We start from the raw sequence: 225,256 nt of genomic DNA, 5'->3' as shown, positions 1-225,256 counted from the left end.
TCTCGCTCGGCCCGGTCACCCGGATGCCGGCCGGGGCGGACCGGGTCACCGTCCTGGTGTGCACCAAGCCGCCCGGCAGCCGGTGCGCGGAGAGCGAGTGGGTGCGCGGCACCGCCACCCCGGGCCCCGACCTGACCCTGCCCGCCGGGGTGACGGCAAGTCAGGTCACCGGTGTCCGCTTCGAGTTCACCAACTCGACCGGCAGCACCCTGCCGTACGACGCCATTGGCGGCACGGTGCCGATGCAGGTGAAGCTGCGCCGCACCGAGCGCACCAGCGGCGCCCCGATCAACCCGGCCACCCGCAAGACGGTGGCCAACTGCGCCGACTCGGCCGTCAAGGACGCCGGCAGCCGGTTCACCATCATCGGCGCGCCCGCGTGCGCGGACCACGACATCCTGCCCAACGTCGCCACGGTGGACCTGAACAAGAGCTTCTTCCCCGACAACCGGGGCGACTTCACCCAGAACGGCACCGCCGTGCGCGGCGAGAACTCCGGCGTCACCGCCCAGTTGGCCGGCACCAACAGCTCACCGTTCCCGGTCTCCACCCTGACCATCACCGAGCCCTCCGACTCCGCGGCCGCCGAGTTCGACAAGTTCGACGCGGACAAGCTGAAGGCCGAGTTCCCGGCCGGGGCCACCAGCGCCGTGCTGACCGTGGTCTGCCGGGACGGCAGCACCCCGGCCCCGGTCGACCTGGCCAATCCGCCCGCCAGTCAGGTGCTCGCCGCCACCGGCTGCCCGGCGGGCAGCCCGCCGAAGCGGATCTCGGTCACCTACCGGGGCGAGCAGGGCGGAGCCGGCACCATCCAGCCGGGCGCCACCGGCAAGTTGAGCGTGCACGGCACCCTGAACGCCAAGGTCACCGCCGAGGACACCAAGGACGGCGTCCGGGACTGTGCCGACGGTGCCGCCACCAACCCCGCCAACGGCTCCGGCTCCGCCGCCGTGACCGCCTGCGCCGACCTCAAGGTGCAGGAGCGCGACCCGTCCGGGAACGGCTTCAAGTCCTCCTCCTGGACCGAGATCCCGCCCGGCCAGAACCTCGACTTCAGCCTCGGGTACACCAACCACGGCAACGTCGCCCAGCCCAACGTGCAGATCACCGACCCGGCCGACCCGACCGCCGCGGGCAACCCGTTCGACCAGCTGGAGATCGTCGCGGTCGGCAGCGACGCCAGCCCCAGCACCCTGCACCCGGAGCTCCAGCTCTACGACCCCACGGTCAACGCCTGGGTGGCCTACGTCCCGCCGGACACCGCCCTGCTGGCCCGCGCCAAGGGCGTCCGGCTGACCGAACCGGACGGCGTCCCGCCGTCGGGCTTCATCCGGGCCACCATCACCGTCCGGCTCCGGCCCGGCATCACCTCGGGCACGCTGAAGAACTGTGCCACCGTCACCCTCAACGGCGCCTCGGGGGGTAGCCCGAGCTGCTCGCCGGACGTCGCGGTCAAGCCGGCCAAGGCGGCCGCCGCGCTGCAGAAGACGCTCTCGCCGGCCACCGTGCTGCGCCCGACCACCGGGGTCGCACCGCAGGACGTCACCCTGCGGCTGACCACCCTCAACACCGGGAACGTGGGCCTGAAGAGACTGCTCGTCACCGACGTGGACCAGGACTTCTTCGACGCCGTCACGGTGACCGGGATCGCCGGGGTGACCTTCCCGAACGGGGCGGACCGGGTCCAGGTCGACGTCTGCACCACCGGCTGCGCCAGTACGCCACCGGTCTTCGTCGCCGGCACGCCCACCGGCAGCACCACACCCGGCTTCCCGGCCGGGGTGGACCCGGCCGCGATCCAGGGCCTGCGGGTGACCTTCACCTCCTCCACCGGCGGGTACGGCATCCTGCCCGCCACCGCGCCGCCGACCTGGGGCGACTGCCCCGGCAGCAGCGTCTGCCTGGTGGTCCAGCCGCGCAGCGGACTGCGCTCCGCCCCGGCCACCCCGATCCCCGACCTGTTGCAGGACACCGCGACCGCAGCCGGGGAGAGCACCCTCCAGCCGCCGGGCGGCACCTTCCCGATCCCCGACAGCACCGCCTCGCTGAGGGTCACCGAGGGCACCAACCTGATCCGGGTGGAGAAGGAACCGGCCACCACCGTGCTCAGCCCCGGCTCGGTCGCGCCGTTCAACCTGCACGTCAGGAACACCGGCACCGCGCCGGTGCCCGACCTGGTGGTGGTCGACGAGATCCCGGCCGGGCTGCGCTTCGACGACACCTTCCAGGGCGACCAGGGCCGCCCGTACACCCTGCGCTACACGCTGCCGCCCGGGGCCACCGAACCGACCGGGGTCCGGTTCGAGCCGGTCCGGGACGCGGGCGGGCGGATCGTCAAACTGGTCTGGCGGTTCACGGGGTGGACGTTCTACCCCGGCAGCGAGGTCGTCGTCGGCTACCAGGTCAAGCTGAACGGCGGCGTCGGTGCGGGCACCACCATCACCAACGTGTTCGGCGCGGGTTCGGACACCGTGCCCAAGGTGAACTGCGACCCGGACTCGCCCCGGCTCGGTACCGTGGTGGACGACCCGCGCTACGGCACCGGGACCTTCTGCACCTCCTCCGCCCAGGTCACCTCGCGCTCCGGGGTCTCGTTCGACGCGGCGAAGTGGGTCACCGGGGATCCCTCGCTCGGCTACCAGGACGCCAACACCGGGACGCCGATCCCGGCCGGGGACCCGCGCTGCCCCGAACTGACCGTCAGCGGGACGGTGTTCACCCGCTACCCCTGCACCGCCCTGACCCGGCCCGGGCAGAACTTCTCCTTCCTGATCCGGATCGAGAACGTCGGCACCGAGCCCGCGAAGTCGCTCCAGCTGCTGGACGTCTTCCCGGCGCCCAAGGACACCGGCGTGCTGCTCGGTGACGAGCCCCGGGGCACCCAGTGGGACAGCATCCCGACCCTGAGCGGCCCGGTCGGGTACACCGGCGGCGGCACCGCGAACATCACCTACACCACCACGGGCAACCCGTGCGGGCGCAAGGTCGCCACTCCCAACCGGGCCTGCGCGGCGGCCTCCTGGGGGAGCGGACGGGACCGGGCCACCGCGTTCGAGGGGGACGTCACCTTCCCCGGCGGGATGGCACCCGGGGCCGCCGTGTTCTTCACCCTGCCGTTCCAGGCCCCGGCCGACCTGACCGTGCCCGGCTACGCCTCGGTGGCGTGGAACTCCTTCGCGCACACCGAGACCGTCACCGTCGGCGGCACCACCACGGTGCTGCCGGTGACCGAACCGCCCAAGGCGGGGATCGGCCTGGTCTTCGGCAACGTCCGGATCCTGAAGAAGGTGCTCGACCCGCCGGACGGCGTCAAGATCGGTCCGTTCCGGCTGGCCTACTCCTGCCTGCTGGGCACGGCCGCCGGGGAGAGCGTCGAAGTCCGCTCCGGCGAGGTGCAGTTCAGCAGCGACCGGCCGTTCGAGCTCGGCGGTGTACCGGCCGGTGCGGTCTGCCGGTTCTGGGAGACCGACGCGGCGGGTGCCCAGAGCGAGCACCTGGGCGAGGCCAACGCGATCGTGGTGACGGTCCGGCCGGCCGCCGGCGCCACGGTGTGGCAGGAGGGCGAGATCGGCAACCGGTACCCGCGCCGGGACCTGGTGATCGCCAAGCGGGTGACCGGCGAGGGTGCGGCGGCGTTCGGCCAGGGGCCGTTCAAGGTGAGGGTGAACTGCACCTTCAACGGGGCCGTGCTGCCGGGCTTCCCGCAGGAACTGATCTTCACCGGCGACGGCTCACAGGCCATCACGGACCTGCCGCAGGGCAGCCGGTGCCGGGCCCAGGAGACCGACCAGGGCGGGGCCACCCGGGCCCGCTACGAGCTCGTCCGTTCCGAGCGGGTCGACACCGAGCCCGTGCCTGACACCGACAGCGTGCCCGCCCCGGCCCCCGCGCCGAACGGGCAGGCGGCCGTCATCATCACCAACGAGTTCGCGGTCGGCTCCCTGGTCGTCACCAAGAAGCTCGCCGGTGCGGGTGCCGCGCTCGCCCGGGGACCGTTCCGGTTCCGGATCTCCTGCGACTTCAACGGGCGGCCCGCGCTGGTCACCAAGGAGCTCGAACTCAGCGCCCCCGACCGGCTCACCGGCCAGTTGGACGGCCTGCCGGTGGGCGCGCTCTGCACGGTGACCGAGACCGAGAGCGGTGGTGCCGACCAGCCCGCCGAACCGGTCCGCAGCGTGCTGGTCAAGGAGGGGGTGACCGACCTGGCCACCGCCGAGCTGGTGAACACCTTCCAGGCCGGCCGGATCACCCTGGCCAAGGTCCTCAGCGGCCCGCTCGCCCAGGCCGGTTACCTCAAGGACGCCGTCTTCGAGCTGCACGTGATCTGCCGCCGGGACGGCCACGACGTGCTCAACCGGACGGTGCCGGTCCGGGCCGGCGCCCCGGTCACGCTGCCCGACCTGCTGCTCACCGGCACCCGCTGCTGGGCCGGTGAACTGGCCGGCGGGGCGAGCACGGTGACGGTCTCGCACCCCGACGAGCAGCACGCCGCCGAGGTCACCGCCGGAGCCGTGGACCTGACCGTCACGGCGACCAACGAGTACCGCCCGGCCGCCCTCGCGCTGCTCAAGCGGACCACCGGGCCGGGTGCCGAGAGTGTGGCCGACCGGGAGTTCGCGGTCGAGCTCAGCTGCCGACTGGTCACCGCCCCGGGGGCCGAGCCGATCCTGCTGGTGGACCGGCGGCGCTACAAGCTCAAGCCCGGGCAGCCCAGGCCGGTGGACGACCTGCCGGAGCCCCTGCCGCACGGGGCCGAGTGCTGGCTGACCGAACCCGACTCCGGCGGCGCCGAATCCGCCACCGTCGACCACGGCGACCCGGCGCACGCCCTGGTGCTCGGTGTCGCCGCCGAGGACCGGATCACCGCCACCAACCACTTCGGCGCCCCGCCGGTGCCGCCGAAGCCGCCCGTCCCGCCTGTCCCGCCGCTGCCGTCGACCGGCAGCGACCAGCGCCCGTGGGCGCTCGGCTCGGTGGGCCTGCTGCTGCTCGGGCTGGCGTCCCGGGTGGTGAGCCGCCGACGCTGACCCCGGAGTCGTGGCCGACGGACCGTCCCTGACGGTCCGTCGGCCTTCGGCTGTCCGAAGGTAGTGGGCCGGCCAAGCGCCGGTAAAGGCTTTGGTGACGAACTATTAGGACTCTTGACAGACAGGTGGTCTAGTCCAACGATAAGCGTTGTCCATCCGACCGGGATGCGCTGTGGGGGTGTGAATCCGGCCGGCGGGGCTTGCCCTGCCCAACTCCCGACCACCCCCGACCCGTACGGCGACCGTGCTCCCCGCACCGCCGTTCCCGCCCCGGTACCCCTGGCGCGGGCGTTTCGCCACGGCCCCGGCCGTGGCTGCACACGTGGTACCAACCACCAACGTCCACCCGTCTGTTGGAGAACCCATGCGCCTACGTAGACCTGCCCAGGCCGTTGTGGCCGCCCTTGCGACGCTGGCCGCGTCGGCCGGCCTGATGACGGTGGGCACCGCCACCGCCCAGGCCGCGACCCCGCTGCCGACCCGGATCTTCGCCCCGTACTTCGAGGCCTGGACCGGTGCCAGCCCGGCCGCGCTGGCCGCGCAGTCCGGTGCCAAGAACCTGACCCTGGCCTTCCTGCAGACCGCCTCGAAGGGCTCCTGCACGCCGCTGTGGAACGGCGACGCCTCGATGCCGGTCTCCTCGGCGACCTTCGGCGCCGACATCGCCACCATCCGCGCCAACGGCGGGGACGTCATCCCCTCGTTCGGCGGCTACACGGCGGACAACACCGGCACCGAACTCGCCGACAGCTGCACCGACGTGAACCAGATCGCGGCGGCCTTCGAGAAGGTCATCACCACCTACGAGATCAGCCGGATCGACCTCGACATCGAGGACAACTCGCTGACCAACAGCGGTGGCATCGACCGCCGGAACAAGGCGATCAAGCTGGTCCAGGACTGGGCGGCGGCCAACGGCCGGTCGATCCAGTTCTCGTACACGCTGCCGACCACCACCCAGGGCCTGGCCGACAACGGGCTGAACGTCCTGCGGAACGCGATCGCCAACAACGCGCGGATCGACGTCGTGAACCAGATGACGTTCGACTACTACGACAACGCCGCGCACAACATGGCGACCGACACCCAGACCGCCACCACCGGCCTGTACAACCAGCTGGCCCAGCTCTACCCGACCCGGACCCCGGCGCAGCTGTGGGGCTCGATCGGCATCATCGAGATGATCGGCATCGACGACTTCGGTCCGGCCGAGACCTTCACCGTGGCGAACGCAACCACGGTCTACAACTGGGCGCTCTCCAAGGGTGTCAACACCCTCTCGTTCTGGGCGCTCCAGCGTGACAACGGCGGCTGCGTCGGCACGGCGGGCTCCGACAGCTGCTCCGGCATCAGCCAGGGCACCTGGGACTTCAGCCGGATCTTCGCGCCGTACACCAGCGGGACCACCACCCCGGTGAACGACTTCTCGCTCGCCGTCAGCCCGGCGGCCGGTTCGGTGGTGGCGGGCTCCGGCACCACCGCCGCCCTCTCGACCGCTGTGACCTCGGGGTCGGCGCAGAGTCTGGCGTTGACCGTGACGGGTGCTCCGGCGGGGGTCACGGCTTCGGTCAACCCCGGTACGGTGAACGCCGGTTCGGGTGCGACGTTGTCGGTCTCGACCACGGCGGCCACCGTGCCCGGCAGCTACCCGTTGACGGTGAAGGCCACCGGTGCCTCGGGCAGCCACACCGCCACCTACACCCTGACCGTGACCGGCACCCAGCCGGGCAACGACTTCTCGCTCGCCGTCAGCCCGGCGGCCGGTTCGGTGGTGGCGGGTTCGGCCACCACCGCGGCGCTCTCCACGGCTGTGACCTCGGGTTCGGCGCAGAGTCTGGCGTTGACCGTGACGGGTGCTCCGGCGGGGGTCACGGCTTCGGTCAACCCCGGTACGGTGAACGCCGGTTCGGGTGCGACGTTGTCGGTCTCGACCACGGCGGCCACCGTGCCCGGCAGCTACCCGTTGACGGTGAAGGCCACCGGTGCCTCGGGCAGCCACACCGCCACCTACACCCTGACCGTGACCGGCACCGGTAACCCGACCGGGCTGGTCAACGGCGGCCTGGAGGCCGGCAGCCTGGCCCCGTGGACCTGCCAGGCCGGCGGTGCCGTGGTGAGCACCCCGGCCCACGGCGGCACCCACGCCCTGCTGGCGGCCGCGACCGCCTCGCAGACCGGCCAGTGCGGCCAGACCGTGACGCTGGCCCCCAACACCAGCTACACGCTGTCCGCTTGGGTCCAGGGCAACTACTCCTACCTCGGCGTCAGCGGCGGCGCGACGGCCAGCACCTGGACCCCGGGCTCCAGCAGCTGGACCAAGCTCACCGTCCCGTTCACCACCGGCGCCTCGGGCACCGTCACGGTCTACCTGCACGGCTGGTACGGCCAGGGCAGCGTCTACGGCGACGACTTCTCGATCGCCTGATCCCCACCCGCACGACGGAGGCCCGGCCGTCAGCCCTCGCTGACGGCCGGGCCTCCGGTGCGTCAACTCCGGCGCGGTGGACGAGGGAAGAAGCCGCTGGTGCGGGCGGCGTACGCGGCCCAGCCCGGCTTGCCCGCGCTGCCGCGTTCGGCCATCGGCTTGCCGCTGCCGTACGCGAGCAACCAGTTCATCAGCAGCGGGCTCAGCACGGTCGCCCAGCCGAGCGGCCGGTCGGCCACCAGCAGGAAGAGGCCCCACCAGACGCAGGCGTCGCCGAAGTAGTTCGGGTGCCTGGTCCAGGACCAGAGGCCCTCGGTCATCAACCGGCCCCGGTTGGCGGGGTCCGCCTTGAACACGGCCAACTGCCGGTCGCCGACGGTCTCGAAGACCAGCCCGAGGGTCCAGAGCGCGACGGCCGCGACGGCGAGCGGGCCGAGCCGGTCCGGCAGGTACTGGGCGACCTGGACCGGCAGCGAGACGAACCACAGGAGGCCGGCCTGGAGCAGGTAGACCTTGCGCAGGGCGTACCAGGGGCCGGGCTTGCGGGCCAGCATCCGGGCGTACCTCGGGTCCTCCGGCGCGCCCCGGGAGCGCCATCCGATGTGACCGGACAGCCGCAGGCCCCAGACCGTCACCAAGGCCGTCGCCAACAGCCGCCGCCCGTCGTCCCCGTGGCCGGCCGAGAGCCCGTAACCGGTGAGGGCGACCGCGACGAACGCCAGGCCCCAGGCGACGTCCACGCCCCGGTGCCGACCGGTCCGGACCCCGATCGCGAAGGCGGCCAGCATCACCGCCAGCGCCGCGCCGGCGGTGGCGAGCAGGTTCGGCAGGAACGGGCTCACCGGTCGCCCTCCCGGGTCAGCAGCAGCTGGCGCACGTCCAGGTAGCCGGTGCGGAACCCGGCCTCGGAGTAGGCGAGGTAGAGCTCCCACATCCGTTGGAAGACCGGATCGAAGCCGAGGGCCGCCACCTCCTCGGCGCGGGCGGTGAAACGTTCCCGCCAGAGCCGCAGGGTCTCGGCGTAGTGCGCTCCGTAGCCCCGGTCCGCCGTCAGCCGCAGGCCGGAGTGGCGGGCGGCGGCCTGGGCGAGGCCCTCGGTGGAGGGGATCTGGCCACCGGGGAAGATGTACTTGAGGATCCAGGTGTAGGTGTCGGTGGTGGCCAGCATCCGCTGGTGCGGCATGGTGATCGACTGCAGTGCGACCCGGCCGCCGGGGGCGAGCACCCGGTCCAGGGTGGCGAAGTACGCGGGCCAGTACGGCCGGCCGACCGCCTCGACCATCTCGACGCTGACCACCGCGTCGTAACTGCCTTCCGCGGAGCGGTAGTCGCAGAGCCTGACCTCGGCCCGGTCGGCCAGGCCCGCCTCGGCGATCCGGCGGCGGGCCAGGTCGAGCTGCTCGGCGGAGAGGGTGAGACTGACCACCCGGGCGCCCCGCCGGGCCGCCCGCAGGGCCAGCTCGCCCCAGCCGGTGCCGATCTCCAGCACCGTCCGGCCGGGGCCGACCCGGGCCAGGTCGAGCAGCCGGTCGATCTTGCGGTGCTGGGCACCGGGCAGTCCGTCCCAGTCCGCCAGCGGGGCGCCGCTCGCCAGGTCGGTCGGGAACAGCGCGGAGGAGTAGCTCATGGTCCGGTCGAGGAAGAGCGCGAACAGCTCGTTGGAGAGGTCGTAGTGGCGCTGGATGTTGCGCCGGGTGTGCTGGGCGCCGCCGCGCTCGGTGGCGGGCGGCCGCTGGACGTACAGCCTGCGCAGCCAGGCGGTGCCGGGCGGCACCCAGGCGGCCGGGTCGACGGCCAGTGCCGTCAGCAGCGCGACCAGGTCGGGGGAGTCCCAGTCGCCCGCCTGGTAGGACTCGCCGAAGCCGATCAGGCCGGCTGCGCCGATCCGCCGGAGGAAGTCCTGCGGCCGGTGCAGCCGCAGCACCGGAGCGGTGGTCGGAGCGGCCACCAGCGGGTGCCCGCCCGGGAGTTCGACCCGGACGCCGAACCGGCGGGAGAGCCGGACGAGCAGCTTGGCGGCGACGGCGGCCCGCAGGGGCGCGACCGGCACCCGGGCCACGTCCGGCCAGCGGGCGGGGTCGACGCCCCGGAGGGGTGCGGTGGTCGGGTCGGCCACGGAAGTCACGACGGTGGTACCTCTCTGCGGTGGACGGGCAGGCCGCGCAGCAGCAGCCGGATGCCCTGGTAACGGATGTGCAGGCTGACGGCGAAGGTCATGAACGGGTGGCGCAGGACGGCCGAGAGCAGCGAACGCGTGGTCGCCGGGCGCCGTCGGCCGCGCACCGTGGCGGTGAACGCCCGGCCGCCGGGCCGGTCGAGGTGGATGGTCAGCTCCAGCCGGTCGGCCGGCTCGGGCAGCCGCATCCGGTAGTCCCCGTCGACCGGGAAGAACGGCGAGACGTAGAACTCCTTCGCCGTCCCGGCCTGACCCGGCCGCAGCAGGTAGCGGTGCTGCCCGCCGTAGGTGTTGTGCACCTCGGCCACGGTGCAGAGCGGCCGGCCCTCGGCGTCCCGGCACCAGTAGACCGTGAGCGGGTTGAAGACGTGGCCCAGCGAGCGGGCCTGGGTGAGCATCAGGACCCGGCCGTCGCCGAGCCGGACGCCCTCCCCGGCCAGGTACCGGTCGAGGTTCTGACGCAGGCTCAGCCCGGCGGTGCCGGGGTGGTCGGCGGCGCGGAACCGCGCCAGCGGGCGGAGCACGGCCGGCACCGGCGGCAGCCGGTCCAGGTCGACCAGCCAGAGGCAGGTCCGGTGCGCGAAGGCGTGCCGCAGCGGGGTGCGCCGGACATGGGTGATCCGGCTCTCGTACAGTGCCGCGCCCCAGGGGCCCGGCAGGGCGGTGGTCATACCGGCACCCCCAGCACGGAGCGGGCGGCCCGGACGCCGGAGCGGCAGCCGTCCTCGTGGAAGCCCCAGCCGTGGTACGCCCCGGCGAACGCCGTGCGGCCGACCGAGAGTTCGGGCAGCCGACGCTGGGCGGCGACGCTGGCGGCGGTGTAGACCGGGTGCTCGTAGACCGTCCGCGAGATCACGTGCTCGGCGGCCACCGGGCGGTGCCGGTCGTCGTTGAGGGTGACCAGGTAGTCCTCGGCGGTGTCCAGGCCGAGCAGCCGGTTCAGGTGGTAGCTGACCTGGACCTGGTCGGCGGCGCCGTGGCAGTCGGCCATCAGGTAGTTCCAGGAGCCCCGGGCCCAGGCGGCCTGCGGCAGCCGGGAGGCGTCCCGGTGCAGCACGGTGGGGTTGCGGGAGTAGCGGAAGGCGCCCAGCACCTCGGTCTCGGCGGGCGTCGGGTCGGCCAGCAGCCGCAGGGCCTGGTCGCCGTGGGTCGCCACCACCACGGCGTCGGCCGGGTGGCGGTGCCCGTCCTCGGTGGTGACGGTGACTCCGTCCGGGTGCCTGCTCACCGCGCGGACCGGTGCCGACCGGTGCACGGTGGGGAGCCGGTCCGCGATCCGGCGGACGTAGGTCTGCGAACCGCCGACCACGGTCCGCCAGGTGGGGGAGCCGGTGACGCCGAGCATGCCGTGGTTCTCCAGGAAGGCGAACAGGTAGCGCGCGGGGTAGTCGCCCGCCAGGTCCGGAGCGCAGGACCAGACGGCGGCCACCACCGGGGTCATGAAGTGGCTGACGAAGTACGCCGAGAAGTTCCCGTCGGCCAGGAACCGGCGCAGCGAGGGTTCGCCCGCGTCCGGGTCGGCGAGCAGCCGTCGGGCCCGCCGGTGGAAGCGCGGCACCTCGGCCAGCATCCGCAGGTAACGGCCGTGCAGGACGGAGTTCGGCCGGGCCAGCAGGCCGGCGGGTCCGCGCGCCCCGGCGTACTCCAGGCCGCAGCCCTCGCAGCGGACGGACATGCTCATCTCGCTGTCCCTGGTCTGCACGCCGAGTTCGCGGAACAGCCGGGTCAGCTCCGGGTAGGTGCGCTCGTTGTGCACCAGGAAGCCGGTGTCCAGGGCGAGCTCACGCCCGTCGAGGGCGGTGGCCCGCTGGGTGTGGGCGTGGCCGCCGAGCCGGGCGTCCGCCTCGAACAGCTCCACCTCGGCCCCGGCCCTGCGCAGCTCGTACGCAGCGGTCAGGCCGGCCACCCCGGCCCCGATCACCGCCACCCGGCGGCCGCCGGAGCCGAACTGGTGAGCGGTGCTGGTCGCGGTGGTTCCGGTGTCGGTCACTGGGGCCCTCCGAGGCTCCGAAGTACGGGTGTGCACCAGTACTTCGGAGCCATGAGCGGAGCGGATTGCTCCGAACGGGGAGCGGCCGGGCGGCTGTCAGGTGAAGGACAGCAGCAGCACGGGCGCCCCGCTCGGCCGACTCGACCCACCGGCCGGCTCGATCGTCACGCCGACCCCGCCGGCCCCGCCGATCGCGCCGTCCAGCAGCAGTGCACCGTCGGTGGCCGGCATCAGCCCGGCCGACCGCATGGTGCCCGCGTCGTCGAACCAGAGCTGGTAGGTGCTCCCGGCCGGCAGCGCCGGCATGCCGGCGGCCAGGAAGGCGGCCTGACCGCGGCTCTGCGACCAGACCACGGTGCCCACGCCGGAGCCGGCGGCAGCGGTGCTGGTACGGGCGTCCGGAGCGGTGAGCAGCGACTCGAAGCCGGTCTGCCGCTCCTGGAGCCGGCTCGCCTGGGCCGTGGCCTGCTCGGCCCGGTCGTGCTGCTGCGCGGCGACCCCGCCGAGCAGGACGGCGGCGGCCAACGAGGCGGCCAGGGCCAGTCGGGGCAGCACCCGCCCGAACCGGCCGGGGCGCCGACCGGCGTCCGCTCCCGGGGCGGCGTGCGGCGGATGCTGACGGACCGTGGGGAGCTGGGCCAGCACCCGCTGCTTCAGCGCCGGCGGCGGGACCACCGCCTCGGCCGCGCCCAGCCGGGCCAGCGTGGCGGCGAACTCGGCGACCTCCTGCGCGCAGGACGGGCAGGCCGCCAGATGCCGTTCGAACTCGGCGCGTTCGCGCTCGTCCAGTGCGTGCGCGGCGTACGCGCCGGTGAACGTGTGCAGATCGGGCGCGATGGTCATGTGCCCACCCCCAGGCAGTCACGCAGGCGGATGAGGCCGTCCCGCATCCGGGTCTTCACGGTACCCAGCGGCAGCGCGAGCAGCTCCGCCACCTCGGGGTAGCTGTACCCCCGGTAGTACGCCAGGGTGACCGACTCCCGCTGGAGTTCGGTCAGCGACCTGAGGCAGCGCCGGACCTGCTCGCGCTCCAGCCGGCCTTCGACCTGCTCGGCCACCTCGTCGAAGACCGGGGTGTGCGAGCGGGCGGCGACCTTCTGCTCGCGGTCGCTGGCGGCCTGTACGGAACGCACCCGGTCCACCGCCCGGCGGTGGGCCATGGTCAGCACCCAGGGCAGCACCTCGCCGCGCTCGGGCTGGTAGCGGGCGGCGTTCCGCCAGAGGTCGAGCATCACCTCCTGGGTCACCTCCTCGGACTGCGCCGGATCCCGCAGCACCCTGCGGACCAGTCCGAAGACCGGGCCGGCGACCGCGTCGTAGAGCCGGCCGAACGCGTCCTGGTCACCGAAGGCGGCCTTGGCGACCAGCTCCCGGAGATCGGGGCCGCGGCGCTGGGGACCGGAGAGCTGGACGACACTGCTCACCTGGCCACCTCCCGGCCGAGCTGCGGGCCGACGTGGGGCATGCGGTTACCTCCAGAGCTGCCGACGGGCCATCCCGTCGGTCGTGCGGGATCGACACCTGTGCTTCGGAGCCACCGTCCGATCGGATGGGTCCCCATGCGGGGGAGTTCCGAACCGATCCGGGGCGGGGAGCTCCGAACCCATCCGGCGGGCGAGCGGCTCCGAATACCTCCGCCCAGGAACGCCACCCGAAGGACCAGCACCGTGCCTGCCGACCAGCGCCCGTACCGCCTGCTCGACGTCCGCGAGATCCACGCCGAGCCCGAGGCGCTGGCCTCGCCGCGCGGCCGCCAGGTGGTGGAGCGCTTCCCCGCCGCCCGGATCGTCGAGGTGGCCTCGCACTGGGGCATCCCCGAGCTGCACGGCAACGAGGGCAACGTGGAGCGCTGGGCCAGGATCAAGAGCGAGGTGCTGGTGCTCGGCGTGAAGAAGTCGCTCGCCGCCCGCCCGAACGGCCGCTCCGCCGACTGGATCGCGCCGAGCTCGGCCAACGGCTGCGCCCTCGCCTGCGCGTACTGCTACGTGCCGCGCCGCAAGGGCTACGCCAACCCGATCACGGTCTTCACCAACATCGACCGGATCATCGGCTACCTCGGCCGCCACGTCGCCCGGCAGGGCCGCAAGCACGAGCCGAACCAGTGCGACCCGCGCGCCTGGGTCTACGACATCGGCGAGAACAACGACTGCTCGGTGGACGCCCTGGTGTGCGACAACACCGCCGACCTGATCCGGGCCTTCCGGAACTGGCCGAACGCCAAGGCCACGTTCGCCACCAAGTGGGTCAACCGCGACCTGCTCGACCTGGACCCGAGGGGGCGCACCAGGATCCGGTTCTCGCTGATGCCGCCGGCTGACGCCCGGCTGCTGGACGTCCGCGCGGCGTCCGTGCCGGACCGGCTGGCCGCCGCCGGGGACTTCCAAGCTGCCGGGTACGAAGTGCACTTCAACCTCTCGCCGGTGGTGATCAGACCGGGCTGGCAGGCGGACTGGGCCGAACTGCTGGAGCGGATGGACGGTCTGCTGCCGACCGCGGTGAAGCAGCAGGCCGCTGCCGAGATCATCATGCTGACGCACAACCAGGGGTTGCACGAGGTGAACCTCGGCTGGCATCCCAAGGCCGAGCAGGTGCTCTGGCAGCCCGGGCTCCAGGAGCCCAAGCGTTCGGAGAACGGTAGCTGGAACGTCCGCTACCGGGCGGGCCGGAAGGCCGAGGCGCTGGGCGAACTCCGTTCCCTGATCGACCGGTTCGCCCCGTGGCTGCAGGTCAGGTACGCCTTCTGACGTGGCGTCGGAAGCGTCCCGGAAAAGAGTTGCCGATCCGACCCGTCCGGCGGTGACACTGCGCCGAATGGGGAGTGTGAGCACACCGAAGCCCCGACGCAACCGCCTGGTCCGGATCGCCGCCGCAGCCGCGATCGGCCTGGCGGCCGCCGTGGCCGCGGTCGGAGCCGGAGAGCTGGTGGCGGTCCTCACCGGACCGGACACCGCCCCCGTGATCGCGGTCGGTTCGGCCGCGATCGACCTGACGCCCACTCCGCTCAAGGAGTTCGCCGTCCGGAACTTCGGGACCGACGACAAGCCGGTCCTGCTGGGCGGCATCCAGCTCACCATGGCGGGACTCGCCGTGCTGGCCGGACTGCTCGCGGTACGGCGGCGGCTGTTCGGGGCGGCCGTCTTCGTGCTGTTCGGCGGGCTCGGCGTCTGGGCGGCGCTGTCGCGGCCGGTGGCCGGTCCGGCCGACGCGCTGCCCGCACTGGCGGCGGGTGCGGTGGGCGCGGTGGTGGTGGCGTGGCTCGCCACCCGGCTGCGCCCGGCGCGGTTCGGGCCCGCCACGGCGGGTGGCCGGCCGGCCGGCCACCCGCCGGATCAGGACGCGGACGCGGACCCGGAGCCGGACCGGGCCGCGCCGAGCCGGCGCACCGTCCTGGCCGCCACCGGCGGCACGGTGCTGCTGGGCGGCCTCGCGGTGGCCGGTGGCCGCACCCTGAGCGACCGTCGCTACGACGTCTCCACCGCCCGGGAGGCCGTCCGCCTGCCGGCGCCCGCCCGGTCCGCCCCACCACTCCCGCCCGGGGTCCGCCCCGACACCCCCGGGCTGTCCTCCTTCGTCACCCCCAACCAGGAGTTCTACCGTGTCGACACCGCCCTGACGCTCCCTCGGATCGACCCGCGCCGTTGGGCGCTGCGTATCCACGGTCTGGTCGACCGTCCGCTGCTGATCTCCTACGACGAGCTGCTCCGGTACCCGCTGGAGGAGCTGGACCACACCCTGTCCTGCGTCTCCAACGAGATCGGCGGCCCCTACGTCGGCACCACCCGTTGGCTCGGGGTGTCGTTGCCCGCGCTGCTGCGCCGGGCCGGAGTCCGTTCCGGCGCCGACCAGTTGGTGGGCCGCTCGGAGGACGGGATGACCATCGGCACCCCGTTGGAGTCCGTGCTCGACGGCCGCCGCGCGCTGGTGGCGGTCGCCATGAACGGCGAGGTGCTGCCGGTGGCGCACGGCTTCCCCTGCCGCACCGTGGTGCCCGGCTTCTACGGCTACACCTCCGCCACCAAGTGGCTGGTCGACCTGGACGTGACCAGCTTCGCGGCGTACGACCCCTACTGGGTCGAGCGCGGCTGGGACCGGACCGGCGAGGTGCGGACCGCCTCCCGGATCGACGTCCCGGCGCCGTTCGCCCGGGTGGCGGCCGGTGACGTGGCGGTGGCCGGCACCGCCTGGGCCACCCACCGGGGCATCGCCGCAGTGGAGTTGAGGGTGGACGGCGGCCCCTGGGCCGAGGTCCGGCTCGCTGCGGACGCCGGCCCCGACGTCTGGCGGCAGTGGAGTCACACCTGGACCGGCGCCCGTCCGGGCACCCACCGACTGGAGGTCCGGGCCACCGACGGCACCGGCTCGGTGCAGACCGGCTCGCGCGCCACCCCGTTTCCCGCCGGAGCCACGGGCTGGCACAGCACCGTGGTGACGGTCTCCTGAACCACCTTCCCAGCAGCACACCGACCCGCCCGAAGGGTTCCGGTGGCGGTCCCGCCATGCCGGAACCGGAATGTCCCACCCACTCAAGGAGCAGTTCCCATGTCCCTGCACACCTCCCGCCGCACGTCCCTGGCCGCCCTGTTCGCCGCCGGAGCCCTGGTGCTCGGCCTGAGCGCCTGCAGCAGCGGCAGCAGCTCGGGCTCGGCCTCCTCCCCGGCCGCTTCGGCCGCCACTTCCGCCGCCGCCACCTCGGCCGCCCCGATGGTGGCCGGCCAGCCGTTCGGTGCGGCCTGTTCCGCCGTCCCCAAGGACGGGGCGGGCAGCTTCTCCGGCATGGCGATGGACCCCGTCGCGACGGCTGCCTCCAACAACCCGCTGCTCTCCACCCTGGTCACCGCGGTGAAGCAGGCGGGCCTGGTCGACACCCTCAACTCGGCGGCCGACATCACCGTGTTCGCGCCGACCAACGACGCCTTCGCCAAGCTGCCGAAGGCCGATCTGGACGCGGTGCTGGCCGACAAGGAGAAGCTCACCAAGATCCTCACCTACCACGTCACCCCGACCCGGCTGGCCCCGACCGCGCTGGCCGGCGGCCACAAGACCCTGCAGGGCGGAGACCTGGCGGTGAGCGGCTCCGGTCAGGACTTCACGGTCAACGCCAACGCCAAGGTGCTGTGCGGCAACGTGCAGACCGCCAACGCCACCGTCTACATCGTCGACACCGTGCTGATGCCGACCTCCTGACGCCGGATCAGCCCCGGAGGCGGACCGGTGTCCACCCGGTCCGCCTCCGCGCGCTCACTGCTCGGCGCCGTCCCTGCGGTCCACCCTGAGCTGTTCCAGCTCCTCGGTCATCCGCGCCAGGAACCTGACCACCACGTCCAGTTCGGCCGCGCTGAACTCGCGCCGCACCAGCTCGGTCCGCTCGGCCACCGGTCCGAACCAGCGCCCGGCCATCCGGGTCGCGCCCGGGTTGTGCTGCACCCGGACCTGGCGGCGGTCGTTCGCGTCCCTGGTCCGGGTGACGTGCCCGGCCCGCTCCAACCTGTCCAGCACGGCGGTGACCGCGCCGGAGGTGAGCGCCAGCTGCTCCCGCAGCTTCCCGGGCGTGACACCTCCGCCGTCGGCGGCCCGCAGGACCGCGAGCAGGGCCTGGACGTCGGTGCTGTGCAGGCCCTGGGCGGACGCGAAGTCGTGGCCGAGCAGGTTCATCTCGGAGGCGAGCCCTTGCAGCAGCAGGGCGAAGGCCCGACCGTCCGGTGAGGGGTGCTGCTCTGCCAAGGCGACCTTCCAGGAACGGGGGCCCTCAGCCTAGCCGCCCTTCGCCCTCGGCTTTTCTCTCACTCATCAAGTCTCTCAATGATTGAGATACTATCCTCCGGTCGACCTGCCCGTCCGGCCGAAGGAGCCCCCGTGCCCGCCCGACGACTACTTGTCCCCCTGGTCCTGTTGGCCCTCTGGCTCGGCCTCGGCGGCGCCTTCGGCTCGTACGCCGGCCGGTTGTCCGAGGTCTCCACCAACGACGGTGCCGCCTTCCTGCCGCGCAGCGCCGAGTCGACCGAAGTGGCCCGGCTCGCCGCCGAGTTCCAGTCGGGGGCCACGCTCCCGGTGGTGATCGTCTGGCAGGGCGCCGACGGTCCGATCGACGAGACCGCCCGCCAGGGTGCCGGTCGGGCCCTGGCGGCTGCGGCCACCGTCGCCGGGGCCACCGGCCCGGCCTCGCCGCTGCTCACCTCCGCCGACGGCGCGGCCGTGCAGGGCGTGGTCCAACTCCGGGCGGACCTGGGCAAGGGGACCGCCGACAGCGTCCGGGCCATCCGTGACCTGGCCTCCGCCGTGCCCGGCACGGTCGCGGGTGTGGCCGGCCCCGCCGCCGTCCAGGCCGACCTGGCCGGCGCGTTCGCGGGCATCGACGGACTGCTGCTCGGCGTCGCCCTCGGGGTGGTGCTGCTGATCCTGCTCGCGGTGTACCGGAGCCTGCTGCTGCCGCTGCTGGTGATCCTCGGTGCGGTGTTCGCGCTGGGGGTGGCCTGCGCCGTGGTGTACCTGCTGGCCGACCACGGCGTGGTGCGGGTCGACGGACAGGTGCAGGGACTGCTGTCGATCCTGGTGATCGGCGCCGCCACCGACTACGCGCTGCTGCTCTCGGCCCGGTTCCGCGAGGAGCTCGGCGTCCAGGAGGACCGGTTCGCTGCGATGCGGACGGCCTGGCGCCGGTCGGTCGAGCCGATCGGCGCCTCGGGTGCCACCGTAGCGCTCGGCCTGCTGGTGCTGCTGCTCTCCGACCTGACGAACAACCAGGCGCTCGGCCCGGTCGGCGCGATCGGCATCGTCTGCGCGGTGCTGTCCGCCCTCACCTTCCTGCCCGCCGCCCTGGTGCTGCTGGGCCGGGCCGCGTACTGGCCCGCCCGCCCGCCCGCCGAGGGCGCCGCGGCGCACGGTGTCTGGCAGCGGGTGGCCGCGCTGGTCGGCCGTCGTCCCCGGGCCACCTGGGCGGCCGCGTTGGTGGCCCTGCTGGCCTGCGCGGCGTTCGCCCCGCTGCTCGACTCGCGCGGAGTGCCGCAGAGCGAGCTGTTCGTCAAGGAGCAGCCCTCGGTCGCGGCGCAGCGGCTGCTCTCCGCCCACTTCCCCGGTGGCTCCGGCAACCCGGCCGTGGTGCTCGCCGAGGCGGGCCGGGCCGACCAGGTGGCCTCCGCCGCTTCCGCCGTCCCCGGAGTGGCCGGGGTCCGTCCCTACACCGGTGGTGCGCCGGGCGGCCCGGCCAGGCAGGTCGGCGGCCTGGTCCGGCTGGACGCCACGCTGGCCGACCCGGCCGACAGCGACGCCGCGGTCGCCACCGTCCAGCGCCTGCGCGCGGCGGTGCACGCGGTTCCCGGCGCGGACGCCCGGGTCGGCGGCTACACCGCGCAGCAGTACGACACCCGGGTGACCGCCCGGCACGACCGGTCGGTGATCGTACCGGCCGTCCTGCTCTGCATCCTGGCCGTCCTGGTCCTGCTGCTGCGCTCGGTGCTCGCCCCGCTGCTGCTGGCCGCCACCGTCGCCCTCTCCTACCTGGCCACGCTCGGGGTCGCCGCGCTGGTGTTCCCGCACGTCTTCGGCTTCAGTGCGACGGACCCCTCGGTACCGCTCTACGGCTACGTCTTCCTGGTCGCCCTGGGGGTCGACTACAACATCTTCCTGATGACCCGGGTGCGGGAGGAGTCACTGCGCCACGGTACCCGCGAGGGGGTCCTGCGTGGCCTGACCGCGACCGGGGGAGTGATCACCTCGGCGGGCGTGGTGCTCGCGGCCACCTTCGCCGCGCTCGGGGTGATCCCGCTGGCGTTCCTGGCCCAGATCGCCTTCATCGTGTCCTTCGGTGTGCTGCTCGACACCCTGGTGGTCCGCTCACTGCTGGTGCCCGCGCTGGTGCACGACCTCGGCGACCGGGTGTGGTGGCCGACACGTCCGGGCCGTCGGTAAAGGGGGGAATGGGGTCACAAGAGGACCTAGGGCACCAGAACTGCGGACCGTCGGCGGACGTGACCTTCTTCACCGTGCCGTCGCCGCACCTGCTGACGTGGCGTCAACCCTGCTTCCTGGAAGCAGGGTTGATGTCAAGTGTGGTGTGCGTCATGCCGATGGGGCTGTTTGCCCGCCCTCGTTCCGTCCCGCAGTCTCGAAAGTGCGCCCCGGAGTGCGGCGCCCACTTTCCCCCTCACCCGGAGGTACTGCGGCATGCGTGCGTTCACCATCCCGAAGGTCCGAATACGGTACGACCGGCTGCCCAACCAGGTGCTCGGCATCGGCGTGGCCGGCGCGATCGCGGTCACCGCGATCCTCCCGGTCAGCCAGGCGATGGCCGATCCCGCCGCCGCGCAGCCGGTCACCCCGGTGGCCGCCCCGGCCGCCGAGCCGGTGGCCCAGGCCGCCGCCGCTCCGGCTGCGGAGCCCGCCGCCGCCCCGGCCGCCGAGCCGGCTCCGGCCGCGACCGCCGCCCCCGTCTACGCCGACAACCTGGACGGCTGGATCCAGAAGGCCCGCGACGTGCTCGGGGCCGCCGGGAAGCCCGTCCCGTCCGCCAAGGCGATGCGCGCGACCGCGATGTCCGAGTCCACCGGCAACCCGAACGCGGTGAACGGCTGGGACTCCAACGCCAAGGCCGGCACCCCCTCGATCGGGCTGACCCAGATGATCCAGCCGACCTTCAGGACGTACGCGCTGTCCGGTCACACCGACATCCGCAACCCCGTCGACAACCTGGTCGCCAGCTCGCGCTACTGCGACGCGGTGTACGGCGGCATGGACAAGATGGCCTCGGCGCGCGGTTACGGCTCGCACTGGAAGGGCTACTAGGCCCTCCGACTGTAGGTTCCTACAGCGTCACGACTACGCCACCCGGGCGAGCTTGTGCGGATCATCAAGGATTCCGTGTGAACTGGCTTTCGACCGGGGTATCGGTGAACATTGACGGTTGGGTGCGGGGCGCCCGAGTGCGCCCGGCGGTCAGACCGCAACCGCACCCGAGGTCTACCTTCTCCCAGCCAGAGAGCCCTTTTCATGCGCTTCCTGAACGACATGTCGCCCGCTTACGACTTGACGTACGACGACGTCTTCATGGTCCCCAGCCGCTCCGCGGTGGGCTCCCGGCAGGGTGTCGACCTCTCCTCGAACGACGGCAGCGGGACCACCATCCCGCTCGTGGTGGCCAACATGACCGCCATCGCCGGCCGTCGGATGGCCGAGACCGTGGCCCGGCGCGGCGGCCTGGTGGCCATCCCGCAGGACATCCCCACCGAGGTCATCTCCGACGTCATCGGCTGGGTCAAGCAGCGCCACCTGGTGCACGACACCGCCGTCACGCTGGCCCCCGGCGACACCGTCGCGGACGCCCTGTCGCTGCTCCCCAAGCGCGCGCACAACGCGGTCGTGGTGGTCGAGGACGGCAAGCCGGTCGGCGTGGTCACCGAGTCCGACTGCCAGGGCGTGGACCGGTTCACCAGCCTCTCCGAGGTGATGTCCCGTGACCTGGTGCTGCTGGAGGAGGGCATCGACCCGCGTGCGGCGTTCGAGAAGCTGAACGAGGCGCACCGCAAGCTCGCCCCGGTGATCGACGCGGACGGCAGGCTGGTCGGTCTGCTGACCCGCAAGAACGCGCTGCGCGCCACCCTCTACACCCCGGCCACCGACGCGGCCGGCAAGCTCCGGATCGCCGCCACCGTCGGCATCAACGGCGACGTGGCCGGCAAGGCCAAGGCGCTGATCGAGGCCGGTGCGGACGTGCTCGTGGTGGACACCGCGCACGGCCACCAGGAGTCGATGATCAGCGCGCTGCGCGCGGTGCGCGGGCTCGACCCGCAGATCCCGATCGTGGCGGGCAACGTGGTCTCCGCCGTCGGTGTCCGCGACCTGGTCGAGGCCGGTGCGGACATCCTCAAGGTCGGTGTCGGCCCCGGCGCGATGTGCACCACCCGGATGATGACCGGGGTCGGCCGCCCGCAGTTCTCCGCCGTGCTGGAGTGCGCCGCCGAGGCGCGCCGGCTCGGCAAGCACGTCTGGGCCGACGGTGGCGTCCGCCACCCGCGCGACGTGGCGATGGCGCTGGCCGCCGGTGCCTCCAACGTGATGATCGGCTCCTGGTTCGCCGGCACCTACGAGTCGCCCGGCGACCTGCACACCGACGCGAACGGCCGCCAGTACAAGGAGAGCTTCGGGATGGCCTCGGCCCGCGCGGTGCGGAACCGGACCTCCGAGGAGTCGGCCTACGACCGCGCCCGCAAGGCGCTGTTCGAGGAGGGCATCTCCACCTCGCGGATGTTCATCGACCCGGCCCGCCCGGGCGTCGAGGACCTGATCGACTCGGTCATCGCGGGTGTCCGCAGCTCCTGCACCTACGCGGGTGCGCGCAGCCTGGAGGAGTTCCACGAGAAGGCGATCGTCGGCGTGCAGAGCGCCGCCGGGTACGCCGAGGGCAAGCCGCTGCACTCCAGCTGGGCCTGATCCCCGCTCGCTTTCCGGCCGTGGGCGGGGGGCCCCCCGCGCGGGGGGGGGGGGGCCGCCCCGGCGGGGGGGGGGGGGCCCCCCCCGGGGGCCGCCCCCCCCCCCCCGGGGCGGCGCGGGCCCCCCCCCCCCCGCGCGGGGGGCCCCCCGCCCACGGCCGTTCAGCGGGGTGAGCAGCGCCCGGCTGACCATGCCGACCGAGCTGTCCAGCGCGGCTCCGAACGCCGGGCCGACCAAGGGCAGTTCGCGCAGTTCCCAGAGGGCCAGCGCGCTGGCCCAGGCGGCGTCCCTGGCCCGGTCGACGCTCCAGACGCCGATCACGTGCAGCAGCGGGTCGGCCAGGTCCAACTGCTCAGGACCCGGCAGCAGTTCGTCCCTGACCCGGTCCTCGACCTGGGCCAGCAGCGCGTTGATCCGCAGGTAGTCCGTCTCGACCTGGGCCGGCTCCCGGCCGAGCTCCCGGCACAGGTCGACCACCGAGAGCGGCAGGTCGTGCTCGATGTGCGCGTTCATCCCGGCCAGGGCGAACTGCAGCGGGTGGATGCCCGGGTGGCCGCGCAGCTCGAACAGCGGCCGCCAGCAGGCGGTCGGGCGGCGGCCTGCGGCGACCGCGTCCACCGCCGCCAGCCAGCGTCCGGCGAACACCGCGTCCAGCCTGGCCATCGCCGCCGGAGCGTCGAAGTAGGTGGCCGCCAGCCGCTGTCGGACCAGCTCGGTGACGGTGAGGTACATCCCGTTGAAGACTCCCACGCCGTCGCCGGGCGGGAAGCCGTCCGTCAACCGCCGCATCCGCTCGATCACCTGATCGACGGTCAGTTGCTGATCGGTCGCCATCCGGCCCGTCCTCTCGGCGTTGTCCCGTGCCCGGCAGCGGGGACCTTCACCTTCGCAGCCGCCGCCTTCCGGTGGAAGCCGCCGCGCCACCGTTCCCGGCGGGAGCCGGGGCGGTGGCGCGGGCGGTCGGGGGTCCTGCGGCAAACCGGGTCAAGCGGTGGAACTCGGTCAGGCGGTGGCCGAGGCGGTGGTGACGGCGGCCGGGCGGCGGGCCAGCAGGGCGTCCAGGGCGAAGGCGCCCGGGCCGGTGGCGGCGATCAGCAGGAAGGACCAGCAGAACATCGCGGCCGCGTCGCCGCCGTTCTGGATCGGCCACAGCGCGTGCTCCTGGTGCACGCTGAAGTACGCGTACGCCATCGAGCCGGAGCAGATCAGCGCGGCGATCCGGGTGCCCAGGCCGAGCAGCACCAGCACGCCGCCGACCAGCTGGATCACGGCCGCGTACCAGCCGGGCCAGGCGAAGGCCGCCGGGGCGCCGCCCTTGGCGCCGCCCAGGACGTCGAACAGGGTGGCGGCGCCGTGGCAGGAGAAGAGCAGACCGATCGCGATCCGGGACAGGCCCACGACGTAGGGCCGGGCAGAGTCGACAGTGCTGTGGGGGATGACGGACATCGACGGACTCCATGGGGGACGGGGCCGTGGCGGCGGGAGCCGCGACGGGCGAAGGCAAGGCAAGGCTGGCCTTGTACAGGTCAAGTCGCAGCGGTTTCCATGGAGCCTTCACGAGTCCGTGACCGTTTGCTTATGGTTCCTTCGCGCACCGTAACGCGCGCGTCAACGCCCGTTCACATCAGCACAGTTGACGTGACGTCGGCTAGCGGAGGCGTGGCCTCGACGCGGCCCGGGGAACGTGACGGGACCCGGGAGCGTATCCAGCCCCCGGGCCCCTGAGATGCCACCCAATTGCGCACACCGGCACGTTGAAGGGTGCGGATCATTCTGAGATCGACGTGTTCTCCCGTTGAACTACCGTGCCACGGTCAGAGGCACAGGCGGGACTTGAACCCGCATCCGTCGATGATCGTCCGCGCCCGGTCGATCCGGTGATCGGCGGCGAATACTGAGACTGGAGCGAGAATCTGAGATTCATGGGACGTGCCTCTGCCGGCTTGGGCTACCCCGGCCTGTGGTGCCGGGGGAGGGATTCGAACCCCCACTGTCGTCCCGTGGTCAGCTTCAACATCAGTTTCAGCTTGCGCTCTTCAGCGCACCCCCGCTCGAACGGGGGTGATCGTGGGGCTACCCGAACAGGTAGCCGAACACCGCGTCGCCGACCCGACGGTCGCCGACCTCGGCGTTGTTGGCCTCCTCGCGGGCGAACTTGACGGCCTGCTGGAGCTTCTCCAGCCGCTCCGTCAGCTCGTTGACCCGCCGGGCCGGCAGCGCACCGGAGAACTTCACCGTCGTCCAGTACCCGACCGGGATGTCCTCGTAGTACACCTCGACCTGCGCCGGGTGCTTCTCGGTGGCCTCGGCCTTGACGTGGTTGCGCGGCACCTTCTTGGTGCGGATGGTGCGCACCGCGTCGGTCTTCCAGGAGTCCGTCGACGGGTCGAGGTTCCACGACTCGGCGGCGTCCAGCACCGGCAGCTTGCGGACGAAGGTGTACAGGTCGGTGAGCTGCTTCTCCAGGAAGAGCAGGTACGGCACCGGGACCTCGGCCAGCAGGACGGCACCGTCCACCACCACGTCCGCCGCGGCGGTCCGGTTCGCCCAGTCCTTGGTGGCGGTCACGTCGAACAGCCGGGTCAGTGTGGCGGCGGTGCTGCGCAGGATGTCCTCGGCCTTCACCTGCACCCGGGTCGACTCGGGCGGCAGCTGCTCGCCCTCCTCGTCCTTCGGCTGGTACGTCCGGGCGATACCGGCCAGCAGCGCGGGCTTCTGGAGGTCCTGGTGAGCCTGGGTCAGCTCCTGGAAGGACTTGGACTTGACGCCTTTTTCGACGGCGATGATCTGGTTCAGCTTCGGCACGTCACGGAAGCTACCAGCATTCGTGCCGATGTACCGTCCATTATTCGATCAGGCCGGTGCGGGCGATCACCGCCCGCACCGGCCCGCGGCACCGTGGAGCCGGAGTGTCCATCGTGTCGACATCCGGTTCCCGTGGGGGAGTTGGGGGCTCCCGCTGCGGTCGGTCCGGGGTGACCGCCGCGGCGCTCGTCACTGGCCGACGCGGCCGTCGACGCACTCGCGGAGCAGGTCGGCGTGCCCGCAGTGGCGGGCGTACTCCTCGATCCGGTGGACCAGGAGCTCGCGTACGGCGATGTTCTCCCGCCCCACCCGCTTGCCGAGGTCCTGGTACCGGGCCAGGGTGGCGTCGATGGCGGCCTGCTCGCGCTCCAGGTCGGCGTACGCGGCGTCGACCACGGCCTGGTCGGCGACGGCTCCGTCGAAGTCGGCGTCGCGCTTGCCGTACAGCTTCGGCAGCGGGTCGCCTTCGGTGATCCAGTTGTGCCAGTCCCGCTCCACCTCGGCGAGGTGGCGGATGAGGCCGAGCAGCGACATCGTCGAGGGCGGCACCGAACGGCGGGCCAGCTGCGCCGGGCTCAGGCCCTCGCACTTCATCCGCAGGGTGAGGCGGTAGTTCGTCAGGTAGTCCTGCAGCGTCGCCAACTCGCCCTCCGGACCGGGACCGTCGCTCTCGCGGGGGTCGTCGTCCGGATTCGCCCACATGTCGGGGTAGACGGTTGCCTGGGTCCATCGCTCGGGTTGATCGCTCATGCGCACCATAGTGTCCGCGTCGACCGGGGCCCGCTACCGAGTTCCCACGCCGAGGCGGTGGGTCGCCCGGGTCGGCGGGTCAGTAGGTTGGGAACTCCGAGGTCTCGATGTCGTACGGGCCGAGCTGGACGGTCTCGCCGAAGCGGAACTCGCGGCGGGTGCTGTAGCGGCGGCCCTCGGGGGTGGTGTGCGGCGCCGAGAGGACGAGGCCGGTGCCGGTGCGGGGGTCGACGATCAGGTAGTGCGGGATACCCATGGTGGGGTAGTCGCGCATCTTGCCCTCGTAGTCGTTCTCCGGGTTGGACTTGGAGACGACCTCCACCACCCCCGTGACGTCACGGGGGTGGACGGCTTCGCCGGACTCCAGGGCGTTCTCGGGGAGGACCATCACGTCGGGGCGCCGCTTGATGCCCGACTCGGGATCCTCGACGTCGGCGCCGCCGTGGGCGATCAATCCGGTAGCAGCGTGGTCCAGTTGGCGGTCGAGCTGGTTGGCCAGGCGGCGGGCGAGGAGCTGGTGCGGGTTGGTGCGGCCCGTCAGGATCAGGATCTCGCTGCCGCTGATCCCGGTGGCCCAGATGTCGTCCGGGGCCCGGGTGGCGATCGCGTCGGCGATCGTGCGCAGTCTGGTGCAGCTCATCCGGCGCTCGCGGTGTGTCGGTGTTCCGGTCCGACGCCAGCCTAGTGAGACGGGTCCGGCGGCCGCCCGCGCCGCCGCCGGACGCGTGCTCAGGAGCTGATGACCTCCAGGAAGGGCTGCCGGGCCGGGGCCTCCCGGCTGTCGAGGTTGACGGCGAGGCCGGCGGTGCCGAGTGGTTCCCAGACGGTGAGGGTGGTGACGGGCCCGGTGAGGGCGGGGGTGACGTCGAGGGCGACCCAGTCGGGGGTGGTGGAGAGCGGGCCGGTGCCGAGGGGGGTGCCCGGGGTCGGGGCGTTGTTCCAGGTGAGGGTGGGTTCGGCCCAGGGGGTGGCGGGGGTGGTGAAGGCCTGGACGGTGGTCCGGGTGCCGCCGGAGTCGGCGACGGCGCCGTGCAGCCAGAGGACGGCGCGGCGGACGGTGCCCGGGACGGCGGAGGTGTCGAAGGTCAGCAGGGCACGCCGACTGAAGCCGCTGGCAGTGGAGTTGGTGTTCTTGACGGTCAGGACGGTGGCGGTGCCGTACGGGGTGTCCCCGTACGAGCCGTCCCGGACGTAGGCGTCCCGGACCGGCGCGAGGACGGTCGCGGTGGCGGCCGGGGCGCTGCCGGTCCGCCGGAGGGTGACGGTGCGGCTCGCGCCCTGGGTGCCGCCGGTCTCCACCAGCAGGGTGACCGCGCCGTCCAGGGAGAGGACGTTGACGCCGGGGGAGGGGTCGGCCGAGGTCCAGCCGACCCGGGCGAGGGTGACGGTCACGGTGGCGGTCAGCCGGGACGGGTCGGCGACGGTGACGGTGAGCACCCCGCCGGCCTCCCGGACCAGGACCGAGCAGGGCGCCGAGGCGGTGATCGGCCCGGCCGTCCCGGCGGCGAAGAAGTTGGCGGCGGTCAGACCGGATACGGAGTCCGAAACGGCCTGCACCGAAGCCGAGTTGGCGAGCACGATGGTGGTGGGCGCGGCGGCCCGGGCGGCGGCCGCAGCCGCGTCGGCCCCCGGCATCAGCAGGTACTCGTACCCGGCGCCGGACGGGTCGGTGCCGTGGTCGAACCAGAGGGTCAGGTACCGCCGGGTCAGCTGCTCGGTGGTCCCGCCGGTGTTGATGTCGTGCCAACTGCCGGTCCGCGCCTCCCGCTTGACGTGCAGGGTGCTGTCCGCCGGGAGGACGTACCCGCCGAAGCCGGCGATCGCGGCCGACCGGGCGCCGGTGAACTGCTGCGACCAGCCGAGGGTGGCGGGCTGGACGGTGCCGTCCACGGTCAGGGCGTGCGTCCCGGTGGGGCCGAGGTTGCGGTTCTCCACCACGGTCTCCACCGGGACGCCGTCGGCGCAGCTGATCCCGGCGCCCAGGCAGAGCACCGAATCGTCGAGCAGGAACCACGACTTCCGGCCGCTCAGGGTGGCGGACAGCCCCCGCACGTCCTGGCCGACGGCCGCGTAGGTGCCGTCGGTGGCGCCGCCGGCCCAGACGTTGTCCGGGCGGGCCGCGCCCCAGGCGCCGCCCGCCGCGTCGGCCAGCGGCTTGGTCGAGACGGTGGTGCCCGGCAGGCGGTACGGGTCGACGGTGGGCCAGAAGGCGTCGGAGTACTGGCCGTTGCCGTAGTCGGCGCCCCACCAGGAGAGCAGGCCGCTGTTGGTGTGCCAGCCCCGCAGGTGCTCGCCGTTGCCGGTCTCGTAGAAGGTGGTGCGGGCCGAGCAGAGGCTCAGCGAGGCGGCCCAGCCGGCCCGGCGGACCACCGCGCGGTCCATCGCGAACACCCGGGCACCGGCCGGTTCGGCGGTGGCGGTCACCAAGGCGTCGGCCAGCAGGGCCTGGGCCCGGGCGAGTTCGGGGACGTCCAGATAGGCGTTGGAGAGGTAGGGGCGGTAGCGGTCGCGGGTGATCCAGCCCTTCACGGCGGCCCGCCAGCCGGCCGACTGGGCGGCCGGGGCGGCACCGGAGTCGGCCAGCCGGAGCAGGTGGCCGAGGATGGTGTGACCCCGGGTGTGGTCGTCCTGCTGGAGCTGGAGCAGGTCGCCCGCCTGGCGGCCCCGGCTGACGGAGCGTCCGCCGACCGAGTCCATCACCAGGCCGTTGTAGAGGAACGGCGACCAGGCGTTGCCGACGGCGTCGAAGACGTTCTGCCGCTGCGGGTCGGAGACCTGCCAGGCCGAACCGGCCAGCAGGGCGAACAGCTTGCTCAGGCCGCCGATCAGCACCTCGCCGTACGAGCCGGTGTACGGCACCCAGGTGTGCTGGACGAACGAGCCGTCGGCGTACAGGCCGTCGCCGCTGAGCACGTACGGGAAGACCGGGGAGAGCGCGGTGGAGGCGGCGGCGAGCTTGGCGGAGCTGCGGCCGAGCACGCCGGACAGGGCGATCACCCGGCACAGGTCGACCCGGTTGGCGCCGGTGCTGGTGCCGGAGTAGGAGGTCAGCCGGGAGCCGGGGACGGCGTGGTCGACGGCGGTCAGGTAGCCGGTGAGCCGATCGGTGGTCAGGCGGTCGCGGACCAGGACGCAGACGTCCAGCAGGGCCTGGGGCGTACCGATCTGCCAGTCCCACCAGTTCCCGTAGGCGGTGGCGGTCGGGGTGTAGGCGTTCGCGTGCAGGTGGTCCAGGCCGGTGACGATCGCGGTGCCCAGGGCCGGGTCGGCGGTCAGCCCGGTGCCGGGTTGGGCCCAGGCCAGGGCCATGGTGCGCAGCCGTACGTAACTGCCGGTGATGTTGGCGGAGTTGGTGCCGAGCGGCAGGTCGGGCCAGAGTGATCCGGCGGTGGGGGTCATCGTGCCGTACTGCGCCCGGGCCCGGTCGCCGAGGGCGCGCAGGGTGGTCGCGTACGGGTCGATGGCGGGGTCGAAGCCGGTACCGGTGAGCAGGTCGCGCCAGCGCAGCCGGAGCGTGTCGTACGCGTCGGCGGCGGCCCCGGCCGGGCCGGCGGTGAGCAGGGCGGAGCCCAGCGCCACCGAGCCGATGGCGAGTTGGAGGATGCGGCGGCGGGAGAGCAGTGGGCTGGACGGCACGGCGTTCATGGGGCCTCCTGGCCGGACCGGGGTCCGGGCACGGCGAACTGGCCGCTGGGCGCCGTGGGGGTGGGCGCGGCGGAGCCCGGTCGGAGCCGCTCCGCTCCGGGCGGCACGACGGTAAGCGCTTTCCAGGCGAGGAGTCAACGGTCCGGACAGCACTGGGCCGTCAGCGCCGGGGCGGGCCGGTGGTCCCGCGCAGGACCACCTCGACCGGCAGCTCGACGGTCCGCGGCTCGGCCGGCCCGAGCGCCAGCCGGACCGCCTCGGCGCCCAGCCGGGCCAGCGGCAGCCGGACGGTGCTCAGCGGCCGGCTCAGGTCCTCCGCCAGCGGGATGTCGTCGAACCCGGCCACCGAGACCTGCTCCGGCACCCGGACCCCCCGGGCCCGCAGCTCGGCCAGCGCGCCCACCCCGCAGACGTCCGAGAGGGCGAGCACCGCGGTCGGCCGGGCGCCGCCGGGAAGCGGACCGTCCAGCAGCTCCGCCATCGCCCGGCGGCCGCCCTCGCGGCTGAACTCGGCGTTCAGCACCGCCTGTTCGGGCAGTGCCACCCCCGCCTCGGCCAGCGCGTCCCGGACCCCGGCGAGCCGCTCGCCGGGCACCAGGAGCCGGGCCGGTCCGCCGATCACGGCGAACTCCCGGTGCCCGAGCGCGAGCAGGGCCCGGGTCAGCTCGGCCGCGCCGGACCGGTTGGCCGGGCGGACGGTGTGGTACCCGGGGCCGTGGTCGGTGACGGCCGCCACCGAGCCGCCGGTGGCCCGGTACTCGGCCAGGGCCGCGTCCAGCCGGGCGGCGGCCGTCGGGTCGGTCCAGCCCGACCCGGCCAGGATGACGGCGCGGACCCGTTGGGAGTGCAGCAGCCGGACGCCGCGCAGTTCGGTGGCCGGATCGCCGTCGGTGTTGACCACCAGCGGCAGCAGCCCGGCAGCCACCGCCGCATCGCAGGCGCCCCGGGCCAGGGCGGCGAAGTAGGGGTCCGCGATGTCGTGCAGCAGCACCCCGACGGTGGCGGTGGTGGAACGGGCCAGCGCCTGCGCGGGGGCGTTCGGCAGATAGCCGAGGTCGGCCGCGCAGGCCCGGACCCGCTCCGCCAGCTCCGGGCGGACCGTCCGGGCCGAACCGTTCAGCGCCCGGGAGGCGGTGGCCAGCGACACCCCCGCCGCCCGGGCCACGTCGCCCAGTGTCACGCCCACGTCCGACCCCGTTCAGCAGTCCAGCAGCGGCCCGGACCGGGCGGTCCGGGCCGCCAGGCTACCCGTTCACCAGGCGGACGGCGCCGGGGGTGCGACCACCGGCGGGCGGTCGTCGCAGGTGATCGTGTTGGGCAGCTCCCAGGGCGCCAGCCAGGCGCCGGTGGTGCCGCCGCCGTCGTTGCCGCCCAGATCGGCGAGGGCGAACTCGGAGCCCGCCGGGGTGAAGTGGAAGGTGCCGCAGTTGTTCACCCCGACCGCGCCGACGTTGCGGGCGTCCACGTTCTCGAAGGTCGCCGATCCGGCTGCCCGGGCGCTCAGCACGGAGGTGCCGGTGCCGTCGATCCTGAGGTCCTTGAAGTGCAGGTTGGTGATGGAGTACTGGTCCTTCACCGGCCAGTCGGCGACCAGCATCAGCGCGTTGTAGGTGTTGTCGAGGAAGGCGTTGCCGGTCACCCGGGTGTCGGCGGCGATGTCCCGCTCCAGCGCGTAGAACCAGAGCGCGCCGAGGCCGATCTTCCAGTTCAGCTCGTAAGTGCCGGAGCGGACCGTGGTGTTGTCGGTGATCCAGAGGTGCCCGGTGAACGGCTCGGCGCCGAACCGGGAGCCGACCTGGATCGCGCTGCCCTCCCGGACCGGGTCGGCGACCAGGTTGTTCGAGACGGTGTTGTCGGTGCCGCCGTACAGCGCGATGCCGTTGGCCAGCACGGGGGACTGCACGGTGTTGTGGTCGAAGGTGTTGCGCGCGTTGCCGGTCCGCTCCGACCACATGGCCAGGCCGTCGTCGCCGGTGTTCCGGACGAAGTTGTCCGCGACCAGTGAATCGGTCACGCCGGTGTGGAAGTTGAGGCCGTCGGCGATCTGGTCGGCGATCACGTTCCCGGTGACCCTGAGGTTGGTCATCGGGCCGTCGAACCAGAGGCCGACCTTGGTGTGGTGCAGGTACAGGCCGGAGACCGTCGAGTCGCTCAGCGCGCCGCCGATCGCGTTCACCTGGTCGGTGTCGATCCGCTCGCGGACGTCGCCCTCGACCGCGAAGTCGGCCAGGTGGACGTCGTGGCTGCCCCCGGCCGAGGCGTCCTTGCCGTAGAAGCCGACGCCGGTGTGCACCGAGCCGTCGGGTGCCGGAGCGGCCAGGTCGGTCTGACGGCCCTTCACCACGGTGTACCAACTGCCCGCGCCGACGATCGTCACGTCGTCGACCAGGATGTGCCGGTTCACCTGGTAGCTGCCCGGCGGCAGGTAGACCTTGAGGCCGACCCGGCGGGCGAAGGCGATCGCCCGGTCGATCGCGTCGGCCGAGTCCCGCCGACCGGTCGGGTCGGCACCGAACAACAGCACGTTGGCGGCAGCGAGTTCGACCTTGGGGGCGGCGACCAGCTGGGAGTCCAGCAGGTCGATCACGGTCCAGGCGGCGGCGCTCCCGGCCGGTACGGTGAGCCGGACCTTGTCGCCGGCCCGGTACTGCTTGCCGAGCAGCAGACGCTGCTCGTCGTAGAAGTGGTTCGGGCGGAACGGCGTGGCGACGGTCGGGGCCGGCGTGGTCGCGGCGGGGACGCAGGAGCACTCGGTGATCCACCAGTCCGGGTGCAGCAGACCGGCGTTCGGGTCGTTGGAGAACGGGTACTGGTTGTACAGCCAGGAGTACTGCGAGGTCAGCGTCATGGCCCGGCGGTCGCGGCCGTTCACCGTGACGTCCAGCGGGGCGGTGATGCCGCCGCCGTTCGGCGCGTCCGGGATGCTGTAGCGGACGGTGATCGCGTTCGCCGCGCTCGGCAGGGTGAACTCCACGTACTGACCGGGCGTCAGCCTGACCGCCTGTCGGCCGGAGGCCTCGGCCGGGAGGGTGTACGCGGTCCGGTCCGGGCCCAGCACGGTGCCGTCGGTGACGGCGTGCTCCGCCTCCTGCTCGGCGAAGTCGACCCGGGCGCCGCGCCCGCTGACCAGCGCCGGATCGAGACCGGCCCTGGTCAGCACCGGCGCGGCGGCCGGACCGGGGGTGGCGAACGCCGTGCCGCCCAGCACGGGGCTCAGGCCGATGACGGCGGCGGTCAGCGAGGCGACTGTTCTGGTGATGTTCCGTGACATCAGGTGCCTGTCTCTGGTGGGAGGTTGCGCGCCGGGAGCGCTCCGGGCGGCGCGGACGCCAGGAGGGTGAGGCGACAGTAAAGCCCTCGCACCGTTCACCACAAGGTTCTTGCAAGTGAGTGATGGAAATATGCGTAGCTGAGTCGGAGATTTGCGGAGTGGGCTACTCCGCCGTGACCACCGGCAGCTCGGAGGGCAGGCCCCACTCGCTCCACGAGCCGTCGTACACCGCGAGGTCGCGGTAGCCCGCCAGCTCGGCCCCGAGGGTCAGCACGCAGGCCGTGACGCCGGAGCCGCAGCTGAACAGCAGCCGCTCCCGATCGCCGACCAACTCGTGGAAGCGGGAGCGCAGTTCGGCGGGCGGCAGCATCCGCCCGGCCCGCTGGAGCTCGCCGAACGGCAGGTTGACCGCGCCGGGCATGTGCCCGCCGCGCAGCCCTTCCCGGGGCTCCGGGGCGCTGCCCGCGAACCGTTCGGCGGTCCGGGCGTCGAGCACCGCCGAGGTCCCGTCGGCGAGTGCGGCCAGCACGGTGGCGCTGTCGACGATCAGCCCGGGCCGGGGTGCGGCGGTGAAGTCGCCGGCCGTCACCGGGGCCGAGCCGGCGGCGGCCCGTGGCAGTCCGGCGGCCGTCCAGGCGGGCAGGCCGCCGTCCAGCACGGCGACCCGGTCGAAGCCCATCGCCCGGAACATCCACCAGGCCCGGGCGCTGGAGTAGACGCCCGCGCCGTCGTAGACCACCACGGTGCTGCGGGTGTCGACCCCGAGCGCGCGGACCTCGGCGGTGAAGTGCGCGGCGTCCGGCATGGTGTGCGGGCGGGGGTCGGTGTGGTCGGAGAGCGCACCGTCCAGGTCGAGGACCCGGGCTCCGGCGATCGGCAGCGGCTCGCCCCGGTGGGCGCCCACTCCGGCGTCCAGCACCACCAGGTCCGGGTGGTCCAGTCGTTCGGCCAGCCAGTGGACGTCGACCAGGGGGCCGGGCAGGGCCAGCGGACTCATCACGTACTCCTTCGGGATCGACGCGACGTCAGCCGGTGGACGCCGCACCTCCCGATTGTGGATCATCCCCCGGCGAGGCCAGCGCTCCGGACGCCGAGGTGGGTCCGGTGGTGGGCCGGCCGGTCGATCTCGTCCAGCACCGCCACCGCCAGGTCGGGATAGGAGATCCGGTCCCCGGCAGCGGCCGGGGCGAAGACGTAGCCGCCGGTCCGGCCGCCCTGGTGGTCGAAGTCGCCGGAGGGGCTGAGCACCAGCCAGTCCAGCGGGTCGGGCGCGGTGCGCAGCACCTCGGTGCCGGTGGCGTGCGCGAGGTAGAACTCGCGGTACTCCTGCGGGTAGCCGGGAGCGTCCATCAGCAGGACGCCCGAGGCGGTCGGGAGGACCGAGGCCAGGCCGACCGAGAGCAGCCGGGGCACCCCGGCCAGGGTGAGCCCCTCGATCAGGGCGGCCGAAGCGGTGGCGAAGAAGTCGGGCACCGGGGCGTACGCCGCGACCACCGCCGCGTCGTGACCGGCGGCCAACCGGGCCACCACGGCCGGGTCGGTCACGTCCCCGGCGGTCAGGGCGCCGTCGGCGGCCGCCGACGGGTGGGCAGCGGGGTCGCGGACCACGGCGGTGACCCGGTGACCCCGCAGGCGCGCCTCGGCGGTGATCGCGCGCCCGGCCCGGCCGGCCGCGCCGAAGACGATGATGCTGCTCATGGGGGAGTCCTTCCGTCCGGGGCCGCCCGGTCGGCGACCCGTCGGGAACGCTAGCCCGGAGCCTGGTTACCTCCGGGGTACCAGGCGGGGGCAGGCCGTAGGCTCGGCCCGTGCGAGAGCCACTTGACCCAGAGATGTTCGACCCGGTCTGCCCGTCCGATCTGTCGCCGATCCGGTTCGGCGACAAATGGGGTGGCATGATCATCCGCTGTCTGGAGGACGGTCCGCGGCGGTTCTCCGAGCTGCGGGTGCCGCTGCGCGGGATCACCGCCAAGGTGCTGACCAGTTCGCTGCGGGTGCTGGAGCGCGACGGGTTGGTCGTCCGGACCGAGCGGCCCGGCCAACTGCGCTGGGTGGAGTACGAGCTGACGCCGGTCGGGCGCAGCCTGCTGGGTCCGATGGACGTCGCCTGCGCGTGGACCCGGGCGCACTGGGACGAACTGCTCGACGCCCGCGAGGCGGCCACCGGGGCGCTCTCCGAAGCGGGGTGAACCTGGTCGGGTCACGAACAACACGTTTGGAGTTCGTCAGCGGAGTGTTCGGTGCGCTGACCTCCGGAAACCTCCGGCTGAGCGCGCGTCGGGCCCGGCGGTGCGCAGCGGGAATCGGCCCGATCGGGCAGGCGGAACGATGGTCGGGGTGCCCTTGCGGGCATTCTTCCGGGGTGCCGAATCGGTGCTCACCAGGTGGGTTTTACCAGGTCAGTGGTACATCTGACGGGCCGTCGGGGACGGGGATCCGTCCCGATGGGGCGGTCACGAAGTGTCCTCCCGGGCACTCCTCGCGGACTCCCGACAAATTCGCTCTCCGGCTGCTTACGGTTCGTTGCAGACGGGCCGTGACCGCGGCCCGACCGATACCGGAGGTCTCAGTAATGCGACGTACCATCACCAAGTTCGCCAGCATCGCGGCCGTTTCGATGTTCGCGCTGACGCTCGCGCAGCCCGCCCAGGCGGTGCAGAACACGGGTGCCGGCACCACGGCCGCCTCGGCGTACTTCGAGTTCACCGACGGCACGGACACCTTCGTCTTCAAGCTCACCGACTCCGCGAAGATCCAGCAGGCCCGGAACATCCTGAGCGGCGTGGAGACCGAGACCGTGGGCGTGATGGGGAAGGTCGTCAAGACCCCGGCCTTCTACAACACGCCGTGGAAGTACCAGCTCGCCCCGAACTCGGTGTCGTTCTTCGGCATGGCGGTGGAGGTCTGTGACGCCAGCATCTCGTACGTCAACAACCACCTGAGCGAGGTCGGCGGCGCGCTGCTGCCCGGCTCGACCTGGTGCCCGTGGCAGTCCAAGCTGACCCGTGAGATCACCGCGCCGTAAGGCCCGCGTCCCGGCGGTGCGCGAGCGCTCCGCCAGGACGACCCGCCGGGGTCGGTGAGCGGACCCCCGGTCGCTCACCGGCCCTCCGGCTGTCGGTCGCCCGGGGCGACCAGGCGGCGGCGAGCGCGGCGTACTACGACGTCCGGCTGAAGCCCGGGGCGTACGTCCAGGCGTACGTCGACGCGGTCCGGGCGGCCGAACCCGGGCGCTACCCCGGGGTGGTGGACGACGGGAACCTGGCCGCCGACACGGTGGTGGGCTTCTCCTCGGTCTTCACCGTGCTGCTCACCGTGGTGGCCGCGCTGGGGGTGTTCAACACCGTGCTGCTGAACACCCGGGAGCGCCGCCGCGACCTGGGCATGCTCAAGTCGATCGGGATGACGCCGCGTCAGGTCACGGTGATGTTCGTGACCTCGATGGCGGTGCTCGGCCTGCTGGCCGGACTGGTCGGCATCCCGCTCGGGATGGTCGCGCACCGGGTGCTGGTGGACAACGTCGGGCGGTGGACTTCCCGGCCGCGATGGAGGAGGTCTGGCACCTGCCGGAACTCGCGCTGCTGGGCCTGGCGGGAGTGGTGATCGCGGTGCTCGGCGCGTACCTCCCGGCCCGGTCGGCGGGGCGGGTGACGATCGCGAAGGTGCTGCACACGGAGTAGCACCCGGCTCGGTGGAGCCCGGGCGGGGCGCGCGGTCAGTGACGCGCGCCCTGCCCGGACGGTCAGCGCCCGGGGATCCGGCGGCGGGGGCGGCGGAGCACCAGCAGCAGCGAGCCGACCACCAGCACGGCGTCCAGGGCGAGCAGCGCCACGTTCAACGGGCCCTCGAAGCCGTGGTCGTGGCCCGGGGTGGACTCGCTCTGGGCGAGCGGGGCGCTGTCGGGCGGCCCGACGCTGAAGGCGGTCACGCCGGACACCTCGCCGCCGCCGGTCAGGGTGAGGCGGTAGGTGGTCAGGTAGCTGCCGGGGCCGGTGATCCGGACCGGGGCCACCACCCGGCGGCCGTCCACCCGGGCCGGGCCCCGGTTGACCTCGGGGCCGCCCTCGGCGGCCACCCGGAGGAAGACCGACTCGATGCCCCGGTCACCGCCGAAGGTCAGGGCGACCTCACCCGGCGCCACCTGGACCGCCGTGCCGTCGCCGGGGCTGGCGGCGGTGAGCCGGACCGGCTCCGCCGAGCTCACCCAGGCCAGCGTGAGCAGCACCAGGAGGAGCGTTCCGAGGCCGGCCGCCATCCGGAACTGGAAGGCCCGCACCGGTCCGCCGGACCGGTGCGGGCCCCCCGGAACCACCGTCACGCGGCGACCGGCTCGCGCTCGGCGGGATGGCAGCTGCAGCTGGACTCGGCGGCCTCGGCGGCGTTCGGCCGCAGGTGCAGGTACATCGCGATCACCATCGGCAGGAACACCACGGTGTTGTAGAACAGGTGCAACTCGACTCGGGGGAAGACCAGTTGCAGCACGCTGGTGGCCACCGGCCTCCCGAACAGGAAGTGCCCGCTCTGCGCCTGGACGAACAGCAGCAGGTGCTCGATGTGGTGCCAGAACTGGATCACCAGCGCCGCCGTCCACCACCCCTTGGCCCGGCCGACGAAGCCCCGGCGGAGGGTGAACAGGCCGATCAGCATGATCAGGGCGTAGCCGTAGTGCATCCACTCGGAGGTGACCAGCCAGGGGTAGGCCAGCCCGAGCATGCCCTTGGACTTGGGCACCGGCCAGTCGAGCACCCAGATCTGGTACGCCTGGGTGAGGTGTTCGGCCCAGTGGGCGATCACGATGAACAGGAAGACGTTGAGCGAGGCGCGGTGGTGCGGCCCGTTCAACCGGTCCAGAAGTCCTCCGGTGCGGGCGGGGACGGCGGGTCTGAGCAGCTCGGTCATGGGACCTCCGGTGGAGCGGTGCGAGGGATGCTCCCGCGTCGGGGCACCAGACTGCCCAGGTCGGTCCACCGGAAACTTCTTCCAGAGTGCGCAAAGGTCCGTCGGACCCGCCATTGACAGGCCGAAGGTCCGTACCCGGAGGGGTACGGACCTTCGGTGCCACCGCGACGGGGGGTCAGGAACCCTGGCCGAGCCGGTCCCGAAGGGCCGTCAACTCCTGGGCCTGCTCGGTCAGTCCGGCCCGCTTGCAGCGCTGGATGCCGTCGGCCAGCCGGGCCAGCGCGGCGTCCGTACGGCCGAGTGCGCGCCCCTCGACCAGCGCGGCCAGCCGGACCGCCTCGGCGCCCGGTGCCTCACCGTCGACGCCGCCCGCCCGGTAGCCGGCGATCGCCAGCTGGGCCGCGGCCAGCGCCGGTTCGCCCTGGTCGGCCATCGCGTTCACCCGGGCCCGCTCGTAGTGCAGGGCGGCGTCCAGCTGCCAGTACGGCAGTTCCTCGCCGGCCGCACCGGCCTGCTCGCGGACCCGCTCGGCCTCGGCCAGCCGCGCCAGCGCGGCGGGCAGCCCGGCCAGGCCCTCGGCCGCCACCGTGAGCCGGGCGAACTCGCGCAGCACGGCCAGCACCTGTTCGGTCCGGGGCGCCTCCCGGTGCGAGGCGAGGGTGCGCTCCAGCGCGGTGCCGGCCGCCTCCCAGAGGCCGCCCTCGGCCAGCGCGACGGTCGCCTCGGCGGCGACCATGGTGTGGGTGTCCTGGTCCTCCCAGCCGACCACCGCGTCGGCCAGGCCGAGGTACTCCTCGGCCGACGCGCGGTACTCGCCCAGCCCGAACAGCCCACGGGCCAGGTCGAGTCGCACCTGCGCCCGCAGCCGCTCGTCCAGCTCGGCCGCGTCCGGCGCGAGCAGTACCGACTCCAGCACGGCGACCGCGTCCGGCACCCGGCCGCTCTCCCGGAGCGCCTCGGCCAGCTGGAGCCGGACCTGGGCGGCCTCGGCGCCGTCCTCGGCCCGGTCGAACCTGGCGGCGGCCTCGGAGAGCGCCCGGACGGCGCCGCCGGTGTCCCCGAGGTGCTTGCAGGCATGCCCGAGCAGCGCGTACGTCGGCCCGAACGGGAAGGAGGTCTCGCCCCAGCGGACCGCCTCGGCGAGCGCCCGGTGCAGCAGCGGGACGCCCTCGGCCGGCTCGCCGCGGAGGAAGTCCAACTGGGCCAGCTGGACCAGCATCCGCGGTGCCAGCCACGGGAGTTCGGCCTCCTCGATCAGCGCGAGGGCCTGCCGCAGCTCGGTCCCGGCGGCGTCGGTCAGCCCCTGCCGGGCCTGCGCGTCGCCGGCGTACTGGTGCGAGGTCGCCACCCGGCGGAGGTTGCCGTGCTCGGTGCTCTCCCGCCGGTAGCGGGCCACGGCGGTGTCGAACCGGCCGGTGAGCTCCGGGCCGGGTTCGGCCTGAGCGGTGGTCAACTCCCGGTGTGCGGCCAGCGCGTGGCACTGCAGGACGGTCAGGTGGTCCTCGGCCGGGGCGGTCGGGTCGGCGGCGCGCAGCGCCTCGCTGTCGGCGAGCACCGCATCCAGTGCGGCCCAGTCGGCCGACCAGTCGTCCTCGCTCAGACGCAGCACCAGCAGCCGGGCCCGGGTGGCCAGCACCGCGGCGGCCAGCCCGGCCGCCGCGAACCGGGCCTGGGCGGTGGTGATCTCGGCCTCCGCCAGTGCCAGGTCGTCCACCTCGGAGGCGTCGAAGGCGCGCTGCATCGCCACCTCGGCCGCCAGCCGGTCCGGGCTGCCGACCTCGGGGTCCTCGACGTGCAGGTAGCCGTCGGCGGTGATCAGCTCACCTACCCGGCGCCACAGCAGGTCGCAGTCGGGGTGCCCGGTGCGGCGCAGCGCCCGGGCCCGCAGCACCAGGCCGCGGAGGTCCTCGGGGATCGGCTCGGCCGCCGGCCGGTCGGCCGGGACGGCCCGCTCCGGGGCCCGCACGGCGGCGGCCCGGACGCCGAGGGCCAGCGGCTCGGCGAGCAGCGGGCGCCGGGCCAGCCGCTCCCGCCGCCGGGCGCCGACCGCGCCGGTGCCGTTGCGGGCGTCGAAGCGGCCGGCCAACTCCGTTGCCTCGGAACGGACCTGGGCCAGCAGAGTGGCCACCGTCCAGTTCGTCCCGGGCGGGCCGCTGACCGGGAGCTCCGGATGGCCGCGCTCGGCCAGCCCGGCCGTCAGCAGCTCGACCCCGGTCAGGAACTCCAGCCGGGCCAGCGGGTCGCCGTGGCCGGCGAACAGGTCGCGGTTCTCCGCCAGGATCTCCAGGCCGCGCGCCTCGTTGCCGGAGAGCGCGCAGAACTCCAGGTGCAGGCCGATCTGTTCGGCGGTGCTGGACTTCCCCCGGGCGAACCGGTAGCCGACCAGGTGGCCGGAGACCGCCTCCTCGGTGCGGCCCTGACGCAGCAGTGGCAGCAGCGCGTGCGCGTGACTGGTGTACGGCTCCTCGGCGCAGCTGCGGCGGCCGTCGAAGACCGGCTGCCAGACCTCCAGCGCCCGGGCGTCGTCCCCGCGGCGCACGTGGTGCCGCGCCTGGGCCCGGATCTCGCAGGCCGGGCAGTCGCTGAACGCGGTCCGGCCGCGCCCGGCCCACAGCTCGAAGTCCTCCGGGCGGTCCTCCCCGAGGTGCGCCGCGAGGTGGAACCGCTGGGCGTAGTACGGCTGGAGCTCGTGCCCGGCGGTCAGGTAGCGGTCGCGCAGCTCGGTGTGCCAGCGCCGGACGGCCGCCAACGGCACGTCGGGGACGCTCAGCAGGGCGGCGGCCACCCACTTGAAGCGCCAGAAGACCTGCCGGGTGGCCCACTCGTCGAAGTCCGCCGGGTTCTTGTCCCAGAGCTGCAGGATCCGGGCGAAGACCACCGGCGACTTGCGCTGCTCGCCGTCGTACTCGTACGCCTCCATCAGGTCGAGCAGCGCGGCGACCAGCAGCGGGGCGTCGTCGAACTGCTCGGCCGCCGCCACGAGTTCCTCGGCGGTGACGGTGCGGGGCCGCCCGTACGGCTGGGCGTCGTTGGCCCGCAGGGCCTCCAGCACGGCATCCTGGGTGTCCGGCATTACGACTCCTTCTGCGGCTCGGCCGACTCGTGGCCGAGCATGGCGTGGTCGAGCAGGCTGATGAACGACCGGTTGAGCAGCGCGCTCTCGCTGGCGCGCAGCGGGCGGCGGGTGAGCAGCACGGCCTGCCCGTACAGTGCCTCGACTGCGGTCACCACCAGGTCCCGGTGGCCGATCGAGGCGGCCCGCCGGACCAGCGGGTTGAGGTGGTTCAGCACCAGCTGGGCGCGGGGCACCTCGGCCCGCAGTGAGCCGAGGATGTCCGCCCACAACCCGTCGGCGTCGTCGGCCAGTTGGGCCCGGGTGCGCTCGTGCCTGGCCTCCCGGTTGTCCAGCAGCAGGGCCGGGGCGCTGGCCGGGTGGAAGCTGCGCAGCGCGACGTCGCAGTCGAACCGGCCGACCACCTCGCGGGCGATCGCCAGGAAGGCGGCGGCGGCCAGTTCGGCCTCCGGGGCGACGGTGTCCAGGTGCGCGGTCACCGTGCCCGGGTCCAGGTCGGCCACCGAGCTGCCGGGCCGGATCTCCGGCAGCCGGTGCACCAGGTCGCGGTCGTAGGTGTAGCCGCCGTTGACCACGCCGAGCCCGGCCGCACCGGCGATCGGGGCGACCTGGCGGAACTCCTCGACCGTGCGGGCCACCAGGATCACCGGGTGGGAGCGGGCGAACTCGTCCAGCGTGACGTTGCCGTCGGTGGTCTCGAACGGGAGCCAGGGCAGCAGCATCCGGAGCAGCTCGTCGTCGTGCCTGGCCAGCGACTTGACGGCCAGGTGGTGGACGCTGATGAAGCGGTGCAGCAGCGCGGGGTCACTGGCGGACAGGCCGGTCAGCCAGTCCCGGATCCGGGCACCGAGCGCGTCCCGGACGGCGGCCAGCGTCTCGTCGGCGTACAGGCCCTCGCGGGAGGCGGTCGGCCGCAGGCTGTCGGCGTCCACCACGCAGCGGACGAAGAAGGCCCAGTCCGGCAGCAGTTCGTCCGCCTGGTCGGAGACCAGCATGCCCTTGAGGTGCACCCGGTGGCCGGCCCGGCGGGACGGCGGCACGGCGTCCGGCAGCACGTACGCCACGCCGCGCAGGCCGACCAGCGGCAGGTCGAGCTCGATGGTGTCCAGCGGGGTGAAGTCGAAGGTGGCGCGGCAGTACGCGGTCAGCGCGTCCCGGCGGGCCGGCGGGGAGCCGTGCCGGTCGGCCCACGGCGCGGCGACGTTGACCACGGTGGCGGTGCCCCGGCCGTCGATCACGGTGACCTGACGGCGCAGCAGGCTGCCGTAGTGGCGGGCGAGTTCGAGCACCTTGCCGGATGCGGTCCACTCGGCGGTGTCCGCGCGCGGGACCAGCGTGACGGTGGTGCCCGGCTCCGGCTTGGCCGAGGAGGGCAGGGTGGTGATGGTGTACCGGCCGTCCGAGCTGCCGCGCCACTCGATCACCGGGGCGTCCGGGGCGGCGGCGGAGCGGGTCAGCACGGTGATCTCGTCGGCCACCACGAAGCAGGCCAGCAGGCCGATCCCGAACTGGCCGATGAAGTCCCCGCGGACGGAGGCCAGCCCGGCCCCGTCCAGCCGACCGTCGGCGTCCCGCTTGGAGCTGCGGCCGATGGTGGCCAGGAAGGTGTGCACGTCGGCTTCGGTCAGGCCGACCCCGGTGTCGGTGACCGAGAGACTGCCGTCGGCCACCACGGTGATGGTGGCGGGGGAGGCGGGGTCGAGCGCCTGGCGGGCGGAGATCGCGTCCACCGCGTTCTGCAGCAGCTCGCGCAGGTAGACCCGGGGGCTGGAGTAGAGGTGGTGCGAGAGCAGGTCCACCAGGCCGCGCAGGTCCACCTGGAAGGTGTGAGCGGCCGTGGGGCTTTCGGAAGGGGACACCGGTGCTGGCTCTTTCGGTCGGCTGGGCTGGTGTGCGGGGAGGTCGGGCCTACTTGGCGCAGCGCTCCCGGAGCGCGGTGAACGTCTTGGCGGGGTCGTCGCCGCTCAGGTAGTGCCAGGGTGACTCGGTGACCGTGGGGCCGATGGCCTCGAACAGCTGTCGGGCGGTCCACTTCTCGCCGACCAGGGCGAACACCATGGCGAAGGTGTTGTAGGCGGACTGCCAGCCGGCCGGCCGGACGTAGTCGGGGTGCAGGATCGAGCGGCCGAGTGCCTCGTGCAGCTCCGCCAGCACGTCGGGGCTGGTCAGGTAGGAGTGGTCGGCACCGGAGGGCAGGTCGAGCCAGCGCTCCAGGTGGCCGAGCACGACCAGCTCGCCGAGCGGGCTGCCGGGCGGCGCGGCCAGCATCGACTCCCGGGCGAACGCGTGCATCTGCTGGTGCGAGCCGCCCCACTTGGCGCAGAGCTGCTGGAGTCGCTGTCGGTGCGAGTCCAGGTGCCCGGGGCAGCGGCGGAGCGCCGCCTCGAAGCGGATCCGGCCGGCCTCCTTGTCCAGGGACGCGCCCCGGCCGCTGATCTGCAGGAAGTACCAGGGCGCCAGCCAGTCCGGCTCCCGCTCGGCCACCTCGAACAGCTGCTGCTCGGCGACCTCAAGCCGCTCGCCGAACACCCGCCACTGCTCCTGGGAGACGTGCTGGGACCGGGCGCGGGTCCTGGCCTCCCAGGCCCAGGAGATCTGCCGGGCGCCGGAGAGCAGCAGTGGCAGCGCCGAGTCGGGCCGGTCGGCGACCGCCTTGGCGAGCCCCTCCTCGGTACCGGCGACGTTCGACACCCCCGCCACCAGCCAGGTCAGCTCGGACGGGTCCTCGACCGCGGCGAGACCGGCGCACAGGGCGGGCCAGTCGCCGGCCTCGGCCTGGCGGAGCATCAGGGCCAGCGTCTCGTTGCCGCAGGCCGGATCGACCGCGGGCGGCACGCTCCGGTCGCGCGACCTCCGCCGGAAAAACGTCATGGTACGGCCCTCTCACCTGTGTTCGCGGACTCCACCGGGCAGCCCGGAGGACGCTCTCGCAAGGAGTGCCTATCGCCCCGGGTGCTGTGTGTTCAACGGATTATCACTGGTCGGGCCGACGGTCGGTCCGGCGGGAGCCGGTCCCGGGCGGGGTGGTCGCAACGATTGGTGCCGGTACGTCCCAGGATCGGACGTACCGGCACCAGTCGGCCGGGGAGCGGACTCAGCCGATCTTCGGCGAACCCCCGCGCAGCAGGCTCCGGGCCGGCAGCAGGACGGCCGCCGCGCCCGCCAGCCCGACCGCTCCGACGATCCCCGCGCAGAGCAGCGGGCTGACCGCGAGGCCGGCCATTCCGGTCACCGCCCCGCCGAAGGTCAGCAGGGTGGCCGCCGCGACCAGCGCCCCGACCACGGTGCCGGTGCCGACCACCACGGCGGTCTCCATCCGCAGCATCCGGAGCAGTTGACGGCGGGTCGCCCCGATCAGCCGGAGCAGCGAGAGCTCGCGGCGCCGGGAGGCGGTGGAGACGGCCAGCGTGGTGACCACGCCGATCATGATGAACCCGGCGATCGCCCCCGAGGCGATCAGGCCGACCAGGCCGCCCTGCCTGGCCCGCTCGGTGAGCGCGTCACCGTAGGCCGGGGTCGAAGTGGTGCGCACCCCGGGGAAGGCGTCGGTGACCGGCCGGAGGTCGGCGTGGCCGCCGACCAGCAGGTAGTCGTCCAGCCCGGCGTCGGTGCTGTGCGCGGCGACCTCGGCGCGCGGCAGCAGCACGCTGCCGAAGCCCAGGCTGCTGCCGTAGACGGCGACCACCTCGGGGTGGATCTCGGTGCCGTCGCCGAGCCAGAGCGAGGTGGTCCCGCCGACCTCGGTGCCCCCGGCCACGTCGGCGCCGAGCGCGACGGTGTTCGGCCGGGCCAGCCCGGCCAGCGATCCCGACCGCACCTCGGGGTCGACGGTGGCCGTACTGCCTTCGAGGCCCTGGGCGGGCAGCGACTGGAGCTGACCCCCCACCACCTTGACGACGGTGGTCCGCTTCACCGCCGTCACCTGGTCCTGACCCGCCGTCTGCAGGGCGGTCCGGTACGCCCGGTGCGGGATGCCGGGCCCGTCCGAGACCAGCACCTGGTCGGCGCGCAGCCCGGCGGTGGCCTGGATCCGGGTGGAGTTCACCACCGAGGTCTGGACGAACAGCTGGGTGGCGCCGAAGGAGACCGCCAGCGCGATCGGGGTGATCACCGCGGCCATCCGGACCGCCGCCGCCCTGGCCCCGTCCGAGGCCAGCCGGCCGGAGACCGGGGAGAGCCGCCGCAGCGGCAGACTGAGCAGCCGGATCCCGCCCCGGGCGATCCACGGCCCGAGCAGTGCGGTGGCCCAGATCAGCGACATCACCAGACCGCTCATCGCGGCCACCGCGGCCTGCCCGCCGATGGTGAACGCCGTCCCGGCCAGGGCCAGGCCCAGCACCAGGAACACCAGCCCGGTGACCATCCGCCAGCGCGGCAGGCGGGTCGGTTCGGTGGCGGCCTCGCCGAGCGCCTCGACCGGACGGATCCGGGAGACCCGTCGCGCCGCCAGCCAGGCCGCACCGACCGCGGCGAGCACCGTCACCAGCAGCGCGCCGAGCACCGGGAGCGGTCCCGGCGTCAGGGCCAGCTCCGGCGGCAGCCCGCCCTGACTCGTCATCAGCCGGTGCAGCAGCGCGCCGCTGCCCAGCGACAGTGCCCCGCCGACGGCGGCGGCGGGCAGCGCGACCTTCAGCGTGCCGCGGACGATCAGCCGGCGGACCTGACGGGGCGTCGCCCCGACGGCACGCAGCACGGCGAGCTCCCGGACCCGGTCCCGGACCGACATCTCCAGCAGCGAGGTCACCACCAGCAGCATCACCATCAGGGCGGTGCCGCCGATGGCGGCGCAGATCCCGATCAGGTCGGCCCGCGCGGCGGGCACGGCGGGGTGCTCCACGTCGCCCCGGGCCGTCCCGGTGGCCACCACCCGGTCGGGGGCGGCCTGCCGCAGCGCCGCCACCGAGGTGTCGGGACCGCCGAGCACCACCAGCGCGTCGGCGCCGGCGGGGTGTCCGCTGAGCGCGGCGGCGTACGGCTGGGCGAAGTAGACGTCCGTGCCGCCGGCCAGCAGGCCGGAGACGGTGAACGGCTGCGGGCCGCCGTCGGTCCGCAGCGGGACGACGGCGCCGACGGTGGCCCCGCTGGAGGCGGGCAGGACCACCTGGCGGTCGCCCACCGGTGCGCGTCCCGCGCCCAGCGGGGTGCCGGTCAGCGCGGCGGACTCCCAGCCGTGGCCGGTCAGTTGACGTCCCAGGCCGTCGACCACCGGCACCGAGACGTCCTTGACCACGGCGGTCACGCCGGGCACCGCCCGGAGCCTGGCCGCCTCGGCCGCGGCGTCGGGGATCCGGGCCCGCTCGGTCAGCGGGCGGCTCTCGGTCTGCTTCGACTCCCCGCTGCCGGTGGTGTGCGAGACGCTCTGCGACCGGGCCACCACGGCCACCGCCCCGGCGTACCGGTCGAGTTGGCCGTGCGCCCGGAGCCCGGACTCCAGCAGGACCCCGAACGAGCCGACCAGCATGGCCGCGAACATCAGCGCTGCCGCCACCCCGGCGGCGATCCCGCGCCTCACAGCGTGTCCCAGCGGTTCAGCACGGCCTCGGCGGTGGGGCTGACCATCTCGTCGACGATCCGGCCCCCGCCCAGGAAGACCACGCTGTCGGCCCAGGCCGCGGCGGCCGGGTCGTGGGTGACCAGCACGATGGTCTGCCCGGTCTGGTCGACCGCCTCGCGCAGCAGCCGCAGCACGTGCCCGGCCGAGCGGGGGTCGAGGGCGGCGGTGGGCTCGTCCGCGAAGATGATCTCCGGCCGGGTGACCAGTGCCCGGGCCACGGCCACCCGCTGCTGCTGCCCGCCGGACAGCTCGGACGGCTTGTGGCGCAACCGGTCCGCCATGCCGACCCGGTGCACCACCTCCTCCAGCCAGCGCTCGTCGGCCTTCCGGCCACCGAGGAAGAGCGGCAGGACGATGTTGCGCCGGACGTCCATCGACGGCACCAGGTTGTAGCCCTGGAAGACGAAGCCGATCCGCTCCCGGCGCACCCGGGTCAGCTCGGCCTCCTTCAGCCCCGCCAGGTCGATGTCACCCAGCCGGACGGTGCCCCTGGTCGGCCGGTCCAGGCCGGAGGCGCAGTGCAGGAAGGTGCTCTTCCCGGACCCGGACTGCCCCATGATCGCGGTGAAGCTGCCCCGGCGGAATCCCCAGCTCACCCCGTCCAGTGCGGAGACCTTGCCGTAGTCCTTGCCGACCTGGTCCATCGACACGGCGAACGGTGTCGCCTGGATCGTCGTCGTTTGCATTGCTGTCCAGCTCCTCGCAGTTCACCGCTCTTCGGCTCGCTACCGAACGTAGTCAGCGGCAGGGGGTCGGGGCAGCGGGACAGGCCCCCCGATCCGTGGTGTAGCGCGCTCCACCACGGGGGTGGGGACGACCCCCGTGACGTGCGGCTTTGTCCTGCCGTACGGTTACGGACCATGGAGCTGAAGGCAGCGGTACGTCGGACGCGGCAGGCGACGGTCTATCTGGCCGAGGGCCTGCTCACCGCGGTTCCCGCGCTGGGCGGCTACGTTCTGCTGCCGCTGGTGCTGCTCACCATGTTCGGCCTGCCGGTGCTGCCGGTCGCGGTCCGGCCGCTGCGGTGGCTGACCGGCCGGGAGCGGCGGCGGGCCGAGCGGGTGCTCGGGCGGCCGGTGCCGGGCGACTACCCGCCGCTCGACGGCGACCTGATGTACCGGGCCGGACGGCTGGTCCGGGAGTCCGGCACCTGGCGGGACGTCGCCTGGATGCTGGTGCACGGCCTGACCGGGATCGTGGCCGGCACGCTGGCCGTGGGGCTCTGCCTGAGCATCGTGGTCGCGGTCACCGTGCCGCTGTGGTGGTGGGCGGCCCCGCCCGGCGCCGTCGAGGTGCTCGGCGTCCCGGTCACCGACTGGCCGCGGGCGGTGGGGCTGACGGTGGCCCAGGTGCTGGTCTGCGGCGCGCTGCTGTACTGGCTGGCCCCGCTCGGCGCGCGCCTGCAGGCCGGGCTGGCCGCCGCCCTGCTGTCCACCTCGAAGGCCGACGCCGGCCGCCGGATCGAGGAGCTGACCGTCTCCCGAGCCGAGGCGCTGGAGGCGCACGGCGCCGAGCTGCGCCGGATCGAGCGGGACCTGCACGACGGGACGCAGGCCCAACTCGTCGCGGTGGCCCTCCGGTTGGGCCTGGCCGACCGGGTGTTCGAGCAGGACCCGGCCGCGTCCAGGAAGCTGTTCCTGGACGCCCGCACCGGTGTCGAGGAGGCGCTCACCCAGCTCCGTACGGTGATCCGGGGCATCCACCCGCCGATCCTGTCCGACCGGGGGCTGAACGGAGCGATCCGCTCGCTCGCGGCGGGCCGCCCGATCCCGGTCGCGCTGGACCTGCCCGACCTGCCCCGGCGCCCGCCCGCCGCGGTCGAGGCGGCCGCCTACTTCGTGGTCGCCGAGGCGCTCACCAACATCTCCCGGCACAGCGGCGCGACCCGGGCGGAGGTGTCGCTCCGTCAGGTCGGGCGCAGCCTGCACCTCACGGTCCGGGACGACGGGCGCGGCGGGGCCGACCCCGGCGCCGGCAGCGGCCTGGCCGGAGTGCGGCGGCGGGTCGCCGCGCTGGACGGCACGACCAGGATCGAGAGCCCCGTCGGGGCCGGAACGACACTTGAGGTGGTACTGCCGTGCGGATCGTGATGGCCGAGGACAACGTCCTGCTCCGGGAGGGGCTGATCCTGCTGCTCGAGACGGTCGGCCACCAGGTGGTCGCGGTGGTCGGCAGCGGCCCCGAGGTGCTGCCCGCGCTGCTGGAGCACCGGCCCGACGTGGCGGTGCTGGACGTCCGGCTGCCGCCCCGCTTCCGGGACGAGGGCCTGCGGGCGGCGATCGAGGCCCGCCGGGTGCTGCCCGGGCTGCCGGTGCTGGTGCTCTCCCAGTACGTCGAGGAGAGCTACGCCGCCGAGCTGCTGGCACAGGGCGTGGCGGGCGTCGGCTACCTGCTCAAGGACCGGGTGAGCCGGGTGGAGGAGTTCCGCGAGGCGCTGGAGCGGGTGGCGGCGGGCGGCACCGCGCTGGACCCCGAGGTGATCTCCCAGCTGATGAGCCGTCACGACCCGCTGGACACGCTGACCCAGCGCGAGCGCGAGGTGCTCGGCCTGATGGCGCAGGGCCTGGACAACCCGACCATCGCGGGCGCGCTGTTCATCACCGAACGCTCGGTCAGCAAGCACATCGGCAACATCTTCCTCAAGCTCGACCTGCCGCAGAGCGACAGCGGGCACCGCCGGGTGCTGGCGGTGCTGGCCTACCTCAAGGCCTGACCCCCGGGGCGGTCAGGGCAGGGTGGCGGCCCCCGCGCGCAGGAAGGCCATCGCGGTGTCGATGTTCGCCTCCTGCGGGTGGTGGCAGAGCTCGCTGACCATGGCCGCCGCCGCTGCGGCGGCCATCCGGGGGCCGAAGGCGTCGGGGGCGTCGCCCCGTTCCTCGGCGAGCATCCGGGCGCCCTCCTGGATGGTCTCGGCCAGCCGGAGGTTCCCGGTCGCGCCGAGTTGGGGGTTGGCGTCGAGCATCCGGTCGGTGAGGTCGTCGAGGTCGCTGCGGTCGGCCAGCTCGTGGCGCAGCCAGTGCTCCAGCGCGTCCAGGATGGTCCAGCCCTCGGGCCGCTCCCGCAGCGCGGCCGCCAAGCGGTCGGCGAAGGACTCGAACCGGGACAGCGCCAGCTCCAGCTTGGACGGGAAGTACAGCGTGACCGTCCGGGGCGACACCTCGGCCGCCTCGGCGATGTCGGCGATCGTGGTCGCCTCGAACCCCCGGTCGGCGAACAGCTCGTACGCCGCCCGGACGATCGCCTCCCGGCGCCGGGCCTTGCTGCGCTCCCGCAGGCCGTCAGTGGTCATGGCCACACTTTACCAGCGACCGCTAAATTACATCGGACTGTAAATATGCCTTAGAGTGCAGTGAGTGCGATGGTGGCCTGTGTGGGGCGCCCGCTGGGACGAGAGGGGCATCGACATGGCGTCACGCCTGTACGCATGGGCACGCTGGGTGATCCGGCGACGGGGCCGGGTGGTCGCCGTCTGGCTGCTGCTGCTCGCCGTGGTCGGCGGCCTCGGGGTCACCCTGCACGGCAAGCCGAGCACCGCGTTCTCGGTGCCCGGCATCGAGTCGCAGCAGGCCCAGGAACTGCTGGAGGCCCAGTTCCCGGCAGCGGCGGGCGGGGTGGCCCGGGTGGTGTTCGCGGCCCCCGAGGGCGGCGGCCTGAACGGGCCCGCGACCGGTCCTGCGATCGCCGCCGGACTGCGGACCGCCGGTCAACTGCCGGGCGTGGTGGCCGTGTCCGACCCGGCGCACGGCGGGGCGATATCGGCGGACGGGCGGATCGGCTACGCCGACGTCCGGTTCGGCGTGGCGGCCGACGAGGTGCCGCAGACCACCAAGGACGCCCTCGACCGAGCGATGGGCCCGGCCCGGGACGCCGGGCTCCAGGTCGAGTTCGGCGGATCGGCGATGCAGCCGAAGACCGAGGTCGGCGGTCCGGCCGAGGTGGTCGGCGTGGTGCTGGCCTTCGTCGTGCTGGCGCTCGCGCTCGGCTCGCTGGTGGCGGCCGGACTCCCGCTGCTGACCGCCGCCGTCGGTGTGCTGATCGGTGTGCTGGGCGTCCAGTTCGTCTCGCGCTTCGTGGAGATGACCAACACCGCCACCGTGCTCGCCCTGATGATCGGGCTGGCGGTGGGCATCGACTACGCGCTGTTCATCATCTCCCGCCACCGGGAGCAACTCGCCGACCCGGATGCCGACCTGGACGACTCGATCGCCCGGGCGGTGGCCACCGCGGGCAGTTCGGTGGTGTTCGCCGGCGCGACCGTGATCATCGCGCTGGCCGCGCTCGCGGTCACCGGCATCCCGTTCCTGACCGTGATGGGCCTGGCCGCCGCCGGCACCGTGCTGCTCGCGGTGCTGATCGCCGTCAGCCTGGTGCCCGCCGCGCTGAGTCTGCTCGGTGAACGGCTGCGGCCCCGCCCCCGGACCCGCCGGCCCCGGACTCCCCGCCCCTGGACCCGTCGGCCGGGACCCGGCCGGGCGGCCGGCACCTGGAGTCCGGCCTGGGCCAGGACCGTGACCAAGCGGCCGCTGGTGGTCCTGCTGGTCGGCGTGGTCGGCCTGCTCGCCCTCGCGCTGCCCGCCCGCGACCTGCGCCTCGGGCTGCCGAGCTACGCCTCCCAGCCCGCCGACAGCACCCAGCACCGCAGCTACGACCTGCTGACCGACGGTTTCGGCCCCGGCTTCAACGCCACGCTGGCCGCCGTGGTCGACACCGGCGGCCTCACCGCTGACCAACGGACCGCCACGCTCGGCGAGTTGGGCCGGATGCTGGCCGCCGACCCCGGGGTGGCCGCGGTCGCCCCGCCGGTCGCCAACCCGGCCGGCAACCTCGCCGTGATCGCGGTGGTGCCCAGGACCGGCCCCGACGCGCAGGCCACCACCGACCTGGTGCACCGCCTGCGGGAGAACGCGCCCGCCGTCGACCGGGCCGGCGGCACGCTCTACATCGCCGGTGCCACCGCCGCCGCCATCGACGTGTCCAACAAGCTCTCCGACGCGCTGCCGCTGTTCGTCGCCATCATCGTGATCCTGGCGCTGATCCTGCTGACGGTCGCGTTCCGTTCGCTGCTGGTCCCGGTCAAGGCCGCGCTCGGCTTCCTGCTCTCGATCGCCGCCTCCCTGGGCGTCACGGTCTGGGTATTCCAGCAGGGCCACCTGAACGGCCTGCTCGACATCCCCTCGGCCGGACCGGTCACCGCCTTCCTGCCTGTGCTGCTGATCGGCGTGCTGTTCGGGCTTGCGATGGACTACGAGGTCTTCCTGGTCAGCCGGATGCGCGAGCACCACGAGCACGCCGGGGACGCGGCGGCCGCCATCGTGCACGGTGTGGCCCGGAGCGGGCGGGTGGTCTCCGCCGCCGCCCTGATCATGGTCGCGGTCTTCGGCGGCTTCGTCTTCAACCACGACCCGATCATCAAGTCGATCGGCTTCGCACTCGCCTTCGGCGTGCTGATCGACGCCTTCGTGGTCCGGATGGCCCTGGTGCCCGCCGCGATGGCACTGCTCGGCCGCCGCGCCTGGTGGCTGCCGCGCCGGCTCGACCGGCTGGTGCCGGACGTCGACATCGAGGGCGCGCAGCTCCCGGCCGCACCCACGGCTCCGGGGCAGTCGAGGGACCGGATCCCGGTGAGCTGACCTGCGGGTTCCGGCTTCCGGCTCGGATATTCTGACCGGATGAGTGAGAACCTGCCCGCCTGCCCGACGTGCTCCGGGGAGTACACCTACGAGATGGACGGCCTGATGGTCTGTCCGGAGTGCGGCCACGAGTGGACCCCGGGCGGGGGCGCCGCCGAGGCGGCCGAGCGGGTGGTGAAGGACGCGGTCGGCAACGTCCTCGCCGACGGCGACACGGTGACCGTGGTCAAGGCGCTCAAGGTCAAGGGCAGCCCGTCGGGGATCAAGGCGGGCACCAAGGTCCGCAACATCCGCCTGGTCGACGGGGTGGACGGCCACGACATCGACTGCAAGGTGGACGGCTTCGGCGCGATGCAGCTGAAGTCGAGCGTGGTCAAGAAGATCTGACGGACCGTCAGTGGCGAGCACCGGCCGACCCGCCCCACAGCGGGTCGGCCGGTGACGCCGGTCAGGTGGCCTCGGGGCCCACGTCGGCCGGGGTGAGCGGGCGGCGGAGCGGGGCGAGGGTGCTGTACTCGTCGGCCCCGACGTCGCGGCTGCCGCCGCGCGGGTGGCCGTCCAGGTCCTGGGTGACCGCCGGGGTGGTCAGGGTCGCCGCGTTGATCGCGGGGCTGCCGGCCGACAGGCGGTACACCCCGTCCGGGTCGGCCCGCAGTCGCGGGTCCACCCGGCGGTAGCCGCCGGCGGGTGCGTTGCCGTCGGCCGCCGCGCCCCACAGGATGTTGCCCTGCCACCGGAAGCCGGTGGTCTCCGCCATCGCGACCAGGGTGCCGGTGCCGGCCGAGAGGATGTTGTCGGCGACCACCACGCCCCGGGGCGGGTGGCTCCTGGTCTCGCCGGAGAGCGTCCGGGCGTTGCCGACCAGGGTGTTGTACGCGATCACCGCGCGGTCGCAGGCGTCGTGGCCCCGCCGCTCCGCGGTGCTCTCGCCGTCGTGGTGGTCGCGGGTGGTGCCGCTGCCGATCACCAGGGCGCGGCCGGACAGACCGGCCAGCAGGTTGTTCAGCACCAGGTGGTCGTTGCCGTAGAGCCGCAGGCCGTCGACGCCGCCGAGCAGGTGGTTGCCCTCCACCGTGGTGCCGTTGCCGTGCCGCAGCACGATCCCGCCCCGGCTGTCCCGGACGGTGTTGTAGCGCACGGTGTTGCCCGAGGACTTCACCGAGACCGCCTCGGGATCCCCGTCGCAGCGCTCGAACAGGTTGTACTCCACCAGCGCGTCGGCGGCGGAGAGCGCCCGGTTGCTGACGCCGAGTCGGATGGACTCACCGCCGTTGGCGCCCGGGTAGCGGTGGTCGTGGAAGTGGTTCCGGATGATCTGGGTGCGCTGTGCGACGGCGGTCGAGCCGGGGCCGTCGACCACCAGGAAGATGCCCTCGGTGCTCCGGTCGTGGAACCGGTTCCGGTCGATCTTGACGTCGTCGCCCCGCACGATCACCCAGTCGAGCCCGCGGACGTCGGCTAGCCGGAAGTCGTTCCGGGTCAGCCGGATGCGCCGGCAGTCCGCCGGGATCTCCAGGGTGGTGCGCTGCCGGAAGGCGAAGCCGCTGACCGTGATGTCGGCACAGTCGCCGAACACGAAACTGCGCTCGCCCTGCAGCACCACCCCGCCCCGGGACTGCGCGAGGATGGTGATCGGCGCGTCGGCGGTGCCGTTCCGGCCGGTCACCCGGATGCCGCCCGACGGGACGGTGTACGTGCCGTCGGCCAGCACGATGCGGTCACCGGGGACCGCCCGGTCGATGGCCTGCTGGAGCGCGCTCAGCGAGCCGACCGGCGCCGGGTCCGCCGCCGAGGCGGTGAGCGGTACGGCGGTGGCCACCGCGCCGAGCAGCGTGCCGGTGATGAACGTACGTCGTCGCACAGCGCCTCCTGGGTCGATCCGGCCGGGACCGACGTCCGTCCGTCCACCGAGCATTCCAACAGAGCGGCCGACCACGCGGAAGGCGGTGCCGGGGCACCGTACGCTGCCCGATCGGGCAGCTGACCGGGGGTCAGGCCGTGCGGAGCGGGTTGAGGGGTGGGCGGACCGTACTGGGCTGCCGTTCCAGTCCGAGTGGATGCCTGGCCGTCCCTGTGCGGACCACCTTGTCCGGGGCCCGGCTGATGGCCGGGAGGCAGGCGAGGGGGAGGGTCTAAGGTGATCTCTTGTGGCTGACCGTCGAACCTTGATCATGGAAGCGGCCGCGCGGGTGATCGCCCGGCGCGGTGTCCGAGGGCTGCGCGTGGAGGAGCTGGCCGCCGAGGCGAGTGTGTCCACCGCGTTGATCTACTACCACTTCAAGGACCGCGCGGGGATCCTCCGGTCGACCTTGGAGTTCATCAACGACCGCGCCGAGCGCTACACCACGACCCGGGCGGCGGACTCGCCGCCGCTGGACGCCAGGGGCGAGCTGGAGCAGACGCTGCTGCTGGAGTTCCAGGACATCCCCGAGGTGCGGGAGAACAGCACCGCGTGGGGCGAACTGCGGGCGAGCGCGGTGTTCGACCCCGAGCTCCGGGAGGACGTGGCCCGGGCCACCCTGGTGTGGGTGCAGGAGGTGGCGGACCTGCTCGGCAAGGTCCGGCCGATGAACGGTGCGGCCGCCCTGGCCGCCTCCGCCGAGCGGCTGACCGCGCTGGTGGAGGGGCTGAGCGTCCGTTGGCTCAGCGGCAGTCTGCCGGTGGACCACGCGCGCGAGCTGATGGCCGGCGCGATCGAGGGCGAGCTGGAGCGGCTGCGCGGCTGACCGCCGCTGACCGTCGGAGCCCCGGACCGGAGCGGTCCGGGGCTTCGTCTGTCCAGGCGCTGAATCTTGACTGAAATTTCAGTCAGTGCGAGAGTGAGGATGCGGCCCCGGCCGCAGGTGCAATTCTTGAACCTGGAGATCCGCATGAACGACGACCGCTCCTTCCTCAGCCGCCTCTTCGGCGCCGCGCCCGCGCCGGAGACGGATCGCCGACGGCCGGACGGAGCGCGTCCGCAGCGCTGGGTGGAGCCCGACGACGTCCCGCACGCCCGGACCTGGATGTCCTGGCCGTCCCGCAAGTCGGTCTGGGGCCGCCAGCTGGGTGGCGTCCAGCAGGACATCGCCCTGATCGCCCGGACGGTCGCCCGCTTCGAACCGGTGACGATGTGCGCCCCGGACGACTACAGCGTCCGCGAGGCGCGCGCGCTCTGCGGGCCCGCCGTCACCGTGACCGCGGCCGTCCCCACGGACGACCTGTGGATGCGGGACACCGCACCGGTGTTCCGGCGGGACGCCGACGGCCGACAGGACGCGGTCGGCCTCAACTTCAACGGCTGGGGCGGGAAGCAGACCCACCGGGACGACGCGGAGGTGGCGGCGGGCGTCGCCGGGCTGCTCCGACTCCCTTTCTCGTACGCCGAGTTCGTCGGCGAGGGCGGGTCGATCGAGACCGACGGCGAGGGCACCCTGCTGGCCACCGAGAGCAGCCTGGTCAACAAGAACCGCAACCGGGGCATGAGCCGGGACGAGATCGAGGACGCCGTCCTGGACGTGTACGGCGCGGACCGGATGATCTGGGTGCCCGGGGTCAAGGGCCGGGACATCACCGACAACCACATCGACGTCACCTCGCGGTTCGTCCGCCCCGGGACGGTGCTGGTGCAGCTGCCCCCGGCGGACCGGCACGACGTCTGGGCGCGGGACGCCCGCGAGCAGTTCGACATCCTGTCCCGGGCCACCGACGCCAGGGGGCGACGGCTCCGGGTGATCCGGGTGGACGGCCCGGACACCGTCCGCTCGCGGGACCCGAAGTTCGTCGACTCCTACCTCAACTTCCATCTCGTCAACGGCGCGGTGATCGCCGCCCGGTTCGGTGACCGCACCAAGGACGAGGCCGCCCGGCGCACCCTCGCGGAGTCCTTCCCCGGCCGCGAGGTGGTCCAGCTCGACGTCGACCGCCTGATGGCCGGGGGCGGCGGCATCCACTGCTCCACCATGCAGGAGCCGCTGGCGTAGCGACGCCCGGCCGCCCTCCCCACCCACCCTCAGCTCACCGGAGTGACTCCGTGTCGGACCCCACCCTGCCCTTCGCCACCTCCCGCCGGACGGTGCTGCGCGCCGCCGCGGGTGCCGGACTGCTCGCCCTCGGGGCGTCCGCCTGCGCCCCCTCGGAGGACGTCGACCAGCCGCCGGGCCCGGCCGCGCCGACCGCGCCGGGCGGCGGCCAGCCTGCCCCGACGCCCGGCCGCCGGTTCGGCGCGGAGTGGGAGAGCCACACCAGGACGTTCATGTCCTGGCCCGCCTCGACCGGCATCTGGGGCGACCAACTGCCGGACGTACGAGGGGACATCGCGCGGCTGGCCCGGGCGGTGGCGGGTTACGAGGCGGTGGTGATGTTCGCCCGCTCCGGGCAGCTGGACGCGGCGCAGAACGCCTGCGGCAACGGCGTCGAGGTGGTCCCGCTGCCGGTCGACGACCTGTGGGCCCGGGACACCGTGCCGGTCTTCGTGGAGGACTCCGGCACGCTCAAGGGCGTCGACTTCAACTTCAACGGCTGGGGCGAGAAGCAGAAGGAGCACGGCAACGACACGGCGCTCGCCGCGGCCGTGCTCGGGAAGTACGGGATCGAGCGGGTCCGGACCCCGCTGGTGGCGGAGGGCGGCTCGTTCGAGACCGACGGCGAGGGGACGCTGCTGGTCACCGAGAGCTCGGTGGTCAACCAGCGCCGCAACCCCGGGAAGAGCCGGGACGAGATCGAGGCCGAGCTCAAGAAGGCGCTGGGCGTCGGCAAGGTGATCTGGTTCGCCGGGGTGCGGGACCAGGACATCACCGACGCGCACATGGACTGCCTGGTCCGGTTCGCCGCGCCGGGCGTGGTACTGCTCGACCAGCCGTTCCCGGGTGCGCCCGCCGACGTCTGGTCCCGCTCGGCCGCCCAGGCGCGCGAGGTGCTGACCGGTGCGACCGACGCGCACGGCAGGCCGTTGCAGGTGATCGACCTGCCGCAGCCCGACCCGGACCGGATCACCGGTCGCGGCGACGCGTTCGTCTCCTCGTACATCAACTTCTACGTCGCCAACAAGGCGCTGTTCCTGCCGAAGTTCGGGGACGCCAAGGCCGACGACCGGGCCCGGGGGATCCTGCGCGACCACTTCCCCGGCCGGGAGATCGTGCCGGTGGCCATCGACAACATCGCCTCCGGCGGTGGCGGAATCCACTGCTCCACCCACGACCAGCCCGGCAAGCCGGACGCCTAGGAGGCGCGCGATGCGACTGACACCGACCGAACGGGACCGGCTGCTGATCTTCACGGCCGCCGAACTGGCCCGGGCCCGCCGGGCCCGGGGGGTGAAACTGAACGTCCCCGAGGTGCACGCGCTGATCGCGGACACCGTCTGCGAGGCGGCCCGGGACGGCCGGCGGCTGGCCGAGGCGATCGAGGCCGGGCGCTCCGTGCTCACCGCCGAGGACGTGCTGCCCGGGGTGCCGGACGTGGTGACGACCCTTCAGGTGGAGGCGGTCTTCGACGACGGGACCCGGCTCTGCGTCATCGACGACCCGTTCCGCGCCCGGGGTTCGCTGGGGGACGACGCCCCCGGCGCGGCCCTGGCCGGGGACGGCACGGGCTACCGGCCGGCCGAGGCGGTGCTGCGGCTGCCGGTGCGCAACACCTCGGCGGTGCCGATCTCGGTCACCTCGCACTTCCACTTCTTCGAGGTCAACCCCCGGCTGGCCTTCGACCGCTCCGCCGCGTACGGCCACCGGCTGGCCGCCCCGGCGGGATCCTCGGTCCGCTTCGACCCGGGCGCCACGGTCGAGGTCGGCCTGGTGCCGATCGGCGGTGACCGGGTGGCGATCGGCTTCGCCGGGCTGGTGGACGGCCCGCTGGACGCGCCCGGGGCGAAGGACTCCGCGCTGGCAAAGGCCCGCGCGACCGGCTATGTGACGCACTTTCAGGAGCAGGGATGAGCGGCAGCGTCTTCGACTCGGCAGGGTGCCACGGGCGTCCGGGCGGGGTGGCGGGGGGCGGCATCGACCCGGAGGACTACATCGCGGTGCACGGTCCTCGGGCCGGTGACCGGATCAGGCTCGGCGACAGCGGCCTGATCATCCGGGTCGAGTCCGACTCGCAGGCACCGGGGGACGAGTTCCTGGCCGGTTTCGGCAAGACGGCGCGGGACGGGATGCTGCTGAAGGCCGCCGCCGTCCGGGACACCTGTGACGTGGTGATCAGCAACGTGCTGGTGATCGACGCGGTGCTGGGCATCCGGAAGACCTCGATCGGTCTGATCGACGGCCGGATCGCCTCGATCGGACGGGCCGGCAACCCCGACACCCTGCACGGCGTCGACGTGGTCGTCGGGACGGGGACGGCCATCGTCTCGGGGGAGGGCCTGATCGCGACGGCGGGGGCGATCGACACCCACGTGCACCTGCTGTCGCCGAGGATCATGGAGGCTTCGTTGGCCTCCGGTGTCACCACGATCATCGGGCAGGAGTTCGGCCCCGTCTGGGGCGTCGGGGTCAACTCCCCCTGGGCGCTGCGCCATGCCTTCAACGCCTTCGACGCCTGGCCCGTCAACATCGGCTTCCTGGGGCGGGGTTCGTCCTCCGATCCGGCGCCGCTGATCGAGGCACTCGCCGAGGGCGGCGCCTCCGGGTTCAAGGTCCACGAGGACATGGGCGCCCACACCCGCGCCCTCGACACCGCCCTGCGCGTCGCCGAGGAGTACGACGTCCAGGTCGCCCTGCACACCGACGGCCTCAACGAATGCCTCTCCGTCGAAGACACCCTGCGCGTCCTGGAAGGCCGCACCATCCACGCCTTCCACATCGAAGGCTGCGGCGGCGGACACGTCCCCAACGTCCTCAAAATGGCCGGCGTCGAAAACGTCATCGGCTCCTCCACCAACCCCACCCTCCCCTTCGGCCGCGACGCCCTCGGCGAACACTTCGGCATGATCGTCTCCGCCCACGACCTCAAGGTCGACCTCCCCGGCGACGCCGCCATGGCCCGCGACCGCATCCGCGCCGGCACCATGGGCGCCGAAGACGTCCTCCACGACCTCGGCGTCATCGGCATCACCTCCTCCGACGCCCAAGGCATGGGCCGCGCCGGCGAAACCGTACGCCGCACCTTCGCCATGGCCGGCAAGATGAAAGCCGAACTCGGCCCCCTCGACGGCGGCTACGGCACCACCGAATCCGGCGACGACAACGAACGCGTCCTGCGCTACATCGCCAAACTCACCATCAACCCCGCCATCGCCCACGGCCTCGCCCACGAAGTCGGCTCCCTCGAAATCGGCAAACTCGCCGACATCGTCCTGTGGCGCCCCGACCACTTCGGCGCCAAACCCCAACTCATCCTCAAAGCCGGCTTCCCCGCCTACGGCGTCACCGGCGACCCCAACGCCTCCACCGACCGCTGCGAACCCCTCGTCCTCGGCCCCCAGTTCGGCGCCCACGGCACCACCCCCGCCGACATCTCCGTCGCCTTCGTCGCCCAAGCAGCGGTGGACAACGGCGATCTGATGCCCACTCGGCGCCGCCGGGTCGCGGTGCGGGGCACCCGGGGGATCGGGCCCCGCAACATGATCCGGAACGGGCGGGTCGGGCGGGTCGACGTCCAGGCCACCACCGGGTTGGTCTCGCTGGACGGCGAGCCGCTCCGCTCCGAACCGGCCGACTCGGTCTCCCTCAACCGCCTGTACTTCCTCTGACCGTCGGACCCCAGCCAGCCCTGACCAGTATGTCAGCCCGCGTGGGCCCGCCCGAGGTCCAGTAGCTCCGCCTCGATCGCCTCCCCGAGCAGTCGGCGGGCGTGGTCGAGGGGGAGCGACCCGCTGAGCCACCGGACACTGAGCCCTTCGAGCAGGGCGGTGAGGCGCTCGGCGGAGGCGGCGTGGGCCGGTGCGGTGCCGCTCGGGTGCGCGCGGCCGAGCAGGTCGGCGATCTCGTGCACCCAGGTGTGGGTGGCCCGGGCCAGGTCCTCCCTGAGGTCCGGGTCGAACACCGCGCTGGCTCTCAACTCGCCCCAGGCAGTGCTGTTCTCACGCACCTCGGCGGTGTCCTGGAGCTCCAGCAGGAGCATCTGGGTCAGCTCGTTGCGCGGGTCGTCCGTGCTGCCGGGGCTGCGTTCGGCGGTGTACCGGTCGGCCCGCTCGCCGATGAACTCCAGGGTCTCGCGGAGGATCCCGGCCCGGTCGGTGAAGTGGTAGTAGATCAAGGAGGCCGACACCCCGGCCTCGGCCGCCAGCTCGGCCACGCGCAGTCCGCGCACGCCGCGTCGGCTGATGACCCGCGTGGCGGCCCTGAGTATTGCTGTTCGACGGTCTGACACGGGCGTTCACTCTACCCGCACGTCTCGCTTCCTGACGAGATGTTCAGCAGATGTACGGCAAGGGGCCGCTGGTCGGTGCGGGTACGTCGCTGATTCGTCACGCTCTGTCGGCCCGGAAAAACGGGCCGGATCGAGACCTTCGCTCTTCTTGACTGAATTTTCAGTACGGAGCAGGATGTGGGTCACCCCACACCTCCCGACCCCTCCAGGGAGCCCCCCATGAACACGCCCGACCCCACCCGGCGCAGTCTGCTGAAGCTCGGCGCAGCCGCTCTGCCACTGGCTGCCGTCGGCGCCGTCCTCCCCGCCACGGCGGCCCGGGCGGCCACGACGCCCTCGGGCGCCGTGCTGCGGATGCCGGCCGAGACCGACCGGCACACCCGGACCTGGATGGCCTGGCCCGCCCTGCGCTCGGTCTGGGACCAGCAGCTCTCCTCGGTCCGCCGGGACATCGCGAACCTCGCGTACGAGATCTCGCGCTACGAGCCCGTCGTCCTGCTGGCCCGCCCCGAGCAGGCCGCCGACGCCCGGTACACCTGCGGCGGGGGTGCCTACCATCCGATCGAGGTCGAGGAGAGCGCCAACGACGACCTCTGGATCCGTGACTTCGGCCCCACCTTCGTGGTCGCGCCGGGGGCGATCGCCGGTGTCGACACCAACTTCAACGGCTGGGGCAAGACCGGGACTTCGTACTACCAGCCGTTCCGCAACGACGCGGCCGCCGCGGCGACCCTGCTGGGCCGGTACGAGCTGGACCGGATCAGGGCCCCGTTCGTCGGCGAGGGCGGCTCGCTGGAGACCGACGGCGAGGGCACCCTGCTGGCCACGGTGAGCTCGCTGGTCAACCCCAACCGCAACCCGGGGAAGTCCCAGGCCCAGGTGGAGGCGGCGCTGAAGTCGTCCCTGGGCATCGACAAGGTGATCTGGGTGCCGGGTCTGGCCGGGCAGGACATCACCGACTGCCACATCGACTGCCTGGCCCGCTTCACCGCACCCGGCCAAGTCCTGCTGGACCGGCCGGGCCCGGGTGCCGACGCCCGCTGGGTCGCCGTTCACGAGCAGGCCAAGCGGGTGCTGCAGGGTGCCACCGACGCGAAGGGGCGGCGCCTCCGGATCACCGAACTGCCGGGCCCGGAACGGGCGTTCATCCGTGGCCGGGGCAAGGAGTTCCTGTCCAGCTACAGCAACCACTACACCGTCAACGGGGCCGTCATCGCGCCGCAGTTCGGTGACCGCTCCGCGGACGGCACGGCGTACGACCTGCTCCAGGCCGCCTACCCGGGCCGCCGGATCGTCCAGCTGGACATCGACGCGATCGCGAGCGGTGGCGGCGGCATCCACTGCGCCACCCAGTCCGAGCCGGCCGTGCCGCCCGCCTGCTGAACCCCCGTCCCACCCACTTACGACACGAGAAGAGTTGTCATGACGTTCCGGATGCCTGCCGAGTGGACCGAGCACGAGGCGTGCCTGATGGCCTGGCCGACCCGGGCCGACCTCTGGGGGGAGACCTTCGAGGAGGCCAAGCGGGAGTACGCCGAGGTGGCCCGCGCGATCAGCGAGTTCGAGCCGGTGACGATGGTCGCCCGGCCGGGCCAGGGCGAGGAGGCGCGGGCCCTGTGCGGTGACGGCGTCGAGGTGGTCGAACTGCCGCTGGACGACTCCTGGTTCCGCGACTCCGGGCCGATCTTCGTGCTCGGCCCGGACGGCGAGCGCGCCGGGGTGGACTTCCGGTTCAACTCCTGGGGGCAGAAGCACCACCCCTGGGACACCGACGACAGGATCGCCGCCCGGCTGCTGGAGCGCCTGGGCGTCGAGCGGATCGACTCCCGGATGATCCTGGAGGGCGGCGCCATCACGGTCGACGGCGAGGGCACGCTGATCACCACCGAGCAGTGCCTGCTGCACCCGAACCGCAACCCGGGCATGAGCAAGGAGCAGATCGAGGCCGAGCTGTGCGCCAAGCTCGGCGTCAGCACGGTGATCTGGCTGCCGTACGGCGGGCTGCTGGACACCGAGACCGACGGCCACGTGGACGGGGTCTGCGCCTTCGTGGCCCCCGGCAAGGTGGTGGTCCAGCTCCCGAGCGACCCGGCGCACCCCGACTTCGAGCGGATGCGGGCCAACCGGGCGGTACTGGAGGCCGCGGTGGACGCCCGGGGCCGACGGCTGGAGATCGTCGACCTGCCGCAGAGCGCCTTCATCGAGGTCGGCGGCAAGCACACCGAGGTCGGCTATCTCAACTTCTACCTCGCCAACGGCGGCGTCGTGGTCCCGGTGGCCGGGCTCCCCGGGGACGAGGGCGCGCTCGCGGTGATCGCCTCGGCGCTGCCCGGCCGCAAGGTCGTCGGGGTGCGCTCCCGGGTGATCGCCTTCGGCGGCGGCGGTGTCCACTGCATCACCCAGCAGGTCCCGTCGGCGAGTTGACCCGTACACCGTCCCCAGGTCACGCACGGAAGAGAGCCCCCGCATGACAGACCCGCAGAGAACCCCGCGCGGCCGGAAGGTCCTGCCCGTCGCGGCCCTGGCCGCGGCCGCCCTGCTCACCCTGACCACCGCCTGCTCGGGCCCGCCGAAGAGCGGTGGTGCCGACGGCGAGGCGTACCGGCTCTCCGCCGACACCCCCGCCGGGCAGGCCGGCCTGGACTCCTTCACCTGGGCGGTCTACGCCGAGCCGCCCACGCTGGACTACATCTCCGCCTTCGACTACCCGCAGAACACGGTGCTCTCCAACGTCTGCGAGAGCCTGATGCGGTGGACCCCGCAGCTGACCCTGGCACCGGGGCTGGCGGAGAAGGCCGGCAACCCGGACCCCACCACCTGGGTCTACGACCTGCGCCCGAACGTGCACTTCCACGACGGCGGCGTACTGACCGCCGACGACGTGGTGTACAGCCTCGGCCGGCAGATGAACCCGGAGAACGCGGCCGCCTGGGCCCAGCAGTTCCAGAACGTCAGCAGCATCACCAAGACCGGCCCGCTCCAGGTCACCGTCAAACTCACCCGGCCCGACTCGCAGTTCAACCAGTACATGGCCACCGCCGCCGGGGTGGTCGCCTCGCAGGCCGGGGTCGAGGCGGCAGGCCAGGACTACGGCACCAGCGGCAGCCTGGCCTGCACCGGACCGTACCGGCTCGGCACCTGGACCAAGGGGCAGTCGGTCGAGCTCCAGCGCTTCGACGACTACTGGGGTGCCAAGGCCAAGTCCGGCAAGGTGGTCTTCCGCTTCCTCACCGACCCCTCGGCCCGGGTCAACGCGATGCTCAGCGGCGAGGCGGACGGCGGCTACCTGATCCCGACCGAGAGCTACGAGCGGCTGCGGACCAGCGGCGTGGGCACGCTCTGGTTCGGCGAGGGCCTCAGCACGGTCAACGTCAACGTCACCACCATGTCCGGGGTGCTCGGCGACCTGCGGGTGCGCAAGGCGCTCTCGCTCGCCCTGGACCGCTCCGGCTTCGTCCGCACCGGCCTCGGCGGCGCGGGCCGGGTGACCGGTTCGCTGACCAGCCAGGCCGCCTGGGCCGCCGCGCCCGAGCAGGTCCGCAGGGACGCCTTCGCCGGGCTCACCCCCACGGAGCCCGACCTGGAGCAGGCCAAGGCGCTGATCAAGGAGGCCGGGGCCACCGGCAAGAGCATCACGGTCGCCACCAGCCCGATCGGCCAGGACGTCTCGGTGCTGGCGACCGCCGTCCAGGCCGCCGGGGCGAAGATCGGACTGGACGTCAGACTCCGGACCATCGCGCCGAACGCCTTCACCGCGCTCTTCACCGACCCGAAGGCGCGCGAGGGCATCGACCTCTTCCCCGAGACGTACTACGACTCGATCACCGACCCGCTCGACCTGCTGGCCAACTTCAAGACCGGCGCGTACCAGAACTTCGCCTCGTTCAGCGATCCGGCCTACGACGAGCTGGTGCGGAAGGCGGTCACCGCGACCGACCCGGCCGAGCGGTTCGCCGTCACCGCCAAGCTCCAGCGGACCGCCGCCGAGCAGCTGCTCTGGATCCCGGTCGCCGAATGGCCCACGGCGGTCTTCCTGAACAAGCGGATCACCGGCGCCCCGACCACCATCTCCTACCTCTACTACCCGTGGGCGGCCGACGTGGGGGCGGCCCGGTGAGTTTCCTGAGATTCGCCGCCCGGCGGCTGGCCGAGATGGCCGCCACCCTGGCCGGCGCCTCGTTCGTGATCTTCGGCGCGATGTACCTCGCCCCCGGCAGTCCGGCCAGCTTCCTGCTGGCCGGGCGGTCCGCCTCCCCGGAGGCGCTGGCGGCCGTCAACGCCCAGTACCACCTGGACGAACCCTTCCTGGTCCAGTACGTGCGCTGGGCCGGTCAGATCCTGCACGGCGACTTCGGACGGTCCATCACCTACCGCACCGACGTCTCCCGGCTGCTGGCCGACCGGCTGCCCGCCACCCTGCTGCTGGTGGTGATGGCACTGGTGCTGGTGGTCGCCTGCGGACTGCTGCTCGGCTGGATCGGGGCGGTCCGGGGCGGTCGCACCGACGCCACCGTGCTGGTCGGCACCACGATGGCGGTCGGCACCCCTTCGTTCGTCGCCGCCGTGCTGCTCCAGGGCCTGTTCGCGGTCGACCTCGGCTGGTTCCCGACCGGCGGCACCGGGGACGGCTTCGGGTCGATGGTCCGGCACCTGGTGCTGCCCGCCGTGGCCCTCGCGCTCTACCTGACCGGCATGCTGGCCCGGGTCACCCGGGCCGCCATGCTCGAAGTGCTCGGCCAGGAACACGTCACCGTCGCCCGCAGCCGGGGGGTGACGGAGCACCAGGTGATCCGCCGGCACGTCTTCCGCAACGCGCTCGGCACGGTGCTCACCACCGGTGGTCTGATCGTCTCCACGCTGCTGGTCTGCACCGTCCTGGTGGAGACCGCGTTCAGCGTCGGCGGGATCGGCCAGCTGCTCGAACTGTCCACCACCACCAAGGACTTCCCCACCGTGCAGGCGATCTCCCTGATCATGGTCGGGCTGTTCATGGCGGTGAACCTGATCGTCGACCTGCTGCACCCGCTGGTCGACCCGCGCGTCACGCTCGGCGCGAGAAAGGCCGCCGGATGACCGCCACCCTGCTGCACCGGCCCGGCCTCGCCCGGATCCGGACCACCCGCGCCCCGCTCCGGCTGCTCTGCCTGGGCTTCGTCGCCCTGGTGGTGCTCGCCGCCCTGTTCGCCCCCTGGCTCGCCCCGCAGGACCCGAACGCCGTCGACCTGGGCAACGCCCTGGCCGGACCGTCCGCCGACCACCTGCTCGGGGTGGACGCCTCCGGCCGGGACACCTTCTCCCGCCTGGTCACCGGCGCCCGCACCTCGCTGCTCGGACCGCTCGGCGTGGTCGCCTTCTCCACCCTGTCCGGGGTGGCGATCGGCGTCGCCGCCGCCTGGCGCGGCGGCTGGCTGGACTCGGTGCTGTCCCGGAGCACCGAACTGGTCTTCGCCTTCCCCGGCATGCTGCTGGCGATCCTGATCGTCTCGGTCTACGGCGAGGGCCTGCTCGCCCCGGTGATCGCCCTCGCCATCGCCTACCTGCCGTACGTCAGCCGGCTCACCCGCTCGCTGGTGCTGGCCGAACGCGCCCGCCCCTACGTCGAGGCGTACCAGGTGCAGGGCCACTCCGGTTGGCAGATCTGCCTGCGGCACGTCGTCCCGGGCATCGCCCCCGTGGTGCTCGCCCAGTCCACCATCAACTTCGGCTACGCCCTGATCGACCTGGCCGGCCTCTCCTTCCTCGGGCTCGGCGTCCCCGCGCTGACCCCCGACTGGGGCCGGATGGTCTTCGACGGCCAGTCCGCCGTCCAGCACGGCTACCCGCTGTCCGCGATCCTGCCCTGCGCCGCGATCGTGCTGACCGTGGTCGCCTTCAACGTGGTCGGCGAACGCTGGGCCGACCAGGTCGCCAGGAGGGACCGATGACCACCCTCGACATCCAGGCCTACCGCCTGCACCTGCCGAACACCGCCCGCCCCGTGCTCGCCGGGGTCGACCTCACCGTCGACGCCCGCGAGACGGTCGCCCTGGTCGGCGAGTCCGGCTCCGGCAAGAGCCTCACCTCGCGCAGCGTCCTCGGCCTGCTGCCCACCGGCGCCGCCACCGAGGGCACCGTCCGGGTCAACGGCGCGGACGTCCTCGCCATGACGCCGGATCAGCTCCGCTCGCTGCGCACCGGGACCGCCGCGATGATCTTCCAGGACCCGCGGGCGGCCATCAACCCGCTGCGTCGGCTCGGGGACTTCCTCACCGAGAGCGTCCGGCTCTCCGACCGGCTGACGGCGGCGGCCGCCACCGAACGCGCCGTCGAGATGCTGGACGCGGTCGGCCTGCCGTCCTCGGTGCTCGGCCGCTACCCCGGCCAGCTGTCCGGCGGCATGCTGCAATGGGTGATGATCGCGGCCGCCCTGATGGGCGACCCCGCGCTGATCCTCGCCGACGAGCCCACCACCGCACTGGACGTCAGCTCGCAGGCCGAGGTGGTGGCCCTGCTGGACGACCTCCAGGAACGCTTCGGCACCGCCCTGCTGTTCGTCACCCACGACCTGGGCCTGGCCGCCGCGATCAGCGACCGGGTGTACGTGATGTACGCCGGGCGGATCGTCGAGACCGGTCCCGCCGAGGCCCTGTTCAGCCGGCCGCGCCACCCGTACACGGCCGCGCTGCTCGCCTCGACCCCGCGCCCGGACGCCCCGGGCGGCCGGCTCACCGCCATCGAGGGCCGGCCGCCGAGCCTGCGGGACGAGCTGACGGGCTGTCCGTTCGCGCCGCGCTGCCCGATCGCGACCTTCCTGTGCACCCAGCAGGAACCCCCGCTGCTGCCGGTCGAGGCCGAGCCCGCCCGCCGGGCCGCCTGCCACCACAGCGACCGGACGGGGGCCGCCGATGTCTAGCCGGGCCTCGGACACCGCAGCCCGTTCGGTCCAGTCGGCCCATTCGGTCCACCCGGCCGGTTCGGCCGGTTCGAAGGGAGAGCCGCCGATGCGGAAGACCGTCCTGGAGGCCGTCGGCCTGCACCGCGCCTACGGTGGGGTGCAGGCGGTGGACCAGGTCTCCTTCACCCTGGCCGAGGGCGGCTCGCTGGGCATCGTCGGCGAGTCCGGCTCCGGCAAGACCACCACCGCCCGGATCGTGGTCGGGCTGGAACGGGCGGACGCCGGCCGCGTCCTGGTGCACGGTCAGGACCGGACCGGGCACCGGCGCGGCCGATCCCACCGGCTGGCCAGGGCCCGTCAGGTGCAGATGGTCTTCCAGGACCCGTACCTGTCGCTGGACCCGCGCACCAGCGTCGGCGCCGTGCTGCGCGAGACCCTCCGGCTGCACTTCCCCGACACCGACCATCCGCGCCGGATCACCGAACTGCTGGACCAGGTCGGCCTCGGCCCGCGCGAGGCCGACGCCCTGCCCCGGCAGCTCTCCGGCGGCCAGCGCCAGCGGGTCGCGATCGCCCGGGCGCTGGCGGTCGAGCCGGCCGTCCTGGTGCTGGACGAGGCGGTGGCCGCGCTGGACGTCTCGGTGCAGGCGCAGATCCTCAACCTGCTCGCGGACATCCGGGAGCAGACCGGGATCGGCTACCTCTTCATCACCCACGACCTCGGGGTGGTGCGCTGCGTGACCGAGGACGTGCTCGTGATGCGGCAGGGTCGGATCGTCGAGTCCGGCCGGACCGCCGAGGTGCTCGCCGCTCCGCAACACCCGTACACCCGGCTGCTGTTGGACTCGGTGCCGCGGCCGGGCTGGGACCCGAAGGCGATCGCCGCCGCCCGGCGGAGCGGGTGAGCCCGGGGCCGCGCGCCGCCGATTCGCCCGATCGGCGGCGCGCGGCCTCGCGGGTGCGCCTGCCGGGCGGCCCTACTGTCGGATTCCGGATCCGTGCCCGCACCACGAGGTGAGTCGTCATGCCAGAACCCGCCCTGTCCCGCCGGGCCCTGCTGAGATCGGGGTCGGTGCTGGCCGCGCTCGCGACGCTGGAGGGCTGCGCCTCCTCTTCCCCTTCGGCCGGACCCACCTCGCCCGAGTCGTCCGCAGCGGGCGGCAGCGCGGCCGGGAGCCCGTCGGCCGCGCCCACGTTCGCGATGCCGGCCGAGTCGCGGCCGCACACCAGGACGTTCATGGCCTGGCCTGCCTCGGCGGAGGTGTGGGGCGACCAACTGTCCGCCGTACGAGGGGACATCGCGCAGGTGGCGCAGGCCGTCGCCCGGTTCGAGCCGGTGGTGCTGATGGCCCGTCCGGAGCAGAGCGCGCAGGCCCGGCAGCTGTGCGGGTCGAGCGTGGAGGTGATCGACCTCGCGGTGGACGACCTGTGGGCCAGGGACACCGGGCCGACCTTCGTCACCGCCCCCGGTGCCCTGGCGGGGGTCGACCTCAACTTCAACGGCTGGGGCAACAAGCAGTCCCACGCCGACGACAGCCAGGTGGCCCGCACGCTGCTGGAGCGGTACTCGGTCCGTCGCGTCCAGGCGCCGGTCACCGGCGAGGGCGGTGGGATCGAGGTCGACGGCGAGGGCACCCTGATGGCCACCGAGAGCTCCTGGGTGAACGCGAACCGGAACCCCGGCCTGTCGCGCGACCAGATCGAGGCCGCGCTGAAGGAGCTGTTCGGGGTCCGCAAGGTGATCTGGTTCGCGGGCGTCGCCGGGCAGGACATCACCGACTGCCACATCGACGCGCTGGCCCGGTTCGCCGAGCCGGGCGTGGTGGTGATCCACCGGCCGGGCCCGGACGCGCCGCCGGACATCTGGTCCCGTGCCTCCGACCAGGCCCTCCAGGTGCTGCGGGACGCCACCGACGCGCAGGGCCGCAAGCTCCGGGTGGTCGAGCTGGTCGAGCCGGACCTCAGTCAACTCCCTGATCCCGGCAAGGACTTCCTGGCCACCTACCTCAACTACTACGTGGTCAACGGCGGGGTGATCATGCCGAAGTTCGGTGACCGGGCGTCGGACGACCGGGCGGCCAAGCTGCTGGGGGAGCTACACCCCGGCCGCCAGGTGGTGCCGGTGGGCATCAACGCCATCGCCGCCGGCGGGGGCGGCATCCACTGTTCCACCCAGCAGCAGCCCGCGGTTCCCGCCGCCGGGCCGCCGCTCCGGTGAGCACGGCGAAGGCGTCCGGGGCGGAGTCCCGGGCCAGGGCGCGCGGACGGCGGCGGATGCTGGTGGTCCTGCTGCTGCTGGGCGCACTGGTCGCGGGCGGCATCGCGCTCTACGTGAACGAGCGGGACAGCCGGCAGCGCCCCCGGCAGCTCGGCGCCGAAATCACCGGCGACGGCGTGGAGTTGGAGGTCACCGCGCAGGAGGTGGACCCGGCCGCCCAGGAGGTCACCCTGTTCACGGTGCTGGTGCCGCACGGCAAGCTGGCCGCCGCGCCCGGCTCGCTGGCCTTCAGCCGGGCGGTGGAGGTGACGGTCAGTTCGCTGACCGACACCACGCTGAAGACCACGGCGGGGCAGGTGGCCACGCCGCAGCCGATCACGGTCGGCCTCTACGGCGGCACGCCGACCGACTACCCGTTCGACCGCTACCGGGTCGCGGCGGACTGGTCGGCGACCGACCGGGGCGCGCCGCTGCCGGTGGCGATCACCTTCACCGACGCCGACCCGTTCTTCACCGCCAAGGCCACCGACGCGGCCGAGGGGGAGGACGAGGCCCGGCTGGAGCTGGTGTTCGCCCGGTCGCGCAGCACCTTCATCCTGGCCTGGTTCATGATCGCGGCGATGTGGGCGCTGGCGCTGGCGGTGCTCGGCGGGGCGGAGGTGCTGATCCGCAAGCGCCGGCCGCTGGTCTGGCCGGCCCTGGGGTGGATGGCCGCGACCCTGTTCGCCCTGGTCGGGCTGCGCAACGCCGCGCCCGGATCGCCGCCGATCGGTTCGGTGATCGACTACGTCGCGTTCTTCTGGGCGGAGGGGATCATCGCGGCCGGCCTGGCGTGCACGGTCGCGTTCGGACTCCGGGTCGAGCGCCGGACGGTGGACGACTGACCGGCGGTCACGGGGCGGTGACGCCGGCGGCCAGCCCGAGGATCAGGGCGCGGACGACCGGGGCCGGGTCGAGCCCCGGGTCCAGCGACTGGATCGCGGCCAGACCGTCCGTACCGGCGGCCGCCGCCTCGCCGAGCGGCCGGGGGTCGAACCCGCCGCCGCGTTCGTCCGCCAGCACCCGGAACAGCGTGACGAAGCACTCCCGCCAGGCCAGGTACTCCGCCGCCAGGCCGTCCCGGACCCGCTCGTCGTTGAGGGCGAACCAGTGCAGGGCGGAGTGCAGCCGGGACAGGTCGCCGGCCTCCGGCTGGGCCAGCAACCCGACCACCCGTTCGGCCCGTTCGGCGAAGCTCCCGGGCTGTCCGACGGCCTCCTCCAGCGGCGTGACCCACTCCGGCCGGATGGACTCCAGCACCGCCACGATCAGGTCGGTGCGGGTCTGGAAGTGGTAGTGGCACATCCCGTGCGTCACCCCGCCCAGGGCGGCCACGTTGCGGGTGGTGAACGGCACCTGGCCGTCCCCCGCGAGCAGGGCGCGGGCGGCGGTGAGCAGCCGGGCACGGGTCTGCTCGCCCTTGGCCGAGGAGCGCGGCTTCCGGGCGCTCGGCGGCGGGGTCGCCGACTCGACGGGGCGGGTCTCTTCGTCACGCATGGCCATCCGGGCACTCTAGCGAGCCGGGTGGGGGTGACGGGGCATCAGTGGCGGGCTCGTGACCAGAGGTCGCGGGCGAACTGCCGTCCCAGAGTATTGACCGAGCGCTTGGTCAGTTTTACGGTCAGGGCCAGGCCGTGGAGCGACCACGGTCCCCCAGCAGGAGGCACGAGATGAACGAGCACAGCGAACCGCAGGCCCCGTCCGCAAGAGCCCAAGCCCCGCTCGGCCGCCGGAAGTTCCTCGCCGCGGCCGGTCTCACCGCCGCCGGCGCGGCCATCGCCGGGGCGGTCCCCGCCGCCGCGAAGGTGGTCGCCCCGCCGGCCGCCGCCGACGCGGTGAGCGCCGCCGGGACCTTCACGGTGCCGGTCGACACCGTGCGGCACACCCGTACCTGGATGGCCTGGCCGGATGACCCCACCATCTGGACCGGCCGGGGCAGCGGCCGCCGGGGCGGCCCGTCGCTCAGTCAGATCCAGGCCAACATCGCGCTGGTGGCCAACACCGTCGCCACGTACGAGCCGGTGTACCTGTGTGCCAACCCGGCCGCCGCCGCGGCCGCCCGCCGGGCCTGCCCGGGCGCCAACATCACGGTGATCACCAGCATCCCGGTCAACGACTGCTGGATGCGCGACAGCGGCCCGGTCTTCCGCACCGACGGCCAGGGCGGCCTGGACGCGATCGGCCTCAACTTCAACGGCTGGGGCGGCAACCAGACCTACACCAACGACGGCAAGGTCGCCGCCCGGGTCGCCGCCCTGCTCGGCATACCGTTCACGGCGGCCGGCCTGGTGGGGGAGGGCGGCGCCGTCGAGACCGACGGCGCGGGCACCCTGATGGCCACCAGGAGCAGCATCCTGGTCTCCAACCGCAACCCCGGGAAGAGCCAGGCCCAGGTCGAGACCGCGCTCAAGTCCGCGTACGGCGCGAGCAAGGTGATCTGGTTCACGGGGGTCGCGGGCCAGGACATCACCGGCGACCACGTCGACGCGACCTCGCGCTTCCTGGCCCCCGGCAAGGTTCTCGTCCAGCAGCCCAACGCCACTGACGACCCGTCGGACCCGTGGACCAAGGACGAGATCAACCAGTACAACGTGCTGGCCGCCGCCACCGATGCCCGCGGCGTCCGGATCCAGGCCACCAAGCTGGGCGGCCCCGACTACTACACGATCCGGCAGAGCAACCCGGAGTTCGTCGGCTCCTACGCCAACTACTACGTCTGCAACGGCGCCGTGATCGCCTCCCAGTTCGGCGACTCGCGGGCCGACGCGGCGGCCAAGGCGAAGCTCCAGTCGCTCTTCCCGGGCCGGGTGGTGGTCCAACTGAACGTCGACTACATCGGCCTCGGCGGCGGCGGCATCCACTGCGTCACCCAGCAGCAGCCGGTCGCCTGACGGCCCGGACCGCGCAGCCCCCCCCCCCCCCCCCCCCCCGCGGGGGGGGGGGGGGGGGGGGGGCTGCGGCCGGCTCCGGTCAGCGGGGGTGTCCGGTGGCATCGGTGTCGAGGGTCTGGGTGTTGAACTTGATCTGCCAGGCGACCACGTGGCCGTCGGGGCGTTCGCAGAGCACCGCGCCGTCCTGCCAGGTGCCGTTGGTGGGGTACCACTGGCTGTTCGGTGGGTCGCCCTGGTTCAGGTGGACGTCGTGGACGCCGAGGCCGGTGGTGAAGCTCTGCCCGAAGACGTAGATCCGGGAGGCGGCTTCCAGGTGCGGGAGCAGGACGTCCAGGGCGTTGTCACCGTCGCTGGCGATCCACGGGAAGAACCGCAGGTACGGCCGGGCCCAGTCGAGTCCTTGGTGGCCGCCGACGAGACGCCGCAGCCGTTGCGCCGACCCGGCTGCGCTGTCGGCCAGGTCGGGGCCGAACATCGGGCTGCCCGGTGGGTGCGGGGCGATCACCCGGTGGGCCCGGCCGGTCACGGTGGCGAGCCACTCGAACCAGAGGCGGTTGCGCAGCAGTGGACTGCGGACGTAGTCGAGGGCGCCGGAGGTGGGGGAGGACGGCAGCGGATGGAAGCCGTCCGGGTGGACCCGGAGAGCTGCGATGTCCGTACTGCGCAGGTCGTCCACCAGCCGGTAGGCGACCCCCACACTGCCTGGTGCGTCCACGTCGAGGGCGGCCTGGTAGACGCCGACGGGGGTCTGCAGGAACAGGTGGCCGTGGTACCACTGGCCGAAGTCGTGTATCGGGTCGCGGGTGAAGTCGTGCAAGGCTCCGATCGCGACCCCGTAGTCGGGGAGAGCCATACCTCCACTGTCCGCCCCGTCGGGCCCGCCCGCAGCCGAACGGGCGGCGTACTCCGACTCGGTGTCGAGGTGCGTCGCCCGTTCGGCTGCGGTGGGGGCGGAGGTCACTTGGGGTCGCGGTTGTAGACGGTGGTGGACCAGCGGTAGCCGAGGACGGTGAGCCCGACGCACCAGGCGACGGCGAGCCATCCGTTGTTGCCGATGTGGGTGCCGAGGAGCAGGCCGCGGAGGGTTTCGATGGCGGGGGTGAAGGGCTGGTACTGGGCGATGGGCTGGAACCAGCCGGGCATGGAGTGGATGGGGACGAAGGCAGAGGAGATCAGGGGGAGGAAGATGAGGGGGGATGGCGTTGTTGCTGGCGGCTTCGGCGTTGGGGCTGACCAGGCCCATGCCGACGGCGATCCAGGTGAGGGCGAGGGCGAAGAGGGCGAGCAGTCCGAAGGCGGCGAGCCATTCGAGCGCGGTGGCATCGGTGGAGCGGAAGCCGATGGCGGCGCCGACGGCGCCGACCAGGACCACGCTGGCGACGGACTGCAGGACGCTGCCGGTGACGTGGCCGATGAGGACGGAGCCTCGGTGGATGGCCATGGTGCGGAAGCGGGCGATGATGCCTTCGGTCATGTCGTTGGAGACGGAGACGGCGGTGCCGATGGTGGTGCTGCCGATGGTCATCAGGAGCAGGCCGGGGACCAGGTAGGCGATGTAGGCGGAGCGGTCCCCGCCGCCGATGCCGGCGCTCATGACGTCGCCGAAGACGTAGACGAAGAGCAGGAGCAGCATGACGGGGGTGAGCAGCAGGTTGAGGGTGAGCGAGGGGTAGCGGCGGGCGTGCAGGAGGTTGCGGCGGAGCATGGTGGTGGAGTCGCGCAGGGTGTGGGTGCTCATCGGGCGTTCTCCTTGGCGTGGTCGGTGGTGAGGGCGAAGAAGACGTCGTCGAGGTCGGGGGTGTGGACGGTGAGTTCGTCGGCTTCGATGCCGGCGGTGTCGAGGCGGTCGAGGACGGTGCGCAGGTGGCGTTGGGTGCCGTCGCTGGGGAGTTGGAGGGTGAGCGCCTGGTGGTCGGGGGTGGCGTCGGGCAGTGCGGTGGCGGCGCTCCGGTAGGTGGTGGGGTGGGTGAAGCGCAGGCGGACGTGGCCGCCGGGGATGAGGCGTTTGAGTTCGTCGGGGGTGCCTTCGGCGGCGATGGTGGCGTGGTGGAGCAGGGCGATGCGGTCGGCGAGTTGGTCGGCTTCTTCGAGGTACTGGGTGGTGAGCAGGACGGTGGTGCCGTCGGTGACGAGTTGGCGGATGATCTGCCACATGGTGTGGCGGGAGCGGGGGTCCAGGCCGGTGGTGGGTTCGTCGAGGAAGATGATGCTGGGGTTGCCGACGAGGGTCATGGCGATGTCGAGGCGTCGTTTCATGCCGCCGGAGTAGGTGGAGGCGGGTCTGTGGGCGGCGTCGGTGAGGTCGAAGCGCTCCAGGAGTTCGGCGGCGACGCGGCGTCCTTCGGGGCGGGGGAGGTGGTGGAGGTCGGCCATCAGGAGCATGTTCTCGGTGCCGGTGATGAGGCCGTCGACGGCGGAGAACTGTCCGGTGACGCCGATGGCGGCGCGGATGGCGTGGGGTGCGGTGGTGAGGTCGTGGCCGGCGATCTGGGCGTGTCCGGCGTCGGCGGTGATGAGGGTGGAGAGGATCTTCACGACGGTGGTCTTGCCCGCCCCGTTCGGCCCCAGCAACGCGAACACCGTTCCCTTGGGGACGTGGATGTCGACACCGTCGAGCACGGTCTTGTCACCGTAGGACTTGCGCAGGCCGACGGCGGAGATGGCGGCCGGGGCACCGTTTCGTGGCGTGGGCATGACAGACGAAGGCATGGAGCCCTCCCAATCGAAGGCTGAAGTGGCAGGAGAAGTCGGTGAGTTGAGGAGGTTTCGCCGGGGTCAGGACTTGGCGCGGCGAATGTCGATGTTGCCGTAGCGGGTGCGGGCGCGGACCTTGACGGTGTCCTCGCTCTGCTCGGGAGCCTCGGTGCTGGTGAGCGTGTTGCGGACCTGGCCGGCGCCGGAGTTGACGTCGAGCCAGGCGGCGGTGCCCTCCCGGATGCCGACCTCGATGGCGCCGTAGGAGGTCTCCAACTGGACGGTGCCCCGGGCGACTTCGTACACCCGGAGAGTGCCGTGGGCGGTGGTGGCGGTGACCGGGCCCTCGGCGCGCCGGATCTCGATGTCGCCGTTGGCGCCGCTCACCCGCAGCTCACCGGTCGCGGCGCCGACGGTGGTGGTGCCGTGCGAGTTCTTCAGGACGGCGGGGCCGTCGAGGAGTCCGGCCCGCAGGCTGCCGGAACTGGTGGTGATCTCGGCCGGGCCCTCCACCCGGTCCACGGTGATCGAGCCGTGCGAGGCGGTCAGGTGCAGCGGGCCGGTGGTGTCCAGGCGGACGTCGCCCGAGGAGGTCTTCACCCGGACCTCGCCCAGGCGGCCCTCGCCGAGCACCTGCACCCACGCGCCGGTGGTGTCCATGCGCGAGCCCGTGGGCAGTTCGACCGTCACGTCGACGGTGCCGGTGCGGCCGAGGCCGAGCAGGTTGGACTTGGGCGTCCTGACGGACAGGGTGCCGCTCGTGTAGGTGACCTGGGTCTGGTCGGCCGTCCGCACGTCCCGGTCCTTCTTGGGGTCGCGGGGGCGCACCTCGACGACCGTGTCGGGGCGGTCGCCCGCGGTGAACCGGATGGAACCGGCCTCCACGTACGCCGTGGCCGAGATCGGTTCGGGAGTGTCGAAAGAAGGCATGGCTGTCCCGTCCTCTTGGGTCTCTGGGGCGTCCCCGCTGGTGGGACGTGGTGTGGGTGGTGGAGCGGGCGGTGGAGCTCGCTGGTCAGCGAACCCAGCCCGTGATGCTCTGTCCGATGCTCTGGGTCTTCTCCGTCGTACGCGGCCGGCCGCTGCCGTCGACCGCGGCCGAGACGGCCCGGACCAGCCACGCGTTCACCGACAGGCCCTCGCGCGCCGCGGTCTCCTCGGCGCGGGCCTTGAGGTGGGCCGGCAGGCGGAGGTTGACCCGGGCGGTGCCGCCCTCGTCACCGTCGGCCGGGGTCTTGAGCAGCTCGGCGGGTGCGGCCGGCTCCGCGCGGGTGCCGCCGTCGGTGGGCGGCAGCGTCACCACGAAGTCGGGGTCGAGCCCGCGCAGCCGTACGTCGACCGAGCCGGGGGCGAGTTCACGGGTGACCTCGTCCATCGCGGCGGAGAGCACGTTGAGCATGGTCAGCCGGGTCGCCGACTCCAAGGGGGCGGTGAGCCGGTCGGCCAGCTCGCGGGCCTCCTTGCCGCCGGCCTCGGCGGCCACCGCGAGTTCGCGGCGGAGGTTGTCGACATACGGGGTGAGGTCCATGACGCCATGGTGGCACCACTATGGCGTCACTGGCAAGCCCTGCCGGTATCCGATCGAGGACCAGATGCACAAAACCATCGCTGAGCTGCGGATATGTGCATCCGCGACGGTGGCTCCTGGTGGCGCCAGAGGGTCCCGGACGGCTCGGCGTGGCACCTGATGGCACCACGTAGCGCCATCAGGTGCCATCCGGCGTCGGGGACGGCGGGCGGCGGTGTGGCCGGCCAGCTGGTGGAGGTGGACGCCGGGATCGAGGCCACGAAGCCGAAACCGCCCGCGCCGAAGGTGCCGCGGACCAACCAGCAGATCCTCACCGACCAGTTCCGCCTGGTGCTCGGCCGGGCCGCCCCCGGCGGTACGGGCCTATCTGGTGATCGGCGGCGTCCTGTACCGGGGTGACAACGACGGCAGCATGCTCGCCGCTCCGACCCTGAAGCTGATCAAGGACCTGGTGGGCCGGCAGGAGGACTGGACCTTCACCGGCTCCGCCGAGGTGCATGCACGCCCTCGACGCCTACGCCCGGACCAGGAACTTCACCACCGCCGATCAGGTCAGGAACGCCTTCACCCGGCCGCCCGGCAACATCACCGACGCGGTGATCGGCGCGATGGACGCGGTGGGCCGCACGGGGCGCTACTGGGTCAAACGGGTGCCGTGCGACAACCGTGTCCCGTGGCTGGCCCAGTTGAGGATCACCGCCGACACGGCAGGGGCACACCACTGAGCTGACGTCCGCTCAGCACGTACGCCCCCGGCGTTCGGGCGGAACGGCGCGCAGCCCCGGACGGGGAGTCCGGGGCTGCGGCGGCAGTGCGGCGGCCTGACCCGGGGGGAGAGTGCCGGCCGCCGTACACCGTTACGTCTGACCGGTCCGGCGCGAGCCAAACCCGGCGGTTTCGAGAAGTGCCGAGCCGGCCGGGTTCAGCAGGCGCCGTTGTCGGCCCAGACGCCCCACTGGCCGCTCAGCGACGGGTCCTCGTTCAGGGTCCACCACTTGTTGGTCCAGTAGTGGCCCTTCCAGGAGACCTTGGTGCCCGAGGTGGCGTAGGTGGTGGTCGCGCTCCAGCTCGGCGCGGCCGAGCAGGTGCCGCCGGACGGGCTCGGGCTGGTGCTGTTGCTCGGGGAGGGGCTGGGAGTGGTGGTGGGCGGGGTCGCCCCGGCGAACTTCACCGTGTACTTGGTGAAGTCCCAGTCGTTCTGCACCACGCTGGAGCAGGCGCCGGACAGGCCCGGGTCCACGGTGCCCGCGCACTGGCGGTCGCGGTTGACGGACCAGTAGGTGTAGCGGGCCAGCTTGTGCGCGGTCGCGAAGTCCAGCACGGTCTGGAAGTCGGCCTGCCGGAAGTACTCGGCGGCGTCGGTGCGGCCGTTCATCAGCGAGACGCCCTCGTGGGCGTACGCGGTGGCCTCGTTCCAGCCGAAGGTGCTCTGCAGGATGCCGTTGAACTTCACCAGTGCGTCGGTCTGCGCCGCCGCGCCGTTGAAGCCGCCGTCGAACGGCATGATCGAGTAGTTGTCGGGGGTGAAACCCTGGGACTTCGCCTCCATCAGCATCTGGGTGCCGAACCAGCCGGTCCCGGCGTTGGTGCCCGCCGTGGTGATGGAGACGTAGATGCCCGGGTTGTTCTGCTGCAGGATCCGGGCCGCGCCGATCTCGTTGTGGATCGCGGCGGTGTTCTCGTACTCCGGCTCCTCGAGGTCGAAGTCGATCGCCTTGAGGCCGTACTTGGTCACGACCTTCTGGTACGCGGCGGCGGTCGCCTCCGGGGTGCCGCAGGTCTGGCCGAGCTTGGTGCCGCCGTAGCCGCCGACCGACACCGAGACGTCGCCGCCCTTGGTGCGGATGGTCTGGATCACGGACGGCATGGTGGTGTCGGAGTCGATCGAGGACGTCCCGCCCCAGGCCGGGCTGCAACTGCTGCCCTGGGCCAGGATGAACGCCAGTTGGAACGCCTTCTGGCCGGTCGCGTCCATCACGGCGGCGGCGTTCGGCGGGCTGTTGTCCTCCGGCATCAGGTACGGCGCGGAGGCGTACCAGTTGGAGCCGATCCCGGCGGCGGCGTTCGCCGTACCGGTCGCGGTGACGGCGGCGATCCCGCCGGCCAGCAGACCGAAGACGGACAGCGCGACCGCGACGGCGCGACGCGGACGGCGGTGGAGCGCCGGGGCGCCGGCCGGTTCGGCGGCAGGGGTGTGTGGGGGAAGTGCGCGTTCCATCGGGAACCTCTCCAGGAGGCGGCGAGGACGGCGGCCCGGGCGCGCGGAACTGACGTGGGGGTGCGCGGCCGGGCCAACGGTCGGATACCAAGCCGAAGTTGACGTGACTGCCACTGGTATAGACCTGTGCCGGGCCGCCGTCAACCCTTGTCGCGCGATCACGGCCCCGAGCCCGCCCGGTCGACAAAGCGCAGGTCAATCGATGGTCAAGGAGTGGTTGTGCAGCCGGGATTGACGCACCGTCGGCCGCACCCTGACGGCGCCGGCCCGGGTGGGCGGGGCGTGGCTACGGCCGCCCGGTGCCGTCCGCGTTGAGGCGGCGGAGCAGGTCGAGCAGGGTGGCGCGGTCCGCCTCGGACAGTGGGCTGAAGCAGGAGGTGAGGACCTCGTCGGCGATCCGATGCCCGGCCTGGAGGACCGACTCGCCCGCCGGGGTGAGGTGGTGCTCGATGCGACGGCCGTGTCCCGGTCGGCGTTCGACCACCCCCTGGGTGGTCATCCGGCCGACCAGGGTCCCGAAGGACTGCTCGGTCTGGAACGTCTCGGCGGCCAACTCTCGTGCGGAGGAGCCGGGTGTGCGGCCGATGGCCCGCAGGGCGTCCCACTGGGCGAGCGTGGTGCCGGCGGCCGCGAGCGCGCTGTCGAGCGCCCGGTGCTGCCGGTACTGGGTTTGCTTCACGGCTCGGCCGAGTGCTTGCAGCTCACCATTCATCGCTCCAGTCTACGGTACGACCAAGCTAGCTTATATAAAGATATTTAGTTACTCTGAGGGCATGACTTCAGACCTCGCGGCGGAAGCCGTGCATCCCGACCTGTCCTTCACCCTGTCCGAGGCCGGCACCGGCCGGCCGGTCCTGATCCTGCACGGAGGCGGCGGTCCGGCCACCGTGGCCGGCCTCGCCGGGAGCATCGCCCGCACCGCGCACGCCCTTACCCCCGTGCATCCCGGCTGGGACGGCACGCGGCGCCCCGAATGGCTCACCTCCGTCGGCGACCTCGCCTCCGCCTACCTGGGCCTCCTCCGCGACCGGGGTCTGCGCGACGTCCTGGTCGTGGGCTCCTCGCTCGGCGGCTGGATCGCCGCCGAGATGGCGGCGCGCGACACCGGGGGAGTGGTCACCGCGCTCGTCCTGGTCGACGCCGTCGGCGTGCACGTCGAGGCGGAGCCGATCACCGACTTCGCCGCCCTCGGCGCACGCCAGGCGGCGGACCACTCCTGGCACGACCCCGACCGCCACTACGTCGACCCCGCCGGCCTCCCCGTCGAGGAACTCGCCCGCCGGAAGGCCAACATGGTCACCATGCACGCCCTGGCGGGCGACCCCTACATGCACGATCCCACGCTGCTGCGCCGACTCGGCCGGGTGCGGGTGCCGACCCTCCTGATCTGGGGCGAGAGCGACCGTATCGTCACCCCCGCGTACGGAGCGGCCTATGCCGCCGCCTTCGCCCACGGCACGTTCGAGGTCGTCCCGCAGGCGGGTCACCTCCCGCAGATCGAACGGCCGGAGGCCACCCTCGCCCTGATCGAGGCCCACCTGCGCCGGACGACCACCGCCTCGTACGGCGGGTGATGCGGGAGAGCCTGCTGCGGGGTGCCGAGGGCGGTCCGGCGCTTCTATCTCCAACCTGCGTTGTTCCTAGAATGGGTCGGGTGAGGGATATCGATGCGATCGCGGTGCTGCAGGATCCGGTGCGGCGACGCCTGTACGAGTACGTGGTGGCGCAGGGGCGTGAAGTCGGCCGGAACGAGGCCGCCGAGGCGGTCGGGGTGGCGCGCACGCTGGCCGCGCACCATCTGGACCGGCTGGCCGAGGCCGGACTACTGGAGAGCGGCAGTCGCCGGCTGTCGGGCCGCTCGGGGCCCGGGGCGGGCCGTCCGGCCAAGGTGTACACGCGCGCCCCCGGTGAACGCTCGGTCTCGCTGCCCGCCCGTGACTACCGGACCGTCGCCGAACTGCTCGCCGAGGCCGCCGAGCATGCCGGGCTGGACGCCGGTCTGTATGCGGCCGCGCGCCGCCGGGGCGAGGCGTTGCGCGGGGCGGCGGCTTCCTGTGGCGGTCTTGGGGAGGCCATGGAGCTGCTGGCTGAGCGCGGCTACGAGCCGCACCTGGAGGGTGCTCCAGGCACTGAGGGCGTCGGGGGTGCTGCCGGGTCGGTCGGGGGCGTGGTCCGCATGCGCAACTGCCCCTTCCACGCGGTCGCCGAGCGCTTTCCGCCCCTCGTCTGCGGCATGAATCTCGCGTTGCTGGAGGGGCTGATCGGGGTGGACGGTCCCGTCCGCACCCGGATGGACGCCCGGCCGGGGGAGTGCTGCGTGGTGATCGAGCCTTCTAAAGACAATGAGCATTGACATAGAAAAGCAGGCCGTGCTGGGATGGGGCATGACCACATCCGTGCCTGCCTTCCACCTGGCCCAGCTCAACGTCGCCACCCTCCGGCACCCCCTCGACGACCCACGCATCGCGCCGTTCGTCGAGATGCTCGACCCGGTCAACACCACCGCTGACGGTGCGTCCGGCTTCGTGTGGCGGCTCACGGAGGAGGGGGAGGGCGACGCCACCGGTCTGCGTCCGGCGGGCGAGGACGTCATCGTCAACCTGTCGGTGTGGGAGAACCAGGAAGCCCTGTGGGACTTCGCTTACCGCAGCGGGCACTTGGAGGCGATGCGGCGGCGGCGCGAATGGTTCCACCGGAACGTCGAGGCGCACCTGGTGCTCTGGTGGGTCCCCGCCGGTCACCTCCCCACCGTCGGCGAGGCCCTGGAGCGACTGGCCGAACTGCGGGAGCACGGTCCGTCCCCGCGCGCCTTCACCTTCGCCTCCTCCTACACCTCCGCCGAGGCGGCCCCGCAAGGTTTCACGTCGGGCCACCGCAGCGTGGGTCTCTGACCGGTGGTCAGGAGGCCCACCTGTCCGGTGCGGCGGGTTGGTGCGGGGGTGGGGTGCGTGATCAGCTGAATCCTCGGGCTGCCCGGGTTCGGGCACGGGTGGCGGAGGAGAGCGGCGATGGCGGGCTTCGGGTGGACGGTGCACGGGGACGGTCGGAGTCCGCGGCCGGGGGCGGTGGTGCGGCCGGACGAGCGGCTGTCGTGGGGGCGGACGGTCGGGCTCGGGGCGCAGCACGTGGTGGCGATGTTCGGGGCGACCTTCGTCGCGCCGGTGTTGATGGGGCTGGATCCGAACCTCGCGGTGATGGTGTCGGGTGTGGCGACCGTCTTCTTCCTGTTGGTGACGGGGGGTCGGATCCCGTCGTACCTGGGGAGCAGCCTGTCGTTCGTCGGGGTGGCGGCGGTGATCAGGACGCAGGGCGGGGACGCGGCGACGCTGACGGGCGCGCTGCTGGTGGTGGGGGCGGTGCTGGCGGCGTGCGGGGCGGTGGTGCAGGCGTTGGGGGCCCGGGTGATCCACGCGGTGCTGCCGCCGGTGGTGACGGGTGCGGTGGTGATGCTGATCGGGTTCAACCTGGCGCCGGTGGCGGCGGGGACGTACTGGCCGCAGGACCAGTGGACGGCGTTGCTGGTGATGTTCTTCACCGGGTTCGCGCTGGTGGTGCTGCGGGGGTTCTGGTCGCGGATCGCGATCTTCCTGGGGTTGCTCTTCGGGTACGGGATCTCCTGGGTGCTGGACCGGGTCTTCGGGCGGATCCATTCGGCGAACGGTGCGGGTCAGGTGACCGATCACTGGCGGCTGGACCTGTCGGGTGTCGGGCACGCGGACTGGATCGGTCTGCCGACGCTGCACGCGCCGAGCTTCTCGCTGTCGGCGGTGCTGGTGGCGCTGCCGGTGGTGGTGGCGTTGATCGCGGAGAACGCCGGGCACGTGAAGGCGGTGGGTGAGATGACGGGGGATCGGCTGGACGACCGGATGGGTGTGGCGATCATGGCGGACGGTGCGGCGACGGTGATGTCGACGGCGGTCGGTGGTCCGGCGACGACCACGTACGCGGAGAACATCGGGGTGATGGCGGCGACCCGGGTGTACTCGACGGCCGCGTACTGGTGTGCGGCGGGCTTCGCGATCCTGTTCGGGCTCTGCCCCAAGTTCGGGGCGGTGGTGGCGGCGATCCCCGGCGGGGTGCTGGGTGGGATCACGGTGGTGCTGTACGGGATGATCGGCCTGCTCGGCGCCCAGATCTGGGTCAACAACCGGGTCGACCTCGCCAACCCGCTGCACCTGGTGCCGGTGGCGGCCGGCGTCATCGTCGGCATCGGCAACGTCACCCTGAAGTTCACCGACACCTTCGAACTGAGCGGCATCGCCCTGGGCACCCTGATCGTCCTGACCGGCTACCACGCCCTGCGACTGGCCGCCCCGGCCCACATGAAGCGCCCTCAGGAGACCCCGCTCCTCGACGCGGGCACCACCGACTACGACGACCGGCCCACCACCGGACGCTGAACGCCGGTCGAACCCGCCTGCGGCGAACCGGCAGCCCCACCGTGAACCTTTCGACCACCAGTCAAACCCCGTGTCGCGTCGGCACCGTCGGAGAGATTCACGGCCGTGTTCCGGTAGCCCAGGACCGTGCTGCGGGTGGCGCCGCCGCCCGGTGTAGAGCGTGGTGCCGGAGATCGAGGGGCTCGTCTACCGGTACGGCCGCCGCTGCGTGCTGCAACGGTCGGTGCTGGAGGCCCTCTCCCTCGCCCGACCCGGCCAGGCAGGAGCCCGGCTCGCGAAGACGCTCGGCACCGCCGTGAGCGGGGACACCCTACTCAGGCTCCTGCGCGCACTTCCCCAGCCCGGCACCGAAGTTGCCCGTGGTCATCAACAATCCCCGCCGGCTGTCCCGGACGCCGCTCCGGACGTCCAGGCAGGCCGAAGCACCGTCCCGGACACCGGGAGTAGTGCGCGGGACGGAGCAGGTGGGTCAGGTCGCTGCTTCAGCCGGCGCGGCCGGGCCGCTGGGCGGGGCTCCGCCGGGTGCGGCCGGTGGGGCCCTGCCCCTGTCGTCACCTCGGGTGAGGGCGCAGGCACTTTGGGTGGCGACCACCGCTGATCCCCCCTAGCGTCGACAGGGCCGTACCTTCTCCTCTCCCGGCTGCCGTGCTCCGACCGGTACCGGCGGATTCCTAAGGCAGGTCACGTCTCATGCCCATCCGTCCCGTCCACGCCCTGGCGGCTGCCTCCGCCGTCCTGCTGGCCGGCCTGGGGGCGGCCCCACCGGCCCTGGCCGCGCGTCCGGTGCACGTGGTCCGTCCCGGCGAGTCGATCCAGCTGGCGGTCGACGCCGCCCGGCCCGGGGACGTCGTCCAGCTCCTGGCCGGCACCTATCGGGAGAGCGTCGAGATCGGCGTCCCGGACCTGACGCTCCGTGGGATCGGCCCCGCCACGGTGATCGCGCCGGCCACCGGGCCGGCCGAGTCCGGGGCCCCGTGCGCCACGGCCGGGCACGGAGTCTGCGTGACCGGCACGGCGGACCGGATCGTCTCCGGAGTCCGGATCGAGTCGCTGACGGTGGAGGGCTTCCGGAAGAACGGCCTCTCCGCCTCCCGGACCGACCGGCTGTCGGTGCACCGCCTCACGGTGCGGGACAACGGCCAGCAGGGCATCGGGCTGGAGCGCTCCACCCGGTCCGTGATCACCGACAACGAGGCCAGGGGCAACGGTCAGTCCGGGGTCTTCCTGGCCAACTCGGTCGACGAGGAGGGCGGTGCCCTCGACACCCGGGGCACCCTGGTCAGCGGCAACCGGCTGGCCGGCAACCGCACCGGCGTCGTGCTCCGCCGCACCAGGGAGCTGACGGTCGACCACAACAGCGTCACCGCCAACTGCGGCGGGGTGTTCGTGGTGGGCGACGAAGGCGTCCCCCGGGCCGGCTCGCTGACCGTCCGCCAGAACCACGTGTACGAGAACAACAAGTACTGCCCGCCCACCCCCCGGCTCGGGTACCTCCAGGGCACCGGGATCCTGCTCACCGGCGCGGAGGACACCCTGGTGACGGGCAACCGGGTGGAGGACAACAACGGTGCGTCGGAGATGTCCGGCGGCATCGTGCTCTTCCCCAGCGTCGTGGGAGTCCCCAATGCGCGGATCACCGTCCGGGACAACCTCGCCCTGCGCAACGGCCCCGCCGACCTCGCCGACCGCGACCACGGGGTCGGCCACACCTTCGCCGGGAACACCTGCCGGGTCTCCGAGCCGGCCGGCCGCTGCTGACCGCTCCCTCCCTTCCTCCCCCGAGAGGCCGTCATGACCACCGCACAGCACCAACCGCCCTCCCCGCAGTCCACCATGCGACTGCGCGAACTGGTCTTCGGCGCGGCCTGCGCCGCCGCCGTGCGCGCCGCCGCCTCGCTGCGGATCGCCGACGTCCTGGACGACCGGCCGATGACGGCCGAGGAGCTCGCCGCGGCCGTCCACGCCGAACCCAAGCCGCTGCGCCGTCTGCTCCGCGCGCTGTCCTGCTACGGGGTCTTCGCCGAGACGGACGACGACCGGTTCACCCACACCGACATGTCCCGGCAACTGCGCGAGGACGCCCCGAACAGCCTGCGGTACATCGCCCTCTGGTGCACCGAGCCGTGGACCTGGGACGCCTGGCCGCGCCTGGACGACGCGGTCCGTACCGGCCGGAACATCTTCCCCGACCTGTACGGCAAGGAGTTCTTCGAGTACCTGCACGACGACGCCGACGCCTCGGCCCAGGTGTTCAACAAGGCGATGACCCACTCCAGCCGGCAGTCCGCAGCGGATCTGGCTGCCTTCCTCGACCTCGACGGCGTGTCGACCGTGGTGGACATCGGCGGCGGCCAGGGACACGTGCTGGCCGGTCTGCTGGAGAAGCACCCGGCCCTCCACGGCGCGCTCCTCGACCTGCCCCAGGTGGTGGCCCACGCCGACCCCCGGCTCCGCGAGGGCGGTCCGCTGGCCGACCGGGCGCAGCTGCTGCCCGGCGACTGCCGGGTGGTGATCCCGGTCCGGGCCGACCTCTACATCATCAAGAACATCCTGGAGTGGGACGACGAGAGCACCCGCCGGACGCTGCGCAACGTAGTGGCGGCCGCCCGGCCCGGGGCCCGGGTGGTGGTGGTCGAGAACCTCGTCGACGACAGCCCGTCGATGCGGTTCACCACCGGGATGGACCTGATGCTGCTGCTCAACGTCGGTGGTGCGAAGCACTCCAGGGCGAGTCTGCTCACGCTGCTGGGCGAGGCCGGGCTGCTGGTCCGGGACGTCCGGCCGGTGAACCCGTACCTGCACGCGTTCGACTGCGTGCTGCCGGGCTGACGCTCCGGCAGACGGCAACGATCCGGCCTCGCCCATCAGGGCGGGGCCGGATCGTCGTGCCGGGAGCTCAGACCGCGTCGCCGACACCCGGGCGGCGGCGGAGCGCGCGGGCGCCGGCCCCGAGCCCGCCGGCCAGCAGGACCGCGCCCGCGGCCAGCCCGCCGCCGGAGAGCGCCGTACCGCCGCCGCCGGTGTGCACGCCGCCCTTCGGCTGCCTGTGCTCGGCCGGGGGCTGTTCCGGGGGCGTGGTCGACGGGGCCGTGGTGGTGCTGCTGCCGGGCTTGCCGGTCGCCTGCTTCTCCTCCCAGGTCTTCTGCCCTTCGGAGGTGGCGGCCTTCGCCTGCTTCTGTTCCCAGGTCAGCTCGGTGGCGCCGTCCTCGGCGTACGCGGCCGGGGCGGCCAGCAGGACGGTGGCGGCGAGCGCGGCGCCGGTGAGCAGGGTACGTGCGGAACGCATGGGGATGGTCCTTCCGGCACTCCGTGCGACCGCCGACACCGTGTCGGCGGGAGAGTCGCAGCAGCACCTCAATCACCGTCCGTCATCGTCGAGTTACCCGCCAGCGGGGTGCGGCATCAGGGGATCGGGGAGTTGACGGCAACTCACATGCCGGTGCCGGGTGACCCGTTCGGGTCACCCGGCACCGGCAAGAGGGGTCAGGCGCCGATCGTCGCCTGCGGGAGGCTCTCCTCGGTCATCGTGTCGACCAGCCCGGTGGTGTGCGTCCCCGCCCGGAACTCCGGGCGGGCCAGCACCCGGCGGAGGAAGCCGGTGGTGGTCCGCAGGCCGGTCCCGTCGATCCTGAACTCGCCCAGCGCACGGTCCATCCGGGCCAGCGCCTGCTCCCGGTCGGGCGCCCAGACGACGGCCTTGGCGAGCAGCGAGTCGTAGTCGGGGCCGACGTACCAGCCGGGATAGGCGTGGGTGTCGACCCGGACGAACTGGCCGCCGGGCGGGACGAATTCGGTGAGCAGCCCGGGTGTGGGAGCGAAGCCCCGGTCCGGGTCCTCGGCGTTCACCCGGCACTCGACGGCCACGCCCCTGGGCCTGACGTCCTGCTGACGTATCGCCAACGGCAACCCGGCCGCCACGGTGAGCTGTTCGCGGACGATGTCGATCCCGGTGACCATCTCGGTCACCGGATGCTCCACCTGCAGACGGCAGTTGATCTCCATCAGGTAGAACTCGTGGGACGGCGCCAGGACGAACTCGAAGGTGGCCGCCCCGACGTAGTCGACTGCCAGCGCGCCCCGGACCGCGGCGGCGCAGATCGCCTCCCGCAGCTCGGGCGGGAGATTCGGCCCCGGGGACTCCTCGATCAGCTTCTGGTGCCGGCGCTGGACCGAGCAGTCCCGCTCGCCGAGGTGGATCGCGGACCCGTACCGGTCGCAGATCACCTGCACCTCGACGTGCCGGGCGTCGTCCACGTAACGCTCCAGGTACAGCCGTTCGTCGCCGAACACCGCCCGGGCGTGCGCCCGGGTCTCCCCGTACGCGCGCAGCAGGTCGGCGGGGTCGCGGATCACGGCCATGCCCCGGCCGCCGCCGCCCGCCACGGCCTTGAGGATCACCGGGTACCCGACGCGCTGCGCGGTCTCCGCCGCCTCGGCCGGCCCGCTCAGTGCGCCCTCGCTGCCGGGCAGGACCGGCAGCCCGGCCCGTGCCATCAGGGTGCGGGCCACCGCCTTGTCGCCGAGTCGCTGCATCAGCTCCGGCGGCGGGCCGACGAAGGTGATGCCGTTGGCCTCGCAGATCTCCGCGAAGTCCGGGTCCTCCGAGAGGAATCCGTAGCCGGGGTGGATCGCCTCCGCCCCGGTCTGCAGGGCGGCCTCGATGATCGAGGGGATGTGCAGGTAGCTGTTCCTGGACGGTGCCGGGCCGATCTGCACGGCCTGGTCCGCGAACCGGACCACCGCCGAGTCCCGGTCGGCGGTGGAGTGCACGGCCACGGTGCGGATGCCGAGCTCCCGGCAGGTCCGGGCGACCCGTAGCGCGATCTCGCCCCGGTTGGCGATGAGGACGGTCGAGAACATCTCAGGCGTCCTCACCGGTCGGCACCGGCTCCAGGGCGATCAGCCGCTGCTGGAACTCGACCGCCGTGGCGTCCGGGGTCAGGATCTCGACCACCCGCCCCGCCACGTCGGCCTCGACGGTGCTCATCATCTTCATGACCTCCAGGATGCCGACCGGCTGGCCGACCGCGACCAGGTCGCCGACCGAGACCAGCGGCGGCGCGCCCGGCTCGCGCGCGTGGTAGAAGGTCCCGACCATCGGTGCGCACAGGTAGCCGAGCGCACCGTCGTCCTCGGCCACCGGCGGCGGGGGAGCCGCCCCGGCGGTGGCGGGGGCGGTCACCGGCTGGTCCGGCCACTCCATCTCGACCGTGGTGCCGCCGTGCTGCAGGCGGATCCTGCTGGGCGGCTTCGGGGAGGAGCGGGCCAGCTCCGCCACACTGCGGCAGACCGCGTCCAGGCCCGCCGGACCGTCCGTGGCGGGCGGGCCGAAGGCGAGGCTCCGGGTCGGTCCGGGCCGACTGCCGCCGTTCTCCTGCAAGGTGTTCTTGGTGGTCACTCCGCACCTCTTCCAGCCGGGGGCTTCGCCGCGAGGCCGAAGTCGTGGAACCGGCTCTTGCGTTTCTGGAGCAGTTGCTCGGGCTCCCACGGGATCAGCTCGCCGAGCGCGGCGGTGAGCGCGGCGCCCAGCATGGTGGCCGCGCCCGCGTGGTCCTGGTGCGCGCCCTCGGTGGGCTCGGGCACGATGCCGTCGACGATGCCGAGCCGGAGCAGGTCCCCGGCGTGCACCCGCAGGGCGGCGGCCGCGGCGGGCGCCGCCGTCCGGTCCTTCCAGAGGATGGCGGCACAGCCTTCGGGGCTGATCACCGAGTAGACGCCGTTGGCGCTGATCAGCACCCGGTCGGCGACGGCCAGGGCGAGCGCGCCGCCGCTGCCGCCCTCGCCGATCAGCACGGCGACGATCGGGACCGGGAGCCGGGCCATCAGCCGGAGGTTCTCGGCGATCGCGTTCGCCTGGCCGCCGCGTTCGGCGTCCGGGCCCGGGTTGGCACCGGGGGTGTCGATCAGGGTGACCAGCGGGAGGCCGAGCTTGGCGGCCATCCGCATCAGCCGGGCCGCCTTGCGGTATCCGGCGGGGGCCGCCATCCCGAATCTGCGGCGCTGCCGTTCGGCCAGGTCGGGGCCGCCCTTGTGATGGCCGATCAGCATCACCGGCAGTCCGGCCAGCCGGCCGGGGCCGCCGACGATGGCGGGGCAGTCCTCGGTGAGCCGGTCGCCGTGCAGCTCCTGGAAGTCGTCCAGCAGGTGCCCGACGTAGTCGAGGGTGGTCGGCCGGTCCGGGTGCCGGGCCAGCCGGACCGACTCCCAGGAGTCGCGTTCCAGCAGGTCGTCCAGCTGACTGCCGATCAGCTCCTCCGGCGGGGAGTCCGCGACGGGTGCCACCCGGTGCCGGGGCGAGCGCAGACCGAGCAGTCGGCCGAGGGTCGGGCGCAGCGCGGACCGCGGCACCACGTCGTCCACCATGCCGTGTTCGAGCAGGAACTCGGCGGTCTGGAAGCCCTCCGGCAGGCTCTCGCCGGTGGTCTGTTCGATCACCCGCGGTCCGGCGAAGCCCATCCGGGCCCCGGGCTCGGCGATGATCACGTCGGCCAGGGTGGCGAAGGAGGCCGCCACGCCCCCGTAGGTGGGGTCGGTGATCAGCGAGACCACCAGGACGCCCGCCTCGTCGAGTTCGGCCAGCGCCAGCGCGGTCTTGGCCATCTGCATCAGGGAGAGCACCCCCTCCTGCATCCGGGCCCCGCCCGAGGCCGTCACCAGCAGCAGCGGGACCCGCAGCCGCAGGCTGGTGTACGCGGCCTCGGTGATCAGCGCACCGACGCCGCAGCCGAGACTGCCGCCGAGGAAGCGGAAGTCCATCACGGCCGCCACCACCGGCTGGTCCTCGATCCGGCCGGTCGCGCAGACCACGGCCTCGTGCAGGCCGGTGCTGGTCCGGGCGTCGAGCAGCCGGTGCGGGTAGGGCCGGCTGTCGACGAACTCCAACGGGTCGTGCAGCGGCTCCACGTGGTCGATCGGCACCGCCGAGCCCGGGTCGAGCAGGTGCTCCAGTCGCTGATGGGCCGTCAGCATGGCGTGCCGGCCGCACTCCGGGCAGACCCGCAGGGCCCGCAGGAAGCGCTTGCCGTAGACCAGGGCGGCGCAGTCCTCGCACCGCACCCAGTCGGGCAGTTCGTCGGTCTCGACCATGTGGTCGTTCCTCTCCGGTTCCGGGAGCGGCATCACGCGGTGCCGGAGCGCTCCCAGCGGTAGAACTCGTGGGCCATGGCGTCCTTCGGTTCGCGCCAGGTCTCCGGGTCGTACGCCTGGACGTACGTGGTGAGCAGCCGGCTGACGTCCCGGAACTCCGGATGCCCGGCCAGCTTGGCGACCTCGGGTCCCGGGGGCCGTTCGGCCTCGATCAGGTGCAGGTAGAGGTCGCCGAACTGGAACAGGCTGCGGCCGGTGACGCCGATCAGGCGCGGCAGTTCGCCCCGGTCCGAGTGCCCGAAGACCTCGGCGATGCCGGCGGCCGAGTCGGGTTTCATCCGGGCGACGATGAGTGCGCGGTGCACGGTGCTCACGCCCTCCCGGTCCGCTTCTCGACCTTGTCCCTGATCAGCTCCAGCTGGGTCCGCGAGTTGCGGTTGATGTGGTTGGTCATGGCGTCGTCGTCGACCGGGGCGGTGGGCTTCATCGCGAAGTCCTGGATCCAGCGCATCCGGGTGCCGTCCGGCAGCTCGGTGTACTCCCACCGGATGTCCATGAACTCGAACGGGCCCGGCTCCACCCGCCTGGCCCGGACCGCGAGTTGGTGGCGGTCGGTCTCGCGCTCGGAGACCCAGCTCCAGACCGTGCCGTTCTCGTCGGGGTGCATGGTCAGCCGGAAGGTGGTCCGCTCGCCCTCGCGCTCCAGCACCTCGACGGTGGCGTACTCGCTGAACAGCTGCGGCCAGTTCTCCAGGTCGTTGGTGATCTCCCAGACCAGGTCGACGGGCGCGGCGATGACGATCTCGTTGTCGGTGTGGCCGGGCATCTCAGGCTCCTGCCGTGATGGAGGTGTTGACCGCGTCGAGGAACTCGTCCGGGGACTTGGACATCTCGGCTCCGGCGGCGATCTTCCGGCCGTAGCGGTTCTCCAGTTCGCCCACGATGCCGAGCAGGCCCAGCGAGTCCACGCCGAACTCGTCGAAGGTGGCGCCGGGGTTGCGGAGCGCTTCGGGCTCGATGGTGATGCCGGCCCGGGTCTTGATCAGCTGGGCCAGTTCGCCGTGTGTCAGGTGCTGGTTCATCAGGTGGTTCTCCTTGACTGGATCGGAAAAGGTGTCAGGACCGGCGCAGCACCAGGGCCGCGTTGGAGCCCATCAGGCCCCGGCTCAGGACCAGGGCGGTCCGCAGCTCGGCGGAGCGCGCGAAGCCGGTCACCAGGTCGAGGCCGTGGCGGACGTCGGTGACGTTCGGGGTGGGCGGCACCAGGCTCTGCTCCATGGCGAGCACCGCGGCCGCGGTGTCGAGCAGCGGGGCACCGCAGTAGGCGCGGCCGGTGCCGGCCTTGGGCGCGGTGACCGGGACGTGGGCGGCGTGCTCGCCGAGGGCGTCGGCGAGCGCGAGCGCCTCGGCCCGGTCCGCCTCGGGCACCCCGAGCGCGTCGGCGAAGACCACGTCGATCTCGTCGGGGGCGCACCGCGCCTCCTCCAGCGCGCCGCGGATCGCCCGGGCCAGCCCGTGCCGGGACTCCGCCCAGCGCGAGGCCCCGGTGAAGGTGGCCGCGTGTCCGGCCAGTTCGGCCCGGATCCGGGCGCCGCGACGGCGGGCCGAACTCTCCTCCTCCAGCACGAACATCGCACCGCCCTCGGCGGGGACGAATCCGCAGGCTCCGGCGTCGAACGGCAGGTAGGCCCGGTCCGGGTCCTCGCTCAGGCTGAGTTCGCGGTACCCGAGCTGACAGACCATCGAGTACGGCGCCAGCGGTGCCTCGGCGCCGCCCACCACCACGGTGTCGGTGCCGCGCCGGACGGTGCGGACGGCGTGGGCGAGCGCGTCGAGACCGCCGGCCTCGTCACTGGCCACCACCGCGCAGGGCCCCTTGAAGCCGCCGCGGATCGAGACCTGGCCGGTGCTGGCCGCGTAGAACCAGGCGATCGACTGGTACGGGCCGACGAAGTGCGGTCCCTGGGACCACAGTTGCTGGAGCTCGCGCTGGCCGAACTCGCCGCCGCCGGAACCGGCGGCGGTCACCACGCCCACCCCGAAGGGCGGGCCGGCCTCGGCGTCGAAGCGGGCGTCCGCCAGCGCCAGGTCGGCCGCGGCCATCGCGTAGTGGGTGAACCGGTCGGTCTGGACCAGGTACCGGCCCTCGACGGCCTGTTCGGCGTCGAAGCCCCGGACCTCGCCCGCGATCCGCAGCGGCAGGTGCGCGCAGCCCTCGCGGGTGACCGGGCCGAGCACGGAGGTGCCCTCCCGGGTCGCCTTCCAGAAGTCGTCCGCGCCGATCCCGTTGGGTGCCACCACCCCGATTCCGGTGACCACCGTGCGGCGGTCGGGCCGGGTGACCGTCATACCGTGGCCCCCTCTCTGCGGAGCACCACGGCGGACTGGAAGCCGCCGAACCCGCTGCCCACCGAGAGGACGTTGCGCAGCGGGACCGAGCGGGCGGTCCTCGGCACGTAGTCGAGGTCGCACTCCGGGTCCGGGCTCTCGTAGTTCGCGGTCGGCGGCACCACGCCGTGGGCCAACGCCAGGGCGCAGGCCACCAGTTCGATCGCACCGATGGCGCCGAGCGAGTGCCCGACCATCGACTTGATCGAGCTCATCGGGGTCCGGTACGCGTGCGCGCCCAGCGAGCGCTTCACGGCCGCCGTCTCGTGCCGGTCGTTCTGCTTGGTGCCGGAGCCGTGCGCGTTGACGTAGTCGATGTCGGAGCTGTCGACCCTGGCGTGGGCCAGCGCGCGGTCGATCGCCTCGGACATCTCCAGGCCCTCCTGGGTCAGACCGGTCATGTGGTACGCGTTGCCGAAGGTGGCGAAGCCGCCGATCTCGCAGTACACCCGGGCGCCGCGGCGCCGGGCGTGCTCCAGCTCCTCCAGCACCAGGACGGCGCCGCCCTCGCCGAGCACGAACCCGTCCCGGCCGGCGTCGAACGGGCGGGAGGCGTGCGCCGGGTCGTCGTTGCGCTCGGAGGTCGCGTGGATGGCGTCGAAGCAGGCCACCGTGATCGGCGAGATCGGGGAGTCCGCGGCACCGGCGACGCAGACGTCGGCCCGGCCGTCCTCGATCGCCTGGAAGGCGTAGCCGACCGCGTCCAGGCCCGAGGTGCAGCCGGTCGAGACGGTCTGCACGGGGCCGTGGGCGCCGGTCTGCTCGGCCACCGCCGAGGCCAGGGTGCTGGGCGAGAACGCCCGGTGCAGCTGCGGCGCGGCCCGGCGGTGGTCGACGTCCCAGCGTTCGCCCGAGTCGCTCACCCGGACGTAGTCCCGCTCCAGCCGGGTGGTGCCACCGACCGCCGTGCCCAGGGAGACCCCGATCCGCCAGGGGTCCTCGGCCGCCACGTCCAGACCGGCGTCCCGGACCGCCTCGGCGGCGGCCACCAGCGCGAACTGCACGTACCGGTCCGAGCGGGCGACCTGGTCGGCGTCCAGACCTGCGGCCGCCGGGTCGAAGTCGCACTCGGCGGCGATCCTGGACCGGAAGCCCGCCGGGTCGAACAGCGTGATGCCGCGGGTCGCCGTGCGGCCGGCGGTGAGCAGCTCCCAGAACGCCGGGACGCCGGTGCCGCCGGGGGCGACGATGCCGATACCGGTCACCGCCACCCGCCGGTTCATGAGACGACCTCGGCGTGTTCCGGCGGTGAACCCTCCGGGGTGTCCTCGGTGTCCACGTGTCCGAGGTCGGGCCGGGGGGCCAGCGGGCCGAGGTGGAACACCATCCGGGCCTCGGTGCTGCCGACGTTGCGGAACCGGTGGCGCATGCCGATCGGGATCATCAGGCCCTGGTCGGGGGCGAGGGCCTGCGGGACCCCGTCGAGGTCCACCTCCAGGCTCCCGCTGACCACGTAGACGAACTCCTCGGAGTACGGGTGGTAGTGCTCACCGATCCGCTCCCCCGGCTGCACGATCGCCAGCCCCATGAACCCGCTGGTGGCACCCACTGCGGTCGGGGTGAGCATGGCGCGGAGGTCGCCGCCACGTCGCCGGTTGGGTTCGGCCTCGTCGACGTGCACGATGCGTGGGAACTGCGTGGTCATGATGACTTCCTCCAAATACCTGTGCAGGGAAGGTCCCTGCCGGCCGGTCAGCGGTCAGGAGTCCGAGGCGCGACGGTCCGTGACGAGCGACATCCGGCACTCGTCGAGGAACCGGCCGAGCTCCGCGCCGACCCGCAGGTCGTGACCGCCGAGGTCGACCAGGCGGCTGAGCACGCCCGCGGCACGGGGGCCGACCACGCCGAGCGCCGGGCCGGGCACCGACTCCGGAGCGGCCGTCAGGTCCACCACCCGGACCACGGTGTCCTCGCGCTGGAAGACGGTGCCCGCCACCAGCGGGCTCGCCCGGTCCTCGGCGGCGAGCCGGTCCTGACGGGCCAGCAGGGCGGCGACCGCCGCACCGCAGCCGGGCCGGACCGGATAGCTCAGAGCGTGCCGGGTGACCCCGGCCGACGGCATCCCGGGCGCCGCCACATGGTGGACCGCGGGCAGCGCCGCCCGGATGAAGAACGACCGTGCGGACTCCGCGTCGGTGAGGTCCCGGGCCTCCTCGAGGTACGGGTTGATCGCCTCCTCGACCGCCCTGACCTCGGGCTGCCGCGCCACGTGGCGCAGGGCGGCGGCGAGGTCGCCGGCCACCTCGACGGACCGCACCACCCGGTTGCCACGCATGAAGAGCGAGGTCCGGCAGAGCCGGGTGCGCTCGTCCACCCGGGCGGTTGGCGAGGCGTAGCCCGCCAGGATCCCGGCCACGGTGCGTTCGCTGCCGGGCTTCACCGTGAAGGTGAGGGCGTGCCGGACGGTGCCGTCGGTGACCGGTGCCGGCCCGTCGAAGGTCTCCGACCCTGCGGTCTCCCGCATGATGCTGAAGCGGAGCGAACGGGTGTCCCGCACGCACCCGTGCAGGGGGCGCACCATCTCGCGGTGCGCCTCGCTGTCCACCCACGCCAGGAAGGGCCGGGCGCTCTCCCACTCGCTGGTGATCAGCCACTGCGCCGGGTCCTCGATGGACTGGCACAGCTGGTCGCTGACATGGCCCGGGACCGCGGCCACCTGGTGGCGCAGCTGCTCGTACGCCTCCAGGAAGCGCTGTTGTGCGCCGTCCTGGATGTCGCACAGCAGCACCACCCGGAGCCGGGGGGTGCTCAGCGCCGGACGGCGCGACACGGGTTGGGTCAGAGTCGTCATGTTCCGCTTCTCCTTGAGGGGTGAACAGTCCCCGGCCGCGGCTGCCGACTGCTCGCCGCTGACCCCTCGTCCGGCGCCACCGGGTCGGGCGACTGCCCGTGCTCGCTTCCGGCGGTCTCGCTCCTGGAGGCCCGAGGTCGATCGTGGTTCGCCTGTCCGCGCGGCGCGAGGGCTGGAAGCCATCTGAGCGAAAAACGCCGGGACATGTCATCCCTGACCGGGCATCAATCCGGTCCGCACCCGAGGCTGGAGGCGGGCCCACCTTTCGCGGCGACGGCTCCGACGCGCCGCGCGGCCCGAACTGACAGGAGCGACTGATGAACTCGAAGGCCGAGGACCGGGTACCGGTCCTCATCGTGGGCGGTTCCCTGGTGGGGCTGTCCGCCTCGCTGTTCCTCGGCCGGCTGGGTGTCGGACACCTGCTGGTCGAGAAGCACGCGGACACCTCGCACCACCCGCGTGGACGCGGCAACAACGTCCGGACGATGGAGCTGTTCCGGGTGGCGGGGGTCGAACAGCCGATCCGCGAGGCCGCCTCGGTGCTGGCCGGCAACCATGGCATCCTGCAGGCCGACACGCTCGCCGGGCTGGACCAGGAGTGGCTGTTCAAGGAGATCGACCCGGGCGGCGGGCTGGCCAGGTTCAGCCCGTCCGGCTGGTGCCTGTGCAGCCAGAACGACCTGGAGCCGGTCCTGCTGCGGCAGGCCCGCGAACTCACCGGGGAGTTGCGGTTCGGCACCGAGCTGGTCGACTTCGAGCAGGACGCCGACGGGGTGACGGCCGTGCTCCGGGACCGGGGGAGCGGCGAGCGGCGGACCGTTCGGGCCGACTACCTGGTCGCCGCCGACGGGCCGCGCAGCCCGGTCCGGGAACGGCTCGGCATCGGCCACGCCGGGCCCGGCGACCTGTTCCACAACGTCAGCATCACCTTCCGGGCGAAGCGGATCGCCGACGTGGTCGGTGAACGGCGGTTCATCGCCTGCTACCTGACCACCCCTCAAGGGCCCGGCGCCCTGCTGCCGGTGGACAACGAGGAGCAGTGGGTCTTCCACGCCCCCTGGCACCCCGAGCAGGGCGAGACCCTGGAGGACTTCACCGACGAGCGCTGCGTCGCCCACATCAGGGCGGCCGTCGGGGTGCCCGACCTGGAGGTCGAGATCACCGGCAAGGCCCCCTGGCACGCCGCCGAGCGGGTCGCCGAACGCTACGGCGCCGGCCGGGTCTTCCTGGCCGGCGACTCTGCGCACGAGATGTCGCCGACCGGGGCGTTCGGCTCCAACACCGGCATCCAGGACGCCCACAACCTGGCCTGGAAGCTGGCCGCCGTGCTGGGCGGCTGGGCCGGGCCCGCGCTGCTGGACACCTACGGCGAGGAGCGGCAGCCGGTGGCGCGCGCCACCAGCGCACGGGCCTCCGCGCGCTCCGCCGAGCACCGGCACCCCGGCTACGAGGCGGCGCCGGGCACCGGACGGCAGGCCAACGTGCTGGCCGTGGCGCTCGGTTACCGCTACCCGGTCGGTGCGGTGGTCGGCACCGACCCGGCCGGCCCCGCCGTACCGGAGCGGTTCGAGGCGGCGGGCGAGCCCGGCAGCCGCGCCCCGCACGTCTGGGTGCACCGGGCGGGCGTCCGGCTCTCCACCCTGGACCTCTTCGAGACCTCGCCGACCCTGCTGACCGGGCCCGAGGGCGAGCCCTGGTACCTGGCGGCACAGCGGGCCGCCGAGCGGCTCGGGGTCCCCCTGGCGGCGTACCGGATCGGCACCGACCCGACGCACGAGCTGGCGCCCGAACCGGGCTCCGACTGGGCGGCGGCGTACGGCGTGAACGCCGGGGGCGCGGTGCTGGTCCGGCCGGACGGATTCGTGGCCTGGCGGGCCGAGGGTCCGCTGCCGGACCCGGCCGCGGTGCTCGACCAGGTCCTCAAGTCGGTGCTCCGGCTGGGTTCCTGACGCTACGGTGGCGCTCGGTCCAAGCCGGGCGCCACTGCGGCGCCGCCCGGTGCGGCCTGGCCCGGACGGCGGAGCGCACTTGAGGCGCCGGGAGTACGCGGCGGCGCCTCAGCGCGGAGCCGTGAACCCGTAGCCGTCGTCGATCAGCACCGGCAGGTAGGCCCGCAGCGCCGCGATGGTCTGCGAGCGGTCGCCGCCGCCGTCGTGGTTGAGCACGATTGAGCCGGGCTGGACCGCCTTCAGCACCCGGTCCGTGATCAGCGAGGTGCCGGGCCTGGCCCAGTCGCGAGGGTCCACGGACCAGCCCATCGGGCGCATGCCCAGGTCCGAGCTGGTCCGCAGGGCGACGGGTGACCAGTCCCCGCCGGGGGCCCGGAACCAGGTCGGGGGCTTCCCCGCGGCGGCCTGGAGGACGTCGGAGGTGCGCGCCAGCTCGTCCCGGACCTGGGCCTCCGAGAGCCGGCGCAGGTCGGGGTGGGTCCAGGTGTGGTTCGCCAGGTGGTGCCCCTCGGCCGCGATCTCGCGGACCAGGCCGGGCTGGGCGGCGGCGTTCTCGCCGACCAGGAAGAACGTGGCCCGGATCCCGTACTTCCGCAGCAGGGCCAGCACTGCGGGCGTGTGGGTGGGATCGGGGCCGTCGTCGAGCGTCAGCGCCACCAGCTTGTCGGTGGACGGGAGTTCGTACACCGGGTTGCCGACCGCCCTCGGCACCGGCTTGGCCGGGCTGGGGGCGGGAGCCGGTACCGGGGCGGCCGACGGCGAGGCGACGGCGGCGGGGGTGGGGGAGGCAGGGGAGGCGGGGCCCGCGTCTCCGGAGCCGACGGGTGGTGCGCCGCAGGCTCCGACGGTCAGCAGGGTCATCCCGGCGACGGACAGAAGCTTTCTGCGGCTGATGATCTGACGGTGCGACAGCATGTTCCATCTGTCGCACGGAAGTCCTGGAACGGCGCGGCCGAGCGCTCCACCCGGGGGAGCGGCACCCGTCCCAACGGCGGAGCCCGGCACTCGAACGGGCCAGCCTCCCTCACCCGGATGACTCTCCCAGTGGCGTTCCGTGGATCGGCAACTGACGGTGAGGGAGGCGCACCACGGGCTCGTTCGTCGACGAAGTGTCGGCTGCCCTCGGGTAGGCGCCGGAAGGATCCAGTCCCCATGCGTTCTGAATGCGCTTTGCTCGCCGGAGCGGCCACCGCCGCCATTCTCGTCCTCGGCGCTCCCACCGCCCAGGCAGAGACCGTCCCCGGAGCCACCAACGGCCAGACCACCCAGCAGCAGCCCCGTGCCGTCGACGACCAGAAGGTGTGGCAGGAGGCTCCGGCTGCTCCTGTCGTACCGGCTGCTCCGGCTGCTCCGGCTGCTCCCGAGGGGAAGAAGGCGGCGACCGACCAGCCGCCCGCCGCCGAGAAGAAGCCCGACCACGAGGCCGCCAATGACAAGGCGGCCGCCGAGCCGGAGTCGTCCTGGCAGCACCGCCAGAAGCCGCACGGCGGCGTGCACACCGGTGGCGGCGGGCTCGCCGTCTCCGGTGGCGGCCTGGCCTCGGGCGCCGTGCTGCTGGCCGGCGGTCTCGGCATCGGTGCCTACACCCTGCGGCGCCGCACCTCCGGGAGCGGCCCGGCCTGACCTGGCCCGCCCGCAGCCTCGTGTCGTGGCCGCCGCCCAGGGCGGCGGCCACGACGGGGCCCCGGGGAGCCCGGACCACCGCACGCCCCGAGAGAGGAGCCGGCCCGATGGGCCGTCAGACAGTGCCGAGCGGCGGACCCGCCACCGATCCTCCGGCCACCGCCGAGGGGAGCCTCAGGGCCTTCCGGTGGGCGATGGCCGCAGCCGCCCTCGGGCTCCTGGTGATGTACCAGTCGGTGGAAACCGGCCCGGTGACGCCCCGTCAGGTGGTGGCCGCCGCCCCGGCCGCCACTCCCTGGGGCCGGCCGCCCTCCCAGGCGGTCCCGGCCGCTCCCACGCTGCCCCGCTCCCGTCCGGTCAAGCTGTGGATCCCCCAGCTCTTCGTGGAGGCGCCGTTCGTCGAACTGGGCCTGGACCACGCCGGCGCGCTGGAGGCCCCGGCCAAGGACAACCGCAACCTGGTCGGGTGGTACCGCGACGGTGCCGCCCCCGGCGAGCGCGGCAGCGCGGTGGTGGCCGGTCACGTGGACACCACCACCGGCCCGGCGGTCTTCCTGATGCTGCACCTGCTGACCCCGGGGAGCACGGTCGACATCACCCGCGAGGACGGCATCGTCGCCACCTTCGCGGTCGACTCCGTCCAGACCTTCCCCAAGGACCGCTTTCCGGACGAACAGGTGTACGCGGACACCGACGCGGCACAGCTCCGCCTGATCACCTGCGGCGGCGCGTACGACCGGCAGCGCAAGGACTACCCGGACAACGTGGTGGTCTTCGCGCACCTCACGTCCTCGCGGCAGACCTGACGCACCATGGCTTTCCGGCGGATCGTCAGGGCCCGTCGGGCCGACCGGGGAAGGGCATTCTCAACTGCGGCTCAAGGGGGCCGTAAGGGCTGTTCAAGCGGGGGAACCCCAACGGGGCGGACCGGGCCGGAAGGCGGGCAAAGCTTCGGTTATCAAGAAGCTTTCCTATTGACGGCCCCCAATGGTCTGGACCATCTTGTGGAGGCCGCGCGGTTGCTTCCCCCACACACCTCGGCGGCGCGGTCCGCCGCGCCGCCCCACAGCCGAGGAGAGCTCGCCCATGAGGCGCGTCGCCTTGCCCCTTGCCGCCGTCACGGCCGCAGCCCTGACCGCCGTTCCGCTCACCGCCGGTGGGGCGTCCGCCGACACCGGCCTGACCGGGCTGATCGCCACCTACGCGGTCACCTCCAACTGGCAGACCGGTTTCGAGGCCGGATACACCGTCACCAACCGCACCAACGCCACCGTCAGCACCTGGTCGCTCTCCTTCGACCTGCCGACCGGCGAGACCGTCACCGGCGCCTGGAACGGCACCCTGACCTCCACCGCCGTCACCGGCGGCCGGCGCTACACGGTCACCCCGCCCAGCTGGGCCGGTTCGCTGGCGCCCGGCGCCACGGCGGCCGTGGTCGGGTTCGACGTGTCCAACGGCAGCACGGCCCAGACCGCGCCCGCCAACTGCACGGTCAACAACAAGCCGTGCGAGGGCCTGCCCGCCGACACCGCCGCACCGACCGTCCCCACCGGTCTGAAGGTCAGCGGCACCGGCCCCGGCACCGTCGCGCTCTCCTGGAACGCCGCCACCGACAACCAGGCCGTGGCCGGCTACCACCTGCGGGAGGGCGGCGCGGTGGTGGCCACCACCACGGGCACCACCGCGAACCTGACCGGACTGCTCCAGGGCAGCACCCACCTCCTCGGCGTCTCCGCCTACGACGCCGCCGGCAACGAGTCGGCCGTCTCGGCCACGGTGTCGGCCACGGCCGGCAGCGGTACCACCCCGGGTGCCTCGGCCCCGTACGTCGACCTGGGCGCCTACCCGACGCCGAGCCTGACGGCGCTCGCCGCCGCGAGCGGCCTCAAGCAGTTCTCGCTCGCCTTCCTGATCAACGGCAGCCAGCCGTGCACCGCGAGCTGGTTCGGCGCCTTCGACCCGGCCACCGGCTGGTACAAGGAGGAGATGGACGCCTTCCGCGCGGCGGGCGGCACCGTCCGGCCCTCCTTCGGCGGGGCCAACGGCACCGAGCTGGCGCAGTCCTGCACCACCGTCGCCGCGCTCGCGGCGCAGTACCAGAAGGTCGTCGACGTCTACGGCCTGGACCGGATCGACTTCGACATCGAGGGCACCGCGGTCGTGGAGCGGGCCTCGGTCGACCGGCGCTCGGCGGCGGTCGCGCAGGTCCAGGCCGCGCAGCGGGCCAAGGGCCGTGACCTCAAGGTCAGCCTGACCCTGCCGGTGCTGCCCAGCGGTCTGACCACCGACGGCGTCTACGTGCTCCAGTCCGCGAAGAACGCGGGTCTCGCGGTGGACGTGGTGAACGCGATGTCGATGGACTTCGGCGACTCGGCCGCGCCGAACCCGAGCGGCAAGATGGGCGCGTACGTGATCCAGTCCGCGCAGTCCACCCAGGCGCAGGTCCGGCAGGTCTGGCCGAACCTGACGACCGCTCAGGCCTGGGCCACGGTCGGGGTGACGCCGATGCTGGGTCAGAACGACACCGCCTCGGAGGTGTTCGGCCTGGCCGACGCCCAGCAGCTGGTCACCTTCGCCCAGCAGAACCACCTCGGTGAGCTGGCCTTCTGGGAGATGACCCGGGACGCCAACGCCTGCACCGGCTCGCTCCCCAAGTGCACCAACGTGCCGCAGACGCCGTACCAGTTCTCCAAGCTGTTCGCCGGCTTCACCGGCTGACACCGCGTCGCACCGGGTCCGGCCCGTGCCGGGCGGACCCACCGCTGAGGCGGTCCACCCGGCACGGGCCGGACGGCTACCTTCCCGCGCTGCACAGCCGGTCGAGGTAGCGGCCGGGGTCCGGTCCGTGGGCCCGGTCCTGGGCGCCGGGGCGGACGTGGGACAGGGCGCCGTCCGGGGCGATGCGCAGCATGGTGGTGGCGGCGTGCGGAGCGTCGAGGTCGCGCAGGCCGTCCCCGTCGGTGACCGGGACGTCGGGCCCGAACATCGCCGCGGCCCGGGCGGCCGTGGCCGCCGGGGCCTGCCCGGTCCGGTTGGCGCTGCTGACGTACAGATGGGGGAAGCGGGCCAGCAGCGGTGCCAGCGGCTGCCAGCGGGCGCCGAAGAGCAGCAGGTGGCCGTCGCGCAGGGCGGGTCGGGACCAGGCCGGGGGCAGGGTGGCGGCGCTGACGGGGACCAGCAGGGTGACCAGTTCGACCCGGAGCAGGGCGGTCGCCGTGTCGAGCGCGGCGGGTGTCAGGTCGAGTGCGCGGGCGAGGTCGCGCCAGGTGGTGTCGTCGTGGACCCAGAGGGCGACCTCCTGGTCGGCGGGCCGGCCCTTGGCGGTGTTGACGGCCAGTGGGCCGGTGGCGGCCACGACGTAGGTCAGCGGGCTGGGGTTGGGCAGGACGACGGCTCGTCCGGCGGTCAGGGCGTCGGCGGCGGGGCCGGTGTCGAGCGGGGAGGTGGCCGGCATGGGTGGTCCGTTCAGCGGGCGGATGAGGTGGTCCCGGCGGTCTGCGCGGTGAGGCCGTCGAGGTAGGCGGCGAAGTCCGCGTCGGCGACCACGGCCCGGCCGAGCCGGTAGGCGCGGTCCTTGACCCAGGCCAGGGCGGTCCGGGCCTGCTCCGGGTCCAGGGTGTACCCGAGGCGTTCGGCGACCGCGCGCAGCACGCGGTGGCTGGCGAGGTGTGTCAGCACCACGGTCGGGGCCAGGCCGAGGTGCTGCTGCGGATCGTACGGCTGGAAGGTCTGCGGGTGGGTGAAGGGGGTGCCGGTGGAGATGCTGGCGACCCCGGTGCCCACGACGGGGGTGGTCACGGTGAGCGGGACGCCGGTCTCGGCGGACACCATCCGGGCGATCCCGGGCAGCCGGGTCAGGTCGGGGGCCGTCCACCAGGGTTCGCAGCCGGGCCCGAGGACCTGGGCGGCCTTGGCCGGGTCGTGGGCGAGCAGGAAGAGCAGCTGCTCGGTGGCGACCATGCCGCTGCGCTCGGCCATGCCCAGCCAGGAGCAGGCCGCCACCCTGACCCCGCTCTCCAGTGCGGCCAGGGTGTTGGCCAGCCCCAGCCCGAGGTCGTTGTGCAGGTGCGAGACCAGTACCGCCTCCGGACCCGCCCCCGCCGCGACCTGCCGGAACAGCGCCCGGGTCTGACCGGGCAACAGGTCCCCGACGGTGTCGGCCAGCACGATCGTGCCCGCGCCGTGCGCGGTCAGCGCCCCCGCGTACTCGGCGACCAGGGCGTGGTCCGCGCGGGGCGCGTCCACCAGGCAGACGTCCACCGCGATGCCGTCCGCCAGGTCGACGGCCTCCTTGACCACCTCCAGGCCACCGGCCAGCGCCGCCCGGGCGTCACCGTGCACCAGGGCGCAGGCGGTCGCCTCGGACGCCGCCACGATCACCATCACCCGGGCGTGCGCCGCGCCCCGGACCGCGCTCAGCGCGAGCCGCACGTCCTGGACGGTGCCCCGGCAGATCGCCGCCGGGCTCACCGAACCCTGGGCCTCCAGCGCGACCTGACGGGTCGCCTCGAACTCCTGCCGGCACACGGAGGGGAAGCCCGCCGCGAACACCACGTGCCGGGGCCCGTCGGCACCGAACACCGCCCCCTGCTCCCGGGCCAGCCGGACCCGGAAGTCGGCGCCCATCAGGGTCTTGGCCTGCGCGCCGTCCCTCGCCGACTCCTCGAAGAACACCATCCGGCCGGCCTGGGCCGACTCCCGCACCACGTCCACTGCCCGGCTCCCGTCGGATCGCTCCCTCGCGTGAGCGTAGAGGTCGCCGGTGAATGGTGGTAACAGGAGTACGGGAGAATCGAACTGATGCTATGTCGACGGGCGGCCGAGGCCCGCGTCCGGCCGGAGCCCGCCCGGTGGGGCGCGTGGAGGTTCCACGGGACGCGGGTCTCGACCGGGTCGAGCCCCGCCGGCGGCGGGGAGCGTCAGCTCAGCTCAGCGGACGGCAGAGCAGGGCGTCCGGCACCCCGCCGTGGTTCCACCGCCAGGTGAAGGCCACGCCGGCCAGGTACTCGGTGTCGGCGCACTGACCCTTGTAGTGGCCGGGTGCCCAGTCGCTGCTGACGGAGCCGCCGGTGGTGGGGCGGTTGTCGCCGTGGTCGAACCAGACGTTGCGGCCGGTCAGCGGCAGCGGGGTGGTGGCGGGGGCGCACAGCAGGGTGGCCATCGCGTTGCCGCTCGCGCTGTAACCGACCGCGAAGGTGTGGTCGGGGCACTGGAGCTTGTTGTAGCCCGGGGCCCAGTCGCCGTGCGTGACGTAGCGCTCGTCGTTGACCGCGATCCAGTCGCCGGCGGCCTTGGCGGGCTGGTTCGCGTCGGTGCACAGGCCCCGGTTGGAGCTGCGGGCGAGGGCGACCACGCGCTGGGTGTCCGGGCAGTTGCCCTTGCGGTAGCCGGTGGCCCAGTCCGCCTTGGCGCGCATGGTGAGGGAGAGGTTCTGGTCACCGAAGTCGAGGTCCAGCATGTTCCAGCGGTCGGACCGGGCGATCCGTCCGGTCCGGGACGGGGCGTCGACCAGCTTGTTCCAGGCGGTGGCGCGCCAGTCGCCGGGGTCGGCCAGGCCGAGCCGCCGACCGGCCGTGTCGTAGCTGACCAGGGCCCAACTGTCCTGGGGCCTGCCGTCGTTGCCGGTCCAGCCGACCAGCGGCCAGACCGCGAAGTCGGTGTCGTTGGCGACCAGGATGTCGGTGAAGTTGGCCCACCAGGTCTGCTCCAGCGGGTCGCTCTCGTCACGGCCGGCCGCGCCGAACTCGCTGATCCACACCGGCGCGGTGAAGTGCTGGCCCGCCTCGGTGACGAACAGCGCCTCGTCGTGGACGAGTTGCCGGAGCTGGTCGAGCGGGAACCGCTCGTACGGCCAGTCGTTGGTGTGGCCCGGGCCGCTGGCCGCACCGGTGTAGTGGGGACCGGTGTAGCCGTAGAAGTGGGCCGAGTAGACCAGCTTGTTCGACTGGATCAGGGTGTTGGAGAGGTTGCGGACCGGGGTCAGCATCGGCCGGCCGTAGTCGAGGCCGTCGAGCGGGATGCCGTACCAGTTGATCCCCTCCATCACGATGAGCAGGTCCGGGACGGCCTGGAGGATCCGGTTGCCGGCCTCCTGGAAGGCGGCGTACTCGTCGTGGGAGTCACCCCAGCCCCAGTTCGGGTTGTCCCAGGTGTCGCGGCGGACCTCGTTGCGCAGGTCGGCGCCGACCACCCGCTTGTTGTCCTGGTAGCGCTTGGCGAGGAACACCCAGTCGTCGATCCACTGCTGGGTGGACTGGCCGCTGTTCCACCGTTCGCTGCCGTCCAGGCCGCAGCAGAACCGGTAGCCGGTGGTGTGGTTGTTCAGGACGACGGCGAAGCCGTCGGCGGTGAGGGCCGCGATCACCGCGTCGAACACCTGGAGCGGGGTCCGGCCCCGGAGTTGCGGGTTGGCCGCGACGGCGGAGTCCGGTACCACGGTGGTGTCGTGGACCAGCGCGTTCGCGTACGGGAGGCGGATGCTGTTGAGGCCCAGCGCGTGGAAGTCGGCCAGGATGGTCGCCAGCGGTGCCCGGTCCAGGCCGAGCGGGATGTTGTTCGACAGCTGTCGCGCCTGGTGGTTGGCCGGGTCGTTGACGTCCCCGCTGCCCTGCCAGGTGCCCTGGGCGCCGGCCCAGTTGCCGGACTTGAGCTTGAAGCGGTTGCCGTTCGCGTCGACGATCCAGCGGCCGCTGGTGCTCAGCGGGCCGGTCCAGGAGGCGGCCAGTTGAGGCCCCGTCAGCACCGCCGGACCGGCCGGGGCGGCGGCGGGAGCGGAGGTGGCGGAGGCGGGCGCCCCGCCGAGGACGAGGGTCAGGGCGGCCGCGGCGGCGGCCAGCGTTCGGAGGATGGGGCTTCGGACGGCGGGGGCCGAGTTGGCTGATCTCATGCTGTTCCCCTCCAGGGGTGGGGTGGGGCCGAGGAGCTTCGGGTGGTGCCGGCCGGACCGGTGGTCCGGAGTCGGGGAGCGGCCCGGGCTCAGCCCTTGAGGCCGCTGGTGGCGCTGCTCCCGGCGGTGTGCCGCCGGGCGAGCAAGAACCGGTCGGGTGCCGCCCTCGCCGTAGGCGTGCGACCAGCCGGAGGCTCAGGGGAAGAGGGCCTGGATGCCGACCACGGCGGCCCCCCGGGCCCACTCCTCCCAGGGGAGGGGACGCAGGGTCAGCGGGCACTTCGCCGCCGCCTTGAAGCAGTGCGCGGCGTAGGCCTCCCTGATGTGCACGCCGAAGAGGTCGTAGGTGTCGAGCCCCTCGCCGGTCACCACCACGCGTTCGGGGCCGAGCAGGTTGACCAGGACGGCGATGCCGGTGCCGATCGCCTGACCGGCCCGGGCGAACGCGGCGCGGGCGGCGGGCTCCCCGCCGCGGGCGAGCTGGACGGCCCCGTCGAAGCCGAGCTCCGGCCGCCCGGTGGCGCGCCGGACGGTGGCGAGGATGGCGGCGCTGGAGGCGACGGCCTCGACGCAGCCGACCTGGCCGCAGTGGCAGCGCGGCCCGTTCGGGTCGATGCTGATGTGACCCATCTCGCCGGCCACCCCGTACGCGCCGGTGACCAGGTCACCGTTGACGACGATCCCGGAGCCGATCCCGGCGCCGATGGTGACCAGGGCGAAGTACTCGGTGCCGATGCCGTCGCCGAACCAGTGCTCGGCGCTGGTGAGCGCCTTGACGTCGTTCTCCACGGTGACGGTCAGACCGGTCGCCGCGGCGACCGTCCCGGCCAGCGGCACGTCCTGCCAGCCGGGGAGCACCGAGTAGCGGACCCGCCCGCTCGGGCGGTCCACGTCGCCGGAGACCGCGATCCCCAGGTGCCGGGTGCGGGCCCTGAACTCGGGCTCGGTGTCGAGGAGTTCGGTGACCAGCTCGGCCAGCAGCGCGCACACGGCGGCCGGGTCGCGGTCGCCCAGCGGGCGGCTGGCGGTGGTGCGCATCCTGGCCCGCAGGTCGCAGACCGTGCCGAACAGGGTGTCGGCACTGATCTTCACCCCGAGGACGAACTCCCGGTCGGGGGTGACCGCGAGCGGGTTGACGGGGCGTCCGGCCCCGGGGGCGGTGCGCTCCGGCGGGAGTTCGTGCAGGTAGCCGTCGTCGATGAGTGGTCGGGCGGCCTTGGTCACGGCGGTCGAGGACAGTCCCGTCCGGCGGGCCAGCTCGACCCTGCTGAGCGGGCTCTCGGCCAACAGCAGGGCGAGGATGGCGGTTTCGGCCGGTGCGGAGACCAGCGGCCTCGAGTGGTGTGGAAACACGGCCGCAACCTACCGGTAAATAAATAATTTCGTCCAGTATTGATTTCGCCCCGGGCCGGACCTACGCTCTCGCCCAACTCCCCATGCCCCAGCCTTCGTTCGCCATGCAGCCGTTCCCACCGCGCCCGATCTCCACCGTCGCCGAAACCCCGCGACCTCCTGTGCCGCCCACGCCCTCCGCCGTCTCCTTCGACGCAGCCCGCAGTCTCGCCGTCCTGCGCACCCCGAACAGCACCTACGCGCTGCGGGTCGGTGCCGACGGCAGCCCCCGGCACCTGCACTGAGGGGCGGTGCTCGACGCCGAGGCCCTGGCCGGCCTCACCGCGGCCGCCTCGCCCGCCGCGAGCGGCTTCGAGGCGGACCCGGCGCCGGACGAGCTGGCCCCGCAGACCGGGGCGCGGTTCGGGCCGGCCGGCCTCCAGGTCCGGTTCGCCGACGGCACCTCCGGCGCCCAGTGGTCGTTCGCCGGGCACTCCGTCCAGGACGGCGAACTGCGGCTGGAACTGACCGACCGTCACTACCCGCTGGCCGCCCGGCTCTGCTACCGGGTCCGCCCCGGCAGCGACGTGATCGAGCGCTGGACGGAGCTCACCCACACCGGAGCGGCGGACACGGGCCCGATCACCGTCGACCGGCTGGACCGGCGGCTTCGGTCACGAGGGAGTGCGCTGGACCCTGCGGCCCGGTGAGACCCTGCACGCCCCCGCCTTCGCGGGCCACCACACCTCCGGCGGCTTCGGCGCCGCCAGCCGTGGGCCCCCCACCACGACCGGCCGCACCGCCCCGCTCCGGTTCCGCTTCCACGTCGCGATGGCCGGCGGGCTCGGCCTCGGCGGCGACCTGACCGGCTGGTCCGAGGCCGAACTCGCCGAGGCCGCCGCCCTGGTGGCCCGCTACAAGCAGATCCGCCCGCTGGTCCAGCGCGGCCGGCGGCACCGCCTGACCGGCGGCGGCGGAGTGACGGCCGTGCACCACGCCTCCGAGGACGGCACCGACCACGCCGTGCTGGTCTGGCGCCCCGTCACCCGGTTCGGACACCAGCCCCCCCCCGCGCTGGCGCTGCCCGCCCTCGACCCCACCGCCCGCTACCTCGACCCGGACGAGGGAATCGTTCACAGTGGCGCTGTCCTGACCCGGTACGGTCTCGAGCTGCGGTTGCCTCCTGGCGACTACGCCAGCCGCCTGATCCCACTGCGCCGGGTCGCTCGCTGACCCGGTCGGCCGGCCCGGCACCGTGCCACGAAGGAACAGTCAGTGGGGAGACCCGCCGGGTTGTGGTCGTCGGCCTCGACGGTGTACGCCTCGACCTGCTGCCGCAGGTGGACACTCCCCACCTCGACGCGGTCGCCCGGGCGGCTCTCCCGGCGCCGGCCGAGGCCGACGAGGTGACGGTGCGGGGGTTGACGGCGGGTCGCACCCCAGCTGCCCGGAGGGCCTGATCGTCCGGGCGTCGCGCAGGCGTTCCCCGCGCCGCCCCGGTGGCGTAGCGTGGCCGGATGAACACGAACGCGTCCTCCCGGCACGACATCGTGATCGTCGGTGGCGGGCACAACGGGCTGGTGGCGGCCGCGTACCTCGCGCAGGCCGGACTTCGGGTGCTGATGCTGGAACGGCTGCCGCAGGTGGGCGGAGCGGCGGTGTCGACCCGGGCGTTCGCGGGGGTCGACGCCAGCCTCTCGCGCTACTCCTACCTGGTGAGCCTGCTGCCGCACCGGGTGGTCCGGGAGCTCGGGCTGCGGCTGGACCTGCGCCGTCGCCGGATCGCCTCGTACACGCCCACCGTCCGGGACGGGAAGCCGACCGGGCTGCTGGTGGACGCGGCCGATCCGGGCCGGACCGGGGAGTCGTTCCGGGCATTGACCGGGGGCGACCGGGAGTGGCAGGCGTGGCAGTCCTTCTACCGGACCACCGGCCGGCTCGCCGAGCGGGTGTTCCCGACCCTGACCGAGCCACTGCCCTCAAAGGCCGAACTGCGCAGGCGGGTTGCGGACGACGCCGCCTGGGAGTCGTTCTTCGAACGGCCGTTGGGCGAGGCGATCGAGCGGACCTTCGCCGACGACCTGGTGCGCGGGGTGGCGCTGACGGACGCGCTGATCGGCACCTTCACGCACGCCCATGACCCCTCCCTGCTGCAGAACCGCTGCTTCCTCTACCACGTGATCGGCAACGGGACGGGCGACTGGGACGTGCCGGTCGGCGGGATGGGCGCGGTGACGGGCGCGCTGGCCGAGGCGGCGCTGGCGGCCGGCGCGGAGATCCGGACCGACTGCGAGGTCACCGCCGTCGCCACCGACGGGGTCGGCGAAGCCGAGGTGACGTACCGTCACCGGAGCGAAGAGGGGCGGGCGGTGGGCCGACGGGTCCTGGTGAACGCCGCCCCGGCGGTCCTCGAACGGCTGCTGGGCGAGGAGACCGGGCCTGCGCCGGAGGGTGCCCAGCTGAAGGTCAACATGGTGCTGCGCAGGCTGCCGCGCCTCCGGGACGGTGCCGCGGATCCGCGCGAGGCGTTCGCCGGTACCTTCCACATCGCCGAGGGCTACCGGCAGTTGGCGGCGGCGCACGCCGAGGCGGCGGCGGGCCGGATCCCGTCCGCCCCGCCGTCGGAGATCTACTGCCACACGCTCACCGACCCGTCGATCCTCGGGCCCGAGGCGCTCCGGCAGGGCCTGCAGACGCTGACCCTGTTCGGACTGCACATGCCCGCGCGGCTGTTCGCCGACCCGGCGGCCAAGCAGCGGGCGCTGGCGGCGAGTCTGGCGCAGCTCGACCAGGTGCTGGCCGAGCCGATCGCCGACTGCCTGGCCGAGGACGCCGACGGGCGGCCCTGCCTGGAGGCGAAGACACCGCTGGACCTGGAGCGGGAGGTCGGTCTGCCGGGCGGCCACATCTTCCACCGCGACCTCTCCTTCCCGTTCGCGGCCGACGCCGCCGAGGACGCGGCCGCCGAAAGCCCCGCCGCCCGCTGGGGCGTGGCGACGGCGCACCCCACCATCCTGCTGTGCGGCGCGGGCGCGGTCCGTGGCGGCGGCGTCAGCGGCATCCCGGGGCACAACGCGGCGCAGGCCGTGCTGGCCGAGTCGGCCCGGTAGGGCGCGCGGTCCACCGGCGGTGTGCGAGGTCCGGCACGGCGGCGGGAAACCCGCTGGTGGGCCGCGATGGCGGGCCCGTAGACTCCCGTGCTCGTGACCGAGATCAGCACCGACCCGAGCAACATCCCCGCCGTCCCCGACCGCTCGCCGCTGGCGGCGGACGCCGAGCTGATCGGCGCCGCCGTGGCCGCCGCGGGACGTGGCATGGTGGACCGCGAGACGGTGGCCGAGGTGGTCGTGCTCTGTGCGGTCGCGGGGGAGCACCTGCTGGTCGTCGGCGCGCCGGGCACCGCGAAGTCCGAGGCCGTCCGCCGGATGGCCGGTCAGCTCGGCGGGCGCTACTTCGAGTACCTGCTCGGCCGGTTCACCGAGCCGAACGAGCTGTTCGGCCCGGTCGACCTGCGCGGACTGCGCGAGGGCCGGGTCGAGTTCGAGACCGCCGGGATGCTCCCTGAGGCCGAGATCGCCTTCCTGGACGAGGTCTTCCTCGGCTCCACGGCGGTGCTGAACACCCTGCTCGGACTGCTCAACGAACGGGTCTTCCGCCGGGGCCGGACGGTCCTGGCCAGCCCGCTGCGGATCTGCGTCGGCGCCGCCAACCACCTGCCCGAGGACCCGGCGCTGGCCGCCTTCGCGGACCGCTTCCTGGCCCGGGTGTTCGTCGAGCCGGTGGCCGACGCCCGGCTGGAGGAGCTGCTGGAGGCCGGCCGCCGCCCCGCCGCCGCACCGGTCGCGCACGGCACCCCCGGTGGCCTGCTCGCCGCCGTCGACCGGCTGGCCACCGCCGCCCGCGGCTGCGACCTCGACGAGGTCACCCCGCTGGTCGGCACGGCGCTGCGCCGACTGCGCGCCGCCGGGGTGCCGGTCAGCGACCGCCGGGCGGTGCGCTCGCAGAAGCTGGTCGCGGCCGCCGCCGTGCTGGACGGCCGGACGGTCGCCTCCGTGCGCGACCTCTGGGTGCTGCCGCTGGTCGCCCCGACCGCCGACACCCAGGCGCTGGCCCGGGACACCCTCGCCGACCTGGTGGAGAAGTCCGCCAACCGCAGTCTGGTGCACGCCGCCGAGGAACTCTCCCGCAGCACGGCCGCCCGCGCCGAGCGGCTGGCCCACACCGGCACCGCGCTGCTCGCCGAGCACCGGGGCCTGCCCGAGGGCCGGGACTCGCGGCTGCGGCTGGAGGCCGCCCTGCGCGAGATCGACGCGGGCTTCGACCCGGCCGACCTGCCGGCCGCGCTGGCCGGGATACGGTCCGAGCTGGTCGCGGCGGTCACCCCCTCGTGAGCCTCGCCGAGCCGTCCTCCGCCCCGCCCCGCCCGTCCGTGCCGCTCCGCTGGGAGCGCCGGGAGCCGCCGCTGCCGTCCGTCGCCGTCCTCGCGGTCGGCGCCGCGGTGCCCGGCCTGGCCGTCGCGGCCCGGGAGCGGATCCGCAACGGGGCCCGCCTCGCGGTGCTCGCCGAGGACGACCCGGGTCTGCCCGCCGCCGACCGGATGCTGCTCGTCCTCGGTGCCGAGCAGGACCTGCCGTGGGCGGACGGCGCCCGCTACCTGGGCCGGGACGCCGGCCTGCTGACGCCCACCACCGCCCGCCCCGGACCGGCCACCGCGCTCTGGCGCCGGGCTCTCGGCGCGGCGGAGGGGCAGCTGTGCGTGCTAGTCCCCGGCCGCGCGCTGGTCGCCGACCCGCCGGTGCCGCTCACCTCCGGGGAGGCGCTGGACCCGTTCACCCGGTCGGCCGGCAGCGGAGCGGACGTCACCTCATGACCCGTCACCCCGCGACCGCCGCCCCGGACGGGGCGGGCCGGTGACGACCTCCCGACTGCCCGCCGCGCTCGCCCCGTGGGCCGGTTCCCTCTCGGTGATCTCGCCCGAACTCGCCGTCGCCCTGGGCCCGTTGCTGCGCCGCCTGGACGCCCTGATCGGCGAGCGCGAGCCGGTGGCCAACGTCCACGGCGACCCCGACGGCCTGGGCGGGCTGGCCCGCTCGGGACGGCCGGACCAGCTGCTGCCGTCCGAGTGGCTGCTCGCGGACGAGTACCCCGAGGAGTTCCTCCGCCGCCTGGTGGACGGTGAACTGCTCCACCTGGCGCCGGAGTTCACTACGCCTGCGGTGCGCGGGCGGCTGGTCGCCCTGGTCGACGCCGGTCCCACCCAGGCGGGTGCCGGGCGGCTGGTCCAGCTCGCCGCGCTGCTCGTGCTGCACCGCCGGGCCACCGCACGGGGCACCGAACTGGTCGTCAGCGTGCTCGGCGACCCGCCGGGCCGTACCCTGACCGGCGACCTCGCCGGGCTGCTGCCGGCCTGGCTGGCCGCCCGCCGGCCCACCGACCCGACGCCCTCGGACGTGGAACGCGCGCTGGCGGAGCTGGACGCCGCCGACCGGGCCTGGCTGCTGACCTCGCCCCGGCTGGCCGACCGGATCCCGGCCCGCCCCGGGGTGCTGACCAGCGAACCCGCCCACTGGTCCGCCGACGGCGCGGGCCACGTACTGGTCCGGCTGGACGGTACGACGGCCGAACTCCCGCTGCCCGCAAGCCGGATCGCGGTCCGGACGCTGCGCGGGGCGGAGTTCCGCCGGGGCGGCCCGGTCACCGTCACCCGACCGGCCCAGGACGCCGGGTCGGCCGATCGGCCGACCCTGCCCGTCTTCACCACCGACGCCCGGACCCTGCTGGCCCGGGGCGGACAGCCCAGCACCCTGCTCGCCGTCAACCTGCCGAACCACGACGGCAGCGGCGCCACCGCCCTGCGGATGCGCCGCCACGACCTGCCCGGACCGGTGCTCGCCGCCGGGCGGACCGGCCGCCGCCTGATCGCCCTGTGCGTCGAGGGCGACCGGCTCACCGCCCACGTGATCGGCCGTCAGGTCGGCGACCCCGGCGCGTACACCGCCGAGCTCGCGGCCTTCGAGGCCGGCCCGGACCTGCTCGCGGAGCTGCTGGCCGGCCCGGTGCTGCCGCTGCTGCGCCGGAGCTCGGACCTGGAGTTCCCGCTCGGCGGCCGTTGGTGGCGGATCGGCCCGGTCGGCCGCGTCGCGGACGACGGCCCGGTCGGCTGGGGGACGCGCGACCGTACGCCGTTCAACCGGCTCCGCGAGCCGAGGCTGTTCGGCGGCACGCTGCACGACGAAGCGCGCCGCATCCACCACTTCCTGCACAGCGGCGGCACCCAGGCCTGGTCGCAGGACAGCCGGACCTGGGAGGTGCGCACCGCCGAGGGTGCCGCGAGCCGCATCACGTTCCGCGAGCAGGCCGAGGTGATCGGCCTCGTGCACGGCCGGCAGCCCACGCTGATCACCCTCAGCCGCAGCGGCCACCTGGTGCGCGCCGTGCACTCCGACGGGGTGCGGACGCTGACCCGCTTCTCCGGCGGAGCGGGCAGGCCCACCGTGCACCCCAGCAGGCCGCTGATCGCCGCCGAGACCCGGCCCGGCCGGATCGTCGTCGGCGACGCGACCACCGGCCGGGTCCAGTTCCTGATCGGGGGCACCGAGTGAGCACCACCCCGGACGCGGCGTTCCGCGCCGCCGTCACCGCCACCGGGTTCGTCCTCGACGTGCCCGTGATTGGCCCGGCCGAGGCCGCCGCGCGGGTGGTCGAGTCCTGGCAGGACGGCGCCGAGCTGCGCCGACTGCCGGACGGCCGCTGGCTGTTCACCCTGGCGGCCGCCGTGGAGATCCGGGCCGACCGGGCCCCCGGGCTGCCCGTGGTGCGCACCGGCACGGGCGGGTCGGCCACGCTCGGAGCCGATGTCAGCCGGGCGAGCTCCGGGCAACTGGCCCTCGCCTCAAGTGGTCTGACGGTGCTTCAGCCAATCGCCGGGCTGGCCGAGCTGGACCCGTCGGGCTGGCTCGACCTCGCCGGGCTCACGGTGCACCGCCCACGGCCGCTCGGCGCCGCCGCACCCGAGGCCGCGCCCGTGGTCGAGGCGCTGCCCGAGCGGCCGCGCCCCGACCTGCGCGCGGCGGCCGGCATCGCGCCCCCGACGGAGCGGGCCCGGCGGCTCAGGGCGGACGCTCCGGCGGCCTCCCGGCGCTCGCTGTCCCGCCTCCTGCCGCGACTGCGCCCGTCGGCGGTGGTCGGGCCGGCCGTCGTCGGCGCACTGATCGCGTTGGTGCCCGCGCTGTTGCTGTTCACCTCGTCCACCCTGCTGGCCCCCGGGCACGGCCTGCACGGCTGGGTGCTGGGACTCGTGCTCGCCGTGGCGGTGGCGGCCGCCCGCTCGCGCCGGATCGCCCGGAGCGCCGGGGCGGCCCCGGCCGGAACCGGCTCGGGTGCCGCCGCCGGGGCGTCGGGTCGCGCGAAGCCGCGCCGTCCGCTGTTCGGCCCGCTGCTGGCCCGCCTGACGATGCGTACGGCGGGCAACCTGGTGCGGGGCCGGCACGCGCGCTACCTGCGCGAGCTGACCAGGGCGTTCGAGCAGCGCCAGTGGGAGGACGCGCTGCGGGACGCGATCCGGCTGTCGGGCGAGCGGGCCGCCGGCCAGGAGTCCTGGCTCGCCCTCGGCCTGCCCCGGCGCCGTACGGGTGAGCTGCGGGCCACCCCCCGGACCGGCGAGTCGGGTGCCGCGTCCCCGCTCTCCGGCCTCAGCGTCCACCAGCACCTCGCCGCGCTCTACCGTGCCGCCGCCGAGGACCTGGAGCGGACCGGACGGATCGACGAGGCCGCCTTCGTGCTCGCCGATCTGCTGGACGCCCCGGCCGAGGCGGTCGCCCTGCTGGCCCGGCACGGCCGTACGGCCGTGGCGGCCGAGCTGGCGGAGGGCCGTGAGCTCGCCGCCGACCTGGTGGTCCGGCTGTGGTGGCAGGCGGGTGAGCGCGAACGTGCCGTCCGGACCGCGCACCGCCGGGGCGCCTTCGCCTCGGCGGTCGACCGCCTCGCGGCCGAAGCACCTGACTCCGCCCGGGAGTTGCGCGCCGCCTGGGCCGCCCACTGCCGGGAGTCCGGCGACCGGCTCGGCGCGGCCGAGGCGCTCTGGCCGGACGAGACCCTGCGCCCCTCGGCGGTCGGTGACCTGCGCGAGGCGGTCGTCCTCGGCGGGGCGACCCGGAGCCGCGCGCTGCCGTACCTGCTGGCGCTCGGCGCCGGAGAGGCGACCCGGGCGCTCGCGCTGGCCGTCCTCGAGAGCGAGGGCGACCCGGTCGTCACCGGACGGTCCGTGCTGGCCGCCGGGCTGGCCAGGCTCCCCGCCGCCGACCCGGCCGTGGACCGCGAACTCGCCACGGCGGCGGCCCGCACGGTGGTCCGGGACGGCGGCTTCGGCGGCGACCTCGCCGAGCGGGACCGGCACGCGAGCCACCGGGCACTGCTGGGCCGGGCCGACCCGCTGGTGGCGGCCGACCTCGCCAAGCCGTACCGCCCGGCCCGGAACGGTGGGCCTGCCGCCGCCGTGCACGCCGCCGCCGACCGCCCCGGCACACTGCCGGTGCTGGACGCGGCGCTGCTCGGCTCCGGCGCCGTCCTGGTCGCCTGCGGCCAGGCGGGCGTCCGCCTGCTGACCTCCGACGGCCGCACCAAGGCCCAATGGGACGTACCCGCGGACCAGTTGGTGCTCGCCGACCACGGCGGCTCGGCCTTGCTGGTGGCGACGTACGGACCGACCAAGGAGATCACCCGGCTGGATCTCGCCACCCGCACCGTCCGCCCCTGGACGACGCTGCGCGCCCGGTGGATCGCAGGCTCCTACGACGGCCGCCACCTGATCACGGGCGACGGCGAGGGCATCGTGGTGCTGGACGCCCTCGCCGCCGGCCCCACTGTGGTCTGGCGCGAACTCGGCGGCGGTGAAAGGCTGGTGGGCGCCGTCGCCCGCACGGCCGACCGGTGTGCGGCCGTCGTGGTCTCGCCGCTGCCCGACGGCTCACCGCTGGTCGAGCTCTGGCGCTGGGACCTGCCCGGCTGGGAGCTGCGCTCCCGACTGGGGCTGGACGCGTTCCACCCCGACCAGTGCGTGCCGCTCGCAGGCGCGGGACTGCTCACGGCCCTGCCGCAGAAGGGGGTTGACGGTGCGTCGGACCGGACCGCCCTGCGCCTGGTCACCGGGCGTCCGCCCGCGCCCGACCTCGACGTGGCGGGCATCGCGTCGTCCGGCCCGACCGCCGACGGCGACGACTGGGCGCTGCCGGTACCCGATCCGGCCGGTACCGGATTCCAGCTGCACGCGGGCAGTGGCGTGATCCCGACTGCCACCGTGCTGTTCCCGGGTGCGGACCTGCGCCACGCCCCGGGCCTGCGGCGGCACGCCGACGCGGTCACCTACTGGCACCGCTCCGGCCGGGTCCTCGCCACCACCGGGGACGGTGCCACCGTGCTCGCCAACCTGCGGGTGACCGGCACCCGCTGACGGGGGTGGGCACGATCTCACTGTATGTGACGAGTTGTGACGATCGGTAGATGTGCCTAGTGTGCGTCTTATCTGCCACTGGTGGATCCACCCGGTCGGGGCGCCCTTCCTGCCTGCCCGCCGGGGGCCTCTGGCACTCCGTACGGGCAGGAGCGCGGAGCGATGGCCCGGTCGAGTCGCAAGCCCTCTGCGGCTCCGACGCACCGGGCCGGCTGCCGCGAAGGCGTTCCGGAGGTGCCCGTGATTCCTGCTCTCCGCCGAGCACGTGCCGGGGCAGTCGCCCTCGCCCTTGCCCTACTGGCTGTCCCGACCGTTTCCTCGACCCCCGGCTGGTCCGCCGCTCCTCCGTCGGTGACGCAGGATCGGCTGTCGCCCGCTGCCGCCGGTACGGACACGCCGTTCAGTGCGCAGCTGACGGTGCATTCGTCCGTGTGCTTCACGGCGAAGTCGGTGGGTGTGGGGGTGCGGGACGGGGCGGACCAGAACTTCGACTTTCCCGGTGGGTTGTCGAATGTGCAGATCTGTCCGCAGGGCGTCTCGCTGACCACGGGGACGCGCACGTTGCCCGCTGGGACGTACCGGATGTTCGGGTACTACCAGGACCAGGCCGGTGCCTGGCAGAACCTTCCCGAACAGCGTCTGGTCGTCACGGCCGCTCCTCCGTCGGTGACGCAGGATCGGCTGTCGCCCGCTGCCGCCGGTACGGACACGCCGTTCAGTGCGCAGCTGACGGTGCATTCGTCCGTGTGCTTCACGGCGAAGTCGGTGGGTGTGGGGGTGCGGGACGGGGCGGACCAGAACTTCGACTTTCCCGGTGGGTTGTCGAATGTGCAGATCTGTCCGCAGGGCCTTTCGCTGACCACGGGGACGCGCACGTTGCCCGCTGGGACGTACCGGATGTTCGGGTACTACCAGGACCAGGCCGGTGCCTGGCGCAACCTCCCCGAACAGCGCCTGATCGTCACGAGCACCCCGATCGAGAACATCGTCACCCCCGTCGTCCCGCACCCCACTCCCACCGCCGCGCCTTCACCCTCGCCGACCCCGACCTCGCCGATCGCGGGTGCCAAGCTGATCTGGTCCGACGAGTTCGACGGCCCGATCTCCGCAAGGCACTGGAACAAGACCGTGAGCAGCGCGTACCGGTACGGCACGCACAACCCCGACGACGACAAGCTCGACCGCATCGATCCGGCCGGGGTCTACGCGGCCAACGGCGTGGCGACCTTCACCGCCAGGCAGAGCACCTTCAAGCTGCCCGGGGCCGGCAGCGTGGCCTGGAACACGGGGCTGCTCACCACGGAGAACTCGGGCGACAAGTTCATGGTCAAGACCGGCGACTACGCCGAGACCCGGGTCCAGCTCCCGGAGGCGCTCGGTGCCTGGCCGGCCCTGTGGACCTGGAAGGACGGCGCCAACGAGGTGGACTCCTTCGAGTACCACCCCGACAACCCGGGACTGCTCGAGCTGACCAACCACGTCAACCGCGCGCAGAAGTACTGGACCAACGCGGCTGCGGTGAAGCCCGGACAGTGGGTCACCATCGGCACGCGCTACGGCGCCGACTCGGTCGGGTGGTACATCAACGGGGTGAACGTGTTCGAGGACAAGAAGGGCGTCGGGAAGAACTGGACCGCGTACCTGATCCTCAACCTGTCGCTCTGCTCGGGCGACTTCCACCCGGGCCCGAACCCGGCCACCACCGTCACCTTCGCCTCGGACTACGTGCGGGTCTTCCGCTGATCCGACCCGTACGGGCTCAGCCGGTGACCCGGATCTCGAACGGAGCAGAGTTGTTCGTCGAGTCCGGGTCGTCGGCCGAGTCGACGGTCACCGTCCCGCCGGTCAGCACCGTGTCCGGCGGGACGTCGGCGTCGACCCGCACGGGGACCTGGGCGGTGGCCGAATCCTCTTCGTCCAGCCCGGCGCGGAACGTGCAGCGCACGCTCCGGGCGTCGGGCAGCACCACGCACCGCCTGGGGAAGTACGGGTGCTGCGGGGTGGCTTCGGCCGGTGCGGTGCCCTCGGGGAGCGCCACGGTCACGGTGAACTCGCCGGCCGTCCCGGGGCCCTTGTTCTCCACCAGGCCACGCACCGTCACCACCTCGCCGGCCGCCACCGGGTCCGGGGCGACCGGTTCCACCCGCAGGTCGGCCTGTTCCGCCCGGGTGGCCGCGGGTGCCGCACCCAACAGGGCGCCCAGCGTGCCGCAGAGCACCGCCACCGTCGCCAACCTACGCACCATGGGTCCACACCTCGCGTGCCGTGCCTGATCCTGCTCGGACACCGCCACGCTAGGACCTCGTGGCCGGACCGGTGCCCGGCGACGCGCACGGCCGCACGAGTACCGCCCGGAAGGCCGAACGGGGGGCGCCGATCTCGCGCGGACGACGCGGCCGGGCGTGCGCGGCGAACAGGTCGCCGAGGTCCACGTACCCGCTGGCTTCGTCGGTGTCCGGGCGGGCCGTGATTCCGGAGCCGGGGCAGAGGACCGCAAGCGACGGAGTGTGGCCGTCCTGCTTCGCGCGGTGCCGGAGTCGGGTCGTCGAGCCCGCCGGTCGGGGCGCGTCCCCGGGCTGCCGAGCAGCCGGACGTGTGCACGGCGAGTTACGGGCGGATGGCGGTGCCCGGTGGCGTCCGGCAGCCGGGCACCCCGGGACTGCCGGGGCGAGGGGGGTCGGCGCGGGGTGGCCGGGCCGCCGGTGACGGCCGGTCAGGGGTGGTCTGACCAGCGGGGACGCGGCGGGTCGGTGCTCGGTGGGCGGTCGGGGCGGCGGGGCCGGGGTGGTGCCGGTGCCGAGTTGGCCGTCGGAAGAACGGGGGATGGGGGTGATGTGACGGCCCGTGAACTTTGGGGCGAGGTTTCGTGGTTGTTATTCGATATGACTAATATCCATCCGTCAACGTTCTTATCGGACAAGGTCGGTCCTCCGCGACCACCGCCGTCTCCAAGGAGAATGCCCTGCGCGCGCGTGCGTCTCGGCGGATCGCCTCAACGAATCAGGGGGCGGCGGCCGAGCCGTCGCCCCCCAAGGCAGCCCGGCGGGGTGGCCGATCCGGCCGCCGCCGGTCCCGGCTGTCCCTGAGGTCCGCACTGCTGACCCTGGCCATCGTCCCCGGTCTCGCGTTGGCCGCCCTCTGGGCGGTGACGACGGGAGAGACCTTCGTCAACTTCCAGCGGATGGCCGCCCAGGGGCAGTTGGCCCAGCAGGCCGGCCAGCCGTCCAACATCGTGTACTACAACCTGCAGGAGGAGCGCCGGCTCAGCGCCGAGTCGATCGCCAGGCCGGGCAGCGTCACCGACCAGCTGCGCGAGCAGCGGCGGAAGACCGACGAGGCGATCACCACCTTCCAGAAGCTCTCCGACATCGCCACCGACGACGCCCCCGCCGAGGTGCGCGACGCGGTGTTCCAGGCCCGGCAGGCGATGGGGCAGCTGGACTCGCAGCGGGCCGCCGTGGACGAGGGCGGCTCGGCCGACCGGCAGGCGACCGTCTACCGCTACTACACCGACCTGATCGCGGTCGACCTGCGGCTGTTCGGCGCCCTCAGCCACGTGGACGACGGCAAGGTGACCACCATCTCCCAGCCGCTGGTCGCGCTGTTCTGGACCAAGGAGATGATCTCCCGCTCGGACGCGCTGCTGGCCCGGGGCTGGCCGGCCGGCCGGCTCTCGGTCCAGGACTACCAGCAGGTCCAGCAGGCGGTGAACGAGCAGCCGTTCCGCTACGGCACCGAGGTGGCCCCCTATCTGAAGCCGTCCGAGACGGCGATGTGGCAGGAGATCGTCAACAGCCCGGCCTGGCAGGCCAAGACCGAGGTCGAGCAGTCCCTGCTGAGGCCCACCGCCGCCGACGGGGCGGGCAACGTGCCGCTGGCCGCCAACCAGCAGAAGTGGCGTCAGGCGATGGACCAGCTGACGCCCAAGCTGGTGGCCCTGATGGAGAGCCGGACCAGCGGCGTGGTCGAGGTGGGCCTCGGCTCCATCACGCACCTGCTGCTGACCGTGGTGCTCACCAGCGTGATCGGGCTGTTCGCGGTCATCGCGGTGATCGTCACGACCTGGCGGCTGACCCGCTCGATGCGTCGGCGGATCACCGAACTCCAGGAGCAGGCCGAGCAGTTGGAGCGCAGCCTGCCCGAGGTGGTGGAGCGGCTGGCCCGTGGCGAGCAGATCGACGCGGCGGCCGAGGCGGCCGCCATCGAGCAGGAGTCGTACGGCAACGGGGACGAGCTGGCCCGGCTCGGCGCGGCGCTCAACCTGGCCCGCGCCAGCGCGATCGCGGCCGCCGTCCGGCAGGCCGACCAGCACCGCGGCTTCGAGAAGCTGCTGCAGCGGATCGCCCGCCGCACCCAGCTGCTGATCGGTCAGCAGCTGCGCAAGCTGGACGAGCTGGAGCGGCGGCACGAGGACCCCGAGGTGCTGGAGGGCCTGTTCGACCTGGACCACCTCACCGCCCGACTGCGGCGCTACGAGGAGAACCTGGTGATCCTGGCCGGCGGCACCCCGCACCGGCGCTGGCGGAAGCCGGTGCCGCTGCTGGACGTGCTGCGCGCCGCCCAGGGCGAGGTGCAGGACTACACCCGGGTGGTGCTCGACCTGGACGGCAGTCCCTGGCTGGCCGAGCGGGCGGTCGGCCCGGTCGCCCACGTGGTCGCCGAACTGGTCGAGAACGCGCTGAGCTTCTCGCCGCCGCCCACCCCGGTGGAGGTCCGGGCCGGCGCGGTCGGCCGGGGCCTGGCGATCGAGGTGGAGGACCGCGGGCTCGGCATGGACGACGAGCAGCTGGCCGCCGCCAACGACCTGATGAGCCGTCCGCCCCGGCTGGACGTGCTGGCCAGGACCGAGGACATCCGGCTGGGCTTCCACGTGATCGCCCGGCTGGCCGCCCAGCACGGCCTGCGGGTCGAGTTCCGGCAGTCCGCCTTCGGCGGCACCCGGGCGATCCTGCTGCTCCCGGACACCCTGCTGGTCGGGGCGCCCGGTCTGCACCCGGTGCCGGACGAGGTGTCCGCCGAGGTGCTGCCGACCCGCTCCCGGGGCGAGGCGCTGGCCCGGGCGACCGCTCCGGAGCTGCCCCCGGTCGGCCCGGAGCCGTACCGCCCGGTGGCCGAACTACCGTACGGCGGGCCGGAGCAGCGGACGGACGGGCCGTACCGGCCGGAGCTGTACGGCGATCCCTTCCCGCAGCCGGACCCGTTCCCGGCGGGCGGCCGCTTCCCGGTCGCCGACCCGTTCCCGGGCCCCGCCCCCGCCCCGTTCCCGCCGGTGGAGCACGGCTACAGCGGCCTGCCGTACCAGCAGCCCCCGGCGCCCGGTGCGCCGGAGGCCGAGCCGCCGCTGCCGCGCCGGGTCCGCCAGGCCAGCCTGGTGGACGAGCTGCGGCTGGCCCCCGAGGAGCCGAACACCCGCCCGAAGCCGCCCCGTTGGGACGAGAACCCGCTGCTCCGACCGGCCCCCCGACGGGCCGGAGCAGCGATCGGAGCGTTCCAGCGGCGTTCCAGGGCCGCCCGGGAGAACCCGGCGGCGCCGCTCGACCATCCCGGGCAGGACCTGCCCACCCCTACGACGGAAGACCGGTCATGACGCGCACCACCGCCACCCACCAGGACCTCGACTGGCTGCTCGACGGCCTCGTGGACTCGGTGCCAGGGACCAGAAACGCCGTGCTGCTCTCCGACGACGGCCTGGTGGTCAGTCACTCCCGGACCATCGACCGCGCGGACGCCGAGCGGCTGGCCGCCGTGGCCACCGGCCAGCAGAGCCTGGCCCGCGGCGTCGGCCAGCTCTTCGACGGCGGCCCGGTGCACCAGGTCATCGTGGAGCTGGCCGAGCTGTGGCTGTTCATCATCACGGCCGGCCAGGGTACCCACCTGGCGGTGACCGCCTCCCAGGAGGTGGACGCCGAGCTGATGTCGCTGGCCATGCACAAGCTGGTGCAGCAGGTCGGTCAGAAGCTCAGCACGCCGGCGCGTGGCGACTTCGACGCGTTCGGGTCCCGTGGCGGTGGTCGGGGGTGACCTCGGCGCCGCGCTGGTACCAGGACCCGGCGGCCGAGGCCGAGGAGGACGCGGCGGACTCGATGGTCCGCCCGTACACCGTGACCCGGGGCCGGGTGGCCCCGGAGCGGGACGACTTCAGTCTGATCACGGTGCTGACCACGGTCCGGGAGCAGAACGACGAGTTCGGCACCCCGGTCCGGCCGTCGACGCGCGGGCTGCAGCCCGAGCACCGGGTGGTGCTGGAGCGCTGCCGGCGCTCCGCCGCGCTGGCCGAGGTGGCCGCCGAGCTGCGGCTGCCGGTCTCGCTGGCCAAGATCCTGGTCGCCGACCTGGTCGCCCAGGGGCTGCTGCTGGCCCGGGCGCCGCTGGCGGTCGCGGTCGGCGGCCGGGCGGACCTCGGGCTGCTCACCGCCGTCCGCGAGGGCCTGCGACGGCTCTGACCCTCTTTCACCTCCCGCCCCACCGACCGGCCGCCGGCCCCCGCCGCGCGGCGGTCCGAGACACCCCCTGTGAGTGAGATGACAGACAGCCAGCCGGCCCAGGCCGCCGTGAAGATCCTGATCGCGGGCGGTTTCGGCGTCGGCAAGACCACCATGGTGGGCGCGGTCAGCGAGGTCGCCCCGCTGCGCACCGAGGAGTACCTGACCAAGGCCGGGGAGGGGGTGGACGACCTCTCCGGCGTCAGCCAGAAGGACACCACCACGGTGGCCCTCGACTTCGGCCGGATCACGGTCAGCCCCGAGCTGGTGGTCTACCTGTTCGGCACGCCTGGCCAGGAGCGGTTCTGGTTCATGTGGAACGACCTGGTCAACGGGGCGCTCGGCGGCGTGGTGATCGCCGACACCCGGCGGCTGGAGAGCAGCTTCGCCTCGATCGACTTCTTCGAGAGCCGGGGCATCCCGTTCGTGGTGGCGATGAACTGCTTCCACGGCCACAACACCCGGTCCGCGCAGGAGATCAGGGCCGCGCTCGACCTCGACCCGGAGATCCCGCTGCTGATCGGCGACGTCCGCGAGCGGGCGTTCGGCCGGGACGCGCTGCTGGCCCTGGTCGACCACCTGATGACCCGGCCGGAGCCCGCCCCCGTCGGCTGACCGGGGCCCCCGCCCCGGACGACCCCGCCCGGCCCGCAGTCGCGTGGCCGGGCCCGTTACCTCCCCCGGAGAGACCTGACATGGCAACACCCCTGCGCGTCCTGATCCACGGCGGCGGAATCGGCGGCCTCACGCTGGCCACCGCGCTGGCCCGGAGCGGCCACCTGGTCCGGGTCGCCGAGCTGCGCGGCGAGCTGGACGCCCTCGGCGTCGGCATCATCCAGCCCTCCAACGCCCTGCACGTGATGGGCGAGATCGGCGTGCTCGCCGACTGCCTGGCGGCGGGCTTCGAGTGGGACACCCTGACCATCTGCGACCCGGTCGGCAACACCCTGGCCAAGATCCCGCAGCCCCGGATGGCCGATGCGCCGGCCTGCAACGGCATCCCGCGTCCGGCGCTGGCCCGGGTGCTCGGCGCGGCTGCCGCCGCGGCCGGGGCGGAGATCGTCTTCGGCACCACCATCACCGAACTGGCCGACGACGGTGCGGGGGTGGAGGTCACGCTGTCCGACGGCAGCACCGGCCGCTGGGACCTGGTGGTCGGCTTCGACGGCATCGGCTCCCCGCTCCGGCAGCGGCTGTACGGCGAGCGCTTCGCCCCCGAGTACACCGGTTTCGCCAACTGGCGGGTCACCGTGCCCCGGCAGAGCGAGGTGCGGGGCGTGGTGATGAGCACCGGCGACCGGGCCGCCAAGGCGCTGCTGACCCCGATCACCGAGGAACTGATGTACCTGGGCGCGGTGTTCGCCGAGGCCGAGGACTTCCGGCCGGACCCGGAGCGGGCGCACGAGCAGTTGGCCGAGCGGCTGGCCGCCTTCGGCGGGCCGGTCGCCGAGGCGCTCACCCAGGTCACCGACCCGGCCGCGGTGGTCTACTCGCGGATCTCCCAGGTGACGGTCGAGGAGCCCTGGCACGTGGGCCGGGTGGTGCTCGCAGGTGACGCGGCGCACGCCTCCACCCCGCACATCGCCCAAGGCGCGGCGATGGCCGTCGAGGACGCCCTGGTGCTGGCCCGGTCGCTGGACGAGGCCGAGGGCGACGTCCCGGCCGCGCTGGCCGCCTGGGAGGCCCGCCGCCGGCCGCGCGCGATGTGGGTGCAGAACATCTCGCGGGCGGTGCTCAAGCAGGAGACCGGCACCCCGACCACGCCGGAGGAGGACGAGCTGCTGAAGGTCGGCATCCCCGGCGCCGCGCACGTCCTGGTCAAGCCCTACTGACACGACGGCCCGGCCGGCCTGTCGCGGTGACGACACCCGTGACAGGCCGGCGGGCCGAGGGGCACAGCGGGCCGGGCGGGCGGCGGGCCGTGCCTGCCCGGCCACCCTGCGGATGACCGCAGGGGCAGTCCGACCGGGTGGTCCCGGGCACCGACGGCGGTCCCGGGACGGCGCACCGGGGGACTGTGACATCGACGTTGCGTCCGTGGGCGGCTGGGTGAACGTCTGCCCTCGCGAGGTGCACAGCATGCGAACGGCAGTGGCGGGCCAGCGGCCGGAAGTGTCGTCCGGCCGGGCCCCGGACCGAAGTTGGCGGACTGTTCAGCAGGCGATGACCTGCTGGTTCCCGTGCTGCACCGGGGTTCCGCTGCACTGATCACCGACCGCGGGTGCTCCGGTCGGCCGGCCGTCCACGCCTCGGGCGCGGTGCAATGGTCTATACCAATTGCGCTAGGGTGACCCCAGTCTGCTGTCAGAGACGCGGCTGTGGGGGCCTCATGACTGTGCATCACCTTCCTCAACCTCCTTCCGATCAGGAGCTCTACTGGTACTTCGGACCACAGCGCCGCTGGGTGCTGATCTGCACCTCGCTCGCCTTCGTCTTCACCGCGGCGACCATGCTCACCTTCTCGCTGCGTACCCCGGCCCTCTGGGCCTTCCTGGCCGTCCTCGGCCTCAACCTGTTCGCCCTCGGGCTCTCCTCGGTCAACAGCCTGCGCCAGCGCCGGCTGACCAGGCAGTCCCACGAGGTGCTGGTGAGCGCCTGGAGCCCGGCCCAACTGCCCACCGTGGACCTCTACCTGCCGACCTGCGGTGAACCGCTGGACGTGCTGGAGAACGCCTACCGGGCGGTCGCCGCGGTCGACTGGCCGGACGCGCTGACCGTCTGGGTGCTGGACGACGGCGACCGGACCGAAGTTGCCGCCCTGGCAGCCGAGTTCGGCTACGAGTACGTGGTCCGGCCGAACCGCGGCCACCTCAAGAAGGCCGGCAACCTGAACCACGCGCTCACCCTGAGCGGCGCGGAGTACATCGCCATCCTGGACGCCGACTTCGCGCCCCGGCCGGACTTCCTGCGCCACCTGGTGCCGTACTTCGCCGACCCCAGGATCGGCATCGTGCAGAGCCCGCAGTGCTTCGACACCGACGAGACGATGGGCTGGATCCAGCGCGCCGCCGGATCGGCGCAGGAGTGGTTCTTCCGCTGGATCCAGCCGTCCCGGGACGCCAGTGACGCCGCCATCTGCTGCGGCAGCAACGCCGTCTACCGGCGGACCGCGATCGACGCGGCCGACGGCTTCGCCAAGCTGGAGCACAGCGAGGACCTGTTCACCGGACTCGCCCTGTACGCCCAGGGGTTCCGCACCCTGTACGTCCCGGTGCTGGTCGCCAAGGGCACCTCGCCGGACAACCTGGCCTCCTTCGTCAACCAGCAGTACCGCTGGGCGATGGGGAACCTGCACCTGCTCAGCACGCCCGAGCTGAAGCGGATCCGCGCGCCGTGGCGGATGCGGCTGTGCTTCTACGAGGGCATCGTCGGCTACCTGGCCACCGCGGTGAACATCTTCGCGGCACCGCTGCCGCCGCTGGTGATGATGTTCTGGTACCCGGACCAGATCCGGCCCTGGCACGTGCTGCCGCTGCTCGCGCCGCTCTGGCTCTGGCACGTACTGCTGCCCCGGATCAGCCGGACCCGCTGGCGGGTCGAGGTGATCCGCTCCAACGTCCTGATGAGCGTGGCCGCGGGCGCCGCCTTCTGGCACACCCTGCGCGGTCGCAGCGCGGCCTGGGTGCCCACCGGCGCCGGCCGGGCGAAGCCGGGCGGGCTGGCCCGCCAGGTGGTCGTGGTGTCGCTGGTCTGGCTCTGCGCCTCGGTCGGCGCGGCCGCGGTCGGGCTGGCGCTGGCCGTCGCCCGGAACGGCGTCGCGCCCAACTGGGGCCTCGGCCTCTACCTCGCGGTGCAGGCCCAGATCGGCATCCCGCTGATCCGTGACCTGATCGGCGAGCTGCGGCCCGCCGACCAGGCCCGGGCCGAGGCCAGGAACGCCGCCCGGGCCGCGAGCCGGATGCTGCCGCGCCGCTGGCCCGAGGCGATCGCCGCCACCGCCGTCCTCGTGCTCACCGCTCTGCTCGCCTCCGGCTGGGTCAGCCCGATGCTGCCCTGGCTGGGCTGAAAGGTCGTCACACCGATGTCCTCGACCGTGGTACCGGACCTTCGTCCGGAGACCTTCACCATTCCCGGTCCGCCGTCCCGACCGGCCGCCGCCCCGAAGCGGCAGCCAGGACCCAAGGGATTCCGCCCCGACATCGAGGGCCTGCGCGCCGTGGCGGTGCTCGCGGTGCTCGCCTTCCACGCCTCCGTCCCCGGCCTGGCCGGCGGATTCGTCGGGGTGGACGTCTTCTTCGTCATCTCCGGCTACCTGATCACCAGTCTGCTGGTGCGCGAGGCGATCACCACCGGCCGGATCCGACTGGGGGAGTTCTTCTCCCGCCGGGCCCGCCGACTGCTGCCCTCGGCCGCCCTGGTGCTCGGCGCGGTCGCGCTGGCGGGTGCCTGGCTGACCGTCCCGCTGCGCCGTACCGACCTCGAGTTCGACGTGCTGGCCGCCGCCCTGTCGGTCGGCAACTGGCGCTTCGTCGCCCAGCAGACCGACTACCTGGCGGCCGGGCGGGAGCACAGCCCGCTGCTGCACTTCTGGTCGCTCGCGGTCGAGGAGCAGTTCTACCTCGGCTGGGCGCCGCTGCTCGCCGCGATCGTGTTCTTCGCCGCCCGGGCCGCCCGGCGCGGCCGGGCGGTGCGCTCGACGGTGGCGCTGGTGGCCGGGGTGATGACGGTCGGCTCCTTCGGCCTCTCGCTGTACTGGACGCACAGCTCGGTCTCGCTGGCCTACCTCGGGACGCCGTCCCGGATCTGGCAGTTCGGGATCGGGGCGCTGCTCGCGCTGCTGCCCTGGCACAAGCTGCCGGGACCGCGTCCGCTCCGGGTGGTCTGCGGCTGGGCCGGACTGCTGGCGATCGGCTGGACCGCCGTGGCCTACGACGCGACCACCCCCTACCCCGGGTACGCGGCACTGGTGCCCACGCTGGCCACCGCCGCCGTGATCCTGGCCGGCACCCCCGACCGGAGCGGCGTCACCCCGGTGCCCGCCACCCGGTACGGGGTGGACCGGCTGCTGTCGGCCCGGCTGCCCCGGGCGATCGGCCGGCTCTCGTACAACCTCTACCTCTGGCACTGGCCGGTGCTGGTGCTGGTCGAGGCCAGGTTCGGGGCGCTCGACTGGCCGGTGAAGGTGGCCCTGACGGCCGCCGCCGCGCTGCCCGCGATGGCCGCGCTGCACTGGATCGAGCAGCCGCTCCGGCGCAGCCACATCCTCTCCGAACTCCCCAGGCGCGGCCTGTCGTTGGGCCTGGCCGCGGTGGTCGTCCCGGTGGTGCTGGCGCTGGTGGTCGGCACCGGGACGCTCCGGCTGCTCGGCCCCGCCGCACCGGTGGACACCCTCGGTCTGCCGCCCGGCGCGGCCGACGGGACCTCGCTGCTGGCGAAGACCGGCGCACCGCTGAAGGGCGGGCCGGTGGTCCCGGACGCCGCCCAGGCGCGCAAGGACTTCCCGCCGGACGGTGAGTGCGAGGTGGCCCCGACCGCCGTCAGCAGCCCGGCCTGCCTGTTCGGCGTGACCACCAGTCCGGACCGGATCGTGCTGCTCGGCGACTCGCACGCCGGTCAGTGGTTCTCCCCGCTGCTGGCCATCGCGGCCGAACGGCAGTGGGCACTGGAGGAGTTGGTCAAGCAGGGCTGCCCGCTGCCGGAACTCACGGTCACCAACCCGCAGTTGGGTCGGACCTACCGGGAGTGCGACAGCTGGCGGGCGGCCGCGCTGACCCGGTTGGAGCAGGGGCCCAAGCCCCGGCTGATCGTGGTCTCCTCGCTCAACCGCTACACCGACGACCAGCAACTGCTGCTGACCGCCTGGGAGAAGACCCTCAAGCCGCTGCGCGCGCTGGGCGTGCCGATCGTCTACCTGCAGGACACCCCGGTGCCCGGCACGGACATCCCGGCCTGCGTCTCCGGGCACACCGAGGACCCGTCGGCCTGCTCGTTCGGCCGCGACCAGTCCCAGTGGCCCGACCCGCTGGCCCAGGCGATCGCGGCAGGCCGGCTGCCCGGCGTGCAGTCGGTGGAGGTGAACTCGGTCATCTGCCCCGGCAAGGAGCGCAGTTGCCCCGCCGTGCTGGAGCGGATCCTGCTCTACCGCGACGACGCGCACCTGACCAACGTCGCGGCGGTGGTGCTGACGCCCCGGCTGGAGCGGCTGCTGACCGAGTCCGGGGCCCTGCCCGGCCGCAGCACCCCCGGCACCGACGGCTGGACCCAGCTGCTCCGGGACGACTTCGACGGCCCGGCCGGCAGTCGTCCGTCGGCCGCCAACTGGCAGTACGACCTGGGCACTTGCTACCCCGGCTGCCCGGCCGCGCAGTGGGGCACGGGCGAGATCGAGACGATGACGGACTCCACCGCCAACGTCCGGCTGGACGGCAAGGGCGCGCTGGAGATCGTGCCCACGCTGGAGAACGGCCGGTGGAGCTCGGGCCGGATCGAGTCCCGCCGGTCCGACCTGGCACCGCCGCCCGGCGGCGTGATGCGGATCGAGGCCTCGATCGCGCTGCCCGACGTCACCGGACCGGCCGCGGCCGGGTACTGGCCCGCGTTCTGGACCCTCGGGGCCGGGCTGCGGGACGGCTACACCGGCTGGCCCGCGGTCGGTGAGCTGGACGTGATGGAGCACGTCAACGGCCGGGACACGGTGTTCGGCACGATGCACTGCGGCACCCTGGACGGCGGCCCCTGCCAGGAGCCGAAGGGCCTCGGCTCGGGCGACCAGTCGTGCGGCGACTGCCGGAAGTCCTTCCACACCTACGCGGTCGAGGTCGACTTCACCGCCGGTGCGGAGCAGGTCCGCTGGTACCTGGACGGTCGGCAGTTCCACCGGGTGACGGCTGCTCAGCTGGACCCGGCGACCTGGGACAAGGCGGTGCACCACGGCCTGTTCCTGATCCTGAACGTGGCGGTGGGCGGCAACCTGCCGACCGTGCTCGGCGGGGCGGTCACCCCGGCCACCGAGCCGGGGCACCCGATGCGGGTGCAGTACGTGGCGGTCTCCACCAAGGCGGCGGCCCGCTCCTGACCGGGCGCCTCGAAGGGCGGTGACCACCACGACGGTGGCCGCCGCCCTTCGGCGTGCGCGGGGTCAGCGCCGCAACCGGTCGGCCAGCTCGGCGGTCAGGGCCTCGATCAGGGCGGGCCGGGGGCCCGGGCGGGTGGCGCAGTACCAGGTCCTGATGGTGGGTTCGACGCCGATCCGGACCAGGGCGAGCCCGTGCGAGCCGACGTACGGCGCGGCCACCCACTGCGGCAGGACGGTGACGCCCTGACCGCTGGCGACCATCTCGATCAGCAGGTCGGTGATCACCGGCATGGTGGTGATCCGGGCCGGCCGGGCGCCGTGCGGCACCGGGAGCGGCGTGCCGGGGACCCGGCCCGGGTCGTAGAGGTCGTACAGCACCAGGTGGGCGTCGTCGAAGTCCCGGGCCGTCAGGTACGGGAGGGCGGCCCAGGGGTGGCCGGCCGGGACCACGGCGACCATCTCGTCGTCGAACAGCGCGGTCAGCCGCAGCCGGTCCATCTGCGGGTCGGGCTTGGTGATCAGTGCGACGTCGAGGCGGTCCTCCAGCAGCGCGGTGATCAGGGTGTCGGCGGGCAGCGACTCGATCCGCACCTCGGCGCCCGGGCACCGGGTGCGGAAGCCCTGGATCACCGGCGGCAGCCACTGGAAGGTGGTGCTGCACTGCACCGCCAGCCGGACCCGGCGGTCCCGGCCGTCCCGCAGCTCCCGGACGTCCCGGGTGGCGGCGTCGAGCTCGGCCAGGATCTGCCGGGCCGCCAGCAGCATCCGCTGACCGGCCGCGTTCGGCACCAGCCCGCGCCCCTGACGGTCGAACAGCTGGGAGCCGAGCCGGCCCTCCAGCCGGGTCAGCCGCTGGCTGAGCGCGGGCTGGCTGACGTACAGCAGCTCGGCGGCGGCGGTCAGCGTGCCGGCGGTGGCCACGGTGTCGAGGAGTTCGAGGTCCCGCAGGTCGACGTCCATAACGACAGGTTATCGCTTGCTCCAGAATCGGTCGTGGAGTTATCGGGCCGCTCTTCGTACGGTTCTCGTATCACCCCAGCAGAACTGACGGAGGATCAACCATGTCCGGCAACAACACCGTCGTGGTCACCGGCTCGTCCAGCGGCATCGGTCTCGACATCGCCCGGCTCTTCCTGGCGGAGGGGGCCAACGTGGTCCTGAACGGGCGGGACCCGGAGCGGCTGGCCAAGGCGGCCGCCCAGCTCGGTGCGGCGGAGCGGGTGGCCACCGTGCGCGGCGGGATCGGCGACGCGGCGACCGGCGAGGCGCTGGTGCGGACGGCGGTCGAGCGGTTCGGCCGGGTGGACGTGCTGGTCAACAATGCCGGGACGTTCGCGGCGAAGCCGTTCACCGAGGTCACCGAGGAGGAGCTGGACGGCTTCCTGGGCGGCAACCTCAAGGGCACCTACCTGACCACCCAGGCGGTGGTCAGGCAGCTGCGCCGGCAGGGCGGTGGCGGCAGCGTGGTCAACATCGGCACCGTGCTGGTCGAGCACGCCCTGGCGGGCTTCCCGTGCTCGGCCCCGATCGTCAGCAAGGCCGGGGTGCACGCCCTGACGGTGAGTCTGGCCGCCGAACTGGCCGCCGACGGCATCCGGGTCAACCTGGTCGCCCCCGGCATCGTCCGGACCCCGCTGCACCAGGGCGGCGAGGTGGACGACCTGGGCGGGCTGGCCCTGCTGAACCGGGTCGGCGAGGTCGGTGAGATCGCCGAGGCGGTCCGCTACCTGGCCACGGCGGGCTTCGTCACGGGGCACGTGCTGCGGGTGGACGGCGGCTTCGTGACCGGCCGGTCCTGACGGCCGGTCACGCCGGGGCGGGCCGGCCGTCCTTTGGCCAGTCGGCCTGCGGTACCTCCTGCCGGCCCACCAGCACGGGCGTCCCGTAGGCGGCGAGGAGTTCGGCCGGTACCGCGTCCGCCCGCGCCGAGCCCACCCTGATCCCGCTGCCGTCCGCCATCGTCGAGACGCCGGTGATCGGGCCGTCCAGGGACCGCCAGGGCAGGTCGGCCGTGCTCGGCGCGGCGATCGGCCTCAGTTGGGCCGCGCGGTACTTCGCGTCGACGAACCGCGGGGTGGGACCGGTGCGTTGGGCCTCCTGCCGGAAGGCGGTGTCGAAGTCGGAGCCCGGTACCCGTAGAGCGTGTGCCCGGCGGAGTCGACGCAGACGTCGGCCAACTGCTCCGGGTAGTCGCGCGGGCCGAGTGCCGACACCGCCCCGGCCGCCGTCCGGGCGTCGGCGGGGCCGGACGGGCTCGGATCGGCCCGCAGCACCACCACCGCCCGCTGCCGGGGCGGCAGACCCCGGAGCACCTGGGGCAACCGGCCGTCCGGTTCGGCCGGTTCGGCCGCCGGGGTGCCGGGATCTCGGGCCGGCTGCGCCGCCAGCGTGGGACGTGGGTCCGCACCATGGTCCTGCGGACGGACGCCTCGGTCGCCGCCACGTCCCGGATCGAGGGCCGCCGGACGTACACCCGGGCCGGCGGGTCGTGCAGCACGTCCCGGGCGTCGTGCGGGTTCCCGGCGAGCAGGCGGGCGCCACGGCGCAGCGCCCGGTACCGCGCCCCGACGAACTCGTCGGACGGATCATCAGCCATCGTCATGATCCTCCGACGCGGGGGAGCCCCGAAACGGCTGACATCCGGGAGAGAAAATGGGACCGGCCCCCGTCGGGGTCGGTCCCATCCTCTGCCGGTCGGTCCTAGTGGAGCGGCTTGTCCAGCACCGCCTTGGTGTGGCTGAAGGTGTCGATCGAGTACTCGCCGTGGTAGCGGCCCATGCCGCTCTCGCCGACGCCGCCGAACGGGAGCTCGGGGACGGCCAGGTGGGAGACCGGCAGGCCGAACACCAGGGCGCCGGAGGAGGTTTCGTCGCTGAGTCGCTGCTTGGTGAGCTCGGACCCGGTGAAGGCGTAGAGCGCGAGCGGCTTGTCCCGCCCGTTGACGAAGGCGATCGCCGCGTCCAGGTCGGGGACCGCGAGCACCGGCAGGACCGGGCCGAAGATCTCGGCCTGCATCACCGGCGCCTCGGGGGAGACGTCGGCCAGCACGGTCGGTGCCAGGTAGCGGGTGTCGCGGTGGTGGGTGCCGCCGGTGACGGTGCGGCCGTCGCCGAGCAGGGCGGTCAGCCGGTCGAAGTGCCGGGAGTTGACGATCCGTCCGTACTCCGGGTCGGCCGCCGGGTCGTCGCCGTAGGTCTCCCGCACCGCCGTGGCGAGCTCGGACTCCAGCGCGGCGGCGGTGCCGCCGACGGCGAGCACGTAGTCCGGGGCGACGCAGGTCTGACCGGCGTTCAGGAACTTGCCCCGGACCAGGCGGCGGGCGGTGACGGCGAGGTCGGCGTCGGTGTCGACGATCACCGGGCTCTTGCCGCCGAGCTCCAGGGTGACCGGGGTGAGGTGCTGGGCGGCGGCGGCCATCACGATCCGGCCGACGGCGCCGTTGCCGGTGTAGAAGACGTGGTCGAAGCGCTGCTCCAGCAGGGCGGTGGTCTCCGGCACCGCGCCCTCGACCACCGCGACGGCCTCCGGGTCGAGGTAGCGCGGCAGCAGCCGGGCGATCGCGGCCGAGGTGGCGGGGGCCAGCTCGCTCGGCTTCAGCAGCACGGTGTTGCCGGCCGCCAGCGCTCCCACCAGCGGGGCGAGCGCGAGCTGCAGCGGATAGTTCCAGGGGGCGATCACCAGCACCACGCCGAGCGGTTCCCGGATCACCTTGGCCTCGGCCGGCTGGAACACCGCGGGCACGGCGGCGGCCTTCGGCTCCAGCCAGTGCGTCAGGTTCCTTACCGTGTGGTCGAGTTCGTGCAGGGTGAAGCCGATCTCGGTGCGGTACGCCTCGGCCGGGCCCTTGCCCAGGTCGGCGTGCAGGGCCTGCTGGAACGCCTCGCTCTGCTCGGTGAGCAGGGCGCGCAGCGCGGCGAGCTGGCCGAGCCGCCAGTCGACCGGCCTGGTCCGGCCGGTGGCGAAGGTGGCGCGCAGACCGGCCACCACGGTGGCGGCGGAGGGTGTGGTCATGGTGTTCGGGCTCCGGGAGGTCGGTGGATGCCGGGGCGGGCGGTGCGGCCCGCCCCGGCCGGAGGGTCTCAGGCGACGGTGACGACGATCTTGCCGCGGGTGTGGCCCTCGGCGTTCAGGCGCTGGGCGTCGGCGGTCCGCTCCAGCGGGAAGGTGGCGGCCACCTCGACGGTCAGCAGGCCCTGGTCGGCGAGCTCGGCCAGTGCGGTGAGGTCGGCGGTGTCGGGGCGGACGAAGACGTACCTCCCGCCGAGGGCGAGCACGGCGCCGTCGGCGATCGAGGCCAGCCGGCCGCCCTCGGCGAGCAGGGCGGGGGAGACCTGGAGGGCGTCGCCGCCGACCAGGTCGAGCACGGCGTCCACGCCGTCGGGGGCGAGCGCGCGGACCCGGTCGGCCAGGCCCTCGCCGTAGGCGACCGGCTCGGCGCCCAGGCCGCGCAGGAAGTCGTGGTTGCGCTCGCTCGCGGTGCCGATCACCCGGGCGCCGAGCGCGGTGGCGACCTGGACCGCCAGCGAGCCGACGCCGCCGGCCGCCGCGTGCACCAGCACCGTCTCGCCGGGCTTGACCTCCAGCGCCTTGGTGAGCGCCTGGTAGGCGGTCAGCCCGGCCAGCGGCAGCCCTGCGGCGGCCTCGAAGGAGAGCGCGGCGGGCTTGTGCGCCAGGGTGCGGACCGGCGCCGCCACGTACTCGGCGAAGGTGCCCCGGCCGACCAGGTCCTCCCGGACGTAGCCGATCACCTCGTCACCGGGGGCGAACTCGGTGACGCTCACGCCGACCTGCTCCACCACGCCGGAGACGTCCCAGCCCGGGATGACCGGGAAGACCACGTCCAGCGCGCTGTCCAGGTAGCCGGCCTGGATCTTCCAGTCCACCGGGTTGACCGAGGCGGCCCGGACCTTGACCAGGACCGAGTCCGGGCCGAGCTTGGGCTGCGGGACCTCGCCGAACTCCAGGACGTCGGGGCTGCCGTAGGTGCGGTACGTGATGGCCTTCATGGTGGTGCTCCAGAGCAGAAAGATTTGATGAAGTAGATGGTTGAACTCATCAAGCAATAAATCGAAGGTAGACCTCGATGATTGAGGATGTCAAGTAATCGGGCCTAGACTGGAGCCATGAACCCGACCACGCCCACCACCGCGCCCGGCCCCGAGCTGCTCATGGAGCAGCTCGCGCACGCCGCCGCCTGCTACTACCGCAGCTTCGCCGTGGTGGCCGGCGGCCAGGGCCTCACCCTGATCCAGGGCAAGCTGCTCAGCCTGCTCGGCCGGCCGATGCCGATGCGGGCGCTGGCCGAGCTGCTCGGCTGCGACGCCTCCAACGTCACCGGTCTGGTCGACCGGCTGGAGGCGCGCGGCCTGCTCCGCCGGGAGCCCGACCCGGCCGACCGCCGGGTCAAGACCGTGCTGCTGACCCCGGAGGGCGAGGCCGCCGTCCGGCGGATCAGGGCCGAGATCACCACCGGCCTGCCCGGCCTGGCGCAGCTCGACGACGCCGGGCGCCGCGGCCTCTCCGAGCTGCTCGCCCGGGCCTTCCCGCCGGGGCCCGGCGCCTGAGCGGCCGTCAGCTCCGGCCCGGGCCGACCAGCATGAAGAGGTGCTGGTCGGCCTCGGGCAGGGTCAGCACGGTGTACTCGAAGGTCCCGGGGTCCTCGGCCGGGGCCGGGACGGACAGCCGCCCCCGGCGCGGCGGCCCGGCCCGGTGCTGCGCCCAGAGGGCGGCGAACGCCGGGCTCCAGCGCTCCAGTTGACCCACCAGGGCGGCCAGCGGGCGGTCGGCCGGACGGTCCGCGTGGTGCGCCCGCAGGCCCGCGACCAGGTCGGCCCCGATCCAGCCGTCCGGCGCGAGGTTGTCCGGGGCGGCCGCCGCGTACGGGCAGCAGAACACCTGCCAGAGCAGGTTGCGCTCGTGGGCCGGCCGGGCCATCGGGGTGGCCAGCAGGGCGTCGGCGCGCGGGTTGCAGGCGAGCAGGTCGAAGCGCGGGCCGGTGACGAAGGCGGGCACCTCGGTCAGGGTGCCGAGCAGGGCCAGGGTGGCGGCTGGGACGCCCGACGGCTCGGGTTCGGCCGGCGTGGGCGGGCGCTGACGGTGCGCCAGCCGGTGCAGGTACGCCCGCTCGGGGGCGGCCAGCATCAGCGCCTCGGCCAGTCCGTCCAGCACCGGCCCGGTCGGCACCCGCTGGCGGCCCTGTTCGAGCCGGGCGTAGTAGTCGGCGGAGATGCCCGCCCGCACCGCCACCTCCTCCCGGCGCAGTCCGGGCGTACGGCGGCGCGAACCGGCCGAACCGGCCTGGACGGGGGCGAGTCGGCGGCGGGCGCGCAGGAACGCGCCCAGCGGGGTCTCGGGCATCCGCCCACGCTGCCACAGCGGCCGGGGGTTGACCAGGACCTGGCTGTCCCTGGTTGCGCGGTACCCGGATACACCGGCCGCTGGTACCGGCGGGCGGTGGGCCGCAGGCTCGCCGCATGGGACTTCTCGACGACAAGGTCACGATCATCACCGGCGCCGGCCGGGGCATCGGCGCGGCCGCCGCCCGGCTGTTCGCCGCCGAGGGTGCGCTGCTGGTGCTGACCGCCCGGACCGGTCAGCAGGTGGAGGCGCTGGCCGCCGAGCTGCGCGCGGACGGCGCGGCGGCGGTGGCCGTCGCGGCCGACATCAGTACGGCGGAGGGGGCCGAGCGCTCCGTCCAGGTCGCACTGGAGACGTACGGGCGGCTGGACGCCGCCTTCGGCAACGCCGGCTCGGGCCCGGTGCCGGCCCCGCTCGCCGAGCGGACCGAGGCGGACTGGGACGCGGTGCACGCGGTGAACCTGCGCGGCAGCTGGCTCGGCCTGCGGGCCCAGCTGCGGGCCCTGGTGGCGGGCGGCCGGGGCGGCTCGATCGTGCTGAACAGCGGGGTCGGCGCCCTGGTGGGCGGCTTCGGGGACGGCACCCAGCAGGCGGCCAAGCACGGCCTGTCCGGCCTGGTGCTGGCGGCCACCGCCGACTACGCCCGGTACGGCATCAGGGTCAACGCGGTCGCCCCCGGCGTGGTGCGGACCCCGGGCACCGAACCGTTCTTCGCGGCCGGCCCCGGCTTCGAGGCGCTGGTCTCCCGGGTCACCCCGCTGGCCCGGGTGGCCGCCCCGGTCGAGGTGGCCCAGGCGGCGGCCTGGCTGCTCAGCGACCGGGCCTCGTACGTGGCCGGGGTCACGCTGCCGGTGGACGGCGGGATCACGGCCACCCGGAGCTTCTCCTGACGGGGCGCGGGCGCGGCGCCCCGCGCCGGGACTCCGCCTGGGTGTGAGCCTCGGCGGGAGGCCGCAGGGGTGCCGGCGGGCGCCCCTGCGGGCGGTGTGCCCGGGCCCGCAGCCGGATCGTGACCGGGCGTGTCGCCGATGGAACGGGGGGCGACACGCCCGCGCGGCTGTGGCATGGGTCACACCGGGTGAACCGGGCTGACGGACCGTCAGATCATCTGACGGTCCGTCAACTCCGGGCGTTTCACCTGTCGGTCACCCCTGACGGATCGTCAGTTGTCGGACGAATTGGGCCAGTCGGGTGAGTTGGGGCCCCGTCCGAGGGCCCCCGGGCCGGGCTACCATCGGTTGGGTTGTCCGCTTCGGCCTGGAGCGCGGCGTCCGATCGGGGCGTGCGGCGCAGTCCCCCCAGGGCCTGGCATCGGTCATGGACGGGGGAGACGGACAAGGGGCACGCAGCTGTGACGACACAGATCACCACCCGGCAGGAGCAGGAACGGCAGGACGAGGCCGCAGGCCCGCTCGCGCTGTTCTCGGCCGGCCCGGCCCCGGCCACCCGCACCCTGCTGGACGTGCTGGAGACCACCGCCCGGGCCCACCCCCAGGAACCCGCCCTCGACGACGGCCACAGCACGCTGAGCTACCGGGCGCTGGCCGCCGAGGTGGAGACGGTGCGCCGCCGGCTGGCGGCGGCCGGGGTCGGCGCCGGGGACCGGGTCGGCGTCCGGGTGCCCTCGGGGAGCAACGACCTCTACATCTGCATCCTGGGCGTGCTCGCGGCCGGCGCCGCGTACGTCCCGGTGGACGCCGAGGACCCGGACGAGCGGGCCGAGCTGGTCTTCGGCGAGGCCGCCGTGGCCGCCGTCCTGGGCGCCGGGCGCGCGCTGACCGTGACCGGCCGGCCGACCACCGGCCGCCCCGGCGTCCGGCCCGCCCCCGCCGACGACGCCTGGATCATCTTCACCTCCGGCTCCACCGGGAAGCCCAAGGGCGTCGCCGTCACGCACGCCAACGCCGCCGCCTTCGTGGACGCCGAGGCCGCGATGTTCCTCCAGGAGGAGCCGATCGGCCCCGGCGACCGGGTGATGGCCGGTCTCTCGGTCGCCTTCGACGCCTCCTGCGAGGAGATGTGGCTGGCCTGGCGCTACGGCGCCTGCCTGGTGCCCGTCCCGCGCTCGCAGGTGCGCGGCGGGGCCGACCTGGGCCCCTGGCTGGCCGAGCAGGAGATCACCGTGGTCTCCACCGTGCCCACGCTGGCCGCGCTCTGGCCCGCCGAGGCGCTGATCGAGGTCCGGCTGCTGATCTTCGGCGGCGAGGCCTGCCCGCCCGAGCTGGTCCAGCGCCTGGTCACCGAGGGCCGCGAGGTGTGGAACACCTACGGCCCCACCGAGGCCACCGTGGTCGCCTGCGGCGCGCTGCTCACCGGCGAGGGCCCGGTCAGGATCGGCCTGCCGCTGGACGGCTGGGAGCTGGCCGTGGTGGACGAGGCCGGCCGGCCCGTCCCGATGGGCGGCACCGGCCAGCTGGTGATCGGCGGCGTCGGCCTGGCCCGCTACCTCGACCCGGCGAAGGACGCCGAGAAGTACGCCCCGCTGGAGTCGCTCGGCTGGGCCCGCGCCTACCGCAGCGGCGACCTGGTGCAGGCCGACCCGGCCGGCCTGGTCTTCCTCGGCCGGGGCGACGAGCAGATCAAGCTCGGCGGCCGCCGGATCGAGCTCGGCGAGGTGGACGCCGCCCTCCAGGCACTGCCCGGGGTGGCCGGCGCGGCCGCCGCCGTCCGGACCGCCAAGAGCGGCAACCAGCTGCTGGTCGGCTACCTGGTCACCCAGGACGGCTGGGACCAGGCCGCCGCCGTCGAGCAGCTGCGGGCCGAACTCCCGGCCGCCCTGGTGCCGCTGCTCGCCCCGGTGGAGAGCCTGCCGACCCGGACCTCCGGCAAGGTGGACCGCGACGCGCTGCCCTGGCCGCTGGCCGGGCTGACCACCGGCGGGCCCGGTGAGCAGCTGTACGGCACCGAAGCCTGGCTGGCCGAGCAGTGGAGCGAGATCCTCGGGGTCCAGGTCTCCGGCGCCCAGGACGACTTCTTCGCGATCGGCGGCGGCAGCCTGGCCGCCGCCCGGCTGACCACGCTGCTGCGCAGCCGCTACCCGGCGGCCGCCGTGCTCGACATCTACCAGCAGCCCACGCTGCGCAAGCTGGCCCGGCACCTGGAGCGCTCCGCCCAGGGCGACGGCTCGGCCCGCACCATCGCGCCGGTGCCGACCCGGGCCAAGGTGGTGCAGACGCTGTTGCTGCTGCCGCTGTTCACCCTGGTCGGCCTGCGCTGGACGGTCGGCCTGCTGGCGCTGGGCAACGCGCTGTCCTGGTTCGGCGACTACCCGTGGGCGCCCACCGCCTCCTGGTGGCTGGTCGGCGCGGGCGCGCTGCTGCTGTTCAGCCCGCCGGGACGGCTGGCGATCGCGGCCGGCGGCGCCCGGCTGCTGCTGCGCGGCCTGCGCCCCGGCAGCTACCCGCGCGGTGGCGGCCTGCACCTGCGGCTGTGGACCGCCGAGCGGCTGGCCGAGGTCTCCGGCGCCACCGAGCTGTCCGGCGCCTGGCTGATCCGCTACGGCCGCGCGCTCGGCGCCCGGATCGGCCCCGAGGTCGACCTGCACTCGCTGCCGCCGGTGACCGGTCTGCTCCGGCTCGGCCGGGGCTGCGCGATCGAGGCCGAGGTCGACCTGTCCGGCTACTGGCTGGACGGCGACCGGCTGGAGGTCGGCCAGGTCCGGGTCGGCTCCGGCGCGGTGATCGGCACCCGCAGCACCCTGCTGCCCGGCGCCCGGGTCGGCAAGCGGGCCCAGGTCGCGCCCGGCTCCGGCGTCACCGGCCAGATCCCCACCGGCCAGCGCTGGGCCGGTGCCCCCGCCGCCAAGCTCGGCAAGGCCGAGCGCAGCTGGCCCAAGCAGCGCCCGCCGCGCCGGGCCCGCTGGGCCGCGCTGTACGGCGCCAGCGGCCTCGGCCTGAGCCTGCTGCCGGTGCTCTCGGCACTCGCCGCGCTGCTCGTGGTCAGCCGCTTCGTGCACCCCGGCGACGGCCTCGGCGCCGCCCTGACCGGCGCCCTGCTCGCGCTGGTCCCGGCCACCCTGGCCTACGGCCTGGTGTACGCGACCCTGCTGCTGGTGGCCGTCCGGCTGCTGAGCCTGGGTCTGCGGACGGGCAGTCACCCGCTGCACGGCCGGATCGGCTGGCAGGCCTGGACGGTCAGTCAGCTGATGGACCTGGCCCGGGGCACGCTCTTCCCGCTCTACGCGGGCCTGATCACCCCGTACTGGCTGCGGGCGCTCGGCATGAAGATCGGCAGCCGGGCCGAGGTCTCCACGGTGCTCGCGCTGCCCAGCCTGACCACGGTCGGGGACGGCGCCTTCCTGGCCGACGACACCCTGATCGCCCCGTACGAACTGGGCGGCGGCTGGCTGCGGCTCGGGGAGGCGGAGATCGGCGAGCGGGCCTTCCTCGGCAACTCGGGGATGACCGCGCTCGGCCGGGCGGTGCCCGACCGGGGGCTGGTGGGCGTGCTGTCGGCGACGCCGAAGAAGGCCAAGAAGGGCAGCTCCTATCTCGGCATGCCGCCGATGCGGCTGCCCCGCTCGGCCGACACCGCCGACCAGAGCCTGACCTACGACCCGCCGGCCCGGCTGCTCTGGGCCCGGGGCCTGGTCGAGGTCTGCCGGCTGGTGCCGGTGTTCGCCTCCGCCGCGCTGGGCCTGCTGACCCTGGGCGTGCTGGCACAGCTGGCGGCCACCGGCTCGGTGCTGCTCGCCGCGCTGCTCTCCGGCCTGGTGCTGCTGGCCGCCGGGCTGGCCGCCTGCCTGGTCTCGGTGGCCGCCAAGTGGCTGCTGGTGGGCCGGTTCCGGGCGGTCGAGCACCCGCTGTGGAGCGGCTTCGTCTGGCGCAACGAGCTGGCCGACACCTTCGTCGAGGTGCTCGCGGTGCCCTGGCTGGTCGGTGCGGTGCCCGGTACGCCGGTGCTCAACCTCTGGCTGCGCTCCCTCGGCGCCGAGGTCGGCCGGGGCGTCTGGTGCGAGACCTACTGGCTGCCCGAGGCGGACCTGGTCACGCTCGGGGACGGGGCCACCGTGAACCGGGGCTGCGTGCTGCAGACCCACCTCTTCCACGACCGGATCATGCGGATGGATACTGTGATCCTTCACGAGGGAGCCACCCTCGGCCCGGGCGGCATCGTGCTGCCCGGCAGCACCGTCGGCGCGCGCAGCACGCTGGGGCCCGCCTCGCTGGTGATGCGGGCGGAGTCCGTCCCGGCCGACACCCGCTGGCTGGGCAACCCGATCGAATCCTGGCAGTCCTGACGGACCGGCAGCACAGACGCAGGAGCGTACGACCCGTGAGTCCCAAGCAGGTGCCGCCAACCGGCGTCGACCCCTACTTCCCGACCCACGGGGACGCCCGCTACCGGGTGCACCGCTACGAACTCGCGCTGGACTACCGGCCAGGGCCGAACCGGCTCGGCGGCTCGGCCCGGCTCAGCGCGGTGGCGGGCGGGGCGGCACTGGCCGAGTTCGCGCTCGACCTGGCCGAGTTCCGGATCGGCCGGGTGCTGGTGGACGGCAAGGCCGCGCACTACACCCACCGGGCGGGCAAGCTGCGGATCCGGCCGGCCAAGGCGCTCGCCGCCGGGGCCGCGTTCACCGTCGAGGTGCACTACACCGGCAACCCGAAGCCGGTCCGCAGCCAGTGGGGCGGCCTGGGCTGGGAGGAGCTGACGGACGGTGCCCTGGTGGCTAGTCAGCCGATCGGCGCTTCCTCCTGGTACCCGTGCAACGACCGCCCGGCGGACAAGGCGAGCTACCAGATCTCGATCACCACCCCGTCCCCGTACACCGTGGTGGCCAGCGGCCGGCTGCTCACCAGGACCACCCGGTCCTCCAGCACCACCTGGGTGTACGAGCAGTCCGCCCCCACCGCCAGCTACCTGGTGACGGTCTCGATCGGCCAGTACGAGACGGTCCGGCTGATCGAGGGCTCCCCGACGCCCTCACCGAACCGGACGGTGCCGCAGACCGCCTACCTGCCGGCCCGGCTGCTGCCCGAGTTCACCATCGACTTCGCCCGGCAGGCCCGGATGATGCACCACTTCGAGGAGCTGTTCGGCCCCTACCCGTTCGGCGAGTACGCGGTGGTGGTGGCCGACGAGGAGCTGGACGTGCCGGTGGAGGCGCAGGGCCTGGCCACCTTCGGCACCAACCACCTGGACGGCAGCCGGACCTCCGAGCGGCTGGTCGCGCACGAGCTGGCCCACCAGTGGTTCGGCAACAGCGTGACGATCGCCGACTGGCGGCACATCTGGCTGAACGAGGGGTTCGCCAAGTACGCCGAGTGGCTCTGGTCCGAGCACGCGGGCGGCCGCAGCGCGGTCGAGCACGCCGCCGCCGCGCACGCCCTGCTGGCGGGGCTGCCGCAGGACCTGCGGCTCGGCGACCCGGGCCGGAAGCTGATGTTCGACGACCGGCTCTACCAGCGCGGCGGGCTCACCGTGCACGCGCTGCGCTGCGAGCTGGGCGACGAGGCGTTCTTCCGGCTGGTGAAGGACTGGGCGGTGAGACACCGTCACGGGGTGGTCGGCACGGCCGACTTCACCGCGCACGCCGGCCGCTACGCGACCGCGCCGCTGGACGGGCTGTTCCGGGCCTGGCTGCACGACCCGCTGCTGCCGCCGCTCCCGGTCGGCGCACGTTAGGGCCTGTCGGACGATTCGCGTCGGGGCCGGCTCGCCCGGCACGCACGCTCGCCGCACGGCCGGAACGACCCGGCCTGATCCGACGCGAGTCGTCCGACAGGCCCTGAGGCCCCGGGGCGGTGGTGCCGCCCCGGGGCCGGTCGGGCTCAGCGCACCGCGTACGCGTCGGCGACGGTCTGGGTGACCGACACCTCGTCGGCCGCCGTCAGGGTGACCTGGAGGGCGACCTTGGTGCCGGCCGCCGCGCCGGTGTGGTCGACGGTGGCGGTCCACTGCCCGTGACTGCGGGTCAGGGTGCCGGGCGTCCAGGTGGTGCCGCCGTCGTAGGAGTACGACAGAGCGGCGGACTTGAGCGCGCCGGGGGTGAACCCCGCCTGGCCGGTGGCGGCGAGGCCGATCCGCAGCCGGCCGGCGGCCACCGTGTTGTCCGCGTCCACCGCGAGGTCGTAGGACGGGAACAGCAGCGGCAGCGCCTGCGAGGAGACCGCCGGGTCCCCGTGCGAGCGGAACGAGAACTCGGTCCGCACCGCGCTGGAGCGCTGCCAGACGTCCTGGTGGTAGAACCGCTGCTGGGTGAGCCTCAGCAGGTACCGGGCGTCACCGGCGGGCAGGTCCCAGACGTTGAACGGGCCGAACCAGGACTCGCCGAGCGACGTGCCGTCGGCCAGCAGCTCGACGCCCGCACCGTCGCCGAAGCTCGACATGGTGCCGGTGTGGTCCGGGTCGGCGTCGCTCCACAGCGAGCGGGAGAAGTCCACCCCGATCCGGTCCGCCTGCCGCTCGCCGACCAGCCGGGCGGACCCGTCGGTGCCGGTGCCGCCGGTCGGGCGCAGCACGCCCCGGTACCACTCCTCGCTGCGGCTCTCGCCCTTGCGGTAGGAGCGGTTGACGTCGGTGAGGTACTCGGCGAACGGCCAGCTGCTCTGCACCGCGTGGGCCCACTGCCCGTCGTCGGCGGTGTAGTACGCGGTCCTGGTCAGCGGCGCGGCGACCAGGCCCTGGAAGGCCGGGATCTGCGCGTACGGGTTCCACGGCCGCACCGCGTCGGCGTACTCGAACATGTGGGTCGCCGCGCCGAGCGAGTGCCAGGTCTCGGTGACGGTGGCGAGATCGCGGTCGCGGACGGTGTGCTGCTGGCCGGCCCGGACCTGCTGGGCGTCGTGGAAGGCCAGGTTGTAGACGTACGGGCTGTCGGGGGTGGAGGTCCAGGCCAGGGTCACCCCGCCCTTGCCTTCACCGAGCCGGGCGGTCAGCGCGGCGGCCTGGTCGGCGGTGATCTGGAAGACCGGGGCGTGCATGCTGATGTCGTTCTTCCGGAACGAGCCCGGGGTCGGACGGTACGTCAGCACCGCGACGGCGCCGGCCGCCTGTGCGGTGGCGCTCACCTCGTTGGCGTCGGTGCCGTCGTCCGGCACCAGCACCAGCCGTCCGGTGGCGCCGGCCGCCGCGAGGTCGGCGGCGGAGGCGCTGCGGGCGGCCACCAGCTTCGCCGAGCCGGTGCCGGGCAGGCGGGCCTCGGCGGCGTACGGCAGGTAGGTCGGCTCCAGGGTCACCCCGGCGCCGGTGAACACCACCGGGGCGGCGCCCATCCGCAGATAGCTGCCGGCCTCGAAGCCGCCGGTGCTCGCCTTGCCGGAGCCCCAGCTGTACAGCTCGACCGGGGCGTTGCCGATCCGGGCGCCGATCGCGTCCACCCACTTCTCGCCCCACCAGCGGGAGAGTTCGAGGGTGGCGTCCAGGGTGCGCAGCGCGCGGTCGCCACGGACCTCGACCCGGTCCGCCTTGCGGGCGTCCAGGGTGAGCACGGTGTCCTTGGTCAGCTTGAACTCGGGCATCGCCACCGCGGTCACCGAGCGCGGGGCCGCCTCGCCGGTGGCGTCCCGGTGGTCGGGGGTGACCACGAAGCCGGTGAGCGAGAAGACGCCGGGGCGCAGCCGCAGGGTGAGCTCGCCGTTGGCGTCGGGGGCGACCCGCTGCCCGGTGGACTGGCTGATGTCGATCAGGTCGACCGAGGTCCCGGTGTCGGCGGTGGCCGGCCGGCCGTCCCGGTCGGTCAGCTTCACCCGGACGGCCAGCGTCTCGGGCTCGACGTACGCGTTGAACGGGGTGGAGACGGTGTGTCCGGCCTCGTCGGTGGCCAGCACCCGGCCGGTGACGTCGCCGTACTGACCACCCGTCAGCCGGGCGGTCGGGTCCAGGGTGAGCGGCACCTGCACGGTGGCGCCCGCCGGGACGGTCACGCTGTCCCGGCCGAGCCGGACGATCTTCGAGCCGATCGCCGAGTCGTCGTCACCGTCGGTGCGCTGCACGGTCAGCCGCAGCTTCACCGGCGCGCCGCCGGTGTTGGTGTAGGGCAGTTGGACGGTGCGGGTGTCGGACTTCACCTGCGGCCAGGCGAACTGCCCGAAACCGACGGCGGGGGAGCCGAGCACGGTCTGCCGGACGGCCTGGCCGACCCGCAGCCGGCCGCCGCCGATCTGCTGCACGTCGCCCGCGAGGGTCGGGTCGGCGGAGGAGACCAGCGCGGCCTTGAGCCGGTCGGCCGTCCAGTCGGGGTGGCGCTGCTTGAGCAGCGCGGCGGCCCCGGCCACCAGCGGGGTGGCCATCGAGGTGCCGGACATCGCGGTGTAGGCGTACACGCCCCGGCCGCCGGCGGCGGCTGCGGTGACGTCCACGCCGGGGGCGGCGATCTCGGGCTTGAGGGTGTGCACGCCGGTGACCGAACCCCGGCTGGAGAACGAGGCGGTGCGGTCGGCCGAGTCGACGGCGCCGACGGTCAGCACGTCCGGCGCGCAGCCGGGCGAGGAGACCGACTGGTACTGGCCGAGGTTGCCCGCCGCGACCACGAACAGGGTCTTCGAGCTCTTCGCCAGGCTCTGCGCGGCCACCGACATCGGGTCGGTGCAGTCGGTGGGTTCGGAGCTCCCGAGCGACATCGAGGCGACGTCGGCGCCGGAGTCGACGGCCCACTGCATGCCCGCGATGATCTGGGAGTCGGTGCCGGAGCCGGAGTCGTCCAGCACCTTGCCGACCAGCAGCTTCGCCCCGGTGGCCACACCGCGCTGGGCGCCCTTGCTCGCGGCGCCGGTGCCGGCGATCTCGGAGGCGACGAAGGTGCCGTGGCCGACCGCGTCGTGCACGTCGGTGTCGGGTGTCTCGGCGGTGAAGTTCCGGGTGTCCAGCACCTGTCCGGCCAGGTCGGGGTGGTCGGCGTCGATGCCGGTGTCCAGCACCGCGACCTTGACGCCCTGACCGCCGAGGCCGAGCGCCCAGGCGGCGTGGGCGCCGATCTGCTTCGTCTCGGACTCCAGGCTGGCCTTGACCTTCTGGTCCAGCCAGAGCTTGGCCAGCCCGTCCCGGCCCTTGCCGTCGGGGCCCACCAGACTGTCCCAGGTCCCGTTCGCCGCGCCCTTGTCGGCGCGGTACGCGACGCCGTGCACGGCCTTCAGCGACTTCACCCCGGTGGACCGGCTGCGGGTCGGGGCGCTGCCGTCGGCGGTCTGCTGGTCGCGGTAGACCGCGATCACCGGCAGCGTCTTGGTGCCCTGGTCGTCGTAGCCCTGGCGGACCAGGGCGCTGATGTTGAACAGCGCCTTGTCGACCGAGCCGGCCGCCAGCGCGGCGGCGGCCCGCTGCGGGAACACGTACTGGTCGCCGTTGACCTGGCGGGTGAAGTGGACGGGTATCCGGCCCTGTTCGTCGGGCTGGAGCGAGACCCGGGAGCGGCCGGCCGCGTCGGTGGTCAGGTCGACCTTCTCGCCGGTGATGAGGGTGACGGTGTGCCGGGTGGCCGGTGCGCTCGCGCCGGTGAGGCCGGAGCCGGTCGCGGCGGCGGCCGGTGGAGCGGTCAGCGCGGTGCCACCGAGCAGACCGGCGACCGCAACTGCCAGCGCCCGGCGGGCGCGGGTCGGCAATGCCATGGACACTCCTCGGGGAGTCGGGGGATATGGCCGGTGAGCCTGGCAGAAAGCGGCTCTGACCGGTCATGATGTGCCTGGCGGATCACCGCCTGGGCAGGTACCCGCCAAGAAGTGCCGGCTGACGCCGGGTCATGGGGAGGGGCAGGTCGATGCTGGCCGCGATAGGGCTGGACGAGCGGGCCGAGCGGCTCTACAGCCGACTGGTGGTGCACGGCCCGGCCACCGCCGAGGAGTTGGCGGTCCGGTGCGGCACCGGGGTGACCGAGGCGGAGTTGGCGCTGGTGCTGCTGCAGACCCGGGGGCTGATCGCCCCGGAGGCGGACGGCTCGGCCCGGTACGCGGCCGCGCCGCCGTCGGTGGCGCTGGAGGCGCTGCTCACCGGCCAGCGGCACGCGCTGCGCGAGGCGGAGCTGTCCGCCGCCTCGCTGGCCGAGGCGTACCGGGTGGCCGCCGCCGACCAGAGCCACCGGGACCTGGTCGAGGTGGTGACCGGCCACGCGGCGGTCGGCCACCGGGTGGCCCAGCTCCAACTCGGCGCCACCACCGAGCTGCTGGCCCTGGTGACCGGCCGGCACCAGGTGGTCGGAGCGGACGCCACCGGGGCCGAGACGGACGCGGTCACCCGGGGCGTCGCCTACCGGGTGGTGCTGGAGCGGCCGGCCCTGGACACCCCGGAGTCGGTGACGGCGCTGTTCGAGGCGCTGGACCGGGACCAGCAGGTCCGGGTGGTGGACCGGGTGCCCGGCAAGCTGATCGTGGCCGACCGGGCCCGGGCCCTGGTGCCGCTCTCCGAGGCCAGGGACGGCGCCGAGCCGGTGGTGCTCTCGGTGCGGGCCCCCGCCCTGGTCCAGCTGATGGTGACGCTGTTCGAGCAGACCTGGGAGTGGGCCCACCCGCTCGGCCGGGACCAGAACGGTGCCCTGCTGGTCGAGTCCGCCCCCGGCGGCGGCCCGGACGAACTCGACCGCCGCGTCCTGTCGTTGCTGCTGATCGGGGCGACCGACCAAGCCGTGGCGAAACAGCTCGGCCTGGGCCTGCGCACCGTCCAGCGCCGGATCAGCCGGCTGATGGCGCTGGCCCGCGCCGACACCCGGATCCAGCTCGGCTGGCAGGCCCACCGCCGGGGCTGGGTCGCGGACTGACCCGGCGGTGGGCCGTGGTCCCTAGGGCCGGTCCGACGATCCGCGTCGGATCAGGCCGGGTCGTTCGGTGCGGGCGTGCGGCCGGGACGCCCTGGTAGCGGAGCTACTTGGACGTCCCGGCCGTGGGGCGAGCGGGCGTGCCGGGCGGGCCGGCCCCGGCGGGAACCGTCGGACCGGCCCTAGCGGTGGCGGAACATGATCCGGCCCCGGGTCAGGTCGTAGGCGCTGAGCTCCACCAGCACCTTGTCGTACGGCAGGATCTTGATGTGGTGCCGGCGGATCTTCCCACTGATGTGGGCGAGCACGTGGTGCCCGTTCTGGAGCTCCACCTTGAAGGTGGCGTTGCGCAGGCACTCGACGACGGTGCCGTCGATCTCGATCCCCTTGGAAACTCTCGGCATGTGTTCTCCTCGACTTCGACTTCGTTCGGATGTGTACTGAACTGCTGTGTCGTCAGCGGCGGACGAGTTCCAGGTTGGTGCTGGTCAGGCGGGCGCCGATCCGCTCGAAGAGCTGCCGGGCGGCCTGGTTGGCCTCGCTGACCTCAGCGGTCGCCGCGGCGACCCCGGCGCGGTGCAGGGTGCCCAGCGTGTCGGCCAGCAGGGCCCGCGCGACGCCCTGCCGCTGCCGGTCGGCCAGGACGGCGAGCAGGCCGATCCGGGGCTGCCGGGGCACCGGTGCCAGCCGGAGCATGCCCACGTACCGGCCGTCCTGCACGGCCACCGCGTACTTCGACGGATCCGGCACGGTGACCCCGCCCGGGAGCGGGATGACCTCGGCGGGCATCGACTGCCATCCGACGGTGCTCCCGACCTCGGCGCGGATCGCGCGGTCCAGCGCCCGCAGCGGGTCCGCCGCCGCCCGACCGGCCGGCAGGACGGTCACGCCCGGCGGCGGCCGCAGGGCGTCGAGCCCCGTGACGTCCGGGTCGGTGGGCACGGTGTACTGCCACTCGCGGCGGTGGGTGGTGAAGCCGACCCGCTGCCAAGCGGCCTGCGAGTCGGGGTCGTCCTGGTCGGCCAGGGTGTACAGCGGGGTCGGCAGCCGGTCCGCCAGGGTCTCGGCGAGCCGGTCGAAGACCGGGCCGTCCCAGGCGTCGACGCTGACGAAGGTGCGCCCGTCGGGCCGGCGCCAGGCGTCGCCCCGGCCGACCACCCGGTCGTCCTGCACGGCGTGCCACTGGTGTTCGTCGACCTGGAGGACCGTCACGGGGTGCCCGGTCGGGCCGGGGGAGGGGTGTGTGGTGTTCATGGCTGTCTGCCTCTCGGGAGTGCTGTGTGCTCAGGCACTCCCGGCGACACCTGCGTCAGTCGCCCAACCGCGAAGAAATGGGGGAGCACCCATGGGTCACTGCGAACACGGGTCTCACCTCCTGGCTGCGGCTTCTCGGCTGCCCGGACGCTATCAGCTGCCCGCCGCCGTGCCCAATCCGTTTTCGCCGTGCGGTCGGCCCCGATCGGGTGACCCGCACGGCTTGATCCGCTCGGTCCTGGCTCACTAGCCTGCCGGTATGGCCGAGTTGACCGAGCAGGACCAGCAGACCCCGGGCCGCTCCGGCGCCTCCGCGACCGTGGAGGTCGAGGCCCACCAGGTGGGCCGGGTGCGCACCGAGTACGCCCCGGACCACGACGGCGACCCCGATCCCGGCGAGATCGTCTGGACCTGGGTGCCCTACGAGGAGCGGGACGGCCGGGGCAAGGACCGTCCGGTGCTGGTGGTGGCCCGGGAGCCGGGCGGCACGCTGCTCGCGGTGATGCTCTCCAGCAAGGGGCACGACCGGGACGCGGACTGGGTGCCGATCGGCGCGGGCCCCTGGGACCGCTCGGGGCGCGACTCCTGGGTGGCGTTGGACCGGGTGATGCGGGTGCACGACCGGGGCATGCGCCGGGAGGCGTGCGCGCTCGACCGGGCCAGGTTCGACCTGGTGGTCGACGCGTTGCGCCGCCGCTACCGCTGGAGTTGACGGCGGGGCGGGTGCCGGGCGCGAGGTGAGGCGTTCGGCCGGTGTACTGCGGGCAGACATGACAAGTCCGCCGGGACGTACCCCGCACACGCTTCCCTGGGGTCGCCCACTGCCCGCCCTTCACCCGCAGAGGTCAACTCACCCATGGCTGAACTCAACCGTCGCCGTTTCCTCCAGCTGGCGGGTGGCGCGTCCGCGCTCACCCTGCTCTCCGAGAGCATCGCCCGGGCCGCCGCCATCCCGGCCCAGGGCAGCACCGGCACCATCCAGGACGTCGAGCACATCGTCGTGCTGATGCAGGAGAACCGCTCCTTCGACCACTACTTCGGTGCGATGAAGGGCGTCCGCGGCTTCGGCGACCCCCGCCCGGTCACCCTGCCGAGCGGCAAGTCGGTCTGGAACCAGGCGAGCGGCGGCAAGGTCACCCTGCCGTTCCGGCCCCCGGGCGACGACCTCGGCATGGAGTTCCTGCAGGGCCTGAACCACGACTGGGCGGGCGGCCAACAGGCGTTCAACAAGGGCAAGTACGACCAGTGGGTGCCCGCGAAGACCGCCACCACGATGGCGTACCTGACCCGGGACGACATCCCGTTCCACTACGCGCTGGCCGACTCCTTCACGGTCTGCGACGCGTACCACTGCTCGTTCATCGGCTCGACCGACCCGAACCGCTACTACCTCTGGTCGGGCCACACCGGGAACGACGGCAAGGGCGGCGGCCCGGTGCTCGACAACGCCGAGGCCGGGTACGGCTGGACCACCTACCCGGAGCGGCTGGAGGCGGCCGGGGTCTCCTGGAAGATCTACCAGGACATCGGCGACGGTCTGAACGCGGCCGGCTCCTGGGGCTGGATCAACGACGCCTACCGGGGCAACTACGGCGACAACTCGCTGCTGTACTTCAACAGTTACCGCAACGCCCAGCCGGGCAACCCGCTGTTCGACAAGGCCCGGACGGGCACGGACGCCAAGGCGGGCGAGGGGTACTTCGACCGGCTGCGCGCGGACGTGCAGGGCGGACGACTGCCCAAGGTGTCCTGGATAGCGGCGCCCGAGGCGTTCTCCGAGCACGCCAACTGGCCTTCCAACTACGGCGCCTGGTACATCGCGCAGGTGCTGGACGCGCTGACCTCCGACCCGGACGTCTGGGCGAAGACCGCGCTGTTCATCACCTACGACGAGAACGACGGCTTCTTCGACCACGTGGTGCCGCCGTACGCGCCGTCCGGCAGCAGCCAGGGCCTGTCCACCGTCTCCACCGCGCTGGACTACTTCGGCGGCAAGACCGGCTACCTGGCCGGTCCGTACGGGCTCGGGCCCCGGGTGCCGATGCTGGTCGTGTCGCCCTGGAGCACCGGTGGGTACAGCTGCTCGGAGACCTTCGACCACACCTCGGTGATCCGGTTCATCGAGCGGCGCTTCGGGGTGACCGAGCCGAACATCTCGCCGTGGCGGCGGGCGGTCTGCGGTGACCTGACGGCGGCCTTCGACTTCACCCGCACCTCGGCCGCCCCGGTCGCGCTGCCCTCCACCGCCGGGTACTACCCGCCCGACCGTGACCGGCACCCCGACTTCAAGGCCCCGGCCCCGGCGGTCGGCACGATGCCGAGGCAGGAGCCGGGCAGCAGGCCGACCCGACCGCTCAAGTACGCGCCGTACGTGGACGGTTCGGCGGACACCAGCGGCGGCAAGTACCGGCTGACCTTCAGCGGCGGGGCGGCGGCCGGCGCCAACTTCTACGTCACCTCGGCCAACCGGACCGACGCGCCGTGGAGTTACACCACCGAGGCGGGCAAGTCGATCGCCGACACCTGGAACACCCAGTACTCCGGGGGCGTCACCGACCTGACGGTGCACGGCCCGAACGGCTTCCTCCGCCGGTTCCGCAACCCCGGCAGGACGGCGGGCCCCGAGGTGACGGCCCGGCACAACGCGGCCACCGGCAATCTCGACCTGACCCTCACCAACGCCGCCACCGCCGACGCCCGGCTCACCGTCACCAACGCCTACGGCGGCGCCCCGCAGACCTTCACGGTCCGCAAGGGCGCCACCGTCGCCGTCCCGGTGAACCTGAGCGGCTGCCGCAACTGGTACGACGTCACGGTGACCGCCGCCGGCACGGCCGACTTCGTCCGCCGACTGGCCGGGCACGTCGAGACCGGTGCCCCCGGCCTCTCCGACCCGGGCATCATCACCGCCTGACCCGGCCCCTTCGCCCGCCCGCCGTCCCGCTTCCCCGGGACGGCGGGCGCGGTCCGCCCGACCGGTTCTTGCCCGGCGGGGCGGATTCGGGTGGAATGGCCGGTGTGGATCATGTCTCAGCACCCAGTGCCCTGACCGACGAGCAGGTGGCGGGCTACCTGGCCCGGATCGGCCTGCCGCGACCGGAACGCCCGGACCGGGAGGCGTTGGCCGCGCTCCAGCGGGCGCACCTGGGTGCCGTCCCGTTCGAGAACCTCAGTGTGCGGCTGGGGGAGCCGATCGTGCTGGAGCCCGGGGCGCTGGTGGAGAAGATCGTCGGGCGGCGGCGGGGCGGGTTCTGCTACGAACTCAACGGCGCCTTCGCGGAGTTGCTGCGAGCTCTCGGCTTCCGGGTCACCCTGCTGGCGGCCCGGGTGTTCGGCAAGGAGCGGCTCGGTCCGCCGTTCGACCACCTGGCGCTGCGGGTGGTGGCGGACGGCGAGGCCTGGCTGGTGGACGTGGGCTTCGGCCGGTTCAGCGAGCTGCCGCTGCGGTGGGACGAGCGTGGCGAGCAGGCCGACCCCGGCGGGGTGTTCACGCTGGTGCCGCACGGTGACGAGCTCGACGTGCGGCAGGACGGCGACCCGCAGTACCGGCTGGACCAACGAGCCTACGAACTGGCCGACTTCGCGCCGACCTGCTGGTGGCAGGCCACCTGGCCGGACTCGCACTTCCGACGGGCGGCCACCTGCTCACGGCTGACGGCGGACGGCCGGATCACGATCAGCGGCACCCGCCTGATCCGGACCGCCGCCGACGGCTCGCGGACCGAGCAGGAGCTCGGCGAGGCCGGCACGCCGGCCGCGTACCGGACGCACTTCGGCATCACGCTGGACCGCCTGCCCTAGGGTCTGTCGTCGAACTCCCGTCGTCGCCCGGAGGGCGGCCCTGCGGCGAGAGTGCGTGCCGGGCGTCGTGGGGCAGGCGGGAGTTCGACGACCGGCCCTGGTCCCGGGGACGGCACCAGTCGGCCGTCAGGTCGAGGCCGAGCGAGTCCCGGAAGGCCGTCCGGCCGGCCGGCGTGACCGTCAACGCGCGGCCGGAGCCGATCCGTTCGACCCAGCGGCGGTCCAGGGCGCTGGTGCAGAGGGCGGCGCCGGCCGCACCCGCCAGGTGGTGGCGGCGCTCGGTCCAGTCCAGGCAGGTGCGCAGCAGCGGGCGGGAGCCGCGCGGGGCCGAGAGGTCGACGCCCAGCTCGGCGAACCAGCGGCGGCCCGGGTCGGTCAGCGCGAGCCCGGCCTCCTCGGTGACCAGACCCCGGGCCAGGGCGGCGGCCGCGACCCGCACGCCGAGCTGCCCGGCGAGGTGGTCGTAGCAGGTACGGGCCCGGGCCTCGGCGCCGCGCCGGGTGGACTCGCCCAGGGTGGTCGGCACGGCGGCGTCGGGGGTGAAGGCGGCCAGGTTCTCGATCAGTTGGGCGGCCGCCGGGCCGGACAGCCGGACGTACCGGTGCCGGCCCTGGCGCTCCTCGACCAGCAGGCCGCCGGCGATCAGGCGGGACAGCTGCTCGCTCGTGGTCGAGGCGGAGACCCCCACGTGCCGGGCCAGCTCCCCGGCGGTCCAGGCCCGCCCGTCGAACAGGGCGAGGCAGAAGGCGGCCCGGGTGCGGTCCGCGAGCAGGGCGGCGGTCTCGGCGAGGGACATGGCCCCATCATGCCCCGGGCACGGTTCGGCGGCGGCCGAAGTGTCCCGGGCCTAGCCTGCGAGCCATGAACAGCACCGAGCACCACTTCGACCGGTACACCGACGTCCGGGCCGCGCCGGCCGCCGGCCTGCCGGCCCCGGACCGGGTGGTCGAGCCGCCGGGCGCGTTCGCCGCGCTGCACCGGGCGGGGGCACCGCTGCTGCTGCCGAACGCCTGGGACCACGCCTCGGCGGCGCTGTTCGCCGCGCGGGGCTTCCCCGCCATCGGCACCACCAGCCTCGGGGTGGCGGCGGCGAGCGGGCTCCCGGACGGCACCGGGGCGACCCGGGACGAGACGCTGCTGCTGACCCGTCGGCTGGGCGGTGGGGCGTTCCTGCTGTCGGTGGACGTCGAGGGCGGCTTCAGCGAGGACCCGGAGCAGGTGGCGGAGCTGGCCCGGGAGCTGGCCGCCGCCGGAGCGGTGGGCCTCAACCTGGAGGACGGCCGGGCGGACGGCACGCTCGCCCCCGTCGGCCTGCACACGGCCAAGATCGCGGCGGTGAAGGCCGCGGTGCCGGAGCTGTTCGTCAACGCCAGGACCGACACCCACTGGCTGGGCGGGCGGCAGGCCGAGACCGCACTCCGGCTGGACGCCTACCAACAGGCCGGTGCGGACGGTGTGTTCGTGCCGGGGCTGACCGACCCGGCGGAGATCGCGGCGGTGCTGGCGCGGCTCGACGTCCCGCTGAACGTGCTCCACTCGCCGACCGGCCCGACCCTGCCGCAGCTCGTCGAACTGGGCGTCAGCCGGGTCAGCCTGGGGTCGCTGCTGTACCGGGCGGCGCTGGGCGCGGCCCTCGGGGCACTGGAGGACGTCCGGTCCGGCCGCCCGGTCCGGGGCGAGATCCCCTCGTACGACCGGGTGGCCGGACTGGCCGAGCTCGCCTGACGTCCCCCCGGACGAGGCGCGGCTAGCCGACCTGCGCCGACAGTACGGCGGCCTCGGCGCGCAGCAGCGCGGCCCGTTCGGCCGGGCCGGTGCGGTCGTACCCGGTGGCGGCGGCCTCGCGGTCGGCGATCTCGGCCCGGACGATCTGCTCGATCCGAGCCTCCGTCAGCACCCGGCGATCGGCCTCGGCGGTGCCCGGGCCGACCGCGATCCACTCGATCGCCGACGACGGCCTGCTCGCGCCGGCCGGGACGTCGACCGCCTCGGCGTTCTCGATCGCGGCGAGGGCCGACCGGAGCGCGCTGGTCGCCACCTTGTCGCGGCCCTTCATCGCTGCCGGGAGCGCGGCTCGCAGTCGCTCGCGCAGCGGGGCGGCCGGGACGGGGGCGGGGGTGGGGAGGTCGGTCGGCATGGCTCGACCGTACGGACCCCGCCGGGCCCGGGCAACCGACTTCCCCGGGGAGGTGGCGTCGTCGGGCCCGGTGCGGGCTTCCTCTAGAGTGCTTCCGTCCCCCCTGTGCACGCGTGGGGCCCCGGCCCGGCGGCGCGTGCCGACCCCGCCCGTGCGGGCCCGACCGAGGAGCAACCGTGACCGACCTGGCGTCCACTTCCCTGCAGCAGGAGATCGCCCGGGATCTCCAGGTGAGCGAGTCCTTCGACGCGCAGCAGGAGATCGAGCGCCGGGTGGCCTTCCTGGCCGGGCAGTTGACCTCCTCCGGGCTGCGGTCGCTGGTGCTGGGCATCAGCGGCGGCGTCGACTCCACCACGGCGGGCCGGCTGTGCCAGCTGGCGGTCGAGCGGGTCCGCGCGGCAGGCCAGGAGGCGACCTTCTACGCGATGCGGCTGCCGTACGGCGCCCAGGCCGACGAGCAGGACGCGCAGCTGGCGCTGGAGTTCATCCGGCCCGACCAGGCCCTCACCGTCGACGTGAAGCCGGCCTGCGACGCCGCGCTGGACGCCGCGCTGGCCGGCGGCGTGGTGTTCCGGGACGCGCACCACCAGGACTTCGTGCACGGCAACATCAAGGCCCGGCAGCGGATGGTGGCGCAGTACGTGGTGGCGGGTGCCCGGGACGGCCTGGTGGTCGGCACCGACCACGCCGCCGAGGCGGTCTCCGGCTTCTTCACCAAGTTCGGCGACGGCGCGGCCGACGTGGTGCCGCTCACCGGTCTGACCAAGCGTCGGGTGCGGGCCGTGGCGGACGTGCTCGGCGCGCCGGCCACGCTGGTCCGGAAGGTCCCGACCGCCGACCTGGAGACCCTGAACCCGGGGCGCCCGGACGAGGAGGCGCTCGGCGTGACGTACGACGACATCGACGACTTCCTGGAGGGCAGGCCGGTCGGCGAGGCGGCCGCCGGGATCATCGTCCGGCGGTACCGCCTCACCGAGCACAAGCGTCAGCTGCCGATCGCCCCCTGAGCCGGGCTCGCGGCCCGGTCAGCGGTAGTAGCCCTCGACCACGGCCCGGACCTCGTCCAGCAGCGCGGGGCCGTCCTGCGGGACGGGCGGGCGGCCGCTGCCGGGCCTGATGTCGAGGAGCTGGGCGCCGGACAGGGCGAACACCACCCGCCGTAGTCCGGCCTGCTGGATGACGGCCCCGCACATCCCGCACGGCTCGCAGCTGGTGTACATCGTGGTCTCCGCCGCCGTGGCCGGGTCCAGCTCGCGCGCGGCCCACCGGGCCAGTTTGAGCTCCGGGTGGGCGGTGATGTCGCGGTCGGTGCGGGTGGTGTTGCGCGCCTCGGCCAGCACCGTGCCGTCCGGGCCCGCCAGCAGCGACCCGAACGGTGGGTCATCGCCCTCGCGTGCCTCGGCCGCGAGGGCGATGGCCCGGCGGAGCAGGGTGTGGTCGTCGGGAGTGGTGGTCATTGGGAGCTCCGGTCCTCAGAGGTGTGTGTGGCCACCGTGGCCAGGGCCTGCCAGGCCGGCTGCGGGTGGCAGGTCGCGTCCGGATCGCCGGGATAGGGGTCCAGGACGACGGTCTCGGCGCCGAGCAGGCGCAGCCGGTCGAGGTCGGCCATGACCTGCTCGACGGTGCCCTCGCCCGCGAGCCGCTCCGGCCCGGTGACGGGTGCAGGGGTCAGCCGCAGCGCGATCCGGGGCGCGAAGCCGGGCACCGGCCGGTGCTCCGCCGCCGCCGTCGTCCGCAGCCGGACGGCCGCCTCGCTCAGCCATGGCAGGGTGCAGCGGAGCGGGTGCCAGGCGTCCCCGAACCGGACGGCCCGGCGCAGCCCCGCGTCGCTGTTGCCGCCGACCCAGAGCGGGATCCGCCGCTCCCCGTAGGCGGCGGTGTCGGCCCAGGCGGCCCGGAGCTCCCGCAGGTGATCGTCCGTCAGGCGGCCGCGCCGCTCGAACGGGACACCCAGCGCGGCGAACTCCTGCCGGGCCCAGCCCACTCCCACCCCGAGCACCAGCCGCCCGTCGCTGAACGCGTCCAGGTTGGCCGCCATCCGGGCGGTGAGCAGCGGGTGCCGGTACGGCGCGATGAGCACCGTGGTGCCGAGCCGGATCCGGGTGGTGAGGCCGGCCAGCCAGGAGAGCGTGGTGAACGGCTCGTAGAAGGGGGCCGGGTAGCGCTCGGCGACGTCGGGGGTGACGGCGACGTGGTCCGACACCATCAGCAGGTCGAAGCCCAGGCCCTCCACCGTACGGGCCCAGTCGCGCAGCATGCCCGGGTCGGTGCCCGGGCCGAAATTGGGGACGTTCACGCCGATCTTCACAGCGCCGAGCCTAGCCAGCACGGGGCGGAGGCCAGAAGGGATTCCGCCCTGTTCAGCGGCGGTTCGGCCGTGGATTCACCGGTAATCTGACCGGATGACCGAGAGTCTCGACGCGACCGACTGGGCGATCCTGACGGAAGTTCAGCAGGACGGCCGGATCGCCTTCACCGAGCTGGCCCGGCGGGTGAACCTGAGCCCGTCGGCCACCACCGAACGGGTCCGCCGCCTGGAGGCGGCCCGGGTGATCACCGGCTACCGGGCGGAGGTCGACCTGGAGCGGACCGGGCACCCGGTGCTCGCGGTGATCCGGCTGAAGTACCCCGGCACCCGGCACGAGCCGCTGCGCCGGCTGCTCGGCGAGCGCCCGGAGATCCTGGAGTGCCTGCGCACCACCGGCGACGACTGCTACGTCCTGAAGGTGGCGGCCACCTCGATGTCCCACCTGGAGGAGCTCGTGGACGCGCTGGCCCAGTTCGGCAGCACCACCACCAACCTGGTGCTCAGCCGGACGCTGCCGTACCGCGGTCCGAGCGAGCCCCGGACGTCCCGGGGCCTGCCTCCTCGGTGAGGCCGGCGGCGGCCTTGAGGCGGTCGGGGTGGTGCGGGTCGGGGACCACCCGGAGGGCGGCGAACGGGGCGGTCAGGCCGAGCAGTCGCGGTACCTGGCGCAGCGTCAGGCGGTCGCCCGGCGCGAGCAGCCCGTCCAGGACGGCCTCGACCAGCACGTGGTTGAGGTGCACCAGGGCCCCGGCCAGCGTGCAGCCCTCGGTGGCCAGGTACAGGTCGCGGTGCCGGCCGGTCGGGGCGCCCGGGAGCTTGATCAGGGTGTCCGGGCGGGCCGGCAGGGCGGCCGGGGCGTCGAACAGCTTGAGCAGACGGCGGAGCGTGCCGACGCTCGGGCCGGGTGCGGGAGCGGTCCAGGCGGCGGCGGCGCCGGGGGCCACGTGGGCGAACCGGAAGCGCTCGCCGAGGTTGGCCGGGTTGCCCGCGAGGAAGAGGGTGCGGGTGAACGAGCGACGCCAGCGGGCACCGTCGGCGGGGTCGAGGCCGACAGTGAACTCGCAGGTGGCGCGGATCCATTCGGTCAGTTCGAGGTGGCGGATCACCGCCACCACCAGGGTCTCCCCGGTCGCGGCGGCGACGGACCGCTGGGCGTCCAGCAGACCGGCCAGGGTGCCGAGGTCGAAGTCCTCGGCCAGCTCGGGCCGGGCGGTCCGGACCCGCAGGCCCGCCCGGTCGAGCAACTGCTCCTGCAGCGGGCTCACACGAACACCTCCGTGAGCAGCTCCCGGCTGGGCGCGGCGGCGCGCTTGCCGAGCAGCGAGCTGGTCAGCCGGTACGGGTCGATGTAGGTGTGGTCGCGACGGTGCCGGCCGAGCAGCCCGGCCAGCGCCGCCGGGTCGGCCTCGGCGCCGAACCCGCCGGTGGACAGCAGCCGTTGGGCCCGGGTCAGGCACTGGCGGAGCAGCTCGGGGCGGAAGGACTGCCCCTGCCCCGGTCCGAGCACGGCGATGAAGTAGAGCCGCATGCCGAGCCGGACGGCGGGCCCGTCGTGCTCCGCCAGCGCGGCGGCGAGCAGCGGGCCGGCGTGCTGGTGGCCCCAGCCGCCGTGCCGGGCCGAGCGGATCGAGCCGTCGATCGGGACCCGGCCGACCGGCACCCGCCGGACGGTCGGCCCGAGGTCGGACAGCACCCGCTCCAGCAGCTGGTAGTCCGGGTCCAGCTCCGGGTCGTACAGCAGCACGATCTCGTCGAACCCGGCCGCCAGCGGCACGAGTTCGCGCAGCGCGCAGGCGAGGTAGTTGGGCCGCCCGTCGGCGGTGACGATCTGCCGCAGCGGGAGCCCGTGCCGGGTCAGGTCGAGGTGCACCGGGCCGTCCAGCCGCCGGTGGTCCAGGCACATGCCCCGGGCGGTCAGCCCGGCCAGCATCTCCTCCAGCCCGTGGCCGGGCGGCTGGTGGGCGCGCAGGCCGGGGTCGTACAGGCCGAGCGCCCGGTACTGCCCGGTCCACAGGTCGAGGATGCGCGCGCTGGCGGGGTGCACCCAGCCCTGGTCCACCGCGTCGGCGTACGGCCGGAGGGCCCGGGCGGAGGCCCGTTCACCGGCGGCGCGGAACGCCACGTAGTGGTCGCCGATCTGCTGCTCGGTGAGGTCCCGGTAGTCGGTGTCGCCCTGCGTGCGGTCGAGGAACTCCCAGAAGCCCAGGGTCTGTTCGGTGGGGTGGTAGGTGGTGTGGCTGTAGCGGTAGTGCACCTCCGCGAGCGGACGGGTGGCCCGGTACATCACGTCCGTCCAGAGCAACCCCTTGAGGTGACTGGGGGTCAGCGGCTTGGACGGGGTGATGGTGATCGGCGCCAGCAGCACCCGGCGGGGGCCGGTCGCGGCCGGGGCGGTGGTGGGGCGGGGCGCGGCGAGGAGGTCGACGGTCATGCCCGCACTCCCGCCGCCGGGCCGGCCGGCCGGATCACGACGGTCGGCATGTCAGTTCCGCCTCCCGTGGACGAAGAACACCCGCCGCACGCCGCGCTCCCCGCGCGGCGGGACCGGGTCGGGCCAGCGGCCGAAGTCGGCGCCGGGCTCGCCGGGTTGGACCGCCTCGGCGGTGTACCCGAAGGAGCCGAACAGCGCCTCCGGCTCGTCGCTGCCGAACAGCCACGGGCAGCCCCAGTCCGCGAACACCGCGAGCAGCGCGCTCATCTGCGGTGAGGTCAGGGCGTCGGTGTTGACCAGGTCGGCGGCGATCCGGCTGCCGGGCGCGGAGATCGCGGCCACCCGGCGGAGGATGCGGTGGGTGTCGGCCTCGGGGAGGTAGTAGAGCAGTCCTTCGAGCAGCCAGGTGGACGGGACGGACGGGTCGTAGCCGGCCGCCAGCAGCCGGTCCTCCCAGTCGGGCGCGGTCAGGTCGACGGCCAGCGAACGGTGGTCGACCCGGGGGGTGGAACCGGCGAGCTGCTGCTCCTTGTAGGCCAGCACGGCCGGCCGGTCCAGCTCGAACCAGCGCACCCGGGACGGCCAGTCGAAGCGCCAGGCCCGGGAGTCCATCCCGGCCGGTGCCAGCACGATCTGGGTGGTCGCCGGGTCGGCGGCCGCCGCCTGGAGGTAGTCGTCGAAGAACCGGGTGCGGATCGCGTTGTAGTCGGGCGTGCTCGGCACCGTCCGCGCACCGGCGGCCGGGAAGGTGGCGGCCCGGACCTCGGCCAGCAGCCCGAGGCCGGTCTCGCCCGCCAGGGCGGCGGCGTACGGGTCCTGGTAGAGGTGGTCGGCGCGTCCGCTCTCGATCGCCCGGAGGGCGGCGGTGAGCAGCGAGGTGCGCTCCACCGCGTCCAGCGCGGCGATGGCCGGGGCCGTGCCGTCCGCTCCGGCGCGGTCCGGTGCCGTGCTGCCCGGTGGCGTGGTGTCGGGCCGGGCGGCGTGCGGTGCGGTGGTCATGCGGGCTTCCCTTCGGTGGCCGGGCGGCCGGTGAGTCGGTGCCATTGCTCGGGGTCCTGCCGGAACAGCCGGTCCTTCACCTGGGTCGGCCGGATCCCGGTGCCGACGGTGTGCTGCCAGTCCCGCAGGAAGGCGTCCGGGTCGAGCCGCAGCACGGTCGGGTCGCCCAGCCGCCCGCCGGCCCTGGCGGCGCGGTAGTCGGCGGACTCGGCGTGCAGGCCCTGGTCCAGCAGGGTGGCGAACCTGCCGGTCTCCTCGGTGCTCCACGGGGTGCGCGGTGCGATCGCGAACTCGTAGGCGGGGGACGGGTCCTGGGTCCTGACCCGGCAGGCGACGTTGCGCAGCTCCAGACCGGTGCGGTCGAGCGCGCCGGCCAGTGCCCGGGTGACCTGGCCGTCCCTGAGGCGCTCGCCGGCCACGTCCGAGCGGGTGCTGCGGCCGGTGTACTCGACCCGGGGCACCCCGTCGATCCGGTCGACCACCCGGACCACGTCGCCGACCGAGTAGCGGTAGAGGCCGCCGACGTGGCTGAAGACCACGTGGTAGTCCCGGCCCACCTCCAACTCCTGCGGGTCGAGGGTCGCGACGTCCGGTCCGAGGTCCTGGTCGGCGTCGACGAACTCGTGCACGGCGGCGGTCACCACCAGGCTGCCCGCGCTGCCGTGCCGGTCCAGGGCCACCCCGGTCGGCCCCTCGGAGGCGGCCACCGGCGCCGGCAGCGCGGTCACCCCGGCGCCGAACTCCTCGCGCAGCCGGGGCAGGTAGAGCGAGGCGAGCCCGGTGGTCCAGCAGAACAGCGCCCGCAGGTGCGGCCAGACGTCGGCCGGGCGGACGGTGCCGCGCCGGGCGGCCAGCCGCTCCAGCTCGGCGGCCCGGCGCGGGTTGGGCGCCCGGTGCGGCACGCCGCCGAGGGTGCCGTCGGCGACCTCCCGGACGATCCTGGGCCACCACAGGTTCAGCTGGTGGGGCAGGGCCGCGATCATCGCCGGGTTGATCCCGATCACGCAGCGCACGTCGCTCTCCACCGCGAGCCGCAGCCGCAGGTACATCCGCTCCAGGTGCGCCCCGGGCTCGACGTGCACCGGCAGGGTGGCCCAGGGGGCGCCGGTGCCGGGCTCCGCCGACAGCGGCTCGCCGAACCTGGCCCCGAAGTCGACCTGGCTGGCGCCGACATGGGGCCGGCCGTCGCCGGTGGTGGGCGGGGCGGAGAGCGGGTCGTGCTTCAGGTTGAGCACCGCGTCGGGCCGGTCCAGCACGTCGGGGAAGTGTTCGAGCAGCGGGGCCCAGGCGGCGTAGTAGAACGGGAAGAAGGTGGTCCGCATGAAGCGCGGGGTGACCGGGATCTTCTTGTGCGCCCCGGTGGTGCCGCTGCTGGTGAAGTACACGGCGGGCTGGTCGGCGGTCAGCAGGTTCGGCTCGCCGGCGGCGGCCCGTTCGATCCACGGGCCGAGCGTGCCGTAGTCCTGCACCGGGACGGCCTTGCGGAAGTCGTCCAGGGTGCGGATCCGGTCGAATCCGTGCTGCTTCCCGTACCGGGTACCGGAGTTGAACTCCAGCAGGTCGGCCAGCACCCGGCGGCGGTGGCCGTCGGCGTCGTCAAGCGCGGCGCGCAGCCGGGCCCGCTCCAGGAAGACGCGTTGGCGGTAGCGGAGCAGGCGGTCCGGGTCCTGCCAGGCCTCAGCCGAGTTCATCTGCGAGCACCTTTCGTATCGACTCCGCGGTCCGGTCCGGGTCGTCCTGCTGCTCGACCACGGTGACCGGGAGGTGGGAGATCTCGTCGTGCATCGTCTTGCCGAGGTCGCTCTGGTAGCGGCGGAAGCCGTCCCAGCTCGGCCGGTCCCCGTAGTACTCCAGGCAGTTGAGCCCGGCGCCGGCCTTGCTGCGGCGCCAGGCGACCTCGGGCCGGACGTCGAGGTAGAGCACCCGGCGGGGCTGCGGGAAGGACCGCCACCAGCCGAGCAGCGGGCTGTCCGCGGCGCCGGCCAGCCGGGCCTTGGCGAGCAGCTTGTAGTAGTAGGAGTCCACCACGGTCGGCGTGACCGGGTCCTCGGCCAGCCGGTCGCGCAGGTGCACGGCGGCGGTCTGCAGCATGGTGACCAGGAAGTCCGGGGACCAGGCCGCAGGCCGTCCGGCCACCTCGCGCACCACGTCGCGCCGCAGCCGGGCGAGCAGCGCGTGCTCCGGGGCGAGCCGGTCGTCGTCGACCGAGAGGGTCCGCCAGGGCTGCCCGGATCTGCCGAGCCGGGAGAGCGCCGAGGACTTGCCTGCGTAGTCGGGGCCGACCAGGACGCAGAAGGCCGGGCTGGTTCCGGGCATGGCTCGGCGCTCCTTCACAGGGCGTGGGAGGACTGCGGGGTGAGGACTCGGCCGGGACGACGTGATCGAGGGGTGGGCTCCGGCCGTCGTTGCCGCGTGGTGATAGTCGACCATGCCAAGTGGCACACGATCAGGTCAACAAAAGGTGCCCCCTCACCGGTCGGCCCGGTGACCCCTGGGGCGCGGGTAGGGGTTGCGCACGGGCCCGGCGGCGGTTCGGTCCGGGCGGCTGACGGCCCGTCCGTTCCGACGCCCGGTGCACCTGACCGACCGTCAGGCGGCGACCGCCGCGCGCAGGCGGGCCACCACCACGGCGGTGGCCTCCCGGGTGACCGGGTCGGGGTCGTCCAGGCGCTCGGTCAGCAGCTCGACCGCCGCCGCCACCACCGCCGCCGGGAGCACCACGTCACGCAGCCCGAGCATCTGGGCGGCCGCCCGCTGGCCGGCGCTGCCGTGGCCCTGGGACGGGAAGGTCATCGGGGCGCTCCTGGGACCACGCTCGCTGCTCACTGCTGCTGTACCTCCGTGCCGACTCGGCGCGGGGAACCGGTGCCCGCACTACCAGCACAACCGATCCCCGGGCCACGGGTTACGCCGGAGGGCGGGCGAGTCGGCCCCCGGTGGGGACCGACCCGCCGGGGGTCAGCCGCGCGGGACGGCGATCGCGTCGTAGTCGGTGCCGGGCAGCGGCTCGGTGTCGAAGCGGGCGTTCGGCAGGTAGAGCCGGTTGCCGTGGGCCGCGACGGTGGTCGGGATCCGGAACCTCGGGTCGGTGATCCGGCGGGTCACCCGGCCGCTGCGGCCGGCCGGGTCGAGCCGCAGCACCGCGATCTCGTTGAACAGGTTGCGCACCGCGAAGAGCTCACGGCCCTGCCGGAGCAGGCCGTCGCCCCGGGTCAGGCTCTCGCCGCCGAGGTCCGCCTTCCGGGCCACCCCGCTGCGCGGGTCGACCCGGTGGAGGCTGCCGGTGGTCATGTTGACGACCAGCAGGGCGCGGCCGTCCGGCGTCGTCTCGATGCCGTTGGCGCCGAAGGAGCCGGGCTCCTGGTCGAACTCGCCGGTGAGCGGCAGGTGCCCGACCTGGTCCGGCCGGGGCAGCCGCCCGCCCGGGCCGAGTGGCAGGACGTGCAGCACCGGCCGGGCGGAGTCGGTGAACCAGGCCGCTTCGGGGGTGAGCACCACGTCGTTGACGAAGGTGTCCTCCCCGGTGACGAACCGGTACGAGGCCAGCACCGCGCCGGTCCTGGTGTCGAGCACCCGGGCGTCGCCGCCCCCGCCACCGGCGACGAACAGCCGGTCCCGGCCGTCCACCTTCAGGCCGAGCGAAGGGGTGCCGGCGGCGGGCCCGGCGCTGAAGGCCGTGCCCCGACCGGTGGCCAGCTCGACCCGGTGGATCGCGCCGTCCGCGAGCGAGCCGAAGTAGGCCCGGCCCCGGGAGTCGATGGCGATGCCCTCGGGCTGGAAGCCGTCGGGCAGCGCGAACCGGTCCGGCCAGCGGTCGCCGGAGCGGTCGGCCGCCTGCGCCGTGGAGCCCAGCAGCGCCGAGCCGAGCAGGGCCGAGCCGCCGACGGCGGCGCCCAGGCCCAGCAGGTTGCGGCGTGAGATGTTTTCGGACATGCGGAATTGTCCTTCCCCCGTGAAGTGATGGCGCCACTCCAGCACACCGGGGGATGGTCCGTCCCTCCGTTCCGTCGCTCTGCACAATCGGTGCAGGTGCGTCCGGATCGGGTCGCGGCGAGCATGGAGGCAGCGTGCCGTTCTGACGGACCGTCCGCAGCAGGGAGATCCGCGATGTCCGAGACCGCCGCCCGACCCGGGCGCTGCCTGGTGACCGGTGCCACCGGCTACCTCGGCGGCCGGCTGGTGCCCGAGCTGCTCGCCGCCGGCTACCGGGTGCGCTGTCTGGTCCGGGACCCCGGGCGGCTGCGCGACCACCCGTGGCGGGCCGAGGTCGAGGCGGTGGCCGGTGACGTGACCCGGCCGGAGAGCCTGCGGGGGGCGTTCGACGGCGTCCGGGTGGCCTACTACCTGGTGCACTCGCTCGGCACCGGGCCGGATTTCGAGGCGACCGACCGGGCGGCCGCGCTGGCCTTCGCCGGCGCCGCCGAGGCGGCGGGGGTGCGGCGGATCGTCTACCTGGGCGGGCTGGTGCCCGCCGGGGTGCCGAGCGCGGAGCTCTCGCCGCACCTGCGGTCCCGGGCCGAGGTGGGCGAGGTGCTGCGGGCCGGCGGGGTGGACACCGCCGAGCTGCGGGCGGCGGTGATCCTCGGCTCGGGCTCGGCCTCCTTCGAGATGCTCCGGTACCTGACCGAGCGGCTCCCGGCGATGGTGACCCCGAACTGGGTCGGCACCCGGATCCAGCCGATCGCGGTCCGGGACGTGCTGCGCTACCTGGTCGGCGCCGCCGAACTGCCCGCCGGGGTGAACCGGACCTTCGACCTCGGCGGCCCCGACGTGCTGACGTACCGCCAGATGATGGTCCGGTACGCCCGGGTGGCCGGGCTGCCCCGCCGGGTGATCGTGCCGGTGCCGGTGCTGACGCCCCGGCTCTCCAGCCACTGGGTCGGCCTGGTCACCCCGGTGCCCGGTGCGCTGGCCCGGCCGCTGGTCGAGTCGCTCCGGCACGAGGTGGTCTGCGGCGAGCACGACATCGCCGGGTACGTGCCGGACCCGCCGGACGGGCTGATCGGCTTCGACCAGGCGGTCCGGCTGGCGCTGCGCCGGATCAGGGACGACGAGGTGGCCACCCGGTGGTCCTCCGCCTCGCTGCCGGGCGCCCCGAGCGACCCGCTGCCCACCGACCCGGACTGGGCCGGCGGCAGCCTCTACCAGGACGTCAGGGAGCGGACGGTGGACGCCTCGCCGGCCGCGCTCTGGCGGGTGGTCGAGGGCATCGGCGGCGCGAACGGCTGGTACTCCTTCCCGCTCGCCTGGGCGCTGCGTGGCTGGCTGGACCGCCTGGTCGGCGGGGTCGGCCTGCGCCGGGGCCGCCGCGACCCCGGGCGGCTGCGGGTCGGCGACTCGCTGGACTTCTGGCGGGTGGAGGAGATCGAGCCCGGCCGGCTGCTGCGCCTGCGGGCCGAGATGCGGCTGCCGGGACCGGCCTGGCTGGAGCTCTCGGTGGACCCGGCCCCGGACGGCGGGGCGGTGTACCGCCAGCGCGCGCTGTTCCAGCCGCGCGGACTGGCCGGGCACGCGTACTGGTGGTCGGTGGCCCCGTTCCACGCCGTGGTCTTCGGCGGGATGGCCCGCAACATCACCGAGCGGGCCCGTACCGGCGGCTGACGGGAGGTCAGCGGGGCCCCTGGCCAGGGACCGGCAGCCGCTCGGTACAGTCGGCGGGACGTTTCGGATCAAGGGGAGAGATGACCGGGGAGAACGGGCCCGACCGGCGGATCGCCGCCGTCCGGCGGGTGATCGAGGACGCCGGGACACACCAGGACGACCCGGCGCGGTTCGTTCCGCTGCACACCGCCGAGACCAGCGTCGTGAACTTCGGCGGGCGCCGGGTGCAGGGCCGGGAGACCCTCCGGGAGGCGATGACGGCCGCCCTGGCCTCGCCGCCGGCCGACGTGCTGACCCGGATCGAGATCGAGGAGATCCGGTTCCTGCGGCCCGACGTGGCGCTGGTGGCCTGCGTCAAGCAGGTCTTCGACGGGCGGGCCGACGGGCAGGCGGGCGGGTTGCCGGCCTCCTCCGGGCGGCTGATGTACGTGCTCACCGAGGAGGCGGACGGCTGGCGGATCGCCTCCGCGCAGACCACGCCGATCCTCGGCTGAGCTCCCACGGTTCCGAGCCGGAGACCGGGAAGCGCGGCGGCGGTCACCGGGTTGGCACCGTCGAACGTGGTTCCACCGTCGGGTACTGAGCGCGCCCGGCACCCTCACAGCGGCACTCGGTACGGAGAAGGAAACATGAGCACGCATTTCGATCTCGTCGTCCTCGGGGCGGGCCCCGGCGGTTACGTCGCGGCGATCCGGGCCGCCCAGCTCGGGCTGAGCGTGGCGGTCGTCGAGGAGAAGTACTGGGGCGGGGTCTGCCTGAACGTCGGCTGCATCCCCTCCAAGGCGCTGCTGCGCAACGCCGAGCTGGCGCACGTCTTCCAGCACGAGGCGGAGACCTTCGGGATCAAGGTCGAGGGCACGGTGACCTTCGACTACGGTGCCGCGTACCGCCGCAGCCGCAAGGTGGCCGACGGCCGGGCGGCCGGCGTGCACTACCTGATGAAGAAGAACGGCATCACCGAGCTGAACGGCCGGGGCATCTTCCTGGACGACCGCACCCTGTCGGTCGCGCTGACTGCAGGCGGCACCGAGACGGTGACCTTCGACCACTGCGTGATCGCCGCCGGGGCCACCACCCGACTGCTGCCCGGCACCTCGCTGAGCGAGCGGGTGGTGACGTACGAGGAGCAGATCCTCAGCGACACGCTGCCGGAGAGCATCATCATCGCGGGCGCCGGCGCGATCGGCGTCGAGTTCGCGTACGTGCTGCACACCTTCGGCGTGCGGGTGACCGTCGTCGAGTTCCAGGACCGGCCGGTCCCGCTGGAGGACGTCGAGGTCTCCGCCGAGCTGGCGAAGCGGTACCGCCGGCTGGGCATCCAGATCCTCACCTCCACCCGGGTGGACGGGATCGACGACGGCGACCCGGCGGGCAAGGTCAGGGTGACCGTCACGCGGAACGGGCAGCAGGAGGTGCTGGAGGCCGACAAGGTGCTCCAGGCGATCGGCTTCGCGCCCCGGGTGACCGGCTACGGCCTGGAGCGCACCGGGGTCGCGCTGACCGAGCGCGGGGCGATCGCGGTGGATGCCAGGGGCCGCACCAACGTGCCGCACATCTTCGCGATCGGCGACGTGACGGCCAAGCTGATGCTCGCTCACGCGGCCGAGGCGATGGGCGTGGTGGCGGCCGAGACCATCGCCGGCGCGGAGACCATGGAGCTGGACTTCGTGATGATCCCGCGCGCCACCTTCTGCCAGCCGCAGATCGCCAGCTTCGGCTGGACCGAGGCGCAGGCGCGCGAGCAGGGCTTCGACGTCAAGGTGGCGAAGTTCCCGTTCACCGCGAACGGCAAGGCGCACGGCCTGGGCGAGGCGGTCGGCTTCGTGAAGGTGATCAGCGACGGCCGGCACGGTGAGCTGCTCGGCGCCCACCTGATCGGCCCCGAGGTCACCGAGCTGCTGCCGCAGCTGACGCTGGCCCAGCAGTGGGACCTGACGGTCCATGAGCTGGCGCGCAACGTGCACGCCCACCCGACGCTGGGCGAGGCGGTGAAGGAGGCGGTGCACGGCCTGGCCGGGCACATGATCAACTTCTGAGCCGGCCGGGGGCGGGCCGCCGTCGCGGCCCGCCCCGCCGGAGCGCGTCATCGGACGGCGTAACCGTCGCATGATCGACTCGTTGGATGATGTGCGGCTCCGACCCGCCGCGACCGTCCCGGGGAGGCGTCCTGATGGTGCGACAGCTGCTCGGCACGTCGTCCCGTCACGAGGCGGTGCTGGTCCGGCACTACCCGAGGCTGGTCGGCCTGGCCTACCTGACCCTGCCGGTGGACCGTAAGCGGCACAGCCGGGTGCTCGCCGCCCACGCCACCGTCCAGCGGGCCCTGCCCGCCGGGCTGCCCCGGCCTCGGATGGCGGGGGACGGGAGCGGCGGGCAGGCGTACGAGGAGCTCCGGCTCCGGGTGCTGCGCGCCGCGCTGGCCCCGGTGCGGGGCCGACGGCCCGGGCTCGGCCCGCTGGTCTGGGGGCTCCGGCTGTTCACACCGAGCGGGGACCAGGAGGAACTGGCCCTGGACCGGGAGCTGGCCGGGCTGGCCCCGGCCGCCCGGGCGGCGTTCGCGCTCCGCACGGTGGAGGGCCTGACGGCCGGTCAGGCCGCCGAGCTGCTCGGCCGCGCGGAGGTGGCGGACCCGGCCGCAGCCGTCCGGGCCGCCGAACCGGTGCTGGCCCTGGCCGCCGCGAGCGGACGGGGCGCCGGGCTGTGGCCCGCCGTCGACGCCTGCCACGTCCGGGTCCAGCCGACCGACCTGCTGCGCCGGCGCCGGACCACGGCGGGCACCCTGGTGCTCGCCGGGCTGGGGATCGCGGCCCTGCTCACCCCGGCCCTGGCGGCCGGCCCGGTGCCGCCCGCCCCGGTCGCCCCCACGGCGGCGGCGCCCCGGCCCGCGCCGCGCACCGAGTCCCCGGACCGCTGGCGCAGCACCGCCCGGGTCGACTTCACCGCCTGGCCCGCCCGGGGCGACCGCCGTGCCGACGCCGCCCTGCTCGACCGCGCGCTGGCCGCCTGGGCCGGGGCCGGACCGGCCACCGAGGTCGAGCCGGGTACGGTGGCCGGGCCCCCGGTCGAGCAGCGGCCCCGGCTGCTGTTCGCCGGAGCGGTGGACGGCGTCCCGGTGGTGGTGCTGTACGACGGGCTGCGGATCGCCCGGTACACCGAGGGCCCGGGCGGCGGCCTGCTGCTCGGCGGCGCCGAGGACTCGGACGTGACCAGCGCGGCCGCCGTGGTGCTGCGGCGCTCCGGCGGGACGGTGCGCTACCTGCTCGCCCCGTGGATCGACACCGCCGAGACCCGCCGCCTGGACCGGCCGGACGCCCCCGCGAACCCGCTGGCCCGGCAGGACGGGGTGACCGACCCGGTGCCGGTCGGCGGCGGCGCGGGCTGTCCGGGCGACGTGCTGCTGCAACTGCGCTCCACCCCGGTGGTGGCGGAGAAGCACGCCTTCCTGCTCGCCGACGTGGGCGGGCTGCGCCCGGCCCGGCTCAGCTGGACCCCGCCGCCGGACCAGGGCCCGGCCCGGTCGCCCCGGGAGGCGGTGAGCCCCGAGGCGCTGCGGGCCTGGGCCAGGGCCGCCTGCACCGTCCCGGACGCCTCGCCGGGGGTGCGACAGCTCAACCTGTGGGCCTTCGCCACCCAGCAACTGCCGGGCGGCGCGGGCCCAGTGAGCTGGTTCTGCCTGCGCAGCGACCGCTGGGGCGGCGAGGGCAGCGCCGCCACCGCCGTCCTGCTGCCCGGTCCGGCCGGTGCCGTCCGGACCGGCCGGGCCGACGGCCGGGCCTGCAGCCGGTACGAGCAGGACACCGTGGCCTGGGTCTGGTGGCGGTCCCCGCAGGGCGCCGAGTTCCTGCTGGCGGCGGTCAGCCGCCGGGTGACCAGGCTCCAACTGCGCGGCCCGGACTGGTCGGTGGATCAGGCGGTGCCCGGCCGCACGCTCGCCGTGCAGCGTCCGGCCCGGAGCGCGGCCACCGTCGAGGCGGTCCAGGAGAACGGGACCAGGCTGCACCCCTTGGGCTGACCAGGCGAGTTGGGTACGGTATGGCCGTGCCGTTCACCTTCAGTCACCCCGCTGCCATCCTGCCCCTGCTGTCCCAGGGGCGGGGCCGAGGTCGACTGGTCGCCTCCGGGCTGGTGGCCGGATCGGTCACGCCCGACCTGCCGTACTTCCTCGCCTCGCTCGCTCCCGGCGTGTACCGCTTCGGCGAGCAGACCCACGCCTGGTGGGGCGTGCCCACCCTGGACGTGCTGCTGGCCGCACTGCTGGTGCTGCTCTGGCACGGTCTGCTGCGGGCACCGCTGGTCGCGCTGCTCCCGGTGCGCTGGGCCTGGGCGGCCGACCGGCTGACCGCCGCGCAGCGTCCCCGGGCCGAACTTCCCCGGCAGACCGGCTGGTTGCTGCTGTCGGGCGCGATCGGCGCGGCCACCCACGTGGGCTGGGACGCCTTCACCCACCACGACCGGGCGGGCGTGCGGCTGCTGCCGTTCCTGGCGGAGGGGCGGGTGGCCGGGCAGCCGCTGTTCACGGTGCTGCAGTACGGCTCCTCGGCCGTCGCGCTGGCCGGGCTGGGCTGGTACCTGGTGCGCGAGCTGCGGCTGATCGACGCCGAGCGGGTGGCCCCGCTGCCCGCCCCGGCGTACAGCACGGCGACCCGGCTGGCGGTGCTCGGTGTGGTGACCGCCGGGGCGGTGGTGGGCGCGGCGCTGCGGATCGAGCGCTGGCACCACGCCTACCCCGGCTCCTCGGGCTGGGACCTGATCCCGACCACCGCCTTCGGGGTGGTGGCCGGGGTCGGGGCCGCGCTGGTGGCGCACGCCCTGGTGGCGCGGGCGGTGGCGGCCCGGGTGCGGACCTGGTGACCGCCGGGGCTGCTCGGGTCGGCCGGACGGTGCCGAGTCGGCCGCGGTGACAGATCGTCAGGCGGACATCGGTTCGTGTTGACCTGGATTCTCCAGCTAGGTTAGCCTTGCCTAACTATGAGCGATCGGTTGGCCGGGAGGCCCGGATCGGGACGTGCCCTCGGGCCGGACGGGAGGCGGTCCGGATGACCAGGCTGCTCGGCCTGACGACCTATCTGATGTCCAGTGCCGGCCGGAACGCCCGGGCCAGCCTGGCCGCCGGCGTGGCCCGGCGGGGCCTGCGGCTCTGGCACGTGGCCGTGCTGGAGGCCCTGGTCGCGGCGGGCTCGCTGGCCAAGGGCGAACTCGCCGCCCGGCTGGACATCAACCCCAGCGACATCGTCAAGGTGGTGGACGACCTGAGCGGCCAGGGCTACCTGGCCTGCACCCGGTCCGCCCGGGACCGGCGCCGGATCGACGTCTCGGCCACCGCGGCCGGCCGGGCCCTGCTGGCCGAGCTGTCCGAGGAGCTGGCGGCGGTGGAGGCGGACGTGCTGGCGCCGCTGAGTGACGGCGAACGGGCCCAGCTCGCCGAACTGCTGGGGCGGTTGACCGCTTCCTGACGAGAGGGTTCTCGGTCGTCGGCGCGGAGCCCGGGGGCGACCGCCGATGTTCTTCTGGCGGACATCCCCGGGCCGCTCGCAACCCGTTGGATGGAACCGACGGTGAGCCGGTGGGCCCCGGTCGACTTAGGGGGAGCTTTGAGCAGTCGCGCCGACCTGCTGGAGTGGTTCCGCGGCAGCATCGTGGTGGTGAAGTTCGGTGGGAACGCGATGGTGGACGGTGGGTTGAAGGCGGCTTTCGCGGCTGATGTGGTGGAGCTGCGGCGGGCTGGTCTGTGTCCGGTGGTGGTGCATGGTGGTGGTCCGCAGATCAGTGCGCAGTTGGGCCGGTTGGGGTTGGAGTCGTCGTTCGCGGCGGGTCTGCGGGTGACCACGCCGGAGGTGCTGGAGGTGGTGCGGATGGTGTTGGCGGGTCAGGTGCAGCGTGAACTGGTGGGTCTGGTGAACGCTTTCGGTCCGTTCGCGGTGGGGTTGACGGGTGAGGATGCGCACACCATGACGGCGGTGAAGCGGTACGCGGTGGTGGAGGGCCGTCGGGTGGACATCGGTCTGGTGGGTGATGTGGTCGGTGTGGAGGGGGGTGTGGTGCGGGCGTTGATCGCGGACGGGCGGATCCCGGTGATCTCCTCGATCGCGCGGGGTGTGGACGGTCAGGTGTACAACGTGAACGCGGACACGGCGGCGGCGGCGCTGGCGATCGAGCTGGGGGCGGCCCGGTTGTTGATGCTGACCGATGTCGAGGGTCTGTATGCCGACTGGCCGGACTCCGGTTCCCTGGTCGACCGGCTGACGGCCAGTGAACTCGATTCCCTGCTGCCGGAGTTGACGAGCGGGATGCTGCCGAAGATGGAGGGCTGCCTGCGGGCGGTGCGGGCCGGCGTCGGCAGTGCCCGGGTGCTGGACGGCCGGGTCCGGCACGCCCTGCTCCGCTCGTTCACCGCCGACCCCGGCGGGACGCTGGTGGTGCCGGACGCGGAGCTGGGCGCGCTCGCGCTACAGGTCTAGGCCGGGTGCAGGGTGCAGGGGTGGCTGAGGAAGCTGCCCAGCAGGCCGGTGGCGTCGCCGTTCTTGAAGGCGCGGGCGGCGCCGGTCAACCGGCCCTGGTCGAGGCGGAGTTCGAGGCCCAGTTCCGGTCCGGCGAGCCGGGCGTCGGTGGTCGGGAGCTGGAGCGGGAAGGCAGCCCGCAGGTCGTACGCCCGGGTCGCGGTAGCCGGGGCGGTGGCCCGTTCGCCGCTGCTCAGGCGGAGTACCGCCGTGTGGTCGGCCAGGAGCTCCAGGGTCAGCGGGAGTCGACCCTCGGGCGTGCCGACGGTGCCGGTCCAGCGGCCCGGCGGGAGGTCCACCGGGCGGGCGGGGTCGTCGATCACCGGGGAGATCAGGTCGGCGGTGAACTCGGGGACCAAGGCGGTCAGGACATGCTCGACGACCGCGTCGCGGGCCGCCTTGGCGGTGGAGTTGGTCAGCACCGCCACCGAGAGCCGCTGCCCGGGGACGGTGGCGAGCATCGCCGCCACGCCGCCCATGCCGCCGCCGTGGCTCTGCACCACCGGACCGTCGCCGTTCGACACCACCCAGCCGAGGCCGTACCCCAGACGGGCGTTGAGCGGTAGGGCCGCCCGCACGGCCGCCGCCGTCTCCGGCTTCAGCAGGCTCCCATAGCCCTGGGCGAACCGCACCAGGTCGGTGGCGGTCGCCCAACCCTCGGTCGCGCCGGGGTGGTTGGTGGCGCAGCGCGCGGGATAGGCCCGGCCGTCGACGGTGTACTTCACCGCGACGGGGGCGGGCCCGGGATACGACGGTCCGAGGTGCCAGTCGGTCAGCCCGAGCGGCTCGCTCACCCGCTCCCGGACGAACTCCGCGAGCGATCGGCCGGTGGCGGACTCCAGCAGCTGTCCGAGCGCCCGGTACCCGAGGTTGGCGTACTCGAAGGCCACGCCGGGCTCGCGGAACGGCGCGGCGTACGGCTCGGCGTCGATCGGGGGCTCGCCGTCGTCGTAGTGGAAGTCGTAGTGGGCCCCGAAGCCACCCCGGTGCTGGAGCAGCTGACGCACCGTCGGTGCGGCCGGGCGGCGACCGCCGGGGACGGGTTCGTCGAGGTCGAGCAGCCCGTCGTCGGCGGCCAGGCAGACGGCGACGGCGGTGACCGCCTTGGTGACCGAGGCCAGCGCGTACGCGGTGCCGGGTGTCGCCGGAATCCCGGCGGCGACGTCCGCCGGTCCGTACGCCTCGGCGAGCACGACCTCGCCCCGCTCGGCCACCGCCACGGAGACCGAGGGACAGCCGTGTACGCGCAGCGCCTCGGCGCAGTGCTCCGCCAGTCCGTCGAGCATGGGGCCACCTTGTCCGCGCCGGATACGCCGTCAGGACCCAACCTAGATCGGCCCGTCCGGGGAGTGGTGTCCGGGGTGGTGGCTCAGCGGACGCCCGCCGCCGTCAGGTACTCCGGGAGGAGTGGGCCGAGCAGGCGGTGGAGGTCGGCGGCGAGCAGGGCGCGGGCCGGCGCGGGGACGGCCAGCGGCGGGTGGTGGTCGGCCGCGATGCTCAGCCACTGTTCCAGGACGTCGCCGACCCGGGGCGGTTCCTCGCCGGGGGCGCGGAAGGGGCGGGCGGCGGTGGTCCGGCCAGGTGGGGCGGTCAGACGGACCAGCCAGCCCTCCGGAGGTTCGGTGCGGTCGGCCCGCGCGATCGTGACGCCGTCGCGGTCGGCGAGGCGCCGGAGGAGTTCGGAGTGGCGGAACACGCCACCAGCCTGGCACCGGTCCGGCGGGGTGTCGACAGGCCCGGGTCAGAGGCCGAAGCGGCGGGTGGCCTCCTGTTCCTGGGCCAGGCGGCGGAGGTTGAGCAGGACGGGTTCGAACAGGACCGCCGAGGCGATGGCGGACTCGATCTGTTCGACGGCGGTGTGCAGCCGCTCCATCCGGTCGAGGTCGTGGACGGCGGTCCGTTCCATCTGCTCCGCGTACGGGACGAGGTCGTCCGCGTCGAGCGGGAAGCCGGCCCGGTGGAGCGAGGCCACCGAGGCGATCAGTTCGCGGTAGACGGGGGAGAGCGGGCCGAGCTCGGCGGCGTCGGCCCAGCCCAGCCGGGTGAGCATCCGGTTGACCTCGCGGGCGGCGTCGACCACGGCCGGGTCCTCCGGCTCCGGCTCGGCGGCCCGGGGGAGGGACCAGAGCGCGGCGCCCAGCCGGATGGTGCGGCTCAGCGACTCGTCGTCGACCTGGGCCAGCACCTCGCGGACGGTGGCCACCGGGATCCGGCCGACCTGGACCATCGCCCGGACCAGCCGCAGCCGGCGCAGGTGCGCGTCGTCGTAGTCGGCCTGGGTGGCGTTCACCCGGTGCCCGGGCGCCAGCAGGCCCTCGCGCAGGTAGTACTTGATCGTGGCGATCGAGACCTGGCTCCGCTCGCTCAGATCGGCCAGTCGCATCCCTTGTGCCCTTCCCTCGTACAGTGCCACTATCCCAGGTGTTGAATAGTCAGACTATCCAACCATGGGCGACTGAAACGGCGTCGCCCGGGTCACCAGGGGGGGTGCCGTGTTCGCCAAGCCAAATCCCGGCCGTACCACTGCCGCCGCCGAGGGGGAGGTCGTCCTCTTCCTGCTCGGTATGCGGATCAACCATTTCTGGGCGGTGCACCGCTGGCTGCCCGTCGCGGTCTCGATGCCCGTGCTGCTGCGCGAGCTCTCCCGGGACAAGGAGAGCGGGCTGCTGGGCAGTCAGCTGCTCAGCGGATCGCCGCGCACCTACTACGTGGTCCAGTACTGGGAGTCGAAGGAGAAGCTGCTCGCCTACGCCGCCGCTCCCGAGCGGCTGCACCGCAGGGCCTGGGCGATGATCAACCGGTACGAGCAGACGTCCCGTCAGCACGTGGGGATCTGGCACGAGACGTACATCGTGCAGCCCGGCTCGTACGAGTCGATCTACGGGGACATGCCGCCGTACGGCCTGGCGGCCGCCACCGGGGTGCTGCCGATCGAGCGGCGCGGGGCCAGTGCCCGCGAGCGGCTGGCCAGGGCGGCGCGGAAGCGGGAGGAGTGAGCGGCCCTCAGGTCCGGAGGTAGACCCGGGAGTTGCGGCCCGGGTCGAGGGTGGCGGCCCAGCCGGGCGGGGCCAGCCGGGCCGGGATCTCCGTGAAGCCGTGGTGCAGGAACAGCCGGGCGGAGCCGGTGGTGGCGGTGTAGACGGGACGGCCGTCGGCCCGGCGGAGCGCGGCGCCGAGCAGTCCGGAGCCCAGCCCGCCGCCCTGGCCGGCCCGGTGCACGCAGAAGTTGTAGAGCGCGGTGGCCCCGCCCGGCAGCGCGCGCAGCGCGACGCACCCCGCCAGCCCGGCCGCCCCGGGGGAGACCAGGAAGTCGGCCGCCGCCGAGCGGTAGTCGGCCTGGCTGCGCGGGCGCAGCGCCCCGGAGCGGACGAACGGGGCGGAGAGCGCGAACAGAGCCCGGGCGTCGTCCCCGGTGGCGGGCCGGATCGGCGCCGCGGTGTGGGGACGGGCCAGCGTGGGGGACGACATCGGCGCTCCTGGATAGTGAGGTTAGCCTAACCATATCCACTACGGTCGGGTCGCCCGCTCCAGCTCCAGCAGCACCGAGTGGTACGGGCGGCCGGTGGCGTGCTCCAGGCCGAGTTCGCACATCCGGTTCGCCGAGAGGTGGGCCGAGAACTCACGGGCCGTCACCTCGGCGGCCTCCCCGGCGGTGGCCGACTCGGTCAGCTCCCGGTGCAGCAGGCCCCGGTCGCCCGCGAAGGCGCAGCAGCCCGCGTCGTCCGGGACGACCACCTCGTCCGCGCAGGCCGCCGCGACCGCGCGGAGCTGCTCCTCGTCGCCGAGGTGGCGCATCGAGCAGGTCGGGTGCAGCACGGCCGAGCCGACCGTGCGCAGCACCGTCAGGTCCGGCAGCAGCCCGGCCGCCCAGACCACCGAGTCCAGCACCGTGAGCCCGGCGTGCAGGTCGCGGTTGGGCGCGGTGAGGTACGGGACCGCCTCGTGCGCGAGGCCGAGCGTGCAGGAGGAGGCGTCCACCACCAGCGGGAGCCGGCCGCCGCCGGTCCAGCCCCAGGCGGCCTCGACGATCCGGTTGGCCATCACGGTGTTGCCCCGGTCGTAGCCCTTGGAGTGCCAGATGGTGGCGCAGCACGTCCCGGTCAGGTCGGACGGGATCCAGACCGGCTTCCCGGCCCGGGCCGAGACCGCCACCAGCGCCTGGGGCAGGGTGGGCCCCTGATGGCCGGTCGGTTCGCCGAAGATCCGGTTGACGCAGGCGGGGTAGTAGACGGCGGCGGCGCCGGGGCGGGTGGTGGCGGGCATGGCGCGCTCGGCGGCGCCCGGGATCTCGGGCAGCCAGGCCGGCACCAGGTCGGGGCGGATCACCCGGCGGGCGGCGCCGGTCACCGACTCCAGCAGCCGGTCGCCGGTCCGCAGCCGGTCACCGATCCGTTCGGCCGCCCCGACGGCGAGCCGGGCGGAGCGCTCCACCGCCGAGAAGTGCTCGGCGAACAGGGCGGCGGTGCGCTCCTCGCGCGGCGAGTGCCGCTGGTGCCGGAACTGCCTCATCAGCGCGCCGGTGTCGATGCCGACCGGACAGGCCAGCTTGCAGGTGGAGTCGCCCGCACAGGTGTCCACCGCGTCGTAGCCGTACGCGGCCAGCAGCTCGGCCCCGACCGGGGAGTCAGCCGGCTGGCGCATCAACTCGCGCCGCAGCACGATCCGTTGGCGCGGCGTGGTGGTCAGGTCACCGCTCGGGCAGGTCGGCTCGCAGAAGCCGCACTCGATGCACGGGTCGGCGATCTGCTCCACCCGGGGGATGGTCTTGAGGCCGCGCAGGTGGGCGGCCGGGTCGCGGTCCAGCACCACCCGGGGTGCCAGGATCCCGTGCGGGTCGATCAGTTGCTTGATCCGCCACATCAACCCGGTGGCCTGCGGCCCCCATTCGAGCTCCAGGAACGGTGCGATGTTCCGGCCGGTGGCGTGCTCGGCCTTCAGCGAGCCGTCGAACCGGTGCACGGTCAGCTCGCAGAACGCGGTCATGAAGGCGGCGTACCGGTCCAGGTCGCCCCGGTCGGCCGGGTCGAAGGCGAGCAGGAAGTGCAGGTTGCCGTGCGCGGCGTGGCCGGCCACCGCAGCGTCGAAGCCGTGCTCGGCCTGCAGGGCGAGCAGCGCCTCGCAGGCGTCCGCCAGCCGGGACGGCGGGACGGCGAAGTCCTCGGTGATCAGCGTGGTGCCGGGCGGGCGGGCCGAGCCGATCGCGGTGACGAACGCCTTCCTGGCCTTCCAGTAGCCGCCGACGGTGGCCGGGTCGCGGGTGAAGGCGTTGGTCACCGAGAGGGCCGGGGTGATCAGTGGCAGCCCGGCGAGCAGCCCGGTGGCCAGCTGCTCGGCCGCCGCCAGCGCCGCCTCGTCCGGGGCGCGGAACTCCACCAGCAGCGCGGCGGTCTCCTTCGGCAGCCCGGCCCAGTCGGCCGGTACGCCCGGCACCGCCGCCGAGGCCCGCAGGGTGTTGCCGTCCATCAACTCCACCGCCAGCGCACCGGCGTCGTTGAACGCCGGGACGGCGGCGGCCGCCGCGCGCAGCGAGGGGAAGAACAGCAGCGCGGCGGAGACCAGCCGGTGCAGCGGGAGGGTGTCGAAGACCGTTTCGGCGATGAACCCGAAGGTCCCCTCCGAGCCGACCATCAGCCCGCGCAGGATCGCGGCCGGGGTCGCGGCGTCCAGGAAGGCGTCCAGTCGGTAGCCGTTGGTGTTCTTGATCTCGTACTTGGCCCGGATCCGCCGCACCAGCGCGGGGTCGGCCTCGATCTCCGCCTTGAGGGCGGACAGACCGGCGCAGAGCGCGGGTTCACGCTCCGTCAGCAGGGCGTCGGCGTCCGGGGCGGCGGTGTCCAGCACGGTGCCCGAGGGCAGCACCACGGTGAGCGAGGCGAGGGTGCGGTAGGAGTTGCGGGTGGTCCCGGCGGTCATCCCGGAGGAGTTGTTCGCCACCACCCCGCCCAGCGTGCAGGCGATCGCACTGGCCGGGTCGGGGCCGAGCACCCGGCCGTGCCGGGCCAGCGTGGCGTTGGCCCGGGCCACCGTGGTGCCGGGGCGGATCCGGGCCCGCTCGCCCTCCACCGCGATCCCCGCCCAGTGCCGCCGCACGTCCAGCAGGATGTCCTCGCCCTGCGCCTGCCCGTTCAGGCTGGTGCCCGCCGCCCGGAGCACCACGTGCCGCCCGTGCCGGTGCGCGTAGCCGAACACCGCCGACACGTCCGCCACCGACTCGGCGATCACCACCACCTGTGGCACGAACCGGTACGGGCTGGCGTCCGAGGCGTACCGCACCAGGTCGGAGACCTTGCTCAGCACCTTGCCCGGGCCGAGCAGCGCGGTCAGCCCGTCGCGCAGCCCGGCCGGGGTGCCGGTGGACCGGGCCGCCTCGACCCGGTCGTGGGCGGGCGCCGCCAGGCTGGCGGGCCGCAGGGCCTCCGGGTCCGGCTCCAGCAGCGGCATGGCGGCGACCTCTCCTCGACTCCGGCGGGTCGGCTCCGCCGGGCAGCCTCCAGCTATACCGGACCGGCCGCGGTCCGCCCAGGACCCCGGTCCCGATCGGCCGGCGGCGTCGGAGGCAGCAGCAGCGCGTCGTACTCGGGGGACTCGGGGGCGTGCCTGATCCGCCCGCCGATCACCCGGTACCCCCACCTCGGGTAGGCGCTGCGGGCCGGTTCGTTGTCGAAGATGCAGGTCAGCACCGTCCAGGTCTCGTCCCGGCCGGCCACCATCGCGTCGTGCAGCCGTCGGCCGACCCCCTGCCCGGTGTGCTCGGGCAGCACCATCAGCTCCCGGAGCCAGAACACCCGGCCGGCCTCCGCGGCGGCCCGGGCGGCGGGCGGCCGGGCCTCGCCGAGGCTGCGCCACCAGGCCCGGTCGGCGGGCAGGGTGACCCCGTGCACCAGGCCGAGCAGCTCGCCGGACCGGCGGGCGGTGACGGTCTCGAAACCCGTCATCTCCAGGGCGTCGTGCAGGCGTTCGGCGAACGAGTCGACCGAGAAGAACGGGTCCCCGGCGTACGGCGGGACGTCGTAGACCACCCGGTAGAGCGCCACCAGGTCGTCGAACACCTCCTTCGCCGCCGGGCCCGGGTAGCGGGTCAGCTCGAGGTCGGTCACGGGAGTCTCTCCTCGGGGTCGGACGGATCTGCGGGCCGGTCAGGCCGTGTGCGCGGTCAACTGCTCGGCAGTGTGCCGGACTTCGGGGATCAGGTGGTGCGGGCCGAGGCCGTCCCGGACCAGCTCCAGCTGCCGGCGGTTCCTGCTGGAGGTCATCCCGCCCTGGATCAGCCGCAGCGACTCCTGGGCGGCGGCCACCGTACGGTCCAGGTCGCGGTCCCGCAGGGCCGCGTAGGACAGCCGGGCCAGGCACATCCCGCGGTTCCTCGAGTGCTCGATGTCCTGCAGCTCGGCGGAGCGCTCCAGCAGCCGGACCGAGCGCTTGAACTGGCCGAGGTCCAGCCGGCACATGCCCTCCAGGCAGGTCAGCTCGGCCTCGTTGAGGAAGGCCACCCAGTCCGGGTCGCGGTCGCCGGTGCCCTGGGCGAACAGCTGCCAGGCCCGCTTGACCGCCGTCGAGCAGGCCAGTTCGTTGCCCATCCGGGCGTAGCCCTGGGCCTCCCGGACCGCCAGCAGGGCGGACACCCGGGGCGGTGCCTGCCAGCGGGCGGCGTGGCCCTGGGCGACCCGGGCGAACCGGACCGCCTCCCTGGGCTTGCCCAGGTCGACGCTCTGCCGGGCCATGTTGGACAGCGTCCGGGTGGCGAGCACGTCGTTGCCCGCCAGCATGGCGGTGTTGAGGGCCTCGGAGAAGTACACCCTGGCCTCGGCCTGCTGGTCCGCGTCGTAGCAGAACCAGCCGAGCGAGGTGGTCAGTTCACCGGCCAGGCCCTGGAGTTCCAGGCCGACCTCGTCCGGGTAGCTGCCCTGGTCGATCAGGTGGTGCACCCAGGACAGGTGCGAGCGCGCCGAGCGCCACAGCCGGTCGCCGCCGAACCGCTGGTCGATCGCGTCCAGGTCCAGTGCGGTGGCCCGCAGACCCTCGATCTCCTCGTGGCCGACCCGGAGTCGGCGGCGACCGGAGTCGCCCGGGGCGAGCCAGGGCAGCCCGAGGGCGGCGGCGCCGGTGGCGAGTGCTTCGCGACGGTTCACAGGCGGGATCATGACCGGTTCGGCGGCCGCCGGTCCACTCGGCCCGGCGCAGCGGCCGCCCGGCGGGCGGAATCCCAGGTACTCCGGGCCCCGGTCGAAGGCGGCCCGCAGGGCGGTGGCGTAGTCGGGCCGGGGCCAGGGCGGCGCCGGGGTCTCCCAGCGCCGGTACGTGCGGACGCTGACCGTGAAAGTGGTGTCCCGCAGCTCGGTGCGGCCGGCGCAGCTGATCCCCTCGGCCGCCCGTTCCTGGGAGAACCAGCCCTTGGACACCCGGGCGGCGTAGAGGTGTTCGTTGCCGGGCGCGCTCATGCATGACCCCCCTGACGGTTCGTTACCGCGCCCACGCTAGGGGGATCACCGGGTGCGCCGCCCGGTTCCGCCGGAAAAGTCCACCTCGCAGGTGACCCGGCCGGCCGGCCGATGGCCGCTGGATGGCCGCTCGGCGTCCTGGCCGGGCCGGTCCCGGGACGGAACCCTGAGCGGAGCACGCGCGAGACCCGCCGTCGATCCCGAGCCCCCGGAGCGAGACACATGATGGCCAGCACGCAGGCGGGGCGACAGCTCCGCGAGTGGGAGACGGTCTGGGTGGCCGCGCCGGCCTCGGTCGGTCCGGCCCGCCGACAGGTCCGCGCCGTCCTGGCCGAACGGGGTTGGCCGGCCGACCGTCTGGACGATCTGCTGCTGATCTGCTCGGAGCTGGTGACCAACGCCGTCCGGCACGCCGGCGACCCCGGTGGGGAGGTGCGGATCCGGCTGTTGGAGACCGGGGACGCCTGCCGGATCGAGGTCACGGACACCCGGCCGGACCTCCCGCTGCCCGGTCTGCCGACGGTCCGGGACGAGGGCGGCCGGGGCCTGCTGCTGGTCCGCTCGCTGGCCGCCGACTTCGGTGTCGCCGGGCACCCGGGCCGGGGCAAGACGGTGTGGGCCGTGGTTCGCCGAAACCAGTGCCGGGCCCGGCCCTAGGGGCTGTGGTCGAACTCCCGTCGTCGCCCGGAGGGCGGCCCTGTGGCATCCGGTGCGTGCGCTCGGCGTGCTGTGCGGGAGCCCGCGTACTGGGTCGTACCTGGGCTTTCGTCCGGTGCGGTGAGCGTGCGTGCCGGGCGTCGTGGGGCAGGCGGGAGTCTGACGAAAGCGCTAGGCCCGCAGGTGCGCCAGCACGGACGCCATCGCCCGCTCCACCGCGAGGACCGACTCCGGGGTGTGGTCCAGGACTTCGAAGCCGTGTCGGCCGTGCGGCACCTCGACCGTCTCGACCTGCACCCCGGCGTCGGCGGCGGCGGTCCGGAACTCCTCGACGGTGGCCGCGATCTCGGGCGACTCCAGGCCCGCCCGGGTCAGCACCACCGGCAGCCCGCCCGCGCCGGCCACCGCCGCCGTCGGGGCGAAGTGCGGGTCCACGCCGACACCCCAGCTCGGCAGCGGCGCGAGCACCGGGTAGGTGGCGGCCAGGCAGCGCAGCCAGGACGGCGGCGCGGCCAGCCAGTCGGTGGTGAGCAGGCCGCCACCGGAGAAGAACCAGACCGCGATCCGGTCCGGGTCCACCCGGGGATCGGCCCGGACCAGTTCGACGGCCACCGCGACGTCCTCGGCCGCCCGGCCGTAGTCGGCCAGCCCGTACAGGCGGTGATCGACCGTCACCCCGACCACGCCCTGGCTCGCGGCGTACCGGCCGTAGCCGACGTACTGCGGCCAGTCGCGCGGGGTGGGCCGCAGGTCGGCGGTGATCGGGCCGCCGTGCACGAACACGATCGCCGGGTGCGGGCCCTCCCCCTCCGGCAGGTGGAGGTCGACCCGGTCCAGCCGCTCGCGCGCCCCCTCGGGCAGGTCGAGCAGGAACGGGCGCAGGAACACCGGCAGTTCCTCGGCCGGCGGGGTGATCCGGTGGCCCTGGCCGGCGGCGGCCCGGAGCAGCGTCTCGGCCAGCTCGGCCGGGGCGGAGAGCATCGGCCAGTGCCCGGTGGCCAGTTCGAAGAAGCCCACCTCGGGGCGGGCCAGCACCCGGAACTGCGGCGGCCCCGAGGCGACCAGCATCTCGACCACCGCGATGCTCAGCCCGCCCGCCGTGCAGATGATCCCGGTGGTCGGCACGGCGGCCAGCGCGCCGGTCAGCGCGAGCGGCCGGGTCAGGGTGCCCCGGGGCTGCGGCGCGGCCAGCCCGGTCAGCCGGTCCAGCGCGGCGGGGGAGAGGCCCTCGACGCTGCCCCAGCGCTGCCACTCCTCGGCGGTCGGCGGGGCGATCCCCCAGCCGGTGCCGGTCGGCTGCAGCAGTTCCTCGCGCACCGCCGGGTCGGCGATCAGGGCGAGTGCCGGGTCGCCGTCCTGCGGCAGGCCGGCGTCCAGGTAGACGATCCGGGCGATCCGCTCCGCTCGGCGGTCGGCGGCGCCCAGCACCGGGTGGATGCCGTAGCCGTGACCGACGATCACCAGCTCCGGGTCGGTCACCCCGTCGATCAGCCTCACCAGGTCCGCGACGTGCGTCTCCAGGTCGGTGTCCGGCCCGGCCTCGTCGCGGCGGTCGCCCAGACCGGTCAGGGTGGCCGGGTGGACCTCGGCGCCCGACGCGGTCAGACGCTCCGTCACCTCCTGCCACACCAGGCCACCGGTGAAGCTCTCCGCCACCAGAATGAAGGCCGTCATGACTGTCTCCTCCTACCGTTCGGTCCGCGCCCCGGTCGGCTGCGCTGATCCGTACGGTAGGAGCTCCCCCTGAGGGAGATTCAAGGGATGACATCCTTGGGGGCATGTGGAGCATCGGAGAACTCGCCGAGCGCGCGGGGGCCACGGTCAAGACCGTTCGCTACTACTCGGACCAGGGGCTGCTGCCCGAGGCCGCGCGCAGCAGCGGCGGCCACCGCAGGTACGGGCCCGAGGCACTGGAGCGGCTCGGGCTGATCCGCTCGCTGCGCACCCTGGACCTGCCGGTCGCCGAGGTCACCCGGGTGCTGGAGCGGGAGGAGGTGCTGGAGGACGTGATCGCCGGGCAGCTCCGCGAGCTCGGCTCGCAGCTGACCGCGCTGCGCTGGCGGGAGGCCGCGCTCCAGCTGCTCCGGGACTGCGCCGGCCAGGAGCGGGCCGACCGGCTGCGGCTGATCGGTGCGATCGGCACCTCGCCGAACACCGAGGTGCTGGCCAGGTTCTGGCGCCGGCTGCTGCCGCTGCGGATGCCGGCCGGGCTGGTCTCCTCGATCCTCGACGAGGCGGTCCCGCAGCCGCCGGCCGATCCGACCCCGGACCAGGTGCTGGCGTTCGCCCGACTGCACGCGCTCGCCGACGAGTTCTGCCGCAACGACTGCCGCCCGGCGCCGCCGGCCGAGGAGGGCTACCGCCCGGCGGTGTTCTACCAAGGGCTCGGCGAGGCGTACGCGCTGGCCCGGACGGACCTGTTGGCGTTCCGGCCGCCGGGGGACGAGGCGTTGGACTGCTTCGTCGCCGCCCACGCCGACTCGCGCGGGCTGCGCGACACCCCCGCCTTCCGCCGGGAGCTCAGCGCCGGACCGGCGCAGGGCGCCGACCCGGTGATGGTCCGTTACTGGAAGCTGACCGCCGAGGTGTCCCGCGCACCGGAGCCGACCATGGGCGCCACCCACCACTGGTTGCAGACCGCCCTCGACCAGCGGCTCGGGCAGACCGGGGACGCCTGATCGCAGCAGTACCGGTGGGCGGCTGTCAGTGCCCGGTGCCAGGCTCGGAACTGCTCGGCCGACCGGCTGGGCGACCGTCGGCACCGTACGGAAGAGAGCCCTGCTCCCATGGCAAAGATGATCTTCGTCAACCTCCCGGTCAAGAACCTCGACAAGTCGATCGAGTTCTTCGAGGCGGTCGGGTACTCGTTCAACCCGCAGTTCACCGACGAGACCGCCTCCTGCATGGTGATCAGCGACACCATCTTCGCGATGCTGCTCACCGAGGCCCGGTTCGCCGACTTCACCAAGAAGCCGATCGTCGACGCGACCGCCGGCACCGAGGTCATCACGGCGCTCAGCGCGGACAGCCGGGCCGAGGTGGACGAGCTGGTCGACAAGGCGATCGCGGCCGGCGCCGGAGCCGTCAACGACCCGATGGACCTGGGCTTCATGTACAGCCGCAGCTTCCAGGACCTGGACGGCCACCAGTGGGAGTACGTCTGGATGGACCAGGCGGCGATGGCGGAGCAGGCGCAGTCCTGACGGTCGCCGTCACCCGTCCTGCCGTCTGCGGTGGCGTCAGGTTCCGGTCCGGCCAAGGGTGGGGGTACCTGTACGCCGACTCGGGAGGCCCGGGAGCTTGTCCGCGACCGCAGTAGCCGAAACAGCCAAGGCGCCGCCCGCCCTGAGCCGCCGTCAGACCAACGTGGTCTTCGCCACCATCGTGCTCGGCATGCTGATGGCCGCGCTGGACCAGACGATCGTCTCCACCGCGCTGCCGACCATCGTGGCCGACCTGGGCGGCGGCGGGCACATGGCCTGGGTGGTGACGGCCTACCTGCTGGCCGAGACGGTGGCCACCGTGCTGGTCGGCAAGTTCGGCGACCTGTTCGGCCGGAAGATCGTCTTCCAGCTGAGCGCGGTGATCTTCATCGTCGGCTCGGTCGTCTCGGGCGCGGCGAACGGGATGATGCTGCTGATCATCGGCCGCGCGGTGCAGGGCATCGGCGGCGGCGGGCTGATGGTCACCGCGATGGCCCTGATCGCGGACGTCATCCCGCTCCGCGAGCGGGGCAAGTACCAGGGCGCGCTCGGCGCGGTCTTCGGCGTCACCACGGTGGTCGGCCCGACCCTGGGCGGGCTGTTCACCGACCACGCGTCCTGGCGCTGGTGCTTCTACGTCAACGTCCCGATCGCGATCGTGATGGTGGCGATGGCGGCCTCGACCATCCCCGCCGTCAAGGCCGCCGTCCGGCCGGTGATCGACTACGCCGGCATCGTGCTGGTGGCGCTCGGCGCCTCCGGTCTGGTGCTCGGCCTGGAGTGGGGCGGCAACGAGTACGCCTGGGGCTCGCCGGTGATCATCGGGCTGTTCGTCGGCTCGGTGCTGCTGCTGGTGGGCTTCGTGGTGGTGGAGCTCCGGGCCAAGGAACCGATGCTCCCGATGCACCTGTTCCGGAACTCGGTCTTCACGGTCTGCTCGGTCCTCAGCTTCATCGTCGGCTTCGCGATGCTCGGCGCGATGACCTACCTGCCCACCTACCTGCAGTTCGTGGACGGGGTCTCGGCCACCATGTCCGGGGTGCGGACGCTGCCGATGGTGGTCGGGCTGCTCGGCACCTCGATGCTGTCCGGCATCGTGGTCAGCCGCACAGGCCGGTACCGGATCTTCCCGATCCTGGGCACCGGTGTGATGGCGGTCGGGCTCTGGCTGATGTCCACCATGGGCCCGGACACCGGGGTCTGGCTGGAGTCGCTGTACATGTTCGTGTTCGGCCTGGGCATCGGGCTGGCCATGCAGGTGCTCACCATCGCGGTGCAGAACACCGTGCCGTACCACGAACTGGGCACCGCCACCTCGGGCGTGACCTTCTTCCGGACGCTCGGCAGCTCGTTCGGCACCGCCGTGTTCGGCACCCTGTTCAGCAACCAGCTGACGCCCAGTCTGGCCAAGGCGGCGGCCGAGCAGCCGAGCGTGCCGCCCGGTGCGGCGGCCAGCCCGGCCGGGCTCGACGCGCTGACGCCCGATCAGGCGGCGCCGTTCATCACCGCGTACGCCGACACCGTCAACTACGTGTTCCAGTGGGTGGTCCCGGTGGCCGTGGTCGGCTTCCTGGTGGCCTGGTTCCTCAAGGAGGTCCCGCTGCGGGACAGTGCCCGGGCGGCCGCCTCCGACCTCGGTGAGGGCTTCGGCGCCCCGGACACCGCCGACGCGGACAAGCAGCTGGAGCGGGCGCTGGCGAACCTGCTGCGCAAGGCCAAGGGCCGGCCGGGGGTGGGCCGGCAGATCCTGGCCGACTCCGGCAGCGGCCTGCCGCCCGCCTCGGCCTGGGCGCTCGGCCAGATCTACTGGCGCGGCCGGTTCGCGGGCGGTGCGGACGTGGCGTCCATCGCCGTCGCCCACCACCTGCCGGGGGAGGTGCTGGAGCCGGCCTTCGACCGGGTGGTGCAGAGCGGCCACGCCACCACGGCGGACGGCCGGTTCGACCTCACCCCGGCCGGCCAGGCCGAGGTGGACCGGCTCTCCGAGGCCTGGCGCCGCTGGCTCGGCCACCACCTGGACGACTGGGACGTCACCGACCCGGCCGACCGGGCCAGCCTGGACCGGGCGGTCGAGTCGATCGCCGCCCGGCTGTTCGAGGAGGAGCAGGAGCACGCCTCGGTCTGACCCCCGGGCCGGGGCCGCTCACTCGTAGCGGTACAGCAGCGCCTCGCGCTCGTTCTGCTCGATCATCTCGATGGTCAGCGAGGGGTCGCGCAGGTGGGAGAGGGTCACCTCGGCCGAACTGGGGGCCGCGTCCGGGGCGAGCCACTGCTCGGGCTTCCAGGCCGCGCCGCGCAGGAACGCCTTCGGGCAGTGGCCGTAGACCTCCTCGACGCCGACGATCACCGCGCTGCGCGGCGGCTTGCCGACGGCGGTGAGCTGGGCGAGCAGCTGCGGGTCGGCGGAGACGCAGGCCCGGCCGTTGACCCGCAGGGTGCTGTCCCGGCCGGGGATCACGAAGAGCAGGCCGGCCTTCCCGGTGGCGATGATGCTGTGCAGGCTGTCCAGCCGCTTGTTGCCGGTGGCGTCGGGGATGGCCAGGGTGTGGTCGTCGAGCACCGAGACGAAGCCGGGCGGCCCGCCGCGCGGGGTGACGTCGCAGCTCCCGTCCGGCCCGGTGCTGGCCAGCAGGACCAGCGAGGAGCAGCCGATCAGGCGCCGGGCCGCCTCGTGCAGGTGGTCCACCTGCTTGCGCCGGGCGTGCTCGCCCGGCTGCTCGTACAGCTCGCGCAGCCGGTCGGGGTCGGTCAGGGCTTCGGTCCGCAGTGCCTCGAAGGCGGTTGGTGTGGTCACGTACCGGCACGCTAGCCGAACATCCGGCCTGAAGGGCAGGCCCTAGGACGACGGCCAGCGCGGGCCGGTCTCGGGGTCGGTCGCCCAGACGTACTGGGTGTCCGGGGTGACGGTCATGCCGTAGTCGTAGACGCCGGGTCTCCCGTGCTGCTCCCAGGCGGTCCGGGCGGCCGTCAGTTCCCGGCCGAGCCGGCGTGGCCCGCCCTGGCTCAGCGTCCCGTCGGGGGTGACGGTGGCCCAGGAGTCGCGGTTGTCGTGCAGCCGTACCGTGACACCGTCGGGGGCGGTGCCGATCCGGACGTCGGGGAGGGCCACCCGGAGGGCGAACAGCAGGTGCCAGTCGGTGCGCAGCGGTTCGACCACCGGGAGGAGCTCGGGCTCGGCCGCCGGCCGCGCGCCGGCCCGGATCTCCTCGAAGTCGCTTTCGGTGTGCGCCGGTTCGGCCCGGGAGGCCATGAACTTGGCCAGGCCCTGCATCCAGCCGGTGGCGGATCGGTGGTCCGCCGCGACCGTCAGTGCGACGTGGCCCAGCCGCCCCCAGGGGGTGACGATCCGGCCGCCGGGGCGGCACTGGGCGACCCAGGCCCAGGGCACCCGGTCCACCGCGTAGGTGGCGATCACCCGGTCGAAGGGGGCGGCGTCCGGCGCGCCCGCGGTGCCGTCACCGACCCGGACCTCCACCTGAGCCGCCGTCAGCCGTCTTCGGGCGGCCGCCGCGATGGCGTCGTCCCACTCGATGCTGACCACCCGCCCCGGGCCGACCCGTTCGGTGGTCAGGGCGGCGTTCCAGCCGGTGCCGGTGCCCAGCTCCAGCACCCGGTGACCCGGTTCCAGCAGGGCGGAGTCCAGCATGTCGACCACCACCGCCTGGCAGGACAGGCTGGAGCTCGGCAGTCCGGCGGTCACCTGGGTCACCGCCGCCGCGTTCGGGTCGCCGTAGACCAGGTCGGCCCAGCCCCGGCGGTCCGCCGTCCCGTCCACCGGCCGGTACGCCCGTCCGTCCCACCGGTACAGCACCGTCGGGGCGAACCCCTCGCGCGGCACGGCGGCCACCGCCGCCCGCAGCCAGGGCGACCGCTCGGGCCAGGCGCCGGCCCGCTCCATCTGTGCGTCGAGCGAAGCCTGCGCCTCGCCAGGAACGACCGAAACCACGAGTTCCCGACCCTACTTCTTGTGCTTGCCGTCACCGGGCGGCGGCAGCGGTACCTGACCGTCCGAATTACCGGGCGGCGGTGTGCCCTCACCCGGGTCGGCCGGTGGCTTCTCGTGCTTCCCGTCACCCATGGTGCCCCCCAACCGATCGCCAACCGCCTTGTGCGGTTGGAGTGTTCATGATGCACCGGGCGGCCGGGCCCCGGTAGGGCGCATTCGGGTGGTGCGCCCGGAGCGTGGTTGACCCCCCACCTGAAGGAGTGAAAGCCCGGTCTCATTCCCCCCACCGGAGCAGGGTCGGCGGGAGCGCCGGCCGTCCGGCCGGCGGGGCTGCGGTCACCGGCCGCCGACCTTGAGAGCGCAGGGTGGCGCTGGTAGTTTCCCGGCAAAGAAAGGGCCGAAAGCCGATGAAGCCGATCGACGACCGGGTCAGCGAGCTGGGCGAGGGTCCGGTCTGGGACGTCCGGACCGAGAGCCTGCGCTGGGTGGACATTCCCGGTGGGCTGGTGCACGACTCCGACGGCAGTTCGCAGCAGTTGCCCGCACCGGTGACCGCCGTACTGCCCACCACCACCGGCTGGGCGACCGTCCGGCAGGACCGGGTGGAGCAGGGCGGCCACGTCGTCCCGGTGCCGCTCGGTGCGGCCGACCGGTGCAACGACGCGAAGACCGACCCGGCCGGCCGGATCTGGGTCGGGACCATGGCCAGAGGTGAAGTCACCCGCAGGGCAGGCCTGTTCAGGATCGACGGCGAGAGCGTCAGCGAGCAGGTGGGTGGCGCCTCGATCTCCAACGGGCTGGGCTGGAGCCCGGACGGCCGGCTGATGTACTGGGCCGACACCCCGACCGGCCGGATCGACGTGTTCGACTTCGACCCGGCCGACGGCAGCATCCGTGGCCGGCGCCGGTTCGCGGCCACCGAGCTGCCGGACGGGCTGACGGTGGACGCCGAGGGCGCGGTCTGGGTGGCCCGCTGGGGCAGCGGGGTACTCCACCGCTACACCCCCGACGGCACGCTGGACACCGTGCTGCCGGTCGGCGTCTCGCACCCGACCAGCTGCGCGTTCGGCGGCCCGGACCTGCGCACCCTGTACGTCACCACCGCCCGGAAGCCGACGGCGGACGGTCAGTTCTCCCGCCACGGCGGCCAGTTGCACGCCACCCGGCTGCCGGTGCCGGGTCTGCCGGCCACCCCGGCGGTATTCCCGGCAGCGACGACCTGACGGAGTGAACCAGGACACAGCGAGCACCCCTCCCGGCCCCCTTGCGTGCCGTGGCAGAATGACGGCAGTAGTAGTAGTGACGTTCAGCGCACTCCGGGGTCGGTGAAAATCCGAACCGGCGGTTACAGTCCGCGACCCGTCCGCAGCCAGCGGGCGGTTGACCAGGTGAAATTCCTGGACCGACGGTTAAAGTCCGGATGGGAGGCGTGCGCGGGCGAGTGGTTTCTCAGCGGTGCCACGGCTCTCCCCGAAGAGCCGTGAGTCGGGCGAGAGCTCTCTTTGGTGAGGGCTCCTCCTGGGCACCCGTCTGGTCGCCGTTCGTCGTGTCAGCTCCCATGCCGCCCCGGAGTCCGCGCTCTCAGCGCGAGGAGAACCCGGGTGTTCACCGGCATCATCGAAGAGCTCGGCGAGGTCGTCTCCATCGAGGAGATCGGCGACTCGTCGCGGATCCGCCTGCGTGGCCCCGTGGTCTGTTCCGACGCCGGCCACGGCGACTCCATCGCGGTCAACGGCGTCTGCCTGACCGTCGTCGACACCCCTGACCAACTGGCCTCCGCCACCGGCGAGTTCAGCGCCGACGTGATGGCCGAGACGCTGCACAGGTCCAGCCTGGGCGTGCTCGCCCCCGGCTCCCGGGTCAACCTGGAGCGGGCGATGGCGCTCGGCGCCCGGCTCGGCGGCCACCTGGTCCAGGGCCATGTGGACGCCACCGGGACGCTGCTCTCCCGCGAGCCCGGCGACCTGGACGCGGACGGCCTGCCGCGCTGGGAGGTGCTGCGCTTCTCGCTCCCGCAGTCCATCACCCGGTACCTGGTGGAGAAGGGCTCGATCACGGTGGACGGCGTCAGCCTCACGGTGGTCGACGCCGCGATCGACAGCTTCAGCGTCAGCCTCATCCCGGCCACGCTGGCCCTCACCACCCTCGGCACCAAGGCGGTCGGCGACCCGGTCAACCTCGAGGTGGACGTGCTGGCCAAGTACGTCGAGCGGCTGCTCGACACCCGCACCCTGCCCGACACCCTCGGCAAGGACCTCTCGTGAACTGGCTCAACGAGACCGCGTTCTCGATATTCGGCCAGGCGGTCAAGTGGACCGACATGGTGGGCAACCTGCTCGGCCTGGCCGCGCTCGCGCTCGGCTGGCGCCGCTCGACGTGGAGCTGGCCGGTCCAGCTGCTGTCCGCCGTGGTGCTGATCGGCGCCTACCTGTCGGCTCACCTGACCGGGCTGATCGGCAAGCAGGGCGTCGTGATCGTCGCCGCGGTCTGGGGCTGGACCCAGTGGCAGCGCGGCCGGCGCTCCACCGGTGAGATCGAGGTCCGGTTCGCCACCGCCCGGGAGCGGGCCGCGCTGATCGGCGGCACCGCGCTGGCCACCGTCGCGGTGGCCGGGATCTTCCTGGCCTACCCCTCGCTCTCCTGGAGCCCGTGGGCCGACGCCTACATCTTCGTCGGCACGCTGGCGGCGATGGTGGCCCAGGCCAGGGGCTGGGTCGAGTTCTGGTTCGCCTGGATCGCCGTCGACCTGGTCGGCGTCCCGCTCGCCTTCGCCAGCGGCTACACCTTCTCCGGTCTCACCTACGCCATCTACTTCGTGCTGGTGCTGCTCGGCCTGCGCGCCTGGTGGCTGCGCACCCGCACCCCTCGTCCCGCCAAGGCGGCCGTCCTGCAGGGAGTTTCGGCATGACCATCCAGCCCGAATCCGACATCCGTCAGCTGATCGACGACGCCTTCGCGCTCGACCCGGTCGAGCGGGCGATCGCCGACATCGCGCTCGGCCGCCCGGTCATCGTGGTGGACGACGAGGACCGCGAGAACGAGGGCGACATCATCTTCGCCGCCTCGGCCGCCACCCCGGAGCTGATGGCCTTCACCATCCGCTACACCTCCGGCGTGATCTGCGTGCCGATGACCGGCGAGGAGCTGGACCGGCTCAAGCTGCCCCCGATGACCGCCGTCAACGAGGACCGCAAGGGCACCGCCTACGCCGTCTCGGTGGACGCCAAGGACGGCGTGGACACCGGCATCTCGGCCGCCGACCGGGCCCGCACGGTCAAGCTGCTGGCCACCGCGGCCACCGAGCCGGGCGACCTGACCCGCCCCGGCCACGTCTTCCCGCTGCGGGCGGTGGAGGGCGGCGTGCTGGTCCGCCCCGGCCACACCGAGGCCGCCGTCGACCTGGCCCGGCTGGCCGGGCTTCCCGCGGCCGGCGCGATCGCCGAGGTGGTCAACGACGACGGCTCCATGGCCCGGCTGCCCGAGCTGGTCGCGTTCGCCCGCGAGCACCGGCTGGCGATCATCTCGATCGAGGACCTGATCGCCTACCGGCGCCGCACCGAGCTGCACGTGACCCGCGCCGCCGTCACCCGACTCCCCACCGTGCACGGCGAGTTCACCGCCGTCGGGTACCGGGGCACGCTGGACGGGGTGGAGCACATCGCGCTGGTCGCGGGCGGCCTCGGCGCGGACGGCAAGCTGCCGTCCGGCGAAGACGTGCTGGTCCGGCTGCACTCCGAGTGCCTGACCGGCGACGTGTTCGGCTCGCAGCGCTGCGACTGCGGCCCGCAGCTGCAGACCGCGCTGGCCCAGGTCGCCGCGGCCGGCCGGGGCGTGGTGCTCTACCTGCGCGGCCACGAGGGCCGGGGCATCGGCCTGACCCACAAGCTGCGCGCGTACGAGCTCCAGGAGCAGGGCCGGGACACCGTGGACGCCAACCTGGAGCTCGGCCTGCCCGCCGACGCCCGGGACTACAGCATCGGCGCCCACATCCTCACCGACCTCGGGGTGCACACCCTCACGCTGCTCACCAACAACCCGGACAAGATCGCGGCGCTGACCGAGCACGGCATCAAGGTGACGGACCGTCGCCCGGTCGAGATCGAGCCCGGCGAGCACAACGCGGTCTACCTGCGCACCAAGCGCGACCGGATGGGCCACGAGCTCCCGTGGCTCGACCAGAACTCCTGACACCCTTTCCGTACGCACCTTTTCGACAGACAGGAAGAACGACGTGAGCGGCCACGGAGCCCCCGAGCTGACCCTGAAGAACTGCGCCGACCTGCGGGTCGCGGTGATCGCCGCACAGTGGCACCAGCAGGTGATGGACGGCCTGCTGGACGGCGCGCACCGCGCACTCAAGGAGCTCGGGATCGAGGAGCCCACCATCGTCCGGGTGCCCGGCACCTTCGAGCTGCCGGTGGCCGCCAAGCAGCTCGCGGACCGGGGCTACGACGCCGTGGTGGCGCTCGGCGTGGTGATCCGCGGCGGCACCCCGCACTTCGACTACGTCTGCCAGGGTGCCACCCTCGGCCTCACCCAGGTCAGCGTGGACACCGGGGTCCCGGTCGGCTTCGGCGTGCTGACCTGCGACAACGAGCAGCAGGCGCTGGACCGCGCGGGCCTGCCCGGCTCGGCCGAGGACAAGGGCCACGAGGCGGTCACCGCCGCCGTGGCCACCGCCGCCGCGCTCCGCTCGGTCTCCGAGCCCTGGCGCTAGCAGCGTTCGGTCCCGGATCGTGGCGTCCAAAGGACTGTCCACGGTCCGGGACCGTTTACCGTCGTGATGCCTGCAAGCCGTAAGGTGAGCCCATCATGGCTTCGAAGACATTCGAGGAGCTGTTCACCGAGCTCCAGCAGAAGGCCGCCACCGGCGACCCCTCGTCCTCCCGTACCGCGCAGCTCGTCCAGCAGGGCGTGCATGCCATCGGCAAGAAGGTCGTCGAGGAGGCCGCCGAGGTCTGGATGGCCGCCGAGTACCAGTCGGAGGAGGAGACGGCCGAGGAGATCTCCCAGCTCCTCTACCACCTCCAGGTGATGATGGTCGCCCGCGGGCTGACGCTCGACGACGTCTACAAGTACCTCTGAACCCCGCCCTCCCGCTCACCCCGTTCACCACCACAGCGAAGGATTCACCTCTCATGCTGCGCATCGCCGTCCCCAACAAGGGTTCGCTCTCGGGTCCCGCGGCGGAGATGCTCCATGAGGCCGGGTACCGGCAGCGCAAGGACCCCAAGGAACTGGTGCTGGTCGACCCGGAGAACCAGGTCGAGTTCTTCTTCCTGCGCCCGCGCGACATCGCGGTGTACGTCGGCTCCGGGCGGCTCGACATCGGGATCACCGGCCGCGACCTGCTGCTCGACTCGGCGTCCAACGCCGAGGAGGTGCTCGCGCTCGGCTTCGGCGGCTCGACCTTCCGGTTCGCCCGGCCGGTCGGCTTCGAGGTCGGGGACGTCGCGGGCCTGGAGGGGCTGCGGATCGCCACCTCCTACACCGGCCTGGTCGAGCAGCACCTGGCCGAGCAGGGCGTGAAGGCCACCGTCACCAAGCTGGACGGCGCGGTGGAGACCGCGGTGCAGCTCGGCGTCGCCGACGTGATCGCCGACGTGGTGGAGACCGGCACCAGCCTGCGGAACGCGGGCCTGGAGATCTTCGGCGAGCCGATCCTGGTCTCGGACGCGGTGGTGATCCGGCCCAAGGGCGCCGGCGAGGACGCCGGGGTCGAGCAGTTCCTGCGTCGGCTCCAGGGCGTGCTGGTGGCCCGCAGGTACGTGCTGATGGACTACGACATCCGCGCCGAGCACGTCTCCGCGGCGGTCGCCCTGACGCCCGGCCTGGAGTCGCCGACCGTCTCGCCGCTGCACACCGAGGGCTGGGTCGCGGTCCGCTCGATGGTGCTCCGCAAGGAGGCCCAGCGGATCATGGACGACCTCTGGAGCATCGGCGCCCGCGCCATCCTGGTCACCAACATCCACGCCTGCCGGCTCTGACGGGTCATCGGGGCGGGGCCGGTACTGCCGGCTCCGCCCCGCTTTCGCGTTCCTGAGACCCCGCCGTTCGGAGAGCCACCGTGTCCCACCCCGTCGAACTGCCCGTCACCTGGGCACCGCGCCGCAACCGTGCCGTGCTGGCCGGGATCTGCGGCCTGCTGCTGGTGCTGTTCACCGTGCTGGCGTTCGCGCTGCCGTCGAACTGGCAGGTCAACGACCGGGTGGCGATCTTCGTCAGCGGGCTGCTGTTCTCGGCGGTCGGCCTGCTGCTGGCCCGCCCCCGGGTGAGCGCCGACGCCGAGGGCGTCACGGTGGTCAACTTCGTCCGGCGGCACCGGCTGAGCTGGCCGCAGATCGTCCGGGTGAACTTCCGTCAGGGCGACCCCTGGGTGATGCTCGACCTCGCCGACGGCACCTCGCTGGCCGCCGTCGGCATCCAGCCGGCGGGCGGACGGGAGCAGGCCGTCCGGGCCGCCCGGGCGCTGCGCGACCTGGTCGAGGACCACAGTGCGGCGCAGAACTGAACGGCGTGGCGCGGAAGCGGGGGGCCGAACAGGTTCCTTATCCTCGTACGGATATCGTTTACGCTGGTAAAGCCGGGGCAAAGCCCCATCCCACTCACCCACGACCAGAGGAGTGACTCCCCACCTCGATGGACGATCCGTCCGGTAGTACCCGCGCCGCCTCGCATCCGGTCATCGGAAGGCAGGCGGCACTGTGATCACCGCCTGGCTGCTGCTGCTCGCGGCCGTGCTGCTCATCCTCGCCAACGGCCTCTTCGTGGCCGCGGAGTTCGCCCTCGTCACGGTGGACCGCGGAGCCGTCGAACGTGCCGTCGCCACCGGCGACCGCAAGGCCGAGAGCGTCCTGAAGGCGCTCCGCCAGCTCTCCTTCCAGCTCTCCGGTGCCCAGCTCGGCATCACCGTCACCTCCCTGGTGGTCGGCATGCTGGCCTCGCCGGCCCTCTCCGTGCTGCTCAGCCCGGTCTTCACCGCCGTCGGGGTGCCGGTCGCGGCCGCGCACGGCGTGTCGGTCGCCGTCGGCATGCTGCTGGCCACCGTGTTCCAGATGGTGGTCGGCGAACTGGTGCCGAAGAACTGGGCGATCTCGCACCCGATCCAGGTCGCGTACGCGGTGGTCGGCCCGCAGCGGCTGTTCTCGGCCGCCTGTCGTCCGCTGATCAGCTTCCTGAACGGCTCGGCCGACCGGATGGTCCGGGCCCTCGGCATCGAGCCGCAGGAGGAGCTCGGCCACGCCCGTACCCCGGCCGAACTGGTCTCGCTGGCCCGGCACTCCGCGAAGGAGGGTGCGATAGACGAACAGTCCGCGACCCTCTTCGTGAAGACCCTCAGCCTGGCCGACCTGACCGCCGAGAGCGTGATGACCCCCCGGGTCGACGTGACCGCCCTCCAGCGGGACGCCACCGCCTCGGACGTTCTCAACCTGACCCGGGCCACCGGCTTCTCCCGGTTCCCGGTCTACGCCGACAACCTGGACGAGGTGACCGGCACGGTCACCCTGAAGGACGCCCTGGCGGTGCCGGCCGAGCGCCGCTCGCACACCAGGGTGGCCCAACTCGCCACCGCCGCCCTGCTGGTGCCCGAGACGCTGCCCGCCGAACTGCTGCTGGACCAGCTCCGCCGCGAACAGCCGATGGCGATCGTGGTGGACGAGTACGGTGGCACGGCCGGGGTGGTCACCATCGAGGACATCGTCGAGGAGATCGTCGGCGAGGTGCAGGACGAGCACGACCAGGCCGACGTCCCCGAGCTGCGGCAGCTGCCGCCGAAGGACGGCCTGCCGGTCTGGGAGGCCGACGGCCGGGCCCGGACCGACCAGCTGGAGGCGATCGGCCTGCACGCCCCCGACGGGCCGTACGAGACGCTCGGCGGCCTGCTCGCCGACCTGCTCGGCAAGCTGCCCGCGCCGGGTGAGCAGGCGTCACTTCCGGGCTGGCGACTCACCGTGCTGGGCGTCGAACGCCACCGGACCAGCCGGGTGCTGGTCGAGCGGGTCGACCGGCACACCCCCACCGAGGACGAGGACCGATGACCGCGCTCCAACTGGCCGCCTCGCTGTTGCTGCTGCTCGGCAACGGCTTCTTCGTCGGCGCCGAGTTCGCGGTGATCTCGGTCCGGCGCAGCCAGATCGAGCCGCTCGCGGAGGCCGGCAACAAGCGGGCCCGCACCGTGCTGCACGCGCTGTCCAACGTCTCCGCGATGCTGGCGGCCGCCCAGCTCGGCATCACGGTCTGCTCGCTGCTGCTCGGCGCGCTGGCCGAACCGACCATCGCGCACCTGCTGGAGGGCCCGTTCGAGGCCCTCGGCGTACCGGACCAGCTGGTCCACCCGATCGGCTACGTGCTGGCGCTGGCCCTGGTGGTCTTCCTGCACATGGTGGTCGGCGAGATGGTCCCGAAGAACATCGCGCTGGCCGGCCCCGAGAAGGCCGCGCTCTGGCTCGGCCCGCCGCTGGACCGGCTGGCCCGCTGGCTGAGCCCGGTGATCCGGTTCCTGAACGCCTTCGCCAACAGCCTGCTCCGGCTGGTCAAGGTGGAGCCCAAGGACGAGGTCGAGTCGGTCTTCACCACCGAGCAGCTGCTCTACCTGCTGACCGACTCCAAGGAGGCCGGTCTGCTCGACCAGGGCCGCCAGGAGCGGCTGGAGGACGCGCTGGAGCTGGGCGGCCGCCCGATCACCGACGTGCTGCTGCCCGCCGACCAGCTGGTCACGGTCGGCAGCAAGGTGACCGCCGCCGAGATCGAGGAGCTCGCGGTGCGGACCGGGTTCTCCCGGTTCCCGGTGGTCGACGGGGAGGGCGTGGTGCTGGGCTACCTGCACGTCAAGGACGTGCTGGACGTCGAGGACCGGGACGCCCCGATGCCGGCCAGGCTCTGGCGCCCGGTGACGGTGCTGCGCGGCAACCTGCCGCTGGACGACGCGCTGGGGGCGATGCGGCGGGCCGCCTCGCACCTGGCGGCCGTGGTGGACCAGGACGGCAAGCCGCTGGGCCTGGTCGCGCTGGAGGACGTCCTGGAGGAGCTGGTCGGCGAGATGCACGACCCGGACCACCGGCTGGTGTAGCCCGTCCCGTCGTGCCGACCCGGGTGGTCCGCAACGATGTGCCGGCCGGGGCCCGGCGGCCCGCCGCCCTTCGGGCAGTGGGCCGCCGGGCCCCGGTCAGGTCCTGCCGTCGATGAGTTCGCCGTACGCCTGGACCAGGTCGGGGAGCCGGAGGGTGGCCAGGTCCTCCCGGGACGGGGTGCCGGGGAGGGCGGACAGCCGCAGGTCGCGGTAGGCGCAGGACTTCTCGTACAGGGTGCGGATGAAGCGTCCGTTGCCGAGGTTGTCGATCCAGCCCTCGCGGACCACGTGGGCACAGATGCTGGCCAGCTCGTCGGAGGCGTCCCGGTCCCAGTCGTCGCCGCCGCCGGAGGCCAGCGTGCGGCCGATCGCGGTCAGCTCGGAGGGGCGGTAGCTGGGGAAGTCCACCCGGGTGGTGAAGCGGGAGTTGAGGCCGGGGTTGGTGGCCAGCAGCCGGTTCATCCCCTCGGGGTAGCCGGCCAGGATCACCACCAGCCGGTCCCGGTTGTCCTCGGCGCGCTTGAGCAGCACCTGGAGCGCCTCGTCGCCGTACGCGTCGCCCTTGCTGTAGCCGGAGTTGGAGAGGCTGTACGCCTCGTCGATGAACAGCACCCCGTCCAGCGCGGAGTCGATCAGCTCGTTCGCCTTGACCGCCGTCTGGCCGAGGAACTCGCCGACCAGGTCGGCCCGTTGGGCCTCCACCAGGTGGTCGCCGGAGAGCAGCCCGAGGGCGTGGAAGACCTGGCCGAGGATCCGGGCCACCGTGGTCTTGCCGGTGCCGGAGGGGCCGGAGAAGACGAAGTGCCGCTTCGGCGGCTGCACCGGCAGCTCCTGGTCGGCCCGCAGTCTGGACATCCGCAACTGCGCGGACAGCGCCCGGACCTGACGCTTGACCGGCTCCAGGCCGACCATCTGCTCCAGCTCGGCGAGCGCGACGTCCAGGCTCTGCGGGCCGTGCCACCGGGGGCCGGTGCGGTCGGCCGGGCCGACGGTGGCCGGGGCCTCGGCCCGGACCGGCAGCGGGGTGCGCTCGGGGGCCTTCGCCGGGGGTGCGGCCGGGGTCTCCTCGGGTTCGAAGAACGGGACGAAGTCCTCGTCGGGCATCGGGAGTTCACCACCGCTGTCGTCCACCGGGACCAGCACGTCGAGCACCCCGTCCTCGGTGGCGATGGCGGCCAGCCGGGCGGCGGTGTCCATGAAGCCGGGGTCGGCCCGGTGCACCGCGCGGTAGAGCGGGAGGGCGGCGGCGCTGCGCCCGGAGCCCTCGTAGGCGCGGGCCAGCCAGTACCGCAGCTCCTTGCGCTGCGGCTGCTCGGACCGGCAGCGGGCCAGCGAGGCGGCCAGCGGGTGCTGGGCCTGGGCGCACATGTCGAGCCGGACCCGGGCCATCCCGGCGAACAGTCCGGCCTCGATGCCGAGCAGCTGGTCGTCGAGCAACTGGTCGGTGTCCCGGATGAGTTGCTCCCAGTCCTTGAGCAGGTAGGAGCGGCAGGCGTGCAAGAAGCGGACCGAGGGGTCCTGCTCGGGGTCCGGGCAGCCGGCCAGTGCGGTGTCCAGCTCGGCCAGGTGCCGGCCGTCCAGCCAGTGCGAGGCGTGCGCGAGCGCGAGGTCGCGACCGTCCTCCAGTACCGGCTGGACCCACCAGCCGAGCCAGAACCAGGAGCTCAGCGGTCTGCGGTGCTTGGCCCGCTGCTCGCCGAAACGTTTCTGGTGGCGGTGCATCGCGAGCAGGGCGCCCGAGGTGTCGCAGCGCAGCGCGTGCAGGCCGAGCCAGGCGTCGGCCATCCCCGGGTCGAGCTCGACCGCGGTGCGGAACTCCTCCTCCGCGCGGGCGTACGACCCGGCCGCGTAGGCGTCCATGCCGCGCAGCCAGGCACGGTCGGCCAGCCGCTCGGGTCCCGCCGTACCGGAACTGTCCACTGTCACTCAGCCCCCCGCCGTGTGCACCGAAGGCACCCCCTGTCAGGAATCGTACCGGGGGTGAGCTGATCCGGAAGGGTGTCGCGCGGAGTCAAATCCGGCCGGGCGGGCGGTGGTTGGGGAACGAAGAACGGCACCTCCGGCTCACGGGGGAACAAGCCGGAGGTGCCGCGTCTAATGTTGCGCGATCAACTAATCTCGCGCTGAGCTGAACCTAAGTCCTGACGACTGCCCAGGTCAAGGGCGTCGCGCAGGCTCACCGAGGGTGCTCCGGACGATCCGCCCGGTGACTCCGTGCACCCGTAGATCGGCATACGGACGGCTCGGGTCGGCGGCGAAATGCGCCAGCTCGGCGCGGCTCCAGCCGGCCCAGAACTCGGCCAGTTCCGGCCCGTCCCGCCGCTCGCCCCGGGCCCGGGCGGCCGGCTGGTCCAGCTCCAGCCAGATCAACCGGGCCAGCAGCGGCCGGAGTTCGCGACGCCCGGCACCCACCCCCTCGATCAGTACCACCGGCGCGGCGGGCACCCGCCGGCTGCCCGTGAAACGGCGCAACACCCAGTCGTAGACCTGGTGTTCGGCCGGCTCGCCGCGGCTCAGCGGGTCGAGCAGCTGCTTGCGCAGCCGCCCCGTCCAGCCGAACGGCTCACGGTGCGTGGCCAGGTCGTCCAGGTGCACCACCGGCGCCCCGCCGAGCGCCGTGGCGAGCCGGGTCGCGAAGGTGGTCTTCCCCGAGCCGGCGTGCCCGTCCACGCCGACCAGCCGCACCGGACCGCAGGACGGCGGCAGTGCGCGCAGCTCGGCGGCCAGCGAAATCAGGTCGGATCGGGTCACCGCCCCACTTTACGGGCGGCCCGGGTCCGACGTGGTGGCAGCGGGGGTCCGGGTGATGTGCCGGACCGGACCGTGACGGCACGCCCCGTATCGGGCATACTCACATCGCCAAGCCCAGTGAACGGGCGTTCACCGCGATCCGGTGCCGCCCGGGCCGACCCTGCCGTGCCGTACCCGAACCCCCAGGGACCGGCGCCCGACCGAGGAGGCGACGTACCGTCATGACCCCCGCCGCTGCCAAGCCCGTGGACCGCCAGCTTCCCAGCGAGGAGGCCCGGGAGCTGCTCGCCCTCACCAGGGACCTGGTGCGCAACGAGGTGGAGCCGCGCGCCGCCGAGGACGAGGCGGTCGGACGGTTCCCGCGCGAGGTGTTCGCCACCCTCGGTGAGGCCGGGCTGCTGTCGCTGCCGTACGACGAGCGGCACGGCGGCGGTGGGCAGCCGTACGAGGTGTACCTCCAGGTGCTGGAGGAGCTGGCGGCCGGCTGGCTGGCGGTCGGGCTCGGGGTCAGCGTGCACACGCTGTCCTGCCACGCGCTGGCCACCTTCGGCACCGACGCGCAGCGCGAGCGCTGGCTGCCCGGCATGCTGGGCGGCGAGCAGCTCGGCGCGTACTGCCTCTCCGAGCCGCAGTCCGGCTCCGACGCCGCCGCGCTGCGCACCCGGGCCGACCTGGACGGCGAGAGCTACGTGGTGAACGGCACCAAGGCGTGGATCACCCACGGCGGGCACGCCGACTTCTACAGCACGATGGCCCGCACCGGCGTGGACGGGCCGCGCGGGATCAGCTGCCTGCTGGTGCCCGGCGACAGCACCGGCCTGTCGGCCGCGCCGCCGGAGCACAAGATGGGCATGCGCAGCTCGCCCACCGCCCAGATCCACTTCGACGGCGTCCGGGTGGACCGGGACCGCCTGGTCGGCGAGGAGGGGCAGGGGTTCCAGATCGCGCTGTCCGCGCTGGACTCCGGCCGGCTCGGCATCGCCGCCTGCGCGATCGGCGTGGCCCAGGCCGCGCTCGACCTCGCGGTCGAGTACGCGGGCACCCGGCAGCAGTTCGGCCGCCCGATCGCCGAGTTCCAGGGCCTGTCGTTCATGCTGGCCGACATGGCCACCAAGGTGGAGGCCGGGCGCGCGCTCTACCTCGCGGCGGCCCGCCGCCGGGACGCCGGGATGGCGTTCTCCAAGGAGGCCGCGATGGCGAAGCTGTTCTGCACCGACGCCGCGATGGCGGTCACCACCGACGCCGTCCAGGTGCTCGGCGGGTACGGCTACACCCAGGACTACGCCGCCGAGCGGTACATGCGGGAGGCCAAGGTGCTGCAGATCGTCGAGGGCACCAACCAGATCCAGCGCCTGGTGATCGGCCGGCACCTGACCGGTCGCTGACCGCCGCTCCGGCGTCCGCCCGCGGGCGGACGCCGGAGCCGGTCGGGATCAGTGCCGGACCAGACCGGCCCGCGAGCGCTGGGCGGGGACCCGCGAGCGGCGCTCCAGCGGGCCCGCGCCCGGGGCGCTCGCGTGCGAGAACGGGCTGGTGCGCCAGTCGAACTCGGCGGGGGAGCTGCCCAGGGCCAGGCTCTCGACGGCGGCGTGCTCGATCGAGTCGCACTCCGTCAGGTCGTCGGTCGGGGCGCCGGTGCCGGGGCAGAGCGCGGGGGAGAACGGGTGCCAGGCGGTCGGCAGCACCGCGTGCTGCGGCAGCTGCTCCTCGTCGCCCAGCAGGGCGATCGGACGGTCGCACTCGGGGCAGTGCACCCGGAAGATGTCCCAGGTCTCCATCTCGCCCGGGTCCACCCCCGGGAAGTCGTCGAGGTCGAAGCGTTCCTCGTCCTCCGCAGCGGCGCGGGAAGGCTGTTCCACAGCAGGCATCTGATCCCCCTCGGATCGGGCCCGGCCGACGTCGGCCCTGGCCAAGAGCACCATTTCCCGCTGACGGGGCCTCATAATCCTGCGTCCGGACGCAGTGTGATGCACGCCATGTGGCGCTCGCCACATTCACGCGGCATGTGCCGGAGCGTGCGCCCCCCGGACCCGTACCGGGCCCTGCCGACCCCCTGCTGTCGGCGGCAGGGGTTGCGGGGCAGTAGGTTTGCGCACTGTGGAGGATCTCGACCAACGCATCGTTCAGCTGCTCCTCGAGGACGGCCGGATGAGCTACACGGACCTGGGCAAGGCCACCGGCCTGTCCACCTCGGCGGTGCACCAACGTGTGCGCCGCCTCGAACAGCGCGGGGTGATCCGCGGCTACACGGCGATCATCGACCCGGACTCGGTCGATCTGGCGCTCACCGCCTTCATCTCCGTCAAGCCCTTCGACCCCAGCTCCCCGGACGACACCCCGGACCGGCTGGCCGGGCTGTCGGAGATCGAGGCCTGCCACAGCGTCGCGGGCGACGAGAACTACATCCTCAAGGTGCGGGTCGGCGCCCCCGGCGACCTGGAGGACCTGCTGGCCCGGATCCGCAGCGCGGCGGGGGTGTCGACCAGGACCACCGTGGTGCTGTCCACCCCGTACGAGGCGCGGCCGCCCAAGTTGTAGCCCGGGGACGGCGGGGCGGCCGTGCGGGTGCAGACTTGTGCCTCATGAGCGCATCCACCACCCCCCGGACCGTGCTGCTGCGCGGCGGTTCCGTCTACAGCCCCGCCGACCCGTTCGCCACCGCGATGCTGGTCGAGGGCGAACACATCGCCTGGGTCGGCAGCGAGGGCGCCGCCGAGCCGTACGCGGCGACCGCCGACGAGGTGGTCGAGCTGGACGGTGCGCTGGTCACCCCGGCGTTCGTGGACGCCCACGTGCACGCCACCTCGGCCGGCCTCGCGCTGACCGGCCTCGACCTGACCGGCTGCCCCTCGCTGGGCGAGGCGCTGGCCGCCGTCACGGCCTTCGCCGCCGCCGGTCCCGGCGTGCTGATCGGGCACGGCTGGGACGAGACCAAGTGGCCCGAGGGCCGGCCGCCGACGCTCGCCGAGCTGGACGCCGCCGCCGGTGGCGCCGCCCTCTACCTGTCCCGGACCGACGTGCACTCCGCGCTCGCCTCCAGCGCGCTGCGGGAGCTGACGACGGGTCTGGCCGACCGCGCCGGGTACCACCCCGACGGCCCGCTGAGCCGGGACGCCCACCACGCCGTGCGCCGCGCCGCGCTCGCCCACCTGACGGCGGATCAGCGCCGGGCCGCCCAGCGGGCCGCGCTGACCCGGGCCGCCGAACTCGGCATCGGCGCCGTGCACGAGTGCGCGGGCCCGGACATCTCCTCCGAGCAGGACTTCACCGAGCTGCTCGCGCTGGCCGCCGAGGGCGCCGGCCCCGAGGTGTTCGGCTACTGGGGCGAACTCGCCCCCGCCGGGGTGGAGACCGCCCGCCGGCTGGGCGCGCTGGGCGCGGCCGGGGACCTGTTCGCGGACGGCGCGCTCGGCTCGCACACCGCCTGCCTGCACGCCCCGTACACCGACGCCGAGCACACCGGGGCCGCCTACCTGACGGCCCGGCAGGTCGCCGACCACGTCGCCGCCTGCACCGAGGCGGGCCTGCAGGCCGGCTTCCACGCCATCGGGGACGCCGCGCTGGGCACCGTGCTGGAGGGGGTCAGGGCCGCCGCCGACCGGGTCGGCCTGGACCGGGTCCGGGCCCGGCGGCACCGGGTCGAGCACGCCGAGGCGCTCGACCCGAAGGCCGTCGCGGCCTTCGCCGAGCTCGGCCTGACCGCCTCGGTGCAGCCCGCCTTCGACGCCGCCTGGGGCGGCCCGGACGGCATGTACGCCCAGCGCCTGGGCGCCGAGCGGGCCGCCGGGCTGAACCCGTTCGCCGGGCTGCTGCGGGCGGGCGTGCCGCTGGCCTTCGGTTCGGACGCCCCGGTCACCCCGCTGGACCCCTGGGGCACCGTCCGGGCCGCCGCCTTCCACCGGACCGCGGAGCACCGGATCTCGGTCCGGGCCGCCTTCACCGCCCACACCCGGGGCGGCTGGCGGGCGATCGGCCGGGACCAGGACGGCGTGCTGGTCCCCGGCGCGGTGGCTAGCTTCGCCGTCTGGGCGGCCGCCGACCTGGTGGTCCAGGCCCCCGACTCCCGGGTGGCCGGCTGGTCCACCGACCCCCGCTCCGGCACCCCCGGCCTGCCCGACCTGACCCCGGGCTCGCCGCTCCCCACCTGCCTGCGCACGGTGGTCCGGGGCCGCACGGTGTACGCCGCCTGACCGCCGACCGGGTCGGCCCGGACCCTGGGCGACCGGGTGTCGAGGATCCGGGGTACCGTCTTCCGATCAGGATGGACCTGCACAGACAGAGAGGTGGTGCGCGGATGGCACTGCCCGTCGAGCAGGAGCACCCCGTGGCCGCACCCGAACCGGAGCCCGCCGCCCCCCGACCGGGGCGGCCCGGCCGGCTTGTCGCCGGCCTGCCCCGGACCGGGCTGGCGGTGCTCTGCGGTCTGCTGCTGGCGCTCGCCTTCCCGCCGTACGACGCCTGGCCGCTCTCGCTGGTCGGGGTGGCCGGCCTGTCGCTGTTGACCTGGGGGCGGACGGCGCGGCAGGGGGCCTGGACGGGCTTCGCGTTCGGGCTGCCGTTCTTCCTGCTGCTCCTCTGGTGGCTGCGGGTGATCGGCCTGGACGCGACCATCGGCCTGTCGGTGATCGAGGCGCTGTTCCTGGCGGCGCTGGGCGCAGGGCTGGCCGCCACCTCGCGGCTGCCCGGCCGGCCGGTCTGGGCGGCCTGCCTCTGGGTCACCCAGGAGTGGGCCAGGGACCGGCTGCCGCTGGGCGGCTTCCCCTGGGGCCGGCTGGCCTTCGCCAACACCGCCACCCCCTTCACCCCGCTGGCCGCCCTCGGCGGCGCGCCGCTGGTCACCTTCGCGGTCGCGCTCTGCGGCACCCTGCTGGCCTGGGCCGCGCTGCGGCTGCGCCGGGGTCCGCACCGCTCGCTGCCGACCGCGGCGCCGGCCCTGGCGGGCGCGCTGGCCGTGCTGCTGGCCGGGTACCTGGTGCCGGTCCCGACGGCCGCCGCCGAGACCGTCAAGGTCGCGGTGATCCAGGGCAACGTGCCCAACCCCGGCATGCACTTCCTCGGCACCCCGATGACGGTGCTGAAGAACCACGCCGCCGCCACCGAGCAGCTCGCCGCCGAGGTCGCGGCCGGCCGGGCCGAGCGTCCCGACCTGGTGATCTGGCCGGAGAACTCCTCCGACTTCGACCCGTTCACCAGCGCCGAGGCGTACGGCCGGATCGACGCCGCCGTGAAGGCGATCGGCGTCCCCGTCCTGGTCGGCGCGCTGGTGAACGGCCCGGACGAGCAGCACGTGCTCAACCAGGGCATCGTCTGGGACCCGAGGACCGGCCCCGGCGCCTCGTACACCAAGCAGCACCCGGTGCCGTTCGGCGAGTACGTGCCGTTCCGGGACCAGCTGTCCAAGGTGATCACCCGGCTCCAGCAGGTCGCCCGGGACTTCTTCCCGGGCACCGGCAGCGGCGTGCTCCAGCTCGGGCCGGCCCGGATCGGCGACGTGATCTGCTTCGAGGTGGCCTACGACGAGATCGTCCGGGACACCGTCAACCAGGGCGGCCGGGTGCTGGTCGTGCAGACCAACAACGCCACCTACGCCAAGAGCGGCCAGCCCGACCAGCAGCTGGCGATGTCCCGGCTGCGGGCGGTCGAGCACGGCCGGGCCGTGCTGATCGCCGCCACCAGCGGGATCAGCGCGATCGTGGCGCCGGACGGCACGGTGACCCACCACACCGAGGAGCTGACGGCGGCCCAGCTGAGCGCGGTCGTCCCGCTCCGGGACGGCCGGACCCTGGCGGACCGGGTCGGTGCCGCCCCCGAGTGGGTGCTCGCGCTGGCCGGGCTGCTGGCCTGCGGCCTGGTGGTGCTGGACGGGTTCCGCCGTCGGAGGGGCGCCGGAACACCGGCCGAGTCCTAGTCGTTGTGCCAGGTGGTGCCCGGTAGCCCGGCCGGAACAGCCGGTCGGGCGGTGGAGCGGGCAGCACGATGGAGTGGATTCGTACCGTGAGCCAGCAAGTTCCCCAGGCCCCGTCGGCACCGCGCAGCCGGGTGCGGCGGGTCCTGCCGTTGTTGATCGCCGCCTGGCTGGTGCTGGAGATCTGGCTGCTGACCGTGGTCGCCTCGGCGACCAGCTGGTTCGCGGTCCTGTTGCTGCTGCTCGGCGGGGTGCTGCTGGGCGGCTGGCTGATCAAGCGGGCCGGGCTGAAGGCGATCTCGGCGGCGATCGAGCAGAGCAGGCAGCCGCAGTCCCAGCAGCCGCAGACCGGCACCAGCATGACGGTGCTGGCCGGCATGCTGCTGATGCTGCCCGGCTTCCTGTCGGACGTGCTCGGGCTCTCGCTGCTGTTCCCGCCGACCAGGGCACTCTGGCGGGCGCTGGGCCGCCGGTTCGCCAGTACGGCGCTGCGCTCCGGCGCGCCGGTCGGCCATGACCCGCTGGCGGACGCGGTGCGGCTGCAGGAGCAGATCCGGATCCACCGCCCCGACGGCAAGGTGATCCAGGGCGAGGTGGTCGACCCGGCGCCGTCGGCCGGCGACCGGCCGGACACCGACCACCGGCCGCCGCTCAGCGGCTGAGACCGACCGGTCGACGGGTACGGCCGACCGGCCGTACCGGAAAAGCCGAGGGGCCCGGGCTTCGGGAGAAGCTCGGGCCCCTTCGGGTTCGGGTCGCCGCTGGCGTGCGGCGCTGGGTCAGGCGCTCTTGCGGGTGTCGCGGGGGTGGACCGCGAGGTTCATCCCGCCGGAGCGGAGTACGGCCAGGCGCTCTGCCAGGACCTCCTCCAACTCCTCCCTCGTCCGACGCTCCATCAGCATGTCCCAATGGGTGCGCGTCGGCTTGGTCTTCTTCTCCTCCGGCTCATCACCGTCCAGCAGCATGGCCTCCTGGCCACAGAACCGGCATTCCCAAGCCGAGGGGATCTCCGCCTCAACGGAGAAAGGAACCTCGAATCGGTGTCCGTTCTGACATGCGTACTCAACGGTCTGGCGGGGAGCCAGATCAATTCCACGGTCGGTCTCGTAGCTAGTGGCCCCGAGTCGCGTGCCGCGGAGAGCTCGCTCGCTCATGAATCGTGCCTCCAGGGCTTATGGCCCACAGGACTAGTGGTCGCTGTCATCGTCGTTCGGTCAACGCTCGGCCGTCGACGAAGATTCCCGTCCGGGGACATGCGTCGCCTGTCGTACCGCCACTGTTTGTACCCATCGTCGCCCGTTTTGTCACATCTGAACGGATTTATCACCCAGCGTGTCACCAAATGTGCGGAGAGCGACCCGGCTACGGGTGGCGCGCCAGCTTACCGCTGTCGGGTCACCACACCGGACGCGGTCGGACCGCAGGGGGCTCTTTCGGCATTTCAGGGGGGCCGGCCGGGGTGGCGGAACCGGCCTTGAGGTCGACCGCCGGGGCCTCGGTCCTGGTGTCCCGGTGCGGCAGCAGGGTGATCACCGCCTCCCGGTGGGCGGCCGGTGCCTCGTCGTCCAGCGGGTCCACGGTGACCGGCACCTGGAGCCGGACCGGGGCGCTCGCGCCGATCCGGGCGTAGCCGCGGCCGGGCGGGGTCCGGTTGGCCGGGGTGATGTCCAGCGGGCCGGTCAGCACGGCCTCGGCGCTGCCGGGGGTGGCCGGGCCGAGCATCACCCGGGCCCGGGTGGTGGCCCGCACGGTGGGGGAGATCCGGTCGTAGGCGGCCAGGTCGTCGGCGACCACCACGGTGACCCGGGCGGCCCGGCCGTGCCGGAGCGGGAGCTCCAGCAGCTCCTGCGGGTCGGGGCGGCCCTCGGCGTGGGCCAGCTCGGTGAGCTCGGTGGGGTGGTCGAGCAGCAGCCAGAGCGGACGGGTGACGTCCTCGGGGGCGGCCACGCCGTGGTGGCGGGCGGCGTTCAGGGCGGTGAGCCGGCGTTCGGTCTCCTGGGCGGCCCACTCCAGGGCGGCCAGCGCGCCGTGCAGGCTGGTCTCCACGGTGTGCACGCCGGGCCGGTTCACCAGGCAGGCGTGCTCGCCGGTGCCGGCCCCGTCGATCACCATCAGGTCGCCGTGCCGGAGCGCCTGCAGCGCGATCGAGCGGATCAGGGTCGAGGTGCCCGAGCCCGCGCTGCCCAGGGCCAGCAGGTGCGGTTCGGAGGAGCGGGCGCCGGTGCGCCAGACCACCGGCGGCTGCTGGACGGTGGCGCCGTTCAGGGTGACCGGGATGGTGCGGCGGCTGCCGTGGTCGTCGGTGAAGCCGAGCACGATCTCGCCGGGGGTGGTGACGAAGGTCTGGGCGGCGATGTCGGTGGCCAGCGGCGCGAGCGCGGTGACCCGCAGCCGGTTGGACTCCTCGTCCCAGTCGAAGCGGTACTCCCTGGACCGGCCCGCCTTGCCCTGGATCACCTGCTCGACCCGGGCCCGGGCAGCGGGCTCGGTGTCGGTGAAGTACGCGGGATAGCCGAGGTCGAGCATGGCCAGCCGGCCCTGGTCGTCGAACTCCCAGCCGCTGAACGCGTCCTGGTAGCGGCCCTCCGGGCCGTAGAGCGGGCTGAGCTCCTCCGGCGCCGCCAGGTAGGGGGTCAGGGCGGCGTAGAGCGCGGTGAGCTTGAGGTCGGCGGCGTCCGGCTCGGGGTCGGCGGGCGACGCCTTGGGGGAGCGGCCGACCCAGGCGGCGCTGGCCATCAGGGCGACCAGGGCGAGCAGCGGGCCGTGCGGGAGCAGGAAGACGCCGAGCACTCCGGCGGCGGTCAGGAAGACCGTCGGGCCGCGCTTCTCCTTCGGGGTGGCGGCCCAGCGGGCCTTCAGCCACTCGGAGTGGCGCCGCAGGCCGCGGCCGATCACGGTGAGCGGGGCGAACATGTCGGAGGCGTGGTCGCCTGCGGTCCGGGCCAGGTCGCGGCCGCGGCTGAGATGGCGGGTCAGGGACATTCGGGACTTCTCCCCGGGCAGCTCGGGACGGGTTTGGGGGTGCGTACGGCCCGGGGCGGTTGGGCACCGCACCCGGGCCGGAGGGAAATCCGAGCCGCCGTCAGAACTTCAGGCCGCCGAGCAGGCTGGCCAGGCTCGCGCCGCCCGCCTGGATGCTGGGTGCGATCGAGGACCCCGCGATGTAGAAACCCAGCAGCGCGCACACCAGCGCGTGCGAGATCTTGAGGCCGTCTCGCCGGAAGAACAGGAAGGCGATGGTGCCGAACAGGACGATGCCGGAGATGGAGAGAATCACGCGACTGCTCCTCGATCTGGGGACGGCGGGGACGCATAAAAAGGAAAAAGGCGTAACCGAAAGTGCCCCAATCGTGACAAAAAGTAATAGATGATGGAACGTGGCAAACGGGTGGATCTCGCCGGACCGCCTGGCTGGGCCGTACACGAGCGGCAAATTTCGCCCGAACGGCCGCTCGACCCACCCCACCGCGTGTCGTCCGATACCGTGCGGTACGGCACTACCGACCCGATCCGAGAGGGCCCCGTCATGGCCGACTCCGCACCCCAGACCCCGGACGCCGAGGTCATCGCACTCGCCGGCAAGCTCTTCGACGCGGCCCGCACGGGCGACGCCGCGCTGCTCACGGCCTACCTGGACGCCGGGGCGCCGGCCGACCTGGCCAACGACCGGGGCGACACCCTGGTGATGCTGGCGGCGTACCACGGCCACGCCGAGACGGTCCGGTCCCTGCTGGCGCACGGCGCCGACCCGGACCGGGTGAACGACCGGGGCCAGACCCCGCTGGCCGGTGCCGTCTTCAAGGGCGAGGCCGAGGTGATCACCGCCCTGCTGGAGGGGAACGCCGACCCGCGGGCCGGTGCGCCGACCGCGATCGAGACCGCCCGGATGTTCGGCAAGGACGATCTGGTGGCCCGGTTCGAACGGCGCTGAGCTGGGCCCTTAGGCTTGGCGACCATGGAGATTCGCACCACCGGTTACGGTCACCCCGACGCGGAGAAGCTCGCGGCCGAGGTTCAGCTTGAGTACGTCCAGCGGTACGGCGGGGCCGATGAGACGGTGATGCACCCGGATCACTTCGAGCCGCCCGCCGGGCTGTTCGTGGTCGGCTACCTGGACGACGTGCCAGTGGCCTGCGGCGGCTGGCGGGTCAAGCAGGCCGGGCCGGAGGACGTCCGGGACGGTGACGCCGAGCTGAAGCGGATGTACGTCTCCGCGAGCGCCCGGGGCCGGGGCCTGGCCCGGGCCGTGCTGCGGCACCTGGAGCAGGCCGCCGCCGAGGCCGGGCTGACCCGGCTGATCCTGGAGACCGGCACCGAGCAGCCGGAGGCGATCGCGCTGTACGGCTCCGAGGGTTACCTGCCGATCACCAAGTTCGGCCTCTACAAGGACTCCCCGGAGAGCCTCTGCTTCGGCAAGCAGCTCGGCTGACCCTTCCGCTCACCGAAGCCGGGCCCGTGATCCGTCCGGGCCCGGCTTCGGCGTCCGGGGTCGGGCCGGGCATAGCCTGGAAGCCGTGCGGAGGTGAACCGGATGCCGAACAGACGCCCACCGACCGGGGAGCTGCTGGCCGCCCGGATCGCCCGGCAGACCGTGGTGCTGGCCGGTCTGGAGCCGCTGGTCCGGGCCGACGGGCCGGACGCGGTGCACCGGATGCGGGTCGCCTGCCGACGGCTGCGGAGCGCGCTCCGGGAGTACGGCGGGCCGGAGTCGCCGGTGGGGGCCGGGCTGCGACGGCTCGGGCAGGCGCTCGGGGCGGCCAGGGATGCCGAGGTGCTCGGCGCCGCGCTGTCGGCCGCGGCCCGGGAGCTGCCCGCCGAGTGCGAACCCGGGCTGGTCGCGGCCGAGCTGGAGCGGTGGGCCGGGCAGCGGGCGGCGGCCGCCCGCCCGGAGGTGCTGGCGGCGCTGGACAGCACCTGGTACCGGTCACTGCTGGGCGGGCTCGGTGAGCTGTCGACCCGGCCACCGGACGGTACCGGCCTGCCGCCCCACCGGAAGCTGGCCCGGCGGGCCGAGCGCCGGGTGGCCCGCCGGCTCGCCGCGACCCGGGGTCTCACGGGCGAGGCGCGCGACGTGGCGCTGCACCGGGCGCGGAAGGCCGCCAAGCGGGCCCGCTACCTCGGGGAGACGGCCGACGCGGCGGGGCTGACCCGGCGGATGAAGGCGGTGCAGGAGGAGCTGGGCGCGCACCAGGACGCGGTGGTCGCCCGGCAGGCGCTGCGGGAACTGGCCCGGACGGCGCACCCGTTCGCGTACGGGGTGCTGTACGCCCGGCAGCTCGCGGTCGGGTGCGAGCCCGAGCGGGTCGAGCGGCTGCTCCGGCCGGGGTGACCGGTCAGAGGCCGGCCGAGCGGGCGGCCTCGGCGAGCAGGTCGCGGAGCATCGGGGTGGTGAGGCGGCCGGTGTAGGTGTTGCGCGGGCTGACGTGGTAGCAGCCGATCAGTTCGAGCGGGGCGCCGCCGTCGGTGGCGGCCAGGGTGACCCGGGCGCCGTGGCCGAAGGCCGGGCGGGGGCGGGGCAGCTGCCAACCGGCGGCGGCGAGCGCGGGGAGGGCCGCCTGCCAGGCGAAGCCGCCGAGGGCTACCACGGTCCGGACGGTGGGGCGCAGGAAGGTCAACTCCCGGGCGATCCAAGGGCGGCAGGTGTCGCGCTCCTCGGTGCTTGGCTTGTTCTCGGGCGGCGCGCAGCGCACCGGGTCGGTGATCCGGACGCCGTACAGCTCGAGACCGTCGCCGTGCACCACCGAGCCGGGCCGGTTGGCCAGCCCGAGCTCGTACAGCGTGGCGTACAGCAGGTCGCCGGACGGGTCGCCGGTGAAGATCCGGCCGGTCCGGTTGGCGCCGTGCGCGGCGGGGGCCAGGCCGACCAGCAGCAGCGCGGCGTCCGGCGGCCCGAAGCCCGCGATCGGGCGGGCCCAGTAGTCCCAGTCCTGGTACGCGCGGCGTTTGACCCGGGCGGCCTCCTCGCGCCAGGCCACCAGGCGCGGGCAGGCCCGGCACCCGGTGACCTCCCGGTCCAGGGTGGCCAGGTCGGGGAGCAGATGGGCCTCGGCGGGATGCATGGCGTCGATCCTAGGCACGGCGACGCCGGAGTAGCGTGGAGGGCGGGTCCGTGCGGCCGGCGTTTCCCGAGGTGGCGTGATGATCGTTCTTGGCGCTGTGGTGGCGGTGCTCCTGCTGGCGGCGGTGCTGGCCGGGGCCGGGACGCGGGTGGTGCAGCAGTACCAGCGCGGGGTGGTGTTCCGGTTCGGCCGGGTGCGGGAGGAGATCCGGCAGCCGGGGCTGGTCTTCCTGGTCCCGGCGGTGGACCGGATGAAGAAGGTGAACATCCAGATCGTCACGATGCCGATCCCGGCCCAGGAGGGCATCACCCGGGACAACGTGACGGTCCGGGTCGACGCGGTGGTCTACTTCAAGGTGGTCGACCCGGTCCGGGCCTCGGTGGCCGTGCAGGACTACGAGTTCGCCATCTCGCAGGTGGCGCAGACCTCGCTGCGGTCGATCATCGGCAAGAGCGAACTGGACGACCTGCTGGCCAACCGCGAACCGATCAACCAGGGGCTCGAACTGATGCTGGACAGCCCGGCGCTGGGCTGGGGCATCCAGATCGACCGGGTGGAGATCAAGGACGTCGCGCTGCCCGAGTCGATGAAGCGCTCGATGTCCCGGCAGGCCGAGGCGGAGCGCGAGCGGCGGGCCCGGATCATCACCGCGGACGGCGAGTTCCAGGCCTCCACCCGGCTGGCCGAGGCGGCCACCATCATGAGCCGGGCACCCGCAGCGCTCCAACTGCGGCTGCTGCAGACCGTGGTGGAGGTGGCGGCGGAGAAGAACTCCACCCTGGTGCTGCCGTTCCCGGTCGAGCTGCTGCGCTTCCTGGACAGTGCCACCCGCCGGGTGGAGGCCGCCGGGGCACCGGAGCCGAAGGCCGCGCGGGGCGTCGAGCAGCTTGAACTCCCCGACCTGGACGAGGTGCTGGCGCATCCGCTGCTGGGTGGCGGTGGTGGTGGCGGCGGTGCAGGGTGAAGGGTGAGGGGTGCAGGGGGACCGACGGCAGGAGGCGGGACGATGACCACTGCGGGTGACATCATGCACACCGGGGCCGAGTGCGTCGGGGAGCAGCAGACGCTGGCCGACGCGGCCCGGATCATGAAGGAACGGGACGTCGGCGCACTGCCGATCTGCGGGGAGAACCAGAAGCTGCTGGGGATCCTGACCGACCGCGACATCGTGCTCAAGTGCGTGGCGGAGGGCCGGGACCCGAGCACCGTCACGGCGGGCGAACTCGCCCAGGGCAGGCCGATGGTGGTGGAGGCGGACGAGGACGTCGAGCAGGTGCTGCGGGTGATGGAGCAGCATCTGGTGCGGCGGCTTCCGGTGATCAACCACCCGGACCACGAGCTGGTCGGGATGATCAGCGAGGCGGACATCGCGCGGGGGATGCCGCAGGAACGGGTGGCCGAGTTCGTGACGACCATCTGCGCGGAGTAGAGCCCTTGGGCAGGTGCTTCGGCATCTACGGTCCAGGGGCTCGGGGCTGTGCTGTGGTGCGGCTCCGCCGCGTGGGCGACGCCGGCCTTTGGCAGGTGGTTCGGGAGAGTCAGGGGCTCGGGGAACTGCGACGCCGGCCCTTGCAAGGTGATCGTCGCGTAGGTGGTCAGGCACTTTCGCAGTGACCCGAGCGCCAGATGTCCTCGCAGTTCCCCGAGCCCCTGGGTAGTAGACCGTTGAGCGCCTGCCTACAGTGCAGCCCCCGAGCCCCTGGGTAGTAGGCCGCTGAGCACCTGCCTACAGCGCAGCCCCGAGCCGCTGGGTAGTTGACGGCTGAGCGCCTGCCTACCGCGCGGCCCCGAGCGCCTGTCAGGCCCGGGAAGGCGTAGAGGGTTGGGCCGGGCGGCGGTGTGTCAGGCGGTGGTGGTGGCGCCGGCCAGGGCGGACCAGACCACCTCGGGGTGGCGGATGTCGCTGTGGGCACCGGAGAACGGGGACTGGTCCTTGGCGATGATCTCGTCACCGCGCAGCCGGTAGAAGTGCCCCGACCGCAGGGGGTACGGCGTCCCCGCGGGCCGGAGGTCGAACTGTTCGGTGCCGTCCTGCTGGAAGCCGTCGTGGCCCATGCCGCCCCAGCGGTAGGTGAGGTCGGAGGCTGCCTGGTCGTCCTCGTTGCTGAGCAGCGAGGCGGCCGGGTACCACCAGCCGACCGCGCGGTCGCCGAGCGAGAAGGTGGACTGGAGCGGGCCGGCCACCCGGTCGGAGAACGGGGCCAGGAAGCCGTTGCGGCTGCGGTCGACCGGGATCGGGGCGGCGAAGCCGAAGTGCGAGAAGGCGCCCTGGATCAGCAGCAGTGAGGCGACCGGGCTGCCGACGCCGTCGGGCAGGCCGGGGAGGGCGAAGGCGACCAGCCGGGCGCCGAAGCTGTGGCCCAGCAGGTGCACCCGGAGGCCGTTGCCGGCGACCCGGCCGAGCAGCGGGCCGAGGCCGGTGCGGCCGATCACGCCGGCCCGGTTCTTCATCTCGTAGTAGCCGGCGGTGCGCAGCGCCTCCCGGGCGCCGTGCCAGAGCACCTTGAACGGGTTGGGGAAGCCCTGGGCGTCGCCCTGTTCGCTGGCCAGACCGGCCAGCGCGCTGAACACCTCGCCGGTGGGCTTGGTCAGCACGGCCTCCTGGCCCTTGTCCTCGTCGGCCAGGGCGGGCGAGGTGACCAGCCCGGCCACCAGGCGGTGGGCGTTCGCCAACTGGGCGGACTCCTGGGGCTGTTGCTCCAGCAGGGTGGTGATCTCGATCAGCTTGGCCCGCTCCGGTGCGGCGAAGGCCGGGGCGAGCGCGGTGGCGAGTTCGGCGGGGGTGGACGGGGTGGAGGGCGTGTCGGGGGCGTCCTCGGGGAACAGCAGGGAGGGCCAGAAGAGGCCGACCACCCCGGCCTTCCCCTGCCGGTCGGGGGCGAACTTGCCGATCTGGTGCGAGAGTTCGTCGAAGGTGTAGGCGTAGAGGTTGCGGGCGCCGGTCTCCGAGTTGTTCCAGCCGTGCGAGAAGACGAACAGCTCGCGCACCCCGGTGCCGGGCAGTCCGGCCACCAGGCCGTCGTCGTCCAGCAGGTGTCCGTCCTGGTCGAAGCGGACCTCCCAGTACGGGAGCCCCGCGATCGGATCTGCCATGGTCAACCCACTCCTCGGTACTAGACGTTGGACATCACACGCATCAGGTCGAGCAGCCCGTGGCCCTCCAGGTAGCGGTCCCGGCCGAGCGAGGTGGCGTTGGCGCAGAACAGCTCCTTGACCTCGCGCGGGCGCCCGATGAACTCCTCCCGGACCGAGAGGAAGGCGGCGATCGCGCCGGAGACGTGCGGGGCGGCCATCGAGGTGCCGCTCTGCTCCACGTAGGTCGGCAGGCCGGCGGGATCGGCCCCGGCCGGGAACAGGGTGGCGAGTTGGGCCCGCAGCTCGCCGGTGGCGCAGGAGGTGATCCGTTCGCCGGGGGCCAGCAGGTCGGGCTTGAATCGGCCGTCCAGGGTGGGGCCCTTGGAGGAGCTGTAGGTGACGCCGTACTCGTGCGGGCGGTCGCGGTGGGTGGAGCCGACGGTGATCGCGCCGTCCGCGTTGCCGGGGTCGGTGATGGTGGCCAGGACCGCGCGGTTGTCGCCGCCGCCCTCGCTCGGCAGCCGGCCGGCGAAGCCGCCGTTGCCCGCGCTGACCACGACCACCACGCCGCTGGCGGCCAGCAGGTTGACCTCGCGGCAGAGCGGGCTCTGGCCGCAGGCGTACTCCCGGGCGTCCCAGGCGCAGCCGAGGCTGAGGTTGACGCCGTGGATCAGCAGCAGCCGGCCGCCGGTGTTGACCTTCTCGCGGACGTAGTAGAGCGCCTCGATCACCGCGCTGGAGGAGGTGACCAGGCCGGGGGCGCGTTCGGCCAGCACCTTGAGGCTGACCAGACCGGCCTGCGGGGCGATGCCGGTCAGGGTGCGGCCGTCGCCGAGGGTGCGGGTGTGCCACTCGGGCAGTTCGCCGCCGGTCAGCCGGAGTTGGCCGATCAACGGTGATAACTGAGTGGGCAGTCCGCCCGCGATGATGCCCGCGACGTGGCTGCCGTGGCCGGCCGGGTCGGTCAACGGGGACCTCGGCGGGGCGGGCTCCGGGCCGCCGGCCACCAGCCCGGTGAAGTCCCGGTGCAGGTGCTTGGTCGGGCCGGTCAGGTTGCCGGCCGCGAAGTGCGGGTGCCGCCGGTCGATGCCGCTGTCCAGTACCGCCCAGACGATGCCCCGGCCGCTGGCGGCGTACGCGCGTGACACCGCGTCCGCCTTGATGGTGGCGGCGGAGCGGTCGATGTGGGCCTCCAGGGTGTAGTCCGGCCAGACCCGGAAGACGGTCGGCCGGCCCGCCCGGTCGCGTTCCAGCAGGTGCTGGATCTCGGTCGGGCTGAGGAGGCAGCGGAGGTAGCTCGCGGCCACCGGGCGCGGCTTGGGAAGCTGGGGGAAGACGGTCCGGAAGAGGTTCAGGAAGGCGGTCCTGGTCGATCCGGTCTCCGCGTCCCGGGTCAGGTCGAGCTCGACCAGGACCGGGCTGCGGTTCTCGGCCAGCACCGGGACCACCGCGCTGCGCCGCTCCGGTGGCGAGTCGGCCCGGAGGGCCGGGGAGACCGCGTCCCGGGCGAGGCCGGCCCGGTCGGGGTCCTGTCCGGCCGCGCTGTCGGCCGGCCTGCCGGGTCTGCCGGTCATCGCAGGGCCTCCTGTCAGCGCCGTACGCCCCCGGACTCCACGATCCGCCTGCCCGCCGGGCCTGTCATCCGCGCTGCTCGCGCAGGGCGTCCCGGAGCAGTTCGGCCAGGTGGACGGCCCGGCGGCCGTCGCCGAGCAGGCCGATCTGGGTGCGGCAGCTGAAGCCGTCGGCGAGCAGCACGGTGTCCTCGTCGGCGGCCCGGACGGCGGGGAGCAGGACGCGTTCGGCCAGCGCGACCGAGACCTCGTAGTGGCCGCGTTCGAAGCCGAAGTTCCCGGCCAGGCCGCAGCAGCCGGAGTCGAGCACCCGGTTGTCCAGGCCGGTCCTGCGGTCCAGCGCGCGGTCGGCGGCGGTGCCGAGGACGGCGTGCTGGTGGCAGTGGGTCTGGGTGATCGCCCGGACGCCGTCCAGCCGGGGGAGTTCGACGCCCTCGCGGTCGAGGAACTCGGCCAGCGTGTGCACCCGGCCGGGGACGTCGCCGGCCGCTGCGCCGAGCAGCCGGGGCAGCTCCTCGCGCAGGGCGGCGGTGCAGCTCGGGTCCAGGCCGAGCACCGGCAGACCGGCCGGCAGGGCGGCCAGGCTGCGCCGCAACACCCGCCGCGCGACCCCGAGTTGGCCGGTGGAGTGCCAGGTCAGCCCGCAGCAGACCGGGCCCTCGGGCAGCCGGACGGTGTAGCCGAGCTGCTCCAGCAGCTCGACGGCGGCGCGGGCCGGGGCCGGGTCCAGGTGGTTGGTGAAGGTGTCCGGCCAGAGCAGCACCTCCCGGCCGCCGGGGGCGGCGGTCCGGCGGCGGAACCAGCGTTCGAAGGTCTCGGGGGCCAGCGGCGGCAGCTCGCGGCGGGGGTCGATCCCGCCGATCCGCTGGAGCACGGTGGCGGCCGGCGAGCGGAACAGCCGGTTGAGCAGGCGGCGGGGGACGGGCAGCCGCAGGGTGAGCGGCAGCCAGCCCATCGAGTAGTGCCCGGCCGGGCGGAGCCGCCGCCGGTGGTGCTGGTGCAGGAACTCGCTGCGGTACGTCGCCATGTCGACCTGGGTCGGGCAGTCGCTGGCGCAGCCCTTGCAGCCCAGGCAGAGGTCGAGCGCCTCGCGGACCTCGGCCGAGCGCCAGCCGTCGGTGACCAGCTCGCCGCGGAGCATCTCGCCCAGCAGCCGGGCCCGGCCCCGGGTGGAGTGCCGCTCCTCCCCGGTGACCTGGTAGCTCGGGCACATCACCCCGCCGCCGTCGGTGGAGACGCACCGGCCGACCCCCACGCAGCGGTGCACGGCGGTGAGCAGGCTGCCGCCGTCGCGCTCGTATGGCAGGGCCAGCGGCAGCAGGTCCCGGCCGGGGAAGCGCAGGTCGGCGTCGAGCGGGCGGGGGCCGACCACGGTGCCGGGGTTGAGCAGGCCGGCCGGGTCCCAGATCCGCTTGAACCGGCCGAACAGGTCGATGATCTCCGGCGGGTACATCCGGGTCAGCAGCTCGCCCCTGGCCTGCCCGTCGCCGTGCTCGCCGGAGAGCGAGCCGCCGTGTGCCACCACCAGGTCGGCGGCCTGCTCCATGAACTCCCGGAACTCCGGCAGCCGCTGAGGATCGGTCAGCGGGAAGTCCAGCCGCAGGTGGATGCAGCCCTCGCCGAAGTGCCCGTACGGGATGCCGCGCAGCCGGTGCCGGCCGAGCAGGGCGCGCAGCGCGCGCAGGTAGTCGCCGAGACGCTCGACCGGGACGGCGGAGTCCTCCCAGCCCGGCCACGCCTCGCCGCCGTCGGGCAGCCGGGTGACGATACCCGCCCCCGCCTCGCGGACGGCCCAGAGCCGGCGCTGCTCGCCGGGGTCGGTCACCACGGCGACGGTGGCCCGGGGCTCGCGGCGGACGGCGTCGGCCAGTTCGCGGGCGGCGGCCAGCGCGGCGGCGGGCGTGGCGCCGCCGGTCTCCAGGAAGAGCCAGCAGGCGCCGTCCGGCAGCCGGTCGAGGGCGGGCGGCCGCCGGCCGGCCGCGAGCAGCGCGGCGATCAGGTCGGCGGCCATCCCCTCGGCGGTGAGCGGGCGGAGCGGAAGCAGGGCGGGCACGGCGTCGGCGGCGGCCGTCTCGTCGGGGTAGCCCGCGACCACCAGGGCGGTCGCGGGGGGTGCCTCGACCAGCTCGACGGTGGCGCCGAGCAGGACCGCACAGGTGCCCTCGGTGCCGGTGACCGCCCGGGCCAGGTCGTAGCCGCGCTCGGGCAGCAGCGCGTCCAGGTCGTAGCCGGAGGTGCGGCGGGGCAGCGCGGGCATGCCTTGGCGGAGGGCGGGAAGGTGAGCGGCCGTCAGGTCCTGGAGGGCGCGGTGCAGCTCGCCCTCGCGGCCGGGGCGCTCCCGCAGCGCGGCCCGTTCGGCGGCCGAGCGCGGGCCGGTGACGGTCAGTTCGGTGCCGTCGGCGAGCAGCAGGTCGAGCGCGCGCAGGTTGTCGGCGGTGCGGCCCCAGGCGATCGAGTGCGAGCCGCAGGAGTCGTTGCCGATCATCCCGCCGAGCGTGCACCGGCCGTGGGTGGACGGGTCGGGCCCGAAGCGCAGCCCGTACGGGGCGGCGGCGGCCTGCAGCCGGTCGAGCACGGCGCCGGGCTCGACCCGGGCGGTGCGGGCGTCCGGGTCCACCGCGAGCACCCTGCCGAGGTGCCGGCGGAAGTCCAGCACCACGGCGCCGGGGCCGATCGCCTGGCCGCCGATGCTGGTGCCCGCGCCGCGCGGCACCAGCGGGACGCCGTACTCGCGGCAGAGCCGGACGGCGGCGCGCACGTCGTCGGTGTCGGCGGGCTTGACCACGCCGAGCGGCGGGTGCCGGTAGTTGGAGGCGTCGTAGCCGTACACGGCGCGCTCGGCGGTGTCGAAGCGGACCTCGCCGCGGAGTTCGCGGCGGAGTTCCTCGTGCAGTGCGGGGGCCGGATCGCTGCTGGGCATGGGACAGATGATCGCAGCGCGGCGGGCACCCCGGTGGGAGGTGACGCCATGTCATATGGCACCCTCTGGGGGCATGAGCGATGATCACGTCGAGCCGAGCCCGTACGTCGCCGGACTGCCGTTCGGCCGGGAGCTGCCGCTGCCGGAGTGCGTGGCGTGGGAGACCTTCCCGTTCGCGGGGGAGATGACGGTCCGCCCGCTGGAGCCGCCGGTGCTGCCCGAGCCGCCCCGGCACGGCGAGGACGGTCCGGAGAGCTGCGACATCTGCCGCCGGGCCGACGAGTCCTACCTGTGGACCGACGAGCACTGGCGGTTGAGCGCACTGAAGGAGCCCAGCGGACTGCCCGGCACGGTGCTGCTCTGGTCGCGGGAGCACCACGACCTGGCGGACTTGCCGGCCGAGCGGGCCGCCGAGATCGGCCCGATGCTCCAGCGGGCGGAGCGCGCGGTGTCCGCGCTGGGCGGGATCGCCCGGGTGCACGTCAGCCGGTGGGGCGACGGCGCCGCGCACCTGCACTGGTGGCTGTTCGGCCGACCGGAGGGCATGCTCCAGCTGCGCGGCAGCGACATGCCGCTGTGGGGCGACGCACTGCCGCCGCTGTCGGCGGCCGACTGGCAGGCGAGCAACCGGCGGATCGCCGCCGCGATGGCCGAGGGCGGCGGCACCGCGCACGTCTGACGGGTCGTCAGCGCCGCCCGGTCACGGCGGTGCGGGCGATCTGCCCCAGCTTGGCCACCTCGAAGGCCGGGTACGCCCCGCTCGCCAGCAGCGAGAACTTCACGCCCTCCCGGCCGTCCGGGCGCCGGTACCCCTCGGGCAGGAAGGCACGGTAGTACTCGGTGGCGCGGTGGAAGAACTGGGGGCGCTCGGCCCGTGGCACGCACCCGGCCAGCTCCAGGACGAACAGCAGGTGCCGCACCATCCGGGTGAACAGGTACGGCCGCACCGGCGCCAGCTCCCGCCGGTCGTCCAGCAGCTCGAAGCTGCTCCGGTACTGCTCGAACAGGTCGAAGTGGCTGCTGCCGGGCGAGCCGGCCGGGTGCAGGGTGTGCCGGCGGCGGATCCGGACGCAGTCGCGGTCCAGCACCGCGATCCGCTCGGCCGCCAGCATCGCCCGGTGCACCACCGGGACCTCCTCGTACCGGCCGTCCGGGAACTCCGGCGCCCCCGCGCGGCGCAGCAGCCGGTCCCAGACCAGCGGCGGCGCACCGAGCAGTTCGGGGTGGTCGAGCGGTCCGAACACCCCGCTGCCGACCCCCGCCAGCAGCTGCGCCGAGCCGCCGGGCCAGACCTTGCCGCCGTGCTCCCGGCTGTGGCCGAACAGCAGCACGTCCACCGGCCCGGTCCCGGCCAGCCGGTCCGCCATCGCGGTCAGCGCCCCGGGGCCGAGCAGGTGGTCGCTGTCCAGGAACAGCAGGTACTCGCCGGTGGCGTGCGCGGCACCCGCGTTCCGGCTGCGGCCGATGCCGACGGCGGCGTTCAGCCGGAGCATCCGCACCCGGGGGTCGCGCAGCTCGTACGCCGCCGCGACCCGCTCGGGGGACTCCGGGGAGCGGTCCACCACCAGGATCACCTCGAGCCCGGGGAGGGACTGCGCGAGCAGCGAGTCCAGACAGTCCGTCAGCTGCTGGTGCCGGTCGTGGACGGGGAGGACGACGGAGATCAGCGGGTTGTGCATGGCCGGGAGGCTAGGGGCGTGCACACGGTCCGGCAAAGGGGCGAAAGCGGGCGAAACGGCTGATCAGCGGACGGAACCGGAGCATCGTGCCCGATACCTTCACCGCACGCCCACCACCTGCGTGAACGCGCCGAAGGGCGGCCACACCCGGTGGGGTGCGGCCGCCCTTCGGCGCGGTCCGGTTCTAGTACCAGTTGTGGGACTGCCAGAAGCTCCAGGCGGCGCACGGGCTGCCGTAGCGCTCGTTCATGTAGCTCAGGCCCCACTTGATCTGGGTGGCGGGGTTGGTCCGCCAGTCGGCGCCGGCCGAGGCCATCTTGGAGCCCGGCAGGGCCTGGACCAGGCCGTACGCGCCGGAGGAGGCGTTGGTCGCGGTGACGTTCCAGGTGCTCTCGTGCTCGACGATGTTGCTGAAGCACTGGAGCTGGCCGGCCGGGACGATCTGGGCGGCGATCTCCTTCGGCGAGCCGGTCGGCGCGGCCAGCGCCTGACGCTGCTGGCTGCGCGAGGCGGCCTCGGCGTCGGCCTTCGCCTTGGCGTCCGCCTTGGCCTTCGCGTCGGCGGTGGCCTGGGCCTTGGCGGCGGCGTCCGCCTCGGCCTTCGCCTTGGCGTCGGCGGCGGCCTTCGCGTCCGCGGCGGCCTGGGCGTCGGCGGCCGTCCTGGCGTCCGCGTCGGCCTGCGCCTTGGCGGCGGCGGCCTTGGCGTCGGCGTCCGCCTGGGCCTTGGCGGCGTCGGCGAGCGCCCGGGCCTGCGCCTCGCCGGACTGCTGGGCCTCGGCGGCGGCGCTGGCGGCGGCCGAGACGGCGACCGACTGCGGGGCGGCGGCCTGGGCGGTGGGAGTGTCCTGCGGCAGTGCCAGGGCGAGGGTGGCGGAGCCCGCCACGGCCAGGGTGGCGACACCGGTGATGATCGCGTTACGGCGGTTCTTCAGCTGCTGGAACTGCATGGAGGGAACAACCTCTTCCGTCGGGCGGGGCCGGAACGAGGCGCACGGGTACCGCGAAGCGTGTTCGAGCTGAACAGGCCCGGGTGCCGTGGACTCGGACGGCCGGGACGCCCCGTGGTGAGACGGGGCTGGCGGGGGAGGGCGGACCGGCTCTGCAGGACCGGTTGCTGCCTTACGACCTGGACATTCTTGGCAGACCGCTCCGGCGGAGGCAACGACCCCTGATACGACTGCCGGTAGTAGACACGGCAGCGCGCCCGGCCTCGGTCGGACGCTTCGGACAGCCGTACCCCACCCGCGCCCCGGACAAACCCCTCGTCGGCGATCCCTGGTCTGACCAGGGGTGTTCCGCCCCGCCCCGACGCCCGGGCGGCCGGTCGGACCGGGGTGAGCGCCTTTACCCCGGGTTTATCAACTATCGGCGGCAGTAGGTCGCGCCACCCCTGTGGGCGGGCTCACAGGAACCGGACGGCGAGGTCGGCGGAGCGCGACCGGGCGGTCACCGGAAACCCCCGGTCGGCGCGGGCGGCGCCGACGACGCGCGGTCGGCGGAGCTTGGCGCCCGCCCGCGCCGCTGGGAGGATCGGCCGAACCGGTACGAACGAAGCAAGGGGCGGGGACGATGGGTTTTCTGGCGTTGGGCGCACTGGTGCTGGTCGTCGGCGGGTGCGTCTGCGTGGTGTGGGCGGACCGTGGGGGGCCCCGCTGGGTGCGGCTGGTGGCGCGGGCGACGGTCGGGGCCGGGGAGCTGGTGCGCCGGGCCGGGCGCAGCCGACGGCGCGGCGTGAGCCAGGGGGACAGCAGCGGCGACTGAGGCGGTGGCGGACGGGGCGGAAGTCGGGAAGGGTGGCGGGCATGGTCTCAGTGGTGCAGAACGTGGCGATCGACTGTGCGGACGCCTATCAGCTGGCCCGGTTCTGGAGCACGGTGACCGGCCGTCCGCTCGACCCGGACTGCCGGCCGGGTGACCGCGAGACGCAGGTGCTGCTGGCGGAGGGCCCGGTGCTCTACTTCAACCAGGTGCCCGAGGCCAAGCAGGGCAAGAACCGGATCCACCTGTGCCTGCGTGCCGAGACCTCGCGCGACCAGGAGGTGGAGCGCCTGCTCGGGCTCGGGGCCGGCCTCGTCGCCGACCACCGCCGTCCCGACGGCTCCGGCTGGGCGGTGCTGGCCGACCCCGAGGGCAACGAGTTCTGCGTGCTGCGCAGCGCGTCGGACCGGGCCGCGACGGACTCCTGACGCTCAGCCGGTCGGTCTCAGCCGCCGTCCTGGCCGTCCGGCCGGTCGTGGTCGGGCCAGACCGTGATGTGGTCCCGCTCCAGCACCAGCCGGACCCGGTGCGCCAGGCCCAGCGACCGGGTGAACTCGCTCGGCAGCTGGAGCCGGCCGACCCGGTCCAGCACGGTGTACTCCTGGGCGGTGAGCCCGCCGTCGGTACTGCTCAGGGCCTGCCGCCGGAGCACCTCGGTGGAGGTGCGCCCGTCCCGGATCCGGACCGTGCGGCGGACCTGGTCGGCCACCAGCGGGTCGTGGGTGACGATCAGCACGGTGGTGCCCAGCTCGGTGTTGGCGGCGCGCAGGGCGGCGAAGATCTCCTCGGAGGTGGCGGTGTCCAGCTCGCCGGTGGGCTCGTCGGCGAGCAGCAGGCGTGGCCGGTTGGCCAGCGCGACGGCGATCGCCACCCGTTGCTGCTCGCCGCCGGAGAGCGCGCCGGGGGTGCGGTCGGCGGCCCGGGCGATGCCCATCAGGTCGAGCAGTTCCATCGCCCGGGCGGTGCGCGCGCGGCGCGGCACCCCGGTGTAGCCCATCGGCAGCTGCACGTTCTCACGGGCCGTCAGGTAGGGCAGCAGGTTGCTCGCGGTCTGCTGCTGGACCACCCCGACGGTGCGGCGCCGGTAGGCGGTCCGCCCGCGCTGCTTGAGCGTGCCCAGGTCGGTGCCGGCCACCTCGACGGTGCCGGCGCTCGGGGTGTCCTGACCGGCCAGGATGCCGAGCAGGGTGGATTTGCCGGAGCCCGAGGCGCCGACCAGCGCCAGCAGCTCGCCCTCCTGCACGGTCAGGTCGAGCCCCTGCAGGGCCTGCACCTCCCCGCTGCCCCGGCGGGCGTTCGCGCCGGTGCGGTAGATCCGCACCAGGCTCTCGCACCGC

Annotated in this window: 194 protein-coding genes, 4 pseudogenes and 1 riboswitch (2 of these 199 only partly in view); of the genes and pseudogenes, 104 read left to right on the top strand and 94 right to left on the bottom strand. The window is 73.7% G+C overall.

Features of this window, described 5'->3' with window-relative positions; all coding sequences use genetic code 11:
* Both ACIRPK_RS01455 and ACIRPK_RS01450 read left to right on the top strand, forming a co-directional pair.
* Nucleotides 1-5,027, top strand: the 3' portion of a protein-coding gene (locus tag ACIRPK_RS01455; RefSeq protein ID WP_403031303.1) for a DUF5979 domain-containing protein. The gene continues 721 nt to the left of window position 1, outside the view; the window shows 5,027 of its 5,748 coding nt (coding positions 722-5,748); the start codon falls outside the window, past its left edge; it ends in the stop codon at nucleotides 5,025-5,027.
* A gap of 364 nt (nucleotides 5,028-5,391) precedes the next feature.
* Nucleotides 5,392-7,452: a glycosyl hydrolase family 18 protein gene (locus tag ACIRPK_RS01450; RefSeq protein ID WP_403031301.1), complete on the top strand. Its 2,061-nt coding sequence runs from the start codon at nucleotides 5,392-5,394 to the stop codon at nucleotides 7,450-7,452.
* Between the two features lie 62 nt (nucleotides 7,453-7,514).
* Here ACIRPK_RS01450 and ACIRPK_RS01445 read toward each other — a convergent pair whose 3' ends face one another.
* The 6 genes from ACIRPK_RS01445 to ACIRPK_RS01420 all read right to left on the bottom strand — a co-directional run bounded on the left by ACIRPK_RS01445 (nucleotide 7,515) and on the right by ACIRPK_RS01420 (nucleotide 13,042).
* Entirely contained in the window at nucleotides 7,515-8,240 is a 726-nt protein-coding gene (locus ACIRPK_RS01445) for a DUF1295 domain-containing protein (protein WP_403032692.1), read from the bottom strand.
* A gap of 50 nt (nucleotides 8,241-8,290) precedes the next feature.
* Nucleotides 8,291-9,577, bottom strand: a complete 1,287-nt coding sequence (locus ACIRPK_RS01440; RefSeq protein WP_403031298.1) for a class I SAM-dependent methyltransferase — start codon at nucleotides 9,575-9,577, stop codon at nucleotides 8,291-8,293.
* Complete coding sequence (locus tag ACIRPK_RS01435) at nucleotides 9,574-10,299, bottom strand: DUF1365 domain-containing protein (protein WP_403031295.1); 726 nt, start codon at nucleotides 10,297-10,299, stop codon at nucleotides 9,574-9,576. Before ACIRPK_RS01435 ends, ACIRPK_RS01440 begins: the two co-directional genes overlap by 4 nt.
* Complete coding sequence (locus tag ACIRPK_RS01430) at nucleotides 10,296-11,618, bottom strand: NAD(P)/FAD-dependent oxidoreductase (protein ID WP_403031293.1); 1,323 nt, start codon at nucleotides 11,616-11,618, stop codon at nucleotides 10,296-10,298. Before ACIRPK_RS01430 ends, ACIRPK_RS01435 begins: the two co-directional genes overlap by 4 nt.
* 96 nt (nucleotides 11,619-11,714) lie before the next feature.
* A complete protein-coding gene (locus tag ACIRPK_RS01425; protein WP_403031290.1) occupies nucleotides 11,715-12,461 on the bottom strand; it encodes an anti-sigma factor domain-containing protein in 747 nt (248 codons plus the stop codon).
* Nucleotides 12,458-13,042, bottom strand: coding sequence for a sigma-70 family RNA polymerase sigma factor (locus tag ACIRPK_RS01420; protein ID WP_403031287.1), 585 nt, complete (start codon nucleotides 13,040-13,042; stop codon nucleotides 12,458-12,460). Before ACIRPK_RS01420 ends, ACIRPK_RS01425 begins: the two co-directional genes overlap by 4 nt.
* 204 nt (nucleotides 13,043-13,246) lie before the next feature.
* Here ACIRPK_RS01420 and ACIRPK_RS01415 point away from each other — a divergent pair, with 204 nt between their 5' ends.
* The 3 genes from ACIRPK_RS01415 to ACIRPK_RS01405 all read left to right on the top strand — a co-directional run bounded on the left by ACIRPK_RS01415 (nucleotide 13,247) and on the right by ACIRPK_RS01405 (nucleotide 16,802).
* Nucleotides 13,247-14,362 (top strand): spore photoproduct lyase family protein, encoded by a 1,116-nt coding sequence (locus ACIRPK_RS01415; protein ID WP_403032689.1) that lies wholly within the window; start codon nucleotides 13,247-13,249, stop codon nucleotides 14,360-14,362.
* 67 nt (nucleotides 14,363-14,429) lie between these two features.
* Nucleotides 14,430-16,058, top strand: a complete 1,629-nt coding sequence (locus tag ACIRPK_RS01410) for a molybdopterin-dependent oxidoreductase (RefSeq protein WP_403031285.1) — start codon at nucleotides 14,430-14,432, stop codon at nucleotides 16,056-16,058.
* 99 nt (nucleotides 16,059-16,157) lie between these two features.
* Nucleotides 16,158-16,802, top strand: coding sequence for a fasciclin domain-containing protein (locus tag ACIRPK_RS01405; protein WP_403031283.1), 645 nt, complete (start codon nucleotides 16,158-16,160; stop codon nucleotides 16,800-16,802).
* Between the two features lie 54 nt (nucleotides 16,803-16,856).
* Here the strand turns inward: ACIRPK_RS01405 and ACIRPK_RS01400 are convergent, their stop codons facing one another.
* Nucleotides 16,857-17,339 (bottom strand): MarR family winged helix-turn-helix transcriptional regulator, encoded by a 483-nt coding sequence (locus tag ACIRPK_RS01400; RefSeq protein ID WP_403031280.1) that lies wholly within the window; start codon nucleotides 17,337-17,339, stop codon nucleotides 16,857-16,859.
* Between the two features lie 78 nt (nucleotides 17,340-17,417).
* On the opposite strand from ACIRPK_RS01400, the gene ACIRPK_RS01395 reads away from it, so the two are divergent.
* The 3 genes from ACIRPK_RS01395 to ACIRPK_RS01385 all read left to right on the top strand — a co-directional run bounded on the left by ACIRPK_RS01395 (nucleotide 17,418) and on the right by ACIRPK_RS01385 (nucleotide 22,040).
* Entirely contained in the window at nucleotides 17,418-19,523 is a 2,106-nt protein-coding gene (locus ACIRPK_RS01395) for an MMPL family transporter (RefSeq protein ID WP_403031278.1), read from the top strand.
* A 255-nt stretch (nucleotides 19,524-19,778) separates the two neighbouring features.
* Nucleotides 19,779-20,396, top strand: coding sequence for a transglycosylase SLT domain-containing protein (locus tag ACIRPK_RS01390; protein ID WP_403031276.1), 618 nt, complete (start codon nucleotides 19,779-19,781; stop codon nucleotides 20,394-20,396).
* 204 nt (nucleotides 20,397-20,600) lie between these two features.
* Nucleotides 20,601-22,040 carry a GuaB1 family IMP dehydrogenase-related protein gene (locus tag ACIRPK_RS01385; RefSeq protein ID WP_403031274.1) on the top strand — a complete coding sequence of 480 codons (1,440 nt, stop codon included), beginning with the start codon at nucleotides 20,601-20,603 and terminating at the stop codon, nucleotides 22,038-22,040.
* A gap of 177 nt (nucleotides 22,041-22,217) precedes the next feature.
* Here the strand turns inward: ACIRPK_RS01385 and ACIRPK_RS01380 are convergent.
* The 10 genes and pseudogenes from ACIRPK_RS01380 to ACIRPK_RS01335 form a co-directional block, all read right to left on the bottom strand.
* Nucleotides 22,218-22,874 (bottom strand): annotated as a pseudogene (locus ACIRPK_RS01380) (DUF5995 family protein); the annotation flags it as partial.
* Between the two features lie 168 nt (nucleotides 22,875-23,042).
* Nucleotides 23,043-23,486, bottom strand: coding sequence for a DoxX family protein (locus ACIRPK_RS01375; protein ID WP_403031271.1), 444 nt, complete (start codon nucleotides 23,484-23,486; stop codon nucleotides 23,043-23,045).
* Nucleotides 23,487-24,113: 627 nt separating this feature from the next.
* Nucleotides 24,114-24,845 (bottom strand): hypothetical protein, encoded by a 732-nt coding sequence (locus tag ACIRPK_RS01370; protein WP_403031268.1) that lies wholly within the window; start codon nucleotides 24,843-24,845, stop codon nucleotides 24,114-24,116.
* A gap of 189 nt (nucleotides 24,846-25,034) precedes the next feature.
* Entirely contained in the window at nucleotides 25,035-25,604 is a 570-nt protein-coding gene (locus ACIRPK_RS01365; protein ID WP_403031265.1) for a DinB family protein, read from the bottom strand.
* 70 nt (nucleotides 25,605-25,674) lie between these two features.
* Entirely contained in the window at nucleotides 25,675-26,235 is a 561-nt protein-coding gene (locus tag ACIRPK_RS01360) for a Uma2 family endonuclease (RefSeq protein ID WP_403031262.1), read from the bottom strand.
* 89 nt (nucleotides 26,236-26,324) lie between these two features.
* The gene (locus ACIRPK_RS01355; RefSeq protein ID WP_403031259.1) at nucleotides 26,325-29,240 is read right to left on the bottom strand and encodes a polysaccharide lyase family 8 super-sandwich domain-containing protein; all 2,916 of its coding nucleotides are present in this window, start codon (nucleotides 29,238-29,240) and stop codon (nucleotides 26,325-26,327) included.
* Between the two features lie 160 nt (nucleotides 29,241-29,400).
* Nucleotides 29,401-30,426: a LacI family DNA-binding transcriptional regulator gene (locus tag ACIRPK_RS01350; RefSeq protein ID WP_403031257.1), complete on the bottom strand. Its 1,026-nt coding sequence runs from the start codon at nucleotides 30,424-30,426 to the stop codon at nucleotides 29,401-29,403.
* A gap of 66 nt (nucleotides 30,427-30,492) precedes the next feature.
* A complete protein-coding gene (locus ACIRPK_RS01345) occupies nucleotides 30,493-32,511 on the bottom strand; it encodes a glycosyl hydrolase family 28-related protein (RefSeq protein WP_403031254.1) in 2,019 nt (672 codons plus the stop codon).
* A 163-nt stretch (nucleotides 32,512-32,674) separates the two neighbouring features.
* On the bottom strand, nucleotides 32,675-33,508 hold the full coding sequence (locus ACIRPK_RS01340; protein WP_403031251.1) for a sulfurtransferase: 834 nt from the start codon (nucleotides 33,506-33,508) through the stop codon (nucleotides 32,675-32,677).
* Nucleotides 33,509-33,570: 62 nt separating this feature from the next.
* The gene (locus ACIRPK_RS01335) at nucleotides 33,571-34,209 is read right to left on the bottom strand and encodes an NAD(P)-dependent oxidoreductase (protein WP_403031248.1); all 639 of its coding nucleotides are present in this window, start codon (nucleotides 34,207-34,209) and stop codon (nucleotides 33,571-33,573) included.
* 110 nt (nucleotides 34,210-34,319) lie between these two features.
* On the opposite strand from ACIRPK_RS01335, the gene ACIRPK_RS01330 reads away from it, so the two are divergent.
* From ACIRPK_RS01330 to ACIRPK_RS01320, 3 genes are all read left to right on the top strand, one after another.
* Entirely contained in the window at nucleotides 34,320-34,700 is a 381-nt protein-coding gene (locus tag ACIRPK_RS01330; RefSeq protein WP_403031245.1) for a winged helix-turn-helix transcriptional regulator, read from the top strand.
* A 383-nt stretch (nucleotides 34,701-35,083) separates the two neighbouring features.
* Nucleotides 35,084-35,536 carry a calmodulin-binding protein gene (locus ACIRPK_RS01325; protein ID WP_403031243.1) on the top strand — a complete coding sequence of 151 codons (453 nt, stop codon included), beginning with the start codon at nucleotides 35,084-35,086 and terminating at the stop codon, nucleotides 35,534-35,536.
* Nucleotides 35,537-35,757: 221 nt separating this feature from the next.
* Nucleotides 35,758-36,114, top strand: a complete 357-nt coding sequence (locus ACIRPK_RS01320) for an ABC transporter permease (RefSeq protein WP_403031241.1) — start codon at nucleotides 35,758-35,760, stop codon at nucleotides 36,112-36,114.
* Between the two features lie 139 nt (nucleotides 36,115-36,253).
* Here the strand turns inward: ACIRPK_RS01320 and ACIRPK_RS01315 are convergent, their stop codons facing one another.
* From ACIRPK_RS01315 to ACIRPK_RS01285, 7 genes are all read right to left on the bottom strand, one after another.
* Nucleotides 36,254-36,829, bottom strand: coding sequence for a copper resistance protein CopC (locus tag ACIRPK_RS01315; RefSeq protein ID WP_403031239.1), 576 nt, complete (start codon nucleotides 36,827-36,829; stop codon nucleotides 36,254-36,256).
* On the bottom strand, nucleotides 36,826-37,410 hold the full coding sequence (locus ACIRPK_RS01310; protein ID WP_403031236.1) for a hypothetical protein: 585 nt from the start codon (nucleotides 37,408-37,410) through the stop codon (nucleotides 36,826-36,828). The genes ACIRPK_RS01315 and ACIRPK_RS01310 overlap by 4 nt, the downstream gene beginning before the upstream one ends.
* Nucleotides 37,411-37,585: 175 nt before the next feature.
* Nucleotides 37,586-40,483: a hypothetical protein gene (locus tag ACIRPK_RS01305; protein ID WP_403031234.1), complete on the bottom strand. Its 2,898-nt coding sequence runs from the start codon at nucleotides 40,481-40,483 to the stop codon at nucleotides 37,586-37,588.
* The gene (locus ACIRPK_RS01300) at nucleotides 40,483-42,342 is read right to left on the bottom strand and encodes an HSP90 family protein (RefSeq protein WP_403031231.1); all 1,860 of its coding nucleotides are present in this window, start codon (nucleotides 42,340-42,342) and stop codon (nucleotides 40,483-40,485) included. The genes ACIRPK_RS01305 and ACIRPK_RS01300 overlap by 1 nt, the downstream gene beginning before the upstream one ends.
* 49 nt (nucleotides 42,343-42,391) lie before the next feature.
* Nucleotides 42,392-43,354 carry a hypothetical protein gene (locus ACIRPK_RS01295; protein WP_403031228.1) on the bottom strand — a complete coding sequence of 321 codons (963 nt, stop codon included), beginning with the start codon at nucleotides 43,352-43,354 and terminating at the stop codon, nucleotides 42,392-42,394.
* Nucleotides 43,355-43,577: 223 nt separating this feature from the next.
* Nucleotides 43,578-45,995: an ABC transporter permease gene (locus ACIRPK_RS01290; protein WP_403031226.1), complete on the bottom strand. Its 2,418-nt coding sequence runs from the start codon at nucleotides 45,993-45,995 to the stop codon at nucleotides 43,578-43,580.
* Nucleotides 45,992-46,723 (bottom strand): ABC transporter ATP-binding protein, encoded by a 732-nt coding sequence (locus tag ACIRPK_RS01285; protein ID WP_403031223.1) that lies wholly within the window; start codon nucleotides 46,721-46,723, stop codon nucleotides 45,992-45,994. The genes ACIRPK_RS01290 and ACIRPK_RS01285 overlap by 4 nt, the downstream gene beginning before the upstream one ends.
* Nucleotides 46,724-46,897: 174 nt before the next feature.
* Here ACIRPK_RS01285 and ACIRPK_RS01280 point away from each other — a divergent pair, with 174 nt between their 5' ends.
* Both ACIRPK_RS01280 and ACIRPK_RS01275 read left to right on the top strand, forming a co-directional pair.
* Nucleotides 46,898-48,127, top strand: coding sequence for a sensor histidine kinase (locus ACIRPK_RS01280; RefSeq protein WP_403031220.1), 1,230 nt, complete (start codon nucleotides 46,898-46,900; stop codon nucleotides 48,125-48,127).
* A complete protein-coding gene (locus ACIRPK_RS01275) occupies nucleotides 48,115-48,750 on the top strand; it encodes a LuxR C-terminal-related transcriptional regulator (RefSeq protein ID WP_403031218.1) in 636 nt (211 codons plus the stop codon). The genes ACIRPK_RS01280 and ACIRPK_RS01275 overlap by 13 nt, the downstream gene beginning before the upstream one ends.
* 12 nt (nucleotides 48,751-48,762) lie before the next feature.
* Here the strand turns inward: ACIRPK_RS01275 and ACIRPK_RS01270 are convergent, their stop codons facing one another.
* Nucleotides 48,763-49,326, bottom strand: a complete 564-nt coding sequence (locus ACIRPK_RS01270) for a TetR/AcrR family transcriptional regulator (RefSeq protein WP_403031215.1) — start codon at nucleotides 49,324-49,326, stop codon at nucleotides 48,763-48,765.
* A gap of 115 nt (nucleotides 49,327-49,441) precedes the next feature.
* Here ACIRPK_RS01270 and ACIRPK_RS01265 point away from each other — a divergent pair, with 115 nt between their 5' ends.
* Together ACIRPK_RS01265 and ACIRPK_RS01260 are read left to right on the top strand one after the other, a co-directional pair.
* The gene (locus tag ACIRPK_RS01265) at nucleotides 49,442-51,667 is read left to right on the top strand and encodes an MMPL family transporter (RefSeq protein ID WP_403031213.1); all 2,226 of its coding nucleotides are present in this window, start codon (nucleotides 49,442-49,444) and stop codon (nucleotides 51,665-51,667) included.
* A 39-nt stretch (nucleotides 51,668-51,706) separates the two neighbouring features.
* Complete coding sequence (locus tag ACIRPK_RS01260) at nucleotides 51,707-52,054, top strand: zinc ribbon domain-containing protein YjdM (RefSeq protein WP_403031211.1); 348 nt, start codon at nucleotides 51,707-51,709, stop codon at nucleotides 52,052-52,054.
* Nucleotides 52,055-52,115: 61 nt separating this feature from the next.
* On the opposite strand, the gene ACIRPK_RS01255 is transcribed toward ACIRPK_RS01260, so the two are convergent.
* Entirely contained in the window at nucleotides 52,116-53,528 is a 1,413-nt protein-coding gene (locus ACIRPK_RS01255) for a chondroitinase-B domain-containing protein (RefSeq protein WP_403031208.1), read from the bottom strand.
* Between the two features lie 310 nt (nucleotides 53,529-53,838).
* Between ACIRPK_RS01255 and ACIRPK_RS01250 the strand changes: the two genes are divergently transcribed.
* The 5 genes from ACIRPK_RS01250 to ACIRPK_RS01230 all read left to right on the top strand — a co-directional run bounded on the left by ACIRPK_RS01250 (nucleotide 53,839) and on the right by ACIRPK_RS01230 (nucleotide 59,336).
* Nucleotides 53,839-54,393 carry a TetR/AcrR family transcriptional regulator gene (locus ACIRPK_RS01250; RefSeq protein WP_403032686.1) on the top strand — a complete coding sequence of 185 codons (555 nt, stop codon included), beginning with the start codon at nucleotides 53,839-53,841 and terminating at the stop codon, nucleotides 54,391-54,393.
* A gap of 144 nt (nucleotides 54,394-54,537) precedes the next feature.
* Nucleotides 54,538-55,629 (top strand): agmatine/peptidylarginine deiminase, encoded by a 1,092-nt coding sequence (locus ACIRPK_RS01245; protein ID WP_403031206.1) that lies wholly within the window; start codon nucleotides 54,538-54,540, stop codon nucleotides 55,627-55,629.
* Between the two features lie 50 nt (nucleotides 55,630-55,679).
* Nucleotides 55,680-56,870 carry an agmatine/peptidylarginine deiminase gene (locus tag ACIRPK_RS01240; protein WP_403031204.1) on the top strand — a complete coding sequence of 397 codons (1,191 nt, stop codon included), beginning with the start codon at nucleotides 55,680-55,682 and terminating at the stop codon, nucleotides 56,868-56,870.
* Nucleotides 56,871-56,880: 10 nt separating this feature from the next.
* Nucleotides 56,881-57,582: an urease subunit gamma gene (gene ureA, locus ACIRPK_RS01235; RefSeq protein ID WP_403031202.1), complete on the top strand. Its 702-nt coding sequence runs from the start codon at nucleotides 56,881-56,883 to the stop codon at nucleotides 57,580-57,582.
* Complete coding sequence (locus ACIRPK_RS01230; RefSeq protein ID WP_403031199.1) at nucleotides 57,579-59,336, top strand: urease subunit alpha; 1,758 nt, start codon at nucleotides 57,579-57,581, stop codon at nucleotides 59,334-59,336. Before ureA ends, ACIRPK_RS01230 begins: the two co-directional genes overlap by 4 nt.
* A 32-nt stretch (nucleotides 59,337-59,368) precedes the next feature.
* On the opposite strand, the gene ACIRPK_RS01225 is transcribed toward ACIRPK_RS01230, so the two are convergent.
* Nucleotides 59,369-59,956, bottom strand: coding sequence for a TetR/AcrR family transcriptional regulator (locus ACIRPK_RS01225; RefSeq protein ID WP_403031196.1), 588 nt, complete (start codon nucleotides 59,954-59,956; stop codon nucleotides 59,369-59,371).
* 219 nt (nucleotides 59,957-60,175) lie between these two features.
* Between ACIRPK_RS01225 and ACIRPK_RS01220 the strand changes: the two genes are divergently transcribed.
* The 9 genes from ACIRPK_RS01220 to ACIRPK_RS01180 all read left to right on the top strand — a co-directional run bounded on the left by ACIRPK_RS01220 (nucleotide 60,176) and on the right by ACIRPK_RS01180 (nucleotide 69,931).
* The gene (locus tag ACIRPK_RS01220) at nucleotides 60,176-61,339 is read left to right on the top strand and encodes an agmatine deiminase family protein (protein ID WP_403031193.1); all 1,164 of its coding nucleotides are present in this window, start codon (nucleotides 60,176-60,178) and stop codon (nucleotides 61,337-61,339) included.
* A 39-nt stretch (nucleotides 61,340-61,378) separates the two neighbouring features.
* Nucleotides 61,379-62,380, top strand: a complete 1,002-nt coding sequence (locus ACIRPK_RS01215) for an agmatine/peptidylarginine deiminase (protein ID WP_403031191.1) — start codon at nucleotides 61,379-61,381, stop codon at nucleotides 62,378-62,380.
* 43 nt (nucleotides 62,381-62,423) lie between these two features.
* On the top strand, nucleotides 62,424-64,073 hold the full coding sequence (locus tag ACIRPK_RS01210; RefSeq protein WP_403031188.1) for an ABC transporter substrate-binding protein: 1,650 nt from the start codon (nucleotides 62,424-62,426) through the stop codon (nucleotides 64,071-64,073).
* On the top strand, nucleotides 64,070-65,029 hold the full coding sequence (locus ACIRPK_RS01205) for an ABC transporter permease (RefSeq protein ID WP_403031185.1): 960 nt from the start codon (nucleotides 64,070-64,072) through the stop codon (nucleotides 65,027-65,029). Before ACIRPK_RS01210 ends, ACIRPK_RS01205 begins: the two co-directional genes overlap by 4 nt.
* Nucleotides 65,026-65,880, top strand: coding sequence for an ABC transporter permease (locus ACIRPK_RS01200; protein ID WP_403031182.1), 855 nt, complete (start codon nucleotides 65,026-65,028; stop codon nucleotides 65,878-65,880). Before ACIRPK_RS01205 ends, ACIRPK_RS01200 begins: the two co-directional genes overlap by 4 nt.
* Nucleotides 65,877-66,848, top strand: a complete 972-nt coding sequence (locus tag ACIRPK_RS01195) for an ABC transporter ATP-binding protein (protein ID WP_403031179.1) — start codon at nucleotides 65,877-65,879, stop codon at nucleotides 66,846-66,848. Before ACIRPK_RS01200 ends, ACIRPK_RS01195 begins: the two co-directional genes overlap by 4 nt.
* Nucleotides 66,849-66,936: 88 nt before the next feature.
* Nucleotides 66,937-67,734 carry an ABC transporter ATP-binding protein gene (locus ACIRPK_RS01190; protein WP_403031177.1) on the top strand — a complete coding sequence of 266 codons (798 nt, stop codon included), beginning with the start codon at nucleotides 66,937-66,939 and terminating at the stop codon, nucleotides 67,732-67,734.
* A gap of 119 nt (nucleotides 67,735-67,853) precedes the next feature.
* The gene (locus ACIRPK_RS01185) at nucleotides 67,854-69,047 is read left to right on the top strand and encodes an agmatine deiminase family protein (RefSeq protein ID WP_403031174.1); all 1,194 of its coding nucleotides are present in this window, start codon (nucleotides 67,854-67,856) and stop codon (nucleotides 69,045-69,047) included.
* Nucleotides 69,044-69,931, top strand: a complete 888-nt coding sequence (locus ACIRPK_RS01180) for a DUF4436 family protein (protein WP_403031172.1) — start codon at nucleotides 69,044-69,046, stop codon at nucleotides 69,929-69,931. Before ACIRPK_RS01185 ends, ACIRPK_RS01180 begins: the two co-directional genes overlap by 4 nt.
* Before the next feature lie 7 nt (nucleotides 69,932-69,938).
* Here ACIRPK_RS01180 and ACIRPK_RS01175 read toward each other — a convergent pair whose 3' ends face one another.
* Entirely contained in the window at nucleotides 69,939-70,589 is a 651-nt protein-coding gene (locus ACIRPK_RS01175) for a TetR/AcrR family transcriptional regulator (protein ID WP_403031169.1), read from the bottom strand.
* A 167-nt stretch (nucleotides 70,590-70,756) separates the two neighbouring features.
* Here ACIRPK_RS01175 and ACIRPK_RS01170 point away from each other — a divergent pair, with 167 nt between their 5' ends.
* Nucleotides 70,757-71,977, top strand: coding sequence for an agmatine/peptidylarginine deiminase (locus ACIRPK_RS01170; RefSeq protein WP_403031166.1), 1,221 nt, complete (start codon nucleotides 70,757-70,759; stop codon nucleotides 71,975-71,977).
* A gap of 79 nt (nucleotides 71,978-72,056) precedes the next feature.
* On the opposite strand, the pseudogene ACIRPK_RS01165 reads toward ACIRPK_RS01170, so the two are convergent.
* From ACIRPK_RS01165 to ACIRPK_RS01145, 5 genes and pseudogenes are all read right to left on the bottom strand, one after another.
* A pseudogene (locus tag ACIRPK_RS01165) lies at nucleotides 72,057-72,818 on the bottom strand (DUF2278 family protein); the annotation flags it as partial.
* A 116-nt stretch (nucleotides 72,819-72,934) separates the two neighbouring features.
* Nucleotides 72,935-73,715 (bottom strand): annotated as a pseudogene (locus tag ACIRPK_RS01160) (ABC transporter permease).
* Entirely contained in the window at nucleotides 73,712-74,686 is a 975-nt protein-coding gene (locus ACIRPK_RS01155) for an ATP-binding cassette domain-containing protein (protein WP_403031163.1), read from the bottom strand. The pseudogene ACIRPK_RS01160 and the gene ACIRPK_RS01155 overlap by 4 nt, the downstream one beginning before the upstream one ends.
* Before the next feature lie 66 nt (nucleotides 74,687-74,752).
* Nucleotides 74,753-75,601 (bottom strand): DUF4097 family beta strand repeat-containing protein, encoded by an 849-nt coding sequence (locus tag ACIRPK_RS01150; protein WP_403031160.1) that lies wholly within the window; start codon nucleotides 75,599-75,601, stop codon nucleotides 74,753-74,755.
* An 85-nt stretch (nucleotides 75,602-75,686) separates the two neighbouring features.
* Entirely contained in the window at nucleotides 75,687-76,199 is a 513-nt protein-coding gene (locus ACIRPK_RS01145) for a hypothetical protein (RefSeq protein WP_403031157.1), read from the bottom strand.
* Between the two features lie 497 nt (nucleotides 76,200-76,696).
* On the opposite strand from ACIRPK_RS01145, the gene ACIRPK_RS01140 reads away from it, so the two are divergent.
* Nucleotides 76,697-76,924 (top strand): hypothetical protein, encoded by a 228-nt coding sequence (locus ACIRPK_RS01140; RefSeq protein ID WP_403031154.1) that lies wholly within the window; start codon nucleotides 76,697-76,699, stop codon nucleotides 76,922-76,924.
* A 197-nt stretch (nucleotides 76,925-77,121) separates the two neighbouring features.
* On the opposite strand, the gene ACIRPK_RS01135 is transcribed toward ACIRPK_RS01140, so the two are convergent.
* Nucleotides 77,122-78,417, bottom strand: a complete 1,296-nt coding sequence (locus tag ACIRPK_RS01135) for a chitinase (protein ID WP_403031151.1) — start codon at nucleotides 78,415-78,417, stop codon at nucleotides 77,122-77,124.
* A gap of 286 nt (nucleotides 78,418-78,703) precedes the next feature.
* Nucleotides 78,704-79,129, bottom strand: coding sequence for a MarR family winged helix-turn-helix transcriptional regulator (locus ACIRPK_RS01130; RefSeq protein WP_403031148.1), 426 nt, complete (start codon nucleotides 79,127-79,129; stop codon nucleotides 78,704-78,706).
* A gap of 61 nt (nucleotides 79,130-79,190) precedes the next feature.
* On the opposite strand from ACIRPK_RS01130, the gene ACIRPK_RS01125 reads away from it, so the two are divergent.
* The 6 genes from ACIRPK_RS01125 to ACIRPK_RS01100 all read left to right on the top strand — a co-directional run bounded on the left by ACIRPK_RS01125 (nucleotide 79,191) and on the right by ACIRPK_RS01100 (nucleotide 85,646).
* A complete protein-coding gene (locus tag ACIRPK_RS01125; protein ID WP_403031145.1) occupies nucleotides 79,191-79,991 on the top strand; it encodes an alpha/beta fold hydrolase in 801 nt (266 codons plus the stop codon).
* A gap of 80 nt (nucleotides 79,992-80,071) precedes the next feature.
* A complete protein-coding gene (locus ACIRPK_RS01120; RefSeq protein WP_403031142.1) occupies nucleotides 80,072-80,770 on the top strand; it encodes a helix-turn-helix transcriptional regulator in 699 nt (232 codons plus the stop codon).
* Nucleotides 80,771-80,801: 31 nt separating this feature from the next.
* Complete coding sequence (locus ACIRPK_RS01115) at nucleotides 80,802-81,308, top strand: DUF3291 domain-containing protein (protein WP_403031139.1); 507 nt, start codon at nucleotides 80,802-80,804, stop codon at nucleotides 81,306-81,308.
* Nucleotides 81,309-81,425: 117 nt separating this feature from the next.
* The gene (locus tag ACIRPK_RS01110; RefSeq protein WP_403031137.1) at nucleotides 81,426-82,817 is read left to right on the top strand and encodes a uracil-xanthine permease family protein; all 1,392 of its coding nucleotides are present in this window, start codon (nucleotides 81,426-81,428) and stop codon (nucleotides 82,815-82,817) included.
* Between the two features lie 690 nt (nucleotides 82,818-83,507).
* Nucleotides 83,508-84,575, top strand: coding sequence for a nitrous oxide reductase family maturation protein NosD (locus ACIRPK_RS01105; protein ID WP_403031134.1), 1,068 nt, complete (start codon nucleotides 83,508-83,510; stop codon nucleotides 84,573-84,575).
* Nucleotides 84,576-84,608: 33 nt separating this feature from the next.
* A complete protein-coding gene (locus ACIRPK_RS01100; protein WP_403031131.1) occupies nucleotides 84,609-85,646 on the top strand; it encodes a methyltransferase in 1,038 nt (345 codons plus the stop codon).
* 67 nt (nucleotides 85,647-85,713) lie between these two features.
* On the opposite strand, the gene ACIRPK_RS01095 is transcribed toward ACIRPK_RS01100, so the two are convergent.
* From ACIRPK_RS01095 to ACIRPK_RS01045, 11 genes are all read right to left on the bottom strand, one after another.
* The gene (locus tag ACIRPK_RS01095) at nucleotides 85,714-86,103 is read right to left on the bottom strand and encodes a hypothetical protein (RefSeq protein WP_403031129.1); all 390 of its coding nucleotides are present in this window, start codon (nucleotides 86,101-86,103) and stop codon (nucleotides 85,714-85,716) included.
* Between the two features lie 197 nt (nucleotides 86,104-86,300).
* Nucleotides 86,301-87,677 carry an acetyl/propionyl/methylcrotonyl-CoA carboxylase subunit alpha gene (locus tag ACIRPK_RS01090; protein WP_403031126.1) on the bottom strand — a complete coding sequence of 459 codons (1,377 nt, stop codon included), beginning with the start codon at nucleotides 87,675-87,677 and terminating at the stop codon, nucleotides 86,301-86,303.
* Nucleotide 87,678: 1 nt separating this feature from the next.
* Nucleotides 87,679-88,215, bottom strand: a complete 537-nt coding sequence (locus tag ACIRPK_RS01085; protein WP_403031124.1) for an acetyl-CoA carboxylase biotin carboxyl carrier protein — start codon at nucleotides 88,213-88,215, stop codon at nucleotides 87,679-87,681.
* The gene (gene accA, locus ACIRPK_RS01080; protein WP_403031121.1) at nucleotides 88,212-89,903 is read right to left on the bottom strand and encodes an acetyl-CoA carboxylase carboxyl transferase subunit alpha; all 1,692 of its coding nucleotides are present in this window, start codon (nucleotides 89,901-89,903) and stop codon (nucleotides 88,212-88,214) included. Before accA ends, ACIRPK_RS01085 begins: the two co-directional genes overlap by 4 nt.
* Before the next feature lie 32 nt (nucleotides 89,904-89,935).
* Entirely contained in the window at nucleotides 89,936-90,268 is a 333-nt protein-coding gene (locus ACIRPK_RS01075) for a TcmI family type II polyketide cyclase (protein ID WP_403032684.1), read from the bottom strand.
* A gap of 5 nt (nucleotides 90,269-90,273) precedes the next feature.
* Nucleotides 90,274-90,729, bottom strand: coding sequence for an SRPBCC family protein (locus ACIRPK_RS01070; protein ID WP_403031118.1), 456 nt, complete (start codon nucleotides 90,727-90,729; stop codon nucleotides 90,274-90,276).
* 1 nt (nucleotide 90,730) lies between these two features.
* Nucleotides 90,731-90,985, bottom strand: coding sequence for an acyl carrier protein (locus ACIRPK_RS01065; RefSeq protein WP_403031115.1), 255 nt, complete (start codon nucleotides 90,983-90,985; stop codon nucleotides 90,731-90,733).
* 34 nt (nucleotides 90,986-91,019) lie between these two features.
* Entirely contained in the window at nucleotides 91,020-92,252 is a 1,233-nt protein-coding gene (locus tag ACIRPK_RS01060) for a beta-ketoacyl synthase N-terminal-like domain-containing protein (RefSeq protein WP_403031112.1), read from the bottom strand.
* On the bottom strand, nucleotides 92,249-93,514 hold the full coding sequence (locus ACIRPK_RS01055; RefSeq protein WP_403031109.1) for a beta-ketoacyl-[acyl-carrier-protein] synthase family protein: 1,266 nt from the start codon (nucleotides 93,512-93,514) through the stop codon (nucleotides 92,249-92,251). The genes ACIRPK_RS01060 and ACIRPK_RS01055 overlap by 4 nt, the downstream gene beginning before the upstream one ends.
* Nucleotides 93,511-93,936: a cupin domain-containing protein gene (locus ACIRPK_RS01050; protein WP_403031106.1), complete on the bottom strand. Its 426-nt coding sequence runs from the start codon at nucleotides 93,934-93,936 to the stop codon at nucleotides 93,511-93,513. Before ACIRPK_RS01050 ends, ACIRPK_RS01055 begins: the two co-directional genes overlap by 4 nt.
* A gap of 54 nt (nucleotides 93,937-93,990) precedes the next feature.
* Nucleotides 93,991-95,082 (bottom strand): SchA/CurD-like domain-containing protein, encoded by a 1,092-nt coding sequence (locus ACIRPK_RS01045; RefSeq protein ID WP_403031103.1) that lies wholly within the window; start codon nucleotides 95,080-95,082, stop codon nucleotides 93,991-93,993.
* Between the two features lie 317 nt (nucleotides 95,083-95,399).
* Between ACIRPK_RS01045 and ACIRPK_RS01040 the strand changes: the two genes are divergently transcribed.
* Nucleotides 95,400-97,031, top strand: a complete 1,632-nt coding sequence (locus ACIRPK_RS01040) for an FAD-dependent oxidoreductase (protein ID WP_403031100.1) — start codon at nucleotides 95,400-95,402, stop codon at nucleotides 97,029-97,031.
* A gap of 108 nt (nucleotides 97,032-97,139) precedes the next feature.
* Here the strand turns inward: ACIRPK_RS01040 and ACIRPK_RS01035 are convergent, their stop codons facing one another.
* Nucleotides 97,140-97,946, bottom strand: a complete 807-nt coding sequence (locus ACIRPK_RS01035; protein ID WP_403031097.1) for a polysaccharide deacetylase family protein — start codon at nucleotides 97,944-97,946, stop codon at nucleotides 97,140-97,142.
* A gap of 237 nt (nucleotides 97,947-98,183) precedes the next feature.
* Between ACIRPK_RS01035 and ACIRPK_RS01030 the strand changes: the two genes are divergently transcribed.
* From ACIRPK_RS01030 to ACIRPK_RS01020, 3 genes are all read left to right on the top strand, one after another.
* Complete coding sequence (locus ACIRPK_RS01030; RefSeq protein ID WP_403031094.1) at nucleotides 98,184-98,654, top strand: hypothetical protein; 471 nt, start codon at nucleotides 98,184-98,186, stop codon at nucleotides 98,652-98,654.
* Between the two features lie 107 nt (nucleotides 98,655-98,761).
* Nucleotides 98,762-99,460 carry a class F sortase gene (locus ACIRPK_RS01025; RefSeq protein ID WP_403031091.1) on the top strand — a complete coding sequence of 233 codons (699 nt, stop codon included), beginning with the start codon at nucleotides 98,762-98,764 and terminating at the stop codon, nucleotides 99,458-99,460.
* Between the two features lie 280 nt (nucleotides 99,461-99,740).
* Complete coding sequence (locus ACIRPK_RS01020) at nucleotides 99,741-101,372, top strand: cellulose binding domain-containing protein (protein WP_403031088.1); 1,632 nt, start codon at nucleotides 99,741-99,743, stop codon at nucleotides 101,370-101,372.
* 76 nt (nucleotides 101,373-101,448) lie between these two features.
* Here ACIRPK_RS01020 and ACIRPK_RS01015 read toward each other — a convergent pair whose 3' ends face one another.
* From ACIRPK_RS01015 to ACIRPK_RS01000, 4 genes are all read right to left on the bottom strand, one after another.
* The gene (locus tag ACIRPK_RS01015) at nucleotides 101,449-102,108 is read right to left on the bottom strand and encodes a hypothetical protein (protein ID WP_403031085.1); all 660 of its coding nucleotides are present in this window, start codon (nucleotides 102,106-102,108) and stop codon (nucleotides 101,449-101,451) included.
* A gap of 11 nt (nucleotides 102,109-102,119) precedes the next feature.
* Nucleotides 102,120-103,367 carry a 2-isopropylmalate synthase gene (locus ACIRPK_RS01010; RefSeq protein WP_403031082.1) on the bottom strand — a complete coding sequence of 416 codons (1,248 nt, stop codon included), beginning with the start codon at nucleotides 103,365-103,367 and terminating at the stop codon, nucleotides 102,120-102,122.
* 211 nt (nucleotides 103,368-103,578) lie between these two features.
* Complete coding sequence (locus ACIRPK_RS01005) at nucleotides 103,579-105,540, bottom strand: glycoside hydrolase family 5 protein (protein ID WP_403031079.1); 1,962 nt, start codon at nucleotides 105,538-105,540, stop codon at nucleotides 103,579-103,581.
* A gap of 195 nt (nucleotides 105,541-105,735) precedes the next feature.
* Complete coding sequence (locus tag ACIRPK_RS01000; protein WP_403031077.1) at nucleotides 105,736-106,893, bottom strand: ROK family protein; 1,158 nt, start codon at nucleotides 106,891-106,893, stop codon at nucleotides 105,736-105,738.
* 83 nt (nucleotides 106,894-106,976) lie between these two features.
* Between ACIRPK_RS01000 and ACIRPK_RS00995 the strand changes: the two genes are divergently transcribed.
* The 9 genes from ACIRPK_RS00995 to ACIRPK_RS00955 all read left to right on the top strand — a co-directional run bounded on the left by ACIRPK_RS00995 (nucleotide 106,977) and on the right by ACIRPK_RS00955 (nucleotide 118,063).
* Nucleotides 106,977-107,177: a hypothetical protein gene (locus tag ACIRPK_RS00995; RefSeq protein WP_403031074.1), complete on the top strand. Its 201-nt coding sequence runs from the start codon at nucleotides 106,977-106,979 to the stop codon at nucleotides 107,175-107,177.
* Nucleotides 107,178-107,183: 6 nt separating this feature from the next.
* Nucleotides 107,184-107,582 (top strand): glycoside hydrolase family 36 N-terminal domain-containing protein, encoded by a 399-nt coding sequence (locus tag ACIRPK_RS00990; RefSeq protein WP_403031071.1) that lies wholly within the window; start codon nucleotides 107,184-107,186, stop codon nucleotides 107,580-107,582.
* Complete coding sequence (locus ACIRPK_RS00985; RefSeq protein ID WP_403031068.1) at nucleotides 107,557-108,105, top strand: GH36 C-terminal domain-containing protein; 549 nt, start codon at nucleotides 107,557-107,559, stop codon at nucleotides 108,103-108,105. Before ACIRPK_RS00990 ends, ACIRPK_RS00985 begins: the two co-directional genes overlap by 26 nt.
* 284 nt (nucleotides 108,106-108,389) lie before the next feature.
* Nucleotides 108,390-109,982 (top strand): phytoene desaturase family protein, encoded by a 1,593-nt coding sequence (locus tag ACIRPK_RS00980; protein ID WP_403031065.1) that lies wholly within the window; start codon nucleotides 108,390-108,392, stop codon nucleotides 109,980-109,982.
* Nucleotides 109,983-110,075: 93 nt separating this feature from the next.
* On the top strand, nucleotides 110,076-111,263 hold the full coding sequence (locus tag ACIRPK_RS00975) for an AAA family ATPase (protein WP_403031062.1): 1,188 nt from the start codon (nucleotides 110,076-110,078) through the stop codon (nucleotides 111,261-111,263).
* Complete coding sequence (locus ACIRPK_RS00970; RefSeq protein ID WP_403031059.1) at nucleotides 111,260-111,742, top strand: hypothetical protein; 483 nt, start codon at nucleotides 111,260-111,262, stop codon at nucleotides 111,740-111,742. The genes ACIRPK_RS00975 and ACIRPK_RS00970 overlap by 4 nt, the downstream gene beginning before the upstream one ends.
* A gap of 40 nt (nucleotides 111,743-111,782) precedes the next feature.
* Nucleotides 111,783-113,474 (top strand): hypothetical protein, encoded by a 1,692-nt coding sequence (locus ACIRPK_RS00965; protein ID WP_403031056.1) that lies wholly within the window; start codon nucleotides 111,783-111,785, stop codon nucleotides 113,472-113,474.
* Nucleotides 113,471-116,320, top strand: coding sequence for a bpX6 domain-containing protein (locus tag ACIRPK_RS00960; protein ID WP_403031053.1), 2,850 nt, complete (start codon nucleotides 113,471-113,473; stop codon nucleotides 116,318-116,320). Before ACIRPK_RS00965 ends, ACIRPK_RS00960 begins: the two co-directional genes overlap by 4 nt.
* An 876-nt stretch (nucleotides 116,321-117,196) precedes the next feature.
* On the top strand, nucleotides 117,197-118,063 hold the full coding sequence (locus tag ACIRPK_RS00955; protein ID WP_403031050.1) for a beta-glucanase: 867 nt from the start codon (nucleotides 117,197-117,199) through the stop codon (nucleotides 118,061-118,063).
* Nucleotides 118,064-118,079: 16 nt separating this feature from the next.
* Here ACIRPK_RS00955 and ACIRPK_RS00950 read toward each other — a convergent pair whose 3' ends face one another.
* A complete protein-coding gene (locus ACIRPK_RS00950) occupies nucleotides 118,080-118,565 on the bottom strand; it encodes a hypothetical protein (RefSeq protein WP_403031048.1) in 486 nt (161 codons plus the stop codon).
* Between the two features lie 900 nt (nucleotides 118,566-119,465).
* Between ACIRPK_RS00950 and ACIRPK_RS00945 the strand changes: the two genes are divergently transcribed.
* The 7 genes from ACIRPK_RS00945 (at nucleotide 119,466) to ACIRPK_RS00915 (ending at nucleotide 129,817) form a co-directional block, all read left to right on the top strand.
* Nucleotides 119,466-121,907, top strand: coding sequence for a nitrate- and nitrite sensing domain-containing protein (locus tag ACIRPK_RS00945; RefSeq protein WP_403031045.1), 2,442 nt, complete (start codon nucleotides 119,466-119,468; stop codon nucleotides 121,905-121,907).
* Entirely contained in the window at nucleotides 121,904-122,341 is a 438-nt protein-coding gene (locus ACIRPK_RS00940) for a roadblock/LC7 domain-containing protein (protein WP_403031042.1), read from the top strand. Before ACIRPK_RS00945 ends, ACIRPK_RS00940 begins: the two co-directional genes overlap by 4 nt.
* Nucleotides 122,338-122,763, top strand: coding sequence for a DUF742 domain-containing protein (locus ACIRPK_RS00935; RefSeq protein WP_403031039.1), 426 nt, complete (start codon nucleotides 122,338-122,340; stop codon nucleotides 122,761-122,763). Before ACIRPK_RS00940 ends, ACIRPK_RS00935 begins: the two co-directional genes overlap by 4 nt.
* A gap of 78 nt (nucleotides 122,764-122,841) precedes the next feature.
* Nucleotides 122,842-123,417, top strand: coding sequence for a GTP-binding protein (locus tag ACIRPK_RS00930; RefSeq protein WP_403031037.1), 576 nt, complete (start codon nucleotides 122,842-122,844; stop codon nucleotides 123,415-123,417).
* A gap of 80 nt (nucleotides 123,418-123,497) precedes the next feature.
* The gene (locus ACIRPK_RS00925; RefSeq protein ID WP_403031034.1) at nucleotides 123,498-124,634 is read left to right on the top strand and encodes an FAD-dependent monooxygenase; all 1,137 of its coding nucleotides are present in this window, start codon (nucleotides 123,498-123,500) and stop codon (nucleotides 124,632-124,634) included.
* Nucleotides 124,635-125,131: 497 nt separating this feature from the next.
* A complete protein-coding gene (locus tag ACIRPK_RS00920) occupies nucleotides 125,132-126,808 on the top strand; it encodes a glycosyltransferase family 2 protein (RefSeq protein ID WP_403031032.1) in 1,677 nt (558 codons plus the stop codon).
* 15 nt (nucleotides 126,809-126,823) lie between these two features.
* Entirely contained in the window at nucleotides 126,824-129,817 is a 2,994-nt protein-coding gene (locus ACIRPK_RS00915) for an acyltransferase family protein (protein WP_403031030.1), read from the top strand.
* 63 nt (nucleotides 129,818-129,880) lie between these two features.
* Here ACIRPK_RS00915 and ACIRPK_RS00910 read toward each other — a convergent pair whose 3' ends face one another.
* Nucleotides 129,881-130,777, bottom strand: a complete 897-nt coding sequence (locus ACIRPK_RS00910; RefSeq protein ID WP_403031027.1) for a LysR family transcriptional regulator — start codon at nucleotides 130,775-130,777, stop codon at nucleotides 129,881-129,883.
* Nucleotides 130,778-130,878: 101 nt separating this feature from the next.
* Here ACIRPK_RS00910 and ACIRPK_RS00905 point away from each other — a divergent pair, with 101 nt between their 5' ends.
* On the top strand, nucleotides 130,879-131,616 hold the full coding sequence (locus tag ACIRPK_RS00905; protein WP_403031025.1) for an SDR family NAD(P)-dependent oxidoreductase: 738 nt from the start codon (nucleotides 130,879-130,881) through the stop codon (nucleotides 131,614-131,616).
* Between the two features lie 7 nt (nucleotides 131,617-131,623).
* On the opposite strand, the gene ACIRPK_RS00900 is transcribed toward ACIRPK_RS00905, so the two are convergent.
* The 3 genes from ACIRPK_RS00900 to ACIRPK_RS00890 form a co-directional block, all read right to left on the bottom strand.
* Nucleotides 131,624-131,776 (bottom strand): hypothetical protein, encoded by a 153-nt coding sequence (locus ACIRPK_RS00900; protein ID WP_403031022.1) that lies wholly within the window; start codon nucleotides 131,774-131,776, stop codon nucleotides 131,624-131,626.
* A 741-nt stretch (nucleotides 131,777-132,517) separates the two neighbouring features.
* Nucleotides 132,518-133,828, bottom strand: coding sequence for an aldehyde dehydrogenase family protein (locus ACIRPK_RS00895; protein WP_403031020.1), 1,311 nt, complete (start codon nucleotides 133,826-133,828; stop codon nucleotides 132,518-132,520).
* Between the two features lie 68 nt (nucleotides 133,829-133,896).
* On the bottom strand, nucleotides 133,897-134,823 hold the full coding sequence (locus ACIRPK_RS00890; protein ID WP_403031017.1) for an NADP-dependent oxidoreductase: 927 nt from the start codon (nucleotides 134,821-134,823) through the stop codon (nucleotides 133,897-133,899).
* A gap of 117 nt (nucleotides 134,824-134,940) precedes the next feature.
* Between ACIRPK_RS00890 and ACIRPK_RS00885 the strand changes: the two genes are divergently transcribed.
* Nucleotides 134,941-135,381 carry a MarR family winged helix-turn-helix transcriptional regulator gene (locus tag ACIRPK_RS00885; RefSeq protein WP_403031015.1) on the top strand — a complete coding sequence of 147 codons (441 nt, stop codon included), beginning with the start codon at nucleotides 134,941-134,943 and terminating at the stop codon, nucleotides 135,379-135,381.
* 7 nt (nucleotides 135,382-135,388) lie between these two features.
* Here the strand turns inward: ACIRPK_RS00885 and ACIRPK_RS00880 are convergent, their stop codons facing one another.
* Nucleotides 135,389-136,174 carry a helix-turn-helix transcriptional regulator gene (locus ACIRPK_RS00880; RefSeq protein ID WP_403031012.1) on the bottom strand — a complete coding sequence of 262 codons (786 nt, stop codon included), beginning with the start codon at nucleotides 136,172-136,174 and terminating at the stop codon, nucleotides 135,389-135,391.
* 116 nt (nucleotides 136,175-136,290) lie between these two features.
* On the opposite strand from ACIRPK_RS00880, the gene ACIRPK_RS00875 reads away from it, so the two are divergent.
* The 3 genes from ACIRPK_RS00875 (at nucleotide 136,291) to ACIRPK_RS00865 (ending at nucleotide 142,801) form a co-directional block, all read left to right on the top strand.
* Entirely contained in the window at nucleotides 136,291-137,064 is a 774-nt protein-coding gene (locus ACIRPK_RS00875; protein ID WP_403031010.1) for an SDR family NAD(P)-dependent oxidoreductase, read from the top strand.
* A gap of 461 nt (nucleotides 137,065-137,525) precedes the next feature.
* On the top strand, nucleotides 137,526-141,413 hold the full coding sequence (locus ACIRPK_RS00870) for a Pls/PosA family non-ribosomal peptide synthetase (RefSeq protein ID WP_403031008.1): 3,888 nt from the start codon (nucleotides 137,526-137,528) through the stop codon (nucleotides 141,411-141,413).
* Between the two features lie 35 nt (nucleotides 141,414-141,448).
* Nucleotides 141,449-142,801, top strand: coding sequence for a M1 family metallopeptidase (locus ACIRPK_RS00865; RefSeq protein ID WP_403031006.1), 1,353 nt, complete (start codon nucleotides 141,449-141,451; stop codon nucleotides 142,799-142,801).
* Nucleotides 142,802-142,947: 146 nt separating this feature from the next.
* Here ACIRPK_RS00865 and ACIRPK_RS00860 read toward each other — a convergent pair whose 3' ends face one another.
* Nucleotides 142,948-146,721, bottom strand: coding sequence for a S8 family serine peptidase (locus ACIRPK_RS00860; RefSeq protein WP_403031004.1), 3,774 nt, complete (start codon nucleotides 146,719-146,721; stop codon nucleotides 142,948-142,950).
* Nucleotides 146,722-146,870: 149 nt separating this feature from the next.
* Between ACIRPK_RS00860 and ACIRPK_RS00855 the strand changes: the two genes are divergently transcribed.
* Entirely contained in the window at nucleotides 146,871-147,863 is a 993-nt protein-coding gene (locus tag ACIRPK_RS00855) for a helix-turn-helix transcriptional regulator (RefSeq protein WP_403031001.1), read from the top strand.
* Nucleotides 147,864-148,042: 179 nt separating this feature from the next.
* On the opposite strand, the gene infA is transcribed toward ACIRPK_RS00855, so the two are convergent.
* Together infA and ACIRPK_RS00845 are read right to left on the bottom strand one after the other, a co-directional pair.
* Complete coding sequence (infA, locus tag ACIRPK_RS00850; protein ID WP_403030998.1) at nucleotides 148,043-148,264, bottom strand: translation initiation factor IF-1; 222 nt, start codon at nucleotides 148,262-148,264, stop codon at nucleotides 148,043-148,045.
* 52 nt (nucleotides 148,265-148,316) lie between these two features.
* A complete protein-coding gene (locus ACIRPK_RS00845) occupies nucleotides 148,317-149,114 on the bottom strand; it encodes a GNAT family N-acetyltransferase (protein WP_403030995.1) in 798 nt (265 codons plus the stop codon).
* Between the two features lie 259 nt (nucleotides 149,115-149,373).
* Here ACIRPK_RS00845 and ACIRPK_RS00840 point away from each other — a divergent pair, with 259 nt between their 5' ends.
* From ACIRPK_RS00840 to ACIRPK_RS00830, 3 genes are all read left to right on the top strand, one after another.
* Entirely contained in the window at nucleotides 149,374-149,826 is a 453-nt protein-coding gene (locus ACIRPK_RS00840; protein ID WP_403030993.1) for a type II toxin-antitoxin system PemK/MazF family toxin, read from the top strand.
* A gap of 144 nt (nucleotides 149,827-149,970) precedes the next feature.
* A complete protein-coding gene (locus ACIRPK_RS00835) occupies nucleotides 149,971-152,028 on the top strand; it encodes a phosphocholine-specific phospholipase C (protein WP_403030990.1) in 2,058 nt (685 codons plus the stop codon).
* 95 nt (nucleotides 152,029-152,123) lie between these two features.
* Entirely contained in the window at nucleotides 152,124-152,915 is a 792-nt protein-coding gene (locus ACIRPK_RS00830; RefSeq protein ID WP_403030987.1) for an arylamine N-acetyltransferase, read from the top strand.
* Between the two features lie 130 nt (nucleotides 152,916-153,045).
* Here the strand turns inward: ACIRPK_RS00830 and ACIRPK_RS00825 are convergent.
* Nucleotides 153,046-153,711: pseudogene (locus ACIRPK_RS00825) on the bottom strand (ArsR/SmtB family transcription factor); the annotation flags it as partial.
* A 65-nt stretch (nucleotides 153,712-153,776) separates the two neighbouring features.
* Between ACIRPK_RS00825 and ACIRPK_RS00820 the strand changes: the two are divergent.
* Nucleotides 153,777-154,640 carry an isocitrate lyase/phosphoenolpyruvate mutase family protein gene (locus ACIRPK_RS00820; protein WP_403030984.1) on the top strand — a complete coding sequence of 288 codons (864 nt, stop codon included), beginning with the start codon at nucleotides 153,777-153,779 and terminating at the stop codon, nucleotides 154,638-154,640.
* Nucleotides 154,641-154,662: 22 nt separating this feature from the next.
* Here the strand turns inward: ACIRPK_RS00820 and ACIRPK_RS00815 are convergent, their stop codons facing one another.
* Entirely contained in the window at nucleotides 154,663-155,052 is a 390-nt protein-coding gene (locus ACIRPK_RS00815) for a hypothetical protein (RefSeq protein WP_403030981.1), read from the bottom strand.
* Between the two features lie 176 nt (nucleotides 155,053-155,228).
* Between ACIRPK_RS00815 and nadE the strand changes: the two genes are divergently transcribed.
* The gene (gene nadE, locus ACIRPK_RS00810) at nucleotides 155,229-156,059 is read left to right on the top strand and encodes an ammonia-dependent NAD(+) synthetase (protein WP_403030979.1); all 831 of its coding nucleotides are present in this window, start codon (nucleotides 155,229-155,231) and stop codon (nucleotides 156,057-156,059) included.
* An 18-nt stretch (nucleotides 156,060-156,077) separates the two neighbouring features.
* Here the strand turns inward: nadE and ACIRPK_RS00805 are convergent, their stop codons facing one another.
* Nucleotides 156,078-156,509 (bottom strand): nucleoside deaminase, encoded by a 432-nt coding sequence (locus ACIRPK_RS00805; RefSeq protein ID WP_403030976.1) that lies wholly within the window; start codon nucleotides 156,507-156,509, stop codon nucleotides 156,078-156,080.
* Entirely contained in the window at nucleotides 156,506-157,360 is an 855-nt protein-coding gene (locus ACIRPK_RS00800) for an LLM class flavin-dependent oxidoreductase (protein ID WP_403030974.1), read from the bottom strand. The genes ACIRPK_RS00805 and ACIRPK_RS00800 overlap by 4 nt, the downstream gene beginning before the upstream one ends.
* 94 nt (nucleotides 157,361-157,454) lie before the next feature.
* Here ACIRPK_RS00800 and ACIRPK_RS00795 point away from each other — a divergent pair, with 94 nt between their 5' ends.
* Nucleotides 157,455-157,928: an Lrp/AsnC family transcriptional regulator gene (locus tag ACIRPK_RS00795; RefSeq protein WP_403030972.1), complete on the top strand. Its 474-nt coding sequence runs from the start codon at nucleotides 157,455-157,457 to the stop codon at nucleotides 157,926-157,928.
* Here ACIRPK_RS00795 and ACIRPK_RS00790 read toward each other — a convergent pair.
* The 7 genes from ACIRPK_RS00790 to ACIRPK_RS00760 form a co-directional block, all read right to left on the bottom strand.
* On the bottom strand, nucleotides 157,861-158,625 hold the full coding sequence (locus ACIRPK_RS00790; protein WP_403030970.1) for a DUF6182 family protein: 765 nt from the start codon (nucleotides 158,623-158,625) through the stop codon (nucleotides 157,861-157,863). The genes ACIRPK_RS00795 and ACIRPK_RS00790 overlap by 68 nt on opposite strands.
* Nucleotides 158,622-159,791, bottom strand: a complete 1,170-nt coding sequence (locus ACIRPK_RS00785) for a hypothetical protein (protein ID WP_403030968.1) — start codon at nucleotides 159,789-159,791, stop codon at nucleotides 158,622-158,624. The genes ACIRPK_RS00790 and ACIRPK_RS00785 overlap by 4 nt, the downstream gene beginning before the upstream one ends.
* A gap of 51 nt (nucleotides 159,792-159,842) precedes the next feature.
* The gene (locus ACIRPK_RS00780; RefSeq protein ID WP_403030965.1) at nucleotides 159,843-160,790 is read right to left on the bottom strand and encodes a class I SAM-dependent methyltransferase; all 948 of its coding nucleotides are present in this window, start codon (nucleotides 160,788-160,790) and stop codon (nucleotides 159,843-159,845) included.
* Nucleotides 160,787-162,481, bottom strand: coding sequence for a GH3 auxin-responsive promoter family protein (locus tag ACIRPK_RS00775; RefSeq protein WP_403030963.1), 1,695 nt, complete (start codon nucleotides 162,479-162,481; stop codon nucleotides 160,787-160,789). The genes ACIRPK_RS00780 and ACIRPK_RS00775 overlap by 4 nt, the downstream gene beginning before the upstream one ends.
* Nucleotides 162,468-163,106: a hypothetical protein gene (locus ACIRPK_RS00770; RefSeq protein WP_403030961.1), complete on the bottom strand. Its 639-nt coding sequence runs from the start codon at nucleotides 163,104-163,106 to the stop codon at nucleotides 162,468-162,470. The genes ACIRPK_RS00775 and ACIRPK_RS00770 overlap by 14 nt, the downstream gene beginning before the upstream one ends.
* A 273-nt stretch (nucleotides 163,107-163,379) precedes the next feature.
* Nucleotides 163,380-163,583 (bottom strand): hypothetical protein, encoded by a 204-nt coding sequence (locus tag ACIRPK_RS00765; RefSeq protein WP_403030959.1) that lies wholly within the window; start codon nucleotides 163,581-163,583, stop codon nucleotides 163,380-163,382.
* A 165-nt stretch (nucleotides 163,584-163,748) separates the two neighbouring features.
* Nucleotides 163,749-164,723 (bottom strand): SMP-30/gluconolactonase/LRE family protein, encoded by a 975-nt coding sequence (locus ACIRPK_RS00760; RefSeq protein ID WP_403030957.1) that lies wholly within the window; start codon nucleotides 164,721-164,723, stop codon nucleotides 163,749-163,751.
* A gap of 174 nt (nucleotides 164,724-164,897) precedes the next feature.
* Here ACIRPK_RS00760 and ACIRPK_RS00755 point away from each other — a divergent pair, with 174 nt between their 5' ends.
* The 7 genes from ACIRPK_RS00755 to argB all read left to right on the top strand — a co-directional run bounded on the left by ACIRPK_RS00755 (nucleotide 164,898) and on the right by argB (nucleotide 172,849).
* Nucleotides 164,898-166,391, top strand: coding sequence for an SDR family oxidoreductase (locus tag ACIRPK_RS00755; protein WP_403030956.1), 1,494 nt, complete (start codon nucleotides 164,898-164,900; stop codon nucleotides 166,389-166,391).
* An 80-nt stretch (nucleotides 166,392-166,471) separates the two neighbouring features.
* Nucleotides 166,472-166,885 (top strand): SgcJ/EcaC family oxidoreductase, encoded by a 414-nt coding sequence (locus ACIRPK_RS00750; RefSeq protein ID WP_403030953.1) that lies wholly within the window; start codon nucleotides 166,472-166,474, stop codon nucleotides 166,883-166,885.
* 135 nt (nucleotides 166,886-167,020) lie between these two features.
* Nucleotides 167,021-168,427 (top strand): dihydrolipoyl dehydrogenase, encoded by a 1,407-nt coding sequence (gene lpdA / locus ACIRPK_RS00745; protein WP_403030950.1) that lies wholly within the window; start codon nucleotides 167,021-167,023, stop codon nucleotides 168,425-168,427.
* Nucleotides 168,428-168,561: 134 nt separating this feature from the next.
* Nucleotides 168,562-170,403, top strand: coding sequence for a hypothetical protein (locus ACIRPK_RS00740; protein ID WP_403030947.1), 1,842 nt, complete (start codon nucleotides 168,562-168,564; stop codon nucleotides 170,401-170,403).
* A gap of 26 nt (nucleotides 170,404-170,429) precedes the next feature.
* The gene (locus ACIRPK_RS00735; RefSeq protein ID WP_403030944.1) at nucleotides 170,430-171,242 is read left to right on the top strand and encodes a DUF4184 family protein; all 813 of its coding nucleotides are present in this window, start codon (nucleotides 170,430-170,432) and stop codon (nucleotides 171,240-171,242) included.
* A 185-nt stretch (nucleotides 171,243-171,427) separates the two neighbouring features.
* Complete coding sequence (locus ACIRPK_RS00730) at nucleotides 171,428-171,844, top strand: MarR family winged helix-turn-helix transcriptional regulator (protein WP_403030942.1); 417 nt, start codon at nucleotides 171,428-171,430, stop codon at nucleotides 171,842-171,844.
* Nucleotides 171,845-171,982: 138 nt separating this feature from the next.
* The gene (gene argB / locus ACIRPK_RS00725) at nucleotides 171,983-172,849 is read left to right on the top strand and encodes an acetylglutamate kinase (RefSeq protein WP_403030939.1); all 867 of its coding nucleotides are present in this window, start codon (nucleotides 171,983-171,985) and stop codon (nucleotides 172,847-172,849) included.
* On the opposite strand, the gene ACIRPK_RS00720 is transcribed toward argB, so the two are convergent.
* From ACIRPK_RS00720 to ACIRPK_RS00710, 3 genes are all read right to left on the bottom strand, one after another.
* On the bottom strand, nucleotides 172,846-174,174 hold the full coding sequence (locus tag ACIRPK_RS00720) for a serine hydrolase domain-containing protein (RefSeq protein ID WP_403030936.1): 1,329 nt from the start codon (nucleotides 174,172-174,174) through the stop codon (nucleotides 172,846-172,848). The genes argB and ACIRPK_RS00720 overlap by 4 nt on opposite strands.
* A gap of 83 nt (nucleotides 174,175-174,257) precedes the next feature.
* Nucleotides 174,258-174,584 carry a hypothetical protein gene (locus ACIRPK_RS00715; RefSeq protein ID WP_403030933.1) on the bottom strand — a complete coding sequence of 109 codons (327 nt, stop codon included), beginning with the start codon at nucleotides 174,582-174,584 and terminating at the stop codon, nucleotides 174,258-174,260.
* Nucleotides 174,585-174,629: 45 nt separating this feature from the next.
* Entirely contained in the window at nucleotides 174,630-175,271 is a 642-nt protein-coding gene (locus ACIRPK_RS00710; protein WP_403030931.1) for a MerR family transcriptional regulator, read from the bottom strand.
* Nucleotides 175,272-175,380: 109 nt separating this feature from the next.
* Here ACIRPK_RS00710 and ACIRPK_RS00705 point away from each other — a divergent pair, with 109 nt between their 5' ends.
* Nucleotides 175,381-175,884, top strand: a complete 504-nt coding sequence (locus ACIRPK_RS00705; protein ID WP_403030928.1) for a DUF4188 domain-containing protein — start codon at nucleotides 175,381-175,383, stop codon at nucleotides 175,882-175,884.
* A 7-nt stretch (nucleotides 175,885-175,891) separates the two neighbouring features.
* Here ACIRPK_RS00705 and ACIRPK_RS00700 read toward each other — a convergent pair whose 3' ends face one another.
* From ACIRPK_RS00700 to ACIRPK_RS00685, 4 genes are read right to left on the bottom strand one after another with little or no spacing between them, the layout of a single operon-like run.
* A complete protein-coding gene (locus ACIRPK_RS00700; RefSeq protein ID WP_403030926.1) occupies nucleotides 175,892-176,356 on the bottom strand; it encodes a GNAT family N-acetyltransferase in 465 nt (154 codons plus the stop codon).
* A gap of 39 nt (nucleotides 176,357-176,395) precedes the next feature.
* Nucleotides 176,396-179,329 (bottom strand): FAD-binding and (Fe-S)-binding domain-containing protein, encoded by a 2,934-nt coding sequence (locus ACIRPK_RS00695; protein WP_403030923.1) that lies wholly within the window; start codon nucleotides 179,327-179,329, stop codon nucleotides 176,396-176,398.
* Between the two features lie 53 nt (nucleotides 179,330-179,382).
* A complete protein-coding gene (locus ACIRPK_RS00690) occupies nucleotides 179,383-179,985 on the bottom strand; it encodes a GNAT family N-acetyltransferase (protein WP_403030920.1) in 603 nt (200 codons plus the stop codon).
* A 39-nt stretch (nucleotides 179,986-180,024) separates the two neighbouring features.
* A complete protein-coding gene (locus tag ACIRPK_RS00685) occupies nucleotides 180,025-181,326 on the bottom strand; it encodes a hypothetical protein (protein ID WP_403030918.1) in 1,302 nt (433 codons plus the stop codon).
* A gap of 222 nt (nucleotides 181,327-181,548) precedes the next feature.
* Here ACIRPK_RS00685 and ACIRPK_RS00680 point away from each other — a divergent pair, with 222 nt between their 5' ends.
* Entirely contained in the window at nucleotides 181,549-181,983 is a 435-nt protein-coding gene (locus ACIRPK_RS00680; RefSeq protein WP_403030915.1) for an ATP-binding protein, read from the top strand.
* Nucleotides 181,984-182,154: 171 nt separating this feature from the next.
* Here the strand turns inward: ACIRPK_RS00680 and ACIRPK_RS00675 are convergent, their stop codons facing one another.
* Nucleotides 182,155-183,657 (bottom strand): alpha/beta hydrolase, encoded by a 1,503-nt coding sequence (locus ACIRPK_RS00675; RefSeq protein WP_403030912.1) that lies wholly within the window; start codon nucleotides 183,655-183,657, stop codon nucleotides 182,155-182,157.
* Nucleotides 183,658-183,761: 104 nt separating this feature from the next.
* Here ACIRPK_RS00675 and ACIRPK_RS00670 point away from each other — a divergent pair, with 104 nt between their 5' ends.
* The 3 genes from ACIRPK_RS00670 to ACIRPK_RS00660 all read left to right on the top strand — a co-directional run bounded on the left by ACIRPK_RS00670 (nucleotide 183,762) and on the right by ACIRPK_RS00660 (nucleotide 187,311).
* A complete protein-coding gene (locus ACIRPK_RS00670; RefSeq protein WP_403030909.1) occupies nucleotides 183,762-184,661 on the top strand; it encodes a MerR family transcriptional regulator in 900 nt (299 codons plus the stop codon).
* Between the two features lie 108 nt (nucleotides 184,662-184,769).
* Complete coding sequence (locus tag ACIRPK_RS00665) at nucleotides 184,770-185,186, top strand: VOC family protein (protein WP_403030906.1); 417 nt, start codon at nucleotides 184,770-184,772, stop codon at nucleotides 185,184-185,186.
* Nucleotides 185,187-185,283: 97 nt separating this feature from the next.
* On the top strand, nucleotides 185,284-187,311 hold the full coding sequence (locus tag ACIRPK_RS00660; protein ID WP_403030903.1) for an MDR family MFS transporter: 2,028 nt from the start codon (nucleotides 185,284-185,286) through the stop codon (nucleotides 187,309-187,311).
* 18 nt (nucleotides 187,312-187,329) lie between these two features.
* On the opposite strand, the gene ACIRPK_RS00655 is transcribed toward ACIRPK_RS00660, so the two are convergent.
* Together ACIRPK_RS00655 and ACIRPK_RS00650 are read right to left on the bottom strand one after the other, a co-directional pair.
* Entirely contained in the window at nucleotides 187,330-187,980 is a 651-nt protein-coding gene (locus ACIRPK_RS00655) for an MSMEG_1061 family FMN-dependent PPOX-type flavoprotein (protein WP_403030900.1), read from the bottom strand.
* 42 nt (nucleotides 187,981-188,022) lie between these two features.
* Nucleotides 188,023-189,132: a methyltransferase domain-containing protein gene (locus ACIRPK_RS00650; RefSeq protein WP_403030897.1), complete on the bottom strand. Its 1,110-nt coding sequence runs from the start codon at nucleotides 189,130-189,132 to the stop codon at nucleotides 188,023-188,025.
* Nucleotides 189,133-189,539: 407 nt separating this feature from the next.
* Here ACIRPK_RS00650 and ACIRPK_RS00645 point away from each other — a divergent pair, with 407 nt between their 5' ends.
* The 10 genes from ACIRPK_RS00645 to ACIRPK_RS00600 all read left to right on the top strand — a co-directional run bounded on the left by ACIRPK_RS00645 (nucleotide 189,540) and on the right by ACIRPK_RS00600 (nucleotide 198,202).
* Nucleotides 189,540-190,355, top strand: a complete 816-nt coding sequence (locus ACIRPK_RS00645) for an SMP-30/gluconolactonase/LRE family protein (RefSeq protein ID WP_403030894.1) — start codon at nucleotides 189,540-189,542, stop codon at nucleotides 190,353-190,355.
* 85 nt (nucleotides 190,356-190,440) lie between these two features.
* A riboswitch (FMN riboswitch) is annotated at nucleotides 190,441-190,568 on the top strand.
* 165 nt (nucleotides 190,569-190,733) lie between these two features.
* The gene (locus ACIRPK_RS00640; RefSeq protein ID WP_403030891.1) at nucleotides 190,734-191,396 is read left to right on the top strand and encodes a riboflavin synthase; all 663 of its coding nucleotides are present in this window, start codon (nucleotides 190,734-190,736) and stop codon (nucleotides 191,394-191,396) included.
* A complete protein-coding gene (locus tag ACIRPK_RS00635; protein ID WP_403030888.1) occupies nucleotides 191,393-192,040 on the top strand; it encodes a nicotinamide riboside transporter PnuC in 648 nt (215 codons plus the stop codon). Before ACIRPK_RS00640 ends, ACIRPK_RS00635 begins: the two co-directional genes overlap by 4 nt.
* Nucleotides 192,037-193,320, top strand: coding sequence for a bifunctional 3,4-dihydroxy-2-butanone-4-phosphate synthase/GTP cyclohydrolase II (locus ACIRPK_RS00630; RefSeq protein ID WP_403030885.1), 1,284 nt, complete (start codon nucleotides 192,037-192,039; stop codon nucleotides 193,318-193,320). Before ACIRPK_RS00635 ends, ACIRPK_RS00630 begins: the two co-directional genes overlap by 4 nt.
* Nucleotides 193,321-193,363: 43 nt before the next feature.
* A complete protein-coding gene (ribH, locus tag ACIRPK_RS00625; RefSeq protein ID WP_057238189.1) occupies nucleotides 193,364-193,849 on the top strand; it encodes a 6,7-dimethyl-8-ribityllumazine synthase in 486 nt (161 codons plus the stop codon).
* A 95-nt stretch (nucleotides 193,850-193,944) separates the two neighbouring features.
* Nucleotides 193,945-194,217 carry a phosphoribosyl-ATP diphosphatase gene (locus tag ACIRPK_RS00620; protein ID WP_057238187.1) on the top strand — a complete coding sequence of 91 codons (273 nt, stop codon included), beginning with the start codon at nucleotides 193,945-193,947 and terminating at the stop codon, nucleotides 194,215-194,217.
* Between the two features lie 53 nt (nucleotides 194,218-194,270).
* Nucleotides 194,271-195,119, top strand: coding sequence for an ATP phosphoribosyltransferase (hisG, locus tag ACIRPK_RS00615; protein ID WP_057238185.1), 849 nt, complete (start codon nucleotides 194,271-194,273; stop codon nucleotides 195,117-195,119).
* Between the two features lie 80 nt (nucleotides 195,120-195,199).
* A complete protein-coding gene (locus tag ACIRPK_RS00610) occupies nucleotides 195,200-195,643 on the top strand; it encodes a PH domain-containing protein (protein ID WP_403030881.1) in 444 nt (147 codons plus the stop codon).
* A gap of 193 nt (nucleotides 195,644-195,836) precedes the next feature.
* On the top strand, nucleotides 195,837-197,171 hold the full coding sequence (locus ACIRPK_RS00605; protein ID WP_403030878.1) for a hemolysin family protein: 1,335 nt from the start codon (nucleotides 195,837-195,839) through the stop codon (nucleotides 197,169-197,171).
* Nucleotides 197,168-198,202: a hemolysin family protein gene (locus ACIRPK_RS00600; protein WP_403030875.1), complete on the top strand. Its 1,035-nt coding sequence runs from the start codon at nucleotides 197,168-197,170 to the stop codon at nucleotides 198,200-198,202. The genes ACIRPK_RS00605 and ACIRPK_RS00600 overlap by 4 nt, the downstream gene beginning before the upstream one ends.
* Nucleotides 198,203-198,298: 96 nt before the next feature.
* Here ACIRPK_RS00600 and ACIRPK_RS00595 read toward each other — a convergent pair whose 3' ends face one another.
* Both ACIRPK_RS00595 and ACIRPK_RS00590 read right to left on the bottom strand, forming a co-directional pair.
* The gene (locus tag ACIRPK_RS00595; protein ID WP_403032681.1) at nucleotides 198,299-200,062 is read right to left on the bottom strand and encodes an AAA family ATPase; all 1,764 of its coding nucleotides are present in this window, start codon (nucleotides 200,060-200,062) and stop codon (nucleotides 198,299-198,301) included.
* 297 nt (nucleotides 200,063-200,359) lie between these two features.
* Complete coding sequence (locus ACIRPK_RS00590) at nucleotides 200,360-200,953, bottom strand: uridine kinase (protein WP_403030872.1); 594 nt, start codon at nucleotides 200,951-200,953, stop codon at nucleotides 200,360-200,362.
* A gap of 221 nt (nucleotides 200,954-201,174) precedes the next feature.
* On the opposite strand from ACIRPK_RS00590, the gene ACIRPK_RS00585 reads away from it, so the two are divergent.
* Nucleotides 201,175-202,338 carry an acyl-CoA dehydrogenase family protein gene (locus ACIRPK_RS00585; RefSeq protein WP_403030870.1) on the top strand — a complete coding sequence of 388 codons (1,164 nt, stop codon included), beginning with the start codon at nucleotides 201,175-201,177 and terminating at the stop codon, nucleotides 202,336-202,338.
* 48 nt (nucleotides 202,339-202,386) lie between these two features.
* Here the strand turns inward: ACIRPK_RS00585 and ACIRPK_RS00580 are convergent, their stop codons facing one another.
* Nucleotides 202,387-202,821, bottom strand: a complete 435-nt coding sequence (locus ACIRPK_RS00580) for a hypothetical protein (protein WP_403030867.1) — start codon at nucleotides 202,819-202,821, stop codon at nucleotides 202,387-202,389.
* Nucleotides 202,822-203,050: 229 nt separating this feature from the next.
* Here ACIRPK_RS00580 and ACIRPK_RS00575 point away from each other — a divergent pair, with 229 nt between their 5' ends.
* The 4 genes from ACIRPK_RS00575 (at nucleotide 203,051) to fxsA (ending at nucleotide 207,520) form a co-directional block, all read left to right on the top strand.
* On the top strand, nucleotides 203,051-203,491 hold the full coding sequence (locus tag ACIRPK_RS00575; RefSeq protein WP_403030865.1) for an Lrp/AsnC family transcriptional regulator: 441 nt from the start codon (nucleotides 203,051-203,053) through the stop codon (nucleotides 203,489-203,491).
* Between the two features lie 44 nt (nucleotides 203,492-203,535).
* Nucleotides 203,536-205,143, top strand: coding sequence for an amidohydrolase (locus ACIRPK_RS00570; protein ID WP_403030862.1), 1,608 nt, complete (start codon nucleotides 203,536-203,538; stop codon nucleotides 205,141-205,143).
* Nucleotides 205,144-205,247: 104 nt separating this feature from the next.
* Nucleotides 205,248-206,861: an apolipoprotein N-acyltransferase gene (lnt, locus tag ACIRPK_RS00565; protein ID WP_403030859.1), complete on the top strand. Its 1,614-nt coding sequence runs from the start codon at nucleotides 205,248-205,250 to the stop codon at nucleotides 206,859-206,861.
* An 86-nt stretch (nucleotides 206,862-206,947) separates the two neighbouring features.
* A complete protein-coding gene (gene fxsA / locus ACIRPK_RS00560) occupies nucleotides 206,948-207,520 on the top strand; it encodes an FxsA family membrane protein (RefSeq protein WP_403030856.1) in 573 nt (190 codons plus the stop codon).
* 117 nt (nucleotides 207,521-207,637) lie between these two features.
* Here the strand turns inward: fxsA and ACIRPK_RS00555 are convergent, their stop codons facing one another.
* The 3 genes from ACIRPK_RS00555 to ACIRPK_RS00545 form a co-directional block, all read right to left on the bottom strand.
* Entirely contained in the window at nucleotides 207,638-208,012 is a 375-nt protein-coding gene (locus ACIRPK_RS00555; RefSeq protein WP_345286024.1) for an RNA polymerase-binding protein RbpA, read from the bottom strand.
* Between the two features lie 241 nt (nucleotides 208,013-208,253).
* Nucleotides 208,254-209,840, bottom strand: coding sequence for an FtsK/SpoIIIE domain-containing protein (locus ACIRPK_RS00550; RefSeq protein WP_403030853.1), 1,587 nt, complete (start codon nucleotides 209,838-209,840; stop codon nucleotides 208,254-208,256).
* A gap of 100 nt (nucleotides 209,841-209,940) precedes the next feature.
* Nucleotides 209,941-210,135: a hypothetical protein gene (locus ACIRPK_RS00545; RefSeq protein WP_057238163.1), complete on the bottom strand. Its 195-nt coding sequence runs from the start codon at nucleotides 210,133-210,135 to the stop codon at nucleotides 209,941-209,943.
* A gap of 249 nt (nucleotides 210,136-210,384) precedes the next feature.
* Here ACIRPK_RS00545 and ACIRPK_RS00540 point away from each other — a divergent pair, with 249 nt between their 5' ends.
* From ACIRPK_RS00540 to ACIRPK_RS00530, 3 genes are all read left to right on the top strand, one after another.
* Nucleotides 210,385-210,789, top strand: a complete 405-nt coding sequence (locus ACIRPK_RS00540; RefSeq protein ID WP_403030852.1) for an ankyrin repeat domain-containing protein — start codon at nucleotides 210,385-210,387, stop codon at nucleotides 210,787-210,789.
* Between the two features lie 24 nt (nucleotides 210,790-210,813).
* Nucleotides 210,814-211,287, top strand: a complete 474-nt coding sequence (locus tag ACIRPK_RS00535) for a GNAT family N-acetyltransferase (protein WP_403030849.1) — start codon at nucleotides 210,814-210,816, stop codon at nucleotides 211,285-211,287.
* 102 nt (nucleotides 211,288-211,389) lie between these two features.
* Nucleotides 211,390-212,187, top strand: a complete 798-nt coding sequence (locus tag ACIRPK_RS00530) for a CHAD domain-containing protein (RefSeq protein WP_403030848.1) — start codon at nucleotides 211,390-211,392, stop codon at nucleotides 212,185-212,187.
* Between the two features lie 4 nt (nucleotides 212,188-212,191).
* Here ACIRPK_RS00530 and ACIRPK_RS00525 read toward each other — a convergent pair whose 3' ends face one another.
* Nucleotides 212,192-212,917 (bottom strand): uracil-DNA glycosylase, encoded by a 726-nt coding sequence (locus ACIRPK_RS00525; RefSeq protein ID WP_403030845.1) that lies wholly within the window; start codon nucleotides 212,915-212,917, stop codon nucleotides 212,192-212,194.
* 79 nt (nucleotides 212,918-212,996) lie between these two features.
* On the opposite strand from ACIRPK_RS00525, the gene ACIRPK_RS00520 reads away from it, so the two are divergent.
* Nucleotides 212,997-213,881: a slipin family protein gene (locus ACIRPK_RS00520; protein WP_403030842.1), complete on the top strand. Its 885-nt coding sequence runs from the start codon at nucleotides 212,997-212,999 to the stop codon at nucleotides 213,879-213,881.
* A 42-nt stretch (nucleotides 213,882-213,923) separates the two neighbouring features.
* A complete protein-coding gene (locus ACIRPK_RS00515; RefSeq protein WP_403030839.1) occupies nucleotides 213,924-214,346 on the top strand; it encodes a CBS domain-containing protein in 423 nt (140 codons plus the stop codon).
* Nucleotides 214,347-214,759: 413 nt separating this feature from the next.
* On the opposite strand, the gene ACIRPK_RS00510 is transcribed toward ACIRPK_RS00515, so the two are convergent.
* From ACIRPK_RS00510 to ACIRPK_RS00500, 3 genes are all read right to left on the bottom strand, one after another.
* On the bottom strand, nucleotides 214,760-216,010 hold the full coding sequence (locus ACIRPK_RS00510; protein WP_403030836.1) for a serine-threonine protein kinase: 1,251 nt from the start codon (nucleotides 216,008-216,010) through the stop codon (nucleotides 214,760-214,762).
* A gap of 20 nt (nucleotides 216,011-216,030) precedes the next feature.
* Nucleotides 216,031-217,566 carry a S8 family serine peptidase gene (locus tag ACIRPK_RS00505; protein ID WP_403030834.1) on the bottom strand — a complete coding sequence of 512 codons (1,536 nt, stop codon included), beginning with the start codon at nucleotides 217,564-217,566 and terminating at the stop codon, nucleotides 216,031-216,033.
* Between the two features lie 64 nt (nucleotides 217,567-217,630).
* The gene (locus ACIRPK_RS00500) at nucleotides 217,631-220,483 is read right to left on the bottom strand and encodes an FAD-binding and (Fe-S)-binding domain-containing protein (RefSeq protein WP_403030832.1); all 2,853 of its coding nucleotides are present in this window, start codon (nucleotides 220,481-220,483) and stop codon (nucleotides 217,631-217,633) included.
* A 73-nt stretch (nucleotides 220,484-220,556) separates the two neighbouring features.
* Between ACIRPK_RS00500 and ACIRPK_RS00495 the strand changes: the two genes are divergently transcribed.
* On the top strand, nucleotides 220,557-221,162 hold the full coding sequence (locus tag ACIRPK_RS00495; protein ID WP_403030829.1) for an HIT family protein: 606 nt from the start codon (nucleotides 220,557-220,559) through the stop codon (nucleotides 221,160-221,162).
* 7 nt (nucleotides 221,163-221,169) lie between these two features.
* On the opposite strand, the gene ACIRPK_RS00490 is transcribed toward ACIRPK_RS00495, so the two are convergent.
* Nucleotides 221,170-222,162, bottom strand: a complete 993-nt coding sequence (locus tag ACIRPK_RS00490) for a glycosyltransferase family 2 protein (protein WP_403030826.1) — start codon at nucleotides 222,160-222,162, stop codon at nucleotides 221,170-221,172.
* A 184-nt stretch (nucleotides 222,163-222,346) separates the two neighbouring features.
* Nucleotides 222,347-223,108 (bottom strand): lytic transglycosylase domain-containing protein, encoded by a 762-nt coding sequence (locus tag ACIRPK_RS00485; protein WP_403030824.1) that lies wholly within the window; start codon nucleotides 223,106-223,108, stop codon nucleotides 222,347-222,349.
* Nucleotides 223,109-223,730: 622 nt separating this feature from the next.
* Here ACIRPK_RS00485 and ACIRPK_RS00480 point away from each other — a divergent pair.
* Nucleotides 223,731-223,922 (top strand): hypothetical protein, encoded by a 192-nt coding sequence (locus tag ACIRPK_RS00480; RefSeq protein WP_403030821.1) that lies wholly within the window; start codon nucleotides 223,731-223,733, stop codon nucleotides 223,920-223,922.
* A 41-nt stretch (nucleotides 223,923-223,963) separates the two neighbouring features.
* The gene (locus ACIRPK_RS00475; protein WP_403030818.1) at nucleotides 223,964-224,347 is read left to right on the top strand and encodes a VOC family protein; all 384 of its coding nucleotides are present in this window, start codon (nucleotides 223,964-223,966) and stop codon (nucleotides 224,345-224,347) included.
* Nucleotides 224,348-224,364: 17 nt separating this feature from the next.
* Here the strand turns inward: ACIRPK_RS00475 and ACIRPK_RS00470 are convergent, their stop codons facing one another.
* Nucleotides 224,365-225,256, bottom strand: the 3' portion of a protein-coding gene (locus ACIRPK_RS00470) for an ABC transporter ATP-binding protein (RefSeq protein WP_403030816.1). 5 nt of this gene lie beyond the right edge of the window; the window shows 892 of its 897 coding nt (coding positions 6-897); its start codon lies beyond the right edge, outside the window; the stop codon is at nucleotides 224,365-224,367.

It is taken from the genome of Kitasatospora sp. NPDC101801, assembly GCF_044766665.1.
Lineage (GTDB): Bacteria > Actinomycetota > Actinomycetes > Streptomycetales > Streptomycetaceae > Kitasatospora.
This window is presented reverse-complemented; position numbering and strand designations above follow the sequence as displayed.

Excerpts from the sequence above, each read along its gene's own strand:
- ACIRPK_RS00520 (WP_403030842.1), top strand. The coding sequence starts at position 212,997 with ATGATCGTTCTTGGCGCTGTGGTGGCGGTGCTCCTGCTGGCGGCGGTG.
- ACIRPK_RS01305 (WP_403031234.1), bottom strand. The coding sequence starts at position 40,483 with ATGCCGGACACCCAGGATGCCGTGCTGGAGGCCCTGCGGGCCAACGAC.
- ACIRPK_RS00845 (WP_403030995.1), bottom strand. The coding sequence starts at position 149,114 with ATGAACACCACACACCCCTCCCCCGGCCCGACCGGGCACCCCGTGACG.
- ACIRPK_RS00755 (WP_403030956.1), top strand. The coding sequence starts at position 164,898 with ATGTCCGAGACCGCCGCCCGACCCGGGCGCTGCCTGGTGACCGGTGCC.
- ACIRPK_RS01030 (WP_403031094.1), top strand. The coding sequence starts at position 98,184 with ATGCGTTCTGAATGCGCTTTGCTCGCCGGAGCGGCCACCGCCGCCATT.
- ACIRPK_RS01245 (WP_403031206.1), top strand. The coding sequence starts at position 54,538 with ATGAACGACGACCGCTCCTTCCTCAGCCGCCTCTTCGGCGCCGCGCCC.
- ACIRPK_RS00950 (WP_403031048.1), bottom strand. The coding sequence starts at position 118,565 with ATGGTGCGTAGGTTGGCGACGGTGGCGGTGCTCTGCGGCACGCTGGGC.
- ACIRPK_RS00685 (WP_403030918.1), bottom strand. The coding sequence starts at position 181,326 with ATGAGCGCGCCCGGCAACGAACACCTCTACGCCGCCCGGGTGTCCAAG.
- ACIRPK_RS00490 (WP_403030826.1), bottom strand. The coding sequence starts at position 222,162 with ATGCACAACCCGCTGATCTCCGTCGTCCTCCCCGTCCACGACCGGCAC.
- ACIRPK_RS01355 (WP_403031259.1), bottom strand. The coding sequence starts at position 29,240 with ATGAACGCCGTGCCGTCCAGCCCACTGCTCTCCCGCCGCCGCATCCTC.
- ACIRPK_RS00770 (WP_403030961.1), bottom strand. The coding sequence starts at position 163,106 with ATGCCCGGAACCAGCCCGGCCTTCTGCGTCCTGGTCGGCCCCGACTAC.
- ACIRPK_RS00500 (WP_403030832.1), bottom strand. The coding sequence starts at position 220,483 with ATGCCCAGCAGCGATCCGGCCCCCGCACTGCACGAGGAACTCCGCCGC.
- ureA (WP_403031202.1), top strand. The coding sequence starts at position 56,881 with ATGCGACTGACACCGACCGAACGGGACCGGCTGCTGATCTTCACGGCC.
- ACIRPK_RS00570 (WP_403030862.1), top strand. The coding sequence starts at position 203,536 with ATGAGCGCATCCACCACCCCCCGGACCGTGCTGCTGCGCGGCGGTTCC.
- ACIRPK_RS00515 (WP_403030839.1), top strand. The coding sequence starts at position 213,924 with ATGACCACTGCGGGTGACATCATGCACACCGGGGCCGAGTGCGTCGGG.
- ACIRPK_RS01345 (WP_403031254.1), bottom strand. The coding sequence starts at position 32,511 with ATGTCACGGAACATCACCAGAACAGTCGCCTCGCTGACCGCCGCCGTC.
- ACIRPK_RS01150 (WP_403031160.1), bottom strand. The coding sequence starts at position 75,601 with ATGCCTTCTTTCGACACTCCCGAACCGATCTCGGCCACGGCGTACGTG.
- ACIRPK_RS01090 (WP_403031126.1), bottom strand. The coding sequence starts at position 87,677 with ATGTTCTCGACCGTCCTCATCGCCAACCGGGGCGAGATCGCGCTACGG.
- ACIRPK_RS00815 (WP_403030981.1), bottom strand. The coding sequence starts at position 155,052 with ATGCCGACCGACCTCCCCACCCCCGCCCCCGTCCCGGCCGCCCCGCTG.
- ACIRPK_RS01435 (WP_403031295.1), bottom strand. The coding sequence starts at position 10,299 with ATGACCACCGCCCTGCCGGGCCCCTGGGGCGCGGCACTGTACGAGAGC.
- ACIRPK_RS00905 (WP_403031025.1), top strand. The coding sequence starts at position 130,879 with ATGTCCGGCAACAACACCGTCGTGGTCACCGGCTCGTCCAGCGGCATC.
- ACIRPK_RS01220 (WP_403031193.1), top strand. The coding sequence starts at position 60,176 with ATGAACACGCCCGACCCCACCCGGCGCAGTCTGCTGAAGCTCGGCGCA.
- ACIRPK_RS00940 (WP_403031042.1), top strand. The coding sequence starts at position 121,904 with ATGACGCGCACCACCGCCACCCACCAGGACCTCGACTGGCTGCTCGAC.
- ACIRPK_RS00535 (WP_403030849.1), top strand. The coding sequence starts at position 210,814 with ATGGAGATTCGCACCACCGGTTACGGTCACCCCGACGCGGAGAAGCTC.
- ACIRPK_RS00485 (WP_403030824.1), bottom strand. The coding sequence starts at position 223,108 with ATGCAGTTCCAGCAGCTGAAGAACCGCCGTAACGCGATCATCACCGGT.
- ACIRPK_RS00835 (WP_403030990.1), top strand. The coding sequence starts at position 149,971 with ATGGCTGAACTCAACCGTCGCCGTTTCCTCCAGCTGGCGGGTGGCGCG.
- accA (WP_403031121.1), bottom strand. The coding sequence starts at position 89,903 with ATGGTCGAGACCGACGAACTGCCCGACTGGGTGCGGTGCGAGGACTGC.
- ACIRPK_RS01125 (WP_403031145.1), top strand. The coding sequence starts at position 79,191 with ATGACTTCAGACCTCGCGGCGGAAGCCGTGCATCCCGACCTGTCCTTC.
- ACIRPK_RS00820 (WP_403030984.1), top strand. The coding sequence starts at position 153,777 with ATGAACAGCACCGAGCACCACTTCGACCGGTACACCGACGTCCGGGCC.
- lnt (WP_403030859.1), top strand. The coding sequence starts at position 205,248 with ATGGCACTGCCCGTCGAGCAGGAGCACCCCGTGGCCGCACCCGAACCG.
- ACIRPK_RS01060 (WP_403031112.1), bottom strand. The coding sequence starts at position 92,252 with ATGACGGTCACCCGGCCCGACCGCCGCACGGTGGTCACCGGAATCGGG.
- ACIRPK_RS00890 (WP_403031017.1), bottom strand. The coding sequence starts at position 134,823 with ATGAAGGCCATCACGTACCGCACCTACGGCAGCCCCGACGTCCTGGAG.
- ACIRPK_RS01095 (WP_403031129.1), bottom strand. The coding sequence starts at position 86,103 with ATGCGTTCCGCACGTACCCTGCTCACCGGCGCCGCGCTCGCCGCCACC.
- ACIRPK_RS00925 (WP_403031034.1), top strand. The coding sequence starts at position 123,498 with ATGGCAACACCCCTGCGCGTCCTGATCCACGGCGGCGGAATCGGCGGC.
- ACIRPK_RS00680 (WP_403030915.1), top strand. The coding sequence starts at position 181,549 with ATGATGGCCAGCACGCAGGCGGGGCGACAGCTCCGCGAGTGGGAGACG.
- ACIRPK_RS01250 (WP_403032686.1), top strand. The coding sequence starts at position 53,839 with ATGGAAGCGGCCGCGCGGGTGATCGCCCGGCGCGGTGTCCGAGGGCTG.
- ACIRPK_RS00760 (WP_403030957.1), bottom strand. The coding sequence starts at position 164,723 with ATGTCCGAAAACATCTCACGCCGCAACCTGCTGGGCCTGGGCGCCGCC.
- ACIRPK_RS01195 (WP_403031179.1), top strand. The coding sequence starts at position 65,877 with ATGACCACCCTCGACATCCAGGCCTACCGCCTGCACCTGCCGAACACC.
- ACIRPK_RS01340 (WP_403031251.1), bottom strand. The coding sequence starts at position 33,508 with ATGAGTCCGCTGGCCCTGCCCGGCCCCCTGGTCGACGTCCACTGGCTG.
- infA (WP_403030998.1), bottom strand. The coding sequence starts at position 148,264 with ATGCCGAGAGTTTCCAAGGGGATCGAGATCGACGGCACCGTCGTCGAG.
- ACIRPK_RS01230 (WP_403031199.1), top strand. The coding sequence starts at position 57,579 with ATGAGCGGCAGCGTCTTCGACTCGGCAGGGTGCCACGGGCGTCCGGGC.
- ACIRPK_RS00495 (WP_403030829.1), top strand. The coding sequence starts at position 220,557 with ATGAGCGATGATCACGTCGAGCCGAGCCCGTACGTCGCCGGACTGCCG.
- ACIRPK_RS00780 (WP_403030965.1), bottom strand. The coding sequence starts at position 160,790 with ATGACCACCGCACCGCACGCCGCCCGGCCCGACACCACGCCACCGGGC.
- ACIRPK_RS00585 (WP_403030870.1), top strand. The coding sequence starts at position 201,175 with ATGACCCCCGCCGCTGCCAAGCCCGTGGACCGCCAGCTTCCCAGCGAG.
- ACIRPK_RS00830 (WP_403030987.1), top strand. The coding sequence starts at position 152,124 with ATGGCCGGTGTGGATCATGTCTCAGCACCCAGTGCCCTGACCGACGAG.
- ACIRPK_RS01375 (WP_403031271.1), bottom strand. The coding sequence starts at position 23,486 with ATGTCCGTCATCCCCCACAGCACTGTCGACTCTGCCCGGCCCTACGTC.
- ACIRPK_RS00550 (WP_403030853.1), bottom strand. The coding sequence starts at position 209,840 with ATGTCCCTGACCCGCCATCTCAGCCGCGGCCGCGACCTGGCCCGGACC.
- ACIRPK_RS01055 (WP_403031109.1), bottom strand. The coding sequence starts at position 93,514 with ATGAACCGGCGGGTGGCGGTGACCGGTATCGGCATCGTCGCCCCCGGC.
- ACIRPK_RS01135 (WP_403031151.1), bottom strand. The coding sequence starts at position 78,417 with ATGGAACGCGCACTTCCCCCACACACCCCTGCCGCCGAACCGGCCGGC.
- ACIRPK_RS00695 (WP_403030923.1), bottom strand. The coding sequence starts at position 179,329 with ATGCCGCTGCTGGAGCCGGACCCGGAGGCCCTGCGGCCCGCCAGCCTG.
- ACIRPK_RS01310 (WP_403031236.1), bottom strand. The coding sequence starts at position 37,410 with ATGACCGAGCTGCTCAGACCCGCCGTCCCCGCCCGCACCGGAGGACTT.
- ACIRPK_RS00805 (WP_403030976.1), bottom strand. The coding sequence starts at position 156,509 with ATGACCACCACTCCCGACGACCACACCCTGCTCCGCCGGGCCATCGCC.
- ACIRPK_RS01025 (WP_403031091.1), top strand. The coding sequence starts at position 98,762 with ATGGGCCGTCAGACAGTGCCGAGCGGCGGACCCGCCACCGATCCTCCG.
- ACIRPK_RS01190 (WP_403031177.1), top strand. The coding sequence starts at position 66,937 with ATGCGGAAGACCGTCCTGGAGGCCGTCGGCCTGCACCGCGCCTACGGT.
- ACIRPK_RS00595 (WP_403032681.1), bottom strand. The coding sequence starts at position 200,062 with ATGGACGCCTACGCGGCCGGGTCGTACGCCCGCGCGGAGGAGGAGTTC.
- ACIRPK_RS00505 (WP_403030834.1), bottom strand. The coding sequence starts at position 217,566 with ATGACCGGCAGACCCGGCAGGCCGGCCGACAGCGCGGCCGGACAGGAC.
- ACIRPK_RS01005 (WP_403031079.1), bottom strand. The coding sequence starts at position 105,540 with ATGAGATCAGCCAACTCGGCCCCCGCCGTCCGAAGCCCCATCCTCCGA.
- ACIRPK_RS01215 (WP_403031191.1), top strand. The coding sequence starts at position 61,379 with ATGACGTTCCGGATGCCTGCCGAGTGGACCGAGCACGAGGCGTGCCTG.
- ACIRPK_RS00920 (WP_403031032.1), top strand. The coding sequence starts at position 125,132 with ATGACTGTGCATCACCTTCCTCAACCTCCTTCCGATCAGGAGCTCTAC.
- ACIRPK_RS00720 (WP_403030936.1), bottom strand. The coding sequence starts at position 174,174 with ATGCTCGACGGACTGGCGGAGCACTGCGCCGAGGCGCTGCGCGTACAC.
- ACIRPK_RS00510 (WP_403030836.1), bottom strand. The coding sequence starts at position 216,010 with ATGGCAGATCCGATCGCGGGGCTCCCGTACTGGGAGGTCCGCTTCGAC.
- ACIRPK_RS00555 (WP_345286024.1), bottom strand. The coding sequence starts at position 208,012 with ATGAGCGAGCGAGCTCTCCGCGGCACGCGACTCGGGGCCACTAGCTAC.
- ACIRPK_RS01050 (WP_403031106.1), bottom strand. The coding sequence starts at position 93,936 with ATGACCACGCAGTTCCCACGCATCGTGCACGTCGACGAGGCCGAACCC.
- ACIRPK_RS01200 (WP_403031182.1), top strand. The coding sequence starts at position 65,026 with ATGACCGCCACCCTGCTGCACCGGCCCGGCCTCGCCCGGATCCGGACC.
- ACIRPK_RS00875 (WP_403031010.1), top strand. The coding sequence starts at position 136,291 with ATGGGACTTCTCGACGACAAGGTCACGATCATCACCGGCGCCGGCCGG.
- ACIRPK_RS00670 (WP_403030909.1), top strand. The coding sequence starts at position 183,762 with ATGTGGAGCATCGGAGAACTCGCCGAGCGCGCGGGGGCCACGGTCAAG.
- ACIRPK_RS00900 (WP_403031022.1), bottom strand. The coding sequence starts at position 131,776 with ATGGCGGACGGCAGCGGGATCAGGGTGGGCTCGGCGCGGGCGGACGCG.
- ACIRPK_RS01405 (WP_403031283.1), top strand. The coding sequence starts at position 16,158 with ATGTCCCTGCACACCTCCCGCCGCACGTCCCTGGCCGCCCTGTTCGCC.
- ACIRPK_RS00620 (WP_057238187.1), top strand. The coding sequence starts at position 193,945 with ATGGCTTCGAAGACATTCGAGGAGCTGTTCACCGAGCTCCAGCAGAAG.
- ACIRPK_RS00530 (WP_403030848.1), top strand. The coding sequence starts at position 211,390 with ATGCCGAACAGACGCCCACCGACCGGGGAGCTGCTGGCCGCCCGGATC.
- ACIRPK_RS01145 (WP_403031157.1), bottom strand. The coding sequence starts at position 76,199 with ATGGACCTCACCCCGTATGTCGACAACCTCCGCCGCGAACTCGCGGTG.
- ACIRPK_RS00855 (WP_403031001.1), top strand. The coding sequence starts at position 146,871 with ATGCTGGCCGCGATAGGGCTGGACGAGCGGGCCGAGCGGCTCTACAGC.
- ACIRPK_RS01325 (WP_403031243.1), top strand. The coding sequence starts at position 35,084 with ATGCGACGTACCATCACCAAGTTCGCCAGCATCGCGGCCGTTTCGATG.
- ACIRPK_RS01100 (WP_403031131.1), top strand. The coding sequence starts at position 84,609 with ATGACCACCGCACAGCACCAACCGCCCTCCCCGCAGTCCACCATGCGA.
- ACIRPK_RS01175 (WP_403031169.1), bottom strand. The coding sequence starts at position 70,589 with ATGGCCATGCGTGACGAAGAGACCCGCCCCGTCGAGTCGGCGACCCCG.
- lpdA (WP_403030950.1), top strand. The coding sequence starts at position 167,021 with ATGAGCACGCATTTCGATCTCGTCGTCCTCGGGGCGGGCCCCGGCGGT.
- ACIRPK_RS01035 (WP_403031097.1), bottom strand. The coding sequence starts at position 97,946 with ATGCTGTCGCACCGTCAGATCATCAGCCGCAGAAAGCTTCTGTCCGTC.
- ACIRPK_RS01395 (WP_403031278.1), top strand. The coding sequence starts at position 17,418 with ATGATTGAGATACTATCCTCCGGTCGACCTGCCCGTCCGGCCGAAGGA.
- ACIRPK_RS00675 (WP_403030912.1), bottom strand. The coding sequence starts at position 183,657 with ATGACGGCCTTCATTCTGGTGGCGGAGAGCTTCACCGGTGGCCTGGTG.
- ACIRPK_RS00930 (WP_403031037.1), top strand. The coding sequence starts at position 122,842 with ATGACAGACAGCCAGCCGGCCCAGGCCGCCGTGAAGATCCTGATCGCG.
- ACIRPK_RS00630 (WP_403030885.1), top strand. The coding sequence starts at position 192,037 with ATGACCATCCAGCCCGAATCCGACATCCGTCAGCTGATCGACGACGCC.
- ACIRPK_RS00740 (WP_403030947.1), top strand. The coding sequence starts at position 168,562 with ATGGTGCGACAGCTGCTCGGCACGTCGTCCCGTCACGAGGCGGTGCTG.
- ACIRPK_RS01450 (WP_403031301.1), top strand. The coding sequence starts at position 5,392 with ATGCGCCTACGTAGACCTGCCCAGGCCGTTGTGGCCGCCCTTGCGACG.
- ACIRPK_RS01210 (WP_403031188.1), top strand. The coding sequence starts at position 62,424 with ATGACAGACCCGCAGAGAACCCCGCGCGGCCGGAAGGTCCTGCCCGTC.
- ACIRPK_RS01110 (WP_403031137.1), top strand. The coding sequence starts at position 81,426 with ATGGCGGGCTTCGGGTGGACGGTGCACGGGGACGGTCGGAGTCCGCGG.
- hisG (WP_057238185.1), top strand. The coding sequence starts at position 194,271 with ATGCTGCGCATCGCCGTCCCCAACAAGGGTTCGCTCTCGGGTCCCGCG.
- ACIRPK_RS00600 (WP_403030875.1), top strand. The coding sequence starts at position 197,168 with ATGACCGCGCTCCAACTGGCCGCCTCGCTGTTGCTGCTGCTCGGCAAC.
- ACIRPK_RS01335 (WP_403031248.1), bottom strand. The coding sequence starts at position 34,209 with ATGAGCAGCATCATCGTCTTCGGCGCGGCCGGCCGGGCCGGGCGCGCG.
- ACIRPK_RS01390 (WP_403031276.1), top strand. The coding sequence starts at position 19,779 with ATGCGTGCGTTCACCATCCCGAAGGTCCGAATACGGTACGACCGGCTG.
- ACIRPK_RS00480 (WP_403030821.1), top strand. The coding sequence starts at position 223,731 with ATGGGTTTTCTGGCGTTGGGCGCACTGGTGCTGGTCGTCGGCGGGTGC.
- ACIRPK_RS01170 (WP_403031166.1), top strand. The coding sequence starts at position 70,757 with ATGAACGAGCACAGCGAACCGCAGGCCCCGTCCGCAAGAGCCCAAGCC.
- ACIRPK_RS01115 (WP_403031139.1), top strand. The coding sequence starts at position 80,802 with ATGACCACATCCGTGCCTGCCTTCCACCTGGCCCAGCTCAACGTCGCC.
- ACIRPK_RS01385 (WP_403031274.1), top strand. The coding sequence starts at position 20,601 with ATGCGCTTCCTGAACGACATGTCGCCCGCTTACGACTTGACGTACGAC.
- ACIRPK_RS00995 (WP_403031074.1), top strand. The coding sequence starts at position 106,977 with ATGCCCCAGCCTTCGTTCGCCATGCAGCCGTTCCCACCGCGCCCGATC.
- ACIRPK_RS00915 (WP_403031030.1), top strand. The coding sequence starts at position 126,824 with ATGTCCTCGACCGTGGTACCGGACCTTCGTCCGGAGACCTTCACCATT.
- ACIRPK_RS01045 (WP_403031103.1), bottom strand. The coding sequence starts at position 95,082 with ATGACGACTCTGACCCAACCCGTGTCGCGCCGTCCGGCGCTGAGCACC.
- ACIRPK_RS01445 (WP_403032692.1), bottom strand. The coding sequence starts at position 8,240 with ATGCTGGCCGCCTTCGCGATCGGGGTCCGGACCGGTCGGCACCGGGGC.
- ACIRPK_RS00840 (WP_403030993.1), top strand. The coding sequence starts at position 149,374 with ATGGCCGAGTTGACCGAGCAGGACCAGCAGACCCCGGGCCGCTCCGGC.
- ACIRPK_RS00795 (WP_403030972.1), top strand. The coding sequence starts at position 157,455 with ATGACCGAGAGTCTCGACGCGACCGACTGGGCGATCCTGACGGAAGTT.
- ACIRPK_RS01130 (WP_403031148.1), bottom strand. The coding sequence starts at position 79,129 with ATGAATGGTGAGCTGCAAGCACTCGGCCGAGCCGTGAAGCAAACCCAG.
- ACIRPK_RS00730 (WP_403030942.1), top strand. The coding sequence starts at position 171,428 with ATGACCAGGCTGCTCGGCCTGACGACCTATCTGATGTCCAGTGCCGGC.
- ACIRPK_RS00765 (WP_403030959.1), bottom strand. The coding sequence starts at position 163,583 with ATGACCTTCCCGTCCCAGGGCCACGGCAGCGCCGGCCAGCGGGCGGCC.
- ACIRPK_RS01040 (WP_403031100.1), top strand. The coding sequence starts at position 95,400 with ATGAACTCGAAGGCCGAGGACCGGGTACCGGTCCTCATCGTGGGCGGT.
- ACIRPK_RS01270 (WP_403031215.1), bottom strand. The coding sequence starts at position 49,326 with ATGACCACTGACGGCCTGCGGGAGCGCAGCAAGGCCCGGCGCCGGGAG.
- ACIRPK_RS00980 (WP_403031065.1), top strand. The coding sequence starts at position 108,390 with ATGAACACGAACGCGTCCTCCCGGCACGACATCGTGATCGTCGGTGGC.
- ACIRPK_RS00750 (WP_403030953.1), top strand. The coding sequence starts at position 166,472 with ATGACCGGGGAGAACGGGCCCGACCGGCGGATCGCCGCCGTCCGGCGG.
- ACIRPK_RS00645 (WP_403030894.1), top strand. The coding sequence starts at position 189,540 with ATGAAGCCGATCGACGACCGGGTCAGCGAGCTGGGCGAGGGTCCGGTC.
- ACIRPK_RS00910 (WP_403031027.1), bottom strand. The coding sequence starts at position 130,777 with ATGGACGTCGACCTGCGGGACCTCGAACTCCTCGACACCGTGGCCACC.
- ACIRPK_RS00785 (WP_403030968.1), bottom strand. The coding sequence starts at position 159,791 with ATGACCGTCGACCTCCTCGCCGCGCCCCGCCCCACCACCGCCCCGGCC.
- ACIRPK_RS01285 (WP_403031223.1), bottom strand. The coding sequence starts at position 46,723 with ATGCAAACGACGACGATCCAGGCGACACCGTTCGCCGTGTCGATGGAC.
- ACIRPK_RS00880 (WP_403031012.1), bottom strand. The coding sequence starts at position 136,174 with ATGCCCGAGACCCCGCTGGGCGCGTTCCTGCGCGCCCGCCGCCGACTC.
- ACIRPK_RS01185 (WP_403031174.1), top strand. The coding sequence starts at position 67,854 with ATGCCAGAACCCGCCCTGTCCCGCCGGGCCCTGCTGAGATCGGGGTCG.
- ACIRPK_RS00860 (WP_403031004.1), bottom strand. The coding sequence starts at position 146,721 with ATGGCATTGCCGACCCGCGCCCGCCGGGCGCTGGCAGTTGCGGTCGCC.
- ACIRPK_RS01365 (WP_403031265.1), bottom strand. The coding sequence starts at position 25,604 with ATGGTGCGCATGAGCGATCAACCCGAGCGATGGACCCAGGCAACCGTC.
- ACIRPK_RS01425 (WP_403031290.1), bottom strand. The coding sequence starts at position 12,461 with ATGACCATCGCGCCCGATCTGCACACGTTCACCGGCGCGTACGCCGCG.
- ACIRPK_RS01070 (WP_403031118.1), bottom strand. The coding sequence starts at position 90,729 with ATGCCCGGCCACACCGACAACGAGATCGTCATCGCCGCGCCCGTCGAC.
- ACIRPK_RS01015 (WP_403031085.1), bottom strand. The coding sequence starts at position 102,108 with ATGCCGGCCACCTCCCCGCTCGACACCGGCCCCGCCGCCGACGCCCTG.
- ACIRPK_RS00540 (WP_403030852.1), top strand. The coding sequence starts at position 210,385 with ATGGCCGACTCCGCACCCCAGACCCCGGACGCCGAGGTCATCGCACTC.
- ACIRPK_RS01295 (WP_403031228.1), bottom strand. The coding sequence starts at position 43,354 with ATGACGTTTTTCCGGCGGAGGTCGCGCGACCGGAGCGTGCCGCCCGCG.
- ACIRPK_RS00700 (WP_403030926.1), bottom strand. The coding sequence starts at position 176,356 with ATGTCGTCCCCCACGCTGGCCCGTCCCCACACCGCGGCGCCGATCCGG.
- ACIRPK_RS01065 (WP_403031115.1), bottom strand. The coding sequence starts at position 90,985 with ATGAACCAGCACCTGACACACGGCGAACTGGCCCAGCTGATCAAGACC.
- ACIRPK_RS00580 (WP_403030867.1), bottom strand. The coding sequence starts at position 202,821 with ATGCCTGCTGTGGAACAGCCTTCCCGCGCCGCTGCGGAGGACGAGGAA.
- ACIRPK_RS00710 (WP_403030931.1), bottom strand. The coding sequence starts at position 175,271 with ATGCGACTGGCCGATCTGAGCGAGCGGAGCCAGGTCTCGATCGCCACG.
- ACIRPK_RS00775 (WP_403030963.1), bottom strand. The coding sequence starts at position 162,481 with ATGAACTCGGCTGAGGCCTGGCAGGACCCGGACCGCCTGCTCCGCTAC.
- ACIRPK_RS00525 (WP_403030845.1), bottom strand. The coding sequence starts at position 212,917 with ATGCATCCCGCCGAGGCCCATCTGCTCCCCGACCTGGCCACCCTGGAC.
- ACIRPK_RS01260 (WP_403031211.1), top strand. The coding sequence starts at position 51,707 with ATGAGTGAGAACCTGCCCGCCTGCCCGACGTGCTCCGGGGAGTACACC.
- ACIRPK_RS00885 (WP_403031015.1), top strand. The coding sequence starts at position 134,941 with ATGAACCCGACCACGCCCACCACCGCGCCCGGCCCCGAGCTGCTCATG.
- ACIRPK_RS01020 (WP_403031088.1), top strand. The coding sequence starts at position 99,741 with ATGAGGCGCGTCGCCTTGCCCCTTGCCGCCGTCACGGCCGCAGCCCTG.
- ACIRPK_RS00895 (WP_403031020.1), bottom strand. The coding sequence starts at position 133,828 with ATGACCACACCCTCCGCCGCCACCGTGGTGGCCGGTCTGCGCGCCACC.
- ACIRPK_RS01140 (WP_403031154.1), top strand. The coding sequence starts at position 76,697 with ATGCACGCCCTCGACGCCTACGCCCGGACCAGGAACTTCACCACCGCC.
- ACIRPK_RS01265 (WP_403031213.1), top strand. The coding sequence starts at position 49,442 with ATGGCGTCACGCCTGTACGCATGGGCACGCTGGGTGATCCGGCGACGG.
- ACIRPK_RS01410 (WP_403031285.1), top strand. The coding sequence starts at position 14,430 with ATGGGGAGTGTGAGCACACCGAAGCCCCGACGCAACCGCCTGGTCCGG.
- ACIRPK_RS01105 (WP_403031134.1), top strand. The coding sequence starts at position 83,508 with ATGCCCATCCGTCCCGTCCACGCCCTGGCGGCTGCCTCCGCCGTCCTG.
- ACIRPK_RS01280 (WP_403031220.1), top strand. The coding sequence starts at position 46,898 with ATGGAGCTGAAGGCAGCGGTACGTCGGACGCGGCAGGCGACGGTCTAT.
- ACIRPK_RS01360 (WP_403031262.1), bottom strand. The coding sequence starts at position 26,235 with ATGAGCTGCACCAGACTGCGCACGATCGCCGACGCGATCGCCACCCGG.
- ACIRPK_RS01155 (WP_403031163.1), bottom strand. The coding sequence starts at position 74,686 with ATGCCTTCGTCTGTCATGCCCACGCCACGAAACGGTGCCCCGGCCGCC.
- ACIRPK_RS00665 (WP_403030906.1), top strand. The coding sequence starts at position 184,770 with ATGGCAAAGATGATCTTCGTCAACCTCCCGGTCAAGAACCTCGACAAG.
- ACIRPK_RS00475 (WP_403030818.1), top strand. The coding sequence starts at position 223,964 with ATGGTCTCAGTGGTGCAGAACGTGGCGATCGACTGTGCGGACGCCTAT.